Here is a 230,686-nt window from a genome sequence, read left to right as displayed (position 1 = left end):
CAGTCGAACTCCGACGTGCTGCAGCTGCTGCGCCCCGCCGAATAGTCGTTTCCGCGATTAGGACAGCGGGTACCGCCATCGTTGCGTCGCTCAGTACAGACCGTTGCGGGCTTGCTCGACTGCCTTTTACGAGGGCAGCCGCGCACTCCTGTAGCGGTCATTTCTGTGGTCAGACAGTTAGGGTGCGAGTCGCCTCGTTTCCCCGCTTTCACGAAATCAGTTCATCCAGATTTCTAACCCGCTATCGCAATCGGTCGATAGCTCATGGTGCTGGCCCACGGATGGGCCGGCGTACTTTGACCCAATCACGGAGGATTCATCATGGGCATGCAGGTAAACACCAACATTGCGGCGAACAACGCTTACCGCAACCTGGCAACAACACAGAACGACCTGTCGAAGTCGCTGGAGAAGCTCTCCAGTGGTCTTCGCATCAACCGTGCAGCGGATGACGCAGCCGGACTCACCGTTTCCGAAGGCCTGAAGTCGCAGGTCGGTGGCCTCACGGTCGCCAGCCGCAACGCTCAGGACGGCATCAGCGTTCTGCAGACCGCTGAAGGATCGCTGAACGAGGTCACTTCGATTTTGCAGCGTGTTCGCGACCTCGCCGTACAAGCGGGCAATGACTCGAACAATATCGCTTCCCGCGACGCTATCAAGACCGAGGTCAAGGCGCTCACGACTGAACTTACTCGAATCGGTGAGTCGACCAACTTCAACGGCACGCAGTTGTTGACCGGAAAGACTTTGACTTTTCAGGTCGGCGCGAACGGTGATGACAATAGCCAGATCGCCGTCAACCTGAGCCAAGCGAAGGTCTCGGACGTAGTTAGCGCCTTGAATTTCGGCGTTACAACGTCGCAGTCGGTGTCGGCCACTACCGTGAACTATGCAAAGGGGTTTCAGTTCACTCAGGGCGGAGCTGTCGTGACGGTTGCCGCTCCCACCACAGCACCGACCAGTAACGCGGGAGTCGCTACGAACTTGAACGCCAACACCAGCTTCGCGCAGAACTTCTCTGCATCAACGAATACTGCTGGCGATCTCGTGGTGACGTCCAAGGCCGCCGGTGCAACGGCCATTTCAATCAAGCAGGAAGGAGCCACGGCAGGAACTTATGACACCGCGGTGACGACCAGCAACATCTCAACCACCCTCGGTTTCGACTCCTCGGCTGCAGCGAAGGCTTCCCTCGTGGCAATTGATACGCAACTGGCCAAGGTCTCCGCCGCTCGCGCTGACCTAGGTGCCAACCAGAACCGGTTCGAGAGCGTCATCAAGAACCTGGCCGTCTCCAAGGAGAACCTCACCGCTGCCGGTTCGCGTATTCGCGACACCGACATGGCCGAGGAAATGGTCAAGTACACCCGGGCGAACATCCTGTCGCAGGCCGGTACCGCCATGCTCGCGCAGGCCAACCAGAGCAACTCGGGCGTTCTGCAGCTGCTCCAGTAACACCAGCTCAACAGCTTGACCAGATCGATCCTGATCTGAGCTTGGTGGCAGCCGAGGCGCATTCTGGACACGCGCCTCGGCTGTCGCCAGGCTTTTTCACACATGCACGAACATCCGCTTTATCAGGATGCACCAGAGTACAAACCAAGAGAAGGTCACGTCATGTCTCTCGCAGTCGATGGCCTGATCAGCGGCCTGGACACCACGTCGCTCATCAACTCGCTGATGACCCTCGAAGCCGGCCCACAGAATCAGCTGAAGGCCAGGGTTACCAGCTCGAACACCCTGGTAACGGCGCTCCAGGGGTTGAATACCTCGATCGCCTCACTCGCCACCCTCGTCGCGAAGGCGACCACTCCCGACGCGCTCGACCTCTACTCGGCGAAGAGCAGCTCCCCGGGCGTCACCGTTTCGGCCGGGGCAACCGCTACCGGCGGCGAGATCGACATCGTCGTCGACAAGCTCGCTCAGGGCCAGGTATCGGTCTCGAGCGCGGTAGCTGCCTGGCCCGGTTCCAACTTCTCGATCACCAACACCGCGTCGGGCAAGGCCACCGTCATTTCTGCCGGGTCGTCGAGCCTGGACGACGTCATCACGGCCGTGAATGCCTCCGATGCCGGCGTGAAAGCGGTGAAGGTGGCCGCCGGCACGGACGCCAGCGGCAACGCCCTCTATCGCCTGCAATTCACCGCGACGTCGACCGGCGTCTCCAGCGCATTCACCTTCACCTTCGACCCGTCCGATCCGGCGACCGATCCAACGATGACCGAAATCAAGGGCGCGCAGGATGCCTCGGTGCGGCTCTGGGCCAATACCGGCGCCCAGCAGACGATCACCTCGGCGACCAACACCTTTAGGGACCTGCTGCCGGGAGTCTCGGTGACGGCATCCGCTGTGTCAACCGAACCGGTGACCGTGAGCGTCACCCGCAACGATGCCGCGGTGAGCACCATCGCTTCTGACCTGGTGAGCGCGCTCAACGGGGTCTTTGCTCTCATCTCGACGAAATCCGCCGTGGTCAACAGCACGGATTCCACCGGGAAAGCCGTGCTGTCGGCGGGGGTCTTCACTGGAGACAGCACCGTGCGCGACGTGAAGCAGTCCATTTTGAACGCGGCCTCGGCCCCGGTCGGCGGCAACTCTCCGTCGCAAATTGGCATCAGCATCACGAAGTCCGGCACGCTCGAATTTGATTCAGTCAAGTTCGCCGCCGCGATGGCCAAGGACCCCGACTATGTCAAGGGCGTGCTGATCGAGATCGCCGCGCGCGTGGGGGCAGCGGCGGAGAACGCCTCCGACAAGCACGACGGCATGATCACGTCGAAGATCACCGGGCAGGAGTCTCTCGTGAAGAGCCTCGGCACTCAGATCGACAGCTGGGACCTTCGACTGGCATCGCGCCGGTCTACCCTGGAACGCACCTACGCCGCGATGGAAGTACAGCTCAGCAACATGAACGCCCAGTCCGCCTGGCTCACCGCCCAGGTGAGTGGCCTCAACAGCGCGAACGGAAAATGATGACTATGACAATGGGAACCAACGCCCAGCGCTCGCGCTACAACCGCGATGCCGTGCTCTCGGCCACCCCGGTTCGGCTTCTCACGATGCTCTACGACCGCCTCTTGCTCGACCTGAACCGCGCCGAAGCGGCCCAGCAACGCCAGGACTGGCAGATGGCGTCGGACAACCTGATTCACGCCCAGGCCATCGTGTCAGAGCTCAGCACCTCGCTCAACGTTGAAGCCTGGGACGGCGGCGAAGGACTCTTCTCGCTCTACACCTACGTCTCGACCGCCATGGTCAGCGCCAATTCTTTTCGCGACGCGACCCGCACCCGCGAGTGCATCGCCCTGCTCGAACCGTTGCGCCTCACCTGGCACGAAGCGGCCGAGCTGTTGCCGGCCGCGCCGGCGCCGGCCGCCCGCCGAAGCGGCGAGCTCGGCATTGGCTAAGACCGCCACAACGGATGCCGCCACCCGCGCCGCATGGGCGGGTGCGCTCGACGCGCTCGAACTGTCGCTCGACACCGCTGCCCGGTCGATGGGCCCGGCAGGTGCTGGGGGAGCCCCCGAGCCCCTGACCGCCTGGACACCGCCCGTTGCGCTTGGGCTCCTGCCGGTGGACTTCGCCGAGAGGGCACAGGATCTGCTCACCAACCAGCAGAAACTAATCGGCCAGCTGGAACAGGCCCGCAGCCTCACCCGCAAGCACCTCACGGCGGTGCGGTCGGTGCCTCCGGAGCGCGACGCCCGGGCATCTGTTTATTTGGATGTGAACGGTTGACCCCCGTCTGAGGGTAGTGAAACACTGGCAACGCACCGTAGCGCAACAATTTTGGGAAATGTTCCTGCAAACTCCTAACGCTTCTGTCGGGATGGTCGATAGCAAGGACTGAGCACGGATTGCTCATCACCGGGCCACGGATCGGCCGTCTTGTCTTTGTCGACGAAGCGGGTACTCATGCTGGATTCCGTGACCTCCCTGGCCCTCACGAGCGCCCTGGACGGCCTCGCACTGCGCCAGCGCACCATCGCGAGCAACATCGCCAACATTAACACCCCCGACTACCACGCCAAGGTCGTCTCGTTCGAGAATGCCCTGGCCAAATCGGTGGCTGACGGCAACGGTGTTTCGGCCGCCACGACCGAGCGCTCACTCGAACCGACGCTGCTCAACGGCAACAACGTGAACCTCGACACCGAGACCCTCGCCAACATCGACGCTTTGCTGCGCTACCAGTTCGCGGCCAAGGCGGTCGAGGGCCCGGTCTCGTCGATTCGCGCCGCAATGAAGACCGCCTGATGGTCGACGCTATCGGCATCGCCGGCAATGGAATGACCCTGCACCGCAAGTGGCTCGACGCCATCGCCGACAACCTCGCCAACGCCAACACCGCCACAGCGACCGACAACGCCGTCTTTCAAGAACGTTACATCGTGGCGCAGGAAGGTGCCGGCAACGTCGGTGCCAGCGCGAGTGCGGCGTTCGGCAGGGCCGAGGGAACCCTCGTGTACGAGCCGGAGCATCCGCTGGCCGATGCCGATGGTTATGTGCGCTACCCCGAAATTGATATGGCCAAGCAGATGGGCAACCTCATCATGGCCCAACGTGGCTACCAGGCCAACGCCGCCGTCGTCGACCGGGCCAAGACCGCCTACGAAGCCGCACTACAGATCGGACGTGGCTGATGCCACTCAGCGCTATCAACGCAACAGCCGCCACGACCTCGCTCTCGGGTGTCATGGGCAGCTCGGCCACGACCGCCACGCAGCGCACCGACGGCTCCGGCTTCGGCACCGCTCTCTCGGGCGCCATCGACAACCTGCAGCAGCTGCAGGGAACCTCGAACGCCCTGGCTATTCAAGCCGTCACCGGTGACCTCAACGACATTCACACCGCCACGATCGCGTCTACCCGCGCGCAGGTCACCATGGAGCTCGTCGCCGCCATACGTAACAAGGGCGTCGACGCGTTCAACGAGATCATGAGGATGCAAGCCTGATGCCCCGGCAAGTCACCAGCGCCTTCAAGCGTTTCGGAAACGCTATTCGCGAGTTCACCATCGCCCAGCGTACGGTCGCCATCATCGGCGTCGCCGTGCTCGTGCTCGGCATCGCCGCGCTCAGCATGTGGGTCACCAAGCCGGCGTACACGCCCCTCTTCTCGGGTCTCAGCGGCGAAGACGCGAACAGCATTGTCGAACAGCTGCGCACCGACGGCGTGGACTACCAACTGGCCGACGGCGGCGCCACCATTCTGGTGCCCGAAGGGAACGTCTACGACGAACGCATCAAGGCCGCCTCCATCGGCCTGCCCACGTCGAGCACCGGGGGGTACTCCCTGCTCGACACCATGGGTGTCACCTCGAGCGAGTTTCAGCAGTCGGTCACCTACAAGCGCGCGCTCGAGGGCGAACTTGCCAAGACCATCGGCGCGCTCGACGGCGTCAAGATGGCCTCGGTACAGCTCGCGATTCCCGAAGACAGCGTGTTCGTGTCGGAGAAGAACGACCCGACGGCATCTGTTTTCGTTGAAACCCAAAACGGCGTTTCGCTCACCAACGACCAGGTGCAGGCGATCGTGCACCTAACCAGCGCCTCGATCGACGGAATGACCGCGGCCGACGTGGCCGTCGTCGACTCAACCGGCGCCGTACTCTCGGCCGTCGGCGTCGGCGCTACCGGAGGAGCCGATCAGCAGGCCTCCGACTATGAAACTCGTGTTCGCACCGCCGTGCAGGCCATGCTCGACAAGGTCGTCGGTGCCGGCAACGCCACCGTGGTCGTTGCCGCCGATATGAGCTATGAATCAGCCGAACGGGTGGAAGAGTCGTTCACCGCCCCGAACGAGACTCCGGCCCTCAACGAATCCGTCGATACCGAGACCTATTCGGGAACCGGGGGCAGCGCCGCCGGCGTACTCGGATCCAACACGGCCACCGTGGCCGACGGCACCACAGACGGTACGTTCTCGAGCGAGTCGACCACCCGCAACAACGCCGTCAATAAGGTGACCGAGAGCCGCACGATTCCGGCCGGAGCCATCACCCGGCAAACTGTCTCCGTTGCCGTCGACGCGGATGCCGCAGCCAAGCTCAATGTGGTCGACATCACCTCGCTCGTCACCTCGGCCGCCGGAATCGACGCGGTGCGCGGCGACGCAGTCACCGTGGAGGTCATGGCGTTTGACACCACGGGCGCTGCTGCTGCTGCCGCCGCGCTGCAGGCGGCAGCGGATGCCACAGCCGCCGAACGGTTCGCCGAGATTCTGCGGGTGGCGGTGATCACCGCCGGCATCGTCATCACGCTCATCGTCAGCCTCATTCTGTACGCGCGCCGCTCGCGTCGCCAGAGCCGGGAATCGGTTGAGATCGGCGATCTCACCGAAATGCAGACCGCGCTCGGTGGAGCGACGGCACCGCTGTCGGTCACCGCCTCACCCGCCGCCCTGTTCCTCAATCAGGGGAGCGACACCCCCACGCGGGTCCTTCCGACCGTGGCTTTCGTACCCAGTGACACCGACATCCGTCGCGCCGAGATCGACTCGCTCGCGCAGAGCGACCCACGCAGCACGGCCGAGTTACTCCGTGGCCTCATGGATGATCGGCAGCGCGCATGACTGAGACGCACACGCCGCTGACCGGCACCCAGAAGGTGGCCGTCGTGCTCATGAACATGGATCGCCAGCGTGCGACCGAGGTCATGAAACAGTTCAGCGACATCGAGGCTGAGGTCATTGCCAGCGAAATCGTCCAGCTGCGCAACGTCGATCCGGCACTCGCCGAGTCCACACTCAACGAGTTCCACGAAATCACCCAGAAGGGCCACCGGCTCTCCCGCGGCGGGCACGAATTTGCCGTCGGTCTTCTCGAAGCCTCCTTCGGTGCCGAGCGTGCGGCCGGCGTCATGAACCGGGTCGCCACGTCCATGGCCGGCAAGGCGTTCGAGTTTCTCGACCCCTCCGAGCCCGGCGATGTCCGTAATCTGCTCGACGGCGAAATGCCTCAGACCATTGCGTTGGTCTTGGCACACCTACGGCGCGATCAGGCATCCGCTGTGCTGTCGGGAATGGAGCCCGGGCTGCGCACCGACGTCGCCCAGTGCATCGCCACCATGTCGAGCGCGACCCCCGAGGCCATTCGCGTGGTTACCGACACGCTGAAACTACGCACCGGAAAAATCGTCGCGCGGGAAAGTATCGAGGTCATTGGGGGCGTTCAGCCGCTCATCGACATCATCAACCGAGCAGACGCCGCCACCGAGCGCGCCCTGCTGGAGGGCCTCGCCCAGCGCGATCCAAGCCTCGCCGAAGAGATTCGATCCCGCATGCTGACCTTCGTCGACATCGTCAAGCTCGAGAGCCGTGACGTGCAGCAGGTGCTGCGGGGCATCGACACCAGCGTTCTGGCCATGGCAATGAAGGGCACCTCCGCCGCCGTCGCCGAAGTTATTCGGGCGAACCTCTCCGAGCGCAACCGCGACGTGCTCGACGACGAGACCAAGAGCCTCGGGCCAGTGCGCGTGAGCCAGGTCGAAGACGCCCGCGCCGAAATCGTGCGCGCCATTCGCGACATGGAAGCGCAGGGCAGTATCACGGTGAAGCGCGGTGCTGAGGACGAATATGTCAACTGACACCGGTTTCGGCCGCATGACTTTTCCGCGTCTACGCGATGAGGAACAGGATCGCGCCGCCGCGCAGTCGCGCGCCGCTGGGCACGTGGCCGGCTACACCGAGGGGCTGCGCCTGGCGACAGCGGATGTCGCCGGGCGCGCCGACGAGATCAACGCCGAGCACGCCGAGAATGAACGCTCCGGTCAAGCACAGATCGACCACGCGGTGAGCTTGCTCGCCGCCGCGGCTCGCGCCCTAGACGAACGCAGCATTCCGCTGATCCAGCAGGCGGAGTCGACCCTCGTGCAAACGTCTCTCGAGCTGGCGGAGGCCATTCTGGGTTCTGAACTCAGCCGCACCGAGCCGTCGGCCCGCCGCGCCCTGGAACGCGCCCTGCATCAGCCAGACCAGCTGGACCGCAACGAGATCCACACCATTCGTATGCACCCGGACGACCTCGTCGTCTTGGGCGCGCAGACGCGGGCGCTGGAGAGCATCCGCTTTGTCGCGGATGCCCGATTGCAGCGCGGCGACGCGATCGCCGAGTTCAGCGATGGTTTTCTGGATGCCCGCATCGGCACGGCGTTCGAGCGCGCGAAGGCCGCCCTCGACGAGGTCGACGCGTGATCACTGCCTGGCGCCCGCGTGCCACGCACCTCGTGCGGGCGATCGCGGCCGGCCGCCCCGAGCGGGTCGGAATCGTGTCGTCCATCGTCGGTCTCGGCGTGGAGGTGCGCGGTCTGCGCGCGGCGATCGGTGACATTGTCACGCTCGGCGTCGGATCGGGCGACGCGGGCATCGATGCGGAGGTCGTCGCCACGACCCAGAGCGGCATTCGGTGCATGCCGTTGGGCCGCATCACCGGTTTGCAGGCCGGCGCCCGCGTGCGGTCGGCCGGCTCGCCCCTGCTCGTGCCCACCGGCCGTGGTCTGTTCGGACGCGTCATCGACGGTCTCGGCCGCCCGATCGACGGCAAGGGCCCGCTCGACTCCGACGGTTTTGTCTCGCTGGAACACGACAGCCCTTCGGCCATGCACCGGGCGCGCATCACCACTCCGCTACACCTCGGCGTGCGTGTTCTCGACACGCTCACGACGGTCGGTCGCGGCCAGCGCATGGGACTGTTCGCCGGTTCCGGCGTGGGAAAGTCGTCATTGCTGTCGATGATTGCCCGCGGAACGGATGCCCAGGTGTCGGTCATCGCGCTGGTGGGGGAGCGCGGGCGTGAGGTTCGCGAGTTTCTCGAAGACGATCTGGGCCCGGAAGGACTGGCCCGCTCCATCGTCGTGGTTTCCACCTCGGACGAACCCGCCATGATGCGGCTGCGCGCCGCATTCACCGCGACCCGCATCGCCGAATCGTTTCGCGATCGGGGCGCCGACGTCATGCTCATGATGGACTCGCTCACCCGCGTGGCCATGGCCCAGCGCGAAATCGGCCTCTCGGTCGGCGAACCGCCGGCTACCCGCGGCTATCCGCCCTCGACGTTCTCGGTGCTCGCCCGACTGCTGGAACGCGCCGGAACCGGTGAGACCGGTTCGATCACCGGAATGTACACGGTGCTTGTCGACGGTGACGACCACAACGAGCCCATCGCCGACGCGGCCCGGTCCATTCTCGACGGGCACGTCGTGCTCGACCGCAAACTCGCCATCACCGGCCACTTTCCGTCGGTCGATGTGCTCGCCTCCATCTCGCGGGTGGCCTCCCGAGTGAACAGCGCGGAGCGTACGGCGATTGCGACAGCCCTGCGCAAGGTCATGGCGGCCCGTCAGGGCGCGCAGGATCTTCTCGACGTCGGGGCCTACCGTGCCGGCACGAACCCGCTGGTCGATGCCGCCGTCGAGAACAATTCGGCCATCACGGCATTTCTGCAGCAGCGGATGAACGACCAGACTCCCAGTGAGCAGGCCTGGGCCCAGCTCACCCGGCTGACCCGCACGTTCGGGACTGTCGCATGAGCCGCCTCTTTCCCCTTGCCGGGCTGCTGCGACTGCGCAAACTGCAGCAGGATCAGGCTGCCCTCGACCTCGCCGAAGCGAACACCCGGGTAGCGGCGTTGGAGGCCCGCCATGGGCGCGCCCGCACCGCCCTCGGCGCCCTCGGCCACTCCCCGCAGACCACCGCCGCCCTCAACGCCATGGCCGCGGCGCGGTCGTCGTCGCGCAGCATGCTCGCCGAGCTTGAAGCCGTCGGCAGCAACCACCGGGAGAGCCTGAAGTCGGCACAGTCCACCTACAACGCGGCGAGAGCCGAGTCGGTCGCGCTCGAAAAGCTGCACGAACGGCACACCGCTGCCCTGCTGGCTCAAGATCTGCACGCCCAGCAGACCGTGCTCGACGAAATCGCGGGGGCCCGCTGGCACCGCAGCCGCACCGCCACGAACGACACGGCCACGAACGACACCGCTACGAACAGCACCGCCACGATGAATGAGCGGGAGACGCTATGACGATGATCGCGGCCATGGGCCGAATCAGCCAGATCCAGTCGACGCTGCAGCAGCTCTCCAACGTGTCGACCGACCGGGTCGCCACGACGGCAGCCGCGACGCCCGCTGCGGCATCCGCTTCTGCTGGCAGCTTTGCGGCCACCCTCGCGGCGGCGCTCGGAACTGCTGGCACCGCCGGAGCGAGCGCCACCAGCACCAGAGCCACCGGCTCGACCAACGGCACGGCCGGCGCCGACGTTGTCGCCTCTGCACGAAAATACCTCGGCGTGCCCTACGTCTTCGGCGGTGAGGATTCCAGCGGAATGGACTGTTCCGGACTCGTGCAGACCGTGTATGCCGATATCGGAATAGAACTGCCGCGCCTCGTGTCGGGGCAGATGAAGATGGGCACCGAGGTGGCATCGCTGGCCGAAGCCCAGCCCGGTGACCTCATCGTCACCGGCGGCGGCGACCATATCCTTATCTACGCCGGCGACAACAAGGTCATCCACGCACCGTACCCCGGACGCACCGTCACCCTGCGGGATGCCTATATGACGGATGCCGACATCACCACCATCCGCCGCATCATTCCGACCGACACCGCTGCCACGGGTACCGGCTCCGCCAACATGCTCAGCGCCGCCTTCACCGCTTTCGCCCACCAGAACCCGCCAGTCACGGGAGGCGCACTATGACTCTCACCCTCGGTCAGTTTCGGCCAGCCACTGCCGCGGCTCCCGCCGTTGCGTCGGTCGCACGCGACACAAGTCCGGGCTCGGCTTCGCCGAGCGCCGACACATTTGGGTCGATCATGGAAGACACGCTCGTCGAGCAGGCTGCCGGGTCGTCGGTCACCGCTTCGTCGAAGGAGCGGAAGACCGACCGCGCGCGGGATTGCGCCCCGGAGTCGACCTCAACCGGTCTCCCGGAGGCTGCGGCTGATTCCGCCCCCGCCGATCCCGCGATACCAACACTGTCTCCCGCGTCGTTTTCGGCGGCTCTCACCTGGACCAACGCCGCCGGCGTTGCTGCAGAACCGGCGCAGGCCGCCAGCGCGGCGGTCGCGGTTGGCAGCACTGCGTCTGGCAGCACCGCGTCTGGCAGCACTGCGTCTGGCAGCACTGCGTCCGAAATTACTGCGTCTGGCAGCACTGCTGAAACCGTGCCCGTTGACGTTGAGATCCTCGACGGGAGCGCAGGGGACGCCACACCGGCCCCTGCTGCTGCTACTGCTGCGGAGGCGCCCGTCGGTGATGACAGCATCGGGGCGCAGACGGACACCGCGTTCCTCAACGTCGCCGCCCTAGCCACGGGCGTTGCCGGTCGAGCCACAGCAGCCCGAGGTCGCTCCGACGAGGCGGCGACCGGTGCGACGACGGCTCCAGGGGCCGCAGCGACACTGTCCACCAGAGCGGATGCCGCCGTGCTGCCAGCTCACGCATCATCGGCTGTCCCAGCGGCAATACCGCCGGCAAGCGCGAGTATGCTCGCTAGCGGGTCGACGGGCGCTGTGCTCGGATCCGTGCTCAGATCTGTGTCCGGCTCTGCGCCCGATTCTGCGCCTGACTCGCTGCGACTGGCCGGTACAAGCACCGCCGCCGCCACACCAGCGGCACCGGTCGCACCCGCCCTGCCACCCACGCTGCCACCCGCCGTGCCACCCACGCTGCCGACGGCCGCGACCGCCCCGGTAGCCGCACCGGCACCGGCCGCGACAGTACCGCTCACCACGCAGATTATGAAGCCGCTGTTCTCGCTTACCAGCGCTGCTCCCGGCGAGCACGTGCTGACCATCAGCGTGACGCCCGACAACCTCGGGCCGGTCACCGTGCGGGCGCACGTGAGCGGAGAGGGCATTCGGGTGGAGCTGTTCGCTCCCACCGACCTGGCCCGCGAGGCCCTGCGCGTGATTCTGCCCGACCTTCGCCGTGACCTCGCCGGATCGGGGCTGAGCGCACAGCTCGATCTGTCGTCGGACAGCCAGGCGCGCGATCCCGGTGCCGCCCGCCAGCCGCGGGCCGAGACTGACGGCCGTAATCCCGACGGTCGGAGTCCAAACGGTCGAGCAGCGGATACTCCGCAGGAGATCCGAACGCCCCGATTCGGGTCCACCCACACCATCGACGTACTGGCTTAGAAGGAGAATAACCGTGACAATCGACGCCCTGGCGGCCAATGCCGCCGCTCCGACCGGAATGTACTCGTCCACGACCACGACGCGCACCCCCAATCAGTCCATGGACTCGGAGGTGTTCATGTCGTTGCTCGTGACGCAGTTGCAGAACCAGGATCCCAGCTCGCCGATGGATACCAACGAGATGATCGCTCAGACCACCCAGCTCGCCATGATGGAGAAACTCGCGCAAATGGCTACCGCGAGCGAGGAGGGCTTCTCCCTGCAGATGCGCACCTCCGCGGCTGCACTGGTAGGGGAAACGGTCACCTTCACCAATGCTGATGGTGCCGAGATAACCGGGCTGGCTTCATCGGTCTCCTTTGCCGGTCCCGTGCCCATGGTCACCGTCAATGGGGAAGCCGTCGCCCTCGATGTCATCTCCGGCGTGACGAGAACCACGGTGGCGACCACCGCGGCCTGATCCGCGGTTGCGCCACCCCACCATTTTCACCGCACACTTCATTTTTTTTGAAAGGCAGAATCTTATGCTTCGTTCTCTCTACTCAGGCATCTCCGGCCTTCGTTCACACCAGACCATGCTCGACGTGACCGGCAACAACATCGCCAACGTCAACACGACGGCCTTCAAGGCCTCCGCCGCCCAATTCCAGGACACCCTCTCGCAGCTGACCCAGGCTGCCGGCGGCGCCACCCCCACCGCGGGCGGTACCAACCCGGCTCAGGTCGGCCTCGGCGTGCAGGTCGCCGGAATCTCCACGAACTTCGCGCAGGGCTCCTCCCAGGCGACCGGCAAGACCACCGACCTCATGATCAACGGCGACGGCTTCTTCGTCACATCCCTCGGCGGCGAGACCCTCTACACCCGTGCTGGCTCCTTCAACTTCGACTCGGCCGGCCGCCTGGTCTCGCCCGACGGCGCCATCGTGCAGGGCTGGGGCGCGAACAACGGCGTCGTCACCGACGGCGGAGCCACCGGCAACATCACCCTGCCGGTGGGCGCCATCGTGCCGGCCTCAGCCTCGACCGCCGCGACCTTCACCGGCAACCTGCCGTCGGACGCCGCGGCCGATACCACGCTCGTGCGCACCATCGACGTCTACGACGAGCTGGGCAACTCTCGCACGATTTCGCTCACGTTCACCCGCACCAACACCGGTTGGACGGCGGCAGACACTGCCGGCACCGCGAGCATTACCCTCACGGCGAATGGAACCACAGGAACCTTCACCCCTTCGGGCAAGCTTGTAGTCGATCGCATCGCCATGAACTTCGACGACCTCAGGGGCTTCTCCGGCCAGACCACCGTTGCCGGTGCTACCGACGACGGCAACGAGGCGGGCACGCTCAACAGCTACACGCTCGGCGCCGACGGCACCCTCGTCGGCCTGTTCAGCAACGGCCAACAGCAGGCCATCGGCCGTATCGCCCTCGCGACCTTCGTCAACCCCGGCGGGCTCGAGAAGGCCGGATCCTCCGCCTACCGAGCCACCTTCAACTCCGGCGGCGCCGAACTCGGCACCGCGGGCGCGGCCGGCCTCGGCTCGCTCACGAGCGGGGCGCTGGAGATGTCGAACGTCGACCTCTCGCAGGAATTCACCAACCTCATCGTCGCCCAGCGCGGCTTCCAGGCCAACGCCCGCATCATCACGACGTCCGACGAGGTCCTGCAGGAGCTCACCAACCTCAAGCGGTAGTCATTCGCACGACTTGATTGTCTTTTTTCACTTCACGCAAGTCGTCTGGCCCTGGCATATGCCGGGGCCAGAGTTGTTGCAGCAGGATCAGGACCAAGCCGAATGTGGACCTCCCGGCGTGTCCAACAGTATTCGTCCGTCAGCGATGCGCGGGACCAACTGTCGGCACCCCGTGGACGGCTTGCACGGTGCTAGTCGTCGTTACCGCCACTGCCACTGCTGTCGTCGTTGCCGGAGCTGCCGTTGCCGGAGTCATTCTTGCCGGAGTCGTCCTGACTGCCGCGGCCACTGTTCTCGCCGGTATCGGAGCCGGAATCAGTCCCGGGGTCGGAGTTGCCGTTATCGTCGACCGTGCCGTTTGCGCCGGAGCCGGAGTTGTCGTCCGCTCGTCGTCCGTCGCTGTCATCGGGAGCGTCGTTGACGTCGTCACCGCCGTTGCCTGATTCGACGTGGCCGTCGCCGGGCGTGGCATCGTGGTTATGGTCCGAATCCGATTCGGTGGCTGCGGGCGCGGGTGCTGGCTCGTTTGCCATGTCCACACCGACCCCGGCGGTGGTGCGGGGGGAAACGGTGACCGCGGCCACCTCGGTATGCGCGGCGCGTGCGATGCCGTACTGAACCGACTGTATGAGCTCGTCGCTGAGGAGCGGACCGGTGTAGGTCACGTCGAGTTCACCGGTGCGGAGGGTGGTGGCGTAGTTGCCGAGCGCGTCCGACAGGATGCCTTCCCGGCCGATGGACTCCTCCAGTACGTCAGGGCTGGTCGCCCGAACCGCGAACCGGAGATCGTGTACCAGGACCTCGGCGACATGATAGTGGTCCACCCCGGGAACGGCCGGGTCTTGGAAGTACGCACGATTGACCAGGTCTCCGGCTTCGGCAACGGTACCCCCCATCGGCATGGCTACGATCAGCTCCGGCACCAGGTGCTCGAGCGAGGCGGGGTCGAGCACGTCGGGAGAGATGTCGGACAGGGTTAGCTGGCTCTGGTTCGCCGCGTTATCGAGCACCGTGCGGAGCGCGGCGAGATCAGCGTCGGGAGTCGAGTGGATTGCGATCACCACCCTGCGTCGCACCATCAGCCCGTCGTAGGAAACAATAGGCCGGTCGTTGCCCGCATCCGTCCCCGTCTCAGCGGAGACGCTCAATTTTGCTGGAATGGGATCAAGAGCGGTTGTCGGAGGCGCCGACACGGCGGTGCATCCGCTCAGCGCGACCGTGATGAGTACCGCCGTGAGCATCCTTCTGATGGTGTTCATCTCAGGTTCCCGCCGCAAACCCGGGTCGATACACCGGCGGATACGAGCCCATCGGCGTGGTGTCCACGACCGGATAGTCGGAGCTGACCGGGTCGTTGTTTCGCCAGTCGCCGACCGAGAACTGCACCATCATGTCGTGATCTTCGTGCACCAGGTTGTGGCAGTGCACCATGTACCGCCCGCCGGTGTGGGCACCGGTGTTGAACTGCATCAGCATGGTGATGGACTCGTTCTCTCCCGCGTAGAAGACGTCTTTCGGCCCACCCTCCCAGGGGAACGGCTTGCCGCCGTTGGTGTTTCGGGCGATGATCTTGGCGTCTATCAGGTGAATGTGCACCGGGTGGAACCAACCGCCGGACTCGTTCGTGATGGTCCACTGCTCGACGGAGTACGGTTGCGGGCTGCCGAAGCACCGGGAAAACCCGGAGGCCGCCACATCCTCCCAGGTCTCCCCGTTGATGGTCCACTCGCCGCCCTCGCGCTGCACTCGAAGTATCCGCTTCGCCACCGCCATCTCCGGGGTCAGCTTCATCACGTCGAGGCCGCCGCGCTCGGGGTTTGCCGAGCCGCCGTCGTCCAGGGTCGTGGGGATGGCGGAGATCGACCCGGCCGTGGAGCCGGAGTCGGCCACCACCTCGAACCGCATGATCTTGTTCGTGTTGGCGTAGCTGACGTTGTTCTTGTTGCTCAGGTTGCGCATCTCGATCATCTGGCCGACCCTGTACTTGCGAAAGTCGATCAGGATCTCGTAACGCTCTGCCGTGCCCTGCCGCCAGGACTGCACCGCCTCCACCTTGGGCGTCATGCCGCCGTCGGTGCCGACGACGTAGAAGGGGTCACCGGTGGACAGGGTGGGTCGATAGGAGCGTGTGATCGAGGCCACGAGCACTCGAAAGCGGTAGATGCGCGGCTTGACCTTCATTGTCGGCCACGGCACCCCGTTGACCATGATCACGTCGCCCCACAGACCCGCGTGGCCGTTGTCGTTGAACCCCAGAGAGCCGTCGGCGTTGAACATTGCGTCCGAGATCATCAGCGGCACGTCGAACTCGCCCTGCGGCAGTTGCGCCTGCTCGTACCGGTCCGACATCGGGTAGAAACCCGCGAGTCCTGAATACACGTTCTGGCTCGTGACTAAGTGGTTGTGGTCGTGGTACCAGAGCGTGCGCGCGGACTGCCAGTTGGGGTACTGGTAATTCTTGACTTTGCCCGGAGCCGTGAAGTCATTGGCGTACCCGTCGTACTGGGGCAACGACGCCGAGCCGTGCATGTGGGTGACGGTGTTGAACGCCGCCGGGTGCAGAAGCCCCGCTGCCGGCAAAGCGTTGCGGATGCGCACCTCGGAACGGGTGCCCTGCCGCACCCGAATGGTGGGGCCGGGAAAGATACCGTTGTACCCCGCCAGGGTGGTGGAGAGCCCCGGAAGGATCTGGGCCTGCCCTATTTTCTCGGTGAGGGCGAATTTGGCGAATGGCCGCGCCGGGTCGCCATCGTCGAACCCCGTGGCGTACGGCACCAGTTCGGGCGGGCGGCGGAATACGCCCGCGTACGGGACCGGCATGTTCGCGGGCGCCAGCAGGCTGGGGGTGGGGACCGGGTCCGACATCCTGGCCATGCCGAGGGCGCTCATCGCGCCGACGGCGCCCACAGCGCCCAACTGCAGTATTTCCCTACGTGTTGTCATAATCACTCCAGAGCGGTGCGTTGAGATGAGTTCATGGCACAGCGTGGCCTGACGGCCTTATGGAAACCTTGTGCGCGGAGGTGCTGTTCCGTGCGGGCTCGGGGCGAACTGGCCCGGCGCCCTAGCTAACATGAGCGGCGCGGCGGCCGACAGTGCAGCGTGACGTCTCCCTCGAGCCGTTCGAGACAGGATGAGCAGATGATCGTACTTACGCGGCTGAACGACAGTCACTTTGCGATTAATCCTGATCTGATCGAACGCATCCACGCCAACCCCGACACCACCCTGGTCATGGTTGACGGCGCCAACTTCATCGTCACCGAGTCCATGGACGATGTCATCGAGAAGATCGCGAGCTATCGGGCCCACGTCATCGCGCTCGCCTATGATCCGAGCGCCGGTGCCCTGCCGCGAGGCCCCAGGAAGCTCTAGTGGATCCCGCAACCCTGATCGGCCTGGTGCTCGCCTTCGGCGCGCTCGTGGCCATGATCACCCTCGAGCATTCCTCCGTCATGTCTATCCTGCTGCCGGCGCCCATGATTTTGGTCTTCGGCGCGACCATCGCGGTCGGCCTCGCTGGCGGCACGATCAAGGACTTCACGTCTGCCTTCAAGGCACTACCCGGAGCGTTCCTCGGCAAGACTACGCCGCCGCAGTCCGTCATCGACCAGGTTGTCGGTCTGGCCGAAACTGCTCGCAGCGCCGGACTCCTCGCACTCGACCAGGAGTCCGACAAGGTGGCCGACCCGTTCCTGCGCGGCGCGCTGCAGAACATCGCCGACGGCACCGACGGAGATGAACTGAGGATGCTCCTCGAGGACGAGATCGCGACAAAGACTCGATCGAATCGCAATGCGGCCAAATTCTTCACCGGCCTCGGCGGGTACGCCCCGACGGTTGGCATCATCGGCACGGTCGTGTCATTGACCCACGTTCTCGAGAACCTGGATACGCCCGCGACACTGGGACCGATGATCGCGGCCGCCTTCGTCGCGACTCTCTGGGGCCTGCTCTCGGCCAACTTCATCTGGCTGCCGCTCGGCTCACGCCTGCGCCGCCTGGCCGACCTCGAGGCCGACCGGATGACCCTCGTCATGGAAGGCGCCCTCGCCGTGCAGGCTGGCAGCCAGCCGCGACTCCTCGGGGAACGCCTGCGCGCCATGGTCCCCGCTGAGCTGTTACCGAAAACGGGTGCCAAAGGCAATCAAAGCGCAGCGGATGCCGCCGGTTCCACCGGCAAGTCCAAGGCCAACGGCAAAGGTAAGGGTAAGGACAAAGACCTTCCCGCAGCAGCATGAGTGTGCGCGCCAGGCGCCGCAAGATGGTCGACGAGGAGGACGTTCACCCCGACGAACGGTGGATGGCCTCCTACATGGACATGGTCACCGTGCTGATGTGTATGTTCATCGTGCTGTTCGCCATGTCGACCGTCGATCAGGACAAGTACGATCAGCTCGCCAACTCTCTGGCCACCGGTTTCGGAGCGGTGGATGCGGGCAAGGTCGATACCGCCGAGGGTGTCGTTGTGCCGGCTGACCTCGTCGACACCAAGGGCGAATCGCCTACCGAGGTCACTCACTCGGCCGACACACTCGATCCGGCCGACACCGCGGCGCAGGCGATGGAGCACACACAAGCGGCTGCTCAGGAGGTCGCGAAGCTCGATCAGATCAAGACCGCCGTCGTCGCCAGCCTGACCGCAGCGGGAGTGGCCGACCTGGTGGAATTTCACATCACTGACCGTGGCCTGACTCTCGGGCTGGTCGGAAGCGAAACGTTCTTCGCACCGGACAGCGCCCAGCTGACGGCGGCCGCGACCGCGGTTCTCGAAGCCGCGGCGCCGGCGCTCGTAGCCACGGGGCTAAGAATCTCGGTCGAGGGGCACGCCGACAAACACGGCCAGTCGCAGGCCTTCCCCACCGACTGGGAACTGTCGGCGAGTCGGGCAACCCAGGTCTTGCGTCGCCTGGTCGAGCAGGGCGGTGTCGCCGGCGAAGTGATCTCCGCGGTCGCTTTCGGATCGGCCCAGCCGGCGAACAGCGGGTCCACGATCGACGACATGGCACAGAACCGCCGGGTCGACATCGTGCTGCTGTCGGATCAGCCGGACAGCGTGCGGGCGCTCATTCCCGGCGTGGTGGCGGAGAACTGACATAAGCGCATCCGTTGGCAAAGGCTTCTAACATTGCGGCCACCCCGGCCGATAGTGCCAACGTGACAGTCCAGGATCAGGTCGACAGCAGTGCGCCCGTTAAAGCGGCGAGGAACATTGAGCTGTACGATTTTCGGCGTCCCACCACCCTGGCTCGGGAACACGCGCGCGTTCTGGAATTGGCCTTTGAGACTTTTGCGCGGCAGTGGGGCACCCAGCTGACTGCACGCGTGCGCGTGCTCTGCATGGTGACCTGCGAGCAGGTACTCATGGCCACCTACGACGAGTACGCGGGTTCCCTGCCACCGAAAACCGCCATGGTGTTGTGCACGGTCGCCGGCCTGGAAGCCCGCGCGGTCATTCAGTTTCCGACCACATCGGCGCTCACCTGGGTGAACCATATGCTCGGTGGCAGCAGCAGCAGCCCGGTTCCCGCCGAACGCAACTTCACCCAAATCGAGCTGGCCCTGATTCGCAAGCTCATCGCTGAGAGCCTCGAAGACCTGCGCTATTCCTTCGGCCCGTTGATCGTCGACGAAATGGGTGTGGAGGCGATCCAGTACAACTCGCAGTTCGCGCAGGCGGCCGCGACCGGCGACCTGATGGTGGTCGCGACCTTCGCCATTCGGGTGGAGAAGGTCACCGCCACGGCGACGGTGGCGATTCCCGCCACGGCCCTCATGCCGCAACTCGGCGAAGCGAACCCCACGAGCACCACGTCGAACGCCGCCGAATTTCTGCAGGCCCAGATCGCCGCCGTGCCGGTGGACCTGTCGCTGCGACTCCAGACGGCGCGCGTGCTCCCCAGCCGCATTCTGTCGCTGGCCGTCGGCGACGTTCTGCACATTCCGCATCCCCAGCATCGTCCGCTCAGTCTGACCGTCGACGGCCAGTCGCTGGCCCGCGCGGCCGTCGGGACCAACGGTTCCCGGCTGGCCTGCATCGTCATTGATACCGAGGAGACAGCTCAATGATTTCTACCCGATCCATTCCCGAAGTCGCCGTCGACGCACTCATTCGCGTGTTGCCCACGACGGTGCCGCTGCAGGCGATGCCGCACCCCGGCAGCGCGGAGCTGACGTCGCGCCTCGGTTCGGTCGTGGTGGCCTCGTTTGTGGGCACGACATCCGCAGACCTGGCCGTGGTGCTCAGCGACTCCGCCTCGCTCGACGCCGCGGCCGGTGCCAACACCAGGCTCGTCTCCAGCCAGGACGTTCTGCGTCCGGCCCTGGAGAGCGCCTCCGGCGTGCTCGGAATCGGCGTGCTCGGCGACTCCCGGGTCGAAGACGCCTCGGCGCTGTTCGCTGCCGAAGACACCGAGGTTTTCGAACTGAGTGCGGGCGGGGTCGTGACCGGCTGGTTTGCCATTCGCGTGCGCCGAAACGGGCTCGTCGGCGGACCAGGCTCGACGCCAGACCGCACCGCCATGGGCAACCTTGGGCGCATCAGCAACGTCGAAATGTCCTTGACGGTCGAGATCGGGCGCACGCGCATGTCCGTGCGCGATGTCTTGTCGCTCAATCCGGGTGCCGTCATCGAACTGGATCGCTCCGCCGGAGCACCGGCCGATATCCTCCTCAACGGCCGTCTGATCGCGCACGGCGAAATCGTCGTCGTCGACCAGGACTACGCCGTGCGCATCACCCAGATTCTCGATGTCAAGGATGGCCTGTCGTAAGTGGACACCCTCATTGTTGCGGCGCGTGTCGTCCTGTCGCTGGGCGTGGTTCTCGCACTGCTCTGGTACCTGCAGCGACGCCTGTCGCGGGGGGCACGCGCGTTGGGTGTCGCCAACCCGGTGACCGTCGTGGGCCGTCAGCCCATCGGGCAGAAGGCATCCGTTGTCGTCATCGAGGTCGAGGGCACGCGCCTCGTTCTCGGCGTGACCGAACAGGCCGTGACCGTGCTGCACGAGAAACCCTTCACGCCCGCAACACCGACGACCCTCGACGCCGCCATTTCGGTGTTGGGCGGGCCGGAATCGGCGCGGGCGGCGCAGTTCGCACGTTCCCTTGCCGCCGCTGAAGCGGATGACCCGGCTCGCGTTGCGCAGCCCGCCCCCTCCGCTTCACTTGCCGGGTCGATCCTATCGCCGTCGACGTGGCGCCAGACCGCCGCACTACTTCGGCAGGGCCGGTGAACACCGCACCATACCGGATTGTCTCCCGGGCCTCGTCCGCCCGCATCGGCCTGCTGATCGTGCTCATCGTGGTGATCACGACGATTCTGCTCTGGCTGGGGGCGACGGCCGGTCATGCCATGCCGATCGACCCGACTAATCCGACTAATCCGACCGATCCGACCGATCCGACCGACTCCGGCGGCGGTGGACTGAGCATCGACATAAACGGCCCCGACGGGGCGCCCTCCTCGGCGATCGTCACCCTGCTCGGTATTACCCTGCTGTCGGTCGCGCCGGCGCTGCTGCTCATGATGACGAGCTTCACCAAGATCTTCGTGGTGCTCGCAATGACCCGCAACGCCCTGGCGCTGCCGTCCATCCCGCCGAACCAGGTACTCGCCGGCCTCGCTCTGTTTCTGTCGTTGTTCATCATGGCGCCCGTGCTGACCGATATCAACAGCGTGGCCCTGCAGCCCTACCTTGACGGTTCCCTGAACTTTACGGATGCGCTCAACCTGGGTTCGGAGCCGCTGCGGCAATTCATGCTCGCCAACACGCGCGGCGAAGACCTTGCCCTGATGACACGGGCCGCCGACCAGCCGAACCCTGACAACCCCGATGACGTCACCCTGCTGACGCTCATTCCCGCTTTCATGATCTCCGAACTGCGCGCCGCCTTCATCATCGGGTTCGTCATCTTCATCCCGTTCCTGGTCATCGACATCGTCGTCTCCGCGGCGCTGATGTCGATGGGCATGATGATGCTGCCGCCGGTCATGATCTCCCTGCCGTTCAAGATTCTGCTCTTCGTTCTCGTCGACGGCTGGGGACTCATCATCACGAGCCTCATCGGCAGTTATCAGATGGCCACATGAACACCAATGCGGTGCTGGATATCGGTCTGCAGGCGCTCATTCTCGCCGCCAAACTGTCGGCCCCTGTACTCATCACCGCTCTCGTGGTGGGCTTCGCCATCTCGCTGATGCAATCGATCACCCAGATTCAAGAAGTCACGCTGTCGTTTGTGCCCAAGGCCGTCGCCGTGTCCCTCGCATTGCTGATTTGCGGCCACTGGATGATCGCCGAGTCGGTCGCGTTCACCAACGAGTTGTTCGAAAAGATCCCCGCGCTGCTCGGCGGAGGCTGACGTGGAGTTCAACCTCAATTTCGCCTGGATCGAAGCGGTCATGCTCGCCGGTGTGCGTATGGTCGCTTTTCTGGTCATCGCGCCGCCGTTCTCCTATCGCGCATTCCCCGCACGGATCAAAGCCATGCTCGCCATCGGACTGGCCCTGGCTGTGTCGCCGCGGGTCACCGCCGACTACGTCTCCCAGGACACCGCCGGCTTCGTCGGCGCCCTGATTCTGGAGATTCTGGTCGGTGCCACCCTGGGCTTTTTGGTTTTTCTGGTCTTCGCCGCCGTGCAGTCGGCCGGTGGGCTCATCGACATGTTCAGCGGATTCCAGATGGCGCAGGGCTTCGACCCCCAGTCCATGATCAACGGCGCACAGTTCACCCGACTGTTCCACATGACCGCGCTCGCGTTGATGTTCGCCTCTGGCGCCTACCAACTGGTGCTCGGCGGCCTGTTTCGCAGCTACACCGCCATTCCACTGGGCTCGGGCCTGGACCTCGCCGCGCCAGCGCAGGCCATGATCGCCGCCACGACCCAGATGTTTCTCGCCGCCGTGCAGATCGCCGGCCCCCTGCTTGTGGTGCTCTTTTTAGCGGATGCCGGCCTTGGCCTGCTCACACGGGTCGCCCCCGCGCTCAACGCGTTCGCCCTCGGCTTTCCGCTCAAGATCCTTATCACGCTGATCCTCGCAGCGACGGTCTTCGTGGCCCTGCCGCGCATCGTGTCCTCTCTCACCGGGCAGGCCCTCGACGCCCTCATGGGGGTGAGGTAGTTGTCCGAAACCGACTCCGGCGAGAAGACCGAACCAGCCACCGAGAAACGCATGAAGCGGGTGCGCGAAAAGGGCGAGCTGTCCAAATCACAGGATGTCACGGCGTGGCTCGGCGTGGGCGCTGCCGGTCTCATGCTGCCGGCCACCATCGCGGCGGGCGGCGCTGCGGGAACCGACCAGATGTACCGCATCGGCACCCTCGCCAACAATCCGGATCCGAGCGTCGCTGTCGAAGCCCTCGGCAACGCCCTGTCCTCGCTGGCCGATATTCTGACGCCGTTCTTTGTCGTGGTGCTCATCGTCGTGCTGGGTGGAGCGGCGCTGCAGGGCGGCATCCACTTCAAGAAGTTCACCGGCAAGTACGAGCAGTTCAATCTCGTCACGGGCATGAAACGTGTGTTCGGCACACAGGCGCTGTGGGAGGGCGTGAAAGTGCTCGCCAAGACCGCCGCTGTGGGGGTGGTGCTGTACTGGGTGATTCAGGGACTGATGCCGGTGCTATTGACCGCCGGGGGACTGCCGGTATCTGAGCTGCTCAGCGCCGCTGGCAGCGGAACGGCCGCGCTTCTCCAAGCGGCCGTCGCGGCCGGCCTCGTTCTCGCCGCCGCCGACATCTTCGTCATCATGAAACGCAATCGCAAGAAGACCTTGATGACGAAGAAAGAGGTCAAAGACGAGAACAAAGCATCGGAGGGCGACCCTCTGATCAAATCGCAGCGTCGCTCCCGCCAGCTGATGATGAGCCGCAATCGCATGATCACCTCGGTCGCTGATGCCAACGTCGTGCTGGTCAACCCCACCCACGTGGCCGTGGCTCTCAAATACGAACCGGGCAAGTCGGCTCCGCGCGTGGTCGCCAAGGGGGTCGGCCATATCGCCGCCCGCATTCGCGTGCAGGCCGAGACCGATCGGGTGCCGATCGTGCAGGACGTGCCGCTCGCGCGGGCCCTGCATGCGGTCTGTGAGATCGGCGACGAGATTCCGACCGAACTGTACAACGCGGTCGCCCGGGTGCTCGCCTTCGTCATGGCCCTGCAGAAGCGAGGGAGTACGGCGGGAACCCACACCATGAGCGCCCTCACCGCCCCATCATCATCATCATCATCACCATCACCATCACCGCAGACTGCCGGAGGCCGTTCATGAATCGCAATCTCATCAAGCTTGCCGTTCCGGTGGGCGTGGTCGGCATCATCCTGCTGCTCGTCGTACCGATTCCGGCCGGCCTGCTCGACATCCTGATCATTTTGAACATCATGCTGGGGCTGGTCACCCTGCTCACGACGATGTTCGTGAAGAAACCGCTCGACTTCTCGGTTTTTCCATCATTGCTGCTCGTTGCGACCCTGTTCCGTCTCGGCCTCAACGTTGCTTCCACCCGCCTGGTACTCGGCGACGGCTATGCCGGCCAGGTGATCGAAGCCTTCGGGCACGTTGCCGTCGGCGGCTCCATCATTATCGGCGCGGTCATCTTTCTGATTCTCGTCGTCATTCAGTTTGTCGTCGTCACCAAGGGCGCCGAGCGAGTGGCCGAGGTCGGCGCCCGGTTCACCCTCGACGCTATGCCCGGCAAGCAGATGGCCATCGACGCCGACCTCAACGCCGGCCTGATCACCGACACCGAGGCCAAGGATCGTCGGGCAGAAGTGTCCGCCGAAGCGGACTTCTACGGTGCCATGGACGGCGCCTCCAAGTTCGTCAAGGGTGATGCTATCGCCGGGCTCGTCATCATCGTGATCAACCTCATCGGCGGCATCGCCATCGGCATGCTGCAGCGCGGCATGGAGGTTGGTGAGGCGATCAATACCTACGCCCTGCTGACCATCGGCGATGGCCTCGTCACCCAGATTCCGGCCCTGCTCATGGCCGTCTCCACCGGCATGATCGTCACCCGTTCGAATGCGGAGACCGATATCGGGTCGACGGCATCCACTCAGCTGACGCAGTCGAGGAACGCCCTGACCATTGCCGGAGCCGCCGCTGTGCTGATGGCACTCATTCCGGGCATGCCGGTGCTGCCGTTCCTCATCGTTGGTATGGCGCTCATGCTGATCGCCCAGCGCATCAAGGCCGGCGAGGTCACCAAACAGGCGAGCATCGAGGCTACCATGGCCTCGGAGAAGAGCGCCCCCAAGACCGATACGACCGAAGACCTGATCGAGCAGATGCGCGTGCATGCCCTGGAGATCATGCTCTCGCCCGACCTCGTCGACCTCGTCTCCGGCGCCTCCGATGACCTGCTCGCCCGGGTGCGCGGTCTGCGTCGTAAAGTCGCGATGGATCTGGGTGTGGTCGTGCCACCGGTGCGCACCCGCGACAGCGTCGACCTGCCGTCGTCGACCTACGTCATTCGTATCGCTGGCGTCGAATACGGGCGCGGCCTGGCACCGGCCGGCAAGGTGCTCGCCCTCGGTGACGCCCTCGATACCCTGCCCGGGCAGGTCACGATCGAGCCGGTGTTCGGCCTGGCCGGTAAATGGGTGCCGAGTGAGATGCGGCACAGCGCCGAGATGACCGGCGCGACCGTGATCGACCGGGTCTCGGTCGTGGTGACCCACCTCTCGTCGATCATCACCACGAACGCGGCGCGTCTGCTCACCCGGGAAGACGTGCGGGTGCTCACGGAGGGTGTCAAGCAGGTCAATCCCTCGGCCGTCGACGATCTGATTCCCGGCCTGCTCTCTCTCGCCGAGGTGCAACGCGTGCTGCAGGGGCTGCTGGTCGAGCAGATTCCGATCAACGATCTGCCGCGCATCTACGAGGCGCTCTCCCTGCGGGCCAAGGCATCGAATGACCCGGAGGGGCTAGTTGAAACCGCGCGCCAGGCCCTCGGCCCGGCGCTGACCGCGCAGTATCTCGACGGCACTGTGCTGCGAGTCATCATGATCGAACCCACCCTCGAGCAGTCCATGCTCGAAGGGTTGCGCCCCTCCGATCAGGGCACACAGATCTTAATGGATCCGGCCCGCATCGAAGTCGTGCTCGGCTCCGTGCGCACTTCCGTAGCCAAGGTCGAGGCCAGTGGCCAGACAGCGGTGCTGGTCTGTGCCCCGGCGCTTCGCCCGGCGATCCGGCGCCTCATCTCCACCCAGACCGGCGGCCTGCCGGTATTGTCGTACCAGGAAGTAACGTCGGCGAATGTGACCATTGAGACAGTAGGTGTGGTCCGTGGAGCCGAAACGATTTCTGCTTAAGGGTCCCACGCTGCGGGAACTGCAGGAACGCGTCGTTGCCGAGCACGGCGCAAACGCCACCATCATCGCGGCCGAGCGGGTCACCGTCGGCGGCATCCGCGGCTTCTTTGCGCGCGAGCACTTTGAGATCACGGTCGAGGTCGTCGAACTTGCGCAGCGCAAGAAGTCGGCGCACGCCGGCCTCGATATCTCGGCGCGGCTGGGCATCGCAGCGCTGCTCGACGACGCCGACGAGGCCGAATCCCGGCTCTACTCGACCCAGTCCTCCCCGCAGGTATCCACGGCCTCCGACGGGTTCGCCCAGCTCATGGACGAACTCACCTTCGCTACCGGCCAGCTTGTCGTTTCACAAGCGGCGCCCGGCCCGGACGTCGCCTCAACTGCGGTGCCGGCTGTGTTGCCGGTTGCGGCACCGGCTGCGATACCGGCTCCGCCGACGTTGGCCCGACCGCCCGTACCGGCTCCGCTGACGCGGCCGGGAGACCTGGTCTTGATCGTCGGGCTCGCGGACGACCCGCTCACGATCGCCCGCCTCATGCTGCGTGTGGCCGGTGCGGGGGAGCTCCGCATCTCCGGCACACTCCTGCACGACCGGATCGAGCGTGTCGACCACCGGCGAAGCGCCGTGTCGGCACGAGCTAACGGTGTGGAGATGGGACACAGCACGTTCATCGCCTGTGGGATCGAACCCGCCTCCGATGCTGTCGCTCGTGCGGCGACGCTCACCGCGATCGGTGCTGACCAGGTCTGGGTGGTCGTCGACGCCAGCCGGAAAACCGAGGACACCATCCGCTGGGTCAACATGGTCGTCAGCAGCGTTCAGGTGCACGCGGTCGCCGCGCTCGGCCGCCGGTTCACAACCTCACCGGCCACGGTCGACGACCTCGGGCTGCCGGTGCAATGGATGGACGGGCGGGTGGCCGCTGCACCGACCGGCCGCCGCGCGGCCCTGCCGTATTCCCGACCCGGCGACGGCGAACGGTAGGCTGGAAAGATGCTCGTTCTGACACGCAAACCGGGGGAAAAGATCCTCATCGGTGACGATATCGTCATCACCGTGCTCGACGCCCGCGGCGACAGTGTGCGCATCGGAATCGACGCACCACGCGGCGTCAAGATTCAGCGTGACGAAGTCGTGCGCGCTGTCAGCGAGGCGAACCTCGCCGCGAGCCAAATCGACACCGACGCCGAGGAGCGCATCAAACGGTCGCTCGGAGTGCTTGCCGCGTTGCAATCAGGCCAGGCCCAGCCTCAGACACCTCCGCTGCCGAACCCGCCCGCGGAGGGCTGAACCGCCTCAACGAGCGCAGTCGCAGCAGCCGTCACTCGTTGACGTGCCCGCGCAGCTCGTCGATCTCCCGGCGTTCACGTTTGGTCGGCCGCCCGGCGCCGCGGTCGCGCATGGGCACCAGGGCTACCTCTTCGCGCGGCGGCGGCGGCGGAGTGGTGTCGACGTAGCATTCGGCAGCGACGACCGCCCCGACCCGCTTGACCACGAGGCGCGACACGATCAGCACCCGGTCGAAGCCGTCCGAGCGCACGCGCACCTCATCACCAATGTGCAGGGCCTGCGCCGCCTTGGCCTTGTCCCCGTTCACTTTCACGTGGCCGGCGCGGCAGGCGGTCGTGGCCATCGACCGGGTCTTGAACAGGCGCACGCTCCAGCTCCAACTGTCGACGCGGGCAGACGTAAGCTCCATCTTGTTACTCTAACGGCCTCACTCTGCCGGGCTGCGACCAGAACGTTCAGGCGCCCTGCCGCACCCAGATGATCAGCAGCAGGGTCGCGATGAAACCAGTGAAGAAGTTGAGCCAGAGAAAACGTTTCCAGCCCCGGTTGGCACTCTCCGACTGCTCATCGCCGACCGACCAGAACGGCAGCACTGCCAGAACGTACGGAACGGCCAGCACGGCGGCCAGCGGCCCAGGCCACGGCGTCGCCAGCATGAGCAAGCCCGCCAGAACCCAGAAGGTGATCGCGAGCCGCACGGTCGGCCAGGCACCGAGAGCCGTCGCGATCGACGCAATTCCGGACTGGCGATCGGGTTCGACGTCTTGCACCGCCCCGAAGGCATGGCTGGCCATGCCCCACAGAAAGAACGCCGCGAGCAGGGCGAGCAGCCCAAAGTTGATGGTGGCGCCGGCCACCACGAGTCCATAGACGGCCGGGCTGACGAAGTGGGCGCTCGAGGTGATCGAGTCCAGAATGGGCCGCTCCTTGAACCGCAGCCCGCGCACCGAATAGGCCACCACCGCAAACAGGCTCAGGGAGAGAACGATCCACGAAAGCGGATGCCGCGACCCCGCCAAAAAGACCATCGCCCCGCCCACAATCGCCGAGGAAAGAACCCCGGCGGCAATTACCGTTCGGTGCAGCGCGGGGTGCAGCAGTGCCCCCTCAGCGCCGCCCTTCCGCGGGTTGCGCAAATCGGACTCGTAATCGTAGACATCGTTGATGCCGTACATCAACAGGTTGTAGGGAATGAGAAAGAACAGCGTGCCCACGATCAACAGCGCATCGATGCGCCCGGTGGTCACCACGTACACGGCGGCGAAGGGAAACGCCGTGTTGATCCAGCTGAGCGGCCGCGACGACAGCACGACCTGCCGGGTCTTCCATCCTGCCGTGCCGAGCTGCTCAGTCATCCGTTCGTCCTAACCTGGCACCGCCCGAAAGCACCCACAGAGCCGGAAGTAGAATCGCCGCGGCGAGCGGGTAGGCAAAATCTTCGATCGGGGCCAGACCGATGAACAGCCCGGAAATGTGCGCCGGGTCGTAGCTGAACAGTCCAGCCCCAATCATCAGGTTATCGAACACGGCCGTCAGTAGCAGCGTCAGGCAAAGGGCAACGGCCACAGCAGCGACGAAACGGGCCGAAACCAATCGTCGCACCAGGGCCACGGCGGCCACGAGCAAGGCGGCGGCGAGAAAAGCCGCATTCAGCAGGAGATAGGTCATGTCAAACCCGCGGCTTGAGCACGCGTCGGGCGACCTGTACCAGGATCATGGTCAGGTAACAGAGAAAGGTGAGAAAGAAGACCTCCTCGAGCGGCAGTTCCGGCGTCAGCTGCACGCCGGTCATCAGCGCTGTCTCACCGCGGTAGAAGATGCCCAGGTCGATGCCGAGCAGGTCCCAAGCGAGAAAGAACAGCACCCCGATGCCGAGCACGAGGGCCGCCCGCCCCGGGGAACGCCAGAAGAACAGACGAAAGCGCCAGTCCAGCACCGCCATGCCCCCGAGTGAGAGCAGTAACATCAGCAGGTACAGAACGCTCACGACCGGCGTGGCGCAGACTTCACCGGTTTTTCGGTAACCCCGGGCAGATCGGTTGGGCCGGGGTGCCGCTTAGGTCGGGCCGGCAGCGGTTCCGCCAGCGGTCCCGTCGTGGTGTCGTGACGCAGCCGCTTGAGCAAAATCTCGGCGCTGATCAGGCACATCGGTAGCCCGATGCCGGGAATGGTGGTGCCGCCGGCGTAGTACAGGCCCGCAATCTTCTTGGACATATTCGATCCCCGCATGAAGGCGCTCTGCCGCAGGGTGTGCGCGGGGCCGAGGGCGCCGCCCTTCCACGAGTTGAGGTCGTCTGCGAAATCGGCCGGGCCGACCGTGCGCCGCACCGACACGCGTTCGGCGAGGTCGGGAATGTTGGCCCACTGGGCGACCTGCGCGATAGCGGCATCCGCTACCAGCTCGACCGTGGTCGAACCGGCACCATTGATGCCGCCGCCACCCAGGGTCACATCGGCCGGCACGGGCACCAGCACAAACAGGTTGCTGTCACCGGTCGGTGCCACCGACGGGTCGGTGGCACTCGGCATGCACACGTACAGGGACGCCGGGGATGGCACGGAGGTCTTCGTGCCGAAGATCTGACCGAAGTTCCTACCCCAATCTGTCGTGAAGAACAGCGAGTGGTGCGCCAGCTGGGGAAGTTGCCCGGTCACGCCGAGCATCACCAGCACGGCCCCGGGCCCCGACACGCGCTTGTTCCACCAGCGTTCGGGATAGGTCTGCAGCTTCGCGGGAACCAGTTCGGTTTCGGTGTGGTGCAGGTCGGCTGCCGACACCACCACGTCGGAATCGAGCTGCGTCGACCTGCCGTCGGCGTCGTCATACCGCACACCGGCAACGCGGTTCCGATCGGTGACGCGAATGGCCGTGACCCTCGCATCGGTGATGATGCGCACGCCTTCGGCCCGGGCGATCCCGGCGATGCTGTCGATCAGCGTGGCGAAACCGCCCTGCGGGTAGAGCACACCGTCGGCAAGGTCAAGATGGCTCATCAGGTGATACATCGACGGGGTCAGGTTTGGCGCCGACCCCAGAAATACGGCCGGGTACCCGAGGATTTGGCGCAGCCGCGGGTCGCGGACATACCCGGCAACGAATTTGTCGAGCGGTTGCAGCAGCAGACGAGCCAAGCGACCGAGGCGCCGCAGCACGTCAGGAACGAGAAGCGACCGGAATGATTCGAAACTCGAGTACAAGAACCGTTTCACGGCCATGTCATAGGTTGTGGCCGCAGAGTCCAGGTAGCGGTCGAGCGCGCGCCCGGCTCCCGGTTGCACACTGTCGAACAGACGGATATTCGCGGCTCGGTCAGCCCGAATATCCAGCGGGTCCGGGTCACCCTCAAAGAGCACCCGGTAACCGGGATCCAGTTTCACAAGGTCGAGCTGTGCGGCAGCGCTCGTGCCGAACAACCGGTAGAAATGCTCGAAGACCTCCGGCATGAGATACCAGGACGGCCCGGTGTCGAACCGATACCCCTCGGCGCTCCACAGGCCGGCCCGCCCACCGAGTTCGGAGCGGGATTCCAGGAGCGTCACGTCGTGGCCATCCCGGGCGAGCAGGGCGGCGCTGGCCAGACCGGCTATACCGCCGCCGATCACGATGGTGCGCGTCATCGCTTCCACGCGCCGGGACCGAGCGCCGAAGTCAGGGCGATCATGATTTTCTCTCCATCCGGCACCCGAACGCGGGAGCGCAATAACTGGTTGGCCGGGGTTGACCGGAGCCGCTGGGACAATCGTGCGAATAGTCCCTGCGCCGCGGCTACGGCGCGGCGGCAGCCGGGCGACAACAGCGGCAGTACGGCGCTGGCGATGCTCAGATCGGCGTCGATGTCGTCGAGGATCACGTTCTTCTGCCCATCGGTGAGGTTCAGCGGGTCGATCCCCGGGAAGTAGTTGCGACCGAGAATTTCGCGATCGCAGGACAGGTCGCGCAGAAAATTGATCTTTTGAAAAGCGGCACCGAGGTGTCGGGCACCGTCTTCGAGCAGTTCGAGTTCAGAGGCGGTGCGCGGTGACCAGTGCACGAAGCAGCGCAGGCACATGAGTCCGATTACCTCCGCGGAGCCGTAAATGTACTCGGCGACGCTGTCAGCGGTGAACGGTGCCGGGTCGAGGTCGCGGCGCATCGAGGCGAAGAACGGCGCGATCAGGCTGGAGTCGATGCCATACTGACGGGCCGTCACTGCGAAGGCATGCACCACGAGATTGGTACTGTACCCACGCACAATCGCCCGCTCAGTCTCCAGCTCGAGCTCGTCGAGCAGTTGCCGCTGCTCCTCGACCCCGACACCGGCTTCGGCGGCGGCCCCGTCGACGATCTCGTCGGCGATACGCACGAGGGCATAGATCGTGCGTACGGGTATGCGCACCCGGGCATCGAGCAGCCGGGCGGCAAGCCCGAACGAGGTGGAGTAATGGCCGATGACAATCGTCGAACTGGCCAGTGCCGTCTCCGCGTACTTGTTCAGATTGGCGCCAGCGCCCGTTTGAGCCGATGCAGCTCGCAGCGGGCCCATGAGCGGGCCCATGAGCGGGCCCATCAGCGGGACCGATTCACGGCGGAGTGCGCGAGCTCGGTGAGGCTCGCTCGCAGTTCCGCGGGAATGATCGCCGAGTCGAGCGCTTCGACCGCCGAACGGGAGTAGTCAGAGGCGAGCCTCTCGGCGGTCGCCTTCGCGCCGCACGCGCGCAGATGCTCCCTGGCCTGTTCGGCCTCTTCGTCGCTGAGGTCGACCTTGCCGAGGTAGGGCGCAATCAGCGACCAGCTCTCGGTCGTGCCGGCGTGGGCGATCAGGGCGGTCTGCTTGCCCTCGCGCAGATCGGCCGACACACTCTTGCCGGTTTCAACCGCATCGCCGAACACGCCGAGCAGGTCGTCCGTGAGCTGGAACGCCACGCCGACCAGGCGACCGTAGCGCCCGAGCAGGCCGATCGCCTCGGCCGACGCCCCGGCCAGTACGGCTCCGGCCTGCAACGGCCCTTCAAAGGAATACACGGCGGTTTTGTTCTCGAGGGTCGTGATCACCTCGGCCACGGTGAGTGGATGCCGCGCCGAGCTGTTGGTGACGTCGGCCAGCTCCCCTGCGGCCGAGACGAACACCGCACGGTCGAGCAGATCGAGCAGCCGCAGCCGAGTGTCCACGTCGGCCGGAAGTTTGGCCAGCGCACGATGCGCTTCGCTGAGGGCGAGATCGCCGGCGAGTATAGCCGCGGCGGCGGCCCAGACTTGGGCCTGATCGGAGTCGGTGCCGTGCGCCAGCGCGCGGTCGTTGAACCGGCCGGCAATGTTCGCCTGTCCGCGCCGGGCCAGGTCACGGTCGATGACGTCGTCGTGAATGAGAAACGCCGTGTGCAGCAATTCGAAACTCACGGCGACCGGTACCACGAGGGTCTGGTCACGCCCACCGAAACCGGCATAGGCCGCCAATACCAAGGCCGGGCGCACCCGTTTACCGCCGCTGCTGGCCTGCTCCAGAAAATCCCACAGGGCCACGTAATGCTCGCCATAGTCGCTCGCTCGCAAGCGGGCTGCGGCGAAAAACCGGGTCAGTTCCGTCGCGACACCGGCGGCAACCGTGTCAAGCACGGAAACTGTCCATCTGTTGCACCTGCAGGGTCATCCACGGGCTGAAGGCCCAGGGGGCGTCGGTGACCGCGCGGTACAGCGCCGCCGGGTGGGTCCAGGCATATTCGGCGACTTCGTCGGGATTCGGCGTTGGCTCCTGATCGGTCCTGGCCACGTAGACCGGACAGATTTCGTTCTCCACCGTGCCGCCGCTGTCGGTGGCGCGATACCGAAACGTCGGGAGCACGAGGTCGATATTGTCGATCCGCAGCCCGAGCTCATGGTGGGCGCGGCGGTCGATGGCCTGCGTGAACGGTTCAGCCGGCAGCGGATGTCCACAAAAGGAGTTGGTCCACACGCCCGGCCAGGCTTTCTTGGTCAGTGCTCGTCGAGTGACGAGCACTTCGCCGGCCGGATTGAAGACGTAACAGGAGAAAGCGAGGTGCAGCGCGGTGTTCACACCGTGCATGCTGTACTTCGGCGCGGTGCCGATGTGGCGCCCTTCCTCGTCGAGAAGAATGACGTGCTCATCAAGAGCGTTGGCGGTCTGCACGCGTTTCCCCTTCTCGGTTCACACTGATCAAGATAGTAATAATAACTAACCAGGTTAGCGACTGCTCACGTTACCATGGGTGTATGTCCCACGATGAGAGTAGACCCCCAGCGGAGGGAACGTACTGGTATGACGCTAAGAAAGTAGGCGTTTCTCCAGCAATCGAGGTTCTACAGGCCGTGCGGCGATTCCGGGTGGCCGATGCAGCCATGCGTCATCGTGCTCAAACCGAGATGAACGTGAACGAAACCGACATGACGGCCATTCGTCACCTCATCGCCTGCGAGCGCCTGCACCGGGTGGCCAGTCCGAAGGATCTCAGCGAATTCCTGAACATCTCGTCGGCGGCAACGGCAAAACTCCTGTCGAGGCTCTCGGCCTCCGGTCACATCCGCCGTGAGGTCAATCCTCACGACGGTCGGGCGCAACGGCTGTTCGCGACGCAGTCGTCGCACGAGCAGGTCCGACAGGTGCTGTCGGGCACGCACGAGCAGCTGATGCAGGTCGCCCTCGATCTCACGGCCGACCAGCAAGCAGCCATCGTGCAGTTTCTCGACGCGATGAGCGCGATCGCTGTCGGGCCGCGACCGGAGGTGTCCGCCGAACGGGCATCCACTGCGGCCGCACCGCTGCGGTCGCCGCAAGTGAAAGGGTGAGCTGGCTGGCAGCTCACCAGAGCGGCTTTTCCTGACGGCGCAACGCCCAACGCCGGAGCCGCTTAAGATGAATCAGTGACTCAACTTTCCTCGCCTCCCGCTGCGCCGTCATCGGCCGCCACCCACGTCGACGCCTTGCTGGCGTCCTACCCCGATTTTCCGCAGCCGGACATTCTCTTCCGCGATCTCAATCCCGTCTTCGCAGACGCCGTCGCCTTTCGCGCGATTATCGACGACCTCGCCGATCAGCACCGCGGACAATTCGATGCTGTCGCCGGAATCGAGGCACGTGGCTTTCTGCTGGCTGCCGCCGTCGGGTACGCGGCCAACGTGGCCGTCCTGGCCGTGCGCAAGGGCGGAAAGCTTCCCGGCACCGTGCTCACCGAGGAGTACGACCTCGAGTACGGTTCGGCCCGGCTCGAACTTGAAATCGGCCAACTTTCGGTCGGTACCCGCGTTCTTATTCTCGACGATGTACTCGCCACGGGTGGCACCATCGCGGCCACGAGCCGCTTGATCGAACGGGCCGGCTACATTCTCACGGGCGTCGGCGTCGTGCTCGAGCTGACCGACCTGCACGGTCGTGAACGTCTGGGCACCACACCGGTGCACGCGATCAGGTCGATCTAGGTCGCATAAATTCGTTTTCACACCTCGGTCAGGCATGCTTAGAGCATGACTGACAGTTCCGGTGCTGACGTGTTCGGGGATGGTGCGCGGGGTGTCCCGCGCTCGGCCGGTGAACGCGACAGCGGCGATGCGTGGGTGCATGCTCCAGACGGCCGCAAGTACTGGGGCCGCTTCGGTGCGGCCGGACTGCTCGTGCACCACCGACGCCTTGGCGTGTTACTGCAGCACCGCGCACTGTGGAGCCATTTCGGTGACACCTGGGGCCTTCCCGGCGGTGCCCGGCACGAGAACGAAACCGCGATCGAGGCCGCCCTGCGCGAAGCACGGGAGGAGGCCGGCGTGCCCGCCGACCTGATGCAGCTCAAATTCACCTCCCTCGTCGACCTGGGATTCTGGTCGTACACCACCGTCGTCATGGAGGCGACACAAGAATTCGAACCCGTCATCAGCGACCAGGAGAGCATCGCCCTGCGCTGGGTGGCCGCTGATGCCGTTGACCGGCTCGCACTCCATCCCGGTTTTGCCGCGAGCTGGCCCGCGCTGCGCGGGCGGCTCGGCTGAGCCACTCGATAGACTCAAAGCTGTGACAGGGGCAGCGAACGGCATGGTCAGCGATCGCGTGCTGACCCTGCCCAACGTGCTCAGCTTTCTGCGCCTATTACTGGTGCCGGTTTTTCTCGTGCTGCTCGCCCAGGGAGAGGATGCCTGGGCGCTCGTCGTGCTCAGCATTTCCAGTATCACCGACTGGCTCGACGGATTTCTGGCCCGTCGGTGGAACCAGATCACCCGGCTCGGCCAGCTGCTGGATCCGGCCGCCGATCGCCTCTACATCTTTGCCGCGCTGATCGGGCTCGCCTGGCGGGACCTCGTGCCCTGGTGGATTGTGTTGGTCGTGGTGGGGCGCGACATTTTTCTGCTGGCACTGGGTATCATCCTCGCGAACTTCGGTTTCGGTCCGCTTCCGGTGCACCATTTGGGCAAGGTGGCCACTTTCTGCCTGTTCTACGCCCTGCCGATGATCATGCTCGGTCAGGCTTTTCCGCAACTGGAGTGGTGGTCGCAGCCGGTGGGGTGGGCCTTTGGAATTTGGGGCGCTTTCCTGTATTGGTGGGCTGGCATCATCTATGCCATTGAAACCATGCGAGTGATTCGACTTCCGAGGGTCTTCGAGGATGCATCTTCCGATACGCTGGGACGATAGGAGGTGCACGGTGGTCGGTCTAGTCGGAGATAACTCTTCCGAGAGCCGTAACGTGCCCGTGCCCGCAGATCAGCCCGAGAACCAGACGACAGGCGAAACAATGCCCAGCAAGGCCTCCACCCCCGTACCGTCCAGCTCCGATCCGTCCAACAGTGTGACGCCTGACGAAGCCACGAAGGTGCACGACATGCTCAGCACTGACACGACGATGAACTTCAGCCAGGAGTTCGCCGCCCAGATCGCCGCTATCGATTCCAACGTGACGGCAGAAGAGCAGGCGTCCATTGTGGCTTTGCCGTCTGGCTCGGCCCTCATGGTCGTTCGCCGAGGACCCAATGCCGGGGCCCGGTTTCTGCTCGACGCCGATCTCACGAGCGTCGGCCGCCACCCTAATGCCGACATCTTTCTCGATGACGTCACCGTGTCGCGCCGTCACGCCGAATTCCTGCGCCGTGGCACCTCCTTCACGGTCAAAGATCTCGGTTCGCTGAACGGCACATACTTCGATGGTGAGCGCACCGAAACCGCTGATCTGACGGACGGCGCCGAGGTACAGGTTGGCAAGTTCCGCCTCACGTTCTACGCCTCGCGCCTCGACCTCGCGCGCGCGCCGAGCGAGTAGTGGCGGCACACTCCGCCCAGGCTCGCTCCGCGTCTGTGTCCGCGTCGGCGGCGAAAAGGCAATCCTCGGGAGCAGCGCCGCTTTTGAGTATCGGCCAGGTCCTGGCACGCCTCACCCCGGAATTCACCGACTTGACGCCGTCGAAGCTGCGCTTTCTCGAAGAGCAGGGCCTGGTCTCCCCGGCCCGCACCGACTCCGGCTATCGCAAGTTCTGCACCAGCGACGTCGATCGTCTGCGACTGATTCTCTCGATGCAGCGCGATCACTACCTGCCGTTGAAAGTCATCCGTTCGTATCTCGACGATCTCGATGCCGGATTGTCCCCGGTTCTGCCGGGCGGAACCACCCCCGGGCCGTCGATGCTCGGCACGGTGCGCCGCCTCAGCCGCGACGACTTATTGCGCGAGGCCGGTGCCTCCGCCACGCTGCTGCACGACGCCGTCTCCGCATCGATCATCCTGCCAGCTGACTACTACGGCGACAGCGTGCTGCACGTGCTGCGTGCCCTGGTGGAGCTGCAACGCAGCGGCATCGAGCCGCGACACCTGCGGGGGTTCCGCGGAGCCGCCGAACGAGAACTCGGACTGATTGAAAGCGCCCTCGTGCCACTCGCTCGTCGAAAAGACGCGTCCAGCCGGGCGAAGGCGGCCGAAATGGCCGTCGAAATCGCTGGACAACTCGAGGTCATTCGCGGCAGCCTGATTCGGTCTGCACTGGGCCGACTGACCAAGTAGGTCGTAGACTGACTCAAGCGCAAAGCAACGCGGGTCGTGGGTCAGGCCGTCTGATTTTCAAGGGCGCTGGCAGCGGCGGTACCGACACGCCGAACCGGTCGTACGAATGTCAGGGCTGCACGCGTTCCACCTCGGTACCGTAGGGATAGCGATGCACCGCAGCACGTCTTCGCATCACCAAAATCAACCGCAGTAACTCACGTGCAGCAGTTCCGCACCACAGTGAATGACAGCCCGCCGCATCGCAGCTGTCAGCCACCGCACGACGTAACCCCCGAGAGGCAATTCATATGAGTGAGCTCAAGGCCGACGCTGACGCTTCGCGTTACTCGTTAGGACTGCTGTTCACCGATGGCATGCCCGAGCTCGATGAAAACTCCGGCTACCGCGGCGCTGTCGCCGCGCGTGCGGCTGGCATCAGCTACCGACAGCTGGACTACTGGGCCCGTACCGGCCTGGTGGAACCTACCGTGCGTGGCGCGGCGGGATCCGGCTCACAACGCCTCTACGGCTTTCGTGACATTCTTGTACTCAAACTCGTCAAACGCCTACTCGACACCGGAATCTCGCTGCAACAGATTCGCACGGCGGTCAACCAGCTGCGCGAATCGGGCATCAGCGACCTCGCCCAGACCACTCTCATGAGCGATGGTGCGAGCGTCTACCTATGCACCTCGAACGATGAAGTCATCGACCTGGTCAGCCGCGGCCAGGGCGTCTTCGGCATTGCCGTTGGCAAGGTGCTGCGCGAGGTTGAAACCAGCCTGGTCGAACTCGACCTGCAGGCGATCGACGCCACAGACGAACTCGCCGCGCGCCGCACCACCCGCAAAATCTCTTAGAACCCGCGAGCGCACGATCCTCCGGCAGGTCGTGTCGACGCGCATGCCGTCGAACGACTTACTGCGCGGGAACCTCGGCGTATTCGCCGATCCGCGCCGTGCGCAGCACACGGTCGAGGATCTGATCGAAGAATCCGGCCATTTCGAGAGCACTGTCGCCGGGCCAGATATGAAGCGGCTTGGCCGCTCCCTGTGCCTGCTGCAGCGAGGTGCGCTCGGGCAGCTGCGGGCTGAGCACGAGGGGACCGAACATGTCCCGCAATTCTTTGATGCGGAACTGGTGTTCGAGCGAAGCGGAGCGGGCACGGTTCACGATGATGCCGAGCGGCTGAAGACGGGGGCTCAGGCCACGACGAATTTCTTCGATTGCGCGCAGGGCGCGGTCGGCAGCAGCGACCGAGAACAGGCCGGGCTCGGTCACGACCGCGACCCGGTCGCTCGCGGCCCACGCCGTGCGCGTCAGGGCGTTGAGGGAGGGTGCACAATCGATGAGAACGAGTTCATAGTCCTTCTCGATCGTCGAGAGCGCTTCTTCGAGTTTCCAGATATCACGGATGCTGGGGTGCGGCCCATCAAAATTGATCGCCGACGGGCTGCCGATCATGACGTCGATGGTGCCGGGACGGTTGCGGGTCCATCCGCTCGGGGCGATCGCCGCGCGAACCGTCTTTTCTTTGGGCGAACCGAGGACATCGGCAACGTTGAGATGACCGGCGACCTGGATATCCATGCCGGTGGACACATCGGACTGCGGATCGAGATCCACGACGAGTGTTCGCACGCCACGGGCGAAGGCAGCGGAAGCGAGACCAAGGGTCACAGTGGTCTTGCCGACACCACCCTTGAGGGAACTTACGCTGAGTACGTGCATGAGTAGCAACGTTACCTTCACTAGTGTTAGAGAACCTAACCGTTAGCTGTGCGCGGCGTACGCCCTCGAAAGGCTTGCATGTTTGAAAAAATCCTTGTTGCCAACCGCGGCGAGATCGCAATCCGTGCCATGCGCGCGGCGTACGAGCTCGGAGCCAAGACCGTGGCGGTGTTTCCGTTCGAGGATCGCAATTCACTGCACCGCCTGAAGGCGGATGAGGCGTACCAGATCGGTGAGGTCGGGCATCCGGTTCGGGCCTATCTCGACGTGAGTGAAATCATCCGGGTTGCCAAGGAATGTGGCGCCGACGCCATCTACCCCGGCTACGGCTTTCTGTCGGAGAACCCGGAACTAGCCGATGCAGCCGCAGCAGCCGGCATCACGTTCATCGGCCCGGGCGCTGACGTGCTTGAAATGGCCGGTAACAAGGTCACCGCAAAGGAACACGCCATCGCGGCCGGTGTACCGGTTCTCAAGTCGACACAACCGTCGACCGATGTCGAGCTGTTGATCAGCCAGGCCGATGAGATCGGCTTTCCCATCTTCGCCAAGGCCGTCGCTGGCGGCGGCGGCCGCGGCATGCGCCGAGTGGCGAAGAAGAGCGAGCTGCGCGGGGCGCTCGAAGAGGCCATGCGTGAGGCCACCAGTGCCTTCGGTGACCCGACGATGTTCCTGGAGGCGGCGGTGCTGCGCCCCCGACACATCGAGGTGCAGATCCTGGCGGACGCTTCCGGCGAGACCGTGCACCTGTTCGAGCGCGACTGCTCGGTTCAGCGTCGGCACCAGAAGGTGATTGAAATCGCCCCGGCGCCGAACCTCAGTGATGAAATTCGGGTGCAGCTGTACGCTGACGCCATCAAGTTCGCCCGGTCGATCGGCTATGTCAACGCCGGCACCGTCGAGTTCCTGCTCGACACCGTCGGTGAACGCGCCGGGCAGCACGTGTTCATCGAGATGAACCCCCGCATCCAGGTGGAGCACACCGTAACCGAAGAGGTCACCGATGTCGACCTCGTGCAGGCGCAGATTCGCATCGCTGCGGGGGAGACCCTCGAAGAGATCGGCCTGACCCAGGGCAAGATCCGGCTGCGCGGCGCAGCCCTGCAGTGCCGCATCACGACCGAAGACCCCGCGGCCGGGTTTCGCCCCGACACCGGCAAGATCACCACCTATCGCTCACCTGGCGGCGCCGGCATCCGCTTGGATGGTGGAACCGTCAACACGGGCGCGCAGATCAGCCCACACTTCGACTCGATGCTCGCCAAACTCACCTGCCGAGGCCGCGACTATGCGGCCGCTGTCGTCCGGTCCAAGCGCGCGCTGGCCGAGTTCCGCATCCGCGGCGTCTCCACCAACATTTCGTTCCTGCAGGCCGTGCTCGACGATCCGGATTTCGCGGCCGGCGACCTCAGTACCTCGTTCATCGACGAGCGCCCGGAACTGCTGCGCGGGCGCGAGTCGAAGGACCGCGGCACCAAGATTCTCAACTGGCTCGCCGAGGTCACCGTCAACCAGCCCAACGGCGCGCCGCCGACCACGGTGCACCCGCGTGACAAGCTGCCACAGCTCGACATCACCCAGCCAGCCCCCGACGGTTCGCGACAGAAGCTGCAACTGCTCGGCCCTGCCAAGTTCGCCGCCTCCTTACGTGCCCAGACCGCGCTGGCCGTGACCGACACGACATTTAGGGACGCCCACCAGTCGCTGCTGGCAACCCGGGTGCGCACCAAGGACCTCGTCGCCGTGGCGCCCTATGTCGCCCGGCTGACGCCGCAGCTGCTCTCGGTGGAAGCCTGGGGCGGCGCCACCTACGACGTGGCGCTGCGTTTTCTCGGCGAAGACCCCTGGGATCGCCTGGCGGCGCTGCGCGAAGCCCTGCCGAACATCAACCTGCAGATGCTGCTGCGCGGCCGCAACACCGTCGGCTACACCCCGTACCCGACCGAGGTCACCGACGCCTTCGTGCGCGAGGCGACCAACACCGGCGTGGACATCTTTCGCATCTTCGACGCCCTCAATGACGTGTCGCAGATGCGTCCAGCCATCGACGCGGTGCTGAATACCGGCACTGCCCTGGCGGAGGTCGCCGTCTGTTACACCGGCGACTTGCTCGACCCGGCCGAGAATCTCTACACCCTCGACTACTACCTGCGCCTTGCCGACCAGATCGTTGAAAGCGGCGCGCACGTGATCGGCATCAAGGACATGGCCGGGCTGCTTCGGCCGAGTGCAGCCGAGAAGCTCGTGGCCGCGTTCCGCGAACGCTTCGACCTGCCCGTGCACGTGCACACCCACGACACCCCGGGCGGCCAACTCGCCACGCTGCTCGCCGCGGCGCGCGCCGGTGCTGACGCCGTCGATGTGGCTTCGGCTCCGATGGCCGGTACGACCAGCCAACCGTCGGCATCCTCCCTCGTCGCCGCACTGGCACACACCGAGCGGGACACCGGCATTTCGCTCAAGGCCACGACCGACCTCGAGCCGTACTGGGGGGCCGTGCGCACCCTGTACACCCCGTTCGAATCGGGGCTGTCCGCACCGACCGGCCGGGTGTACTCGCACGAGATTCCAGGTGGGCAGCTCTCGAACTTGCGCACCCAGGCCGTCGCGCTTGGGCTTGCCGACCACTTCGAACTGATCGAAGACATGTATACCGCCGCGAATTCCATCCTCGGCCGGGTTCCCAAGGTCACGCCCTCGTCGAAGGTGGTCGGCGACCTCGCCCTCTACCTCGCCGCGGTGAAGGCCGACCCCGCCGACTTCGAGCAGAACCCGGGCAACTATGACGTGCCAGACTCGGTCATCGGGTTCATGGCCGGCGAGCTCGGCGACCTGCCCGGCGGCTGGCCTGAGCCGTTTCGTACCAAGGTGCTCGCGGGACGCAACATACGCGTCGGCGTCACCGAGATCACCGCGGGGGAGCGCGCCGCGCTTGGCGCTACCAGCGTCGAACGTCGTGCCATGCTCAACCAGCTGCTGTTCCCGGCGCCGACCCGCCAGTTTGAACAGGTCAAGGAGACCTACGGCGATCTGTCGGTCATTGACACCGTCGACTACCTCTACGGCCTGCAGCACGGCCAGGAACATGCCGTCGAAATCGCCAAGGGCGTGCGGCTCTACGTGGGCCTCGAAGCCATCGGAGAAGCCGACGACAAGGGTATGCGTACCGTCATGACCATTCTCAATGGCCAGCTGCGCCCGGTATTCGTGCGCGACACGAGCATCACCGTGCAGACCAAAATCGCCGAGAAAGCGGATGCCAACCAGCCCGGCCAGATTGCGGCCCCGTTTTCCGGTGTGGTCACCCTGCAGGTCGAAGAGGGCGCCCAGGTCGAAGCAGGCCAGAGCGTCGCGTCGATTGAAGCCATGAAAATGGAAGCCGCCATCACTGCACCTATCGCGGGAACCATCGAACGGGTGGCGATCCCGCTCACCCAGCAGGTTGATGCCGGCGATCTGCTCGTGGTGGTGTGTCCACGCTAAGATGAGGGCCGTTATCGACCAGTTGAGGATGCACCGTGCCAGACAAACGTACTGACGAGCAGAGCGTGCCCGCGCGCCCCGTGTCTGCCGCCGCCCAGCGGGACCACGACGAGTACCACAGCGAGCTGCCGCCGCACACGATCGACAATCTTGCGGCGGCTCTGCCCGAGAGCCTGAGCGTGCCGATCGAGGTCACAGCAATGCCCCGCCGCGCGGTTGTTGCGCCCGGTCGTTCAACCAACGGCGCAGTCACCCCGATGACCAGGGGCGTGTCGAGCCCCGCGACCCACACCGTCGAAATCAGCACGCCCGCCCCGACCCGGGCGGCCGGCGCGAGTTCCGCCATCGAATCGCTGTCGAGAACGGATACCGCTTCCTCCGTTCGGCGCGACCGTACCCGCTCCGAAAACACCAACACCCCCGAGTCGGCGGCCATGCTGACCTCCGATCGCCTGCTCGCGGTCAACCGCAAGACCCGCAAAGCGCCGCAGGGCACCTGGCCCGAATTCGTCTACGCGCTCACCCTGCACCTGGTCAACCTAGGCGACTCTGCCAAGGTGCAGGCGCACAAAGAGATGGACGAGCGCATCCGCCGCCAGTTCGAGGGCGGCACCCGGTTCGTGCCGATCCTCACCCGCAAGGGCGGCGTCGGCAAGACCACCGTCACGACGTTGCTCGGCATGGCCCTGGCCGATGCCCGCGAGGACCGCATCATCGCCATCGATGCCAACCCTGACCGAGGCACCCTCTCCGAACGCGTCAGCAAGCAGACCCGCTCGACCGTTCGGGACGTCGTGACCAAAGCGGCGTCGATCGGCAACTTCACCGACTTCTCCACCCTGGTGTCGCGCGACGAAACCCGCCTGGACATTCTCGCGTCCGACACCGACCCGCTGCTCTCCGAAGCCTTCGACGAGAATGACTACAACGTCGTTGCCGACCTCGCCGCCCGGTACTACTCGATCGCGCTCACCGACTGCGGCACCGGCATCGTGCACTCGGTCATGCGGGCCACCCTGCAGCGCGCTGACTCCATCGTGATCGTCTCCGGCGGCAGTGTCGACGAGGCCCGGTTGGCGTCGGAAACGCTGACCTGGCTTGAAGCGAATGGCTACGGCGAGCTGGTGCGCAACGCGATCGTCGCGCTCAACACCGCAACCCAGGGCACGAACTTGGTGCGGCTCGAAGAGATCGAGTCGCACTTTCGTTCCCGGGTGCGCGAAATCGTGCGCATTCCCTACGACCCGCAGCTGGCCGCAGGGAGCGTCGTGTCGTACAAGGACCTCAAGCCGATCACTCGGCTGGCTGCGCGCACGCTCGCCGAGCTCGTAGTCGAGGGGCTGCCCGCCGACCGCAACCTGTAGCGGGCTGCTCGCCCTCCACTCGTTCGCCGCTCACCATTCGTCCTACCGAGGAGTCTCCCCGTGCCCGAACGTCAGATCCGTCTCTTCGGAGATCCGGTACTGAAGACTGCCTCCGACCCCATCACGGGGATCGACGACCGTGTGCGAGGTCTGGTGCAGGATCTCGTCGACAGCGTGCGCCTGCCCGGTCGGGCCGGTGTCGCTGCCTCGCAGATCGGCGTCAATCTGCGCGCGTTCAGTTACAACGTCGACGGAGACATCGGGTATATTCTCAACCCCACCATCGTTGAACTATCCGGCGAGCCCGACCTCGTCGACGAGGGCTGTCTGTCGGTTCCCGGCCTCTGGTACCCGACGAAGCGGTATCCCTTCGCGCGAGTCTCCGGCATCGACCTCGACGGGAACACGGTCGAGCTCTCCGGTACCGGCATCATGGCCCAGGCCTTGCAGCACGAAACCGATCACCTCGACGGTTTTCTCTACATCGACCGCCTCGACAAAGAAAACCGTCGCGCCGCAATGAAGGAAATCCGCGAGTCCACCTGGTTCTAATCGAGCCTGACGCGCTGCGTTCCCGGCCACCGTGCGGACAGCCGGGAACGCGGCAAGATCACTCGCGCAGCGAAATGCCCTCAGTGGCCGGCGCGTTGACGTACATCGCCTCGATCTCACCGGCGAAGTCCCGCAGGATGATGTTGCGCTTGATGCTCATCTTCGGTGTCAGGTGCCCGCTGTCCTCGGTGAGCTCAATCGGCAGCAGTGAGAACTTCCGAATCGACTCCGCTCGCGACACACCCTCATTGGCATGGTCGACAGCGCGCTGGATTTCCGCCAGCACGGCCTTATTGACGGATGCCTGCGCGAGCGTCATGCCGGCATCCTCCTGGTTGTTGTTCAGCCAGACCGGCAGCATGTCGGGGTCGAGGGTGATGAGCGCGCCGATGAACGGCTTCTGGTCGCCGACCACGACGACCTGGCCCACCAACGGGTTCGCGCGAATGGGGTCTTCCAACGCGGCCGGGGCCACGTTCTTGCCACCGGCCGTTACGATGATCTCTTTCTTGCGCCCGGTGATGGTGAGAAAGCCCTCGGCGTCAAAGTCACCGATGTCGCCGGTCTTCAACCAGCCGTCGTCAAACGCATCGGTAGTAGCCTGGGGGTTGTTCCAGTACTCCTTGAAGACGTTGACCCCCTTGACCTCGATCTCACCGTCGTCCATGACGCGCACCGAGACGCCGGGCAGCGGCGGTCCGACCGTGCCGATCTTGGCCCGCGTGGCCAAGCCCACATTGGCGGGAGCGGTCGTTTCGGTCAGACCGTAGCCCTCGAGAATGACAATGCCGAGACTGTTGAAGAAGTGTCCGAGGTGGGCGCCGAGCGGAGCGGAACCCGAGACCGCCCACACGACCTTGCCGCCCATGGCGGCCCGCAACTTGCTGTAGACGAGCTTGTCAAACAGTGCGAACTTGATCTTCATACCGAGGGGAATCGATGTTCCCGCCTGCACGAGCTTGGAATGTTCGACCGCCACATGCGCGGCGGTGTCAAAGATTTTGCCTTTGCCCCCGGCGATGGCCTTCTGCTGGGCCGAGTTGTAGACCTTTTCGAACACCCGCGGTACCGCGAGCAGGAAAGTCGGTTGGAAGCTGCCCAGCGCCGCCAGGAGGGTCTTGGTGTCGGCCTGGTGGCCGACGCGCACGCCCGCGTGCACGCAGAGCACCGAGATGAAACGAGCGAAGACATGGGCGGTGGTGATGAACAACAGCGTCGAAGCACCCTCGGGGTGAACCAGTACTTCCTTGAGCGCGACCGCGGCATTGCGGCTGGTCTCGAGGAAATTCGCGTGGGTGAGCACGCAGCCCTTGGGTTTGCCGGTCGAACCGGAGGTGTAGATCAGGGTGGCAATGTCGTTGCCGACGGCCAGGTTGCGGCGGCGATCGATTTCAGCATCCGTCACGTCAGCGCCCCCGGCGACGAGCTTGTCCAAATCGCCCAGATCGATCTGCCAGACCGACCGGATATTGCCAAGTTCCGGGTACACCTCGTCGAACCGTGCGAAATGGTCAGCGGTCTCGACGATGACTGCCATGGCGCCCGAGTCGCTGAGGTTCCACTGCACCTGGCTGGGCGAGCTGGTCTCGTAGACGGGCACCAGGATTGCTCCGGCGAACCAGACCGCGAAGTCGATCAGGGTCCACTCATAGCGGGTCTTGCAGATGAGCCCGATCTTGTCGCCGGGCTGGATGCCGGCGGCGACGAGGCCCTTGGCCAGCGCCACGACCTGCGCATGGAACTCCCGGGTGGTGACGGGCAGCCAGCGACCATCCCGGGGAAGTGAGAACAGCACGAGTTCTGGAGACGCGGCGAGACGGTTCATCAGCAGGTCGGTGATGTTGGCGCCAGGATCGGCGGGAACGACGGCGGGCATGTCAATCTGTTTCACGGCAACTCCTTCGGTACCGGCTGAACGTGCCAACTGCGCACTCGCCGGGAATCCAGCGGTGAGCGGGTGTTTCGTCCAGCGGCAAACTGGTTAACTACACTCTAGAGGGTGACCTGCCCAGCCGTTCGGCTGAGAGGCGCCGCTCCCCACATGCCCCGAAAGAAAGGTGCCCCGTGCACGCCATTGGTATCGATATTGGGGGCACCAAGATTGCCGGGGCGCTCGTCGACGAGGCGGGCACCATCATCCGCTCGGATCGACAGCCGACCACCCCCGGCAACCCGCGCGAAATCGAGGACACGGTCGTCGCGATGATTCAGGGCCTCAGTGCGGGCGAAGACGTCGTCGCGGCGGGAGTCGCCGCTGCCGGCTTCATCGATGCCGACCAGTCGACTGTCTATTACGCACCGAACATCAGTTGGCGCAATGAGCCGTTCCGCGACAAGCTCGAGGCTCGGCTGCACCTGCCGATCATCATCGAGAACGATGCCAACGCCGCCGGGTGGGCCGAATTTCGTTTCGGCGCCGGCCGTGCGTATTCCGACATGGTCACCCTCACCATCGGTACCGGTGTCGGCGGGGCCATCGTCACCAACAACGCTCTGTTCCGCGGCGGATTCGGCGCGGGCGCCGAATTGGGCCACCTGCGGGTCGTGCCCGATGGGCTTCCGTGCGGCTGCGGTGCTCACGGCTGCCTGGAGCAGTACGGTTCCGGTCGGGCACTGCTGCGCATCGCCAACGAATTTGCGGATGCCGGCGGCGTGGGGCTGGGCCTGGCCGCCACCCGCGAACGGCGCGGCAAACTCACCGGCAAAGACGTCGGTCGACTGATTCAAGACGGGGACGGCGGCGCCCTTGCGGCCCTGCGCCAGCTCGGCGGCGCTCTCGGCCAGGCCTGTGCGAGCCTCGGTGCCGTCCTCGACCCGCAGGTGTTCGTGTTCGGCGGGGGAGTGGCCGCCGCCGGTGACCTGCTGCTCGAGCCGATTCGCGCTGCGTACCTCGACCATCTGCCCGCCCGCGGCTACCACCCGGAGGCGGAGTTCGCCATCGCCCAGCTGGTCAACGACGCGGGTGTCGTCGGTGCGGCCGACCTCGCCCGGCTGCACGCGGTGCGCTGACCGGCAGAAGGCGGATGTGCGCGGCCTGCGCGCGGCATCCGCTCAACTCGTGTCAGCGGACTAAGCTTTCAGAGCCGGATAAAGGAGTGCGCATGTTCTATTGGATCATGAAGAACATCGTCATCGGCCCGCTGCTGCTCTCGCTCTTTCGCCCTTGGATCATCGGGCTGGAGAACATACCCAAGACCGGCCCGGTCATTCTTGCCAGCAATCACCTGTCATTCATCGACTCGGTTTTTCTGCCACTCGTCGTGCCGCGCCGCGTGGCTTTTCTCGCCAAGAGCGACTATTTCACCGGCAAGGGTCTCAAAGGCTGGGCGACGCGCCAGTTTCTCACCGCGGCCGGGCAGCTGCCCATCGACCGATCGGGCGGCAAAGCCTCGGAGGATTCGCTCAACACCGGATTGCGGGTTCTCGGCGAGGGGCGCATCCTCGGTATCTATCCGGAGGGCACCCGCAGCCCCGACGCCCGCCTGTATCGCGGCCGCACCGGTGTGGCCCGCATGGTGTTGGAATCGGGCGTGACGGTCATTCCGGTGGCGATGATCGACACCGAGAAAGCCATGCCGACCGGCACACGGATTCCGCGGGTGCGTCGCATCGGCATTGTCATCGGTAAACCACTGGACTTCACCCGGTTCGAGGGGATGGAGGGCGACCGATTCGTTCTACGCAGTGTCACCGATGAGCTCATGTATGAGTTACAGCGACTCAGCACGCAGGAGTACGTCGACGTCTACGCCTCCTCGGTCAAGGAGAAGCGGGCCAGCCTTTCGCGATAGGCTGCCTGAAGTGCTGTCTGCGCATTGCGCGTGACACATCTCATCCATTTCGGATCGGTGCGAGTTGCCGGTCCAGTACAGAAAACAGGAACCATCCCGTGGTAGACCCCACCGAGCCCATCGTTGCCGCAGAAGCCTCTGTCATCACGGGTCTCGACCACTGGCGCACCCTGCCGATCAAGCAGCAGCCGACTTGGCCCGATGCGGCCAAGGTGGCGGCCGCATCCGCTGAGCTGGCGACGCAGCCGCCGCTGGTCTTCGCCGGTGAGGTCGACATTCTGCGCGACCGGCTCGCTCAGGCCGCTGGCGGGCAGGGTTTTCTGCTGCAGGGGGGCGACTGCGCCGAGACGTTCAGCGGCGCCACGGCCGATCAGATTCGCAATCGAGTCAAGACCGTGCTGCAGATGGCCGTCGTGCTCACCTACGGTGCGTCGATGCCGGTGATCAAGATGGGGCGCATGGCCGGCCAGTTCGCCAAGCCCCGCTCGAGCGACTTCGAGACCCGCGGCGATGTCACGCTTCCGGCGTACCGCGGCGATATCGTCAACGGCTACCCGTTCACGCCCGAGTCGCGCGAGGCCGACCCGGACCGGCTCGTCAAGGCCTACCACACGTCGGCATCGACCCTCAATCTGATTCGTGCGTTCACGCAGGGTGGCTTCGCCGACCTGCGCCAGGTGCACAGCTGGAATCAGGGCTTCGCCGCCAACCCGGCCAACCAGCAGTACGAGAAGGTGGCCAAGGAGATTGATCGCGCGATCAAATTCATGATCGCCTGCGGCGCGGACTTCGAGGCGATGCGCCGAACGGAGTTCTACACCAGCCACGAGGGCCTGCTGATGGACTACGAGCGCCCGATGACCCGCATCGACTCCCGCACCGGAACGCCGTACAACACCTCGGCACACTTCATCTGGATCGGGGAACGCACTCGTGACCTCGATGGCGCTCACGTGGACTTCCTGTCGCGGGTGCGCAACCCGATCGGCGTCAAGCTCGGCCCGACAACGTCGGCCGATGACATGCTGCGCCTCGTCGACAAGCTCGACCCGAACCGCGAACCGGGCCGCCTGACCTTCATCACCCGCATGGGTGCCGGCAAGGTGCGGGATGCCCTGCCGCCGCTGCTCGAGGCCATCAAGGCCAGCGAAGCGACGCCGCTGTGGGTGACCGACCCGATGCACGGCAACGGCGTCACCACACCGACCGGCTACAAGACGCGTCGTTTCGATGACGTCGTCGACGAGGTCAAGGGCTTCTTCGAGGCGCACCGCGCGGTGGGGACGCACCCTGGCGGAATCCACGTTGAACTCACCGGCGATGACGTTACCGAATGCCTCGGCGGTTCCGAGCACATCGACGAGGCCGCCCTGGCGACCCGCTACGAGTCGCTGTGCGACCCGCGTCTGAACCACATGCAGTCCCTCGAGCTCGCCTTCCTGGTAGCCGAGGAGCTCGCGGCTCGTTAGCCCGCGGAGGCCGTCCGCTCGTTCCTGTGGCGGCCTCTAGGTTTCGACCGGCGGAATGTCTTGGCGGCCTCTGGCCGCGTCTTCCTCTCGCGCCACGGCTGATCGACCCGTCGAGATCGGCGGGTGAGCAGCGGGAGAGAGAACTGACTAGGCGAAGGGATTCGTCGGCTTGATCGTGATGGTGCTGCCCTTGGTGGCGGAGGTGCCAGCGACGGGATCCGTCGATGCGACGCTGAGGAGGGCGGCGATGGCGTCTGCGCCGGGGTTGTAGCTCAGTTTGAAGCCGAGCGCGGTCAAGGCCTTCTTGCCGTCACTCCAGGACATGCCGATGACATTGGGCACGGTGACCGGCTCGGGACCGCGGGAAATGACGAGGGTGAGCGTGGCGCCCTCGCGTACGGTGCCCTCAGGTACCCGAGCGGTGATGACGTCGCCCTCATCGACCGTGTCACTGAAGGTCTGCTCGCCGGAGACCACGAGAAGGTTCTTGCCGACCAGGATGTCGGTGGCTGCAGCCACGGTCTTGCCATCGACGTTGGGAATGACCCCGAGTGACACGACGAGGTTCACGGTCAGGCCCTCGAAGTATTCGCCGCCCGCCGAGACGTCGGCGCCGTCGGATTCCTTGCTTGCCGAGAGGACGGTGCCTTCCGGCACCTCGCCGTTAAAGACCGGGTCGATACTGCCGACCACGGCGTTCAGTTCGGTGATGGCAGCGGATGCGTCCGCCTGCGTCGCCCCGGCCAATTTAGGCAGCGTGATGGGCTGGAGGCCCTGGGAGACGATGACCCTGACGGTGCTGTCCTGGGGTACGCGGCTGCCCGCATTCGGATCGGTACCGATGACGAGACCCTCGGCGATGGTGGCACTGAAGGCGCCGCTCGGTTCGGGTGTGAGACCGAGTTCGGTCAGCTCAGACGAGGCGGCTTCGGGGGAGGCCGACACGAAGTCGGGCACCATGACGTCGGATCCCGGGCCGGATCCGAAGTACCAGCCGGTTCCGCCGAGGGCGACGGCAATGACGATGACAAGGGCGAACAGCCAAAAGCCGCGACGCTTGCGCTTGTCGGCTTTCTTGGTCAATAGATCGCCACTGTCGGGCGGGCCTATCGGGCCGGTGCCGACCGGGTGCATACCCAGCAGTGTCGCGGCGGGAGGTTTGGTGGGAGCGAGTCTGGCGCCGAGTACCTGCGTTTCGGCGTCTGCTAGTGCTTTGGCGTCGGTGCGCAGGTTGGCGGGCAATACCATCGTCTGCTGCAGAGCCAGTTCTTCGGTACCGCCGCGCACGAGTGCGCTCACGTCGTGCAGCTGGTCGAGCATGGCCCGGGCGTCACGAGGACGGTCCTCGGGGTCACGGGCGGTGGCCCAGAGTACGAGTTCGTCGAGTTCGCGGGGAACGGAGACGACCTTGCTGCTCGGCATCGGCACGGTGTCGTTGGCGTGCTGGTAGGCGATCTGCATCGGAGCTTCGCCTACATAGGGCTGCTCGCCGGTGAGCATTTCGAAAGCCATGATGCCGAGTGCATAGATGTCGCTGCGCGCATCGGCGATACCGCGGGTGACGAGTTCGGGGGAGAGATAGGCGATGGTGCCGAGCAGGGCTTGGCCGGTCGCCGTATTGTTGTTGACCGCGCGCGCCAGACCGAAGTCGCTGATCTTGATGCGGCCGTCGTCGGCAAGCAGCACGTTCTCTGGCTTGACGTCGCGGTGCACGATGCCCGCCTTGTGGGCGGCCGCGAGCCCGCTGAGCACGGCTTCGAGAATATCGAGGGTTTGCTCAGCTGTGAGTCGGCCGTAATCCTTGAGCAGGTCACGCAGGGTGATGCCGGGTAGATATTCCATGACGAGATAGGCCATGTCGGCGTCCTGGCCCTGGTCGAACACGTTCACAACGTTGGGGTGAGCCAGTCGGGCTGCCGATCTGGCCTCCTGGATAAACCGGATCTTGAACGCGCTGTCGTCGGCGAGATGGCCGTGCATGATCTTGATCGCAACCCGGCGTTCGAGGCGCAAGTCGGTGGCGAGGTAGACCGTGGCCATGCCGCCGCGCGCGATGCGCGAGCGCACTTGATACCGGCCGTCGATAAGACGGCCGATCATCGGGTCGGTCGAGGGAACGCTCACTCCTTGATTCTACGGAATTCGGTGGCGGCACCGGCACGCGGCGCGCACAGGGCGCCATCCTGATCGGTGACCCCGTGGCCCGGCCGCCCTGATCGGGCGGGCGACCGGCCTACCCGATTTGGCTGATCCAGGCGCGCGCCGACGTTTCCCATTTCGCGTAGTAGTCGGGGAACGCCGAAATCTGCACGGCCTGCGCAGCCTGAGTCACGGTCATCGACTCCCAGCCAGCGATATCGAGCAGCCCTCGGGTCACGTTTGGGTTCGGGTTGCTCGCGCCACCGAAGAAGGCGCGGCTGGCCCGCACCGGGTCCATAATCTGCTCGGGGGTGCCCCAGCCGGCGCTCGGCCGCTGTTGGAACAGTCCGAGGGAATCCCGGTCGCCGTAGTCCACGTTGCGCAGCCCTGATTCCTGGGCCGCCGCGGCCAGTGCCACGACGAGACCGGCATGGTTCACACCGGCGTCCCGACCGACCGACACGATCGTCTGGGCGTTCTGCCGCATCTCTTCAGACATCGGAGTCACCACACCGGCCGATGCGATCGCATCCGGCGCGCGGGCGGGTGCGACGACGGCCGGAACGGATGCCGGCGGCAACGGCAGAACCAGAACCTGTCCTGGGTAGATGATGCTCGACCAGCCGAGGCCGTTGGCGTCGAGCACGGCCTGCACGCTCACCCCGGCTGCGCTGGCCACGGTGGTGATGGTCTCGCCAGAGGCGATGGTGTGGGCGACTGCCGTGGCAACGTGCGCTACCGGCGCGATGTACGCCAACGATTCCAACACCGGGGTCTCGGTAAGAAGGACGATCTGACCCGGGTGAATGACGTCACTCGCGGTGAGGCCGTTGGCTCCTTGAACATCGGCGGTTTTCAGGCCGTGGGCGGCCGCGATGCCACTCAGGGTGTCGCCACTCTGCACCGTGTAGGCGTTCGGTGCGTTGGCAGCGGATGGCGCCGGCGCCGGCGCCGCCGTCTGAGCCAAGGCCAAAACCTGACCCGCAAAGATCAACGCCTGGGAATCGAGACCGTTCAGCGCCAGCACGGCCGACGTCGTCAAACCGAACCGCGCGGCGATTGCGCTCACGGAGTCGCCATCCACGACCGAATACTGGGCCGGCGCACTCTGCACGGCGGCTACCGCGGCCACCGCCAACGCGGGAGTGGTCTCGGCGAGCTTCGACTCGAGCGGTTTCTTCGTCAGGGCCTGGGCGTGAACCGGCGCCGCCAGGTTGAGGCTGATCGCGAGCGTACTCACGAGCACGATGGGTACCGTCAGCAATGCCGGACTGGAGCGTCGGTCGCTGGTCTTCTTCGCCAGCCGAGTGGAAGAACCGGCACCGGACAATGCGACAACGCTCCCTGCCTCGGGAACCGACGCGCCTAGCGCGGCGGCATCCGTCGTTTTTGTACTCACCTTGGACGACATGGTGCTCCATTCATTGTGCGCACACGGTCACTGTGTGCAGAGAATTCGTACAGCAACGTGCAGTGTGGGGCAATCCCCACTATGAGGTTTTCATAGTAATGCAGGGGAGTCAATCGAACGGTCAGCACGAAAAAGCTCTGATCAAGATAATTAAGCGGCTGGAGGTTTTGCCGTGGCCCCGATTCATGGGAAGCTGAGGGAGTGAGCGATGTGTCTTTAGAGCCCGAGTGGCTTACTATCCCTGCCCTGGTCAACCTGCTCGGAATGAGCCAGAGTCGCGTGCGGCATCTGATCGACGACAAGTACCTGCTGGCTATTCGGCGGGACAACGTTTCGATGGTCCCCTCACTCTTCCTACGTGATGGTGCTCCCGTTCCGGAACTCCGTGGCACGCTGTTCGTTCTGGCCGACGACGGCTTCACGGACATGCAGGCCATGACCTGGCTGCTCGAGATCGACGACAGCCTCGGCGTGCCGCCGATCGAAGCCCTCCGCGCCGGCCGCAAGGCCGAAGTGCGTCGGGTTGCCCAGGCCCTGGCTTAACCGGCTTTGGCTCAGCCGACTGTGGCCTGAACGGGCCTTGCTTCAAAAGAACGCGTGCCGATCAGAACGCCCGGTGCGTCACCCGATCGGTCAAATCCCGCAGCTTCTGCTTGGCCTCGGCAGTGATGGGTGCGGTCTGAAGTGCCGCTAAAGCCTGCGCAACCTGCGATTCGATAAGCGCCTCGACCCGGTCGACGGCGCCACTGTCGGTGATGAGCTGCTGCAACGTACGAATCTGTGCGGCGTCGAGCGTTGGGTCGCCGAGCTGTGCGTCGAGCGAGGCTCTGTCGGTGTCGTCCAGACGCTCCCGCGCCAGCGCGATCAACACCGTGCGCTTGCCCTCGGTCAGATCGTCGCCACTCGGCTTGCCGGTCACCGCAGCGTCGCCGAATACCCCGAGCAGGTCGTCGCGCAGCTGGTACGCCATGCCCAGTGGCAAGCCGAAAGTACGCAGCGCGTCCAGCTGGGCGGCCGTGGCGCCGGCCAGCGCTGCTCCGATCACAAGGGGAGCCTGAACGCTGTACTTAGCTGATTTGAACACGATCACCCGGAGAGCCCGATCGAGCAGCTCCGCTTCCGGCTGGGCCAGCCACGCGCGTTCTTCGAGAATGTCGAGGTACTGCCCGGCTGTGACCTCGGTGCGCATATGGTTGAACTCGAGTCGGGCGCGTCGGGCCGCGGCGAGATCGGCGAGTCCATGGAGGCCCTCGTCGAGCAGCTCATCGCTCCAGCCGAGCAGTAGATCGCCGAGCAGAATCGCTGACGCCCGACCGAACGAGAGCGGGTCGCCGGCCCAGCCCTCACGCGTGTGCAAACTTTCGAACAGCTTGTGGGCGCTCGGAGCACCCCGTCGCGTGTCGGAATTGTCAATAATGTCGTCGTGCACGAGGGCAGCCGCATGAAAAATCTCCAGTGCGCTGGCCGTCGATACAACGGCCGCCAACCCTACCGCGCCGGCTTCCAGGCCGGCGGATGCCATGGCTTCGTCGGCCGCACCGGCTGCAGAGTTCGTTCGTTCTCCCGCCGCTTTGCTGACCGACTCCGGGCTCGCTTCCTGCCCCGTTTCCGGAGCGAAATCGGACGCGAGAACGCTCTGTGCACCCCAGTAACAAAATTGAGCTCGAAAGCGCTTTCCACCGCTGAGAAACTGCCGTGAGTAGTCAATAAGGGGAGTTAGATCGGAGCTGATCAGGGTCACAATTGGAGCACGAGACATGAGGTAGTCGTCGATACGAGATTGAACCAAGTCGACCAGGCGTTTGCTTTCAGGCACCCGTATAGCCTAGCCACCACGGCGGGGTTAGAATTATGGAGTTCGAGCCGTCCTGCTCGGATTTATCACCCCACCCGCTCGATCCCGTAACTGGAGGGAATGAGATGCCGCTTTCGGAACAGGAGCAGCGACTCCTTGAAGAGATGGAGCGCAGCCTCTATCACAACGATGCCGACTTCGTCGCCAGCGTTGGAGCATCGCGAATGCGCCCGAACTATCGTTCGATCGCAATCGGCGTCTTGCTCGCCGTCGCCGGCATCGTCGCCCTCATTACGGGCGTCGCCATCGCACAGCTGTGGCTCGGCATTCTGGGGTTCATCGTCATGTTCGGTGGTGTGCTCATCGCGGTCACGCCCGGCAAAGCCATCCGCGCCGTTCCCGGCCCATCCGCAGCCGGCCGTCGCCCGGCGCAGGCCAAGTCCAACCAGGGCTTCATGGAACGACTGAACGACCGGTGGGACCGCCGCCAGGACGGTCAATAGCGCGAACGGTCGGTATCGCCGATGCTCATATCGCTAGTGCTCAATGTTGCTGATTTTCATTGTTGCTGACGTTCAGTGTTGCTGATGTTCAGTAGTGCGAATGCTCGGCTGCACCCCGGACCCGAAGGACAATCCAGACCCTCCACCGGGCGCCAATAACTCCATAATTTGCAGCCGCACAGGGCCGATCATTTGATCGGCCCTTTTTTGTGCTCGAAAACGGGCCGAAAGCAGTCGTTCTGACAGATCATGCTCCATTTCCCTCCACGTGATGTTGACCCGTAAATCCGGGGTTGACGAGACATTTTTTTGCAGAATAGCCTCGATTTTCTAGATTTCGTGGTTCAAGGTGGAGTAAAGTGGAGCCAGACCTGAATCTGGCCGGAAGAAAGGGGTGATGCTTGTTTCTTGGCACCTATGCCCCCCGGCTCGACGAAAAAGGGCGCATCATTCTTCCCGCCAAGTTTCGGGACGAACTCTCCACCGGTGTGGTGATGACTCGCGGGCAGGAACACTGCATCTACGTGTTCAGCACCCGGGAATTCGAAATCCTGCACGACAAGATCCGCCAGGCGCCGGTCACGAGCAAGCAAGCTCGTGATTACCTCCGGGTTTTTCTGTCGGGTGCGAGTTCGGAAACACCGGACAAACAAAACCGCGTCACCATCCCCGGCAACCTCCGCAGCTATGCGGGGCTTGACCGGGAACTGACCGTCATCGGTGCTGGCAGCCGAGTCGAGATTTGGGACAGCGAAGCGTGGGCCACGTACCTCGCCGAGCAGGAGACCTCGTTCGCCAACACGACGGAGGAGGTGATTCCGGGACTCTTCTAGCCCTTGGCGCCTGACTCCCAGCCGTTTTTGCCCTGACACACTTCCCCGGTGCCAGGACGAAATGGAGGGGAATCAGGCGTCACGGACTATCCCGGCATTATGGCTGGTAACGAAATTCACACCCCGGTATTGCTCGAACGCTGCGTCGAGCTACTCGCACCCGCGCTCGCCCGGCCCGGCGCCGTGCTCGTCGACGCGACACTCGGCATGGGCGGACACGCGGAAGCGATCCTGTCACGCTTCCCCGAACTGACCCTTGTCGGCCTCGACCGCGACACCGAGGCCCTCGCCATTGCCGAGGAACGACTCAAGGACTTCGGCGACCGGGTACACCTCGTACACACCGTCTACGACGGCATCGGCGAGGCCCTCGATGGCCTCGGTATCAGCGAAGTCGCCGGCGTACTTTTCGACCTCGGCGTCTCGTCGCTACAAATTGACCGGGTCGAACGCGGCTTCTCGTACTCGAAGGATGCTCCTCTCGATATGCGCATGGACGGTACAGCCGGCCTCACCGCCGAGAGCATCCTCGCCGATTACAGTGAGCATGATCTCCGGCGCATCTTCCAGGACTACGGCGAAGAGAAACTGTCCGCACGCTACGCCAAGGCCATCGTTGAAGCCCGCGAACTGACTCCGTTCGTGCGATCGGCGCAACTGGTCGACGTGATCACCAAGGCCACCCCGGTCGCCATCCAGCGTCTCGGCCACCCGGCCAAGCGGGTGTTCCAGGCGCTGCGCATCGAGGTCAACCAGGAGCTGGCCGTGCTCGAACGGGCCATTCCCGCCGCGCTCGACCGGGTAGCCGTCGGCGGCCGCATCGTCGTCATGGCCTACCAGTCGCTCGAGGACCGCATCGTCAAGCGGGCCTTCGCCGCCGCATCCGGTTCCACAGCTCCCGCCGGACTTCCGGTCGAGCTGCCCGAACACAAGCCACTGTTCACCCTTCTGCTGCGTGGCGCCGAACTTGCCTCCGACGAAGAAAAAGCTCTCAACCCCCGTGCCACGCCGGTCAGGCTGCGCGCCGCTGAACGACTGAGAAGGGCCACCGCATGAGCGACAACCTGGCACGCGCACCGTTTTCACTTGACAGCGACCAGTTCGATGCTCCGACTCCGGAACGCCGTGGGTTCCGCCTCGTCTCGCCCGCCCCGAGCAGTCGGGCCCGCCCGCGCATCTTCTACGCGCTCACCTCGGTAGCCGGCATAGCCGCCATCATCGTCGCCCAACTGCTGCTGAGTGTGGGCATCTCCCAGGGCGCCTATGAGATTTCGAGCCTGCAATCGAACCAGGCAGACCTCGGGCGCACCGCGGCCAGTTTGAATGAAGACCTCGTTCGGGTGTCCTCCCCGCAGAGCCTTGCCGCCAATGCCGAAGGATTGGGCATGGTCAGCAACTCCAATCCGGTCTACCTGCGGCTCTCCGACGGTGCTGTTTTGGGCGCTCCGTCCTCGGCGTCGGGTTCCCAGGCCGGAGCGGCCAGCCTGGTACCCAACGCCCTGTTGACCGGCAGCACCCCGCTGACGCAGCTTCCGGACGACGCGGCGGCCAAGGCTGGCGCCGTCGCAATCACCAGCGCTCCGGTCGTGCCCGCGGGACTCGCGGCGCCCACTACCCGATAGTTCCCCGGAGTCGACCAGAATGGGCAGATGAGCGTGCGCAACAGCAGTGCCGGAGACAACAATCCGACTAAATCCCGGTCCAGCCGCCGACGCACCTTTTTCACCATCGTCGTGCTGTTCGCCGTGATCGCCGTGTTCCTGGTGCGCCTGGTCGACATTCAGGTCGTGCAGGCCGATTCGCTCACCGCCGACTCCGTGGGAAACCGCTCGGTCGGCCAGGTGGTCTACGGTTCACGCGGCGAGATCGTGGACACCAACGGTGTCGTGCTGGCCGGAACGGTCATGCGCTTCAATATCACCATGTCCCCGGTGAATGCGACACCGTTCAAGCGCACCGTCAATGGCAAGAAAATCGAAATTTCGGTGGCCGAAGCCGCCGCCGAAATCGGCGCAGCGACCGGCCAAAGCGGTGACGCCATTCTGTCGACGATCTCGACCGCCCTGAAGGCGAATGCTAAAACGAACTTTGCCTACATCGCGAAGAAGGTCGACGTCGACGTGTTGCGCGCAGTGCAAGACCTGCACATTCCCTGGACCTACTCCGAGAAAAGTCCCAGCCGGGTCTACCCGAATGGGGCCGTCGCCGGCAACGTGCTCGGCTTTCTGTCGGGGGAGGGCGTGCCGCAGGCTGGCCTCGAATCCGGGCAGGAAACCTGCCTGGCCTCAACCAACGGTTCGGAGACTTACGAAAAGGGTGCCGACGGCGTGCGCATTCCGGGTAGCAGCGTCACGAGCAGCGAGGCCGTCGACGGCGGCGATGTCGTGACGACCATCGACTCCGACCTGCAATGGTTCGTGCAGCAGACCCTCGCCGCACGGGCGCAGGAGACCGGGGCAGCGTGGGCGACGGCGGTCGTGCAGGATGCCAAGAGCGGCAAGCTACTGGCTGTGGCCGACTATCCCTCGGTCGACCCGAACAATGTCGGCGGTACCAAGAACCCGGAGGATCGCGGCTCCCGCGCCTTCACCCAGTCCTTCGAACCCGGCTCGACCTTTAAAGCGCTCACCGCGGCATCCGTGCTCGACGCCGGGGTGGCCACGCTCGACACCGGCATCGTCGTGCCCTACCGGTATCTGCCGGCCAACGGCGCGAACATCAATGACAGCCATCAACACCCCGACCAGCGTATGACTCTCACCGGCGTGCTGATCGACTCGAGCAACACCGGCATGTCCAAGTTCGGTGAACTGCTCACCAAACAGCAGCGCTTCGACTACATGAAAGCATTCGGTGTGGGCACCGCGACCGAGACCGGTTTTCCGCGCGAGGACGGCGGAATACTGCACGCGGTCGACGACTGGGACAGCCAGACCAACTACGCGACCATGTTTGGTCAGGGCCTGACCACGAGCGCATTGCAGATTGCGAGCATCTACCAGACCATCGCCAACGACGGCGTGCGCATGCCGGTGCAGTTGGTGGAGGGGTGCCGGCAATCCGACGGCACCATGACCGAGGTGCCCGACGTGACCGGTACCCGGGTGCTGTCCGAGACGGCGGCGCACGAAACCAGTGACGTGCTCGAGATGGTGTACCAGAAGAGCTGGGTGGCCAGCAAGTGGAATATTCCTGGCTACCGCGTGGCTGCCAAGACCGGAACCGCCCAGATGCCGGACGGTAAGGGCGGATACTCCGACGGGTATTTGGTGTCGGTGTCCGGGTACGCTCCGGCGGACGATGCACAGTATGTCGTTTCGGTGAGCATCGCCGACCCTGTTAAACTGAACACGTCGGCCGCACCGGCTCCGGTCTTCCAGGAGATCATGAGTCAGGTGTTGAAAAAGTACCGGGCGGTTCCTTCAGGTGCGACCCCGCCTGACCTCCCTTCCACCTGGTAAGAAAGTGAGCCCTGCGTGTCTGAATTGGCGCCGTCGGCTCTTCGTCCCGAGCACCCCGTTCCGCGGTCGTTGTCGGGATTGGTTGCCGAATTTGATCTAGAACTGCGTGGAGACATCGACGGTCTCGAGGTCACCGGTGTGAGCCTGAGCTCGCGCACGGTGCAACCGGGTGACCTCTATGTCGGTGTTCCCGGCCAACACCTGCACGGTGCCAGCTTCGCCGCGGCGGCTGCCGAAGCCGGCGCAGTGGCCATCCTGACCGACGAGGCGGGCGCTGTGCTGTGTGCGGGCATCGGTCTGCCCGTGCTCGTGACACCGGATGCCCGGGCCGCGCTCGGCGCCGTTGCCGCCTGGATCTACCGCACGCACGACAACCCGGCGACCCTGTTCGCGGTCACCGGGACCAATGGCAAAACCAGCGTCGTCTACCTGCTCTTTGGCATCCTGAACCAACTGGGCGTTGTCTCCGGACTCACCTCCACCGCTGAACGCCGCATTGGCGACCTCGCCGTGACGAGTGCGCTCACCACACCGGAAGCCAGCGAACTGCACGCCCTGCTGGCGCGCATGAACGAGGCGGAAGTGCGCGCGGTCGGCATCGAGGTGTCAGCACAAGCCCTGAGCCGCTACCGGGTCGACGGACTCGTCTTCGACATCGCGGCGTTCACGAATCTCAGCCACGACCACCTCGACGACTACGCGGCCATGGACGACTACTTCCAGGCCAAGCTCGAGCTGTTCCAGCCCGACCGCTCGCACCGCGGCGTCGTCACCGTCGACACCGACTGGGGTCGCCGAATCGCCGACGAGTGCCGTATCCCGGTGACGACGATCACCAACCGGGCAGATGTGGACGCCGACTGGCGCATGACCGTGGTCGGCGAATCCGCCACGCACACCGACTTCGTGCTCGAGGGCCAGGGCGGTCGCCGCCTGCACACCCGAGTGCCGCTGCTGGGCTGGTATATGGCCGCCAACGCCGCGCTGGCCATCGTCATGCTCGTGGAGAGCGGATTCGACCTCGGCGCGATCCAACACACGCTGAACCGCGACGGTGGCATCGTGGCTTTCATTCCCGGGCGCGCGGAGCGCATCTCCGGTGATCGCGGCCCGCTCGTCTACATCGACTACGGCCACAGCCCCGATGCTTTCCTCAACACCCTCGCGGCCCTACGCAAATTCACGCCCGGCAAACTGATCATGTTGTTCGGTGCCGACGGCGACCGCGACACCACGAAACGCGCCGATATGGGCAGAATCGCCGCGCAAGGCAGCGATATCGTGGTCGTGACCGACTTTCACCCGCGGTTTGAAGACGCCGCGAGCATCCGTAGCGTTCTGCTGAACGCTGCCCGCGAAGCTGTGCCAGACGGCGAGTTCTACGAGGTGGCCAATCCGCGTGTGGCATTTCGCACGGCGTTGTCACTCGCACACGAAGGAGACACCATTCTTTACGCCGGCCCAGGCCACGAGGACTACCACGAGGTGCAAGGCGTGAAACTGCCGTATTCGGCCCGGGAAGACTCCCGGCAGGCGCTTCGCGACGCGGGGTGGCTGTAAATGATCGCCCTCTCCCTGTCCGATATCAGCCGGGCCGTCAACGGTGCCCTGCACCTCACCGACGCCTCCTCGGCCACTGACCTCGTTGACGGTTCGGTGCAGACCGACTCCCGGCTGAGCGAACCCGGCTCCATTTTCGTAGCCAAGTTCGGCGCGGTCACCGACGGACACCTGTTCGCGCCCGACGCGAGCGGACGCGGTGCCGTGCTGCTCATCGTGGAACATCTGCTCGATTTGCCGGTCACCCAGATTGTCGTCGCCGACTCCGTCGCAGCGCTCGGCGCCCTGGCCGCCGCGGTCGTCGCCAGGGTGCGCGCCGTCGGGAACCTGAAGGTCGTCGCCGTCACCGGTTCGAACGGCAAGACCACCACCAAGAACCTGTTGCGCAGCATGCTCGAACGGGTCGGCCCCACCGTCGCCCCGCGCGGCTCCTTCAACAATCAGGTCGGTGCGCCGATGACGATGCTCGAGGTGACGTTCGAGACGCGGTTTCTCGTGATCGAGATGGGGGCCAGCAGCGAGGGCGCGATCGCGAACCTCGTGCGTCTGGTCCGCCCCGACATCGGCATTGTGCTCATCGTCGGTCTGGCTCATGCCGGCGAATTCGGCGACCTCGACGCCACCGTGCGGGCTAAATCCGAGATGGTCACCGACCTGCTCGAAACGGATGTCGCGGTGCTCAACGCCGACGATCCACGGGTCGCGCAGATGGCCGCGATCACCCCCGCGCGCATCGTCCGCTTCGGTGAATATGGCCAGGCCGACGTGCGCGCGAGCGACCTGAACTCCGGCCGCACCGGAACGACCTTCACCCTGCACCTCGCAAGCGGGCAGAGCGCCACGGTCGAGTTTCGCGTGCTCGGTGAGCACCACGTCATGAACGCCCTGGCCGCGGCGGCCGCCGCCGAGGTGCTCGGAGTATCGCTTGGCGACATCGTCGCCGCACTGCAAGCCACCACCCGAGCCGAACGATGGCGCATGGAGGTACTCGGCGGTAAAGACGACATCACCGTCATTAACGACGCCTATAATGCGAGCCCCGACTCGATGAGCGCTGCGCTCAAGACACTCGCGCAGATCGGTACCCCCGGCCGACGCACCATCGCGGTGCTCGGGGAGATGGCCGAGCTCGGTGAACTGGCCGGTGACGAGCACGATCGGATCGGACTGCTCGCCGTGCGCCTGAATATCTCCCAGATGATCGTGGTGGGCCCCGCGGCCCGCCGCATGCACATCAGCACGATCAACGAGGGATCGTGGGACGGCGAGTCGGCCTATGTCGACACGCCGGACGAAGCCTTCGATCTGGTGCGCAGAAGCGTGAATCCGGGGGATACGGTGCTGGTGAAGTCATCGAACTCCGCGGGTCTGCGATTCCTCGGCGATCGACTGGGAGACTTGTTCTCGTGAGAGTCCTTTTACTGTCCGGTGCGTTTTCGCTCGCGTTCACCCTGTTCCTGACTCCGCTGTTCATTCGATTGTTCAAGAAGCTCGGCTGGGGCCAGTTCATTCGCGACGACGGCCCCAAGAGCCACCACGCCAAGCGCGGCACCGCCACCATGGGTGGCATCATCATCATTCTGGGTGTGCTGATCAGCTATTTCACTACCATGCTGATCGAACAACGGCCCTTCACCCCTTCGCCGTTGCTCGTGCTGTTCATGATGGTCGGCCTGGGACTCGTCGGTTTTCTCGACGACTTTCTCAAGACCCGCAATCAGCGCAGCCTCGGGCTCGGCGGCTGGTCGAAAGTACTCGGGCAGGTCATCGTCGCCGGTGCCTTCGGCGTCCTGTCGCTGCAATTCGCCGACCGCAACGGCCAGACGCCCGCGTCGACCAGCATCTCCTTCATTCGCGACCTGCCGCTCGACTTCATGAAGCTCGGTACCTTCATCGGGATCGGCGTGTTCCTGATCTGGATCTGCCTGATAGTCGCCGCGACCTCGAACGGCGTCAACGTGGCCGACGGCCTCGACGGCCTCGCCACGGGGGCGCTGATCTTCGCAATCGGGTCTTTCGTCGTGATCGGTTTCTGGCAGTCCAACCAGAGCTGCTTCGGGGGAGCGGATGCCGCTGATCAATACAAGTGTTATCTCGGGCCAGACTCCTTCGACCTCGCCATTGTCGCTGCGACCATCGTCGGCGGCTTGATCGGATTTCTCTGGTGGAACACCTCTCCGGCCAAGATATTTCTCGGTGACACCGGATCGCTCGCCCTCGGCGGCGCCCTCGCCGCCCTCGCGATTCTCAGCCGCACGGAACTGCTCCTCGTGCTCATCGGCGGGCTGTTCGTGATGGAAGCCGGTTCGGTGATCGTGCAACGCGCCTACTTCAAGATCACCCACGGTAAGCGCATCTTCCTGATGAGTCCGATCCATCACCATTTCGAACTCAAAGGGTGGGCCGAAGTAACGGTCGTCGTGCGATTCTGGATCATCGGCGGCCTGCTCGTCGCTGCCGGTGTCGGCTCCTTCTACCTCGAGTGGCTGTCGCGCTAATGGGTGCTGACACTAATGCTGATGGAGACGCCGGCACCGACGACCGCCTGAATGAGCTCACCAGCTGGCACGCCGATTGGAGGGGCCTGCGCGTGAGCGTGCTGGGCCTCGGCGTGACGGGCTTCGCCGCCGCCGACACCCTGGCCGAGCTCGGCGCCGACGTCCTCGTGCTGGCGTCGCCGGGCCCCGACGAACGATTCGATCTGCTCACCGTACTCGGGGTGCCGTTCGTGCAGGCTGACCTGCGCGAGGTTCCTGCCCAACTCGCGGCGCAGCATCCGGAATTGATGATCGTGTCACCCGGTTTTCACCCGGACCACCCGCTGCTGCTCTGGGCGGCCGCACACGAGGTTCCGGTCTGGGGCGATATAGAACTGGCCTGGCGGCTGCGTGACAAGGTCGGCCCTCCCGCCGAGTGGATGCTCGTCACCGGCACCAACGGCAAGACCACGACCGTGCAACTAACCGCCACGATGCTCGCCGCCCACGGTAGCCGCGTCGCCCCCTGCGGCAACATCGGCGTGCCAGTGCTCGACGCCATCCGCGACCCGCAAGGCTGGGACGTGCTGGTCGTCGAACTGTCGAGCTACCAGCTGCACCACCTGCCGCACAGCGGCCCCGGTGCCCTTAAACCCTGGGCGAGCGTCTGCCTCAACCTTGCCGACGATCACCTTGACTGGCACGGAACGGCTGCGGCCTATCGCGCCGCCAAGGCGACCGTCTACCTGAACACCGCCGTGGCGTGCGTCTACAACAAGGCGGATGACGCGACCCTCACCATGGTGCAAAACGCCGACGTGCAGGATGGCGCCCGGGCGATCGGTTTCGGACTCGGCGTGCCCGGACCGAGCGAGTTGGGCATCGTCGACGGCATCGTCTGCGATCGGGCTTTTCTGGAGGACCGGTTTGAACGCGCGCTCGAGCTGACCACGGTGCCGCACCTCGTCGCCGCCGGACTCGGCGCCCCGCACGTGATCGCGGACGTGCTCGCCGCGAGCGCCCTGGCCCGGTCGTTCGGCGTGCTCCCGGCGACCATCCATACGGCGCTGGAAACTTTCCACCTTGACGCCCACCGCATCGAGACCGTCGCCATCGGAGACGGCGTCGAGTGGATCGACGATTCCAAGGCCACCAACCCGCACGCCGCCGACGCCTCATTGGCCGCCTATGAGTCGGTCGTTTGGCTGGTCGGCGGGCTGCTCAAAGGGGTCGACGTCGACGCCCTCGTGCACAAGCACGTCGGCCGTCTGCGGGGGGCGATCATCATCGGCGTCGACCGAACGGTATTACGGCAGGCATTCGCGCGACACGCCCCCGACCTGACCGTGTTCGAGATCGACTCGGACGACACTGATCAGGTGATGACGGAAGCGGTGCGGCGTGCCGCCGAACTCGCCCTGGCTGGTGACACGGTGCTGCTGGCACCGGCAGCCGCGTCGATGGACCAGTTCGAGAGCTATGCCGCACGGGGCCGGCTTTTCAATCAGGCAGTACACGACTTCTTGGGCAGGTGACGCGGATGGTACAGGTGCCGCGTAACCCCGCTTCCCGCACCAGGCCGGCCGCTCAGGTCCAGCCCAGCGCACCGACTTCTCTCCCGACCTCACACCCGTCGACCGGTGCGCGCCAGGGGCCCGGTGCGCGCCTGGCGGCACTGCGGCCATTGCGGGGCGCGGCCGTGCCAGCCGCACCGGAAGCGGCGGGCGGGCCATCGGTTCGGATCAACCTCGGTCGCGTGTTCAAGGCTGAGGGCGGCAACTACTTTCTGCTGCTCGGTACGACCCTGTTCCTGGTCATTTTCGGCCTCGTCATGGTGCTGTCGTCGTCGTCGGTGGACTCCTTTCTGGCGGACATGGGGTTCTTCGGCGGACTGTTGCGTCAGGGCATGTTCGCCCTGATCGGTCTTCCGCTCATGCTCGTCGTGAGCCGGCTGCCGCTCGCCTTCTGGCGTCGCGTGGCGTGGCCGTCCTTGCTGATCACCAGCTTTCTGCAGTTTCTCGTCGTGGCGACCGGGCTCGGCGTCGGAACCGGCGGCAACACCAACTGGCTGAACATCGGCGGCATCCAATTTCAGCCGTCCGAGGGCATCAAGGTGGCCCTGGTCGTCTGGCTCGGCATGATTCTCTCGCAAAAGCAGAACCAGCTCGACGACTGGAAGCACGTGTTCATTCCCGTGTTCGGTGTCGGCGGCGGCGCGGTGCTGCTCGTCATGATCGGCGGTGATCTCGGAACCGCCATGATCATGGCCGGCATACTTTTCGGCGCGCTGTTCTTCGCAGGAGTCAAAATGCGGCTCCTCGCCGTGCCGGTGCTGATCGGCGTCGGCGCCGCCATCGTGCTGGCCATGGTGAGTCCCAACCGCATGACCCGCATCATGAGCTTTCTCAGCGAGAGCTGTACCCAGCTGAGCGGGGAGATTTCCAGCAGCTGCTGGCAGCCGCTGCACGGCACCTGGGCGCTGGCCAACGGCGGAATCCTCGGCGTAGGCCTGGGCAACTCGAAGGCCAAATGGTCCTGGCTGCCGGCGGCCGATAATGACTACATCTTCGCCATCATCGGCGAGGAGCTCGGCTTGATCGGCTGCATCGTCGTGCTCGGCATGTTCATTCTGTTGGCCTTCGCCTTCCTCCGCATCATGCGTTCGGCCACGACGGTTCAGGCCAAGGTGTCCACGGCTGCTGTCATGGTCTGGATCATCGGCCAGGCCTTCGTCAACATCGCCGTCGTGCTCGGAGTGTTCCCCGTGTTGGGCGTTCCACTGCCGTTGATCTCGGCGGGTGGTACCGCTTTGCTCACCACCCTCGTCGCGATCGGAATCGTGCTCTCCTTTGCGCGCGGCGACCGTTCGAGCGAACCCGCTCCTGACCCCATCGAGGCTGACCGGGCATGACCACGTACCTTCTGGCAGGCGGCGGAACCGCCGGTCACGTCAACCCCCTGCTCGCCGTCGCCGACCGCATTCGCAGCACCGAAGCGGATGCCACGGTGCTCGTGCTCGGAACGTCTGAGGGTCTCGAAGCGCGCCTGGTCCCCGCCCGCGGCTACGAGCTCATCGTCGTCCCCCGGGTGCCGTTTCCACGCCGACCGAATCGGGCGGCCCTGCGCTTTCTGCCGCGCTTTGGCGCGGCCGTGCGGGCGGTGACCGACGTCATCCGTTTGCGTCACGTTGACGTGGTCGTCGGCTTCGGCGGCTACGTCTCCACCCCGGCCTACCTCGCCGCCCGGCGTGCCGGGGTGCCGATCGTCATCCACGAGGCGAACGCCAAGCCGGGCCTGGCCAACAAGCTCGGCGCCCGCCTGACCCGGCACGTCGGCGTTGCGTTCGCCGGCACACCGATTCGACATGCCCGGTTCGTCGGGATGCCGCTTCGGCCCGAGATCGAAGAACTCCACCGCTCGGCGGCTCGTCCCGAAGCCCTGGCCTTCTTCTCGCTTGACCCCGACCGACCGGTGGTGCTCGTCACCGGTGGGTCGCTCGGAGCCCGCCGGCTCAACGCCTCGATGGTCGCAGCTGCGGACGACCTCGTGGCCGCGGGCTGGCAGGTGCTGCACATCACCGGGACCACGGCCGAGGTCGTCGACCCCGAGCTGCCGGATTACCACTTGGTCGCCTACTGCGACCGCATGGATCTCGCCCTGGCAGCGGCCGATTTCGCCGTGACTCGGGCGGGAGCGGCGACGGTGAGCGAACTGTGCGCGCTCGGCATTCCTGCCGTGTATGTGCCCTACCCGGTCGGCAACGGCGAGCAGCGCTTCAACGCCTCGCCCGTGCTGGCAGCCGGCGGGGGAGTGCTGATCGCCGACTCCGATTTCGTGCCGACCTGGGTTCAGGGTGAGTTGGTGGCACTGCTGGGTGACCGCGCGAGGCTGGCGTCGATGGCGCGTGGGGCGGCGTCCGTTGGCGCACTCGACGGAACGGCCCGAATGCTCGACCTGATCCACGGAGCCCTCCCGTCGTGATCGTCAGGCCGCACGCGTAACGTAGTGCCCGCACGATCTGTTTTATTTGCTACACCTCATCAGCTACAACCGAGAAGAGCGCACCGCCGTGATCAAACCAGACCTCACTCTGACCATTCCCGACGACCTCGGAGTGGTGCACTTCGTGGGGATCGGCGGATCCGGCATGAGCGGCATCGCACGCTTGTTCCTGAACCGCGGCTACACGGTGACCGGCTCCGATGCGAAGGAGTCGCCCAACGTGCAGGCGCTCCGCGACCTGGGTGCCAGCGTCTTCATCGGCCATGACGCGGCCAACGTCGGCAACGCCGACACGCTCGTGGTCACCGGCGCCCTCTGGCTGGACAACCCCGAGTACGTGCTCGCCAACGAACGCGGGCTCCCGGTGCTGCACCGGGCGCAGGCCCTGGCCTGGCTCATCCGTGAGCACCGCCTCGTCTCGGTCGCCGGCGCCCACGGCAAGACCACGTCCACCGGAATGATCGTCACCGGACTCCTCGGCCTCGGCCAGGACCCGAGCTTCGTCAACGGCGGCGTGATCGAATCCCTCGGCGTGAGCTCGGCTAGTGGTGGCGACGACCTGTTCGTGGTCGAAGCTGACGAATCCGACGGCTCCTTTCTGCTCTACCACACGGCGGTCGCGCTGATCACGAACGTCGACCCCGACCACCTCGACCACTACGGCTCGCTCGAAGCCTTCCAGGCTGCTTTCGTGGAGTTCAGCCGCAACGCGAGCGAGCTGGTCGTCATCTCGTCCGACGACGCGGGCGCCGTGCGGGTCACCGCCACGATTGCCGAAGCGGATATCGCCGCGCGGGTGATCACCTTCGGGGAGCATCCCGATTCCACCGTGCGCGTGCACTCCATCACCACGACCGGACCGGTGAGCTTCAGCGTCTCCTGGCGGGGCCAGGATTACAGCGCCACCCTACGCATCCCCGGCAAGCACAACGCCATCAACGCGGCCGGCGCCTTTGCCGTTCTGGTCGGCCTCGGATTCGACCCCGCAGCAAGCCTCGACGCGATCGCCGGCTTCGGCGGCACCCAGCGCCGGTTCGAGTTACACGGCACGGTCGGCGGCGTGAGCGTCTACGACGACTACGCCCACCACCCGACCGAGGTCGCCGCCGCTCTCGCTGCAGCCCGCACGGTCGTCGGCGCGGGCCGCATCATTGCGGTGCACCAGCCGCACTTGTACAGCCGAACACGCATGTTCGCGCAGGAATTCGCCGAGACTCTCGAGACCTTCGCCGACCAGACCATCGTGCTCGGCGTCTATGGTGCCCGCGAAGATCCAGAGCCTGGCGTGACCGGCGCACTCGTCTCCGAACGGTTCCGCGACCCGTCGCACGTTGCCTACGTGCCCGACTGGCAGGATGCTGCCGACTACCTGGCCAGCATCGCCCGCGACGGCGACTTCGTCGTGACCCTCGGTTGCGGCGACGTCAACCGTATCGTGCCCCAGCTGCTCGCCTCGTTGGAAAAGGCACGCGGATGAGGCGGCGGTGAGGCGGCCAGGCGGCTTCCAGCATCCGGCCCAGCCGGCTCCCGAGCAGGTCGGCAAGCCGAATCCGGGCACGAAAGCACACCGCAACAGGGTGACAACGGCTCGTTCAGACGAGCAGACTCCGCGTCCGACAGAGTCGACAAGCATCCGGGGCGCCGTTGGGCCCCTGAAGCGCTCGTCGAAGCCGTTCGACGCTTCCGATACGACGACAGAACCGATCATCCACGCCGGGGTCACGGCATCGGTGGCGGCGAACACGGTGATCCCCGTGCCGGGTGTGACTCCTCTGGCGTCGGCGAATACGACCGAAGGGTCGTCCGGCGGCACAGCGGGAGCCCGTGCGGCCCGGTCAGTGCTCCGAGCCGCTCAGCGTGCCCGTAAACGCTTCGAACGGGCCGAGGTACGCCGGTTCACCGGGCGCACTCGGCGCCGGCGTACCGCTTGGATTCTCGGTGCCGGTTCTGTTGTTGTCGCCTTCGGACTGATTATCGGTGCCGCCTACTCACCGTTGATGGCGCTCCGTACGATCGAGGTCGTGGGTACCAGCCGCATTCCGGCGACCGACGTGTCGGCGGCCCTGGCCGGCCAGATCGGAACGCCCCTTCCTTTGATCGAGACCGACCTGGTCAAGAGCGAACTGTCGCAGTTCACGCTCATCCAGAGCTACGTCACCGAGAGTCGCCCGCCCGGCACGCTCGTGGTGCGCATCATCGAGCGGGTGCCGGTGGGCGTGCTGGCCGGTCCGACCGGTTTCGACCTCGTCGATGCCGCGGGCGTCGTCATCGAGACGACGCCGGTACGCACGGCGGGCTACCCGCTCATCGACGCCCCGAACGGAATCGACAGTGCCGGGTTCACCGCCGCAGCCGCCGTACTCACCGTGCTCCCCGACAGCATCCGCATCCAGTTGGATGCGGTGACCGCCGCAACCACGGACGACGTCACCCTGAGTCTGCTCGGCGGTGAACGCGTCGTCTGGGGCAGTGCGGAGAAGTCGGAATACAAGGCCGTCGTGCTGGCCGCCCTACTCATCGGACACCCGGCCGGCACGGTCAACGAGTACGACGTCTCATCGCCCGACAGCGCCGTACTGCGCTAGTTCGCGCACCCACGGGGTCTTCACCACGGATTCGGCGAGTTCTTCGCGACACGCGGGCGCGCCTCCCCATCCACGCGTCACCCGCGCATACTTTCGTAAACAGGAATTGCATACTCAGCATAACTTTAAACTTCGACAAGAGGTTTAAGGTTCCACCCGGAGGCCGGACGTGTCAAACAATCAAAATTATCTAGCCGTCATCAAGGTTGTCGGCATCGGCGGTGGCGGCGTCAACGCCGTCAACCGCATGATCGAGCTGGGCCTCCGCGGTGTCGAGTTCATCGCCATCAATACGGATGCCCAGGCGCTGCTCATGAGCGACGCCGACGTCAAGCTCGACGTCGGTCGTGACCTCACCCGCGGTCTTGGTGCCGGCGCTGACCCCGAGGTGGGTCGCCGCGCCGCGGAAGACCACGCCGAAGAGATCGAGGAGGCCCTCGCCGGTGCCGACATGGTTTTCGTCACCGCCGGAGAGGGTGGCGGTACCGGAACCGGTGGCGCGCCTGTCGTCGCCCGCATCGCCAAGTCGATTGGCGCTCTCACTATCGGTGTGGTCACCAAGCCGTTCGGCTTTGAGGGCAAGCGTCGCCAGGCCCAGGCGGAGACCGGGGTCGCCTCACTCAAGAACGAGGTCGACACCCTCATCGTCGTGCCCAATGATCGCCTGCTCGAAATCAGCGACCGCGGCATCAGCATGCTCGAAGCCTTCGCCACCGCCGACCAGGTGCTCCTGGCCGGTGTGCAGGGCATCACCGACCTGATCACCACCCCGGGCCTGATCAACCTCGACTTCGCCGACGTCAAGTCGGTCATGCAGGGCGCCGGCTCCGCCCTCATGGGCATCGGTTCTGCTCGCGGTGCCGATCGCGCGATCAAGGCAGCTGAACTGGCCGTTGCCTCGCCCCTGCTCGAAGCGAGCATCGACGGCGCCCACGGCGTGCTCCTGTCGATTCAGGGCGGATCCAACCTCGGCATCTTTGAGATCAACGATGCGGCTCGCCTCGTCCAGGAGGCCGTGCACCCCGAAGCCAACATCATCTTCGGTGCCGTCATCGATGACACCCTGGGCGACGAGGTGCGGGTCACCGTCATCGCCGCCGGTTTCGACGGCGGTGAGCCCGGCGCCAAAGCGGTCGAGGTGCGGCGTGCCGACCTCGTCGCTGCTGGGATTGCAGCAGGCGCCGGAACGGCCACGGCCGGTGCGCTGGCATCCGCCGGCAGCGCCAACGGCGCACCGGCGACCGGCTCGGGAAGCTACAGCGATGGCGAGCTCGCGGCTGTCTGGGGGAGCTCCGACGCCGCCAGTGGCGTAACCGTGGCCGACCCGGCCTTTGAAGAAGAAGCCGATGACCTGGACATCCCCGACTTCCTCAAGTAGACCCGACCTCTTCAGCAGGTCGATGAGCAGCAGTCTCCGGGCCGACGCCAGTCGGGTCAGCCCGGGGGCAGCGCCTTCTTTGCACGTAACGAACAGAGCAGCCTGAGCATGGCACTTCCTGACGCGACACCCTCCGAGTTATCCTCGAGCGATTTGGCCACCCGGCTGGGCGCCGTACGTACCGGCGTCGCTGACGCAGCACGCGAGGCCGGTCGAGACCCGGCCGGAATCACGACAATCGTGGTCACCAAGTTCCACCCGGTGTCACTCATTGAGGAGCTCTACGCCCTCGGCGTGCGCCATGTGGGAGAGAATCGGCATCAGGAAGCGCAATCCAAGGCTGCGCTGCTGGCCGATCTCGACCTCAGCTGGCACTTCGTCGGGCAGGTGCAGGGCAAGAAGGCGCGCCAGGTGCGGGCCTACGCCGACGTCATCCACTCGGTCGATCGGGAGTCCCTGGTGACCGCTCTGGGCTCGGAGGATTCGAGTCTTGACTGCTTCATTCAGGTCAATCTCACCGATGACGCTATGCGCGGCGGCGTGGATCCGCTGAACCTGTCTGCCCTGGTCGACAGCCTCCTGGCCGCGCCCGGGCTGCGCCTGCTCGGCCTGATGGCTGTGGCTCCGCTCGGCGAGGAACCGCGCCGAGCCTTCGCCCGGATGCGCGAACTCAGTGTCGAGCTGCGTACGCAGGCGCCGACGGCGACCGCACTGTCCATGGGAATGAGCCAGGACTACGCGGCGGCCGTGCTCGAAGGGGCGACACACCTAAGAATTGGCACGGCAATCACCGGCATTCGTCCGGTGCTCAGTTAATCTCGAAGTAGCAAACCAACACGGAGGTCGACATGTCCAACCCGCTCAAGAAAACCATGGTCTACCTGGGTCTGGCAGACGAAGAGCTGGAGTACCAGGCACCCGCCGGCACCCAGGGCGCTGCCAACAATGGCTCCGCCAACCACGGCGCCACCAATCACATGAGTGCTGTCCCGTCACGCGCACACGAGAACGTGCCGCACGGCAGTGCCGCACACTCCAGCGCGGCCCAGAACTCTGCCGGTCGGGCACCGGTCACCCCCCTGCGTACGACTTCGACTCCCCAGAATGTGGCTGCGTCTGAAATGAATGAAATTCTCACGGTTCACCCGCGCGCCTACAAAGATGCCCAGGTCATTGCCGAATCCTTCCGCGATGGCATTCCGGTGATCATCAACCTGTCGCAGATGAGCGACGGCGATGCCCGCCGTCTCATCGACTTCGCAAGTGGCCTGTCGCAGGGCCTGTATGGCAAAATCGAGCGCGTCACCGCGAAGGTCTTCTTGCTGTCGCCGTCCCATGTCGTCGTCTCGGGCGACAGCACCACCGAAGAGGGCGCTGAGGACAGTTCCTTCTTCGCGCAAGGCTAGACTCAAGCGTGACTGGTATACCGATCCTGGGAAATCTTCTCTATTTCCTGTTCTTTATGTACTTCCTCGTGCTCTGGGGTCGCTTCATCGTCGACCTGGTGCGCGGCGTCAACCGGGGCTGGCGTCCGCAGGGCTTCCTGCTCGTGCTCGTCGAACTCGTCTACACGCTGACCGACCCACCGGTACGTTTTTTCCGTCGCCTGGTCCCGCCGCTTCGCATCGGGCCTATCGCGTTGGATTTCGGCTTCACCCTGACGATGCTTTGCACCATCGTCGGCATGTCCCTGTCGGGCTTAATCTAAACGTTCGACCGGGGCATGTATCCTTATCGGATGGCTGGTTCGCCGCGAGCCCGTACTCGCTCGTTGGCCGCCCGTAGTCAATCCAACACTTGGGCGATACTCGTCTCAAGTCAGTCAAATGTTCATAACACACACAAGTTTTGAGGGTGGAAAGCCATGGCGCTAACTCCGGAAGATGTAGTCAACAAAAGGTTTCAGTCGACCAAGTTCCGCGAGGGATACGACCAGGACGAGGTCGATGACTTTCTCGACGAGGTCGTCGTCGAACTGCGTCGCCTGACCAAGGAGAACGAGGAACTGCGCGGCCAGGTCGGCTCCGATGCTGCCCCGGCAGTCGAGTCCGCTCCGGTCGCCGCCGCGGTTGCCGAGCCGGTTGCAGTGGTCGAACCCGTCGTGGCCGCTCCGGTTGCTGCTGTCGCCGCCGCGCCGATCGACGAGACCGCCGGCACGACCAATCTGCTGCAGCTGGCTCGCCGCCTGCATGAAGAGCACGTCAAGGAAGGCGCCGAGAAGCGCGACGCGCTGATCGCCGAAGGCCATGCCACCGCGGCACGCGTCATCGCCGAAGCCGAGACCCAGCAGCGCGTCCAGCTGCAGAAGCTCGACCTGGAACGTTCCACCCTCGAAGGCAAGATCGACGAGCTGCGCACGTTCGAGCGGGAGTACCGCCTCAAGCTGAAGAGCTACATCGAGGGCCAGCTCCACGACCTCGACGCGAGCTCGGTTGACGCCGGGAACGCGCCGAAGCCCAGCTTCCAGGGCTTTGGAGCCTAGCGCAAGAACGAAGAAGCGTTCGCGAGCGCTCATCGTTCTAGCTCTCGTCGCGCTGGGCGTTTACGCGCTCGATCAATTCAGTAAGTACCTCGTCGTCGTCTCGATGACCGAGGGCTCCGTGGTTCGGGTTCTGAACGATGTGCTGCAATGGCATTTCGTTCGGAACCCGGGCGCGGCTTTTTCGCTCGCGAGCGGATCCACCTGGATCTTCTCGATCATCGCCGCCGCGGTCGTGGTGTTCATCGTCTGGTTCGCCCGGCGCATCCGTTCACTGGCCTGGGGCCTCGTCTTTGGGCTCCTGCTCGGTGGCGTGCTCGGAAACCTGACGGATCGGTTGCTGCGCGAACCCGGCTTCGGGGTGGGGCACGTCGTCGATTTCATCTCAACTCCGTGGCTGCTGCCGGCGATCTACAACGTCGCCGACATAGCCATCGTGACCAGCATGGTTATCTTTATGATTTTGACGATTCGCGGCATCGGCCTGGACGGCAATAAGGCGGAAGCTGTCAGCAAGACCGCCAGCCCGAGCGTGGAGTCACCCCGGCATCAAACGGATGCTGTGAACCCGGGCGTGTCGACCAGCGACCGGCCGACACCCGGGGCCGAGGCCCGGCCGTGACGGGTTCCCTCGACCTGACCAACCCCCCGGAGCGGCGATCGCTTCCCCTTCCGGACGGTTTGGAAGGTGTGCGCGTTGATGCCGGACTGGCCAAGTTGTTCGGATTCTCCCGCAGCTTCGCCGCCGAGGTCTCCGAGGCCGGAGGCGTCGTGCTCGACGGAACCGTCGTGGGCAAATCTGACCGTTTGCGAGCCGGCAGCTGGATCGAAGTCACCTGGCAGCCCAAGCAGCCGGTGCGCATCATTCCCATCGCCGTTCCCGACCTGACCATCGTGCACGACGACGAGAGCATCGTCGTCATCAACAAGCCGGCCGGGGTCGCGGCTCATCCGAGCGTCGGCTGGACTGGTCCAACCGTTCCCGGCGCCCTCGCGGCGGCGGGTTACCGGATCGCGACCTCGGGCGCAGCCGAACGCGCGGGGATCGTGCATCGCCTCGACGTGGGCACGAGCGGCCTCATGGTCGTCGCCAAGTCGGAGACGGCCTACGTCGCGCTGAAGAAAGCGTTCCACGACCGCGAGGTCGAGAAGATCTACCACGCCGTCGTGCAGGGCCATCCCGATCCGCTCACCGGCACCATCGACGCACCCATCGGACGCCACCCGCGGTCGGACTGGAAGTTCGCGGTCATGGCCGACGGCAAGCACTCGATCACCCACTACGAGACCCTGGAGGCTTTTCCGTCCGCCTCGCTGCTCGAGGTGCACCTGGAGACCGGGCGCACCCACCAGATTCGGGTGCACATGCACGCCCAACGGCATCCGTGTGTCGGAGACGCCATGTACGGCGCCGATCCGTCGATCACCGCCCGGCTCGGATTGAAACGCCAGTGGCTGCACGCCAAGCAGCTGGCGTTCACCCACCCGGACAGTCAGGAGTGGGTCAGCTACAACGCCGACTACCCGGCCGATCTCACCCACGCCCTTGCGGTGCTGCGCGGAGACTGACCGCTGCCGACTGTTCCATAACCGTTTCATCAACTCGTCGGAGTCATTGTGAGTAACCCGGAAACCGCCACGGATTCGTTCGTTCACCTGCACGTGCACAGCGAATATTCCATGCTGGACGGTGCTGCCCGGGTGAAACCCCTGATCAAAGCCGCCGTAGAGCAGGGGATGCCGGCGGTGGCGATCACCGACCACGGCAACGTGTTCGGTGCCTTCGACTTCTGGAAGAGCGCGACCGACGCCGGCATCAAGCCGATCATCGGCACCGAGGCCTACATCACCCCCGGCACCGATCGCCGCGACAAGACCCGGGTGCGCTGGGGCACGAGCGGACAAAACCGGGATGACGTCGGTGGCGCCGGGTCGTACACCCACATGACCCTGCTCTCCGAGAACACCGCCGGCATGCACAATCTGTTCCGGCTGTCGTCGAAGGCGAGCCTCGAGGGTTACTACTTCAAACCGCGCATGGACCGCGAGCTGCTCAGCCAGTATTCGACGGGTCTGATCGGCACGACCGGCTGCGTCGGTGGGGAAGTACAGACCCGCTTGCGCCTAGGCCAGTACGAGGAGGCCAAGAAGGCCGCCGGAGATTTTCAGGACATCTTCGGCAAGGAGAACTTCTTCTGCGAAATCATGGATCACGGTATCGACATCGAGCGCCGTACCATGACCGACCTCCTCAAGCTCGCCAAGGAGCTTGATCTGCCCCTGCTGGCCAGCAACGACCTGCACTACACGCACGCCCACGACGCCACCGCCCACGCCGCGCTGCTCTGCGTGCAGTCGGCGTCCACCCTCGACGACCCGAACCGGTTCAAGTTCGACTCCAACGAGTTCTATCTCAAAACCGCCGCGCAAATGCGTCACCTGTTTCGCGACCACCCCGAAGCCTGCGACAACACGTTGCTCATCGCCGAGCGCTGTGAGGTGGAATTCAACACCAATGCCAACTACATGCCCCGCTTTCCCTGCCCGGAAGGTGAGAACGAGGAAAGCTGGTTCATCAAGGAGAACGAGATCGGGCTGGCCAAGCGGTACCCGAAGGGCATCCCCGACGACGTCCGCAAGCGCGCCGACTATGAAGTCGGCATCATCGTGCAGATGGGCTTCCCCGGCTACTTTCTCGTCGTCGCCGACTTCATCATGTGGTCCAAGCAGCAGGGCATCCGCGTCGGCCCTGGCCGTGGCTCCGGCGCCGGCTCGATGGTCGCCTATGCGATGGGCATCACCGACCTCGATCCGCTCGTGCACGGACTCATCTTCGAACGCTTTCTCAACCCCGACCGCGTCTCCATGCCCGACTTCGATGTCGACTTCGACGAGCGTCGTCGCGGTGAGGTCATCAAATATGTCACCGAGAAGTACGGTGAGGAACGCGTTGCCCAGATCGTCACCTACGGCACGATCAAGGCAAAACAGGCCCTGAAAGACGCCTCGCGCGTACTCGGCTTTCCCTTCGGCATGGGGGACAAGCTCACCAAGGCCATGCCGCCGGCCATCATGGGCAAGGACGTGCCGCTGACCGGCATGTTCGACAAGGACCACCCGCGCTACCGGGAAGCTGCCGACTTTCGTGCGGTGATCGAGAGCGATCCCGAAGCGCGCACCGTCTTCGACACCGCCCTGGGCCTGGAGAACCTCAAACGCCAGTGGGGCGTGCACGCCGCCGGCGTCATCATGTCGAGTGACCCTCTGATCGACATTATTCCGATCATGAAGCGTGAAGCGGATGGTCAGGTCGTCACGCAATTCGACTACCCGGCTTCCGAAGCCCTCGGACTGATCAAGATGGACTTCCTGGGGCTGCGCAACCTCACCATCATCGATGACACCCTCGACAACATCGCGGTGAACCGTGGCCACCGCCCCGTGCTCGAAGACCTCGGGCTCGAAGACCCCGCCGCCTACGAACTGCTCGCGCGCGGTGACACCCTCGGTGTCTTCCAGCTCGACGGCGGTCCGATGCGGGCACTGCTGCGGCTCATGAAGCCCGACAACTTCGAAGACATCTCGGCCGTCATCGCCCTGTACCGCCCCGGGCCCATGGGCGCGAACTCGCACACCAACTACGCGCTGCGTAAAACCGGCGTGCAAGAGATCATCCCGATTCATAAAGAGCTTGAGGAGCCGCTTCGAGACGTCATCGGCACGACATACGGCCTGATCGTGTATCAGGAGCAGGTCATGTCGATCGCGCAAAAGCTCGCCGGCTTCTCGCTCGGTGAGGCCGACCTGTTGCGCCGCGCCATGGGTAAGAAGAAGAAGTCCGAACTGGACAAGCAGTTCGAGGGCTTCGCCCAGGGCATGCAGGACCGCGGCTATTCGATGGATGCCGTCACCACGGTCTGGAATATCCTGCTGCCGTTCTCCGACTATGCCTTCAACAAGGCGCACTCGGCCGCCTATGGCGTGCTCTCCTACTGGACCGCCTACCTCAAGGCCGTCTACCCGGCCGAGTACATGGCCGCCCTGCTCACGAGCGTCGGCGACTCCCGCGACAAGCTCGCGCTCTACCTCAATGAATGCCGCCGCATGGGCATTCAGGTGCTGGCCCCCGACGTGAACGAATCCATCGGGTTCTTCGCGGCCGTGGGTACCGACATCCGCTTCGGCCTGGGTGCTGTGCGCAACGTCGGCTTCAACGTGGTCGAGGCCATCCGCGGTGCCCGCGAGGAAAAAGGCCGCTTCGAGTCGTTCCACGATTTTCTGCGCAAGGTGCCGCTGCCGGTCGCCAACAAGCGCACGATCGAGTCGCTGGTCAAGGCTGGGGCGTTCGATTCGCTCGGCGCGACCCGGCGCGGCATGGTCGAAATACACGAATCGGCCGTCGAGTCGGCCGTCAAGATCAAGCGGGAGGAGAGCAACGGCAATATCGGTTTCGACTTCGACAGCCTGTTTGACGAACCGCAGGACACGGAGCAGGTGCCCGACCGGCCCGAATGGAGCAAGAAGGAGAAGCTCGCCTACGAACGCGACATGCTCGGGCTGTACGTGTCCGACCACCCGCTCGCCGGGCTGGAGATTCCGCTCGCCAAACACGCGAGTACCACGATTGCCGACCTGATCGCGTCGGAATCGACCGAAGACGGTGACACGGTGACCGTGGCGGGACTGATCACGAGCGTGCAGCACCGTATTGCTAAAAAATCGGGCAACCAGTACGGCATGATCCAGGTCGAAGACTTCGGCGGTGAGATCACCGCGATGTTCATGGGCAAGGCGTACCTCGAATTCGCGCCCGAGCTGATCAGCGACGCGGTGGTCGTGGTACGTGGTCGGGTCAGCTTGCGCGACGACGGCATGAACCTGCACGCGTTCAGTGTCTTCCAGCCCGAACTCGGGCAAGGGTCCGACCAGAGTATGGTCTCGATCACGGTGGGGGAGGCCCGCGCGACGACCGACACCGTGAGTACGCTCGGTGAGATTCTTCAGCGTCACGCCGGAGATGCCGAGGTCCGGCTGAAACTGGTCAAGGGTGACCTGGCACGAGTATTCGAGCTGCCACACCGGGTGAAGGTGAGCGCCGACCTGTTCGGTGAGCTCAAGAGCATCCTCGGGCCGAACTGCCTGACCTGATCCCGGGCGTCGGGCGGTCGTTGCATTGTCTGACCTGATTCCGGGCGTCGGGCGGTCGTTGCATTGTCTGACCTGATTCCGGGCGTCGGGCGGTCGTTGCATTGTCTGACCTGATTCCGGGCGTCGGGCGGTCGTTGCACTGTCAGGATGCCTTTCCCTTGTCGCCCCGGTAAGTTCCTCACGTGCCAGCCGGGTGCGCCTAGGCTGGCACCATGCACACGCGAGAGCCGATCTATTCGACCGCTATCGGCGCCGGTCGCGCCCTGTTCGGCCTGCTCCGGGTACGCCAGACCACATCCGGGCTGAATCAGCTGCCGGCCACCGGCGGCGCCGTGCTGGCGATCACCCATTTCGGCTACCTCGATTTCGCCCTGGTCGAGTGGGTCGCCTGGTTGCACAACCGCCGGCACATCCGTTTCATGGCCAAGAAGGGCGCCTTCGACCAGCCGCTGGTCGGGCGTCTGCTGCGCGGCATGAAACATATCTCGGTCGACATGGAGAGCGGCCGTGCGGCCTACGACCAGGCGGTGGCGGCCCTCGGCACCGGTGAGCTGCTCGGCGTGTTTCCCGAGGGCGGCGTCAACGCTTCATTCACCGTGCGTGAGCTGAAAACCGGCGCGGTGCGCATGGCGCTGGCCGCGAACGTGCCGATCATTCCGGTCGTCGTGTGGGGCGGGCATCGGCTGATGACCAAGAACCATCGGTCGACGCTGCGGGAGCGGCTCGGCGTGCCGGTCATCATCCGCTTTGGCGCGTCGTTTTCAATGGATGCCGTTGACCCGGCCGACGATGACGTCGCGGCGGCCACGCTGCAACTGCACGACACCCTGCAGGGACTCGTCGACGCGGTGCAGGCGGAGTATCCGGTTACCGGAGTCGGCCAGTGGTGGCAACCCGCCCATCTCGGCGGAACCGCGCCGACACCGGCCGAGGCCGCGGTCGTCGAGGCTGAACGCCGGCGCCGCAAAGCGGACCGGAAGAAGCTGAGAGCCTAACCCCAGGCCATGGCGTGATCAGTTGCCGCACCCGCACCCGCACCCTTAATCCAGATCGAAATCGTGGGGGGAGCTGGTCAGGAATCGAAAGGACGCGGACGGCGCCGGCGAAGCCGTCGACGAGGGGACCAGACCGCCGCTAGCAGCGGCGCTCGGCCACACGGAGGTGACGGATGAGGGGGGTCGTGAAATCTGCTTGATCGATGGTGAGTAATGTGTGCCCGGCGCCGGGAAGCACCACGAAAGCGGCATCGGGTATCAAACGTGCGACGGCCTCGCCGTGAGCCACCGGAAAAACTGAGTCCATTTCGCCGTGCATCACGAGGGACGGGGCAGACACGGTGCCGAGGTCGCCGCGTCTGGGGTGTAGGAACTCCATGGCAGGAGGATTGGAGATCGTGGCGGCGATATCGTCGGCTCGATCTACGTCGCTGGTGATGAACTGGCGGATCCGATCCTCGTCAAACCGGGGTGATAGGCCATCACAGGCGCGAGTGTCCTCGAGGAGGTAATCGATAGCGGCCACTCTCGAATCGAGATCCTCAGGGAGAACGGGGAAGATACCGGTTCCAGCAGGAAGGCCTGGCGCCCCGGTGGTTGCCCCTATCAATGTCACAGAGCGCAACCGCTCGGGGTGGTCGACAGCCAGAATAGTGGCGATGCCTGATCCCAGGGAGTGGCCGACCACGTGCGTGGAACGCAGACCGAGCGAGTCGCAGATATGCAAGGCATCGGCCGCTAGATCGTGGGTCGAGTAGCCGGGGCGCCCGCGTGGAAAACTCGTCGAACGACCGGTGTCCCGCTGGTCGTAACGGATCACGAAGAACCCAGAGGATGCGATCGCCTCGCAGACCTCGCCCGGCCACCACAACATAGAGGCTGACATCCCGGCGATCAGAAGCACGGGAGGGTCACGTCGCTCTCCGTACATCTCGACGCAGAGCTCGACTTCGTCGAAGGTCACAATGTACGTGCAGAGGGCCGTCATGGGACAACCATACGAACAGTTCGCTTTTTAGGACATCGATGATGGGCCTCCTTGGTGGGCATCCCGCTCAGCCACGATCTCCTCCGTTCACATCATCGTTGATGAAGTTCGGCCCTTCGAGGCGGGGCGTGCCACAGAGTTTGCGGGTCATCTCGACAGGGCACGGGAGCAGCTCCGACCAGGGGCCAGCGCGGAGCGTGGGTCTAGACGGCGGCGCCCGGTACCCGGTAGGTGCGCTCGTGGTAGAGCAGGGCGTCGTCGTCGGGGCCCATGCCGCCGCCCTCGATCTGCACCACCACAACGGCATTATTGTGTACAGAAACCCGTTCGACGATGCGACCGATCATCCAGCTGGTCACGCCGGTGAGCACCGGGAGTCCGTACGGCCCCGGCTGCCAGTGATCTCCCACGAAACGATCCGCGTGGGGACCGGCAAGTTTCTCAGCGACAGCACGATTGTGGGCGCCCAGCATGTGAATGACCACGCGGTCGGCGACAGCGAGCGCGGACCACGAGCTGGCCGATCGGGCCATGTTGAACGTGGCCAGTGGCGGAACCGCGGAGAGCGACGCCAACGAGGTGGCCGTGAAGCCGACCGGGGAGCCGTCGGGCGCGAGCGTCGTGATCGCGGCGACCCCCGCCGCATGACGACGGAACGCGTGTTTGAACGCGGCGAGGTCGTCGGGGGCATTGAGATCGGTGGCCAGCGGCGGGCTGGCAGGCACGGTCATGACGGGCAGAGTAGTCACTGGGGGTTCAACGTTGCTTTGCATACTCAACCAACAATCTGTTTCAGCACCACCCTATTCCCGCGCACTGATTGTTTAGTCGCGTTGACGGATAGGCTGGGTGACGATGATTCAGACTATTGACCTTCGCGGGAGCGAGCCGACACCGGCCGCGCTTCTGGCTTCCGTTCCGCGCGCTCTGACGAGCGTTGCCGTCGCCGCCGATGTCGCGGCCGAGCTGATCGCCGACGTACGCGCGCGCGGCGGGGCGGCCCTGCTCGACCAGGCTGAACGGCTCGACCGGGTGCGCCCGGGCCAGGTGCGGGTTCCGCCGAGCCACATTACCGACGCGGTCGCCGGGCTCGACCCGGCCGTGCGCACGGCCATCACCGAGACCATCCACCGCGTACGCCTGGCCAGCGCCGCTCAGGTGCCGCCGCACGTGACCACCACCATCGAAGCCGGGGCCACCGTCACTCAACGCTGGCAGCCGGTGAACCGGGTCGGTCTCTACGTTCCCGGCGGCAAGGCCGTCTACCCCTCGAGCGTCGTGATGAACGTCGTACCCGCGCAGGTCTCGGGCGTGCGGTCGATCGCCCTGGCCTCGCCGCCGCAGAGCCAGTTCGACGGGCGCGTGCACCCGACCATTCTCGCTGTCGCCGGACTGCTCGGGGTCGATGAGATCTACGCAATGGGCGGGGCAGGGGCCATCGGCGCCCTCGCCTACGGGGTCGAAGACATCGGCCTCGACCCGGTGCAGATCGTCACCGGCCCGGGCAACGTCTACGTCGCCGCGGCCAAGCGACTCATTCGCGGGCAGGCCGGCATCGACTCCGAGGCCGGCCCCACCGACATTCTCGTCATAGCGGATGCCGCCGCCGACCCGCTGCTCGTCGCCGCCGATCTGGTCAGCCAGGCCGAGCACGACGAACTCGCTGCGGCCGTGCTGGTGACCGATTCTCCCGAGCTCGCCGAGGCCGTGGCGGCGCACCTGGCCGTGCTGGCCGCATCCACTACCCACAGCGAGCGGGTGACTGCAGCGCTTCGGGGGCGCCAGTCAGCCATCGTGCTCGTCGACGACCTGCAGGTGGCGGCCGCGTTCAGCAACGCGTTCGGGCCGGAGCACCTCGAGATCCAGACGAGCGATCCAGACGCCGTGCTCGCACAGATCGAGAACGCCGGAGCCATTTTTCTCGGCCCATATTCGCCGGTGAGCCTCGGCGATTACGTTGCCGGATCCAACCACGTACTGCCGACCGGGGGACAGGCCCGGTTCTCGTCGGGCCTTGGCGCCTACACGTTTCTGCGGCCGCAGCAGGTCGTGCGCTACAGCAGGGACGCGCTCGAAGCTGTCGCCGATCACATTGCGGCGCTCTCCCATGCCGAGGCACTGCCGGCGCACGGAGACGCCGTGGCTGCTCGGTTCCAGGCCGCTCGCTTCAGTGCCGACAGCTAAGCTAGTTCCATAATGTTCTGCCCGTTCTGTCGCCACCCCGATTCCCGAGTCGTCGACTCGCGCACGAGCGACGACGGACTGTCGATTCGTCGCCGCCGGCAGTGCCCGGAATGCGGTCGCCGCTTCAGCACCACCGAGACGGCCAGCCTGAACATCATCAAGCGCAGCGGCGTGGTCGAACAGTTCAGCCGCGAGAAGATTGTCTCCGGCGTGCGCAAGGCCTGCCAGGGCCGACCCGTCACCGACTCCGACCTCGCCATGCTGGCCCAGAAGGTTGAGGAGACCATCCGCCAGACCGGTGCCTCCCAGGTCGACGCCAACGACGTCGGACTGGCCATCCTGCCCCCGCTGCGGGACCTCGATGAGGTGGCGTATCTGCGGTTCGCGAGCGTCTACCAGGGCTTCGACTCGCTCGACGATTTCGAGGTCGCCATCACGCAGCTGCGCCGCGAGCACTCGGCCCGGTCAAAAGTTCGCGGCGCCGCAGCGGATGCCGGCGACGCGCCGATCGGCACCGCCCCCGCCAGCTCCACCAAACCGTAGGGTTCGATGTATCCGCTCTTGTTCAAATACGTGCTCACCCGGATGGATCCCGAGCGCGCACACCACTTCGCCTTCACCGTCATTCGGCTACTGCCATCCTGGGGGATCGGGCGTCTGGTGCACCGATTCACTCGTCCGCGTACTGACCTGGGCGTGAACACCCTGGGGCTGCACTTTTCGTCCCCGTTCGGCGTCGCCGCCGGTTTCGACAAGGACGGCGAGGCCGTGCTCGGCCTCGGCCAGCTCGGGTTCGGACACGTCGAGGTCGGCACGCTCACCGCCGTCGCCCAACCGGGTAACCCCTCCCCACGCCTGTTTCGGCTCGTCGCCGACCGCGCGGTCATCAATCGTATGGGCTTCAATAACCATGGCGCTGCCGCGGCCGTCGCCAGACTGACCCGGGTGCGTGCCGCGGCCGGGCGCCCCGTACTCGGGATCAACATCGGCAAGAGCCGCGTGACAGCCGTCGAGGACGCGACGGCCGACTATCTGCGAAGCGCTGAGACCCTCGCCGCCCTCGCCGACTATCTCGTGGTCAACGTGAGCTCACCCAACACGCCGGGATTGCGCGGACTCCAGGAACTCGACCAGCTCGCCCCGCTGCTGACCGCGGTCAAGCGTGCCGCCGGCGCCACTCCACTGCTCGTCAAGATCGCCCCCGACCTCGACGATGCCGAAGTCGCGCGTATCGCCACTCTCGCCGTCGAGCTCGGCCTCGATGGCATCATCGCCACCAACACCACCATCTCCCGCACCGGTTTGCGAACGGATGCCGCCACCATCGCCGCCGCCGGAGCCGGCGGCCTGTCCGGCGCCCCGCTGCACGCCCGGTCCCTGGCGATCCTGCAGCTTATTCGCGCCGTTGTGCCGCCCGAATTTTGTGTCATCTCGGTCGGTGGGGTGGACACGGCCGCCCAGGTGGCCGAGCGCCTCACTGCCGGCGCCACCCTGGTACAGGGCTACACGGCGTTCCTCTATCGCGGTCCGCTCTGGGCCCGCCAGATCAACCGTGGGCTCGACCGCATCCTGGCACCGGCCAGTTAGCCCCGCTGTCCGAGCCCGTCAGCGGGGCTACAACAGCCCGTGCTCGGCGAGTTGGTTGGCGAGGCTCGATCCGTCGGGACCGTAGACCCAGGGGGCGGCGGTGCCGCCCTCGATTAAGACGGCGTCTCGCGAACGCCCACCGGCGAGCACTGCTTCGCTCGGAGAGAGCTGACGGATGGCCACGGCCGCGACGCTGTTCGGATAGTCGCGCTGAAAGTCGCTATAGATGGCCTCGTCGTGCTGGCCATCGTCGCCGATCAAGATCCAGCGCATGTGCGGAAACTGTTCGGCGAGCCGACGCAGGTTCTCTCGTTTGTGCGCACTGCCACTGCGGAACCAGCGGTCGTGGGTGGGCCCCCAGTCGGTCAGCAGCAGTGCCCCCGCCGGGTAGAGGTTGCGTGATAGAAAGCGCGACAGCGTGGGAGCCACGTTCCAGGCCCCGGTGGAGAGGTAGATGACCGGAGCGCCGGGGGTGAACGACGCCAATCGTTCCAGGAACACGGCCATTCCGGGGGTCGGGACCCTGGCGTGCTCGTCGAGCACGAACGTGTTCCAGGCTGCCAGCAGCGGACGGGGGAGAGTGGTGACCATCACGGTGTCGTCGACGTCGGAAACAACGCCGTAGCCGACCGTGGGTGCCACGATGAATAGCGGGGCTTCGACCACCACCGAGAATTCCGTGTGCAGCCGGGCCAGGTGCCAGCCGGCGGTCAGTGACACTGCGACCACGGTATCGACGACCCCTCCGCGATCCGCCTGCACGTGATGCGTCTGACCACCGATCTCAATCGTGACGGTGACATCATTGACGGGCACGCTCGTGAAACTGCGCCAGCCTCGAATGCCGGCGTCACGGCCATCCGCTCGGGGACGCTTTTGGCGTTTCGCGGGCTTGTCTGGTTTGGTCAGGAGAACTCGGCAGAGGATGCGCACCCACGCCGTCGAGCCATACCCGGTGTAGGGAATGACGGTCGGCTGGTAGCCGCGGCGGCGGGCCGAATATTCGCGGCGGTCGTGCAGCCAGTCTTCGATGCGGGCCGCCCGGTGCATGATTCGCACGGGACTGGGCGCGTTCGGCTTTGCGTCTGGGGACTGTGGCACTCCCTCATTCTGCCATGCTTGCTGTGCATCCCCCATCAAGTCTGAGGGAATAGGGTTTTACCCCGTAGGATGGTGGCGTATCTTCAAGGGGGATAAATGCCGCATGGTGGCTTACTAAGTAATGAGACCGGTGCAGCACTCCAGCAGGTGCGCACGGAGCCGATTCAGCAGCGCAGCGCTGCACGTCTGTCCGGTCTGCTCGATGCGGCTGCCGCCGTGGTGGACGAGGTCGGTTTCGACCGCATCACGACCGCGATGGTCGCGGAACGCGCCGGTGCCTCCATCGGAACGGTCTACCGCTACTACCCCGACCGAGTGGCCGTCTTGCATGCCCTGCACGAGCGTGCCGTGGTGCGCTTTCGGCAGCGTGTCGTCGACGAGCTCGGCGCCAGCACCCTCACCTCCTGGTGGGACGCGGTGGACTGTGTTGTCACCGCATTTGTGGGCCTGTACCGCACGGAGCCCGGCTTTCGCATTGTGAATTTCGACGACCGCCACGGCGCTCCGACCGCCGACGCCGTTGCGGATGCTGATTTCTTCGCCCGCCGACTCGCCGATGTGCTCGTGAACGAATTCAATCTGCCGGCCGGCGCGGAACTGATCTTTCGACTCGAAGTCGCCGTCGAGATGGCCGACGCGCTGCTCGCCCGCGCCTTCCACACCGACCCGGTCGGTGACGAGCGCTTTATCACCGAGTGCCGTTTGGTGCTGCGTGACTACCTCGACCGCTTCTACAGCCCGCAGGCACTCCACCTTCTCGCTGCGTTGTCCTAGCATCCACTGAGAGCCGAGCGACCCACCGGGCGCTCGGCTTTTTTGTTGTCTGCGGGCCTGGCCGGTTCGCTTCTGGATGAATCTCGGTGTGTAATCGGTTTTGCCAGTTGCGGCGAATAGTGATTGGGTTAACATCTGCTTTGTGTTGACCCGATGCGAGGAGCGAGCCACCAAGATGATTGAATTCCACTCGGTGACCAAACGATTCCCCGATGGCACCCTCGCCGTCGACGACTTCAGCCTCGCGCTGCCCTCGCACAAAACCACCGTGTTCGTCGGAACCTCGGGGTCGGGCAAGACGACCCTGCTCCGTATGATCAACCGGATGGTCGATCCGACCAGCGGGTCCATTGACATTGATGGAGCCGACATCGGTACCCTTGAGCCGGTCCAGCTGCGACGCGGAATTGGCTACGTCATGCAGAACTCGGGGCTGCTTCCCCATCGCAGGGTCGTCGACAACGTCGCCACCGTGCCGATGCTGCGGGGAACGCCGAAAAGGAAAGCCCGCGAAGAGGCACTCGTGCTCCTGGACACGGTGGGCCTGGACCGATCCCTCGCCAATCGGTATCCCAACCAACTCTCCGGCGGCCAGCAGCAACGCGTTGGCGTTGCACGCGGGCTCGCTGTCAATCCCAATATCCTGCTCATGGATGAGCCATTCGGCGCGGTGGATCCCATCGTGCGCGCCGAATTGCAGCAGGAGCTACTGCGGCTGCAACGCGAACTCGGCAAGACGGTTGTCTTCGTCACCCACGACATCGACGAAGCCTTCCTGCTCGGCGATCGGGTGGTCATCCTGCGCACCGGCGGCAAGGTCGCCCAGGTGGGTACCCCCGCCGAGATCCTGGCGAATCCGATCGACGAGTTCGTGGCGACGTTCGTCGGCGCGGATCGAGGCAAAAGGTCTTTGCACGTCGAAAATCGCGGCGATGGCGACATCGTGGTCGACGGAACAGGGCGCCTGGCCGGAGTGCTCGTCGGCTCCCGCTCGCCGACCGCATCCTCAACGGTCGGTACTGGAGAATCAAAGGCCGGTCCGCGTGGGCCGGGTGCTCCGGCGCAGGGTGGGGATTCGCGGTGACCTGGATCTGGTCAAATCTCGACCTCATCTGGGATCGCACAATCGATCACCTCGTACTCAGCGTGCCCTCGATCTTCCTCAGCTTCGTCATCGCCCTCCCGTTTGGCTGGCTGGCGCATCGTTACCGCACGAGCCGGGCGGTCATTCTCACGACGGTCGGAGTGCTCTATGCGATTCCGTCGCTGCCGTTGTTCATCGTGCTGCCCTTTATCGTGGGCACCAGCATCCGCTCGCCACTGAACCTGATCATTGCGCTCACTCTCTACGGAGTCGCCCTGATGGTGCGGGTGGTCGCGGATGGTCTCGGTTCCGTCGACCGAGACGTGCAACAGTCGGCGACGGCCGTCGGTTTTTCGGGATGGACGTCATTCTGGCAGGTTGAGCTGCCCCTGGCGGGCCCCGTTCTGCTGGCCGGCCTGCGCGTGGTGGCCGTCAGCACGGTGAGTCTCGCCACGGTCGGCGCGGTGATCGGCGCTCAGAACCTCGGCAGCTTGTTCACCGACGGGTTCCAACGGGGAATCCAGGCCGAGATCATCGCCGGCATCGTGGCCACCGTGCTGCTCGCCCTCGCCCTGGATGCGGTGCTCGTTCTGCTTGGACGGCTGTTGATGCCGTGGACCCGGCGCTCCGCGAGCGGCGCACGGACCCGACGCGATGCCGTCGTCGCGGGGGTAGCCACATGAGCTTTCTCATCGACACTCTGGCCTGGTTGAGCGACCCCGCGAATTGGGTCGGCGCCGGCGGAATTCCCACGCGTCTGGCCCAACACCTGCTGTTCACACTGGTGACCCTCGTCATCGCAGCGGCGATCGCCGTGCCGATCGGGTTCTTGATCGGGCATACCGGTCGTGGCCGGGGGTTCGCCGTGGCAACCTCGGGCGCCTTCCGGGCCATTCCCACTCTGGGCCTGCTCACCCTCGTCGCACTGTGGGTGGGTATCGGCTTGAACGCCCCCTATGTGGCGCTGACCGTGCTGGCCATTCCGCCCATTCTGGCCGGTGCCTACACCGGATTCGAGGCCGTCGATCGTAAAGTTATCGATGCGGCCAGGGCCGTGGGCATGTCGGAGGCACAGATCGTGCTCAAGGTCGAGTTGCCGCTCGGGCTGCCCCTGCTCATTGGGGGCCTTCGCTCCGCGACCCTGCAGGTGGTCGCAACGGCCACCCTCGCGGCGTATGTCGCCGATTTCGGGCTCGGCCGCTATCTGTTCGCCGGTCTGCGCACCCGCGACTACGGCGAAATGCTGGGCGGCTCGATTCTGGTGATCCTGCTCGCTATCGTGTTGGAGGGTGTGTTCGCCCTCGTACAAAAGTTGGTCGTTCCCCGCGGTGTGACAGCGGGGCTCCCCACAGATATCCCGGGCGGGTCATCCCGATCCCGACCGGTGATGGAATCCACCATCGAGGAAGGAAACAGCAATGTTCACAGCACATAGAGGCCGACTCACGCTCATTGGCGCCGTCGCGGTTGGGGCCGTCGTAGCCCTCGCAGGGTGTGCGTCGGGGGATCCCCTGGCGGAACCGTCGAGTGGTGCCGCCGGGTCGACCATCGTGGTCGGGTCGCAGGCGTATTACTCCAACGAGATCATCGCCGAAATTTACTCCCAGGCACTTGAAGCCGGTGGCTTCACCGTCGATCGACAGTTCCAGATCGGTCAGCGCGAGGTCTACCTGCCCGACATCGAAAGCGGCAAGATCGATGTCTTCCCGGAATACACCGGGAGCCTTCTGCAGGCCCTCGACAAGAACGCCGTCGGTGGCACCAGTGACGCGGCCTACGCAGAACTCCAGGCGGCCCTGCCCGACAACCTCCGGGTTCTCGACAAGGCGGACGCCTCCGATCAGAACTCCTGGACCGTCACCGGTGCTTTCGCGAGCAAGTATAACCTCACCGACGTAGCCTCCCTGACCAACGTCACCGAACCGATCACCGTCGGCGGTAATTCAGAGCTGGAGACCCGTCCGTACGGGCCGACTGCCTTGAAGGAGAAGTACGGAATTGACATCGCCGGGTTCGTGCCGGTCGAGGACAGCGGCGGACCGCTGACCGTGAAGGCGCTCGTCGACGGCGACATCCAGCTCGCTAACATCTACACGGCCAACCCGAACATCAAGACCGACAATCTGGTCGCCCTCTCCGACCCTGACGGACTGTTCTTTCCGGACAACGTCGTGCCCGTCGTCTCCAAGAAGGTCGATGACAGCGCGGCGGGGATTCTCAACAAGGTCAGTGCGGCACTGACGGCCGACTCTCTGGTCGAGTTGAATTCGCAGAGCGTCAACGACAAGCTCTCGGCCGACAAGATCGCGACGGCCTGGCTGACCCAGGAGAAGTTGCTCTAGCTGAAACGGTTCTAAGCCGCGAACAGAATGAGCGCCGGCCCGGCCAGGAGCATCGCCGACACGGTAAGAGCTCCGGCCGTGGCCGCGTGGCGCAGCGGCTGGACCGGGTTGACCAGCCGTGCCACGCGGGGCATCACCTGATACGCCGGATGCTCGGGTTTGGCAGACACTACCTCGTGGGTGAGGGAAGCGGATGCGGCGGCGGGAGCCAGCGCATCCGCTTCACTCGTGCGTTTCGGGGCAAAACCGGCCAGGGCGAAGCCCACCAGCGCGATCGCGCGGGCGAGGGTGTGATCGTCGACGACTCGGCGGGCGTAGTCGTCGGCGAGCATCTCCACCAGCAGAGCGACGGCGTTTTCGGCGCGATTGGCGATGGGAAACCACGGCAGCGCGCTGTGCCAGCTCTTGAAGGCGAGCAATACCAGGTGGTGCTGTTGCACGAGGTGGGCCTGTTCGTGCGCGATCACTGCGCGTAGTTGGTCGGCATCGAGCAGTCGGAGCAGCCCATTCGAAAGAACCGTTGCCGAATGCCCGGCTCCGGGAAGGCAATAGGCGACCGGCGCTGGATGGTCGATGACCCGCATTCCCGGCTGGCCGTTCAGGGGATCGCTGAGCAGAGTGATGAGGGTGTGGTGCCGGCGGCGTTGCCGTTCGGCGCGAACGAAGGTCGCGAGCAGATTCAGCAGCAGGTGAGTGCCGAGCAAAAGGGCAGCGCCCAGGGCGAGCACGTGGGTGAAACTCGTGCCGGACGGAAGAGTGCCGGTTCGAAGATCGCCGCCGAGGGCGACGATGCCCTGCCTCAGGGGGCTGCCGAAGGGAATGAGGCCATAGAGCAGCAATGAGCCGATCATCGAAATACCGCCGGACAGGGCGATGGCTTGCCACAGCACGAGTGCCACGCCGGGGGAGCGGGCCGGCCAGTGTGATCGGGCCAGCGCCAGCGGCACCGGCCAGGCGAGCAGCACGGCGATGGCCCCGAGCAGGGCGGAGGCGGTGATCACGGCGCAGCTGGAGCGGGGTTAGGAGTTGTCGGACGTTGCGACGCCGAGCAGCTGGCGAAGGGTCTCTGCCTCCTCGGGGCTGACGCCTCCGATGAAGCGCACCAGTGCCGCTTGACGGTCGGGTACTTGCTCGAGCACGTCGTGCATAAGGCCGGCCGTGTGAGCGGCCCGGGTCATGAGGGCGGTATAAGCGTGGGGCCGAACGCTGCGGTCGCGGGTGACGAAGCCCTTCGTTTCGAGCCTGGACAGCACCGTCAAGACGGTCGTCGTCGCAAGGGGCTTCGGTCGCGCGGACGCAATGTCGCGATTGAGCAGGGACTGCCTGAGTTCGTTGGCCGTCAACGATGTCGGGGAGTCCCACAGGACATCCATCATCAGCCTCTCGAGCACACCCAAAGATCCCATGCAATCCATAGTACGCCCCGAAACTGAGACTTCTACACAGCGTAGAAGCGTAATCTTCTACACAGCGTAGAAAAGTGTGCGCTGGTATTAACAATGCTGGAGGGCATATGAACGAGTGGTTGGATCCTTTACTCCTCTCACGGTGGCAGTTCGGTCTCACGACCATGTACCATTTTTTGTTCGTCCCACTGACGATCGGCTTGGCGCTCACTGTCGCGATCTTCCAGTCGGCCTGGGTGCGCACGGATAAGGCAAGATACCTGCAGCTGACGCACTTCTTCGGCAAGATCTTTCTCATCAACGTCGCCATGGGCGTTGTGACCGGAATCGTTCAGGAATTTCAGTTCGGCATGAACTGGTCGGACTACTCGCGTTTCGTCGGTGACGTCTTCGGCGCTCCGCTCGCCTTTGAGGGCATCGTCGCGTTCTTTCTCGAGGCGACGTTCATCGGACTGTGGATCTTCGGCTGGGACAAACTGCCCAAAAAGATTCACCTGGGCACGATCTGGTTGACCGTGATCGGCTCGATCACCTCGGCCTACTTCATTCTTGCCGCGAATGCGTTCATGCAAAATCCGGTCGCCTACACGATCAACGAGGAGAAGGGGCGTGCCGAACTCACGAGCATCTGGGACCTGCTCACGAACCCGATTGCTCTCGCCGCGTTCCCGCACACGATTTTCGCCTGCTTCATGGTGTCTGCCGGACTCATTATCTCGGTAGCCGCCTGGCACCTCTATCGCAACCAGCACCTCGACACGATGCGTCCCGCACTCAAGTTCGGCCTCTGGATGATGGTCATCGCCGGAGTGCTCACCACGCTCGCCGGTGACCAGCTCGGTCTGGCCATGGTCGACGCCCAACCGATGAAGATGGCCGCGGCCGAGGCGCTCTATCACACTGCAACCGGTGCCAACGCAAGCTTCTCAGTCTTCACTCTGGGCACGCCGGACGGCGTGCAAGAGCTGTTCTCCGTGCGTATTCCGTACCTGCTCTCCTTTCTATCGACCCACACCTTCGACGGCACAGTCGAGGGCATCAACAACCTGCAGGCGCAGTACGTCACTCTCTACGGCCCTGGCGACTACACCCCCACGATCTGGATCACCTACTGGGCGTTCCGCTGGATGATCGGCCTCGGACTCGCGCACATGCTCGTCGCCGTCGTCGGCCTGTGGCTGACCCGTGGGGGGCGCAGCCCGAAGCGCACCTGGGTGTGGAAGGTCGCGATCTGGAGCTTTCCGTTCTCCCTGCTCGCGATGAGCGTCGGTTGGGTCTTCACGGAGATGGGCCGTCAGCCCTGGCTCGTGTTCGGACTCATGCGCACCGCGGACGGCGTCTCGCCCGGGGTCAGCGGAGTGGAGATTTTGATCTCGTTGATCGTCTTCACCCTGCTGTACGGTGCTCTCGCGGTGGTCGAGGTCAAACTCATTTTGAAGGCCGTCCAGAAGGGCCCGGACGATGCGCCGGTTCAAGACGCCGAATCCGGGGCACACCAGCACGCTGTCACGGTCTATTAGGACGGGATTACGGAGAATACACAATGGATCTCACAATTCTTTGGTTCTGGATCATCGCTTTCATGTTCATCGGGTACTTCGTACTCGACGGCTTCGACTTCGGGGTCGGTATGTCCCTGCCTTTCCTCGGCAGAGACGACACCGATCGCCGCGTTCTCATCAACACCATCGGTCCGGTTTGGGACCTCAACGAAACCTGGGTCATCGTGGCAGGGGCGTCGCTGTTCGCGGCATTCCCCGAGTGGTACGCGACGATGTTCAGCGGGTTTTATCTGATACTGCTGCTCATTCTGGTGGCCCTGATCCTGCGTGGTGTGTCATTCGAATATCGGCACCAGCGCCCCGAATCAGTGTGGAAGAAATGGTTCGACGGCCTGATCATCGTCGGTTCGGCCGTTCCGGCGTTGCTCTGGGGTGTGGCCTTCGCCAACATCGTGCAAGGCGTGAAGCTCAACGCCAACCACGACTACGTCGGAACGATCTTCGACCTGCTCAACCCGTATGCCCTGCTCGGCGGCGTCGCGACGCTGCTGCTGTTCTTCGTGCACGGGGTGGTGTTCGTGTCGCTCAAGACCGAGGGGGACATCCGGATGCGGGCCCGCAAACTAGCGACGAAAGCTGGATTCGCGACGATCGTCGCCGCGGCCACATTCCTGGCCTGGACGACGCTCGCCTACGGCACCGTGGTATCCGCTCTGTTCGCCGCCCTGGCCGCTGCCCTGCTGATCGCATCGTTCCTGGCCAACCTGCGCGGCGCCGAACGTCTCGCATTCGCCCTGATGGCCGGCACGATCGGTCTCGTCGTACTGACCCTGTTCTCGTCATTGTTTCCCGACGTCATGCCGGCCAGCAACGACCCGGCCAACAGCCTGACGATCGCGAACGCTTCCTCGTCGACCTACACGCTCGGCGTGATGAGCTGGACGGCACTGATCGGTATGCCCGTCATTCTGCTCTATCAGGGCTGGACCTACTGGGTGTTCCGCAAGCGCATCGGCCGGGCCCACATTGACCTCGCCGTACACTAGGGCAGTGCGCCCTCTGGATCCTCGCCTTCTTCGATATGCTCAAGCAGCGCGCCGGTTTCTTCTGATCGGCGCACTGCTGGGTCTTGCGCAAACCCTCGTCGTTATCGCGTTCGCCTGGCTGCTGACCCGGGCCGTCACCCTGACGGTGGCGGGGGAGCCACTCGCTGAGATCATGCCGACCCTGGTCGCTCTGGCCGGGGTGATCGTGCTGCGCTCCACGCTCATCTGGCTGCTCGAGGTCTCGGCCAACCGCGGCGCCGCCCAGGTCAAGAGCCAGTTGCGGGCCCGAGTCCTGGCCAAGCTCGCCGAGCGTGGCCCCGACTGGGTCGCCTCCCGGCAGAGCGCGGGCCTGTCCACCGTGGTGACCACCGGTCTTGACGCTCTCGACAACTACTTCGCCCGGTACCTGCCGCAACTGTTACTGACCATGATCGCGACGCCCATTTTGATTGCGGTCATCCTCTCGCAGGACTTCGCCAGCGGCCTCACAGTCATCATCGTGATCCCACTCATTCCCGTGTTCATGATTCTCATCGGCCGGGCCACCCAATCGGTGCAGCGGGAGCAGTGGCAGGCGCTCCAACGCCTCTCCACCGGTTTTCTCGACCTGGTCGGTGGCCTGGGCACCCTCAAGATCTATGGCCGCGAGCGACGCCAGTTCGTGCTGATCCGCTCGATTACCGAGCAGTACCGCGCCCGCACCATGAAGGTGCTCCGGGTGTCGTTCTTGAGCGGCTTCGTGCTCGAGCTTGCAGCGAGCCTCTCGGTCGCGCTCATCGCTGTGTCGATCGGCCTGCGGCTCATCGACGGCGCGCTGCTGCTCGGTGTGGGCCTGTTCGTGTTGCTGCTCGCGCCGGAGGCATTTCTGCCGGTGCGCCAGGTCGGCGCCCAATTTCATGCCGCCGCCGACGGCCTGGCCGCCGCCGAAGAGTTGTTCGCTATTCTCGATGACGACACGGCACCGGCTTCAGGGACAGCGGATGCCGCCGAGTTCGCGCCAGGACGTGAAACGGAGCCCGCCGGGCAACCCGGCTCCGGTTCGGGCACGCTTCGCCTGGCCGGCGTTTCCGTTCGACGTGGCAACACCGTGGTGATTGACCAGCTGCACGCGGAATTTGCACCCGGGGAACTGAGCGTGGTGCGCGGAGTGAGCGGGGTTGGGAAGTCGACCCTCGTGGCCGCCCTGCTCGGTTTCGTCCCGATGACCGGTGAGCTGACGCTTGGTGGCGTGGCCGCCACGGCCGGGGCGACCAGGCCGTGGCTGGCCTGGGCCGGTCAGCGCCCTGGCCTTTTTCGAGGAACGGTGGCCGAGAATGTGTCGCTCGGGGCAGTCTTTGCCAACCAGGGCCTGCGTGACGACGGCCTCGTCGCGCAGGCGCTCGACTGGGCGGGCGCCTCCGAGGTGTCACCCGCCACGGTTCTCGGGGTGAACGGCGATGGGCTCTCCGGCGGTCAGGCGCAACGCGTCGCCGCCGCGCGGGCCATCTACCGTGTGCTCGCGACCGATTGCCACGTGGTGATTTTGGACGAACCGAGCTCAGCGCTGGACTCCGACGCTGAGGCCGGTCTTCTCGCGGGGCTGCGCAATCTGGCCGACCAGGGTCGCGTCGTGATCGTCGTCAGTCACCGGCCGGCCGTCGTGGCCGCAGCAGACCACGTGGTGGAACTGCAGGAGATGAGTCATGTCTGACGCAACGCTCGACAGCGCTGCCCGAGACGTGCTGCGCCTCGCCCAGCCGCGGCAGCGCTGGTTTGTTCCCGGGCTGCTGGCCGGCATCGGGAGCGCCGTCATGGCGGTGGGGCTGCTGGCCTGTTCGGCTTGGTTGATCACCTTCGCGGCCGATATGCCGTCGTTGGCGTTTCTGGGCATGGCGATCGTCGGGGTGCGCGCCTTCGCGATTGGGCGCTCCGCGCTCCGCTACCTGGAACGGCTGACCAGCCACGATGCCGCGTTCCGGCAGCTCGCCGAACTGCGGCTGGGAATCTTTCGTCGCATCGTTCCGGTGGCCCCGGCCGGGCTCGCGAGTACCGGGCGCGGCGACCTGCTCACCCGCCTCGTGCGCGATGTCGATGACCTGCAGGACCTGCCGTTGCGCGTCGTGCAACCACTCCTGGTGGCTGGCATCACCGCCCTGCTCAGCGTGGTCGGCATCTGGCTGATCGTCCCGGCCGCCGGGCTCACCCTCCTCGTCTGCTTGCTGCTGGCCGGAGTTCTCGGCACCGTCTTCTCCGGCACTCTGGCCGCACGGTCCGACCGCGAGCTCGCACCCTTGCGTGGCGCCCTCGCCGACGAGGTACTCGAAATCGTCGAGAACCTCGATGTGCTCACTGCCTTTGACGCCCTCAGCCCGCGTCTCGTGGCGCTCGCGCGCACCGATGCGCGCCTGCGCCGGGCCACCCTGCGCCGCTCGGTCGGGGTCGGCGTGCAATCGGCCGTCGTGTCCCTGTTCGCCGGTGCGGCAACGCTCGGCGCGCTCTACTTCGGTATCCCCGCGCTCACCAGTGGTGGCGGATTGCTCAGCCCGGTACTGCTCGGCCCGACTCTCGTCGTGGCCGTGCTCGTGCCGATGGCTGTGTTCGAGGTGTTCGGCATGATTCCCTTCGCCGCTTCTGCCTGGCGTCAAGTGCGGGTGAGCGCACGGCGCGTCGCCGGTGTCGTTCCGGCGTCGCCGCCCGCCGAGATTCCCGTCGACGTTGGGCACCCGCAAGCGCTCCTTAGTGCAGACCAAGACGCGTTGCCAGCCTCAGCCCCATTGCCAGTCGTGCTCGAACTGACCGATCTCGGCGCACGCTGGCCGGGGCAATCCGAACCCGGCGTGGCCGGCGTGACCCTGCGCCTGGCGCCGGGGGACCGGGTGCACCTCGCCGGCCCGAGTGGCGCCGGCAAGACCACTCTCGCCCAGACCCTCGTGCGCTTTCTCGACTACTCCGGCTCATACCGGCTCAATGGGGTCGAAGCGCGGCTGCTCACCCAGACCGAGGTGCGTCGGGTGGTTGGATTGTGCGAGCAGCGCCCCTGGTTGTTTGATGACAGCATCCGTCAGAATCTCTTGTTCGCCCGCGATACCGCCACCGATGCCGAACTCGACGTTGTGCTGGCCCGCGTCGGACTGGCCGACTGGGTCGCCCAGCGCGGCGGCCTCGACGCCCGTGTGGGCGAGCGCGGTGCGCTTATCTCCGGCGGTCAGGCCCAGCGCATCGCGCTGGCGCGTGCCCTGCTGGCCGATTTTCCGGTGCTCATCGTCGACGAACCCACCGCCAACGTCGATAGTGGCGGCGCGGATGCCCTCGTGCGCGATATCCTCACCGCGGCGGCCGACGCCCGCCGCGCGGTACTGCTCATCTCGCACACACCGGTGCCCGACGAGCTCGTGACCGCGCGGGTGACATTATCGGCGCGACCCAGCGGGTCAGTCCATGTGGCGCAGTTCGCGGCGGTGCAGCCACTTCTTGATCAGAAACACGGCGAGCACGAACAAGGCGATCGCCCCGACGAACAGATAACCGGCAAAATGCAGCTGGCCACTCAGCTCGCGGTAACCGCCGGCCGCCGCCGACCCGACGCTCACGTAGGCGAGGGACCAGAGGATGCTGGCGGGAACGGTCCAGGCCATGAAGGTGCGATAGCGCATGCGACTCGCACCCACAGTGACCGGAATGAGCGAGTGCAAGACCGGTAAGAACCGGGAGATGAATACGGCGACACCGCCGCGCCGGTCGAGATAGATCTCGGCGCGAATCCAGTTGTGTTCGCCGATGCGTCGGCCCAGTCGGCTGCCCCGAATAAACGGACCGAAATGGTGTCCGAGGGCAAAACCGATGCTCTCTCCGGCCAGTGCGCCCACGATCACGGCCAGAACGAGGGTCACGAACTCGACCGGGCTGGCTACCGCCGTGCTGGCCACGATGACGATCGTGTCGCCGGGAACGACTAAGCCCACCAGTACCGAGGTCTCCAGCAGCATGCCCACGAAGGCCAGAAGCGTTCGAATGACCGGGTCGACGGCGGAGACGGTGTCGAGGATCCAGGTGAGGATGTCATTCATCTCTCCCAGCCTACGTGGTGCGCGCGATTCAACAAGGTCGCGGCGAGCGGGCACGGCTCGAGCACACGGGTGCCCGCGGCGAAAAGCTAGGCTGTTCTGGTGACCGGTGCCGTGCAGAGCAAACTCCTGGCCGGCTGGTCGGACCCCGCGGCAGTCTTTGCCGCGCTCTACAGCGCCGACCGGTATACCTTCTGGCTCGATGCCGGCCCGGGCGCGCGCACCGGCGTCAGCTACCTCGGCGCGGCCTCGCCCACCTCCCGTTTCATTACCGCCTCGGTGGCGGAGGGCACGATCACCAGCAGATACGTTCGCGCGAAGCATCCTGCGCCGCCCCGGGTCACGCACGAGACCGTCTTCGAGTTCCTGCGTCGCGATCTAAACGCGCACGGTGCTGGCGGCGACAAGCCCGAGGGTGACGGGTTCGACCTCGGCTGGGTCGGCTGGCTCGGCTACGAACTGGGCGCGCAAACCGTCGGCGCACCCGGGTACGAGTCGCGGTATCCCGATGCGGCTCTGCTGGAGATAGACCGCATGATCCGGTTCGACCATGGTGACCGCACCGTGACACTGGTGGCACGCGCACCGGCAACCGAGTCCCGCTCGTTCGTGACCGACTGGTTCGAGCAGATGACCGAGGCACTGGCTGCGACGACGACGACGACGGCGGCACCCGAGCCGGCCGGCCCGTCCCGCCCCGGGGCATCCGCTGCCTCGCATTGGCGTCACCGTCCCACCGCGTATGCCGCACTGATTGAGACCTGTCTGGCTGCCATCCATGACGGCGACGCCTACCAACTGTGCCTGACCAATGAGATTCGGGTGCCGGGCCGGTGGCATCCGGTCGATACCTACGGCGTGCTGCGTGCCGGCAGCCCGAGCCACCACGGCGGTCTGCTGCGATTCGGGGACGTCGCGCTGCTCAGTGCGAGCCCGGAGCAGTTTCTGCACGTCGGCCGGGATCGACGCATCCGGACCAAACCGATCAAGGGCACCCGTCCGCGCTCGAGCGACCCGGTCGAGGACGACCGGCTGAAACTCGAGCTGCAGCACAGCGACAAGGAGCGCGCCGAAAACCTGATGATCGTCGACCTCATGCGCAACGATCTCGGGCGCATCGCAAAGCTGGGAACGGTCGCTGTCTCCACCCTGCTCGCGGTGGAGAGCTACCCGCATGTTCACCAGCTGGTCAGCACCATCGAGGCACAACTCGCACCGGGTGTCACGGTGATCGATGCCATTGAGGCGTGCTTTCCGGCCGGTTCCATGACGGGCACTCCGAAGCAGAGCGCGATGACAATCCTCGACTCGCTCGAGCAGGGGCCGCGGGGCATCTATTCCGGAGCATTCGGGTACATCGGGCACGGTGGCAGCGCCGACCTGGCCATCGTGATCCGCAGCATCGTGCTCGATTCAGCCGGGGCCAGCATCGGAACCGGCGGCGGAATCACCGCCCTGTCCGACGCTGCCGAAGAGATCGAGGAGACCCGAATCAAGGCGGCCGCACTGCTTACGAGCCTCGGTGTCACCGCGCCCTAGTAATCTAATGGGTGTAGACGTGTGCTTTGTCGCGCGTGCACCCGAGCGGATGCTCCCGCATCGATCATGTTCAATCCCTGCAATGAATGAGAGTCACGTGGCACACGAGCACGAAAGCGTCCGCATCGACGCGCGCGATGAGAGCGACGAAGAGGTGTATGACTTCGCGGCGATCCAGGCGAAGTGGCAACCCATCTGGGAAGAGCTGGCGCCGTTCAAGACGAGCGCGGGCGGCGACACCCGGCCGCGCAAGTACGTGCTCGACATGTTTCCTTACCCGTCCGGCGACCTGCATATGGGGCACGCCGAGGTGTACGCGCTCGGCGACGTGGTGGCCCGCTACTGGCGCCACCAGGGTTTCAACGTGCTGCACCCGATCGGCTGGGACTCCTTCGGGCTGCCCGCCGAGAATGCCGCCATCAAGCGAGGCATCGACCCGCGCGGCTGGACCTACGACAACATCGCCCAGCAGAAGAAGAGCATGAAGCTCTACGCGACCAGTTTCGACTGGGACCGCGAACTGCACACGAGCGACCCCGAATACTACAAGTGGACCCAGTGGCTGTTCCTGCAGCTCCACAAAAAGGGCCTCGCCTACCGCAAGGACAGCTGGGTCAACTGGGACCCGATCGACCAGACCGTACTCGCCAACGAACAGGTCCTGGCCGACGGCACGAGCGACCGCAGCGGCGCCGTCGTGGTCAAGAAGAAACTGACCCAGTGGTACTTCAAGATCACCGACTACGCCGACCGCCTGCTCGACGACCTCAACCAGCTCGAAGGCACCTGGCCGGCCAAGGTGCTCAACATGCAGCGCAACTGGATCGGACGCTCCATCGGAGCGGATGTCGACTTTGCGATCGAGGGACGCGCCGAACGCGTCACCGTGTTCACCACCAGGCCAGACACCCTGTTCGGAGCGACGTTCATGGTCGTGGCCCCGGACTGCGATCTCGCCGCTGAACTCGTCGCCGAGGCCACCCCGAGGGAACAGGAAGCCTTCCAGCACTATCTCCTGCAAGTACAACGCAGCACCGAGATCGAGCGTCAGGCGACCGATCGGCCCAAGACCGGCGTGTTCCTCGGCCGCTACGCGATCAATCCGGTCAACGGCGAACGCCTGCCCATCTGGGCGGCGGACTATGTGCTCGCCGACTACGGTACCGGTGCGATCATGGCCGTGCCTGCCCACGACCAGCGCGACCTCGACTTCGCCCGCGCCTTCGACCTGCCCGTGCGGGTCGTCGTCGACACCAACTCGCCGGCCACCGGCATGATCCCGGTGATCACGCAGGGCATGCTGGACGGAACCGAAAATCTGCCGGAGCTCGATCCGCTCAACACCGGCATAGCGCTGGCCGGCGAAGGCCGCCTGATCAATTCCGGCCCGCTCAATGGCCTGAGCAAGATCACCGCCATCAAGCGCATCATCGAACAGCTCGCCGCCGACGGGCTCGGCCGCGCCGCGAAGAACTATCGCCTGCGGGATTGGCTGGTCTCCCGGCAGCGTTACTGGGGTGCTCCGATCCCGATCATCCACGGTGCCGATGGCGCCGAGATTCCGGTGCCGGAAGACCAGCTGCCGGTCTTGCTTCCGCCCGCAGCGGGCCTCGATCTTAAGCCCAGGGGAACCTCCCCGCTGGGCGGTGCCGCAGACTGGGTCAACGTGCCGAACCCGATCGACGGCACTCCGGCCAGACGCGACGCAGACACCCTGGACACCTTCGTGGACAGTTCGTGGTACTTCCTGCGGTTCCTGAACCCGAAAGATGACACCAGGGCCTTCGATCCGAAGGAAGCCGAAAAGTGGGCTCCCGTCGACCAGTACGTCGGAGGCGTCGAGCACGCCATCCTGCATTTGCTGTACGCGCGTTTCATCACCAAGTTCCTGTTCGACGAGGGCTATGTGAGCTTCACCGAACCGTTCACCGCGCTGCTCAACCAGGGCATGGTCATTCTCGACGGCACCAAGATGAGCAAAAGCAAGGGCAACCTTGTCTACTTCACCGAGGAGGTGGAGACCCACGGCGTTGACGCTGTGCGCCTCACGATGGCGTTCGCCGGCCCGCCGGAAGATGACATCGACTGGGCTGACGTCTCCCCGGTCGGCTCGGCCAAGTTCCTGGCCCGCGCCTGGCGCGTTGCCCGCGACGTCACGAGCGCACCCGACGTGGAGTGGAAGAGCGGCGACGTGAGCCTGCGTCGCGTCACCCACCGGTTCCTCGCCGATGCGCCCGGCCTGGTCGAATCGTTCAAGTTCAACGTCGTCGTCGCGCGCCTGATGGAGCTGGTCAACGCCACCCGTAAGGTCATCGACACCGGTGCAGGCCCCGCGGATGCCGCCGTGCGCGAAGCGGCCGAGGTCACCGCCATGGCGCTGAACCTGTTCGCGCCCTATGCCGCCGAAGACATGTGGGAGCACCTCGGCTATGAGCCCTGCATCGCTCTCGTGCCGTGGCGCAAGGCCGAGCAGACCCTGCTCGTGCAGGAGTCCGTCACCGCGGTCGTGCAGGTGGACGGCAAAATGCGTACCCTGCTCGAGGTCTCACCGAAAATCTCCGGTGAAGACCTCGAGAAGATGGCGCGGGAGGCGGCTGCGGTCATCCGTTCCATCGGTGACCGCGAGATCATCAAGGTGATCGTGCGCGTGCCCAAGCTCGTCTCGTTTGTCACGCGAGCCTGACGACCCACGCAAGACGGGCCCCGGTCTCTTCCCTGAGGGAACGGTCGGGGCCTTCCTCCACAGGTCGTCTGCCGGCTCACGGCGCACAGATGTGTTCGCCAACGACAAACGGATGCTCCGCGCGGCCTAGCCTGCGAGCATGCAGCCCGACCGTTTTCCCCTCGACCTGGAGCGACTCGCTCCTGCCGCCCGGGCTCGCCCTCGCTTGCGGGTCGGTGTTGGTGCGGCGGTCGTGTTACTGCTGCTCGCCCTCGTCGTTGCCGTGGTCGTGTCGGCCATCGGGCAGCAGGCCGGGCAGCGCACGGTCGGGTCCGGATCGGTGTCGGTCCCCTCGGGCGGTGCGTTCGAGAGCGCCACTCTGGAGCCTTTTGATGCCGGTGCGAGTGCTGCGCCCGAGGGGAGGACCGGTGCAGACGCTGGCGCCATGATGTTCGTGCACGTTCTCGGTGCGGTTGCTCGGCCCGGGCTTTTTCAGCTGCGCGACGGTGCGCGGGTCATGGATGCGATTGCAGCCGCCGGCGGTCTGACGGCCGAGGCTGATCCCGCCGGGGTGAACCTGGCGCGCATCGTGACGGATGGCGAGCAGTTCTATGTTCCGCGCCAGGGCGAGATCCCGCCAGGAATCCCCGCGGCGGCCACCGGCTCCGGGGGAGTGAGCGCGCCAGCGGCCAAGGTGAACCTCAACACGGCCACGGTGGCCGATCTGGATTCCCTGCCGCGCATCGGCCCGACCATGGCCCAGCGCATCATCGACTATCGCACGTTGAATGGCCGGTTCAGCAGCGTTGATGGACTGCGTGATGTTGCCGGGATCGGCGACAAAACGTTTGCGGGCCTCGAAGACCTCATCACGGTATGAGCCTCGACCTGCGGCTGGCGCTTCCGGTGCTCGCCGTGTGGCTGACGGCAGGCCTGCTGATCGGCGCTCCCGCGGAAGCCGGGGTCGTTGCCATGACGCTCTGGCTGTTGGCCGGCGGGTGTGCCGCCCTGCTTGTCGCCAGCCGGATACCCCGGCGCGTGACGTCGCCCGCGCCGCCGCGATTTCGCAGCTGGCAGAAAATGGGCGGCAGCCTGATGCTCTGCTGCGCCGGCGCGGCGCTCGTGGCGACCGCCGTCGGAGTCTGGGCGCCGGTGCGCCTGCCGCCAGAAGTGCGTGCCGCAGCAGAATCACACGCCACGGTCACGGCCACCGTCATTGTCTGGTCGGTTCCCGTTGCGGCGAAGGCCTTCATCGGCAGTGGAGCCTCTGGACGGGTGCGCTATCGGGCCACCCTCACCCAGATCGCCAGCCGTGGCGAGACGGCGCACGTCTCGAGCCCGGTCGTGGTGTTCGCCGAAGCTGCCAGGGGCCGACACGAACCAGAGATCGGGTCGAGCGTGCAGCTGCGCGGCACGCTGCGCACGACCCAGCCCGGAGACGCCGCGGTCGCCCTGCTGTTCGCCACTGAAACAGCGCGCAGCCTCGCCGCGCCACCGTGGTGGCTGCAGTGGGCCAACGAACTGCGGGCACGCTTCAAGACAGCGGCGACGAGTCTCGCCGGCGACGGGGGCGACCTGCTACCCGGACTGGCCATCGGTGACACGAGCGCGGTCAGCCCCGCCCTCGACAGCGCGATGAAAACCAGTTCGCTCAGCCATCTGACGGCGGTGTCCGGGGCCAATTGCGCTATCGTCATCGCCTCGATCATGCTGCTCGGCGGCTATCTTCGACTGCGCCGGGCCTGGCGCATCCTGTTCTCGCTGATGACACTACTCGGCTTCACCGTTCTGGTCACGCCGGAGCCGAGCGTGCTGCGCTCGGCGGTCATGGCCACGCTCACCCTGGTATCGATCGGCGTCGGCCGACCCGGTCGGGGGATACCTACCCTGCTCGCTGTCGTGATCGGCCTGTTGGTGAGCGATCCCTGGTTGGCCCGCAACTATGGTTTCGCCCTCTCGGTGCTCGCGACGGCCGGGCTCCTCGTGCTCGCCGGCCCGCTGGCTCGCGTGCTGGCCCAATGGATGCCGACGGCCCTCGCGGCGATCATCGCCATTCCCCTGGCCGCCCAACTGGCCTGCCAGCCGGTGCTGATCCTGCTGAACCCGAGCCTGCCGCTGTACGGGGTTCCAGCCAACATACTCGCCGGCCCCGCCGCGCCGATGGCGACGGTGGTCGGGCTGATCGCCTGCCTGACCCTGCCGGTCCTGCCGGGCGTTGCTGCAGGACTGCTCGCCGTGGCCTGGCTGCCGTCTGCGTGGATTGCCGCCGTGGCCCAGGGAGTGTCGACGTTGCCCGGTACCCGGCTGCCCTGGCCGGGCGGTCCGCCGGGAGTGCTGCTGCTCGTGGCTGTCACGATGCTGGGGCTCGTGGTCGTGCTGCGCGGGCCGGCCGCCCGGCCGGCCCGCTGGCCAGCGGCGGCACTGGCTGTACTGCTCATCGGTCTGGGCGGGTACGCCGGGTCGCTCATCGGCACGGGAATCGGGCGCGTCGTGTCCTTTCCGCCCGACTGGCAGATCGCCACCTGCGATATCGGCCAGGGCGACGCCGTCGTCGTGCGGGACGGTGATCAGTATGGGCTCGTCGACGTCGGACCCGACCCGAAGCTACTCTCCACCTGCCTCGCCACGCTCGGCATCACCCACATCAACCTGCTCCTGCTCACCCACTACGACCTCGACCACATCGGCGGGGTCGATGCCGTCATCGGACGGGTCGACACCGCGCTGGTCGGGGTGCCAGAGAACGCCGAGGACGAACGCCTGCACGAGCGCCTCGCCGCGGGCGGGGCCACGGTTCGCCAAGCCGCGCGTGGTGATGCCGGTACGCTCGGCGGGCTGCGCTGGAAAATTCTCTGGCCCATTCGCGGCGCGACGACGATGCAGGTGGGCAACCCGGGAAGTGTCACGATCATGTTCGACGGGCGGGGCATCCGCTCGATTTTTCTCGGCGATCTCGGGCAAGAGGCGCAGGACACCCTGCGCCGGGTGTCACCGCCCGGCCGGGTCGACGTCGTGAAGGTTGCGCACCACGGTTCGGCCGACCAGAGCCCGGAACTGTACGCGGAGCTGCGGGCGCGGGTGGGGCTGATCTCGGTCGGGGCGACGAACACCTACGGTCACCCGACCGACAAGCTGCTCCGTATTCTCGCGTCTCTGGGCACGATGTCGGTGCGAACGGACCTCGAGGGTTTGGCCGTGGTCGCACCCGGAACCAACGGCACGCTCGTGCTCTGGACCGAGAAAGTCACCGACCGCGGTCCGCCAACCAGCCCAACCCCGCAGCAGACCGATGTACCGTACGCCGCCGGGCGAGTCAGCGGTGCGGGTTAGGCTTGATTTACCCCCGCACGAGACCCAAGGAGAGCGCTTTGGCCGCACGACCCGCCACGACCGGTTCCCGGGCCGTTAAGGCTTCCCCCGCCCGCACGGCCAAGGGCACCGTTATTCCCCAGCTTGGCTGGCATCAGGTGCGCCCGGCGCCGATCGTGCTCGTCTCCGGAACCGAAACGTTCCTCGCCGAACGCGCCATTCGTCAGCTGCGCGATTTTCTCAAGCTCGAAGATCCCAGCCTCGAAATCAGCGACGTGCAGGCCGACAGCTATGCGCCCGGTGAACTGCTCACCCTCGCGAGCCCCTCCCTGTTCGGCGAGCCCCGCCTGATTCGCGTCAGCAACGTCGAGAAGTGCAGCGACAACTTTCTGGCCGAGGCGCTGGATTACCTCGAAAACCCGGCCGAGGACACCTACGTCGTGTTGCGGCACGGCGGGGGGGTGCGCGGCAAGAAACTACTCGACACGATCCGCAGCGGACTCGGCGGCGCCATCGAAATCGTCTGCACCGAACTCAAAAAAGACACCGAGAAGTACGAATTCGCCGCCAACGAGTTCAAGGTGGCCGGCAAACGCGTCACGGCGAGTGCCCTGCGTCAGCTCGTCGCCGCGTTCTCCGACGACCTCGCCGAACTCTCCGCCGCCTGCCAACAACTCATCGCGGATGCAACGAGCGAGGTCACCGAGACCACGGTCGACCGCTACTACGGCGGCCGGGTCGAGACCAACGCGTTCAAGGTCGCCGATTGGGCCATCGCCGGCCGCAACGGCGAGGCGCTCATCACCCTCCGGCACGCGCTCACCTCCGGCGCCGACCCGGTGCCGATCGTCGCGGCCTTCGCGATGAAGATTCGCACCATGGCGAAGGTCTTCGGGGCCCGCGGTGGCTCCGCCCAGCTCGGCGCCCAATTCGGACTGGCCCCCTGGCAGGTTGAACGCGCGCAAAAAGACCTCCGCGGCTGGAGCGACGAGGGTCTCGCCCGCTGCATCCTGGTGCTCGCCGAAACGGATGCGGCGGTGAAGGGTGCCGGCCGCGACCCGGTGTTCGCGCTTGAACGCCTGATCGGCGTCATCGCCCGCCGCGGCGAGCAGTAGCGCGTTCCGGAAGGTCCAGTAGCGCGTTCCGGAAGGTCAGAGAGAGTCGGCCGCCGCGACCTGACGGTGGATCGGTTCAGGGCGAGCCATGCCCGGCTATGAACTCGGGTTACCGCGAAACAAGAAAACCCCCGCCGGGAGGGCGAGGGTTTTCTGTGCAACGGGGGAGCAGGATCCGCTCTCTCGAGCCGATGCGATCACACCCGTCGGGTGCAGCGAGTATTGATCAGACGAGGGCGGAAACGGCCTTCGCGATGGCCGACTTCTTGTTCGCAGCCTGGTTCTGGTGGATGACACCCTTGCTGACGGCCTTGTCGAGCTTCTTGGACGCAAAGGCGAGACCGACGACGGCCTTGTCCTTGTCGCCAGCGGCAATTGCGGTACGAGTCGCGCGGATTGCGGACTTGAACTCGCTCTTGACAGCCTTGTTGCGCTCCTGGGCCTTCTTGTTGGTGCCAATTCGCTTGATCTGCGACTTGATATTTGCCACGTTTTTTACGCTTTCGTTAGATTCTGGTACGGACAGCCGCTCAGCGGTAGAGGGCGCTTCTGCGGCGAAAATCGTGCGGGGTGGGACCCGACACGCAAGCCAACCACTAACGCTACCAGCAAGTGCCTCCATCCCGAAACCGGCCCCGCCCGGGTCGCGGATGTCCAGAGGCCGATAGTCGCAGGCCTCCGACCCGAAAATGGACACCGCATCAGACGCTGATGGTCAGGCAGCGGACACCTGGCCGGCGACCCGCAACAGAATGGTCGTGAAGCGCTCCGGCTGGGCCAGGCTTGACAGGTGCGTCGCACCCGGAACCACGACGACCTCCCCGTTGCGGCATGCGGCCAGAAAACGCCTCTCGTTCAGCCTAAAGTGATCGAGGGCGCCGTTGACCAACCAGATCGGCCCCGGGTACGCCGCGAGGCTGGCCAGGGGGGTCAGCGTGGAGGTCGCGCGCAATCCGGCATCCATCACGTCGAGCGCGGCGCCGCCCGCGAGTACGTCGCGCGCGCCGGCGGGCGGCAGTAATCGGCGGGCCATGGTTTCGTGCAGCCACAAGCCGCGATCGGGCAGTCGGTGAATCATCCGGGCAAGCACGCGGTACCCCTCGAGCAGCACACCCTTCGGTACTGCGCTACAGCCAGCGGCGACGAGTCCGGCCACCCGATCGGGGTGCTGGGCGGCATACGCCATGGCGTAGTAACCGCCGAGCGATAGTCCCACGAGCAGAACTCGACCACCGAGGTGCGCCGCCCCGTCATCGATGGCGGCGAGCGCCGTCGGTACCGTGAACGACTCGCCCATCCGCTTCCCGTGGCCCGGCAGATCGATTGCGAGCACCGGGTACCCGGCGGCACGCAGCGTCTGCTCTTGATGACGCCACATCGTCGCCGAAGCCCGAATCCCGTGCACGAGCAGAACCGGCACACGCGCCTCGGGAATCTTCATGCCCGTGAGCCTAGCCAGCCGCCGCGCGAGGTGGCTGGGCGCGCCCGTTGCGCCAGTCGCCGGGCATGGATGGCGCGGGTCTACGGCGGGCTCAGCCGTCCTGCGATACCACCGCGCACGCGTCCCCGAGCTTCCTGCGAGCCCGGCGCAGCTCTCGGAGACCGGTAACCGCACCGAGCATGGAATAATGGACGAACTATGTCACCGAGAGCCCTTCACGCGCTGGAACCGGCCGCCACGGCCCCCGAGTTCATCCGAAACTTTTGCATCATTGCCCACATCGACCACGGCAAGTCGACGCTCGCCGACCGGATGCTGCAGATCACCGGCGTCGTCGACGAACGTTCCATGCGCGCCCAGTACCTGGACCGCATGGACATCGAGCGTGAACGCGGCATCACCATCAAGAGCCAGGCCGTGCGCATGCCGTGGGAGATGGACGGCGTCACCTACGCGCTGAACATGATCGACACCCCCGGCCACGTCGACTTCACCTACGAGGTCTCCCGCAGCCTCGCCGCCTGCGAGGGCGCCATCCTGCTGGTCGACGCGGCCCAGGGCATCGAAGCCCAGACCCTCGCCAACCTCTACCTCGCCCTCGAAAACGATCTCACGATCATCCCGGTGCTCAACAAGATCGACCTGCCGGCCGCCGACCCCGACAAGTACGCCCGCGAACTCGCGAGCCTCATCGGCGGACGCCCCGAAGACGTGCTGCGCGTCTCCGGCAAGACCGGTGCCGGTGTGGAGGAACTGCTCAACCTCGCCACCACGATGATTCCCGCGCCGCAGGGCAACCCGGATGCCGCGGCCCGCGCCATGATCTTCGACTCGGTCTACGACAGCTACCGCGGCGTCGTCACCTACGTGCGCATGATCGATGGTCACCTCAAGGCCCACGAAAAAATCCAGATGATGTCGACCAGGGCAACCCATGAGATCCTCGAGATCGGCGTCATCTCGCCCGAACCGATCGAAAGCAAGGGGCTCAAGGTCGGCGAGGTCGGCTACCTGATCACCGGCGTGAAAGACGTGCGCCAGTCCAAGGTCGGCGATACCATCACGACCGCCCTGCGCCCGGCGACCGACGCGCTGCCCGGCTACAACGAACCGCAGCCCATGGTCTTCTCCGGGCTGTACCCCATCGACGGCAGCGACTACCCGGCGCTGCGCGAAGCGCTCGACAAACTCAAGCTGTCCGACGCCAGTCTCGGGTACGAGCCGGAGACCTCCGTCGCTCTCGGTTTCGGCTTTCGCTGCGGCTTCCTCGGCCTGCTCCACCTCGAGATCATCACCGAACGCCTCGAACGCGAGTTCAACATCGACCTCATCACGACCGCGCCGAGCGTGCCATACGAGGTCACCACCGACGACAAACGCACCATCACGGTCACCAACCCGAGCGAATACCCCACCGGCAAGATCGCCAAGGTTCTCGAACCCATGGTCAAGGCCGCCATCCTCGCGCCGAAAGACTACGTCGGCGTCATCATGGAGCTCTGCCAGAGCCGCCGCGGCACGCTGCTCGGCATGGAATACCTCGGCGAAGACCGCGTCGAGATTCGCTACACGATGCCGCTGGGCGAGATCGTGTTCGACTTCTTCGACATGCTCAAGGGCCGCACCGCCGGGTACGCCTCGCTCGACTACGAACCCTCCGGCGAGCAGGAGGCCGACCTGGTCAAGGTCGACATCTTGTTGCAGGGCGAACAGGTCGACGCGTTTTCTGCCATCGTGCATCGGGACAAGGCCTATGCCTACGGCGCTCTCATGACCGGGCGCCTGCGCAAACTGATTCCGCGCCAGCAGTTCGAGGTGCCCATTCAGGCCGCGATCGGCGCCCACATCATCGCGAGGGAGAGCATCTCGGCGATGCGTAAAGACGTGCTCGCCAAATGCTACGGCGGTGACATCTCGCGCAAGCGTAAGCTGCTTGAGAAGCAGAAAGAAGGTAAGAAGCGCATGAAGATGGTCGGCCGGGTCGAGGTGCCACAGGAGGCCTTCATCGCAGCGCTGTCGGGGGACATTGAGACGAAAGACAAGAAGTAAAGAGGATGCGCAGATCCACCTTCACCGATGCCGCCGTCAGCTATGCCGCCATCGGCGGCACGCTCGCTCCCGACCTGATGAGCTATCCGCCCAAGGGCTACCGGCCGATGGAACAGAGCGTGAAGCTCGGCAGTTCCCACGAACGGTTTGAAGCCGCGACCAAATTGCTGATGACGTGGGGAATCCAGCGCGGCAGCGGCATGGAGGTGACCGATCTTGAAAACGGTACCGGCGTGCAGTACACCCCGGTCACCTTTCAATCCGACGGCACCCCGGCAGTCAAGCAGCAGCATCCGGTCAACGAAGCCACCTTCGCTGACGACGGCACGCCGTATATCGCCAACGGCATGACAGCGACGCTGAAAATGAAGGTGTGGCTGCTGCGCGTGACCGCGCCGGTACGCGTCGTCTACGTGATCGACGAGGTCGCCCGCATCGGATTCGCCTACGGCACCATGGCCGGCCACCCGGAAAGCGGCGAAGAATCCTTCATCGTCGAACACCGCGAGGATGACTCGGTCTGGCTGACGATTCGCTCGTTCTCACGGGCCAGCACCTGGTATTACCGCTTGGCCTGGCCGGTACTGCGCTTTCAGCAGGCCAAGTTCACCAGGCTGTACCTACGGGCCCTGCACCCCGTTGGTGCCATCAACTAGCGGCGCGATCCGCCACTAGTCAACATTTTTTCAACGTACTGGAGCATTTCCCATGGCCGGACCCCACCCCGTCGGCGACCCAGCACCCGACGACGGCCTCCTGCCGGCCTCCGCGGCCGTTGACGCTGGCGAACGCGATTTCGGCGTCTACCTGCACGTCCCGTTCTGTCGGGTACGTTGCGGTTACTGCGACTTCAACACCTATACCGCTACCGAGCTGCGCGGCGTCAAACAGAGCGATTACGCCAGCCAGGCCGTGCTCGAGGTCGAGGCGGCCGCGCGCATGCTCACCGCGTCGGGCGTGCCCGATCGCCCTGTGTCGACGGTGTTCTTCGGGGGCGGCACTCCGACGCTGCTGCCAGTCACCGACCTGACCCGCATGCTCGGGGCCGTGCGAGAGCAGTGGGGCTTGCAAGACGGCGCCGAGGTGACCACCGAGGCGAATCCCGACTCGGTCGACGCCGCCTACCTCGGTGCCCTCGCGGCGGGAGGATTCACCCGGGTGTCGTTCGGCATGCAGTCCGCGGTGCCGCACGTGCTCGCGACGCTCGAACGCACCCACGATCCCGAGCGGGTACCGCTCGTCGTGGAGTGGGCCCGCGCCGCCGGGCTCGACGTGAGCCTCGACCTCATCTACGGGACGCCGGGGGAGTCCCTCGCAAACTGGCGCACGAGCCTCGAGCAGGCCCTCAGCCTGCACCCCGACCACCTGAGTGCGTATTCGCTCATCGTCGAAGACGGCACCAAGCTGGCCCGGCAGATTCGCCGCGGCGAGATCGCGCCGACCGACGACGATCAGCAGGCCGATTTCTACGAGCTGGCCGACGAACTCCTCGCCGCCGCCGGGTACCACTGGTACGAGGTCAGCAACTGGGCCGCGAGCGACGCGCACCGTTCGCGCCACAACCTCGCCTACTGGACCGGTCAGGATTGGTGGGGCGTCGGCCCCGGCGCACACAGCCATGTCGGCGGCGTGCGGTGGTGGAACGTCAAGCATCCGGCCGCGTACGCCGAACGGATGCTCGGCGGCCTGTCGCCGGCGGCCGGCCGCGAGACGCTCGACGCGCCGACCCGCGAGCTCGAGCGTATTCTGCTGCAGAGCCGCATCCGCACCGGCATACCGGTGGCGTCACTGTCGCCGGCGGGCCGCATCGAGGTTGCCGGGCTCATCGCCGACGAACTCATCAATGCGAAAGCCGCCCTCGCTGGATCCATCGAACTGACCCTGCGCGGACGGCTGCTGGCCGACGCCGTGGTGCGGCGCCTGAGTGACTAGTGCTCGGGCGACCGGTGCTCAGCTGACGAACTTGATCGTCAGCGGGTAGCTGTAGCCCTGGCCACGGTTGGCGGCTAGGGCCGCCAGAATCATGAATACGAGAGCGATGATGGCCAACGGTAGGTACAGAATGCCACCGAAGCCGATCGTGACGATAGTGATGGGAACCAGAACGGCCGCGTAGATGAAGAGCGAGATTTGAAAGTTCAGCGCGGTCGCGGTGTGCGCGCGAATGAACGGGCCACGGTCACGCAGCACGAGGTAGCCGACCAACGCCGGCAGAAAGCTGAAGATGATGCCGCCGACGTGGATCAGTGTCGCCCACAATTTCTCGTCGGCGGGGCTCATCGGGGTGGCGGACGTTGACTGGTACGGGTTCTGCTCAGACATGGGGGCCTCCTGGTGTACGGCCGGTCACTGGCACGGCAGTGCCAGTGACCTCCAGACTAATCGTCCCGGGTTGCAGTGACCTGCGCGCTGGCTACTTGATCAGACGAAGGGCGAACGGGTACCGATAGTTCTGCCCATCCTTGGCCTTCAGGAAGCCCATGATCGAAAAGATCACACCCGCCACCCAGAGCAGCCAGGACAGACTGACGAACATCCCGCCGATTCCGAAAGTAACGATCGCGAGAATAAGCGAGATCACATTGATCGCCACGTAACCGATCAGCAAGGTGATCTGAAAATTGAGCGCCCCTTTTGCTTCGGTGTTGGTGAAGCGCCCTCGATCCTTGAACACCAGCCAAATGATCAGGGACGGCAGAAAGCTCAAAATACCGCCGAGGTGCGCCAGGGAGGCCCACTGTCGGTCATCGGCCTCCGAGAGGGGGGCCGCGACCACCGGATTGGCGTACGGGCTGCCGGCGGGTTGCCCCGTCCCTGGCTGTTGGCCGTACGCCGGCTGGCCGACATTCGGCTCACGGTAGTTCGGCTCACCGGGTGGTTGCGCCTGTGGATCGGTCATAATCATGCCTTTCGCTCAAAATGGTGGAGCGTATAGCGACAATTAAACGCTTGCATCGCAATACTGGCAATGGGCGTTCCCAGTCGGCCGCGATAGGATTGGCAGTCAGCGGATGCGAGTGCCAACGACGCACCGGCAAACCTGTGCTCGAGCGTGCCCACCGGCGCGCCAGGGGAGCGGCATCCGCTCGACCATAGCTGTACCGGAGAATCAGGAAGGCGGCGCAATGGTTTCCGACCGTGGCCTCGATGTGTTGCGCGTCATCGTGCAGGACTACGTCGCCTCTCGCGAACCCGTCGGCTCCAAATCCATCGTCGACCGGCACTCTTTCGGCGTCTCCGCCGCCACTATTCGCAACGACATGGCCCTGCTCGAAGAGGAAGAGCTGATTGCGGCGCCGCACACCTCGTCTGGGCGCATTCCCACCGACAAGGGATACCGCGTTTTCGTCGACCACCTCGCCGACCTGCGCCCGCTCACTCCCGCCCAGCGTCAGGCGATCGAAACTTTTCTCGGCCATTCCGCCGATCTCGACGAGGTGCTCGTGCGCAGCGTGCGACTGCTTTCGCAGCTCACCCACCAGGTCGCGCTCGTGCAGTACCCGTCGCTGTCGCGCGCCAAGGTGCGCCACATCGAGTTCGTGCCGCTGACCGAGACACGCATTCTGTCAGTGCTGATCACCGACTCCGGCGGGGTGGAACAGCGGGTGATCGACCTGCCCCGTGCGCTCGATGAGCAGACGCTCGGCGAGGTGCGCGCCCGCCTCAATGTGGCGGTTGTAGGGCTCGGCATGGCCGAGGCATCCGTGGCCCTCGCCGCAATCGTCTGGCCGGGCTCGCCCGCGCTGCAGCCGATTGTCGACCTGGTCATGAGTACCCTCGCCGAACAGGTCGGCGCCAACCGCCAGGACAAACTCGTCATGGCCGGAGCGGCAAACCTGGTGCGCACGGAAGAGGATTTTTCGGGCAGCATCTACCCGGTGCTCGAAGCCATCGAAGAGCAGGTGGTACTGCTGCGCCTGTTCGGCGAGATGGAAACCGACCAGCACGGCGTCTCGGTGAGCATCGGCCGCGAGAACGCGGCGTTTGGACTGCCCGAGGCGAGCGTGCTGACCAGCGGATACACCGCGAACGGCAACCTGGCCCGGCTCGGCGTGCTCGGACCAACCCGCATGGACTATTCCAACAACATGGCGGCCGTGCGCGCCGTTGCCCGCTACCTCTCCCGCCTGCTGGGCGAGACCTAAAGCTGTTGCCGCCTTTCCCGCCTGCTGGGCGAGACCTAAACCTGTTGCCGCCTCCGCGGTAGAGACCACATCATCAGATCAATCATCAGAACCAGAATCATCAAAAACTCAAGGAGAGCCACCTTTGGCTGACCACTACGAAGCGCTCGGCGTTGGCCGCGACGCGACCACCGACGAAATCAAGAAGGCATACCGCCGCCTGGCTCGCGAACTGCACCCCGATGTGAACCCCGGCGCCGAAGCGTCGGAACGGTTCAAGAGCATCACCCACGCCTACGACGTGCTGAGCGACGCCAAACAGCGCCAGAAGTACGACCAGGGTGGCCAGAACGGCGGCTCCTCCGAGCAGAACTTCGGCAATTTCGGTGACATCTTCGAAACGTTCTTCGGTGGCGGTGGAGGTAGCACCCGCGGCCCGCGCTCACGCCGCGAACGCGGCCAGGACGCACTGCTCCGGGTGGAGCTCGACCTCGACGAGGTCATCTTCGGCACGCACCGCGACCTCGAGGTCGACACCGCGATCGTCTGCGACACCTGCAAGGGCTCCTGCTGCGCACCCGGCACCTCGCCGGTCACCTGTGATATCTGCCACGGCACCGGCAGCATCCAGCGCGCCGTGCGCTCGCTGCTTGGCAACGTCATGACGTCGAGCCCGTGCGGTTCCTGCCGCGGCTTCGGCACCATCATCGCGACGCCGTGCATGACCTGCTCCGGCCAGGGCCGCGTGCGCGCCCGCCGCACGGTTCCGGTCGACATTCCCGCCGGCGTCGACACCGGCCTGCGGCTGCAAATGCCCGGCAGCGGCGAGGCGGGCCCGGCCGCCGGCCCCAACGGCGACCTGTACCTCGAGATGAAGGTGCGCCACCACGACGTGTTCAGCCGCGACGGCGACGACCTGATGTGCTCCCTCGACGTGCCCATGACCAGCGCTATCCTCGGCACGAGCGTCACCGTGAAGGCCCTCGACGGCGACATCGAAGTGGAGATCCGCCCCGGCGCGCAAAGTTCCGAGGTCCTCACGATCAGGGACCGCGGCATCACCAAGCTGCGCGGCAGCGGTCGTGGCGACCTCAAGATCGGCATTCACGTGGTCACTCCGAGCAAACTCGACCATAAGGAACGCGACCTGATCGAACAGTTCGCCGCCCGCTATACGACCGCCGCGCCCACCCTGAGCCAGTACCAGCAGGGACTGTTCGCCAAACTGCGCGACCGGTTCCTCGGCTAACGTGGCCCACTTCTACCTGCAGGAAACGCTCCGGACGGGCGAGTGTCGTCCGGGGCAGGTCGTGGTCGTTGACGGTGCCGAGGCGCGCCACGCGGTCACGGTCAGCCGGGTTCGTCCCGGGGACCGGCTCCGCCTGGGCAATGGGGCCGGGCTGCTCCTGGAAGGTACGGTGCTGTCGGCAGAGGCCGCGACGTTGACCGTGCGCGTCGATGACGCGAGCGAGGCGGCGGCAGCAACGCCGCGCATCCGCCTGGTGCAGGCCCTCGCCAAGGGTGACCGTGACGAGCTGGCCATTCAGGCCGCCACCGAACTCGGCGTTGACGGCGTCATCCCCTGGACTGCCGCGCGCTCCATCACCCGGTGGGAGGGCCCCAAGATCGCCAAGGGTCACGAACGCTGGAGCAGCATCGTGCGTGAGGCCAGCAAGCAGTCGATTCGGGCCTGGCTGCCCGACGTCGCCCCTCTCGCCAGCACGAAGCAACTGGCCGTGCTGGCTACCACCACCCGGATGCTGCTGCTCGACCCGACCGCGACCGGTCGCCTCACCGAGGTGGCCGCGCCCACCGACGACCGCGACATTCTGCTCGTCGTCGGCCCAGAGGGTGGAATCTCCCCGGCCGAACTGCTGCTGCTCGAGCGCGCCGGCGCGAGATCAGTGCGCCTCGGCGACACCGTGCTGCGCACGTCGACCGCCGGACCGGCCGCCCTCGCAATTCTCAATGCGACCCTCGGCCGTTGGTAGTGCGTGCCGCTGGTAGCGCCGCTTAAGATAGAGGCATGTCTTCAACCAGCGGCCAGCCGACCATTTTCAGCCGCATCATCGCGCGGGAAATTCCGGCGACGATCGTGGCTGAGACCGAACACATCATCGCGTTTCTGGACATCGCCCCCAAAGCGCCGGTGCACGTGGTCGTGACCACCAAAGACCCGCAGTTTCAAAACGTCGCAGAGCTCGCTGCAGGCAACCCGGCCCTCCTGGCCGAACTCGTGGCGGTAGCCGAGCGCATCGCCGTCGAACGAACCAACGGGCAGTTCCGCCTCGTCTTCAACACCGGTGCAGCCGCCGGCCAGACCGTGTTCCACGTGCACGCCCACGTACTAGGCAGCCAGGAACCTTCCGACTCAATGGGGGAGGACTCGCTTGGCGCCCTCTAAAGCCGACGACGCTCAACCCGGCAACGCTCAACCCGACGACGCTCAACCCGGCAACGCTCAACCCGACGACGCTCAACCCGGCAACGCTCAACCCGGCAACGCTCAACCCGACGACGCTGGATCCAGCACCAACACCGAGCTGCGCTTCACCGTCGACGGCGTCGCCATGGTGCGCCTGCTCGGCCCCGATGACCGCTACCTCAGCACCATCGAGAGTGCCTACCCGAACGTCGACGTGCACGTGCGCGGCAACGATGTCAGCCTCGGCGGCAGCGCCGACGATGTGGAGGCCGTGCGCCGCTTGATCGAGGAGTTGCAGCTAGCCCTGCGCACCGGCCATGACCTCGGTCAGACCGAGGTCGCAACGGCGGCACGGATGCTCGCCGCTGACAGCTCCGTGAGTCCCTCCGCCCAGCTCGGCGCCCCCATCCTGACCGCCCGTGGCAAGAGCATCCGCGCGAAATCGATCGGCCAGAAAGACTACGTCGATGCGATCGACGTCAACACGATCGTGTTCGGGATCGGACCGGCCGGGACCGGCAAGACTTACCTGGCCATGGCAAAGGCGGTGCGCGCCCTGCAGAACAAAGAGGTCGAGCGCATCATCCTGACCCGCCCGGCCGTCGAGGCCGGCGAGCGGCTCGGTTTTCTGCCCGGAACGCTCACCGACAAGATCGACCCTTACCTACGACCGCTCTACGACGCGCTCGGTGAGATGCTCGACCCCGAACTGATCCCAAAGCTGCTCGCCGCTGGCACGATCGAGGTGGCCCCGCTCGCCTACATGCGCGGACGCACCCTCAACGCGAGCTTCGTCGTGCTCGACGAAGCGCAAAACACCACGCCGGAACAGATGAAGATGTTCCTGACCCGTCTCGGGTTCGGTTCGAAGATGGTCATCACCGGCGACGTCACCCAAGTCGACCTGCCAGCCGGTTCGAGCGGCCTCAAATTGGTCACCCGCGTGCTCGACGGGATCGACGACATTCACTTTGCCTATCTGACCAGTGCCGACGTGGTGCGGCACTCGCTCGTTGCCCGCATCGTCGACGCGTACACCGAGTACGACGCGCAGAAGCAGGCCCTTCGCCAGGAGAGTGCCGAAGCCCGTGAATTTGCCACCCGTGGCCCCCAACGCACCGGCAATGCGCCCGGCCGCAACCCGAAACGGAGTTCCAGTTGAGCATCGAAATCAACAACGAGTCGGCCACCCCGGTCGATGAGGCCGCCATTCTTCGCCTGGCCGCTTTCGCGCTCGACACCATGCACGTGCACGCCGACGCCGAACTCGCCATCGTTCTCGTCGACGAGGGCGCTATGGAGCAGCTGCACGTGCAGTGGATGGATGAGCCCGGCCCCACCGACGTGCTGAGCTTTCCGATGGATGAACTGCGCCCCGGCACCGAGGAGCAGGAGACCCCGCCCGGCCTGCTCGGCGATATCGTGCTGTGCCCACAGGTCGCCAAGGAGCAGGCTGAAACCGCCGGCCACAGCACCCTCGATGAGCTGCTGCTCCTGACCACCCACGGCGTGCTACACCTGCTCGGTTTCGACCACGCTGAGCCGGACGAAGAAAAAGAAATGTTCGGCATCCAGCGCGATATTCTCATCGGCTTCACCATGCAGGAACGACAACGCCACTGATGCTCAGCGTAGGGTTCATTTATGCGGCCGTGATTCTGGTCGTTTTCGCCGGGCTGATGGCCGCCGTCGACGCGGCGATCACCACTCAGTCCCGCGCAGACATCGCGAGTCTGGCCGGGAGTCATCGGGCTAAACGGTCCCTGCAGGCCATCGCCGACGATACCGGCGCACACCTGAACGCGATCAACTTCATCCGGATCACCGCCGAGACCACGGCCGCCGTGCTGGTGACCCTGGTCTTCGCAACCACGATCGACGCGCCCTGGCTGGCCCTTCTGCTCTCGGCACTCATCATGACCTCGGTCTCGTTTGTGCTGGTCGGCGCAAGCCCCCGCAGCGTCGGCCGTGCCCACCCGGTCAACTTGTTGACAGCGACCGCCCTGCTCGTGCACTTCGTGCGCGTATTGCTCGGCCCGATCGCGAACGCCCTCGTTGCCCTCGGCAACCGGGTCACTCCCGGCCGCACCAAACTTGCCACCTTCACCTCCGAAGACCAGCTACTGAGCATGGTGGATGAGGCTACAGAGCTTGACGTGATCGAAGAAGACGACCGCGAACTCATCCACTCCATCTTCGAGTTCAGCGAAACGGTGGTGCGCGAGGTGATGATTCCCCGCACCGACATGATCACCATCGACGCCGACGCGAGCATCGACGCGGCCATGGGATTGTTCCTGCGCAGTGGCACCTCCCGCGTTCCGGTGCTGGACGGTGAGGTCGACGACGTCGCCGGCATTCTGTACCTGCGCGACGTGGCCCGGCTGGTCTTCGAACGGCCGATCAACGCCCTCCAACTCACCGTGGCCGATCTGGCCCGACCGGCCGTTTTCGTGCCCGAGTCGAAAAAAGCCGACGCCATGCTGCGGCAAATGCAACTCGAGTCCAACCACCTCGCCATGGTCGTCGACGAGTACGGCGGCATCGCCGGACTAGTCACCCTCGAAGACCTGATCGAGGAGCTCGTCGGCGACATCTCCGACGAATACGACCGCGACGTGGTCGAATTCGAAGACCTCGGTGACGGGCATTTTCGGGTGAGTGCCCGACTGCCGGTCGACGAACTGGGCGAGTTGTTCAACCTGGAACTCGACGACGACGATGTCGACTCGGTGGGCGGCCTATTGGCTAAAGCCCTCGGTCGACTGCCCGTCGCTGGGTCGGTCGCCTCGGTGAGTGGATTGAACCTCACCGCCGAGCGCACCGAAGGCCGCCGCAAGCGCATCAGCACCGTGCTGGTGGAACGCGATGCGGCTTTGATCGATGCGCAGATCGCATTCCTCGCTGTACCGAGCACTAACACAAGCACAGCGTCAGATGATGAAGGAGAACGGTCATGACCGCAGCACCAGAGGCGCACCCCGCCGAGTACCGAGCGGGCTTCGTCTCGTTCGTCGGGCGCCCCAACGTGGGCAAGTCCACCCTCACGAACGCCCTGGTCGGCGAGAAAGTTGCGATCACCTCGTCGAAACCGCAGACCACCCGCCGCGCCATTCGCGGCATCGTGCACCAGACAAACGGCCAGCTCATTTTGGTCGATACTCCCGGCATCCACCGCCCGCGCACCCTCCTCGGTGAGCGTCTCAACAGCCTGGTCACCGCGACCCTCGCCGGCGTCGACGTGATCGGCCTGTGCATTCCAGCCAACGAACCGATCGGCCCGGGCGACAAGTTCATCAACGAGCAACTCGATGCGTTTCCCCGCGCCAAAAAGGTCGCCATCGTCACCAAGATTGACGCGTCCTCCAAAACCAACGTCGCCAACCAGCTCCTCGCCGTTTCGCAGTTGCGGGATTGGGAGGCGATCGTGCCGATCTCCTCGACCAGTCGCATCCAGCTGGATACCCTCGCGACCGAACTACTGCGCCTGCTGCCGCACGCGGACGCACCGCTCTACCCGGCCGACGCGGTCACCGATGAAACCCTCGAGTCGCGCATCTCGGAATTCATTCGAGAGGCCGCCCTCGAGGGAGTCACCGACGAACTACCGCACTCGATCGCGGTGACCATCGACGACATCATCGAACGCGACGATCAGGAACTGGTCGAGATCTACGCCAACCTGTTCGTAGAACGGGACAGCCAAAAGGGCATCATCATCGGCAAATCGGGCAGCCGCCTCAAGGATGTCGGCACCCGCGCCCGCAAGCAGATCGAACCGCTCGTCGGCAAGCGGGTGTTCCTATCGCTGCGGGTCAAGATCGCCAAGGAATGGCAGCGCGATCCGAAGCAGCTCGGCCGCCTCGGCTTCTAGCCCGGCGCTGAGAAGCCCGGCGCTGAGAAGTCCGGAGGCCGGCCGGGGTAGAACGGAGGCGCAGCTGGGTGAGATCCGTACGCCGGCTGTCAGTAGGCTGCGATGAAGCAGTGACTTGACCCCGTCGCTGCCGGGCTGACGACGGCGTAGGGCACAGTATTACCGGAGGTCCCGGATGAAATCCCTGCTGCCCGACGTCAGCCCCCTCAGCTTCAGCCCGCTCGATGTCAGCCTCACGGCCGCACCGCTACTCGCTGCGCTGTACGGCATCACCGTTCTTGCGCTGCTTTTCGTGCTACTCAACCCGACCGGTGTGCGTCGCGCCGTCGTCACCGTCAGTGGGGCCCTGGTGGGCGCAGCCACCGGTTGGGTGTTGGCCTGGTTCATCAGTGATGTCTGGGATCCGTGGGGCGTGTCACTGTCGACCGGGACCCGGCTCTGGGCCGTCGCCCTGTTGGCCGGCGTCGCGATGGTGCTGCTGAATCTGCGCGGCCAGCCTCGATGGAGGCGAGCGATCGCCATCTGTGCCCTGCCGCTCTGCCTGCTGAGCGCCACGGCCGGGATCAACGCCGATATCGGAGAGTTTCCCACCGTGCGCGTTGCTCTCGGTCTGGACGCCTTCCAGCCACTCTCCCAGACGCTCGCCACTGCGCGGGGGGACGCGCAAGCAGCGAGCACCGCTGGTACCACTGTCGCCTCAACCGGCACTGTCGGCACCGTCACCATCCCGGGGACGGTCTCGGGATTCGCCGCCCGTTCCGCCATGGTGTACCTGCCGCCAGCGGCAACGGGGACCAACCCGGCTGCGCTGCCGGTGGTCGTGATGCTCTCGGGCCAACCCGGTAGCCCGAGCGACGTGTTTACGGCCGGCGGTCTGGCGAATATTCTTGACCGGTACGCCAAGGCGCACTCCGGCCTGGCTCCCATCGTCGTGGTTCCCGACCAGCTCGGTTCTCCTAGTAGTAATCCAATGTGCGTGAATTCCGCGCTCGGCCGGGTAGACACCTACCTCACCATCGATGTCCCGGCCTGGATCCGCGCGCACCTGCACGTGAAAGATCAGCCCAGTGCCTGGACCATCGCCGGTTTCTCCCAGGGCGGCACCTGTTCCATTCAACTTGGAGCCGCGCATCCGGAACTGTTCGGTTCTATTCTGGACATCGCGGGAGAGGTTGTTCCTAAAAACGGAAGCGAGGCGCATACGGTGGCAGCCGGTTTCGACGGTGACGCCGCCGCCTACGCCGCGGCAGCACCCGTCGCTATCCTGGCCGCGCACGCGCCGTACACCGCGCTCGGCGCGATCTTCGTCGCCGGCGACGGTGACCCGCGCTTTCTGCCCGGGGTGCGCACGCTCGCGGACGCCGCCGCGGGCGCCGGCGTTGATACCCACCTGTTCGTTTCCCCCGGCACGGCCCACGACTGGCACACCGTTGACTACGCCTGGACCAGAGCCCTGCCCATCATTGCAGCCCGCACCGGTTTGCTTGCGCCCGACAGCGTAGGGATGACAGGATGACCGGAACCAAAATCGAGAACGACTCCGGAAAGCGTGACCCCACCAGATCACGCCCGATGCGGCGCGACGTGTTCGGTTCCCTTGGACGGTTTGCCGGCCAGCGGCCGTTCGCCGTCGCCTATGCCGTATCACTGCTCGGCGTGGCACTCGTCAGTGGGGTGATCACCGGGCCGTCGCGAGACATCCGTCTACTCCTCGGTACCGGCTACGAGTCGGTCATCGAAAGCGGTCACTGGTGGTCGCCGTTGACCTCGGTGTTCTTCGTTGACAACGGCGCCGAACTGGTGCTGGCGCTGGCTGGCGCGGTGATTATATTCGGATTCGCCGAACGGATGATGGGCACCCGCCGCACCGTGATCGCTTTTCTGTCGACATCGATTCTGGGTGCGACGATCGGTCTCGGGGTGCAGTATCTCGGCGTGGCGGGCGGGGAGATGTGGTCACGGGGTGTGAGCGAGCTGTGGGCGGTTGACCCTTTTACCCCCATCTTGGGCAGCGCTATGGTGGCCAGTTATTTCGCCGGTCCACTCTGGCGTCGGCGCATGCGCGTGCTCGGGTTGTCGACCGTGCTCGTGCTCGTTCTGTATTCCGGGCAGCCCTCCGACCTGTACCGACTGCTGGCCGTGGCGGTTGGGCTCGGTATCGGCTGGCTGTTTCGCCCGGCAGTTCGTGTCGCGTCGTGGCGGCGCAGTTCCGACCACGAGACCCGCACCCTGCTGGCCGCCATCGTGGGCATGGTCGCGGTCGGCCCGGTCATCACCATCTACTCCGGAGCCCGGTTCGGTCTGCTCGCGCCGCTCGGCCTGCTGCTCACCCAGGACAGACCGACGGCGGGAGAGATCGTCGACCGGTGCCTGCTCGGTGACGTCACCCGTCAGTGCGTGCAGGAACTCAGCCTGGAACGCATCGGCGGAGCCGGTCCCGTGCTGGTCAGCCTGCTGCCGCTTCTCACCCTCGTCGTTGCCGCCTTCGGCCTCGCTCGCGGGCGGCGGTTTGCCGCGTGGCTGGCCATCAGCATCAATACCGGGCTGGCGCTCCTCGCCGCCTGGTACTACGGGTTGTTGCCCATCTCCGGGCAGCCCTATGTGTGGCAGTGGCAATCCGGCCGGTACTGGGAGGTCACGCTCATTCTCGTGGTTTCCGTGCTCGTCCCCCTTGCCGTGGCATTTGTCATCCTCGGTAACCTGCGGCGCTTTTCGATCGCCTCCCGATCCGGCCAGCGGCGGCGGTTCCTGCTGGTCACCGTCGGCAGCTTCGCCGCCCTCACCATTTTCTATATCGGTGTCGGCTGGCTGCTCCGCGACCATTTCCGACCCGCGGTGAACCTCCTCGACCTGCTGGTGGATGTCCCCGAACGGTTCGTCCCTGTCGGCTTCCTGCGTCTGGAGCGGGTGTCCTTTCTTCCGATCGACCCCCTCGCCACGGCCCTGTACCACGGTGTCGGCGCTGCGTTCTGGATCGTCGTCTTCGTCGGAGCTATCATCTGCCTGCGGAGCGCGTCCGTCGGACCGACCGGCGACGCCCCGGGGCGGCTGCGCACCCTCCTCTCCGCCCACGGCGGCGGATCGCTCGGGTTCATGACCACCTGGAATGGAAACTCCCTGTGGTTCACAGCGAGCGGACGCACCGCGATCGCCTACCGCGTCGTGAACGGCATCGCCATCACCACGTCGGAACCGGTCGGACCACCCTCAGAGGCGTCCGACGCCGTCACTTCCTTCGCTCGCATGTGCGATGACCGTGGCTGGGTGGCGGTGTTCTACAGCCTGCACGAGAGCTGGCACCCCGTATTCGACAGTATGGGGTGGCAAACCATGCAGGTGGGGGAGGAAACGCTACTGCGCCCAAGCAGCTGGAGTACCACGGGGAAGAAGTGGCAGGACATCCGCTCATCGATCAATCGGGCCGACCGCGCCGGTGTGCGGGCGGTGTGGACGAGCTACCGGGAGTTGTCGCCAGCGGCGACGACCCAAATCGCGGAGATCTCGGAGCAGTGGGTCCAAGAGAAGGAACTCCCCGAACTGGGGTTCACCCTCGGCGGCCTCGACGAACTGCGGGACCCCGCCGTGCGCCTCATGCTCGCCGTTGACAGCGCAGACCGCGTGCACGCCGTGACCAGCTGGTTGCCCTCCTACCGGGACGGCACCATAGTCGGCTGGACCCTGGACTTCATGCGGCGTCGGCCCGACAGCATCAACGGTGTGATGGAGTTTCTGATCGCGCGAACGGCTGAGCTGATGCAGGAGAGCGCGCACATTGAGTTTCTCAGCTTGTCCGTCGCGCCGCTCGCCCAGTCCGCCGGGTCACGGCAGGGTGGAATTGCCGACCGCCTGCTGGACTATCTCGGCCGCAGCCTCGAACCGGTCTATGGATTTCGGTCGTTGCTGCTGTTCAAACGCAAATTCCAGCCCGAGTTTGCCCCGGTCTTCATGGCCTTCTCCGACCCGGTCGCTCTTCCGGAGATCGGACTAGCGCTGGCTCGGGCCTACCTGCCAAGCCTCTCGGTGCGCGACGTCGTGACCCTGATGCGCGGACATGGCCAGTGACATCCGCTGGCAAATGGGCGGCTGCATCCGGTTATATCAGCGGTGCCAAACGGTGCTAGCCTGAAATCGTGTTGAAGGCTGCGCTCCTCCTTAGCTGCCGCGACGAGTCCTAATCTGAAGGCCTCCCTCGTCGCGGAGTTCGTCGTTGGCTGTACGACACCCACGAGGAAACAGGACCATGAAGAATAATCAGACCGCATCCGCCCTTCCGATTCACCGCTACCGCCCGTACCACGAGCAGTTTTTTGTTGACCTGCCCGACCGCACCTGGCCGAGCAAACACATCACGGTTGCCCCGCGCTGGTGCGCGGTCGACCTGCGTGACGGTAACCAATCGCTGATCGACCCGATGAGCCCCGAGCGCAAGCGCATCATGTTCGATCTTCTGGTGCGCATGGGTTACAAGGAGATTGAGGTGGGGTTCCCCTCGGCGAGCCAGACCGACTTCGACTTTGTGCGCAGTCTCATCGACGAGAACGCCATCCCCGACGACGTCACCATCCAGGTGCTCACGCAGGCCCGCGAACACCTGATCAAGCGTACCTACGAGTCCATCACGGGCGCCAAGCAGGCCATCGTGCACTTTTACAATTCCACGAGCATTTTGCAGCGGAATGTTGTGTTTCGTGAGCAGAAGCAGGGCATCATCGACCTGGCCCTGTTCGGAGCTCGCCTGTGCAAGCAGATGGAATCCACGATTCCCGGCACGACCATCTACTACGAGTACTCTCCAGAGAGCTTTACCGGCACGGAGCTTGACTTTGCCGTCGACATCACCAATCAGGTCGTCGAGATCCTCGAGCCCACCCCGGAACGCAAGGTCATCGTCAATCTGCCAGCCACCGTTGAGATGGCCACCCCCAACGTGTACGCCGATTCCATTGAGTGGATGAGCCGTCATTTGACCCAGCGCGAGAATATTCTCATCTCGTTGCACCCGCACAACGATCGCGGAACGGCCATCGCCGCCGCCGAGCTGGGTTACCTGGCGGGTGCTGACCGCATCGAAGGCTGCCTGTTCGGTAACGGTGAGCGTACAGGCAACGTCGACCTCGTCGCTCTCGGCGTCAACCTGTTCACGCAGGGAATCGACCCGCAAATCGACTTCAGCAACATCGACGAGATCAAGCGCACCGCCGAGTACTGCAATCAGTTGCCGGTGCCCGAACGCAATCCGTGGGCCGGCGACCTGGTCTTCACCGCGTTCAGCGGATCACACCAGGATGCCATCAAAAAGGGCTTCGAGGCCATGGCTGCCGACGCCGCCACGCAGGGCTGCACCGTCAACGACCTGGTCTGGGCCGTTCCCTACCTGCCGATCGATCCGAAGGACCTCGGTCGCAGCTACGAGGCCGTGATTCGGGTCAACTCGCAGTCCGGCAAGGGCGGCGTCGCCTACCTGCTCAAGACCGACCACTCCCTCGACCTGCCGCGCAAACTGCAGATTGAATTCTCCGGCGTTGTGCAGGCTAAAACAGATGCCGAAGGCGGTGAGGTGACGAGCGAGCAGATCTGGGACATCTTCAATGACGAGTACCTGCCGGCCACGATCAAGAACCCGGACGCCAAGTGGGGCAGGTTTGAACTGCACTCCACCCGCACGTCGAGCGACCTGTCCGGAACGGTTGACCTCTCGGTTGAACTGCGCGACGGCGACGCCGTGGCGCAGGCCACGGGTTCCGGCAACGGCCCGATCAACGCGTTCCTCGGGGTGATGGCCGAGCGTGGCATCACGATCACCCTGTTCGACTACGTGGAGCACGCGCTCTCAGCTGGAGGCGATGCGCAGGCGGCCGCCTATGTCGAGCTCGACGTGAACGGCAAGCGCTACTGGGGTGTCGGCATCGACGCCGACATCTCCACCGCATCGCTCAAGTCGGTAGTATCCGCGGTCAACCGTGGCATCCGTGCCGAGGTCGGCGACCTGGAGCTGGCCACCGTCTGAGGCCGCAGCATCCGTTCGCACACAGCGGCACACGAAAGCCCAGGCTCGTCCCTCCGAGTCTGGGCTTTCGTTGCACCATCCGGGTGCGGTCGGGGATGTAATGTATCGAATGCGCGGTGATCAGGCCTGCACGGGGATCAGGCCAGCGCGGGGAGCTGCACCGTTCGATCGGTCGTGCGCGCCCCCAACAGGGCGCGGCAGTCATCGATCGTGTGTTCGAGCAGCGTGTAGAGCCGGGCGTCCGGGTCGGCGATGCAGGCCTCTCCGACACCCTGTACCGCGACGCGAATGATCGTGTCGGCGGTGCGCGGTGTGAACTTGGTGTGCGACCAGGAATGCACGCTGCCGATAAAGTCGCGGGCCCAGCGTTCGGCATCGGGCGCCTCATCGAGCGCGGCCCGAATGAGTGGGCGCACGCGCTCAGCCAATGCCGGGTCCAGAACGGATGTGTTTCGTTCGCAGGTGAGAACCCCCACGGCGAGTGCGCGCTGGCGTTCCAGGCTCGCCACCGGGAGCGCTTCGCACCCGGCACGTAACGCAACGACGACCTCAACTCGCCGATCAGAGCCCGTCACGCCGATCACCGAGGGAATCAGCAGGGCGAGCCGCGACCTGGCGTCGTTGGAAGTGCAATCGTTGACCATGCGTGCGAGCGAGGCGAGCACCGGATGGGTGCAGGCGGGGTGGTCGCTCCAGGACTCGCCAGCGAGATAGGAGGCGAATTCCATGAAGCAACCGCCGCTCTTTGGACTGCGATGTTTGCCACGTGACAGCACGGGCATAATGTCGGGCAAACTGCCCTGGACTGGTTTCATGAAAAACCTCCATACCACGGGGACTAAGTGCCCTTAAGTCTCCCCCCGTACGGTCCGAAAAACCAGAGCCAGGAGCGACTAGTGACAAATTTTCAGTGTCCAGATGCCATTGGGTTTCGGGGAACGCCAGTCGTGACCGTTCTCACCCCGGCGAGGTGGGATAATTATCTGTGCCTGTCTACCGAGATGAAGCTGTCGTGCTGCGCACCCACAAGCTGGGTGAAGCCGACCGCATTGTCACCATGCTTACCAGGCAGCACGGCAAAGTGCGCGCTGTCGCCAAGGGGGTGCGGCGCACCGGCTCTAAATTCGGTGCCCGCCTCGAGCCGTTCATGGTCGCCGACGTGCAGCTCTACGAAGGCCGCAGCCTCGACATCATCACGCAGGCCGAGTCCCTCGGCTCCTACGGCGCTCTGATCACCGCCGATTACGGCAGTTACACCGCCGCGAGCGTCATGGTGGAAACCGCCGACAAGCTCACCGAATCCGAAGGGTCGCTGCAGCAATACCTGCTGCTGGTCGGCGCGCTGCGATCGCTGTCCCGCCAGGAACACGGCTCCCACTTGACCCTCAACTCCTATTTGCTGCGCGCTGTGTCGATGGCCGGATGGGCGCCGAGCTTTCAGGATTGCGCGCGCTGCGGCGCCCTCGGGCAGCACAGTGCCATGGTCGTGCAGCTTGGCGGCATCGTCTGCGATGCCTGCGCGCCCCCCGGCTCACCCCGGCTCGACCCGGCGACGATCGGCCTGCTCAGCGCGCTGCTCACCGGCGACTGGGAGCACGCCGCCGCGAGCCCGGACCGCACGCAAGGCCAGGCGGCGGGCGTCGTCGCTGCCTACACGCAGTGGCACCTGGGCCGCGGACTTCGCTCGCTGGAACACGTCGCCCGATGATGGCCAGTCTGTTCGGCCACAAAGGATCCACGCACAAAGACGCCGTTCCCTTCAAACCGCTCGACTGGACTGGTCTGTACCCGCCCGCACTGCCCCGCAAGGTGATACCCGAGCACGTCGCCGTCGTCATGGACGGCAATGGCCGCTGGGCCAACGGCCAGGGCTTCACCCGGATCGAGGGACATAAGGCCGGCGAGGCAGCCCTGCTCGACGTCGTCGCCGGTGCCATTCAGATCGGCGTCAAGCACCTCAGCGTCTACGCTTTCTCCACCGAGAACTGGAAGCGTTCGCCCGACGAGGTGCGTTTCCTCATGGGCTTCAACCGCGACGTTCTGCATCGCCGTCGCGATCAACTCAACGAGTGGGGCGTTCGGGTCAAGTGGGCGGGGCGCAAGCCGAAGCTGTGGGCATCCGTCATCAACGAACTGCAGTTTGCCGAGCGGCTCACCGCCGGCAACAACGTGCTCACCCTCACGATGTGCGTGAACTACGGCGGTCGCATCGAGATAACGGATGCCGTGCGCGCGCTGGCCGAGGACGTCGCCGCGGGCAGGTTGAAGCCATCGGGCATCACCGAGAAGGCCATCGCGAAGCAGCTCTACGTGCCGGATCTGCCCGACGTCGACCTGTTCGTGCGCAGCTCGGGGGAGCAGCGCACGAGCAACTTTCTGCTGTGGCAGAGCGCGTACGCGGAGATGGTCTTTCTCGACCAGCTCTGGCCGGACTTTACCCGGGTGGACCTCTGGCACGCCGTTGAGTTGTACGCCGCCCGCAACCGGCGGTATGGCGGCGCGGTTGACACTCCCACGGCCTGAACGCACCCTCCACGTATTTCCGGGTGGGAATACGACGGTGTGGAGTCCCGTTCAACTGAGTGTGACTGATACAAGTACAACGGAATCCACCAATGCAGCAGCGCCCGCATCCACGGGCACCGATCCGATCAAGGTCGACATCTGGTCTGATGTGCAGTGCCCCTGGTGCTACATCGGGAAACGTAAATTTGAAGCCGGAGTCGCGCAATTCGACGGTGCGGTCGAGGTCGAATATCACAGCTTCGAGCTAGCCCCCGATACCCCGGTCGATTACGACGGCACACCGTCGGAGTATCTGAGCCAGGCAAAAGGCATGTCGCTCGCACAAGTCGCCGAGATGCTCGAACGTGTCACCGGCATCGCCGAGAGCGTCGGCCTGCACTATGACTACGATTCGGTGCACCAGACCAATACGGTCATCTCCCATGAGTTGCTGCACTACGCCAAGGCACACGGTCGCCAACTCGACATGAAGGAGCGCCTGCTGAAGGCCTACTTCATCGATGGGCGTCACATCGGCCGTATCGAGGACCTGGCCGATCTGGCCGCGGAAATCGGTCTCGATCGTGCCGACGTCGTGCAGGCGTTGACCGCGCACGACTTTTTGGCCGATGTCAAGGCAGATGTTGCGCAGGCTCATGAATACGGTATCCAAGGCGTTCCATTCTTCGTCATCGATGGCAAGTACGGCATCTCCGGCGCGCAGGATCCTGCTACTTTTACGCAGGCTCTCAACCAGATACTCACCGAAAAATCAGAGGAGAAAACCGCATGAGCGACACCAACACCACTTCTACCGTCCCGCCGGTGTACACCGACGCAGCGGAACGACCCACGATCCAACTCCTCGGACAAACCGAGGCGACAACGGATGATGCCGCCGGCTCGTGCTGCGGTGGCGGCTGCTGCAGCTAACCCCAGCCCCATTTCACGAAAGCGTAGCTGTCGCATGGCCCGCCCGACGGGGCCCGGCAGTTGCGCTTTTGTGTGCCGCCGCAGCTGCCGTCCCGGCCGATTCGCGGTTCCCTCGCTTTCTGGGAGAATTGGAGCAACATGACTTCACGCATCCCCACCGTCGACCCGTCGGCGTTGATCACACCGCTACGGATCGGTCCGCTCACGCTCGATGTGCCCGTCGTGCTCGCGCCGATGGCCGGCATCACCAACACGGCCTTCCGTCGACTGTGCCGCGAATACGGCGCTGGACTGTTCGTCAGCGAAATGATCACTTCGCGCGCGCTCGTGGAACGCAATACCGAGACGATGCGGCTGATCACCCACCACGAAAGCGAAACCACCCGTTCCATCCAGCTCTACGGTGTTGACCCGAAAACGGTCTCCGAAGCCGTGACCATGCTCGTCGCCGAGAATCGCGCCGATCATATCGACCTCAACTTCGGCTGCCCGGTGCCCAAGGTCACCCGCAAGGGCGGAGGAGCGGCCCTGCCGTGGAAGACCGGCCTGTTCCGTCAGATTGTCGAAGCGGCCGTCATCGCGGCCGGCCCGATTCCCCTGACCGTGAAAATGCGCAAAGGCATCGACGCCGACCACCTCACCTACATCGAAGCCGGCAAGGCCGCCGCAGGAGCCGGCGTCGCATCCATTGCCCTGCACGGTCGAACGGCCGCCGAGTTCTACTCCGGCCACGCTGACTGGTCCGCCATCGAAAAGCTCAAGAACGCCATCAACGACGTTCCGGTGCTCGGCAACGGTGATATCTGGTCAGCAGATGATGCCCTGCGCATGGTCCGTGAGACCGGATGTGATGGCGTCGTTGTCGGGCGTGGCTGCCTGGGCCGTCCGTGGCTGTTCGGCGATCTCACTGCAGCGTTCCGCGGCGAGAAAATCAAAGCCGAGCCGGGCCTGGGGCAGGTCATCGACGCTTTTCGCCGCCACGCCGAACTGCTCACCGAATTCTTCGACAGCGAGGACCGCGCCTGCCGCGACATACGCAAGCATGTTGCCTGGTATTTCAAGGGCTACCCGGTGGGCGGCGACCTGCGTGCGAGCCTCGCCATGGTGCAGTCCCTTGCGCAGCTCGACGATCTGCTCGGCACCCTCGACGCCTCATTGCCCTACCCGGGCGCCGACGTCGAAGGTCCGCGGGGTCGGGCGGGGACACCGAAAAAACCGTCGCTGCCCGAGCACTGGCTCGACTCGCAGGATCTCGTCGGTGCGCAACGACTGAATTTGACCGAGGGCGAAGGGGACACCAGCGGTGGCTAATAAGACCGGATACAGCGAGATCGACGAGGCCCGTTGGCTTCCCGAGGAGCACGACTCGCGGCGCAGCGATTTCGCGCGCGACCGCGCGCGCCTGCTGCACTCGAGCGCCCTGCGGCGGCTCGCGGCCAAGACGCAAGTGCTCAGCCCCACGGCCGGACTCGACTTTGCCCGCAACCGGCTGACTCACTCGCTCGAGGTTGCTCAGGTCGGACGGGAGATCGCAGCGCGCCTCAACGTCGACCCCGACATCGTCGATACCGCCTGCCTCGCGCACGACATCGGGCATCCGCCATTCGGTCATAACGGGGAGAAAGCACTCAATCTCTGGTCCGAAGATATCGGCGGTTTTGAGGGCAACGCCCAGACTCTGCGCCTGCTCACCCGGCTGGAGCCCAAGGTGTTCGGGCCCGACGGGCACAGCTATGGCCTGAACCTCACCCGGGCAAGCCTCGACGCGAGTTGTAAGTATCCCTGGCCCGAGGGGTCCTCGGTCTACGACCCCAGCGGGCGCGCCAAATTTGGGTTCTATCAGGAGGACATTGCCGCGTTCGAGTGGTTGCGTGAGGGAGCGCCCGACCGCCAGCTCTGCATCGAGGCCCAGGTGATGGACCTTTCCGACGATATTGCCTACAGCGTGCACGACTTCGAAGACGCCATCGTCAATGGATATGTAGACGTGGCGGCCTTGAGCAGCCGCACCAACCATGACGAGCTCCTCGCCACGATGTCGGAATGGATCGGCGACGCAACCAGTGCCGATGACCTCGCGATGGCGTTCAATCGGCTCGATTCCCTCGACGTCTGGATGGACTCCTGGACCGCCGGACGTCGCGACCAAGGTCACCTCAAGAACCTCACGAGCCAGCTCATCGGCCGCTTCAGTGGGGCCGCGGTGCACGCCACCAAGCATGCGCACCCCGGTGCCAGCATGCTGCGGTTCGGGGCGAACGTGATCGTACCCCGCGAGATCCAAGCCGAGATCTCCGTACTCAAGGGCATCGTCGCCGCCTTCGTCATGACCCGCAACACCCGCAAACCCATCTACGTGCAGCAACGCCAGGTGCTCACCCTGCTCGCTGAGACGCTGCACCAGTCGGGCGACGAACACCTCGATCCCGGTTTTCGGGAAGACTGGCATGCTGCCACCGACGATGCGGCCCGCAAGCGCGTTATCGTCGACCAAGTCGCCAGCCTGACCGACCAGTCCGCCTTGGCCTGGTATGAGCGCCTCGTGCAGGGCTAGCGGCACGGCCTCAAGCTCCGGCCGCCTCGTGACCGGAGGCCGTCGCACCGAGACGATATAATTGAGGCATGGCCGGACTGATTCGACAAACCGATATCGAAGAGGTCAAGGCCCGCACCAATATCGCCGACATCATCGGCGATTACGTCACCCTGAAGTCGGCCGGCGTCGGATCGATGAAGGGCCTCTGCCCCTTTCACGACGAACGCAGCCCGAGCTTCCACGTGCGGCCGCAGGTTGGTTTCTACCACTGCTTCGGTTGCGGCGAAAGCGGCGACGTCTACTCGTTCCTGCAAAAAATGGACCACGTCAGCTTCAGCGAGGCCGTCGAGCGTCTAGCGGGCCGGGTCGGCCTCGACCTGCACTATGAGGACGGCTCCGGCGCTGCCCCCGACCACGGCAACCGTGCGCGGCTCCTCGCCGCCAACCAGGCGGCCTCTGACTTCTTCGTCGATCAGCTCGGCAGCGCCGGTGCCGAGGTCGGCCGGGCCTTCCTGGGTCAGCGCGGCTTCGACGCCGCGGCGGCGACCCGGTTCGGGGTCGGCTTCGCGCCGAAAAGCTGGGACGAGCTGACGAACCACCTGCGCGGTCGCGGGTTCACCACCGAAGAACTCACCCTCTCGGGCCTGGTCTCGAGTGGCGACCGTGGCATCTACGACCGCTTTCGGGGTCGCCTGGTCTGGCCGATTCGCGACATCACCGGGCAGACGATCGGTTTCGGCGCCCGCAAGCTGCTCGACGACGACAAAGGCCCCAAATACCTCAACACGCCCGAGTCGCCGGTCTACCATAAAGCCCAGGTGCTGTACGGCCTCGACCTCGCCAAACGGGACATCTCCCGCAGCCACCAGGTCGTTGTGGTCGAGGGCTACACCGACGTCATGGCTTGCCACCTGGCCGGCATCACCACGGCCGTCGCCACCTGCGGCACGTCGTTCGGCGTCGACCATATCAAGGTCCTGCGCCGGGTCCTCGGCGACGACTCGGGCGTCGGCGAAGTCGTGTTCACTTTCGACCCGGATGCTGCCGGTCAGAAAGCCGCCATGCGCGCCTTCAGCGAGGAACAGCGTTTCTCCGCCCAGACCTACGTGGCCGTTGGACCGGAAGGACTCGACCCCTGCGACCTGCGCCTGCAGCGCGGCGACGATGCCGTGCGCCGACTGGTCGACTCGAAGAAGCCGATGTTCGAGTTCATGATTCGGCAGATCCTCTCCCAATACAACCTCGACACCGTCGAGGGTCGTACGGCGGCCCTCCGCGCTGCCGCCCCCATCGTCGGCGACATTCGCGACCCCGTTCTGCGCCCCGGTTACACGCGCGAGCTCGCGCGCATGCTCGGGGTCGACATGGGCGAAGTCGCCAAGGCCGTGTCGAACGCCCAGTCCGGGGCACGCTCGTCGGCCAGCGGTGGCGCGAACGCGCCTCGTCATGCCGGCGCGGTCGAAGCGCCAGCAGAACGCCCATTCTCCCTGGTCGAACTCCCCGGCGACCCGGTCACCCGGCTGGAACGTGATGGCCTGATGGCCATGCTTCAGCGGCCGACACTGATCGGCCGAGACATCCTCGACAGCGCGGTGCAGACATCCTTCACCAACACGTCGCTCGCCGTCGTGCGGGACGCCATGGCCGCCAGTCTCGCGCATTTCGAAGCGCCCGACTGGCTCGATCGGGTGGTCTCCGAGGTGCCGGACACCTTCAAAAACCTCGTGCAGGAACTTGCCATGGCGAACCTTCCGGAGCGCACCGAGAAAGACGTCGCCCGTTACGTGCGCGAGATCACGATTGTTCTGATTGACAAGGACCTTCTCCGGCTGAAGGCAGAATTGCTCGGTCGCCTTCGGCGGGCGGATGCCAGCGACACCGAGATCTACCGCACCCTGCAGCGTGAACTCGTGCGGGTCGAGGCCGAGCGCCGCGCCCTCCGTGAGGAATGACCCGGCCACCTCACACTGCAACACATGAGCCCGAGTTTGTTGCAGATATGTAAAGAAGCTGCGCCGGATCGTTGCCGTCTGCGAATTCTGTGCTAATTCTTACCTAACAGCAATGTCCAGCTGTGCCTCTCTTTGGCGCTCCTGGTCATGGGACTCCGACAGGAAGAGGACGACGGATATGACATCCGCATTTACCAACGGCAAGCGCGCGCTCGTTGCCACAACCGGCCTCGCGGTCGCAGCACTGGTTCTATCCGGCTGCGCGGCTGGGGGAAGCACCACCACCCCCGACTCCGCGGGCGGCCCGATCACCATCGGCACCACCGACAAGGTCACCACGCTTGACCCCGCTGGCTCCTACGACGCGGGGTCCTTCGCCGTGCAGACCCAGGTGTTCCCGTTCCTGATGAACAGCGCCTTCGGCACCGCGGATGTCGAACCCGACATCGCGGTCAGTGCGGAGTTCACGTCGCCGACAGAATACACCGTCGTCCTCAAGCCAAACCTCGAATGGGCCAACGGCAATGCGCTCACCGCGTCCGACGTCAAGTTCAGCTTCGACCGCCAGCTGACGATCGCTGCTGACAACGGTCCGTCGTCCCTGCTCTACAACCTGGACAGCACCAACGCCGTCGATGACACGACGGTCGTCTTCACGCTCAAGGCTGGGAACGACCAGATCTTTCCGCAGATCCTGTCCAGCCCTGCCGGAGTGCTCGTAGACGAAGACTCCTTCTCTGCCAGCGCGCTGACGCCCGACAATGACATCGTGGCCGCTGAAGCCTTCGCCGGCCAGTACGTTCTAACCAGCTACAACTTCAACAATCTCCTCTCCTACAAGGCGTATAAGGGATACCAGGGATTGCTCGGCCCCGCTAAGTCGGATGTCATCAACGTCAAGTACTACACCGACGCCTCAAACCTGAAGCTCGACGTTCAGGAAGGTAACATCGACGTCGCCTGGCGCAGCCTGTCGGCGACCGACATCGACGACCTGCGCGGCAACGACGCGGTCAAGGTGGTCGATGGCCCCGGTGGAGAGATCCGTTACATCACCTTCAACTTCAACACCCAGCCGTTCGGCGCGACGACAGCTGAAGCCGACCCGGCCAAGGCTCTCGCCGTTCGCGCGGCCGTTGCTGATGTTGTTGACCGCAATGAGCTCGCCGATCAGGTGTACAAGGGCACCTACACCCCGCTGTATTCCTACGTTCCCGCTGGCATGACCGGTGCCACGGAGTCCCTCAAGGTCCTCTACGGCGACGGCAACGGCGGACCGGACATCGAGAAGGCGACCGCCGATTTGGCTGCAGCCGGCGTCACTACTCCGATCGCACTGAACCTGCAGTACAACGCCGACCACTACGGTCCGGGTTCGAGCGACGAGTATGCGCTGATCAAAGACCAGCTGGACGCATCCGGTCTGTTTGCCGTGAGTCTGCAGTCCACCGAATGGGTTCAGTACGCCAAGGACCGCACGGCCGACGTCTACCCCGCCTACCAGCTGGGTTGGTTCCCGGACTACTCCGATGCTGACAACTACTTGTCGCCGTTTTTCGCTGAGGGCAACTTCCTCAAGAATCACTACGACGATGCCGATGTCACTGCCCTGATCAAGAAGCAGGCCATAACCACAGACCCCGCGGAGCGGACCGCACTGATCGAGGAAATTCAGGACAAGGTGGCCGCCCAGCTGTCGACCGTCCCCCTGCTTCAGGGCGCTCAGGTCGCCATTACCGGTCCCGACATCTCCGGCACCAAAGACACGCTCGACGCGTCGTTCAAGTTCCGCTACGGTGCGCTGTCCAAGGGCTAGACCGACCTTCGAGTAGTGTTTTCATAGTTTGATCACCGGGGGTGTCCAGCGATGCAGTCGCTGGATGCCCCCGATTCTTTGTGCAATTGTGAGGTACTGATGACCACTGTGGCCATGAAAGCGCCCGTACCGGCGGCCGGGCGTAGTTCCAAGAAGAAAACCAGCCCGGGCGGTGGAATAGGCCGCTATCTCCTCCTTCGCTTCCTGCTCATCTTCCCCACCATTTTCATCCTGGTGTCGATGGTGTTCTGGCTCATGCGCACGACGGGTGACCCGATCACCGCGGCGCTCGGCGGAAAACTCGGCCCGGATCAGCTCGCCAAACTCATCAGCGCGGCTGGCTACGACCGGCCCATTCTGATCCAGTACTTCGAGTACCTTGGCCAGATTTTCACGGGCAATTTCGGTACAACCATCAGCACCAATCGTCCGGTGTCCGAAGTGCTCCTCACCTACGGCTCTGCAACCGCTGAGCTCGTGTTCTACGCGCTCATTGTGGCCTTCATCGTCGGCATCCCGCTCGGCCTGGTCGCCGCCTACTGGCGGGACAAGGCACCCGACGCCTTCCTGCGCGTCTTCGCTATCCTCTGCTACGCCACCCCGGTGTTCTTCGCCGGGCTTCTGCTCAAGCTCGTCTTCGCGGTCTGGCTCAATGTGCTGCCGGTGGCCGGCCGCGCCACGGTCGGTTCCGAACTGCAGATGCAATTTCTCCCCGACAAGTCCGGCATCTACTTCATCGACGCGTTGAAGACCGGTAATCCTGCTGTCTTCGCTGATGTCCTGCTGCATGCCGTGCTTCCCGCGCTCGCACTGGGCCTCCTCACGGCTGGCGTATTCCTTCGCCTCGTGCGCACCAACGTCATCGGCACGCTTGGCACCGACTATGTTGATGCTGCCCGGTCCCGTGGGGTCAATGAATTCCGACTGGTCAGCAAGCACGCCTACCGGCCGGCCCTCATCCCGATCATCACCGTCATCGGATTGCAGGTGGCATTGCTGCTCGGCGGGGCCGTGCTCACCGAGACCACCTTCGAATGGAAGGGCCTCGGGTTCATGCTCATTGAATTCATCAAGGCCCGCGACTTCGTGGCGGTGCAGGGCATTGTCGCGTTGCTCGCCGTCATCGTTGCCCTGTCCAACTTCATTGTGGACATCATTGCCGCACTGATCGACCCGAGAGTGCGGTACTAGCCATGACTGCTGCAACTATGCTCGCCCCCAAGGCTCCGCTCTGGACTCGGCTGCCCGTCGTGCACCAGTTCCGCCAGAGCATCGGCCTGCAACGGGGCATGCTCGTGGTGGGCCTCGTCATCACCGGCGTCTTCATCCTCACCGCGATCTTCGCTCCGCTCCTGGCGCCGTACGGTTACAGCCAGTTGCGCGATGACAACGGCACCTTCGGAGCTCAGCAGGCGCCCGGCGGGGCACATCTGCTCGGCACCACAGTCGGTGGCTACGACGTGCTCTCCCGGGTCATCTGGGGTTCGCAGACCGCGATCGCCGTCATGGTTATTGCCGTCGTGCTGTCTATCTTCGCCGGTGTGGCCCTTGGCCTCGTCTCCGGCTACTTCGGCGGCTGGCTGGACCGGGTACTCGTCGTCGTCTGCGACGCCGTATACGCCTTTCCGGCACTGCTGCTCGCGATCGTCATGGGTATCGTCATCTCTGGCGGCCGCTCCGACCTGTGGGGCGGAATCTTCGCCGCGGCAATCTCGATCACCGTCGTGTTCATCCCGCAGTACTTTCGCGTGATTCGGGCCGAAACGGTGCGGATCAAGGCCGAGGCCTACGTGGAGTCCGCCCGGGTGCTCGGTGCCAGCAACGGGCGCATCATGTTCCGTCACGTATTGCGCAACGCCACCCGTACCCTTCCGCTCATCTTCACTCTCAATGCCTCCGAGGCACTGCTGACCCTGGCCGGACTGGGGTTCATCGGCTTCGGCATCGAACCATCGTCGGCCGCCGAGTGGGGCTATGACCTGAACAAGTCACTCTCCGACGTCTCGAGTGGCATCTGGTGGACCAGCCTGTTCCCGGGACTCGCCATCGTGCTCGTGGTTCTCGGCATCACCCTCGTGGGAGAAAGCCTCAACGACCTCGCGGATCCGCGTCTGCGGAGCCGCCGAGCCCCGGGGAACACCGGCGTCGTCGCCGCCACCAGCGTCGTCCCCGGCGGAACCCTGGATGCCGGCCCCGGCGGTATCGACGGGCTCGAGACCGGCCCGCTGGCTCCCGACCCACATCCGAACGACGACCCATTCGAGGCCAAATAATGAGCTCCCTGCCCGACGTCGTTCGCATCGACAATCTCAACGTGACCTTCGCTACCGACGGCGGAGCGGTCAAAGCCGTCGACGGCGTCACTCTGCGCGTCGCCCCCGGCGAGGTTCTCGCCATTGTGGGGGAGAGCGGCAGCGGCAAGACCGTCACCGCGAAGACCATCCTCGGTCTGCTACCGGAGACCGCGACCGCCCACGGCGCCGTCATCCTCAGCAGTAAAGACGGCGCCGACTCCAACGACGTTCTCGCCGTCAGTAAGCAGAAGCTGCGCCAACTGCGTGGAACGGACGTTTCCATGGTGTTCCAGGAGCCGTCCACGGCACTGAACCCCGTGTTCACCGTCGGCTGGCAGATCGCCGAGGGCATTCGCGCCCACGGTGAATTCACCAAGAAGCAGGCACGCGCCAAGGCGATCGAAATTCTCGGCCGGGTCGGCATCCCCGACCCCGAGAGCCGCGTCGACTACTACCCGCACCAGTTCTCCGGCGGGCAGAAGCAGCGCGTCGTCATCGCCATGGCCCTCGTACTCGACCCGGGGCTGATCGTGGCTGACGAGCCGACCACCGCACTGGACGTGACAGTGCAGGCCGAGATCCTCGATCTGCTCCGCCGTTGCCGCGACGAATTCGGCACGGCCATCGTGCTGATCACGCACAATATGGGTGTCGTCGCCGACCTCGCCGACCGCGTCGCCGTCATGTACGAGGGCACGGTCGTCGAGGAAGCCTCTGCCCAGGCGTTGTTCTCCAATCCGCAGCACGACTACACCAAGCGACTGCTTGGCTCGGTGCCGCACGTCGGCCAGGGCACCATTCGGGCCACCGCACGAGCACTCGCCCGCGAACCGGGTTGGGCCGCCGAGACACCGGTCGTCGTCGCCGACAACCTGAAAATTCAGTACCCGGGTCGGCTCGGCAAACCCGGATTCACCGCCGTCGACGGGGTGAGCTTCATCATCCGGCCCGGCGAAGTGCTCGGTCTGGTCGGTGAGAGCGGGTCGGGCAAGACCACCATCGGCCGCGCCATGGCCGGCCTCACGCGGGTGACTGACGGCTCCCTCACCGTGCTCGGCCACGAGATGAAAGGATTCAAGGAGCGCGCCTTCAAGAAGGTGCGCAGCGATATCGGCTTCGTCTTTCAAGACCCGGCTTCGAGCTTCAACCCGCTGCTGACGATCGCGGAGTGCGTGGCCGAACCCCTCGTCGTGCACGGTCGCGCCGCCAACCCCGCTGCAGCACGTACCCGCGTCAACGAACTGCTCGAGGCAGTGCAGCTACCGCGCACCTATGGCGATCGCTACCCACACGAGCTCAGCGGTGGCCAGCGCCAACGAGCGAGCCTGGCCCGCGGTCTGGCGCTGGAGCCGAGCCTGCTGATCGCGGACGAACCGACGAGCGCGCTCGACGTGTCAGTGCAGGCGAAGGTTCTCGAACTCTTCGCCGAGTTGCAGAAGGAGTTCGGCTTCGCGGCGTTGTTTATCAGCCACGACCTTGCCGTCGTCGATATTCTCGCCGACCGCATTGCCGTGCTCTACAAGGGAAAACTGGTCGAGGAAGGCACCGGCGCCGAAGTGCTCGGTGCACCGAAGGATCCCTACACCCAGCGTCTGCTTGCCTCGCTTCCGGTTCCCGATCCGGCCGCACAAGCGCTGCGCCGGAATGAACTCCGCGTCCTGCGTGCGGCGGGATAGACCGCATGAAGCACGGCGCGGCATCCGTTCCCCCGATCCAAACGAGTGATCTGACCATCGAATACCCGCCGCACGGCGCCAGTCCGGCGTTCGTCGCGGTGCACGGGTTCACTTTGCGCATCGCCCCGGGGGAGGTAGTGGGTCTGCTCGGTGAGAGCGGCTCAGGCAAAAGCACCCTCGCCCGGGTGCTCTCCGGTGACGCATTCGCGAGCGACGCCACCGGCATCCGCCCGCAGATCACCGGGGGAGAGGCGACCGTACTCGGGTATGGGCTCCGCCGCATCAGTAAGCGCAAGCTGACCCGGCTCACCTTCGGAGTTGGGCTGCTGGCCCAGGATGCCGCCGATACCCTGCCGTCGACCATGACGGTGGCCGAGATTGTCGCCGAGCCGGTACTCGAACGGGATCGACGCTACAACCGTCGTGCGCTCGGCGCCCAGGTTGCCACCATGATCGATGCGGTGCGCCTGCCGCTGGCCCTTCTCGGTCGGTATCCCTACGAGCTCTCCAGTGGTCAACGGCAGCGGGTGGCGCTGGCCCGTGCTCTCGTATTCGGACCGGAACTCTTGATCGCTGACGAGCCCACGGCGGGCGTTGATGTCATGGTGCGCGACGCCGTGGTTGACTTGATCAGCGAGCTGCAGCAGGAGCGCTCCTTTTCTGCGCTCGTGATCAGCTCCGACCTGGCCGTGTTGCAGCGGGTCGTCAATCGGATCGGCGTCATGCATCAGGGTGTGCTGGTGGGCCTCGGCACCATCGACGACGTTTTTCGGGACCCGTGGCACCCCTACGTGCGTGAACTCGCCGCCGCCCTGCAGCCCACAGTCGCTGAGCCCGACGTCGAGTCGCTCGTCGCCGGCGAGCCACCCAGTACCGGCAATCAAACGGATGCCGCCGTCGGCAGCTAGGAATACCGCGACCGCTGGCGCCCAGTTTCGAGCAGGAACGGTCGCAGCCGGGCCGACACGCCCGACCGTGTTTTCGCGCACGAGACTGCTCAACTGTTGCTGCTGCCCCACTTTCCGCGGGCTGCGCGGGTTTTCAGCCGTCAAAACTGCGTCATCGGAGCCGATCGGAACCCGACTTGGTTTTGGCACAACAAGAAACCTTGGTAAAGTAACAACGCTGTTCAAGCATTCCTCGATAGCTCAATTGGCAGAGCAGCGCACTGTTAATGCGCAGGTTCTTGGTTCGAGTCCAAGTCGGGGAGCGAAAGGTCACTCAGGGCTCCACCCCGGGTGGCCTTTTTTGTGGGTACTTTTCGTGCAGGCAAGAAAGTTCTTCCTAATTTTCACAGTGCGCCATGGCGTCGGCACAAGAAGTGGTGGTCCGCGTGGATTTCTCGCAATTTCTGATATCGACGCTCGGGGTACTGTCCGGAACGCTCCTCGTGCTCTGGACCATCACCCTGCTGCGCTCGCGCCGGGTCATCTTCGATCGCAACGCCGCCGAGCGCGTGCGCATCGAACTGGAACTCTCCCTCGCTGAGCAACAGGGGCGATTGGCCATCATTCGTGAGCTTCAGGATGGCGCGGTGCTCACCATCGCCCGACTCATTACCCGGGCCGAAGGCGTTCGCTACACCGCCGAAAGCGACCCCTCCACGGCAGTGCGTGCGGCCATCGCGCTCGTTGATGACGGCCGCGCGGCCCTTGCCGACATGCGCCGCGTCGTGACGATCGTGCGCGAGGGTGAGACCGTCGGTGCACTGCAGCCCGGCCCACAGTCGACCCGCGACCTGTTTCGCGTCATGCGCGACGCCGGACTCGTGGTGAGTTTCATCGAATCGGGCGAGCGCTTTGCCCTCAAAGCGGGCGCTGAGCTCGCCATCTTCCGCATTCTGCAGAGCGCCCTCTCGAATGCGCTCAAGCACGGCGGCGTCGGCACCGAAGCGCGGGTGTCGTTCACCTGGACCCGGGACGGCTTGCAGCTCCTCGTCGACGATGACGGCATCCGTGCCGCAGCCCGCCGTGACGGCCAAGAGGCCGGCGAACAGGCCGCACGTACCCCGTACACGATCGAGGACGACCTCAAGGCCCTCAGCGAAAGCATTGCAGGCCCCGGAATCACGCAGATGCGTGAGCGCGCCCAGCTATTTGGCGGTGTGTTCAATGCCGGAACGGTTCCCGGGCTGGGTTTCTCGGTGTCAGCCGTGTTTCCGTCGCTGCGCTTTCACAACGGCGTGCACGGCGTGGATCTATCTCGATGACCGGGTAGCCACTACCCGATGGGCATCCATTGACGGCCTATCAGCCCTGGCCCTACTGGCCGCGCCGATCACCGCAGACTTGCGCGCACTAACCTGGCCGCCTCACTCGCGGCCTGCTGTCAGCCTTCGAGGTTGTCGACGCCCGGCGTCCAGCTCAACCCCGGCACACCCCAGCTCTTCTTGCGTTCAACCTTGGCTGCCATCTTCGTGTAGACGTGCTCGAGACGATCGACATACAGCGTGCCGTCGAGGTGGTCATACTCGTGCTGAAAGATGCGGGCAAGCCAGCCGTCCGCTCGAATCTCAAAGGGCCGCTGCTCAGCGTCGACAGCCCGCAGGATGGCGGACTCGGCTCGCTTGAGTGGAAACCGCTCGCCCGGAAATGACAGGCAGCCTTCGTCTTCGTCGAGATCTTCGTCATCCACGGGCCTGGCAGACACCGGTGTGATCCATAACTCAGGGTTGATCGCCACGCCCCGCCATGACACGTCATCGTCGTCCTGGTAGCTGTAGGTGAAGATGCGCAGCCCGACACCCACCTGCGTGGCGGCGAGACCTACCCCCGGTGCGGCGTCCATCGTCTCGAACATGTCTTCCACCAGCTCGCGCAAACTATCGTCAAAATCGACGACTGGAGCGGCGGGGGAGTGGAGAACGGGTTCACCAGAAATTACTATCGCGCGTACGGCCATTTCTCCAGAATATCGTCAAGCTTGTCGATAGGGTCATCAAGTGATCACTGACCTAACCGATCTGGCGACAGAAATCGCCATTGATCCGCGGCAGGCCATCGGAATTCCGCTGGCCCTGGTTGGTGCCGTCTTCCTGTCCCTCGGCGCTCAATTTCAGCATCGCGGCGTGAACAAGGTCGAGTCGTTCACTGGCGAGGTCACCGGCGGGCTCAACGTGCGCCAGCTCACCCTGCTGCTGGCCCGGCCGTCCTGGGTGTTCGGTTCCCTCATGCTCGGGCTCGCAATCGTGTTTCAACTCACGAGTCTCGCGTTCGCCCCTATCATCGTTGTGCAGCCGCTCGGGGCGGTTGCCCTCGTCATCACCGCCGTTCTGAACGCCCGCGTCAGCAAGGTCAAGCTCAATCGTGCGAGCATCATCGCCATCTCCATGTGCGTGGGTGGGGTTGGCCTGTTCGTCACCGTGGCGGCGTTCACCGCCGTCGACAGGCCGGTCACCGACCAAAACCTGGTGACCATCCTCATCGTTCTCGCGGCCGTTCTGCTGGCATTTGCACTTGCTTTCGGGTTTCTGCGCCGCCGGTCGCAGGCGATTTTCTACATTCTCGGTGCCGGTGTGCTTTACGGTTTCGTGGCGACACTGGCCAAGGTCGTCATCAATCGCACCCAGCACGGAAACTTCGAGTGGCTCACCCTGACCTGTGTGCTCGGTCTATTGCTTGCAGCCGTATTAGGGGCGTATTTTGTGCAGAATGCCTACGCATCGGGCCCACCGGATCTCGTGATTGCGGGGCTCACCGTTGTCGACCCGCTCGTCGCTGTCGGTATCGGAATCGTCGTGCTCGGCGAGGCTAGTCAGGCACCCCCTGCAGCTGCGGTCGCCTTCGTCCTTGCCGGTGCTGTCGCAATTTGGGGTGTGTTCCTATTGGCGCGGTACCACCCTCAATTCGATCGCTGACCCGCGAAATTTTTGGGCCACCACGGTGCGGGCCCCCGCGCGGTGGGCACGGTTTAGAATAGGGTTCGAGTGCGCCGCGTCATTTTGACGAGCGCACCCGAGATCTCCTGCCGGATGATGACCCCGGCCCAACAACGTAGGGACCACTCCACTTGTCAGATTCGACCGACTTGCTGAGCAGCCCAACCCTGGGCAATGCGCCCGAGCGCGCCGCGCGTGCGCCGTCCGATAAGCCTCGGATTCGTGTCCTCATCGCCGCCGACACCTTTGCACCCGATGTGAACGGTGCTGCCCGCTTTGCCGAGCGCCTGGCCGCCGGGCTGGTAGCCCGCGGCCACGAGGTTCAGATCATGGCCCCGGCCCCGTCGCGGAAGCACGGCAGCTGGACCGAAATGCACGAGGGTCAGCCCATGGTGGTGCACCGCCTGCATAGCTGGCGCTGGTACCCGCACGACTGGTTGCGCTTCGCCCTGCCGTGGCTGATTCGCGGTGAAAGCCGGCGCATTCTCGATTCATTCCACCCCGACGTCGTGCACTTTCAATCCCACATCAATGTGGGGCGCGGCGTGTCCATCGAAGCGGCCAAGCGCAACATTCGCTTAGTCGGCACGAACCACTTCATGCCCGAGAACATGGTGAAGTTTTCCCTCGTGCCAGTCGGCTTGCAAGATCGGGTGATCAAGGCGGCCTGGCGCGCTGCGCGGCGCACATTTGGGCGCGCTGCAGCCGTGACCACCCCAACCCGGCGGGCCGCTCAGTTTTTGGAGAAGTACACCGGTCTCACCGGTGTGCGTGCCATCTCCTGCGGAATCAACGCTGACAACTACGCACCCAACTTCGAGCCTCGCACGGAAAACCGCATCCTCTTCGTCGGTCGCGTCACCGGCGAAAAGCAGATCGACGTGCTGCTGCAGGCGGCGGCGCTACTGTCGCCCGAGCTCGACGCCCAGATCGAGATCGTCGGTGGGGGCGATCAGAAACGCAACCTGGAGCACCTGGCCGACACGCTCGGCATCCGCTCACGCGTCACGTTCACCGGTTACGTGACGGATGACGAGCTGCGCGGGGCCTACTCACGGGCTACCGTGTTTGCCATGCCGTCCATTGCCGAGCTACAGAGCATCGCCACGATGGAGGCCATGGCCTCCGGACTGCCGATCGTCGCTGCCGATGCCATGGCGCTACCCCACCTCGTGCACGACGAGAACAACGGCTACCTGTTCAAGCCGGGCGACGCGCAGGATCTGGCGGACAAACTGACCGTGGTACTCACCGCCTCCCCGGAACGTTTGACGGCACTCAAGCGGGAGTCGCTCAAACTCATCGCCGCACACGACATCAAGCGCACTCTGAACACATTCGAATGCCTGTATCGTGGGGAGCCGGTGAGCGATCTGGTCACCAACGGGGCTTCGTCACAGTCGCCCGAGTAGTCACACATCTGTGGGTGCGACCGTGCGGTCGTGCCTCTTGGGGCGGTAGCTCAGCTGGTTAGAGCAGCGGACTCATAATCCGTCGGTCCCGGGTTCAAGTCCCGGCCGCCCTACTCGAAACATCGCTTGATCAGGTTTTCTTGTTCTCACCATAGGAGCAAGACTTGATGAAGTATCCGTTTATTATCCGTTTATTCAAAAATTCTGACCCCTCACAGCCACCTCTGATGGAGGTGCACGCCCGAGTTCGAGTGCTCTGGATCGGCCTCGCCCACCTGTGGGTTATGGACACTCAAACCCTCTCTAGGCTCGGTCTTGAGCCTGTACTCACGACGAGCGAGCTCGCCGAGTATCTCGGTGTGCACGTGCAAGCAATCTACGATCTCCGTAACGATGGCCGCGGACCGACGGGCTTTCGCGTCGGACGGGAGATTCGATACCACGTATCTGATGTTCTCAGCTGGCTCGAGAGTCTTCGTGAGCCGGATCGGTCTCGCCGCGCTGTCGGATCCGATCTCTGATGGCGGGGCGTCCCCGCACACCCATCAGCACCGGTGGCACGATCAGAACGCGCAAGGTCAAGTCGGGAATGTTTCGAGCCGTAACCGTCTTTCGTGATTGGGATGGCCAGACCCGCAAGGTCACCGCGACCAGCTCGAGTCGAAACGCTGCGGAAGCCGCGCTCAAGGTCGACCTGGCCGCACGAATGCGTGCCGGTGGACTCGACGACGCTCTGAACGCAGGGTCGCCGTTCCCGTTGCTCGCCGCCGCCTGGCTCGACGACGTCGAGCACGACGTTGACCGTTCTCAAGGCACCAAAGAGACGTATCAGCGTCAACTGGGAACACTGGTGCTGCCCTTTTTCGAGCACTTCACCATTCGAGAGGTGAGTGTCGGCCGGGTTGAGCGCTATCTCAAGCAGCAGCGCGAGAAGTCGTACACCCAGGCGAAGCACTCACGCACGATCCTGGGCATGATCATGGCCTTCGCCGTTCGACGAGAGATCATTGCGCGCAATCCCGTCACAGAGGCTTCGCGCATGAAGAAGCCTCCGCATACCCCGAAGGCGCTGACGACAGAGCAGATCGCCGCTATCCGACTCGCGGCGCGCGAGTGGCGTTCGCAAGAGGGCAGGATGGGACCGCGGTCCGACGGCCAGGTGCGCGACATTATCGAGGTGATGCTCGGCACGGCGACGCGCATCGGAGAGGCGCTCGCGCTTCGTCAGTGTGACGTCGACCTGGATGCTGATCCGCCCCAGGTGAGCGTGAGCGGAACGATCGTCGTGCACAAAGGGGCCGCCGTGCACCGCCAGGAGCACCCCAAGACGCACGAGTCGAGCCGAATCATCCCCGTGCCGGAGTTCGCGGCCGACGTGATTCGCCAGCGCCTGGCGTTGCTCGATCCGGAGAATGCGGAGCATCTGCTGTTCTACTCCCGAAACAACACCCCGCTCACGCCGTACAACGTGAGGCGCACCTTCCGGGGCATCCTCGAAGCCGCGGGCCTCGCGGGCCTGGCGATCTCGCCACATGCCTTTCGCCGCACGGGAGCGACGCTGCTCGCCCATGAACTTGGCATACAGGCGGCAGCCGACGTTTTAGGGCACACCTCAACCTCGACGACGAAGGCGCACTACGCTGAGCCCGACCGCACCGTTAGGCCGGAGCCTGCGGCGGTTCTGCAGCGGTTGGCTCCGCCGAAATAGCGGTCCGTCACCATCTCCAGTTCACCACTCTGAGTGCTTTCAGTCGGCACCGCACTCCGACAACGATGGAGCCGCATCCGTCGGCATTGATAGCTGGCGCATCTATCGTTGAATATAGCGATGAGTTGCAATAGCTCATTCTCAGGTCGATGCAAGGAATGAAATTCGATGCTCACGCAAGTCACTTCTCCACAGCAAGTCTTCTTCTCGCCGCAGAGGTTGATCGTTCCCCTGTTCCAACGGCCCTACGTCTGGTCACGGGAAGTTCAGTGGGAGCCACTGTGGAATGACGTGACTCGCCTGATCGACGTGATTGCGGAGGGTGATGGGCAGGCGACCCACTTTCTGGGCGCGGTCGTTTTGCAGGCGCAAGCGACAGCCCTGGGTGACCTGCCGCAGTACACCGTCATCGATGGGCAGCAGCGCCTGACGACGCTCCAGATCCTGTTGGATGCCCTACACGCCCAGCTGGAGTCGCGCGGACTGGCTCACCTTGCTGCCCAAGTGCTCACCCTGGTTGAGAACCCCGAGTCATTTCGCCAGCACCCGGACGATCGGTTCAAGGTGTGGCCGACCAACCGCGATCGGCCAGCCTTCTCCGCAGCGATGTCGGCCGAGGCTCCCATCGATCACTCGTCTTTGCCGGCCGGTCGGCTGGTGGACGCGCACCGTTACTTCTTTGAGGCGATCGGCGAATGGTTAGACGCAGAACCGTCCACAGTTGAGCGACGCGCAGGCTTGCTCGTGCCTGCGATTACGACGCGGCTTCAGATCGTGACGATACAACTGCTCTCGCATGAAGATGCCCAGGAAATCTTTGAAACCTTGAACGCTCGTGGTACTCCGTTGACCGCCGCCGATCTGATCAAGAACTACCTCTTCCAGCGTCTGGAAAAGGATGCAGCAGCCACTGAAAGCGCCTACCAAGACTACTGGGCCGATTTTGAAACACCATTTTGGGAAGCCGAGGTCACAACTGGTCGCATCAAGTACGCCCGAAGCTCACTATTCCTGACGCAGTGGCTTACGGCCAAGACCCTAAAGGAAATCCCCGCGCGCGAGGTCTTCATGCAGTTCAAACGGTACGTCGGGGCATCCGGAACGGACATTCTGACTCTTCTCCGCGCCCTGCGGTCAGCCGCCGATCGGTACCGCGCTTTCACAGAGGGTGCCGCTGTCCGTGACGGAGCACTCAGTCGGCTGAACCTATTCGTGTATCGAATGAGTACGCTCGACTCAGAGATCACAAAACCGCTCCTCATTTGGCTGGGCGAGCCGGAGCAGGCAGCGCTTGACGAACTCGAACGTGCGCGCCTGTTGGGCACCCTGGAAAGTTGGTTCGTGCGGCGTGCACTCGTTCGAGCGCAGTCGCAGGGCACCAACCGATTCATGTTGGACCTGCTCACCCAACTGGCTAAGCGCCCTGCGACAACGGCCGTTGATGAGGCCGCGCGCACATACCTCGCGGTCCAAACTTCGAGCTTTGGCTATTGGCCGGATGATGCCGAACTTCGACGTGAGTTGGTGGACTTGCAGGCCTATAGGAAGTTTCGCAAGGGACGACTGCGAATGGTCCTCGAAGCAGTCGAAGACCAGCGTCGAGGCTTTCCCGGTGGGCGCTCCTTCTCCGTGTCGCCGGTATCGCGCGGGGTTTGTACGATCGAGCACATCATGCCCCAAGAATGGCGCTCAAATTGGAACGACCTAACCGACGTTGAAGCCGAGAATCGGAGGGACAGCATTGTGCAGACTCTCGGTAATCTCACTCTGGTGACGCAGAGCCTGAACGCACGGTTGTCGAACGCCGCTTGGATTGCCTCAAACGGTAAACGTGCCGCATTGGTCCGGCATGACACACTCCTCCTCACGCGAGATGTCGTCCACGCTGAATCCTGGTCGGAGGCCGAGATACTTTCGCGCACCGATGATCTCGTTGAGGCCATAAGTGAAATTTGGTCCGTTCCCGCAGGGCACCGGGGGATAAGTGATGAGGCCGTCGGACGTGCCCAATATCGCACGGAAGTGGTCGATCTCGTTCGCGCGGGTCTTTTGAGTCCTGGGTCGATTCTGTACGCCAAGCCAGCAGCTCACCGTGGTGAACTCGCGACTGTAAATGCGGATGGAAGCCTGCTCTTGAATGGAGTGATGTACGCGACCGTCAGTGGGGCGGCACGTCACCTCCAGGGCGGAGGGGCAGTGGCCGGCTGGCAATTCTGGTGTATCGATCCCGGCTTTCAACGAACTATGGCCGATCTGCGAGCGGAACATGCGGGGGGCGTGGATACATCGCAAACCTCCCCGAGGAAGTAACCCGCCCTTGTGGCGTGTGAAGTGGTGATGATGTGAAATTCAATTCAGACGCGGGGGTCGCTTTCGTTGCGGTTCCAGATTCTCCGGACGCTCGGCTGTTTGTGGAGCTTTCGAGCTATGGTGCCGACCTAACTGAAGCTCGCCACGCCTTGGAGCTTGCGCTGGCGGTCGTCGCAGGCGGTCATGATCACGATGGCGGGCCCTATCTCAGCGGCTTCGCGGCCGTCGCGTACTGCCGTACGTATTTCCCATCCAAGGTTCGAAGGCCCCTGACTGATCACATCGTGATACCTGACGATCTCAGCGATGTACATGCGCTGATCGGCGCGTTCAGAAACACGACGCTTGCCCACTCCCAGTCCCAGTTGGCGACGACATTTCCTATAGCGATACTCGACGCGTCATCCCTTCAGCTGAAAGATGTTGTGGCCTTGACAGTGGTGCAGCCGCTTCCCACGCACCACGTGGTGCGGTTTCTTGAACTCGTGGAAATCGTAGACGCCCTTCTTTTCGAAGTTATCGAGCCGGTGCGCCTCCGACTAATGGCCGAGATGCGACGGGCTGATTTGGCCGGAATGATGGCCGGTGGGAAGCGCCCTGAAATCGTGGACGCGACCGATGCGGAATTCAGCGCCAGGAGCAAGCGGAAGCCCTATCCCGCCGAGAATACGATGTACTGGTCGACGACGGAGTGAACGAGGACGTCTGCGCGATCGCCCATGACCGGCCGTCGAACGAGTCGATCAATGGCGCCGTGCGGGTCTCATGGCTGGCAGGTCCGCGCGTCTTGCCGCCTTGGGTCGCTTCCTGTGCGCCCGCTGTCGCACAGGTATTTGCCGCAGACCTCGTGCATTCTTGCTGGCGTGGCTGCCCCTTCACCGGTCGGCCATGGCAGACCGACGTGAGCATGGCCAGAAAAGTGTTGAACTAGAGTTTCATCATGAACCAGCCCTCCCCGATCGACACTGACTTCGACGTGCGATCGGATGCTGGCGGACGTGACCCCGACCAACACAGCCCAACATTGCGGCGCTATCACCAGCTTTTGTGGAGCAAACCGCTGCCGAGCGGCGCGTTGTTTACTTTGGATATGTCCACTGCGGGCTCCTACCTGCACCATAGTTCCGGTGTTGGAGAGTTCTTTCTAGCGAGCGACACGATCATCCACACGTTCGCATCCTGGATGCGCATGGCGGACATTATCGCTCAGGTGGACGAAGAGGACAGGGCGGCATTTCATACCATCGGGCGCACGATCGGTGGCACGATACTCTTCCCGGGCAACCGTGTAGAGGGAAAGCGGACGATCAACGGCGCGCGGGGTATGCATCCCCTGATTCGCGACCGATTTGATTTGACTTTGGAATGTATCCGCCTCCACTACCAAGGCGAGCACAACCCGCTTGATGAAACGCTCTCACGATACGGGGACTTCTTTGGTCTCTTCCGCGATTTTCGAGGATATGCGGAATTCTTCCTGCTTCAAGACCTCGTGCGTCCGGACAACTCTGCCGTCGAATTTTTCACGCCGTTTGACAGCTTCACCACACCGGCTCTCCCAGGGAATCTCAAGGCTTACGAGCAATATCGCTCGAAGAGCATGGCCTTCGTCCGAGCCCGAAACACTCGAATCTCTGAGACACTCCTGTAAAGAGGCCTGCCTGCGGTCTTCTATGCACATGCCCAAGGAAGTTCTCACCGTTCGTCAGGTAGTCCGGGCGCGAGAGTAGAACGAGGTCTCGTCCTCTCGCCGTCTGGCGATATCGTCAACGACGAACTGCACGAAGTCCTCGTCACGATCACCAATGACCACGTCATCGACAGCGTCGGCTGGCGGTTCTCCTGGCCACACCGTCTGACGCGTAGGCCGGTCACGCTGCAGCCGCGTGCCCGAGATCGCGACCCAGTCGCGAAGCCGCTGGCGGGCATCCGCAAAATCTCGATGCCAGCCGAGCGGAGCGGAGCCGTGTTGGTCGGGGTCGTAGGCCCCGAGCCAGTGCAGGTGCAGCGCGGAGAGTTCCCAGACGAGTTCGGGGTGCCGATGCCAGAACGGCGGCACAACGGATGCCGGCAGACCGTACGTGCGACGCAGCCAGTTCACCCAGCGGTTAAGTTCGATCCATTCGGCCTCGGCGTCGTCAGCGCTAAGCAGATTCCAGTTGATCGGATGCGGCGGCTCAGCCATGAGCGGCCCCTCGAGGTCGTCCAGCGAGCCAGCCCCGAAAGCGTCGTCGTGATTACCGGACGCCCACTCGACGAGTGACTCTGTCATCGCCCATTCACCGCCCTGAGCCGGTGTGTGCCGCTTCCACCTCGCGCTCTACCCCAGTGTCCAAACCTGTGCGGTGGGTGCGATCGACGGAATAGTTGGTGCGCGCGAGGTCGTGGCCGATCTTCTTGGCGACGAACTCTTCGCGTTGAATGACTTCACCGTCGCGCTCGACCTGGAAGGTGCGCACATACCCTTCAGCGACAAAGCTGTCGCCCTTGGCGAATCGGGCAATAGCCCGTTCGGCGGTGGCACGGTAGGCGACGAGATCGTGAAAGGTGGGCTCGAGCGCGGTGAAGCTGCCGTTGTACTCCTGACGGAAGTGCGGCTGGCCGACGCGCACGTAGAAACGGGTGTCGCCGTTTTCAGTAACCGTTTGCTGCGGGTCTGAGGCGATGAAGCCGGATAAGGATTGCTGGGTGTGAAGTGCCATGGGACTTTGCCTCCTGTGATTGGGGCAGACCATCGTGGTCCGCGCTCACTAGGAGGTGCACCAGGGGCACCGTCGCGATCGCGCCGGTACTCGGGGGAATCCGGTCGGCGAGGCAGTACTGGCACTGGAAGATTTACGCGGACAGTATCTGGTCGCACGTGTGGCAGGCGAATAGGCTTGGGCGCCATGGCCCTTCGACTGGTTCAGGTGAATTTCAAGGCGCGGAATGATTCGGCACTCGGCCTGTTTTGGGCGGATGCGCTCGGCTGGGGCGTGTCCAGCGAGGGTCCCGGCGTGACCAACGTTGAACCGCCCGGCATGGTCCTGCCGGATCCGGCCGCCGTCTGCGTCGATGTCGTCACCGTTCCTGAGCCCGAGACAGTCCAGTACCGGGCACACCTCGACCTCGCCACTTCGTCTGTGGCTCATCAAACGGAACTGGTCGCGCGATTGAAGGCGCTGGGCGCGACATCCATTGATATTGGGCAGGGCGACGTGCATTGGACGGTTCTGGCCGACCCGGAGGGAAACGTCTTCTGCGTGCTCGAGCCTCGGGCGATCTACGCCGACACGGGGCCGATCGCCGCGGTGGTGGTCAGTTGTACTGATCCACGGGCGATGGCCCGGTTCTGGAACGGGGCGATTGATTGGACCCTGCACGAGGTGGCCGACGATTTCGCGCGGCTGCGGTCGGCCGCGGGGGTGGGTCCGTATCTGGAGTTCGTTCGCGTCCCCGACGTCACGGTGGGGACCCGCGTCCACCTTGACCTGCGTCCGTACCTTCGTGATGATCAGACGGCTGAGGTCGCCCGGTTGCGAACCCTGGGCGCGCTCGATGCTGACAATGGGCAGGGCGATGTGCCGTGGGTAGTGCTCACCGACCCCGAGGGCAATGAGTTCTGCGTGCTGACGCCAGGCTGACGCCAGGCTGACGCCCGTTTGGGACCCATCAATCGTGGAAGCGTCCAGCGGATGGTCGCGGGCCAGTCGGCCGAGCGCGTGACTTTGCGCAACTTCACTTACTGTTGCTTAACGAATTCAATGACTCATAAGGTCAGTAAATCGGAGCCGCTAGAAGTTCCGCCAGTGCCAAAGGGGGCCCGACTGTGACGCATGAACTGCCAGTCCAGCAGCACGTTGTGCCGCGGCCGAGCACCTCGTCAGCGGCGTCGGTCGCCCGCGTGGCTGGTGTTTCTGCCGCCACCGTTTCGTATGTGATGAATGGCAAGGCCGGGGTGTCGACAGAGACACGAGAGCACGTGCTGATGGTGGCGTCCGGGCTCGGCTTTGTTCCTCGGAATCCTGAGAGCATCAAGGACCCGCGGCGTACCAGGGTGATCGGCCTGGTCTTCCCGAACATCATCAATCCGATGTACCCGAGATGGGCCCAGGGAGTAACGACTGCAGCGGCTGCGGCGGGGTACGAAGTCTTTCTCACCAACACTCGTGACGACTCCACCGTTCTGAGCCAGGTGATGACGTCGCTCGCCAGTCGCAACGTGGACGGTGTCATCCTGGCGGCTGCCCTCGAACAGGACGCGACCTCACTGCGCATCCTGCGTGCAGCGAAAATTCCCTTCGTCTACCTCTCCCGGTGCTCGCCGTTCGTGGCGGGGGACTTCGTCGGAATCAATGATCACGCAGCGGGGGAGGAGATCATGGAGCACGTGCTCTCCCACGGTTACACCCAAATCGCCACCGTGATCGGACCCCGCCACTCTACGTCGTCCCTAGCGCGAGAGCGCGGGTTCGTGAGGACCGCGGCCAAGGGAGGCGTCAGCATAACCGGCACGCGCAAGATCAGCACCACGCTCGACAGCCGTGGTGGGCGTCTCGCCGCCGAGGCGCTCCTCACGAGCGACAGCCCGCCCGAGGTGATCGTCTGTGGTAGTGACGAAATCGCGATCGGGGTGTTGGAGTACGCCGCAGACCACGGCATTCAGGTGCCCAAAAAACTCGCGGTGACGGGGTATGACGGGCTTCCACACAGCCTGTCCGGACTCATCAACTTGACCACCATCATTCAACCGCAGCTCGAAATGGCCACCGAGGCGTTCGCGATGCTGCAGAAGCGCATGGCGACTCCCTCGTCGACCTACCAATCGCTGTTGTGTGCGCATCAGTTGCACATAGGCAAAACCTGCGGATGCCCCGTCGCCCCCGGCGACGCGCCGCCACATTCCTGACACTCCCTGATTCGCACGGTCCGGCTTTGCCCGGTCCGGTGATCGTCCATGTCTAATTTTCGTCCGCACGTTCTCGAAGGAGAGATCATGTCCACTCATACCGCCCCGGTGTCGATGCGTTCCCCGAAAGTCATCAGCAGCCTCATTCTGCGCAAGCTGATGCCGCTGCTGATCATCGCCTACATCATGGCCTTCCTTGACCGCACGAACATCGGCATGGCCAAGGAACGACTCGAGATCGACCTCGGCATCTCAGCCACCGCCTACGGCATCGGCGCGGGACTGTTCTTCCTGACCTATGCACTCTCCGAAATCCCGTCCAACCTCATAATGCACAAGGTTGGTGCCCGGTTCTGGATCACCCGCATCATGGTGAGTTGGGGCATCATCTCCGCGTGCATGATGTTTGTGCAGGGGGAGTGGTCCTTCTACGCAATGCGCATGCTGCTCGGTATTGCTGAGGCTGGTCTGTTTCCTGGAATCATGTACTTTCTCACCCAGTGGTTCGTTCGCAAGGATCGCGCCAAAGCGAACGGCATGTTCCTGCTCGGCGTCTCCTTCGCGAGCATTCTCGGAGCACCCCTCGGCGGCCTGCTGCTCACCATGGAGGGCATCGGCGGCCTGCACGGCTGGCAGTGGATGTTCCTCCTTGAAGGTGTTCCCGCAGTTTTCCTCGCCATCATCGTCTGGAGAATGCTGCCCGACCGCCCCACCCAGGCCACCTTCCTCACGCACGCCGAGGCCATGGATCTCGAAGCGCGCGTCGCCGCCGAAGAGATCGCCGGGTCGGCAGCCTCGGGTACCCATCGGCTCACCGGAATCTGGAAAGACCGCCAGATCCTTCTCGTGGTAGGAATCTATCTGTCCCACCAGATTGCCGTCTACGCCCTCTCGTTCTTCCTGCCCTCATTGATCGGCACCTACGGCGTACTCTCCTCAACCGAAATCGGGCTGCTCACCGCCGTGCCCTGGATCTTCGCGGCCCTCGGCGCCTTCCTCATTCCTCGGCACGCCACCACCGGCACCCGAGGCCGCAAGATCATCACGATGGCCATGATCGGTATCTGCGCCGGATTCACCCTCGGTGCCGTATCCGGCCCCATCGTCGGCCTCATCGGCTTTTGCATGGGCGCATTCTGCTTCTTCATCGTGCAGCCCATTCTCTTCACCTTCCCGGCCAGCCGCCTCAGCGGCTCCACACTCGCCGGCGGCATCGCCTTCGTCAACACCATCGGTCTCCTGGGCGGTTTCCTCGGCCCGTACGTCATGGGATACATGGAAGACGCCACCGGCAGCAAGTTCTCCGGCCTCTGGTTCGTCGTCGTTGTATGCGCCATCGGCGCCGTCCTCTCGTTTTTCCTCAAGTACGGCGAAACACAAGCGGATGCCGGCGTCGCGGAGTCGGCATCCGCTCACCAACCCAGCCTCAGAAACTAACCGCACCCTCACGATCTGCAAACCTGCGAACTAGGAGTACTCATGAATTTCACCGGACGACGTGTTCTTGTCACCGCCGGCGCCAACGGCATCGGCCTGGCCATCGCCACCCGGTTCAAGGAATTCGGTGCCCAGGTCTTCGTCACCGACATCGATCCGAAGGCAGTGGCCGCCGCCACGGCGTTGGGCTTCAGCGCGAGCGTGTCGGACGCCTCCCGCGAGACCGACGTGCAGGCGCTCATGCACGACGTTCAGAGCGAGCTCGGAGGCCTCGACATTCTCGTAAACAACGCGGGCATCGCCGGACCCACTGGACCTGTCGAATCGATCGACACCGACGCCTGGATGAAGACGTTTCAGGTGAATATCCACGGACAGTTCCTGTGCGTCAAGCACGCCATCGGGCTGCTACGGCAGGGCACCGATCCGGCTATCGTCAACCTTTCCTCGGCTGCCGGCCGCCTGGGTATGGCCGGGCGCAGCGCCTACTCGGCATCGAAATGGGCCGTGATCGGCTTCACCAAGACCCTCGCGATCGAACTCGGCGCCGAGGGCATCCGCGCCAACGCCATCTGCCCCGGCGCCGTCGACGGGCCGCGCATTCAAGCGGTCATTGCCGCCAAGGCTGAGATGCTCGGCCAGACAGCCGACGAGGTCGAAGCCACCTACAACGACCAGTCATCGCTGGGCCGCATGGTCACCGCTGAAGACGTAGCCAACATGGTCGTCTTCGCTGCGAGTGACATGGCCCGCAACGTGAACGGCCAGGTCCTCGCCGTCGACGGCAACACCGAAAAGCTCTACTGAACCTCGAAAGGCTCCTTCCATGGCTGAAAAGCGCAAGGTCATCATCACCAGTGCCGTCACTGGTGCCATCCACACCCCCTCCATGTCGCCCTATCTTCCGGTGTCGCCGGAAGAGATCGCCGACGCCGCCCTCGGCGCGGCGGAGGCGGGCGCCGCTATCGTGCATATGCACGCCCGCGACCCGAAAGACGGCCGACCGTCGCAGCGGCCGGAGCACTTCGTGCCCATCCTCGACAAACTCAAGGCGAATACCGACGCGGTGATCAACATCACCACGGGCGGCTCGCCCCACATGACCGTGGAGGAGCGGATGCTACCGGCCACCGTCTTCAAGCCGGAGCTGGCCTCGCTCAACATGGGTTCCATGAACTTCGGCCTCTACCCGATGCTCGACCGCTTCACCGAATTCGAGCATGATTGGGAGCGGGAAGGGCTCGAGAAGAGCCGCGACCTCGTGTTCAAGAACACGTTCCAGGACATCGAGGCGATCCTCACCATGGGCAACGCGAACGGAACGCATTTCGAGTTCGAGTGCTATGACATCTCGCACTTGAACAACCTGGCGCACTTCCATTCCCGAGGACTCGCAAAAGGCCCACTGTTCGTGCAGTCGGTGTTCGGTCTGCTCGGCGGCATCGGCGCACATCCTGAAGACCTGATGCACATGCGCCGCACGGCCGACCGTCTGCTCGGAGACGAGTACCAGTGGTCTATTCTCGGCGCCGGCAAGAATCAGATACCGCTCGCCACCATCGGCGCGGCTATGGGCTCGCACGTGCGGGTCGGGCTCGAAGACTCGCTCTGGATCGGCCCCGGCGAGCTCGCGAAGAGCAACGCGGAACAGGTCACCCGCATTCGCACCATCCTTGAGGCACTCAATTTCGACATCGCCACACCCGACGAGGCGCGCGAAATGTTGCAGCTAAAGGGCCGGGAAAATGTGGGCTTCTAGTACCAGATCCATCGATCTGGCGCGGCTGCGGGCGAAGTGTGGGATTGATCCGTCTCTGGACCTCGTGGGTGTCTCGGACCTCACCGTGCGGACCCGCGCCCACCTCAGCTGGGTCGGTACTTCCGTGGCGATCACGTGGCTCAGGTCGGCTGCGGTGACGTCTGAGTGCGGACAACGCTGACAAAGCGCGGGGAGACGTAGTGCTCGATCTCACTCCGGCCCGTTGACCGGCTCCGACGCAGGCAGTTTACGTGCTGGTGCCCGCATCAACCCTTCGATCTCCTCCCGGCTCGCGCGCAGCTCCTTGGCATCTGACCGGGCAGTCCACATCTGCAGGCTCGCAATGATGGGTGGCGCCGCGCGGAGCATGATCAGGCCCGTGCCGAATGGCAGGGTGCGGATGGTATCGGGCGGCATGATCGGTACGCGGCGGATGGACCGCTGTGACGATCGTGACCCGCGATCACCGATTGTGGTCGAGTCCGTCGTTTCGTCTCGGTCACCGATCAGGGTCGAGAGATCATGCAGGTCTCGCGAGTTGGAGCCTCCGCCGAGGACGATTTTAACGATCGACGAGTCCCAGATGGTGCTGGCCGCGTTGTCGCTCCACTTCGTGCGCGCCTGCGCGAGGGACTGCAACACCGGCATGGTGGTGATGCCGGTGCCACCGCCTTCGGCCATGAGAGTGGGGAGTGAGGGGAGTGGTGCGAGGTTGCCGATCTCGTCGAGCGCGAGCAGCAGCGGCGGATCCAGCCGTGCACCCGCGCTTCGGGCGGCGATGCGGCGGGCGGTTTCGACGAGGTCTTCAACGAACGCCGACACGAGAGCGGCCGAGTTGTTCGATCCCGCACCGGTCGCGAGCAGATAGAGCGTGCCGTTGCTGCGAAAGAAATCCTCGGGGTCGAACCCTTCACCCTCCGGCGGTGAGACAGCATTCATCACGCGCGGGTCAGCCAGGGCTCCTAAAGAGAGCGAGACTCCCTGCCAGATCGAGTCACGTGTGCGCGGGTCGGCCTCGAGCGTGGCCCGCAACGAATCGCCCCAGCCGGTGGCCGCGCCGGGCGTGCTCAGCAAAATGGACACCGCGTCGTGGGCGGCGGCCGGGTCGAGCGTCCAGCGAAAGAGGTCGGCCGGCGAGCAGCGGTCGAGCGCTGCCGCGTGCAGCATCGACTGCAGGGCAGTGCGGGTCTTGGCTTCCCAGAATCCGCCGCCGTCGACGCCGCCCGCGGCCAGCCCGGTCCCGGCAGCGAGTCCGGCCGCTCGAATCATCGCCGTGAGCGGATCCTCACACCCGCGAATGGGCGACCACCGCAGGCCCACCGGCACGCCCGCTGCAAGCTGCTGCGGATCAAAGACCGCTACCGGCCCGATCCGTTGCCGTGCGCGCAGCGTGGTGGTGAGGTTGTCGGGGCGGGTCGAAGTGGTCACGACCGGCCCCGGCGCGTCGAGGATGGCGTTGATCACGATGTGCGCGCCCTTGCCGGAGCGCGGCGGGCCGATCACCAGGATCGAGTCCTCGACGCTTGCCCACACCGCGGTACCGCGCGATCGCCCGATCCGATACCCGACATCGTTCGGGCCGGCTTTCGCGAGTGACGGTCGAAGGTGCGTCGCGCGCTTCATTATGGCCGAATGCGACGCGGCACGAGCAAGTTCGGTACGTGTCGCGATCCCGGCAATGCGGTACGGGTCGACCTTCGTCGTGACGCCCCTAAATATGCGCCACAACCCAAACGCCAAAGCGGATGCCAGCCCCACCAGAACGATCGTCGTCACCCAATATGCGACCGGGTTCAGATCTGGTGCCCGCAGCGCTGCTGCCGGGTTGCCTGGGTCCAGAAGCACGGCGAGCCCGGTCTCCGGTCCGCCGGTGGGCTGCGCGGTCCCAATTGCCCAGGCCGCGACAGCAGCGGAGCCGCGAAGCAGCAGCGCCAACGTTCCCGCACCGATCAGGAGTCCAATACCGAGGTTGGTCAGCTCGTCCCCGAGGTCGGTCTGCGGTCGCTGGGTGGTCATCCGCTTATCAAGTCAGACGGCCGAAGCGCCGCGGCGGGGGAGCGACTGGAGTTTGGCCCGCAGGAGGAGCGGGCGCATACGGCGCGGGGCTCGGGGAGTCCGGCAGGCGTCACTTGCGCTTCTCGTTCCATGGACAGACCTCCTCAATCGAATACAAGGTGCGCAGTTATTGCCCAGACGTCATCCGCGCCGTCGTATCGAAGGCCGCGAGCTCGTCAGGATGCAGCTGATGTTGCACGACAAAGCTGCGATCCTTCACCCTCCACAGCCCCTGACCGGTGCCAAGTGCCGGCAAAAGCTTTTGCTCGGTCCGACTCAAGCCAAGCGCGCTCGCCGTGGATCCGAGCTGGTCCGGTTCCTGCCGGTAGACGATGCGGGTTTCCGCGTTCGCCAGCAGCGACGACGCCAAGGCGCGCATGGCGGATCCGGAGTCGCCGACGTTGTCGAGATCGCTGAGCTTGTGAAAGATCAGCATGTTGGCGATGCCGAAGTGGCGGGCGAGCCGCCACTGGGCATCCATTCGGCGCAGCAGCGCTGGATACGCCATGAGCCGCCAGGCCTCGTCGTAGATAACCCAGCGCTGGCCGCCGGCCGGGTCGGCGAGGGCGGATTCCATCCACGCCGACGAGCACGTCATCAGCACGGAGATGAGCGTTGAGTTCTCGGCCACCCGCGATAGATCGAGCGAGACCATCGGCAGCGTCGGGTCGAAGCGCACGGTGGAGGGCCCGTCGAAGAGTCCGGCGAGGTCGCCGGCCACCAGCCGGCGCAGTGCGTGCCCGACGAGGCGTCCGTCGGCGGCGAGGCGACCCTCGTCGTCCTCGGGGTTGGGGGAGAGGATGCGATCGACCACCATCGGCAGGATCGGCACGTCCGCGCTGCGCACGGCATCGGTCAGCGCGAGGTCGATGGCGGTGTGCTCGAGCGGGCTGAGTGGTCGATCGAGCACGGTCTCCGCAAGGGCACCGATCAAGTCGCGACGCCGGGCCGCCAGCTGCGCTGACCACTCGGCGTCCGAAACGGATGCTGCCCGGTGGCCTTCGTCGAGCGGGTTCAGCCGGTTGCGCAGTCCGTGGCCGAGGATGATGGCCTTGCCGCCGACGGCCTCGGCGACGGCAGTGTGCTCGCCCTTGGGATCGCCCGGGACGTAGACGCGGCGGCCGAACGGCAGCGAGCGGGTGTAGAGCGACTTCGCCAGCGAGGACTTGCCGGAGCCGACGATGCCGGCCAGCACGATGTTCGGAGCGGTGATCAGGCCACGTTGGTAGAGCACCCACGGGTCGTAGACGAAGGACCCGCCCGAGTAGAGGTCCTGCCCGACGAAAACGCCGGCCGAGCCGAGTCCGGCTTCGGCGAGAAACGGGTAGTGGCCCGACAGCGTCGCCGTGGTGTCCTGGTGCTTGGGCAGTTTCAGCCGTCCGGGCGTTCGCAGCTGTGCCGGACCGGCCTCGCCGGCTTTGGGCAGGTAGGCGCCTGATCGGGCTTCGTCGCGCTCGGCGTGCCAGCGTGTGCGCGCCGCGAGGGTCGTGGCCTTCTGGGCATCCGCTTCGATCTTGGCGGCCTCTCGGCGACGGGCGCGACGGTCGCGGCGCAGCTCGCCGCGCGGTTCGACCAGCGCGGCGGTGTGCATCCGCTCGGTCACATCGGTGTCTTTCACAGCGTGACCGTGCGCTCGGCCACGCGTGTTGACCGTGGGGCGGCCCAGATGTCGTCTCGGCGGGGAGCGTTCCGGGCCGGCTCTACTTCAGGTTCAAGCGGATGCCACCGCAACAGCGAAACGTACCGGTACGTCCTGCTGTAGGTCAGCGCGTATGGAGAGCCGTCGTGCTCGATGATGTGGTCGGTCCGGCCGGCCGGGATGCGGTCGTATACGTACCCATTCTCGAGGGCGGCATCGGTCGTCGCGTCGCCGAGGTCTCTTGGCTGCAGGTAGTCGAAGGCAGCGGATGCTCCGCTTTGGTCGATCAGGCCGAGCACCGCGTCGGCCTCCGTTCCTTGCAGGAAGGCGACACTGATCCATCGAGATGTGCGGTTCTTCGATTCGTACCTAGCCATGCCCTTCTCCAATCATCTTCTTCCTTTGACTGGAGGTGCGCGGGTCATGCCGGTCGAGGGCGCCATTTCCGTGGCTCAGTTTTCACCGTCGGAGTGGCTCAATCTTCACCGCCGCTGACAGCGACGAGAGGTGTTGTCCACTGGGTCACACGCTCCGACACAACGGCAGCGCGGCGGCCGTAAACGCCTGCGCCTGCTGGCCCACGAGCCGGCGCGTCTCACAGGAGGCCTGAATCGCGGCCTGCTCGATCGACGCCACTGCGGCGTCAAGCTCATCCACCGTGGGCGCGGTCACGCAGACGAGTCCGGTTGTGCGCAGGACGCCGTGACCTGCTGTGAGATCGGCCTCCTGATGCAGGAGGTCGTCGTATTCGGCGGTGGCGTAGGCATCCTCTATCTGGCCGATGCGGGTGCGTTGGTGGGCGTCGCTGATCAGCTCGGTCTTCTTCTTGCGCAGGTCGCGCGCGGCTTGGTCGGCGCGAACGGGCAGATAGTGCAGCGACACCGTGCGCAGGATGCCGTTGGTGAAGACCAGCGGTGACAGAAACCCAGGGAACACCTGCGACCGGGGCCATTCGCTTATCCACAACACCGCATGAAACGCGCTGTCTGTGCGGAGGTGATCCCAGCTCTCAGCAACCGCGACCGGCCCGGCTGTGGCCAGCGACCGTCCAACCAGTGGATGCCGCTCCAGGTCGACACCGACGGCCGGGTCATACGCGGTTCGCAGTATGACCGCGAGCTCGTCGGCGGTGAGCCAGCCGCCGACGGTCAGGTCCGCCGCGCGCAGCGCCCCGGTCAGGGCGGTCATTTCTTGGTGCAGCACCGTCGCCGCGCCGCGCATGCCGCCGCCCTGCGTGCGAGCCTGGCGGGACGCCGCACTGAGATCCAAGGAGAGTGCGATCGTCGTGGCATGGCGCTCACCGGCAGGCCCGGCCCGTTCGATGAGGTCGCGATAGGTGGTTGCGGCCCAGCTTCCATCGTTGGTGCCGTGCCGCTCCCACCACTCGGACAGGCCGGTGCCGGAATCGGGCAGCGTGCGTTCCGACACCTGCAGCCGCGCGATCCGCCCCGACCGGCAGGCGCCGGCCAGCACGCGCCCCCACCCCACCACGCGCCGATGCTGCTCGTCCGGGTCGAGCAGCGCGAACGCCGGATGCGACACCGCCACAACCGCAGTGAGAGTCTGCGTATGCGGGTCGTGGATCATAACCGCCCCCGACTCGGGATCGTTCCACTCGCGCAGCGCGGCCGCATCGCCCGGCAACGACAGGGTTCCCACCGGGCGCGGGCGGATAATGCGGCGCCGGTAAGTCAGCTGCTCATGACCCGATCGCCACGCCCACCGGGTGACGACCGGCATCCACTCTACGATTTTGCGGCCGCCAATCGTAATGCCGGCGATCACCGCAGCGGTACCCCAGATCGGACTGGTCCACGCGACGCCGGAAGCACCGGTTGTGTACAGCGCGGTGACGATGGTGAGCGTGCCGATCGACAGGGCGATCAGTTGCGGCAGTGACAGGCCGAGCATGATGCCGCGCTTGGTCAGTCGTGAGAACCGCATCGGGGGGAGTCGGTATTCTGCGCGGTTCCTGTCAGTTTCCATGGCTACGCGTCCTTGATTTTTCGTCCGGCTGGCAGTTCCTGCGGTGAAGCGGATGCCGGTGGTCGCCTTGGCTTGGAAGCTGTGGAAATCGGGGCGCTGGCGTCGCCGGCGGACTGGGTGTGGGCATCCGCTCTCTGCGCGACCGCGTTGCCGATCTTCGGGCCGGCCCTGGCTGTGGCGCTAACGACGGCAGCTCCGGTCGCGACTCCCGCGGTGGCCACGCCTGCGCCAGCCCCAGGCGCGGCGCCGCCCGCTCCGGCGCTCGAGCCGGCACCAGCGTTCGCAGATGCGCCAGCACTCGAGGCACCGGCCGACGACGACGTGGGACCCGGTCCGCCGCTGCTGGACGGTGCCGTTAATGCAGGGCTAGTCTGTGTCGCTCGACCGCTGCCGCCCGGACTCAAAACCTTCTGCGCGCTACTCATCATGGGTGCGCTCGGCACCGGCACGGGCCGGTTCAGCGCTGACTTCGCCTCCTGCTCGCTCGACATCGCGTGGTACATGTCGAGGCCGACGAAGTTGAGGAACTTGTAGGTGATGTAGGGCGCGAAGGCGGCGATGAACATCAGCACGATGCCGGCGATGGGGTCACTCACGGAGGCCAGATCCGCATCGATCGGGGCCGCGACCTGCGCGACGGCGACCAGAAAGATCACGACGAGCACGAGCTTGGAGAGGATGAGCGCGACTACGAACGCGACCCATTTGGAGAACCAGCCTTTGGCGGCGTCCCAGGTGGCGCCGGCGAGAGCGATCGGCCCGAAGACTATGGCCACCAGAAGCAAAGCTTTGCGGATAAGGAGGGAGAACCAGACGATGGCTGCGCCGCTGATGGCGAGGCCGGCCAGGAAAATCGTGAGGATTGCACCGACGCCGGGTGCGCCGGGGCTGATCGCGGTGAGCCCCACGGCGAGGAGCGCGATGCGGTCGCCCATGCCCTCCATCGTGTTGCCGCTCGCCTGCACGATGCCGATGGACAGCTGGTCGGTGATTTCGAGGAGCAGGCCGGTGATGGTGATGATGACGAAGGATCCGAGCACCGATTTGGCGACGCCGATCGCGGCGCGGGAGAGCGCTGTGGGGTCGCGGCGCACGAGGCCGGTAATGAGTTGCAGACAGAAGAAGATCAGGGTGACGAAGACGGCGACGCCGAAGAGCACGTTGTAAACGTCTATGTAGGTCGGGTCGGTGAGGTCGACGAGGGTGGTCGTGTCGAAGGCGGCCCAGACCGATTCGAAGAGCCAGGCGGCGGTGGATCCCATCGCGCCGGCGAGCCAATCGAAGGGTGCCGCGACGACAGAGGATGCGACGTCGCCGACGCCGGTGCAGACATCCGCTACGACCGGCACATCGCACACGCTCATCGGTAGCCTCGCGTCGGAATGGCCGGTCAGACGGACTGGCCGACGTTCCAGAAGAAATTGACGAGGGTGACGGCGGCGCCGCAGATGATCGCGGCGCCGCAGGCCACCATGACACCGGTCTTACCGCGGGAGGCGAGGTGCGGGTTGGACGAGTTGGCGCCGAATCCCCAGACGATCGCCGCGACGATGAGGGCGAGCACGCTCAGCACGAGGCCGATTGTCATGACCGCGCCGACAATGACGCGCAGCTGCTCGATGCCGGGAAGTCCCGTGCCGTTCGGGTTGATGTCGATCATCGGTGGCTCCCTGTGTCGATTGATGCGTACGACAGGGAGGAGTGCTGAACGCCCCGTGCTCGCGCACGTGGATGCCCCGCGGTCCTCTGAGCGACTGGAGCGATCTGTTCAGGAGTCAGAACCACGACGAAGCGTTAGGTCTAAGGGACGCAAACGTTCCGAGTCGATTGAGCAGATCGATCTACGTCACAAGGCTCGCAGTCATTGCCCACTCTTTCGCTTCCGCCGCGAGGTCGGCACGCGCCACTCGAAGTTGCCGCAACCGGCCCGGATTATCCTTGATGTTCAGCGGTGGTGTCCACGCCCGAATGACGTTCACTTCTACAGCGCTCAGCTCTGCAAGTGAGAAACCCTCCGGCATCGGCCACACTGCCAAGGTGAGATGGTCATGCATCCACCGAGTCAATACGCGATCGCCCTCCGGCTCTAGGCCAAAGTTGGCAAACCGCTCGGGATTTTCCTTGTTTCGCGGGACTGCGCGAAGTTTGAGTGGCACTCGCAACAGCGCAGCAAATGAACGCCGAACAGTGGATCCTCCGGTGCGGGCCTGCACGGATGGGTCAATGGCGAAGTGCTGTCCCAACTCCCGTTCAACAAGGCTGGATTCCGACTTGCCTACGTAGAGCGGGATGTCTTCTCTATGCGCGAGACCCAGATCGCCCCAGACTTGCACGGACGCGTGGATTGCATATAAACCGGGGACAGTGCCAACGTGCTCCGGGGCATTGAGAACGGACCAGCCGACGCCAGACAGAACGCCGCGAGCTTCATTTCCGCGAGTCTCCATAGTCATCACTTCGTCATGATCGCATGAATTCAGACTGGGGCGATGTGGAATGACCACGCAACCAACGCCCCAGCCACCAGTAGCCGATTCTGTTTGAACCATGAAAAGCGCGCGAATGGAGACGAGTTCTCAGTGCGTGGTTGAGCTGGCTGACCACGAAGGACTTCCACCTCGTTCTGTGGCCGGGCTTGGCATGGACGTGTGGCGGCGGCCTCCCAGGCATATTTGGAGTGACACATGTTCCGTGTAAACTTCAGCCAATCACGGTTACGTGAACCAAAAGAATGTCTTTATTAATTGACATTCAAGTGTGGATTTGAGCCACGCGAGCAGTCTCTTATCAGGAGGAAGCCGCGATGGCGAAATGTATCAAAGTCAAGTATCCGAATTCCCGGAAAGCGATCTGCGCGCTCCGCGCAATTCGTTCAAAGAATGCGCATCGCTCAGGGAAGCAGCCAGTGGCCATCCACCTGTGCGGATTCTGTCATGTCTGGCATCTCACGTCGCATAAACCGGCTGGGAAGGTGGCAAGGCAGTGGAATGCCCTGATCTAGAAATCCAGGATGGGTGCAGCAACGTGGATAGAGCAAAGGGTGTATTACATCAGCATGGGCAGATGGCGCGGGCTCGCTTTGCCTCCCGTCCCTTGAGATGGGGCCTGCGGACTGTTCGTCGCGTCTAATACGTTCGAAGCATGAGTAATTTCGAACCGGACTTTGCGGCGGGTGCTGGCATAGCCGTCGTTCTCGTTGTCGTATACCTATTGGTGCTCGCAGTGGGGTTCGTTGTCAGCGCGTGGGTGACGAGTCTGTTTATCAGGCTCGTCATTCGATTCATGCGCAAACCACTGGACCGGGAGTATCGCTACATGCGGGGCGACTATAGCTCGTCTGCGCGACCATCCGCCCAGCGCCAGGCGTTCCGCCCAAACGGGTTCTGACCGCTACGAAAGCGTCCCGGATCCGTGCGCGGGAAGACGCTAAAGCGGATGCGAGTCGGCCCACGCAAGAATGGGCGCCTGACCCACTGCCCGATGTTCTGGGTCGGCCACCGTGCGTGATTAGGTCCGGGTTATCCGCCGGTGAACATTTGTAGAGCCGTTTCGACTCCTGCGTCAGCACATGCACGGGACAACTGATCGAGGCCGTCGTTCCACTCCGCGGAGCCAATTCCGCTCGATGACATTTCGCCCAAACTAATGATCGGCGCTGCGTCCTTTAGCGCGTTCGCTGCGTCGTTAACGTCGCCGGCTCCACTGGTTGGCACACGATCCAGTACCCGCGTGGCAAGCCGATACCAGCCTTGTTGTTCCTGCGAGGCCATCCGACCGTCGCGTAGACCAGCATCGGCATTCGCGGTGATCGTCAGTACGTCACTGAAGGCGGTGCAGGTCACCGCATCTGTGACGGACGCCCCGGCCGGTGGGGTAGCGCTGGGAGCAAGTTCGGAATCTGTGGTGCACCCGACCAGCGCCAGCGCACCGGCCATCGCGAACGAAGTAACTACAACATGCCGATATCTCAAGGGGGCCTCCCCGGGGCTCAGAGTTGAATTTCACGGTATCAGAGCCGTGCAACACCCCCTGTCAGCAGCCTCGCACCGCCGCCTTCCGTCAGGCCGATGTCTCAGCCCCACCCGAGCGCGAAGGCGAGAATTTGCCAGGCCGGTTGGGCGCCGCGTTAGTCGACGTCCGTTCGTCGCAGGCGGCGTTCAGTTGAATTTGACTCCAACTGGATGTCACGGATTATCAAGAAAAGCCGTCGTGCCGAGCGCGGTGAGTCACAGAATCACAAGCGCGCAGATCAAGGCTCGTCAGGGGCGGCGTCAGGAGTTGATTGGTCGGAGGACGCCTTCTTCTCTGTCCGGCGCCTCAATATGGACCCGATTCCGCCGGTAACCCCGGAAGCCGCACCCTTGACGGCTGCACTTGCATTCTCTGCAGCAGCGATTGCCCGCGGCTTATCAGGGATACCGTCGCCGTCGATGTCAATCGCGCGGAAAGATTCGGTGGCCCGGTAGAAGGTTTCGGCCCCAATACGCCCGGCGACACTGACCCCTCCCGATGCAGATGCAAATGCTTTGTCACGCGCGTCAGCGACGGCCTGACCCCATCGTCTCGCGCTCTCGGACTCGTTGCCCGACGCGATCCCGAGCCGCCCACGGAATTCAAGGACGCCGACCGCGACTTGGTTGCTCGATTTCACCGCCGCCGGGGAGTCGAACGGGTTGAGAATGACTTTAGCGTTCGCGCGCTGCACAGTCGCATGCATCTGGGCCAGAATGCGTGCCGTCGTGCGCGCGATGAGGTCGACACGATTCTGACGTGCTTGAGCCAGTCCGAATCGGTGAGTCTCCAAATCAGAAGGCGCAGCGTCGAGCACTCGGTCGAGTTCGAGTATTGAGACCCCGTCCTGAAGTTGAACCGTCCGCGCCAGAACCTTGAGCCATTCGAACACCTTTGGCTCGGCTTCTTTGGTCGCGCGGGCGATTTCTCCGAGATCTGCTTTCTTCTCGAGCTTCTCGGCGATGTTGTCGAGTTGGCGAAGCGAGTAGCCCTGCGTGCGCGCGAGCGTCATCCCACAGGCTTGCACCTTCGACCAGGTGACTTCGGAGACTCGCCCGACGTGGTTACGCACAGTCAGGGCGTCCTCGATGATCAGGTCAACGCCGATCATGTCTGCTAAGACTGCGTCTTTTTGGCTCCGCAGGATGTCGTCGACCTTTTCGTCGAGCTCCCGGAGGTATTCGACAATCTCGTCCATCTGCTGCTGCATCGCCCGTTGCTGCATCATCGTGGACAGTGCAGTCAGTGCGAAAGGTCCACTGAGTAATACGGTCGGGTTTGCGATCTGAAGCCACTGCTTGATTTCGCCGGGATTGCCGATCATCGCGTGGCTGACCCCGGGGGTTTTCGTGGCCATCAATCCGAATTCCTTTATGGCCTCGGCTGACTCGACGGTTAGCTTCACCCAACGACCGGAATTCGCCGCGAGGTCTGCGCCTACTTGCGCGGCCGCCGCGCCCGTGCCTGATAACGACCAAAGCCGATGAAGATCAACGTTCCGCGACGGCGCCCGGTCTAGTCCCGTCGAAAGTAGAAACCGCTCGATATCGGCAGAAGCGCCAAAGGCCACGAGACCGTCCCCGTCGCTCACCAGTTCGATCTCGCTGCTCATCGCTACTCCTGTCGCTTGCATTGTTCTCTCTCACCCTACGGCCCATGCACAGCACTCTCGCGCCGGCGAAGTTACTCATCTGATCGCACCGTCGACAGGCCGGACAGCGCCAACCACAGCTCCAAGTCGATGACCGTTTCAATGGGCTGTCGCCACTCCGGCAGGCGGGCGTTTTGCACCAGCACAGAGTCAGCAGATCCCGCATGAATCTCCTCCGCGCACTCGACATCAAGCGTGCCTACCGCGACCGCCTCTCGGCTACGGCGATGACACCTCAGAAATGACGGCGAGCCGCATGTAAGCGGGGCGCCCGCTCAGACGGTGCCAGGAGCAGAAGTCTGCTGGTCGTCTCCTGTCGGCCGACGAAGGACTACTTCTCTAAGGAATCCGACGGTCGTGAGTCGTGGTGGGTCCTCCACGGGCTCCGACGACCGAGGATGCGACGTCGCCGACGCAAGTGCAGACATCCACCACGACTGGCACGTCGCACGCTCTCATTGGTTGCCCCGCTCGGATTCGCAGGTCAGACGGACTGGCCGACGTTCCAGAGAGTTGACGAGGTGGACGGCGGCACCGCAGATGATCGCGGCGCCGCAGGCCACTATCGCCGGTCGTGCCGCGGGAGGCGAGGTGCGGGTTGGACGAGATGGCGCCGAACCATCAGACCATCGCTGCGACGATGAGGGCGAGCACGCTGAGCACGAGGCCGATGGTCACGACCGCGCCGACGATGACGCGCAGCTGCTCGATGCCGGGAAAGCCCGTGCCGTTCGGGTTGATGTCGATCATCGGTGGCTCCCTAGCTCAACGGATGAGTACGAGGAACAGGGAAGAGGCGCACCAACAACGGAGCCGTCGAAAGCAGGAAACTTTCAACGGACCGGTTCGTAACCAGGCCAAAGCCATTACAGGCTGGAGGTGATGTTGCCGAATACCGCCGCGTCGGGGGCTATACGGGATCAAAAGTGTCTCAGAGGGTGGGTTGCGACACGCCGCACCTGATTCCACAGGTTCAATTTTACGGGCGAGACCCACCTGTGGATAACTCGAACATACATCTAAGAATCCGCTAAATCTTGCGGATGCAATTCGAAGCTAGCTGTGCATAACTCTGTGGAGTCTCGGTGGATAACTACAGCAATGTAATTACTGCATGTAGTGGCTCTCGGTTTGTACTGCCACTAGATGTAGTATTGGACTCCTGAGCACGACAACCCCGAGGTTCCTCGGGTGAGCCAAGGTCTCGGGGTTGTAGGCGCCAAACTTTGAAGGGGTTGGTGCTTTCGATTCTAGACCGACTAGGTGGGGCGGGGTCAACAGGACCCCTCCCCATCGGCTCTGGGTGGTCACGATCGAAAGGAGGGGTCTCATGGCCCGCTCTTACACTGTCCCTTGCCCGAAGTGTCGTCGGACTCTTGGTCCTTTCGGCGCATACCGTCCAGGTCTCATGCGCTGCGCGCACTGCGGGACGACGTTTAACCTCCGCTAGATGGTTGACGGCGGCGCGTTCTTAATTGGAGCGCGCCGCTCCCGTCGCGTACGGATGGTTGCGCACCAACCGAACTTCGTACGGCCTCAGCCATGACGGCGCCAACGTTAGTCAGGAAGTTCCCTACGGCGGCGGGGGTGCTGAACGGCAGGAGACCCATGGCCTCAGGCAGGCCCAGGCAACGGTTCTACGACCTTGGGCCATTCTGCTGAGGAGAACGTCCAGCCTCTATGTGGATCTTCGCTCGAAGTCTCGTTCCTATGGAGTGTGTTGTCACGTGGACACACACCATCGAGGTTTCACTTATACGGCCAGCGGGCACCTCAGATGTGCCTATATCGGCATTTAGCTGGCCGGTTCGAAGTAGCTGCTAGCTGGAATAGCCTTACTGATATGGCCTTCACCGCTACCGTCCTGCGCGTCATGATTGCGTCCCCCTCCGATATTCCCGAAGCTCGCGATGCGGTGGAACGTGCGATCCACGGGTGGAACGACGCCAACTCCAAAACAAAGCACGTCGTCTTGCTACCTTGGCGATGGGAGACCTCGGCCGTTCCTCTGCTGGGCGGACACCCGCAGAAGCTCATCAACGGACAAGGGGTCGATGATTCGGATATCGTCTTTGCACTCTTTGGTGGCCGTCTTGGATCGCCGACGCTGGATGCTGTGTCCGGAACAGCCGAAGAGATTGACCGCGCACTAGATCTGGGCAAGCCGGTGCATTTGTACTTCTCGACCGCTCCACTGCCGCACGACGTTGACACCGCACAACTCGCTGCGCTGCGGGCGTTCAAGGACGACATGCAGCTACGTGGGTTGCTTGGTGAGTTCTCCAATCCTGAGCAACTCAACCATGAAGTCTGGAAGGCAATCGAACATGATCTCGTAAGGCTCGAGCCGCATCAGGAAACTGCCATTGACAGCATTTCAGGTATACGGTTCCTAGTTCAGCCGGGAGCTGCACGCGAGGTCAGCGGGTTCGATAGTAAGGGGAAACCGCGTTACCGCACCCGTCGCTGGGTGGATATCTCAAATCAAGGGGACGTAGACGCAACCGAGGTTGCTATCGAGCCTGTTGGCGAAGAGTCTGGCCTATTCCTTGTGGGACCAGACACACCAACTGTGATTCATGCCGGACAGTCACGACGCTTCCCAATGGAATTGGCATGGGGCGGATCCAACGATCCCAGGCTTCGGCTCCGATGGGTCGAACACGGCGAATTCCAGGAGCGGGAATATCACGTGGGCTGAGTGGATTGCTCGCCTTCGCTCTAAGGAACCGAGTCGCCTGTGCCATCTCGTGAGTACGTTCGAAGAATTAGTCCCCAAAATCTCACGAGCGGCGATTCTCATACTTGCGTCTCGTACCCCCAGCTTGAATGACGCTTTGCACCGATAGTTTGAGGAGACTCAGGCGCCGACTATTGAATGCCCTAGGATTCGCCGGAGGCAAATATGAACCATTTCTGTCAGAGAGTCAAACCGACGTCGAGCAGGAAGTTGACCCAAGCGACTCCGGCACCCGCGAGCACGGCTGCTCCGCATGCGACCCAGAGCCCGAGCCGGGCACGAGTCGCGGTGTGAAAGTTGCCGTTCGCCGAGGCGAGCGCCCATGTCACCCCGCTAATGATCATCATGAGCACCGCGATGATGAGCACGAACGTCAGCAGCGCACCGACGATGTTTTTCAACTCTGTAGCGCCGCCGACAGCTCCGAAGTCGGGAAAGATGTCCATCACGCCACTGCGCATCCGCTGGTCGCGGCGGTCAGGTCGGCTGCGCCATGGGCAGTGAGCCAGTCCAGAGCATTGATCGCCGGTTGGCCCGACCCACCAGGGTGCATCTCGAGGTGCAGGTGCGGCCCGGTCGACTTGCCCGCGGAACCGACGTCACCAATTTGCTGCCCGGCGACCACATTGTCGCCCGCAGCCACGTGCATGCCTTGTTCGTACATGTGGGCGTAGTACGAGGTGACGCGCTGGCCGTCGACCGTGTGCTCGATGGTGATTAGCCCGCCGTAGGTGCCGCGTTGCCCGGCGAAGCTGACGACACCGTCGGCGACCGCGAGAATCGGCGTGCCCAATGGCGCCGCGAGGTCGCTGCCAGCATGGAACCTCTGGGCGCCGGTATACGGATCGGTGCGCCACCCGAAGCTGTCGGTGTTCGTGTACGCGCCGGCAGGCAGCGGAAACGCCACCCGCGATGACTCGACAACGCTAGAACCGCGAGTCAGCGCGACTAGAATCGCTTCCGCGACAGGCTCATAGTTCTGGTACCGATCCGGATAGGCACTGACCTCAACCGCCTGTGCCGCCGCGCCCGGGTCGAGCACCTGCCACCCAGCAACTTCGAGCAGCCCGCGTGGTGACCCGCCGTTCGGCCCAGACGCACCGCCGAAGAACGCCCGCGCCTGGTACACCGGGTCCATGAGTTCAGCGACCGTTCCCCAGCCCGACGACGGGCGCATCTGAAACAACCCCAGCGAGTCGTGATCGGAGCCGACACCGTCGTGAGGGTAAGCGGCAGATTCCGGATACGCACGGGTGTTAGCCAACAGACGGAGAGTCGACTCCGTGAGCGCAGCCATCAACGCCACGACCACTCCCGCACGACCGACGTCGGCCGTCTGCCCGCCCACAGTGATGATCGTTCCCGCATGGGTCAGCTGTCGCCGAACCAAGATTATCGATCGGCCATCTACAGTCTGAGCGGTGAGCGAGTCAGGAATCGTGGCGACGACCAGCGATCCGCACGAGCTCGCGACCGTGGTCACCAGCGCAGCCACACCCACCAGAGCGCCCAGCGGGCAGGCGAGCATGACCACCACGACGAGTCCGACGAGCTTCTTCATCGCGAGGCCCTACTCCAGCGGATGGTCGAGCTTCGACAGCCGCAGCACCGTGCACGACTCCTGGCCCGGGCAAACAACGAAGACCGTGAACGAAACTTGCCGCTCCGTGCGCATGACCTCGGTGTCCCACGTTCCCGCTCGATGACGGGTTCCCACCACGGTGAGTGCCGCAGCACCCTGCGGAATCTGCCCTGCCGCCGCCTGCTCCAGCGCGGTCGCCCACGCCGCCGGAACGGTCACCGAATCCACGTCGAGCCACTGCCGCGTGCCGTAGGTAGCGAGTCGCTGCCACATCTCGGCGCCAGGCAGGTAGTCCCGCACATCGGCGGCCACGGCGGCGGTTTCCTCCGCATCGGCCACGTCCACCAGCACCTGCGCCCAGTCGGCGAGGCCAGCATCCTGGCGCGTGTCCCAATCAAACAGCGCGTGCGCGACACTGCGAGCAAACAGCTCCGGACTTGACGTTTCGAGCACCGGCTGCGGCTGGTCCGTGGGCACTACCGGCAAAGCGGATGCCGTTGGCGCCGGCTGCTCCGGCTGACTCGTTTTCGCAGGCCCACGCAGCAGCCCGACGAGCCCAACGGCCGCCAGCACGATCAGGACGAGGCCAGCTCCAACGATGGCGATGACAAGGCGACGGCGGCGAAACACATGCATGGTGGGCTCCTAACGAATGCGAGAAATGGTGGCCGACACCTGCGCGACGTCGGGGGAGTCGCGGAGGGTGCGCATCCGCTCGAAGAAGGCGATGGTGCCGGCAAGCGTCGCATCGAACTGATGCCATTGGTCGTCGGAGAGTTCGGCGGAGACCTCGGCGTCGTCGTAGCGCAGCCACCAGTCGCGCAGATCGTTCCAAAGGAAGACGAAGGAACGCGTGGGCAGTTTCGAGTCGGCCGCAGCCAAAGGTCGGGTCTTCTTGACACGCGTCGCTGTCTTCGCGCGGGCGAGCGCTTCTCGAGCCAGCTGCTCGAGGTCGGTCACCGAACGCCCGGCGGTTGGCACAGCTGGAACCAGCGAGCGAATGGGCACCGGGGTCGCAAAGCGGTCAACGTCGGCGGCAACGCGACCATGTGCAGCCGCCACCGACCCGCCGTTCTGAATCACCGCCAGTTCCTCCCTCGCGCGATTGCGAAGCGTCTCGTCGAGACTCTCGTCGCCCGCCATCCTCTGCAGGTGGCCGATGCGCTCCAACGTTGTATAGGAGCGCCGCCCGGTGACGAGAAGGGCCGCCTGCGCGCGGACGCGATCAATCGGCTGCGGTTGTGCCACCGTGGCACCACCGTCTGATCTGGGCTTTTCCGAACCGAACCGCGTTGCCGCTTGGCGCCGCTGGGCATCCTCAGCGAGAAGCATCTTCACCTCGCGATACAGAGCGGCCGCTTCGGTGGGGGCGAAGGCTTTGTGCAGGGCGTTGTCGTCCTGCTCGGCGAGCAGCTGGGCGAGGTGGTCCGAAATGCCGGAGCGCACCCACACGTTGAGCTTGCGCACGCCGAGCTGCCGAAGCGCCGCCAACCGGCGGGCACCGCAGATCAGGGTGCCATCCGGCGTCACCGTGATCGGCTGCAGCAGCCCCTGCCGCTCGATCGAGGCAGCGAGCGCGTCGATGTCGCCCAGATCGGTGCGATGCCGCGAACCGATGCGGATGGAGTCAATCGACCGCTCCAGCTCGATGTGACCCGGCGTGATGGTCATGCGAACACCCGTGGCGAGTTCAGAACGATGTCGGAGACCAGGTCGTCGTCGCCGAGCAGCGCGTGCAGCGGCTCGCCGACGAGCAACCGAAGCAGGATGCCACGCCCAGCGGCGGTGTGCGCGTGCAACGGGTTGCCGGATCCCAAGAGTGTTCGCAGCATAGACATCCATGCCTGCTGAGGAACGTCGAATTGCGCACGGGCCGCGTAGTCCCGCCGCAGGGACTCGAAGGCAGACGGGCGCGACGGCGCATCCGCTAGCCGGCTACAGACATACTCGACGCCATCGCGGGCGCGGTCCGTCGGCCAGCCGAGCAGGGTGAACAACGAGATCGCATTCTCAACCGCCAGAGACACCTCAACCAGCGGCTCCTCCTCGGCCAATTTGTCGGCCGGATTGACGCTGAACGCGGGGTGATATTCCGGTAGGGCGTGCTCGCGGTCGCTGAAACGTTCGGCGTCGTGGAACACCGAGACCTGGGGCCGGCGCGCCTGGTGCACCGAGCACAGCAGGCCGCGGGCGCGTTCCTCGGCGATGCAGGTCACCTGCACGGCACGTGTGACGATGGCCCACGGGTCGTCGGCGCGCAGTGTCGAGGGCGCCCGCATCGCGTCGTAGGCGGCCGCGGCGGCCTCCCACGGGTCGAGATTGTGCTTGCGCGCCAGCCCGGCGTAGCGCTGCGCAGTGAACCGCATGAGCTCGGAGGCCTCGGGGTCGCTGCGCCAGCGGGCGCCGCCATCCGCTTGCAGTCGCGCGAGCAGTCGGCGCAGGCCTTCGGATTCGCGAAAAGTCCTCATGGCGGCACCTCCCGTCGAGTTGGTGTGTGTTGCCATGTTCAACAGGATGCTCATGGTCATTCCCGCCCGAAACCGTCGCGGCCGATCTGTGGAGGCTCCCGCACCGCTCCGAACTCGGAGAGGGGAGCCAAGCGGGCGCCCCGCGCGCGAATCGCCCGCGCGGCCGTGACGGGTGCCCGTCGAACCTGCCGCACGGCGTTGGCTTGCAGGTCGATGCCGCGATCGGCGATGCGACCGGCGCCCAAGTTGAGCAGGTCGGCCGCACGAATCCAGGCGATGGCGGGCCGCGAGCTGGCTCTGGCCGCTGGCGTGATGCCCGAGGTGCCGCTTCGCGTGCGCGCTGAGAGGCGCGATTTCTCCTCCAATACGGCGTGCAGCGGATGCCGCTCGCCACCGGCATCGACACTGGTCGCGCCGTGTGACTTATCGAAGTCGTCTACATCCATCACTTCATCTCCTTTGGGTTGGTGATTTGCACGGCAAGAATGTCAGCGAGCCATTCATGACAGGCAGGGTGCTTCGCCGCGTCTAGTTGCCGGGGCAGGTTGATCGAACGCTTGCGCGCCCGCCGTGGCCCGGCGGCTCGCCGAGCTGATCGTAATGAGAATCTCGCGTTCATCGAGGCCAGCCGTTTGCGCGGACGGCCCCAGCGCAGCCTCGACGTCTGCAGGCGCGAAGCCTGCCTCGACCAGTCGGCAGGCCGCCCAGAACAGCCCACTGTTGCGCTCGCCTTCCTGGAGGTTGCTAACCCATTGCGCGAGACGACTCGCCTCCGGCGCCCTGGCTACTGTTGCCCGTGTGCCCACTCTCGGCGGCCTCGGGTCGATGAAGCCGCGCAGGGCGACGGCGTCGACCGGCTTCGAGCCGGCCGACGACAGCGAATACAGTCGATAGCTGGCTCGACCGGTGTCCGTCGCTAGTATCGAGGGTGGCACGATGACATAGCCGCCGTCCCCGCGAAAGTCGATGTGCGCGCTCGCCGCCTGCCAGCAGCGCTGCGGCCGATCTGCGATCGCGACAAAGTACACGTGCATGCCGCCCGACGGAGTGCGCACCCGGGCGAGTTCCCCGTCGACTAGCCCTGCGGCGGTGGCCCGCTCGAACGCGGCGAAGCCGGCATCCGCTTTGGTCACGTCGATGTCCACGACGTCGATTCCCGACGCGCTGCCCGTCGGCATCCCGATGTTCGCACTCGGCCACCGCGTCCACCACGCCCGCACCTGCTCGAGGTCGGAGCTCGCGTCATGAAACCCCACAGGCGTGAGCGGATGCTTACCCTCCGTCACACAAGGAAACACCGGAATCCCTGCGCGCGCGAAGGCAAGTGCAGCATCCTGCACCGACAGCCGGTTCGAGGCCAGTAACACCTCAGCGACGCTCATGAGAAATTCCGAAGGCGGAGCCATACGTGCCAATTCACATCAATCACCTTCCCGGAGGACTGCCACGCACGCGTGGCTCGATGACACGGAGGTGCGCCTCGCTTCGCTGATGCGTTCGGCGAGGCCGCTCCGTGTTGAGCATGCTCAATCTCAATTCACGATTAGTTTTAGCACCACATTTGAGCATGCGCAACCCTTGCGTTGATCATGCTCAAAGAGTAGATTGAGCATTCTCAATGACCTGAGCATCCATCAGCACCGGGAAGTGAAGGGGCGCATGACCGACGAGGAGAGCACGACAGCCGCGGAGGATCTCGCGAAGCGCCTCCGCCTGCTGCTCGATGTCGCCGAGGCCGAGACGGGTAGCGAACCGACCTTCACCCAAATCGCCGCGTTCCTCGAAGCGCGTGGCACAAATCTCTCGAGATCGCGATGGACGTACATCGTGAACGGTCACCGGTACGTGCAAGATGCAACACTTTTCGAAGGCCTCGCCGCGTTCTTCGACGTTGACCCTGAGTTTCTCGCTGGCTCGGAAGGTACCGAGGTACCGGCCAAGGTCAGCGCCCAGCTGGATCTCGTGCGGTCGATGAGGGCGGCGCGCGTGAAATCTTATGCGGCGCGTACCCTCGGCGATATTTCCCCCAACGCGCTCCAGGCGATCAGCAGGTTTCTCGACGCCGAGGTCTCGCCGGAAGTGCACGCAACCAAGTCCGGAGGGGAGTGACGACCCAGTGAACAGCGAAGTGAGCGTGTCGACGGCCCTCGATCAACTGGCCCTGGGCGAGACCTTCACCTTTGACGAACTCGTCGGCGCCGTGCAGCGAAGCCGGGGGCGGCGACTGCGCATAGTCGAACTCGTGGGCGTCACTGGCCGCGACGGCTTGTGCGCCGTGTGGTTTGAAGCGGGCGGCGACGATGTCATTCTTCACGCCCAGAGCGATTCGGTGCTGCACGAGCAACAATTCGTGCTGCACGAACTGGCCCACATGATCCTTGGCCACGAGGTCGACGAGGACTCCGACGTTCCTGACATCCTGCTGCCGGACATTCCACCCGAGACTCGTCGCCGATTGCTCCGCCGCCAAGACCTCAACACGGTCAAGGAAGTTCAGGCCGAGACTCTGGCCGACCACCTCGCTGCAGCAATCAGGGGATCCACGATGCACCGGTCTCGGTACCTAGAGGTCTTCGGATGATCGTCGTGCTCGTCGCCGCCTTCATGTGGCTGCTCGTCGCGGCGCTGCTGGTCCTAAGGCGGGGTCGTGCCGAGCGAAACATCACCTACGCCGCGCTGACGATCGCAATCGCGATGACGATGAACATCGATCAGGCTTATCGGATACTCGATAGATACGCCGGCGGCACCAACCTGGTGACCGTCGTGGCGGATGCAACGCTCATGATTGGCGTCTTCCTCCTCGGTCGCGCAGTGATGAGAGCTTCCGAGCACCAACCGCGAGCCGCGCAGCTTGCCCTCGGACGGTTCACTCTGGCGGCCGCGCTCACCGGCGCGGTCGGTACGTTCCTGCTCATAAGCCGTGGCATCACAACGACCAGCTTCATGCTCGAGCTCGGCGAGCAACCATACGCCGCCGCCTATTCGATGATCCAGTTCAGCTACTACGTAATCGTGCTCTCGGCCATGGCTGCCCTCGCTGCGAGACAGCTTCGAACCAGCGTGGGCGCTCAGCAGATACCGCCGGTCTCTTTGCTCCTCGGCAGCATCTGCGGGGTCGCGCTAAGCGTCGTCGTCATCACAATGGATCTCGCTCATGTGGTGCGCAACCTCAACCTGATGACCGTCGTCGCCGTGGCGTACGAGCCCCTGCACCTGCTCACCTTCCTGTTCCTTTGCCTCGGATTCGCCAGCCAACCCGCCGCCCGCTCCTTGCAGGCGCGATCACGCGACCGAACTACCCGCATGCTCGTCCATGATCTCGAGCCGATCTGGGCCGCCGCGACGAAGGCACGTCCGGGAATCAGCCACACCGAGCCAGCGGCGCTTGATACTTCCGACCCCGAGACGCTGCTCCATCGGCAAGTCGTCGAAATCCGCGACGCAATGATCGATACAAGGGTGGAGTTTGACGTGAGTGCCGGCGACCGGGAACTTATCGAGCGGGCCGAACGGTACCTGCTGGGAACAAGATCGAGCGACGCGGCACCTGTTGCCCCGCCTGCTCGACAAGGCCCGCACCGACGATGAAAGCCGTCTGGGCGTTCGCGGGTGTGGTCGTCGGCAGTGGTGTGGCACTTGCGGGCGTTGGCCTGACGATCGCGCGGCGCCTGACCGCCCCGGTAAGTGGTCGCCGGTACGATCTCACCATTCGAGGCGTCGACAATACGGGGGAGCGACCAGTTGTCATCCTTGATCGCGCGCCAGCCACCGCCGCGCCCGGCGACTACTGCCTCATCCTCGAGAACGGCGGATGGATCAAGTTGGCGAACGACGTCGAGAACCGCGGGCCGAATCTCGTCGGCCGCGAGGTCGTAGGGGAGTCGGGGCCAGGCCTGGTTGCCGGCCAGAGAGCATCCTGGAGCGGCATCTATTTCCAGACTCCTGCGGATGCCGGACTCCAAACAACAGATGTTGAAATCCAAACGGATGTCGGCCCCGCGCCCGCCTGGCTAATCCCGCCTCAAGGCTCCCCGTCGACCACGTGGGCCATCCACATACACGGACTCGGAAGCACGCGCGCGGGAACGCTGCGTGGCGTGCAGGTCGCCTCGGAAATCGGGCTGACCTCCCTCGTCGTGACGTATCGGAACGACGGCGAAGGTCCCCGGGTCGGGACCGGGAGATCTGAACTCGGCGCCGCCGAAGTCGATGACGTACGCGCGGCAGCGAACTACGCGCGCGAGAACGGCGCACGTAGCGTCATCCTGTTTGGCTGGTCGATGGGGGGTGCCATTGCGCTGCAGCTCGCCAATGATCCTAAGCTTCGCGACATCGTCACGGGGCTGGTGCTCGATTCGCCAATCCTCGACTGGGTCGCCACGCTCAAGGCGAACTGCGCGCGGGCAGGTCTGCCAGCATGGGCTGGCGTGCTAGCCGTGCCCTGGCTCAACTCCCAGCCACTGGTTCGACTAGTCGGTCTCGCGAACCGCGTCGATCTGCGCAGCTTCAACTGGATCGCGCGGTCCCACGAACTGATCGTGCCGACGCTCATTCTTCACGGCGCCCTCGACACGTCGTCGCCATTCGAACTCTCGGATCGCCTCAGTCGGCTGCGTCCCGAAAATGTCGAACTCCAAGCGTTCGAAGCAGATCACACGATGAGCTGGAACTCAAATCGTGAGCGCTGGCGGGCTATTACCGAACGCTGGCTGAAAAGTTGATCACGGCACATTGGACTAATTTCGAGCACGTTGTTGACGTGTGGTCGTCGACGACGTGGACTCTTCTCCGCAGTTTGCGGTCCGACTTTGGTCGAGCTGGCTTCCGAAAGTTTAGTGCGTCGCGATCTCCGCCTCGATGACAGTGTCGAAGAGACCCCAGTGACGCAGACCCGCATGCGAATCCACACCCGCGTAGGACAGCGACGCATCCTCGAAGCGACGGAACGTTTTCACTGCGTCGTTCATGTGGGCCGAATTGAAGAGCCCCAGCCCTCGTAGGAGGTCGAAATCAGGGATCGTGAGGCCGGTAACCGTGCGGAAGAGGTCGGGCTCCAGCGCCTTTATGACGTCGATGAGCGCGTTCTCGCGGAAGTCAGTGAGGTACATGAACGCCGGGATGCGGGTAGCGAACTTGATAAGCTTTTCCTGAACCTGCTTCCGCAACGACTTCTGCTGTTTTTCCTCCGCGGTCAGTTCCTGCTTCTCCCTAAGTGTGAGATCGCGGTCCTTAGCTGTTTTTTTCAATTCCTTGATTTTTTCAGACTTGTTGATGATCGTCTCGAAGATGTTGTCGCCCAGCGAGCGGAAGCCCTCGATGTTCTGGATAGCCTTCAAAGCGTCCGGGTTGGCGAGCATTCGTTTCAGCGTGTCGTTGTCGACGTTAACCAAGAGCGCCGATTCCCATTTGCGCGCAAGTAGCGTTGCAGACGTACCCGATTGGGCGATGTCCAAGACGCTGCCCGCGTCAATTGGCACCATGTTCGAGCCGTCGTAAGCGAGCACTGGGAGGAACGCCAGCAGATCGGCCACGGCCTTGTCATCGTTCGTTTCGTCTGGGCTCAGCCCCCGGGCGTAGTCCGCTAGCTGACGCAGCGCCCGCGTCGGCGCGAAGTCGAAGACGAAGCAAACAGGTTTGACAATCTCTACGGCTTTTGGATCGTCGCCATTCGGATTTGAAATGGCCCACGGTGACTGAACACGGAATGCGGCCTGGAAGTAGGTCTCGGGCCGCTCTAGGTTCCGCAACATGAGGATGGCCGACCACTGGGGGACCGTGACCCCAGTGGTAAGTTTTCCGCAAGAAAGCGTGATTGTTTTTGTTCGGAATCCGTCTTTGATCTTTGCCCGTACAGGCGGCAGAGCCGCGAGTCCGATGCCTGCGCTGGGTCCGGCAGCATTGATGACGTTGTAGTCTCCCCAGAAGCCACCGGCATTCTGCGCCTCGTGCAGCAGGTTCTCGATGGCGTGCGCGCTGGCGACCGTGGGCAGAAACCAGAACGAATGGTTGAGGTACGGCAAGACGTGTGTGTCGGAATATGGGAACGGCGGCCTGGTCCCAGCGCGGAGCGCATCGATGCTTGTGGGCTGGTGCTGGCCTCGGATGAGGTTGAGCCATTTCTGTACGTCGCTCTTATGCTTCAACTCCGCTTGGGCTCCGACACCTTCAGCAGCAAAGAACTCGTTGAGGTCAAATTCATCAAACTCGCCCTGCATTGCCACCGTGAGGATGTCTTCTGGCATCCGGTACGTCATCAGCGCCATCTGCGGCAGCGCGGCGTAGGGATCTGGCGCCCCCGGGTGCGTGGACGACCACGCGGCCTTCGCCTTTTGCTCGTCAGTGTAGGTCCAATTAAAGAGGTTGTCGTCGACGAACTCGCCCTCGGCTAGCGCGCGGAACGGGGTACCCGAGAGATAAAGGAATGCCTTCGTCGTGATCGGCAAGAAGTCGTTTTCGTCGTTGCCTTGTTCGTCTAGCTCTTGATCCATCGCTTCCAAATCAGCGCTGAATTCTTGCGCAACCTCGGCCTTCTGCTCTTGAAGGTCTTCGCCCTCAAAGAGTTCTTTCGCATTTTCGCGCCAGGCGCCGAAGTGGTACTCATCGAAGATCACGAGGTCCCAATGAATGAGATGGATCCACTCGTTCTTCGGTTTGATGAGGCCGGTACCCTTCTCTCGTCCGAGGAGGTCTTGGAAAGATCCGAAGTAGATGAGCGGGGTGTTGGCGTCTACACTCCGTGGGTTGCTCGGCCCGATGTTCTTTGACGCGTAAACCCAGCCGTTGAAATCGGCGTGCGAGTTGAGGTCGGTCTCCCAAGCGTCCGCGACAGCGGGTTTGAATGTGAGGACTAGGACGCGCTTCGCGCCAATTCTTTTTGCGAGTTGGTAAGAAGCAAAGGTCTTTCCAAAGCGCATTTTCGCGTTCCACAGGAAGCGCGGGACAGAGTTCGAGTCTTGCCCCCACTCTCGATGGAAAAAGGCAAGTGTCTTTTCCACGGCGGCGCGCTGCTCATCGCGCATCACAAACGTCTCGTGGTGCGTACCCGCCAGCTCACGGTGCTCACGGAGTTCTGTGATGACTGTGAGCACATCCTCCTTTGTGCAACGAACCCACTCCCTGCTCGACTCGAAGACGACATTCTCGAAGCCCTTGGCCACGAGTCGTTCTCGGACTGCGGTGTCGGTGATCCGCACTCCTTCTGCATCGAATGCAGATTCGTCTACCTGAAGCACGTAGCTCACCCGCGCTTGGCCTTGGGACTCTTTGATCCGCTCGTTGACGCCTCGAGTCGTCTGCCCAACCTTCAGGCAGCCCCGCCACCGCTCGGCGACCTCCTCGCTCGACCAGGCGTAGAGCCGTGGCTCAGCTGCTGGCTTCTCGGGAAACAGATCGGCCAGGGACTTCGCGGTAGCCACAGACTATGCCTCACCCTTTGCACCGACATTTATCGGCTTGATAACTGATTCGATGTAGTCAATCTCATCGCTGGTCAGTTTGTATTTCGCGTAGAGATCAGCATCAGTCCAAGTACGATCCCACGACTGCAGCGGGACCCAGCTGTAGGTATCGCGCGAAGCGTGTTGGGTAATCTTTCGAAGTGAAACGAGGAACCGAAACAGGCGGGTCGAAATGTAGGTCTCGACGCTGACGGCCTGAGCTTCGGACCCGACGTGGAAAAATAAGTAGGTCTGCGTGCAGACCGACGGTGACGAGGCAATTAGGGGTGTAGATAACACCCGCATGCTTCTTCCGTCGCCGCCGCCGTGCTCGAAGCCCGCCTCCGGGATTAATATTTTCCAAGTATCGATCCAGTGCGCATTCTTGCGTATAGAGCCCCTACTGACGTAACCAATCAGTCGTGAACCCTTCCGGTTGTAGTGCAGGGCGATGTCACCGGGCTTCTCGAGAGTGTGGAATCCGTCAAAGTTCGTAGCAATCCCGAAGGGCGTATCTCCGGCCATGATTGAGGTTATTGACGCCTCACCACCCGCGCGGACCTTGTGTAATATCTCGACGGCGACCGCGTCCCTGACGAATACGTCAAATTCATCGAGAACTCTCATGGAGGTCACACTTGAACCTCCACGCACTGTTGTGACCTCCGCCGGGCCGTCGTGCGCCTGATCCCAGAGGAAATAGGAGATGCCTCCTGCGACGTCGACGCCAGGAAAAGCTTCTACTGACGATGGGTAGTCGACTAGATTGCGAAGCCGGCGGTCACCAAGCATTTCTGCGCGAAAGGCGGCGAGTCCCCGGCCGCCCGCCATCCAACGCGAGGGGGTAACCATACTTAGAAAGCGCGGATGAAGTGCTTTCGCGCGGTCAATGAATTTCTGGTAGATGGGGGCATCGTTCGTCCCGCCGCCAGCGCCGGTCATCTGGTAGGGCGGGTTTCCGATGATTACGTCGAACTGCATTTCGGCTCCAAATATGTCTTGGACGAACTCTTGTGAATCGTCAGCGTGGATAAAGGCATAGGCGTGGGTTTCCCCAGCCGGATCATCGAACCGGCGGATGATTCCATCTACGGATACTTTCCGCCCTGCACCGCACGCCGTGCAGCTCGGGTAGGTGAGTAACTCATCTCCGGAGATCGGGTCGACGGTTCGGATAGGGGTGCCCTTGCTCCAGGTATGCTCAGTTCGCTCAAACCATACGTTGCCGTTCCTAGACAGTGAGGATGGTGCCACCGAGTGCCTGCTCGTCGCGTCCTTCGAGCAATAGATCGAACGCCTGGCTAGCAGCGAAGTCAGCGTCGTCATCCCGAGCCCGAAAACCTGCTTTGTGAGTACGCGATCCACGAGGGCCTTACGTTCGTCCGAACCTTCTGGGGGGTTGCCCTGTCCCTCAACGAGGCGCCTCGTGATCTCACGAAGGAAGATACCGGACTTTGTGGCCGGGTCGAGGAACGTCACATTCGGGTTCGCCCAGATAGACGCACCCGCGAAATTCGCGGCCCACGCTTCGGTGAGCGTCTCGAGCATCTTATTCGCGAACTCCGGGGGCGTGAAAATCTCATCGCTCGACAGGCTTGCAATCGTGTTGAGCACGTCGGGCGCGCGGTTCTGTCGATCCCGTCGGAGCATATCCCCGAAGGAAGAGGACATGGAAATAGTCTCGGTCATGGTCATGCGATAGTCTCCTCGCACGCGAGTTGTGCCACTGTCATTGTCGGGTACGCACGGACTGGCTGAAAAACTTCATGATGGGCTTCTCCCTCGCTAACAGTGCCTCTTCCGGTCATTCTGTCAAAGCGAAAGTCTCGGCGCTGGTATTTGCCTCTGCCGAGGTAACCCCACTCCGCGAACACGATGGGCTGTCCGTGCGTCCCTGGCGCGGTCCCGACCGTTACCATCGCCAGAGCGTCGCCGACCACAATGTTCACGCCAAGGACGAAGGCGGCTGCTCGCACCCACTCGTCTTCGGCTTTCGCGCCCACGTAGGCGGTAAACAGCGATAGGAGGTTTGATCGGCATTCCTCCGCATTGTCGCGCTGAATCTCGATGCCATAAATCGACATGAGTGCCAGAAGCGCGTTATGGCGATTCTCGAACTTGCTCCTGCCGTACCGGACCTTCACCGTAGTCAGCTTGCGAGCGAGAACTCGAACGAGGAAATTCCCAGTGCCGCACGCCGGTTCAAGAAAGCGCGAGTCGATCCGCCCGGATTCATCCTTGACCAGATCGAGCATGTCGTCCACTAACCAGGCTGAGGTTAGTACCTCCGCGTGGTCCTGGACTCGCTGCCGGGACTTGACGAGTGGCTTCGCGGCGAGGCGATCGAGCACCTTTGATGTAGCAGCCACCTCGTCACCTCCGTCAGTAATAGTCCTCGAACACCCCGCCATCACGGGCGGTCATCGCGCTGGAGGGCGACCGGCAGAGCCTGGTTGGCTTGTCGGTCCTAATTCTACAGCAGCCTCAAGATCGGGATATTGCCATGGGGTCATCGCTCAGTCCAGTCCCGCGTGGTGCTTTCGCCATCGGGGTCGGACCTGGACCTCAAGCCGCCGGTTAGCCACCCCACGCCGAGGGAACTCATTCCCCGATCGCCTGCGCGCGATCGTGTCGACGGCAGTAACTCGTGCGATCTTGTCAGAATAGATTCGAGTAAATGTCTCCCACAATGCCGCGATTCGCCAGGAGGTCAGAATTTTGACGGCAGTACCAGGTGGTGGATACTCATACCCATCAAGCGATCAGGTTTTGGTAGATCAAGCTGACCGCAATGTAAATGGATTGAATAGATTATTTGTGTCCGAGATGGGAATTGAACCCACACGCCCTTAACGGGCACTGGCACCTCAAGCCAGCGCGTCTACCAATTCCGCCACCCGGACTGGGTGTATAACTCGTGATCGCAATATCTAACGCTTCAATAACTTAGCACGGAGGGCGAGGCCAGGTCGTCCGCTCGTTCTTTGCAGGGTGCGCCGATAAGCCCGTGGCACTGGTTCAAGTCCGACATGTTTCCATGCAAATTCCCACTTCTCGCCGATGAACCTCCTCCAGTCCGAGGGAATGGAACGGCAACCGCCTCTTTATTGAGTTCTGCGGTCTGAACGACGCTACCCTTGTCCGCAACGGAGCATGATTGCCGGGCCGCTCCTGCAGCTGACTCGCGTTCGTGGCGCTGATGGCGCACCTTGGCAGTTTTGAAGGTCCGGTCCTGACTCTCGCACATGGCGCAAAACTCCATGCCACGCCTCTTGCAGATCGAGGCGGCACACCTCCTAAGGGATGGGGGAGGTGCGCCGGTGACGGTGTCGATGCGGTGATGAGCGCCGGCGATGGCTAGAAGTACTCGCTGCGCGCTGCGCGCTGTCGTTTCTGGCGACGGGCAGCGGTCACTGTATACACCCTTGACCCGTTACTACAGTGCGAAGAGCCCGCCGCCGGGTCGATGGATGGGAAGTGGTCTGCCGGGCCTCGGCTCGGGTCGCATCCTTGAGGGCGCCGAGGTCACAGAAGCTCAGCTGCAGAGCCTGATCGGACTGGGGCGAGATCCTGTCGATGAGGCACCGCTCGGTCGCGCCTTTCCCGACTACCAGAGGCCAGCTGATCCTGCACCGACCTGCGGCGCTCAGGAGACCGTCGCCCGGCGGCGTGCGGTTGCCGGGTACGACTTCGCCTTCTCGATCCCGAAGTCAGCCCTCTGGGGCGTGGCAGACGCAGCGACAGAGTCGCGGATTGTGCAGGCGCATCATGCGGCGGTTTCCGAGATCGTGGCGTTCATGGAGCGCGAGGTCGCGGCGACGCGGACAGGAACTATCCCGTACGACGGGGCCGTTGCGCAAGTCGATGTAACGGGCCTGATCGCCACGGCGTTCGACCTGCATTCGGAGTTCTGACGGCGCAACTTCGGCGGGCCGAAGCCCATCATCTCGACGCCGAGAGCCTGCTTACTCGCGGAGTGGAAGCGCGAGCGTTCGAGGAGGCGCTGGAAATAGGGGGCCTTCTGTGCTCCCGGATAGCCAAGGCGATCACGCGTGATTCCGGCACGGGTCGATCACGCAATGTGCCCCGCCTAATTGTCGGCCTCATTCCTGAAGCAACGGGGCCCATGACCGTTGAGATGCGCCAGGCCCTCCACGAGCGCACAGACCTGATCGAAGCGCGAGCTAGGGCCGTCCCCGACGAAGCACTGCGCGCGGGAGACGCGTGGATCCGAGAACTGGGCGCGATCCCACACCAATCAATTCGTTGGAGACAGCGCGCGAGGGTGGTCGCGGCATACCGCGATCGATACGCAATCTCCGGTGCGAGCGCGTTAAGCCCGAACCCGCACGCTGAGGCCCAGAGACGCGATTCCGCTCGTGCTCGCGCCGCGCTAGCGGCTGCGCAGCGGATCGCGGAGGCTAACGACGCTTTCGCCTCGAAGCACTCGGGTCTGTCGACCGGGCCGCGCTCTGTTCACATCCAGATCTAGTCTCCATACTGGTACCTCCGGAGCCATGAAACTGTCGCAGCCAGAAAACCGCTTCCTGGTCGGATCATGGATCTTTTGACGGAGAGGGCGGACTCTTAAGCCTTGGCCACACTCGGGTAGCCGTTCATCTCTAGCACCTCGGTCCAAGCCAACATTTCAGGTATTGTCCACTCCGGATCGATGCCATATGCAAATGCGAGGCGTCCGTCGACGTGGTTGATCATGGACAAGACCGAATGAAAGTTTCGCTTCGAAGAGTGCTGCTGGATGCCGAATTTCCCTGCAGCGCGGATATGATTCTGGGTCTGACGACGAAATTCCGGTAGCAGTTTGACTCCGGTATCGCTGACAAGTAATCCGAGAACGATTTTGCGGGCTCCGGGCGGGACAAGTCGTGTCTTGCGCCGATGTGGTTCGAATCCGGCAAGACTAGCTGCCCTGCTCACAGCACTGATGAGACGCATTCCCTCAGGCCTGCTAAAGGGCGCAGGCGAGGAGAACGTTAGGTCGTCGGAATACCTGGAATAGATAAACCCTGACCCGTCCGCAAGGTTCTGGAGCTCGTTGTCAAGATCTGTGGCGACCCGATTGGCGAGAGCCCCGCTTGTGGGTGCGCCCTGTGGCAGCCTTCCCAGCCGACCATCGTCGTAGGATCCCACTCCTCGTTCGACCGCTTCGGTGAATGGATCTATCCTGTCCAAACGTGTGCAAAGTCTGGCCATTTCAAACGATAGGAGTGCCGGGTAGTTGAGCTGACGAAACACCCGGTAAACACGATTCTCGCGAATCTCACCGAAAAAGTTGTGAAGATCCATCTTCACCAGCCACCGCGAACCCACATGCAGTTCGGCACACTGCCGGATTCCGATTCCGCGATGATACGCGAACGAGCCCGGGTGTCTAGGTAACGTGTTGAGGATGTGCTCAAGGATCCAACGCTGAACGTCCATCAACATAGGATTCGGCGCTGATATCAACCGGAAGGTGCCATCACGCTTGATACGCCGGATGGATTGATATTCGTCTGCGTACCTCTTTACGATCCTTCGCAGGTACCCATACGAGGCGCCGGTCTCGTGGGCCAAATGTCTGAGGGTCAACACAGGGAATGCGCCCGACGCTTGGATGTCTCGCGATACAGAACCTGCCCTACGAGCGACTGAGGCACTTACGCCAGCGGCAATGGCTGCTTTTTGGTAGAGGTGAGGGGACGGTGTGGACATCTACTCTGACTCGAAATCCCGCCAGGGATTCACGGGCAAGAGGAGCCCGGAGACAACGCAGGGCGTCTTGTCCGTGCACACACGCGTTGCGTGAGCTTGTCCGAGAATCTCCGTTTGCGAAGATCCCGCAATTCTAAGAAGAATCGCTTGAGCACGAATGCTCAACGAGTCGGAACGACGTCCCGACTTCATCACTAGGTGTCCGGGCACCGGTCTCCTCACCTCAGGCTTGAAGGATAGTACGGAGCGTCGGGCTCAGGGTAATTCTTCCTCCCGACTCGCCGGATTGCTCTCTTTCCTGCCCTGAGTTCAGCTCGGCCCGCCTCTGTCACAAAACCATCGTCGGTGACCCAGCCCATCCGATGCAAGAAAGCGATCACAGCTTCGGCAGCAGTTTGAGATAGCGATAGAGCGCTGGCGATCTTACCCGGTGCCGTCGGGTCGCGCAGGAGCAGAGCAAGAGCTGTCAATAGAACTTGATTGTCAGCACGGAATTGTCTTTCGATGTTCGCCGAAAGCCGTCGCTGGTACACCGCGGTCAACGTCAGTGCGTGGTTGGTCTCTGGCTTGGACACATTGCGAAGCTCTTGTTGAAGATCGTCCGGGGTCCGCCGCCCTTCAAATAGAGGAGACCAGTCCTTCCCTGTTTGCCGGAACACAGCAGGCGAGGTGTTGGGAGGCCTCTCCTGGAAGGCGAATAGTCCGCCGTGGCCCTTGTAGCCCATTGCACCCACTTTTCTCCGAGCGTGCTCCATACACAAGAGTTGGGCCTGGGTGATTGAAGATCTCGGCCAGGGGAGAGACTCGATCGCAGGTGCGCTGGCAACGAAGAACAGCTTGTCAATAAATGGTGAGGATTCTAATTTTTCTTGAGCAGCTTGAGACACCGCGTAGGCCACGACCCATGTCTGGATCCAACGACCAGACTTCCAGCTGCGCAGGGTTGTGTTCCTCAAAAGCGAGGCTGCAAAATCCTCGACCTGCGAACCGCTCTCAACAAGATCTGTAACAAGAATCACGGTCCGAACCTTTTTCGACCTCAGCTCTTCAATGTCGGTTTTCGGCCCGATGGCACCTCGCAATACGCTATCGCGCACCAAATTCCCGACCGCGCCCTCGCTGCCCGGAGTCGACGAGATCCCGGAAGCTGGTAGAAAATTCTCAAAAGCTACGGGATCGATACCGCGATCGAGATCGGCCATTGCTCTCGTATCCTCGTCGGCCATCACCGGAAGGACCCAGGCGGGCCCCTTTCGCTGGCTAACCGCCGAGTTGTATACAAACTCGAGGCGTCTTCTCAATTCGATCCTTGCGTCGCTCCAGCTGACGAGCATGAAGGCGTCAAGGAGCTGAGTGGCTATCGCTCGAGACTCGTCTGGGAAGTTTTCGAGCCAAGAAAGCCCTCTACCCGTCGAGGAAAGTTTTACTGACACAGTCTCTATTTAGGGGCCTCGGGGCACAGCATGCAACTGCCGACCCATCAAGGAACCGGGACGCTCCACGCTCACCCCGTTCCTTGAACATCATTAGCTGTGTTCAGTCGCCCTCGTTCTTGTTCCGCGCCGAGTGGGCAAGAGACTCCTTGACCGTACGAGATAAGTTGGGATCGGCGCGTTTCAGCTAGTCCTGACGTCGACCAAAGATGTACATGTTCGATCACGCGAACGTATCCGGGGTGCGCCGCTTTTCGTGATGCAGCTTGGCGCGGCGCTCGTATCGGCCGCAGACCACTACGTTTTGCGTATCGGAGTCATGATCACGTTCTTCCCTGCCTGCCGCTCGCCGTCGATATTGGATTTTGTATATGGGTCGTCCCTCTCGTGCGGCGGCCATGGTTCTGAAATGGCGAACCGAAAGCCTGGACCAAATGCGATCTAATGGAAACTTCTTATCGATAGCCCGAAACTGGCCACACTGGGTAACGACCTTCCCGCACGAACTTGCCAGCCGCATGCAGGATCGTTTGGGCCAGTTCATCTGATTCCCTCGTCGCGTGGGATGGGTTCGCTTGAGCCGGTGCCGGCTTCTGCGTTGGCGTGGCATCAGAACCGGGGAGCTTGCGCTGCGTGATCGTGGTGTCCGTTTGTGGCATAGCGACCATTGGCGATGGTGTCTGGCTATCGTCGGTAGTGTTCAATCATGGAAACTGTGCCGTTATGGCTGCAAATTGTTGTGGCTATCGCGACGATCGCCGCCGCGCTAACAGCCCTTGTCGCCGCGGTAAATAGTGGGGCGTCCAGCCGGGCGGCGGTGGCGGCTCAGGCCGATGCCAACGCCGCATGGAAAAAGAGTGCAGAGGCCCTCGACGAAGCCAATGGGCTGACTCGAATGAACCACCGGGAGATGGCTGCCGAGCGAGGTCGACTTCGGCGCGCTCCTCTCGCCGCTGCTCTGACTAGCTTCGCCGACAGCGTCTTGTGGGCGAGGTTCCGCGGTGAGTCCGACACCAAAGTGGCTCAAATCAGGCGCGACGCATCCTCCGCTATCGGAGCTCTCCAAACCAATGCGGACGAACCTACATCGCAGAAGTTCACACGATGGGTGATGGTCTACGCAATGAAGGTACCGCTGGAAGGCGATGACGCCGAAGGGCTGCTTCGATTGTCTAACCTGCTGTCGGCCAGAGAGCGCGAATGGGTCGCGGATCCGGCCGTGGCCTTGGCCGCTATTCGGGCTGAGCCAGGTGTTGTGCTTGACAGTGATATTAGCCCCGACGATCCGTACGACTTTCGCGTCAGTTGACGGGCAGACCCCTCAAGTAGATGGCTATCAATCAGCAGGTATTGACCCCAATTACGCGGCGATAGTAGGGGGGGGTCGGAGAGAGTTTCGCGCAAGCTTGGCTGGATCAACGCGGACCCTGTCGCCCTTCAGCTTGAACTGGCGTCAACGTCTCGGTACCACGTCCCCGGAATGGTGCTACTAACTGTCCGGACTTGCGCTATCTATCGACAAGCGTTACCCGCCAGTCGCAGGATTCGTGATTTCAAAGTAGGCAAGCTGGCATACTTTAATCACGACTGATGGGGGATTGTCAATGTGTGCGTGCGTTTCCAACATGCCAGCCGGCAGAACTGCGTTGCGTTGCGCTGGGTCGGGAAGATGAGACTCGCCACGTTGAACCTCACCAATTTTCGTTCGGGCGTCTCAACCCGTGTCCCGCTCGCTGAGGATCTCACTGTGCTTGTGGGAGAGAATGCGTCCGGAAAGTCCACCATTATCGATGCGATTCGAGCGACAACGACGTCGGCACTCGAACAGAAGACTTTTTCCTTCTCTGCTGTGCACGACCCTACACATTCCGCCGAAGACGATATCCCGGTAGAGATTTCGGCGACGTATACAGACCTGACGGAGGGACAAAAGGCGCTCTTTCTGACCCAACTCGTCGATGAGGATGATGACCTCCGGTACACCACATTCTTCGCCGGCAACGAGGATCTTCCGTACTGGAAACGCACCAGCGTAAGAGTCGGAAAGCTAAGGGTCGATGATGCGGAGCCGGCAAACCGTAAACGGATCGCGCACATCTACCTTCCGCCGCTGCGTGATGCCATCCGCGAACTAGACTCCGGTGGAGGAGAGCGCCTCGCGGAGGTGCTGAAGGTTCTTACTGGTGGTTCTGAGCGCGTCCATCGCGAAATTTTCATTGAACAGGCCAATGAACTCGTCGAACAGATCTCGGCGCTGCCCTTGTCTGAGAATGCTCGAGACCAAATTGAGGCGCACCTTCTTAAGATCTCTCCGCCTAGTAGGTCCCACCAGGTTCGCTTCGGTGGACGGAAGCAGGAACTGAGGCGACTCGCTGGACTTATGAGAATCCAACTTGCCGATGCGCGGATTGATCCTTTGCGGCTGGCCTCGTCGGGTTTGGGATATGCGAATTTGGTCTTCATCGCAACCATCGTTCTGCAGTTGGCGAACGCGAAAGACTACGATCTGACGCTGCTGCTAGTTGAGGAGCCTGAAGCGCATTTGCATCCTCAACTGCAATCGGTACTTCTCGATTATCTTGCGGCCCAGGCGCGGGAGAGCCAGTCGAGCAAAGAACTAACGAGTATTGATCCGGAAGGTCGAGTCCAGGTCGTAGTCACGACGCATTCACCCAATCTCGCCAGTGCAGTGTCCATTGAAAAAGTCGTTGTCGTCTCGCGAGTCATTGAGGCAATGCCGGCATCGCCTTTGGACGATCAGATTCCCGCTGATGGTCCGATTCTGTCCCTCGCCTCGAGATCCAACGAATGTCCGACCGATGTTGAAGAATCGAATTCAGCTCCATTGCCTGAAGCATCCTGGAGCACTAAGGCAACATCTCTCGCCGAGCTTAGGCTCAAGCCCGAGCAGGTTCGCAAGATCGACAGGTACCTTAGCGTCACTCGCTCATCGCTCCTATTCGCGCGTCATATCGTGCTGGTAGAAGGGATAGCTGAAGCGATCCTCATTCCGGAAATAGCTCGAGAGTTGCTCTACAAGAACGACAAGGAAGCGCTTCGCCACCTTGCCTCTTCAACTTTCATAGCGATTGACGGCGTAGATTTCGAGCCGTATCTATCGCTGCTTCTAGCTGGCGATCATCACCGGGTCGACCATGTCGCCGTGATCACCGATGGGGATCCCAACAAGGCAGGGGTTCTTCAAGGGGCGAAGCGCAAGGAACGATATGAAACACTGTTCGCGGATCATGTCGAGGATCGCCGGTTGGCGGTTCACCATGGCCAGACGACTCTTGAAGCGGACTTATTCGCACTGCCCGCCAATGAGGCGCTACTGCGTTCCACCTTCGTTCGCATCCACAAGAACTCTGGGAAGAAATGGGACCGATTATTCGCCGATGCGGGCGACGTGACGGCGGACCGCGCCAAGGCCTTCGCGAAAGAAATTCGAGGGAAGAAGGGCGGGCTTGATCTCGGAAAAGGAGAATTTGCCCAGCTCATTAGCGAGTCGCTGCGAGGGGGCGCAAAAGTAGAAGTTCCCGATTACATCAAGAGTGCAATCCATGGTCTTGTTTCGACGCTCGACCGAACCTCGAGAAGTTCGTCCGCGCCTCAGAATCGTGAAGCGGACAACATCCGTTGATCGACCGCGAGCTGAGCGTCATGCAGCAAAGGATCCTCGAACCCTCTGTGCGTCTGGTGGAGGCATGCCCTGGAGCCGGTAAGACTCGAGCCATCGTTGCGCGCTATCGGCGCCAGTGCGGTGCCGGAGGATCAGGGGTCGCGCTGCTCTCCTTCACTAACGCCGCAGTAGACCAGGCTCACCAGCGAGCATCGGACGATCCGTCGCTGCTCGCCAGCCCCAACTTTCTGGGCACGTTTGACAGCTTCTTACACCGATTTATAGTCACACCTTGGCTCAGACGTACGAAAGCGGTGACTCCTAAATATCTCGACTCTTGGGATGAACTTCCCTGGACTGAAATCCGTCACGGAACGATTGGCGGTGCAGGACTCTCTCTAAGTAGCTTTAGCCCTAATGTCGACGGAGACCTTGAGTACGCAGCTGAGGCACCCGAGTCGGACCGCACTTATGTCGGCACACTTTCGAAAGCAGGGCTGTCACCAAGCCAGTTGATTCCGATCGCAAAGTCCAAGGTTCAAGGATTCGTTAGCGCTGGGATATTTGACTGCGATCACGCCCGGGTTCAGGCACTGTCGATTCTAAGGAATTTGGACGCCGAGTGGCTAACCAATCGTCTCGGTATTCGGTTTAAGGAAATTATCGTCGATGAGTTTCAAGACTGCTCCCTCATCGAACACGAGATAGTACGAGCATTGGAAAACTTGGGGATCCATGTTCTCGTAGTCGCTGATCCCGATCAATCAATTTATGAGTTTCGGCGTGCGTCCCCTGCCGCTTTCGTCGAGTACAAGGGAAAACTACCACCGGACACAATCGTTAGATTGAACGAAAACTATCGTTCGTCGGCAGCGATCTGCGGAATCGTCACCACAATGCGTTCCATCGGTCGGGATGAAATCATACCGAAAGGCAACTTTCTCGGTCGGCCCGTCGCACCGCGAGTGGTCGTAGCGATTGGCTCGGCCGGGCATCAAAGACGAGTCTTTGGGCAATACATGGATGCCCTGGGCATCGACTGGTCCTCGTCGATGGTGCTGTCGTCCAGCCGCATCGGAGCATCAGATCTTTCCGGACAGCCTCGGACAAACGAGCGGGGCAGCGGCAACACCGGTCAGTTGATTCGAGCCCTAGCTGTGCTGCGTGATTCGCGCACAACTTCCTTGCGAAAGGAGGCGATGGCTCGGCTTTCGGCATTGATCATGGTCGCCTTCGACTGGGGCGACAAACACAAGGGTGCGGGATTCCGCGAGCGGTTGGAAGTTCTCGGGCTGGAACCGGCCCATCTCAACCTCTTGATTCGGGAGATGATCAGAGTTTCGTCGTCCTGGACCGATAGATCTCATCCGAAGATCAGCATCATCCAACTGCTGACGGCCCGATTCCCGAATCCGTTGGTGCCGTTTGTGGCACTGGGTAGACGATACGTAGTGGCGACTCCGGAAGATTGGGACTTCTGGATTACTCCACCGGCGACGGACCTGGCACTTAACGGCCTCCACATTCATGCCGTGAAGGGAGCAGAATTCGAGGCGGTGATGCTCGATATCCCCCTCCGAAAACGCCCGAAAAAGGCGCACGTGCTCGACGATTGGGAATCTTCTACGGTAAGCGAAGCTCTTCGCGTTCTATATGTCGGCGCAAGTCGAGCGCGTAGGCTTCTCGTTCTTGCAGTGCCGCCATCTCGTTCCGATCAGACCCTGAGGATACTTGCAGCGAATGGGATTGAGCTAGAGATCCATCGCGACCCTAGTTGCTAGGGCATTCGAGTTCGAAATATCTGTCCAGGCAGGTGGAGGCGCGGCAGGCCGCCACGAAGGCCGCGCCAGCGTCAATTAATGTGACGGGGCAATTGGCGCTGTGCAGAGTCCCGCCACGACGAAGTCCCGAACAATTTTCGTGTGGCTCGAGGCGCACCTTCGTCACGAAGCAGGAGGTGGCCGCGGTGACGGTGTCGATGCGGGTGTGATGAGTGCCGGCGACGGCTACAAGTACCTCCTGCACACCGTAGCCGCCAGTGACGGCGACCACTCGATGTCGACTCCGCTCACCCGGTACTACACCGCGGAGGGCACGCCGCCCGGCCGGTGGATGGGCGACGGCCTCCCCGGACTCGGCGGCGGCCTCATCGTCGAGGGCGACCAGGTCACCGAGGCCCAGCTGCAGTTGCTCGTCGGCCTCGGCCGCGACCCGGTCACCGGCGAACCCCTCGGCCGCGCCTACCCGGTCTATCGCACCATCGCAGAACGCGCCACGGCCGAGACAAGTGCCGAGGGTATCGAGAACGGGCCGACGGAAAGAGCAGCCAGTGCGGCGGCATCCGCTGCCGATGAACCGGGACTGAAACGGCGTCGCGCCGTCGCCGGCTATGACTTTACGTTTTCGATTCCGAAGTCGGCGAGCATCCTCTGGGGTGTGGGTGACGCGGCCACGCAGGAGCGCATCGTGGCGGCGCATCGTGCGGCGGTGGCCGAGGTGCTGGCGTACATGGAGCGCGAGGTGGCGGCGACGCGCACGGGCACGACGGCGCAGGGCGGCGCCGTGGCGCAGGTCGATGTGACCGGACTGATCGCGACGGCGTTCGATCACTTCGACAGTCGGGCCGGCGACCCGCACCTGCACACGCACGTCGTGATCAGCAACAGGGTGCAGACCGTGCTCGATGGCAAGTGGCGCTCGCTCGACGGGCGGCCGATGCACGAGGCCGTGGTAGCGCGGTCCGAAGTGCACGAGACCTTGTTTCGACATGATTTTCCAGGCCCTGGATCTAGTGCAAAAGTTGGAGACACCCTTCCGTGTGCGGTCCTTTCGGAAAAGTCTGACAGTGCCTGGGATGAGACCATAAGTCATGGCTCTTTTCTCGGAACGCGACCGCCGCCCTATTGACGAACTGTGCGCTCGTTGGCGCGAGGGGTCGATGATTGGGGACGCCTCTTTACTGCATCCCGATGAGTATCCGGACGCCTGGTCAAAGCCCAACCTTGACGAGCTGAATACGAGGTTCTGGGGCAACGTTCTAGATGGTGAGGAGGGTGGAGGAAGTTTCGAGAGCAAGTGGGAACTGCAACTGGAGGATGCCACCGACACTGTCAGGTTGTTGGCCGCGGAGTGCCTGTTGGTTTACTACCTGGTCACTGTTTCGGTCGGTCCTGACCGAAAGCTCGAGATGATCAACAAGACCATCGGACCTGATCATCCAGAGCTGCACGTGAGTGGCGACAGTTTGGCGTACCAGGCACTGCAGAGCTGGATTGCCAATCCTGGCCAGTACTACACCTCCCGTCAGGACATCCATGTTGGGTATCTGATGGATCTTGCGTTGCGGCTGAAGCAAAAGTCACCCGAGGAACGAGCCGCACTGCTGCACGACAACCCCTGGGAGTTCGCACAGTTCACCGAAGCCGGAGAGCGACAAAGCGACGCAATGCGGCACATCGTGTGCCACCTGCTTTATCCCGATCAATTCGAGCGGATCGCCTCGAACCAGCACAGGGAACTCGTGCTGCAGGCGTTCGGCGAACTCGACACCAGTGGGCCAGACGCTGGCCAAGACGAGAAGCTGTATTCGATCCGACAAACGTTGAAGCAACTACTGCCTGATTGGGATGAAAACCGCCGCGACTACTACAGCTCCGATCTCTCACCAATCTGGCGTCCTGTGTCCAGGTCCGGGGATAATGAGTCGTTAGACCCGGCGTTTGCTTTGGAATTCAAGAAGCAGATCGTCTTTTACGGGCCGCCCGGCACCGGCAAGACCTATCGCGCGGGAAAGCTGGCGGAGAGCCTGATCCGGACCGCGGCCTTGAAAGAATGGGGCGTGGGTGAATACTTCAACCACCCCAAGGCCGTTGCCCAGGCCGTCGCCGCCAATGTGACGCGCCTTCAGATGCACCCGTCCTACGGCTATGCAGAGTTCATGGTCGGGCTTCGGCTGGACGCCCACGGTGGGACAACCCACCAGCTCGGCGCACTGCCGCGGTTGGTGGAGCGGATGCGTACCGAGCGAGAGCAGCTTGGCGAACGTGCTCTGCCGCACGTACTGATCCTCGACGAGATCAATCGCACTGACCTCAGCACGATGTTCGGTGAGGCTTTCAGTGCCATGGAGCGCGACAAGCGCGACATCGAGCTCGAGCTGTTCGCCGAGAATGACAACGGTGACCCGATCCGCTTCATGATCCCTGAGAACCTTTACATCATTGGCACGATGAACGAGATCGACCAGTCGGTCGAGGCTCTGGACTTCGCGCTGCGTCGCCGCTTTTTCTGGTTCGCCACGCCGTACGACGAGGAGGACCTGTTCTCGATCTGGGAGGCGCAGTGGATCGAACAGTCCGTGGCGGTTGACCGGGACAAGGCTGAGCCCCAGCTCAAGGAACTGGCCCGGTGCATCACGCGGTTGAACGCACGGATCGGCAAACTGCCCGAGCTAGGGTCTGAGTACGAACTCGGAGCGGCCGTGTTCGGTGACTTGCCGTACTTCCTTGGGCGCGAATGGCGCAACAAGCGCCACGGCCGTAACGGCGGCAAGTACCTGTGGGATGCTAAAGACAAGCCGCTCGCGCCGCTGCGCTCGTTGTGGGCCTTGTCGATCCAGCCTGTGCTGGCACAGTATCTGGCCGGATCAGACCGGCGAACTGAACAGCTGGCTGAGCTCGAACAGCTCCTGATGGCCCGTCCGATAAACTGACCATGGCCGACAAGAAGGGCACCCAGGCAGGAGAGGCCCCTACGGATCGGTTGGTGATCAACGACTTGACTGCGGAGGCCTACTGGGATCGCCGACCCTCTGATCAGGAACAGCTCTGGCTGGCCGAGATCGCCGGGCTCTCACCGGAGCCGTTCGTCCTGAACGCACAGCTGGAGGCAGACCACGAGCCGACGATCGAGCCGATCCTGAGCCGGGACATCGACGGGTGGCGGGCCAACCGCTACATCGGCGAGATCCGCCACAAGGGCAGGACCTTGGAGATCAGGCCTCGGCTGGGCATCGAGACGATTACCGGTTGGATCAGCACGATCCTCAACGTTCAAGTGCTCCCACGCACGGCCACACACTCCAATGACGCGAGCAGTGCGGTCACGCAACTCTTAGCTGCCCTGTGGCGGGCTTCTGTGCTGACGGCGGGCCAGCACGCCCTCCCAAAGTCACGGGTAAAAGTTAGCTCGTACGGCCTGTCCGTTCATGGACGTCTCGACGTGGCGGCCACCGCGCGTCGGCGGGCATCCGGACACCGTGATTTGGTCTCGACCCGGGTGGTTCGCAGTTACGACAACGCGCCGGCCAGCGCAGTGGTCCTGGCAGATCGATACTTCGACCAGCGACTGGCCGGAGATCGCTGGCGTGGAGCGCGGCTCCACGAACAGATGGCCGTGCTGCGCGCCGCCACCGGACCTCGGCCGACAACGCCGACCCTGCACGAGATCCGGACTGCCCGCTACAGCCCGATCACTGTCAAATGGCGCCGGGCAGCTGAGCTGTCGTGGCGCATCGTAAACGAGGATCCGCTGGGCGTCGCTGCCGACGACGAGTCAACCCACGGCGTGCTGATCGACGTCGCCGAGCTGTGGGAACTGTTCGTGTTGCACTGTGCTGGTTTAGCCGCCGAACAGCCCGTGAGGCACGGAACAAACGAGCAGGTTTCGGGGCATCTCGCACGCTCCACGGTCGATCCCCGTCGTACATTGGGCAGGCTGTATCCGGATGTCTTGGTGGGGGAGAACCCGATCACGGCGCTACTCGATGCAAAGTACAAGAGGCTCTGCGGCGTGCGAGGCATCGACCGTGAGGACCTCTACCAGCTACATGCCTACTCCTCGACTTTCGAAGCACCGATCGCAGCTCTGGCCTACCCTGCAACCAGCGTCGACCTGCCGATGGATGAACGAAACAGCCCCTGGCAGACCGGCAACAGGACGCTTTCGTTCCTAACCCTGCCGACCGACAAAGATCGCTGCGTCGCAAAGCTGGCGCAATGGTTCGGGCGCTCTGAAGTCTCGCGCTGAACTGCCCGGTCATTGCGGCCGACTGTGGCGACCTGCAACAAACAACTTCTGTGTTCGCGCGCTCGTGTGTCCGATTGCTGTCGCCTCCGCCAGCGGTTGGGCGCGGCGGACCATTGGTCACAATGGCCTGAATCGTCTGGGCAGGGATAATTTCGACCCCGTTCCGTGCGGATTCCTGCGACGAAGAAGCGTCCATCGAATCCTCTGAGGGTCGCGGCGCACCTTCGTCACGAAGGCGGAGGTGGCCGCGGTGACGGTATCGATGCGGGTAATGAGTGCCGGCGACGGGTACAAGTACCTGCTGCGCACGGTCGCCGCTGGTGACGGCAAACGGCTGCTCTCGACTCCACTAACGCGGTACTACACCGAGGAAGGCACCCCGCCAGGTCGGTGGATGGGCGATGGTCTCCGTGGTCTCGGCGGGGGGCTCGTGGTTGATGGCGATGTCGTCACGGAGGCGCAGCTGCAATTGCTTATCGGGTTGGGCCGCGATCCGGTAACCGGCGAACCCCTCGGTCGTGCGTACCCGATATATGGCACGGCCGCCGACCGCGCATTGAACGGTTCCGGCGCCGACGGTGGCGGTCCTACCGAGCGGGCCGCGGCATCCGCTGCGGAACAGCCAGAGGATAAACGCCGTCGTGCCGTGGCCGGCTATGACTTCACATTTTCGATTCCGAAGTCGGCGAGCGTCCTTTGGGGTGTGGGCGACGCGGCCACGCAGGAGCGCATCGTGCAGGCGCACCGTGCGGCGGTCGCCGAGGTGCTGGCGTACATGGAGCGCGAGGTGGCGGCGACGCGCACGGGCACGACGGCGCAGGGCGGCGCCGTGGCGCAGGTCGATGTGACCGGGCTGATCGCGACGGCGTTCGATCACTTCGACAGCCGGGCCGGTGACCCGCACCTGCACACGCACGTCGTGATCAGCAACAAGGTGCAGACGGTGCTCGACGGCAAGTGGCGCTCCCTCGACGGTCGGCCGATGCACGAGGCCGTGGTGGCGCTCTCCGAATTGCACGAATCCTTGTTTGCCGACGAGCTGACGCGATCGCTCGGCGTGCGGTGGCAGCGGCGGGAGCGGGGGCGGGATCGTCACGCCGCGTGGGCTTTGACGGACGTGCCGGAGGCGCTCGTTGCGGAATTCTCAACCCGGTCCCGGCACATCGATGTTGAGACCGACCGGTTGATCGAGGAGTATGTGACCAGTCACGGGCGTCGTCCGAGGCCGGTGACGATCATGAAGCTGCGCGCACAGGCCACGCTCGCCACCCGGCCAGCGAAGCAGGTGCACTCACTGGCGGACCTCACGGCGGCGTGGCGAGTACGCGCTGCACGCTTGCTCGGGCAAGACGCGTTGACGGTCGCCGAGTCGTCTCCGGTGTTGCTGCGCGCCGAGGACCTGGCGCGCGAGACCGTGGATGCGCTCGGGCTGAGCGTGATGACGGCCGTCAGCGAGAAGCGCGCCACCTGGCGGCACTGGAATCTCACGGCCGAGGCCGCGCGCCAAACGATGCCGTACCGGTTTGCGTCGGCCTTCGATCGGGAAGCCGTCGTCGGCCTCATAGCGGATGCTGCCGAGCGCGCGTCCCTGCGCCTCACGCCGCCGGAGCTCGCCGTCAGCCCTGTGGAGTTTCAACGGGAGGACGGGACGTCGGTGTTTCGGCCGAAGCATTCCGTCGTGTTCACGTCGACTGAGCTACTCGAAGCCGAGGAACGGCTGCTCGAGCGGGCCGCGCTTGTGACTGCACCACGCGTGGCGCTCGGTTCGGCCGCGCTTTCGCGGTTACCGGGTGGTGGGCGGCTCGTCGAGGACCAGCTCGCGGCTCTTGCTTCCGTAGCCGGCTCGGGCCGCGTGATCGATGTGCTCGTGGGGCCGGCTGGCGCTGGCAAGACGACGGCGATGAATGCGCTCCGGCGGGCTTGGGAAGCAGTGCGCGGAGATGGCTCGGTCGTTGGGCTTGCTCCCTCGGCCGCTGCCGCGACGGTGCTGGCGACGGATCTCGGCATTGCGACGGAGAACCTGGCGAAGTGGTGGCAGACCCATGTCGACCAGGGTTCGTCGTTTCGGGAGGGGCAGCTCGTTATCATCGACGAAGCCTCGTTGGCCGGTACGATGCCGCTGGATCGGGTCACCGCTCTGGCCTTGGATGCGGGCGCGAAGGTGCTGTTGGTCGGCGACTACGCCCAGCTGCAGTCGGTCGATGCGGGCGGTGCGTTCGCGCTGCTCGTGCACGACCGAGCGGATGCGCCCGAACTCCTCGACGTGCACCGCTTCGTGCACGAGTGGGAGAAGGCCGCGTCCCTCGGACTGCGCCAGGGCAACACCGACGTGATCGACCGTTATGCTGCGCATGACCGGCTACGCGAGGGCAGTACCGAGACGATGGCGGATGCTGCCTACGAGGCGTGGCGTGCAGACATCCGCTCGGGCAAGTCGACCGTGCTGATCAGCGACTCGAACGAGGCGGTTGCGGCGCTGAACGTGCGCGCTCGCACGGAACTGATTCTGGAGGGTCGTGTCGACGCCCTGCGCGAAGTCGCCCTGCACGATGGAACCCGCGCCGCCGTCGGTGACACGGTCATCACCCGGCGGAACGATCGGCGGCTTTATGCGTCCCGCAGTTGGGTGCGCAACGGCGACCGGTGGAACGTGATCGGCGTGCACCGGAACGGTTCGGTCGACGTGCGACGGCAGGGTCGGCGGTGGGGGAGCACGGTGCTGCTGCCCGCTTCGTACGTCGCTGAGCACGTTGAGCTAGGTTATGCGGTCACGTCGCACCGGGCGCAGGGAATCACGACCGACACCGCGCACGTCGTGGTCGCGCCGAGCATGCCGCGCGAGAACCTGTACGTCGCGATGACCCGGGGCCGCGAGGAGAACACCGCATACGTCGCCGTCGACCGGCCAGATGCTGCCCACGTCGGGCCTCGACCGGGTGACGCTGCGGACGTGACGGCGCGCAGCATCCTCTTCGGCATTCTGCAGCACGTCGGCGCCGAGCTGTCGGCGCACGAGACTCTGGCGGCCGAGCAGGACGCGTGGGGATCGGTGGCGCAACTCGCGGCGGAGTACGAGACCCTTGCGGCGGCCGCGCAGCATGATCGGTGGGTGGCGGTGGTGCGCGCGAGCGGGCTGACGCCTTCGCAGGCTTTAGATGTGATCAATTCGGATGCCTTCGGGCCGTTGGCTGCGGAGCTGCGGCGAGCGGAGGCGCACCACTTCGACGTTTCCGGCGTGCTTTCTCACGTCGTGGCTGCACGAGGGTTCGAGGATGCGCAGGACATCGCGGCGGTGCTTCATGCCAGGGTCGCGGCGGTCGTGTCGCGGGATACCGGGGCAGGTCGCACCCGCCGTTCGCCGCGCCTCGTCGCCGGGTTGATCCCTCGTGCGATCGGGTCGATGGATGCAGCCATGCACGAGGCGTTGGCCGAGCGCGCCGACCTGATCGAGTCGCGAGCAGCCGCCGTGCTCGACCAGGCGTTGCTCGCGGGGGAGCCGTGGACTCGAGCCCTCGGGACCGCGCCTCGTGGGTCTGCCGCCACCGCGTGGCGCCAAAGCGGATGCACTGTCGCGGCCTACCGCGACCGTTACGACATCGTCGGCTCTCGTCCACTCGGTGCGGCACCAGAGTCGACGGCACAGAACCTCGATGCTGCGCGCGCGCATGCCGCCCTGCAAGCCGCGGAACGGCTTGCGGGGAACCACGTCGACGCTGTACCTCGACGGCGTGTCACGTCCGGGATTCAGCACGCAAGTCTCCGCGTGTAGCAGATAACGGTACATTCTGCCGTCGTTGACGCCGCCATACTTCTGGCAGGCTTACGGTCATGGACCTGTCACTACTCATTGCCGCCGTTGCGCTACGCGTTTCGCTCGCTCTCGCCCTTCGGGAGTTTACTGCGCGGTCCATCCCCTTCGGTTAAGTCGACACCGCGAAGCGGTGGAATGCGATCGAGTGGGTGCCGCTCGCGTACCGAATTCACGTTACTAACTTGGGGTGCCGCCCATTTGTGCTGGAAGGTGCAGGAGTCCTGAATCCGTCGGGCGACGGTGTGAGCGGTTCCCAAGGGGCGGTGTGGACAGGTCCACAAGGCGACTTTACGTTCCGCCAAAATCCGGAATGCCCGAGAACCGTCCACCCGGGGGAACTGGTCACTTTCGTCGTAGCGCCGGAGCATCGAGGGGCTGAGAGCGACACCTTCGGCATCCTTATTGTTCGACGTAATCTTTGGCGATGGCTTCCTAAGCAACGGAAAGCGCAACGTCTTCAGGTTCCCCTCTCCCGAGTCTCATACCCGGATTAATCTCAGATCGCGGAAGTTACCACCAATGTCACCGGCATCAACTGCAGTGGAGCTATCGATTCGACAATTCTTGAGCTGTTGTTATCCTCGGTTCAGTCACTAAATGCCTCCGCCAGCCGCGCGCATTGATCGGTACGTGCGCGGGCAAGCGATAAGCCGGTCCGGAAGTCGGCTGAATTCGCTCAACGTTTCCAGAGCCGATGACGTGACCGGGCTTCACTAAGGCCGCTCGGCGAAGTTCGTCATCCGACCCAGTAGGTGTCCAGTCCTAGCCTTGTGGCGTCAATGCAAACAGGTGCCTGCGATGACTGGAAGCAGATGCCACTGAGGTCATACTCAGGGTCAATGTCCGCGGGATCCAACTGGCCCATGGCTTCAGGATGAGCTTTCACGGCCATGACCCACTCGTCAACAGTTTTGCACTCGTACGCCGAGCGAAGGAGCGGATCGTTGGCGGCTTGGTCTGGAGGTATGGAGGCCGCCTCCACAAGCGTCTCGAGGCATCCGGCGCCTACGGTCTCGATATCGGTAGCTATCCCTGCGACAGCGTCCGTGCCAGTGGTTTCTGCGTCATCCGGCCAAAAACTGGCGATAATGACGAGCACGACCAACGGAACGACAAAGCTTCCTATAATTACCGTCCATTGAACCGGAGTATGCCTGATAGCCATAAGCCAATAGTTACATATGGTTAAGCACCATATACAACTAACCGCCAATTCCAAGGTAATGAGTGCTTGAACGTTGATGCCATAGCCAACGCGTGGCGCATCAACGCCACAAATACGCGTTACGAACTTGGGTGCTTAACGGCGAACGATGTTGTTCTCTACGCGCACCATAGTGGCTCGTTTGAAGACGACATCAGGGGAGTCAGTAGGGGTGCACGGGGAAGTTCCTTGCTTCTTGCGGCGCTGAGGATGTCGAGCTGGGCTAGGCAGTGACATGGCACCGGGCGCGAGGAATCACGACCGACACCGCGCAGGTCGTCGTCGTGCCGAACACGCCGTGCGAGTTTCTACGTGGCGATAACGCGGAGTCGCGAGCCGACCACCGCCTATGTCGCGGTCGACCCGCCCGATGACGCCCACGCGGGGCCGCGGCCTGGTGACCCTGCGGACCTGACAGCGGTCGCATCCTTCTATGGCGCTGTGCATCGCTTCGGCGCGGAGCACTCGGCGAAAGAGACTGGGACATGTGCCGCGCGAGTCAACCCCAATTGCCTGGAGACAGCACGCCTGCACCGGATCGGCTTACCGAATGGGCTTTGGTGTGTGGAACACCTCGACAGAACCGAGAGTGGTACCGAAGACAGCTTGAAGATGGACAAAAGAACACAAATCCTATGGGGTATCGCTCACCACAAGGATTCAGGGATACCTGCAACTTCGAGGGAACAGTACGCGATGGCCTCAGTCAATTCAACAGCGCGTGTGGCGATGGAACCCGGAATGCACTCCAATACGTCCATGGAGTCCGGCTCGGGGTAGCCCTTGTCGATGAGTCCTTTCTTCACGCCAAGAATAGAATCCCAGACAGCTGTGCGACTCGATTCCGTTAGGCCTTCTCCGCCGTTCATGAGCGCGACATCGGTGGCAGTTTTCAACTCCTCATAGGTGTATTCGTCCCCGAGAACGACGACGGCCTGCTGAATTACATCTGGGGCTGCGTCGTTGCCGCCCGGTTCCTCGGAACTTGCGCTGCATCCTGTTACTAGGAGACCAACTACAAATACCAATCCAATTCCAAGCGACCCTGAGCGCATTTCCCCACCTCTATCTTGAGCAAATAGTCTGACATGAACCAACGCCGTTGAATTTCGATCAGGTTTGCCAGGTTTCAGCCATCGGCGGAGGCGGACGAAATTGTTGGCTGACCACCGGTGGTCGGTCGTCGGTTTCCTGGAATCGAGACAATTCCTGCAGCGCTTTTGGCCGAACCTAGGGTAGCTAAACTGTCCTAAGACCCCGAGCGGCGACTCGGCGAAACAGTAGGCATGTATTCCAAGTCGGAAGCAATGGGGGATCGAATGAACGTTGGAAGGTGCCTAGGCGGAATCTTGTGCTCGGTTGCTATGGTCTTAGCCCTAACTGCGTGTTCCGCCGAAACCGTGAGCGTCAAGCGCGACGCAGTACCATTCTCTGGTTCTCCGTCACCGGCAGTTTCAACCGCGCAAATAGTTGGCATCGTTGACGCAGCGGCAGACAGCTTGGACTCGTCCGCCCAGGCATCTATCGACTGCAAGTCAACTGCAGCCGCAGATACGGCTGGAGTCGCAGGCGCTGATCCCGTCCTGCGGGCTCAGATCGATCCGTGCTGGGCTCAAATCGATTCTTTCCTTGCCGAAGCGGTTCTGTTAGGCGCCAATCTCCGCATGGTACTCGATGAGTCCTCCACACCGGATGTGATTACCGATATCACTGAGGAGACGGCGAACTTATTTCAAGGAGCGCAATACATTCGTCTCAGTCCCGAGTGCAGAATCGGCAGTGAACCTGATTTCGATACGTGCGCGACACTGTTTCGTTCCATTTTCGCCGTCATACAGACTTGGTCAGATCGTCTAAGCCCCGCTTGGCGCGTCTATACCTAGTGGCTTTTTCGCCGCTGTGAGGGGCGAGAGCCGGCGTGAGTAAGCGCGGACAAGCATCCGCTCTGAAATGTGTGCGGCACTTTCATCCGCCGCCATCAGGTTCTAAAGTGTTGGTAGGCAACCTCTATAACGCGCCATCGCTCGTTGCGATCGTATGACTCTCAGTCCTTTCAGGTTCTTGTTGCCGAACATCTGAAAGGTCGCGCCATGTTCGAATTCTTTCTGGCCGCCACCGCCCGCAGTTACTTTTTCTTGCGCCGGTTCATGCCGACCGCCATCGTGATCGACGCGATCAATACGCGGCGCGGGCTGAAGTGGGGCGTGCCGGCGATGCTTCTCGCCGTTCCGTATGCGGTTGCAGCAATCTATTGCCGCGCGCAGGTCGAAGCTGGCGGGCCGGGCTGGTTGAACCTGCTCGTGATTTTGTTTCTCTGGAACACCCTTAAGTTTGTTTTCATCGGGCCCATCAGCCTGCTGAAGTTGATTGTGGTGCGCGTTCGTGAAGCCGTTACCCGTCGGCGCATGATCAGGGCGCTGCTCGGTGTCGGCTTGGAGCGTTTGGACGAGTCGAGGCTTGGGTCGACGCGCAACTGACCGGAGGTCTTAACTGGCATGCCTTCTGTTCGCGGATCGATTGGCTCAGGCGCGTCCGTAATACCGGCGAGCAGCGGGGGCGAACTGCGACCCGATCCGTGAAGAGCGATGCGGTGAAAGCAAACATTGCAGTGCAGGTAAGTCATCCTCGTGCCACACTAAGGGACAGTACAAGCGGGGGGACGCATGGCCGAACAGATTTCTGATCAACCAGTGGCAGGATGGTACGTGGCACCGGACGACGACACGGTCCTGCGGTATTGGAATGGGCACAAATGGACTTCTGAGGAACGCTCCGTCGACCAACGATCCAAACGGGCTATTCGACAAGATGACAAGGCGACGGCGAAATCGTTGGCGGCGGAAGCGGCTGCGCGAGCACGTGACGTTGCGGCGGCTGCCGCTGCTGTGGAAGCGCAGATGGCGATTACTGCGGAAGCCGTTCGTGCCGCCGAAGCTGCGGCAGAAGCGCAGGCTCAAGCCGCAAAGGATGCGAAGGCTGCCGCTCTCGCGCGCAGTATTGCGGACCAAGAAAGTGAGACTCAGCGCACACAGGCCGCCAGAGCGTCGGTCGAAACCGCCAACGTCGTCGTTCTACCCGCACTGTCGGCTGTTGTTGTCACCCCCGAAGTCCTAGTTCCAGCTTCGGCAACTTTGAACGAACCGGCTCGCGTGTTGGATGCTGGTTGGCATCCGGACCCCATGGGTACCCTGCAATTGCGTTGGTGGGACGGTGCCGGTTGGACCAACGAGACGCGGGCTTTACCCGTACCAGGTACGGCCCTTACCGTTGCCGCGCCGATGACACGACGGAGCGCGTTAGGCCGTGAAAACGCTTCCGTTGACCCCGCGCAGGCTCGTAGCTTGCACGTTTCACAATTTGATTTGAGCCCCGAAGCTGTGGCTAAACGCGGCGGGCACAGCCTAGGGAGAAAACTCTACTGGTCCAACTTGATGCGCCTTAGATATTGGCATTTCACCTTCTGGGGTTCACTTGTTCTGTCAGTGCTTCTCGGGTTTATTGCGGCACCGCTGGTGTACTCCTTCTTCGTCTTTGTACCCCTTCTAGGGTGGTTTTGGTTGCACCCGCAGATGGCATGCCGTGCATGTGGAAAGATCTTGGCGGTCACCCGGTTGAACGGGGAAATGGACGTCTGCACGAAATGTCATCATCCGACTGACAAGGCACTTCGTGAAGGCACCGCATGATGGCCACCAAGCAGTTTTGGTTCCCGCTGATCCACCGACACATAGTCTCCGACTGGATATCCTCATGACAAGCCAGGATTCAATCATCACCGTTGCACCGCCGACAACGCAGGCATTCATCGGCAAGTTTCCAAGTCGTGCCGGAAAATGGGCCTTGGGGTTTGGTATCGCCGGATTCGTCCTCTCACTCATCCCCCTTGGTGTGCTGATCACCATCCCGGCGATCGTCTTGGGCACGCGCACTCTCCGAAGGAAAGGCCTCCGGAAAGCTCATGCGATCGTCGCACTGTCATTTAGCGCGGCCGGATGGATTCTCGCAACCGCTTTGTTTATGTCCTTTTACCCCAGGTAGGGCGCTTGTACGGAATTCCTGTGGGCGTGTCGAAAGTGATCAGGTCCTTCCTGTACGACATCCGTTTTGCCTCCAACGTCCAAGCGCGGCGCACGCGATCTACTATCTGGTGCACCGCCAGGCCGTTTGCTGCACCGAGGAATGTAGGAGACATTGCTCCCCACCGGCATCGAGGACTCCGACGCGCGCGTACCCGTTTCGAGGCTCAGCTGACGGCACGGCACAGCCTGCGCACCTCCTGATTGCGGCACTATGGGGCTCACATGCCACCATCGACAGGAGGTTCCACTATGACGATCCCGCAGGAGCAATTCGACGACCTGCTCAGCCGCACCGCGCTCGCTGCGCTGTTCTACTATCCGGAGGTCGCCGTCAACGATGACGGCCCCAACCTGGGGAACGACATCGCGTACTGCCTGGAGCCCGTCGCCGGGATCGGAGACGAGGATACCGAACGGCTCCGCGTCGTAGTCGGCCGTGTGATCGCGAATCCGACGGCGCATCGCTCTGAACTCCTTGCCTTGGTCATCGAGCTGGCTCCGCCGCCTGCCGAGTAACCACGATCATGAACGACCCATCTGAGGAAGGCGCCGCGCCCCGGAAGGAGCTGGCGGAGCATCCGTCTGGTGATAATGAGGCGGAGAAGCGGCGTCAGTATGTGGCGGCGAACCGCGACCGGATCCGCGAGCTGAATCGTCTCTGGCGGTCAGAACACCTTGACCGGGCCCGGGAACTCAATCGTGACTCGATGCGTCGTGCCGCGGCCCGCCGGCACCGCGAGGCCGAGGTGCGTGCCCGGGGGAGAGAGCGGGCGAAACGCTGGCGGGTGGAGCATCCGGAGCGCCGGCGCGAGTATCAGCAGCGGTGGGCGGCGGAGAATCGCGAGAAGGTGCGCGAGTACTACAACCGCTACTACGAGGCCCACCGCGACGAGGTGAACGCCCGGGCCGCGGCCAAGCGGGATGCTGACCCCGAGCGTACGAAGCAGATCACGCGGCAGTGGGCCGAGCGCAACAAGGAGCGTCGGGCCGAGTTGCAACGCAATCGTCGCAGCGATACGGAGATCTACCAGTCCGAGCTGGAAGCCAACGCTGCCGCGAGACGCCTCAAGCGCAGCCTGAGTCGGGCTGGCCTCCCGCCGAAGCTTCTGCACGCGACGACTGCGGCTGAGCGCCGGGCGAATGAGCGTGAAGCCGACAGCTATTTCACTGATCCATCGCGGCCCGAGCATCTGCGGCAGTTCACCGTGTTCGCCGAATCACTAACTGAGCACATGCTCAAGAACGGCGCCCGCATGCACGAGTTCGCCGAGGCGTACGTATCGTCACGGGCGCGTACTGGTCTGCCGTCGGTTCCGGTGGAGGACGTCGTCTACGCCCGAGCTGTCGAGATAGTCGCTGAGCGGATGCACCGGGTCGATCTACTGACCGGCCGCGACGTCGCTGCGGCTGTGCGGAGCACGAAGGCCGAGGTCGCGCGTGTCGCGCGGCAGATGCACTTCGACAATCTCGTGAAAACTGTCGTGGCACATGCGCAGCGGAACGGCGTGAGGCTTGGTGTCGATGCGGAGATGGAGAACAGAGCGAGGGCTCGCCGGGGAAATCCGAGCCTTCCTATTGAAGCGCTCATTACCCAGTTCGCTATGCACGAGGTGATTGAACGTTCAGTCAAGAACAGCGTGCCGGTCGAGGACGCTCGAACAGCTGCTCGCATCGTTAGGCTGCACATTGCGGTGTCGCTCGGACCTCGTCGCATTGTGGTTGACGACCAGGATCGTCGACTGTCACTTGGATGAATTGCGATCGTGATAGTCAACGCCGTTCTGACGTTCAGCGGTCATGCGACGAGAGATGTCATCGTTTCATCGATTGAGCCATTCGTCATGCTCGCGAGCGGTGGCCGGCCGCCCGATTCCGAGATAAGTCAGCTTTCCTTGCCACGACTACGAGGTGGTTGGGCGTTGAGCGCCACTCGATCCAAGGGCGGGTCCAGACTACGTGGCAAGGTACGCCTCGCGCGCGGCGATGAGCTGCAGCCGCGAAAGGTGCTTGCTCGGGATGATGAAGCCGACGGCGAGCAGCGATTCCTCGAACCGGGCTTTTCGCTCGTTCGTGAGCTTCCGCCATTGGTCGGCCCAGGCCTCTTCATCGTCTGCTAGGAGCACTGGCTCGTCGGGCATGACGCGACTGAGACTGAGGACAAGTATCAGCGCGCGGGATTCATCGTCGGCGGGTTTCATAGCCTCGGATGTTTTGACCCGGTGACAAGGACCACAGAGCAGCTGAAGGTTCGAAGGATCGTCTGAGCTGCCGTCGACGTGATCCAAGTCGGAGCCGAGCTTTCCGCACGATTGACAGCGACCTTCGTCGCGTTCGATGACCTTTCTGCGCGTCTCGGACGATGGGCGGCGGCCAAGGGCGCGGTACCCACCAATGAGCAGGAACGCCATGTCCATCTGGATCTGAAAGCGAATATCTGGGAACTCAATTCGCCCGTCGCGTTGCGCCCCCCGCCAGTACCGAATCTTGGTGTTGATGTCGTTGCACCATGTCGAGCACCACAGAGTCTTGACATCTTCGGGGAGCGGCATCAAGCAGTTCGCGCAGTAATCCGCTACAAGGTAGCGAGGCGCTGGCGTCTGAACCAAGAATGGGTGAGTCATCACACCGCCAGAGTAGCGGCAAGTAGACCAGCGGCGGTTCGCGAGCCGAAGGCTAGTCATCGGCCGACAGGGCGTGGTCGAAGAGCGGTCGCACGGCGCCGCTTTGATTGGCGAGAACCGGGATGGATTCCGGCAGCCAGCTCGGACGCATGACGGGACGGAGGGCTTGCTTCATGCTGCTCCCGGCTTCGCAGGGGCGGAAGTGACGGGGCACGCCGCCCGACATGTCGTGGCTGGGCGCCACAGGGTGTCCGCATGCCCTCCAAACGGAGTCTGGGGCCCGCCAGCGGGTCGTTGACTGCCGGACTCTCCGTCGAACTACCGCGCGCCTGGGATTCCGTCTAACTGGGCATCAAACAGGCGTGCCCACGTGTGCGCTGCTGCCATGTCGATTCCAAAGATGGGTGCACCCACGAACGCGTCGGGCAACCGGTAGATTGCCACGCCCTTCTTCGTGCCTAGGTAGTCGACACCCGCTCCCAGGCGAGTTTTGAGGGCGACGAGGATCGCGTGGGCATTGCGCTTCGTGCTCCGGGTGGCGAAGGGGACGTGCGTCAGCCCGGTGTCCGCGCTCGCCGCAGCACTCTGAAGGTCTGCGAGCAGTCGCACCATTTCCGCAGGCACGACTTCCATGTCCCCGAGCCACACCTCTTCGGTCACCTCGGTGCCGGTCATTCCGTCTCGCAGATGCACGGACGCTTCGTACCCGTCGATACTCCACGCCTCGACCGTGACGCCGACGGGCATGGAGATCTGCAGCATGCCGGTCAGGTGCTGGGCGATGTCGTCAGGACACATCTCCGCGTCAAAGAGGTCAGCGATTACGCTGAGATCGAGGTGGGCCAGCGGGCTAGCTATTTTCTTCATGCTGCTCCAGGGGGGGTGAACGGATCGAGCAGGCTGAGGTGAGTCTTCGTGATGAAGCTCGCCCCGGTCGATCGAAACGTGGGGTGGAGGACCGGCTGGTCGCTCCACCGAGTACATGCACGGGATGAGGTCGCCGGCGCGCGGAAATGTCGTTCGCGCGCGGCCGGCCCGACCGCAAACGCATCGTGGAGCCGATGTGGGGCGGTATTTCGAGACTTTTCGACGGCGGTAGCCGGTCACGCGCCCGCCCGCACGACCAGGGAGCGGTGATTCCCGCCGGCGGTGTGGCGGGGGAGTGCGGGGGTCTTGTCATATGAGGGGATATCGGTCATCGCTCGTCCGGCTGGGTACAGAAGATCGGACTACAGGCGGCCATCAGCAGAGCAGCCGAGAGGGACGGGAACGTGCAGGGAAGATCCAATGAGGCCGTCGCCCACCCGGAAGTTGCTCACGCGGGCAATTCGCCAGCGTCGCGCTCGTTGCTTTCATCCCAACCGCTGAAAGCATTCTCTGCTGCATCGATCGCTGCGAGGTGCTGACTGTGCCCGTCGCCGCTCATGCGCGCAGATGGACATCCACGGCGCATGACAGCTCTGGCCCCGTCCCTTGTGACAGCAGCTTCTTTACATGTTCTTCGCGATCATCGATCGAACGAAGCGTTGGGTGTCGACCCAGTCTGCGACGTCTCCAACGAGCGAATTCGGGAGGCTCCAATTGTCGGGCATCGCTACAAAGGCGCGCGCCGCGAACACCGTTCTCTGGTTGACCCGCTGGGCGGAAATGTACTTGCGAGTTTGGCCAGGATGGAGGTGCAGGGCGACGTCCGGGGTGAGCGGAATGGTGAACGCGGCTGCCTCATGTTGGGGGACAAGTAGACCGTGCTTGGCCCAATTCCTCTCCGTTCGGTTGTACTTGTCCACGTGCTCGGGTCGTACGCCATACTGGGCCGCGAAGCCATCGGACACGATCAGCCGGGCGTTTTGGTACCGAAGAACGTCCCACCGTAGGCTCTCGAGAATGACGACCATTGAGTCCCACCGATCCTTGGGTCGGGAGTTTATGTCCTTCGACGCCTCCCACGCTCCAAGAAGGTGTTGCACGCCGACGTCGAGAATCGCGGTTTGAATATCCAGGTCAGGACCGGTCATCCCTGCGTTCGCAAGTTCGCTCTTTAAATAACCCATGACTGCGCGGTTGCGGTAGAACTGGAGACTCGCGAGCCAAGAGAGGGATGGGTAGTCCTCCGGGGCAACGGTCAGGGCCTTCGATTCAACCAGCGCCCGGATGTCACCGGCAGCCGCACCCTCCAGGCTCGACATCCAATGCTCGAGAGCGGCGCGATCAATGGTGCCGTCCCGACGAATTCGTGCGTGTCCACCCTTTACCTGGCCGAGGGATAACGGCTTCGATGTGTACGTCGCAGCTCGGTCAATCGCGAACACCTTGAGCGAACCGTCGGGTCCTGCGAAATTACGCAGAAGCATTTGTGGAACGTAATGATGTCTTTTCGGGTCCGCCATATCTGAATTATCTCGCGGGCGCTCGCTGACTCGGTGACCCGAGGAAACTTGTCGCGGATGTAGTCGATGCGGTTATGCGTGTGTACGCAAGCCTTCCCGAGGAAATCCGATCTCGACTACCTCTCAAGCGTGTTTGGATGCTCGCTGAATAGATGCGTTGCCGGTTCATCTAGAAGTAAAAATCAGAGGAGTCAGGAGCGATCTCGTGTTTTCGGGCCTCGCCCGCCCGTTTCTGATCGCGAGTTTTGAGTCCCCCACTCGATGAATCCGCCACGAGGCCTCAACGTGGAGACGCGTGCCGTCCCAAACACGATCACCTTCTTGGCGGCCATGTGCCTGTCGCTCTGATGAGCTTTTAGTGGTTGAGGGCGGCCATGATTGCACCCGGCAAAACGGCGATGAGCACGATGGCCAGAGCGATCGGTAGAAGCGTTGCCATGGCGATCCATGTCTGATTTCGTTGACGAGCAAGTGCAATCTCGTGTTGAAGACGCTGGAATCGCTGGACGTGTCGAAGCGTGTCATCGAAGACAACAGGCTGCGCATGCCAAGTTCCGCGCTGCTCAGCGAGCTTCGCATAACGCTCTATGGACTGTTCGGAGAGAATGCGGGGGCGCCGTTTGAGCCACCGGGACAGCCAGTTGGACGGGAGCACGGTGACCTTCGGCTTCGTTCTCCCTTTCTTGATCGGCTCGGTGGACACGAGCACTATCAACGGTGTCACCCGGACCGGCGTGCCCGCTGCGCTTGAGAGCAATCGCGAGGCGCGTTCGGCCTCATGCAGGGAATTGCGGATGTGATCTGTTTTGTGCCCGTTCACCGACAAGGTGCCACCGGCGACAAAGATTTTGCCGGTGTGGTTTTTCGTGTTGATCGTGAAGACCCCCGCTGGCCCGATCACGACGTGGTCGATGTCTGAGGAGCCAGAGCCGACAGGTACTGCGTGAAGCACGGTCCATTCGGAGCCGAGCTTCGAGAGCACCTCGGCAACTTCGATTTCGCCAATGGCTCCGCGATACCAGCTCCGCGCTTCAGGGTGTAACGGATTCTGGCCGAAGAGTTTTGCGGCCCGCGCTTGGGGCGGGGCGGTGGCCTGGATCCGCAGGCACTCTTGCATCACGGAGTAGGCGGGAGCGCGCGAGCGCAGCGTCGGTTGCGCGGCCACGTCAGCATGATTGTCGATCATCAAACCCCCCGTCCTCGAAGCTACGCGACACGTTCAAGCGTGGGCAGCCCCAGAAGAGGGTGGCGGTGGGGGAGTGGCGGATTTCGGACCTGCTGACATATCGTCTCTTATCAGCCTAGGTCGGGCGCGGTCTTCCTCGCGGCCAGTGACGCCCTCATGCCAGGACTGGAAATGCAACTTCATCGTTCACCTGAAGAAGAAGGGTAATTCAGTCTCGGTGGGGTGCGCTCGACCGACTCAAAATCCACCAACACCGGTGATGCGGCATGATGACAGCACGGAAGTAGACGTTACGCAGTGGGGTTCTGCACCCACGTCGCCGGGAGTGTCGGTGGTCGCCGTTAGCATTTGAGCGTGCCGTACGTCGACGGTGTTGAAGGGGGAGGGGCGGATGATGAATGAGTCTGAGAGCGCTGACGTGTCCCGGCTTAGCTTGTACGCGCACCTGCACACTGAACAGACGGACCAGCACCGACGTATTATGCGTCTTCTTTCCGGGGATGTCCTCACTCGTGAGATGAGCGCTGCCGAGATCGCATCCGAGTTGGAGGCCGGCGGATTCCCGATCACAGAATCTGAGGTCGAATCTCGGTGCACTCAGTTGAAGGGGTGGGGGAATGTCATCCCCTCCGTCCGCAACTACCGAGTCACCACCATCGCGGAACTGCAACGCACGAAATCTCGGTACCAGGCTTCCAAGCTCGGCGCGCGGGTCGCCACCCAGTCTGATGACATCGTCAACGCTACTGACGGCGCTAAGGAGGTCGCCCGAGAACTCATGGGGGTGATCGCCGAGCAACTCACCCGAGTCGTCGAGGGGATCGCCGGAGGTAAGGACCCAGACGTGATCGCCGCTGCAGTGACGACTACTTTCAACTCCCACCGGGAATTCCGGGACAGCCTGCGGGATTTCACCGCTTACCTCAGCGGGATCTTGTCCCGGTACGACATTGTCGGCGACGAGTATCTGGCGTTGAAGACCACCCTGATGCGCTACATCGACATCCTCGGCAGCGACGTCCGGCAGCACGCCCCGCGCATCTCCGCGCTCCTCGTCCAGCTGCAGCCGCAGATCCCTGAGGTTCTCGAGACCCTCGCCCTCTGGCAGACGCTAACCGCGAAGGACACCGAACTCAGCCAAGGCCGTACCGAGTCCGACTGGGTGTGGCTCGGCGAATGGTACGCCGCCGACGGGGAGACATCCGGGCCGGTCGCGTTCCGGGCAGCCACCGAACAGGCCCTCGGGCAGCTGCTGGTGAATGCCAAACGCATCGTCACCGATGCCGGGTCCGGGCATTCCCGGCGTGATGACCTGCTCCAGCTCGCCAAACTGTTTCACGTCGCCGAGGACGAGGACGCGCACCGGCTGTTCGCGAACTCGTTCGGCGTCTACTCATGGCGGCATCTCCTGCTCGGCGACGATGAGAACGTCCCTCCGTCTGCGAACACCTCCTGGTGGAACGCCCCGAACGTGGATGTGCCCGTTACGCTCCGGGAACGCGGTGATCGGTCCGCGCGGGGCCGCACCGCTACGATTCGGGATGCGGTCCTGGAAACACAGCTGGCGTACCAGGACGCCATCGTGGAGATGCGGCGCCGGAAACTAGCGGCCGCCGAGCTGATCGCTGCCGGGACTCTCGACGGTGTGCATCTCTCCTCCGGAGCGCAAGAGCTGCTTCACACCCAGCTGACGTTGATCGACCAGGCCACCAACACATCAGAGAACCGAGAAGCGGGGTTTCGACTCAGCCGGGAACCCATTGCCGGGGTGAGCACCATCTTGTTCGAGGAAGGGGTGCTCACCGTTCACGGGCACCGACTGACCGTCACCTCGACGGAAAGCCAAGTCAGGGAGGAAGCGGCCGGATGAGCGACTCGACCAGTTACGAAATCCGGGATGCCGCCCGGCTTTTGGAGCGGCACACGTTCCTCACCGAAGCCCGCCATCCGGATGTCTTCCTGCTCGTGCGCCGCCATTCCACGGAGCTGAAACGACGGTTCGGGGAGACGCTCGGGTACCGGCTAATCGTGGAATCCACGTTCGCCCGTCTTCTGAAACCGCCGCTTCCCGGCACCTCCCCTGTCCGTGCGCTGCATGGACCGAACGGCCCGGTCAGCCCGCGCGTGTACCAGTACGTCTGCCTGATCGCGGCAGCGCTGCAAGCTCCGGGCGCTGCTGACCAATGGCTGATCTCCGCGCTGGTCGCGCAGGTGCGCTCCGACGCTGCCACAGCCGAAATTGTGACCGGGGACTCGTTCACGGAACGCCGCGACCTGGTGACCGCCGTGACCCTTCTCGCCCGGTTCGGAGTGGTGGAGGAGACCGACGGTTCAGCGGCCGAGTGGGGCGCCGGCCGGGACTTGGAAGTGCTGCTGAGCGTGAACCAAACAGCGTTGTCGTACCTGCTCGCCAACTCACTCATCGTGGAGGCCCGGACTGACCGGCCCGATCGTACCCTCGCCCGTCGACTGGTGGAAGATCCGATCCTGGACCGCGCCCTCCTCACCGATGAGGAAGAGCGGATATGGTCGCGGGACCGCGGGACCTTGGAGGATCAGCTGGTAGACCTGTTCGGGCTGCGTTTGGAGGTCCGCCGGGAAGGCGCCCTCGCGTGGGATTTCGCGGAGGACGCCACCGATGAACCATTCCCCGGGGTGGGAGTGCCCCGCCAACTCGCGTTGATGTTCGTCACCGAAGTGGTCACCACCCACCAGCCCGGCAACGGCGGCGCAGTCACTGTCACCGATGAAACGGTCGATGAGATCATCACGGCGATCCTCGACACGTACCGCGGGCATCTGCGGTCCGACTTTGAATCATCCGACCCGTCCGCCGCCGCCCGGGCGACCGCTGCGGTGATCAGCATCCTCAGCGCTGTCGGTCTGCTCACCGTTGGCCCGGGTACCGTCACTGTGCACCCGGCAGCTGCCCGGTACGGCGCGACGGTCACCCGCCGGGCTGCACCGAAAACGGCGCCCGCGCCGCAGACCGCTGCAGATTTCAGTCTGTTTGACACCCTGGGAGAAGAATCATGAATAACGCCATTGTCACCGACCTCTCTGCGACCGCCCGGGCACCAGAATTAAAGGTTCGCTTCCGGCTGGTGCGCGCCGGAATCGTGAACGTGCACAAGTTCGCGAACGTCGAGTTCCCGTGCGCTGGCGGCCGTGTCGTCTTCCGTGGTCCGAACGGGTCAGGGAAATCCCGGGGCATGGACATGCTCTTTCCGTTCCTACTCACCGGGGACCGCCGCCGGATGGGGTCCGGATCTTCCGGAGCAGTCACCGTCGACTCGCTGATGCGGGTAATGCTCGGCAAGGACAGCAACCGGGTTGGGTACGTGTGGGCGGAATACAAGAACGGCGACGGCGACTACCGCACTGTCGGCGCGTACCTCAAGTACTCCCGGAACACCAGCACCTCCGATGTGCACTTCTTCATCACCGAACTGCGGGTCGGACATGGGTTGCAGCTGATGGATGACACCCGCCATCCGCTATCCCGCGCGCAGCTTGGGGAGCTTGTCGGCCCGCACAACATCACCCAGCAGAGCACCGAACACGGTAACCGGGTCGCCCAAGAGCTGTTCGGGGTCACCGATGACGCCGGACGGGCCCGGCTGGCGGCCGCGTTCGGCGTCATGTACAACCTCCGATCCCCGGATTTTGGGGCGAAGTACCGAGCGAAGGACGTAACCCGTCTGCTGACAGAATCGCTCCCGTTGATGCCGGACGCCACCATCCGATCCGCTGGCCTGTCACTGGACAACCTGCAAGATACCCGGGAGCAGCAGCAGCACATCGAGGAAGCATCACGGCACGCCTCCGAGACGTTACAGGTGTACCGCGGGTACATCACCACGGTCCTCGCCAAAGAGACCCTGGGCTTGACGCACGCTATGACGTCGGCGGAAGATGCGGCTGCGGCGGAGCAGTCCGCCCGGAACCAGGAAACCGACGCACGGGCCCTGTTGCAGCAGAAGGACAAGGAAGCTTTCGAGCTCAAAGAACAAATCATTAAACTCAACGCTGACAAGGCGGCGTTGGAGAAATCTCCGGCATACCAGGATGCGCTCGCGTTCGTGGACCGCCGAAACATGGTCGCGGCGCTCAAAGGCTCGGCGGTCTCCGAACTCAGCTCCTGGTGGCGCATGTCCAATGGTGTGGACGCGGCCGTGAAGCGAGCGATGGCCGACGCTGAGACGGTGGCGGAGACCGGAGACAACCTGTCCCAAGCTGTTCGAGAAACCGGCACGTGCGCGGTTGACGCGGGACTTGATCACACCTTCCCTGTCTTTTCGGTCTCCGTGGCACCCGGAGCTTCCCGGCCGGTCAATGTTCGGCGAACCGTTGAGGCCGAGCCCGTCGTAGAGGTACACGACGGGGTGCCGTCGGTCACCGTCAATCCAGTGGATTCCGTGACGGTCACTGACAAGCTCGCCGCGCTTCGCATCGCCGCGGACAGCAAGCAGGGTGTCGCCGAAGCGCGGCTGGAAACCGCTCTACGCCTGATCAACGACGAACGCTCCGTGCGCTTGGTAGAACAGGGAAGCCAGAAAGCTGAACGTGACGCCCATGCTGGCCGGGCTGCCGCTGTGTCTGCGGCAGAGCAGGCTGACGCCGCCCGGCTCGCTCTGGGCGTCGCATGGGCCGGGTGGGCGCAGGGTCCGGCCACAAGCACCCTGTTCGGTGAGGTGGACTGGGCGACGACGGCACTGTCCAGCCTCCTCACTGACGGAATTTTGCCGCCCGTGCACGAGCTGGATGGGTTCGGGGAGAGCGTCGCCGCTGACGCCGTCGAACACGTTGCTGTCACCGCACAGCAGGTCCGTAACCGGCGCACAGCGTTCATCGACGAACGGGACCTACTCACCGCGCAGCAGGACAAACTAGTCGGCAACGAAACACCCGCACCGGAGCGGAGCTCATGGGTGAGCGTCGCCGACGGGCCTGCGTTCTGGGAGACGGTGGATTTCCGTCCTGGCGTACCGGAGCACATCCAAGATGCGGTGGAGAGCGCGCTGCGCGCTTCAGGGATTCTCGCGGCTACCGTTACGGAGGACGGTGTACGACCGGTGACCGGTGAGCTGATCGTGTCCTCGCGCGGTACCGTAGCGGTCCGTTCGCTGACCGAGATTCTTTCCGCTGACGCGGCCGGCTCGGGGGTCGCCGAGATTCTCGGGAGGATCGGGTTCAACGACCCGACCTGCCCGGTGAACATCCAGGAGGACGGGTCCTGGCACGCGGGACCCCTCACCGGCCGCTCCCCGATAACTCCGGCTCAGCACATCGGTGCCGCCGCACGGGAGCGCACCCGACGTGCGCGACTCGAAGAGATCGACATCCAGCTCAGCGAAATCACTACCCTTCTCATCGTTTGCGATGAGGATGCAGCGGCTGCCACGGCGTTGCGGACGGCGATTCGCGTTCAGGTCGCCGCGGCCCCCAACCTCTACCGCGGTTATCCAAGCGGACACTGCCAGCAGCATCGCCGCAACGACGGCGGATGTCTTGTGGCTGGCGGCTGTCGCAGCAGGTGATGAAGCGCTTCGGGCGCGCACAGAATGGGACGCCGGGGAAGCCGTCCATCGTCGCGCCTGCCACCATGCGGAGCTCCCCGAAACGGAACCGAAGTTGCGGGAACGCTTTCAGCAGCTCCGCATCACAGTCAGCACCTGCGATAAGGCAACCGCTTTCGCTGAGACGTTCGCTCGGCAACGGAGAACATTTCAGACGGCCTCCGACGACGTGAGTGACGCGGTCACCGCCGCCGACACCCAAATGCTTCTCGCCGACGAGTCGGGGGAGCGATGGCGCAGCGAAGCGGCTGTCATTCGCAAGCTGGAAGCAACCATCGGGGTGAGCGCCGAACAGGTGATGGATGAACTCGCCAACGTCGAGTCAGCGCTGCGGACAGCTGGGACGCTGAGAGACAAGACTGACCGCCAAGCGCGAGATGCAGCCAGCAGGCATGGTACCGCGGTCACCACGGTCGACAACGCAACCGACCGAGCTGTCGCTATGGCCACCAAGGCCACAGACGTGGCCGAACGTGTGCACGCAATTCTGCGACTCCCCGGAGTTACGGACACGGTCGAAGCGACTGAGCGCCCTGAGGGAGCGACCCCGGCGGAGCTGGTGGGGTGGCTCCGGTCGAACGTCACCAACGCCAAGCAGCGTCCCGTATCTCTGGACGCCGTGCATATAGCTCTGGACACCCTTCGTGATCATGTGAACCTGATGTTTGACGTGCACCGGAAAACGACCTCCCACGAGGTACTGCTGGTGGAGCTGATCGGCGGGGAAGGCACCCATCCCCTCCCGACAGCTGCCGCTGATTTGGCCAGCCGCGCGGAGACCGGCCGGCAGGCGATCATGCAGTCAGAAGCAGAGGTTTTCTCCCGGTTCATCGTCGATGGTGTCGCCACTGACATGCGGAAGATCATCCGTCTGGCCAAAGAAACCATACGGGATACTTCCGCCCGAGTGTCGGCGCACCGCACCAGCAACGGGATCGGGGTGCGCTTGAAGTTCGCCGACAAAGATGATGTCACCGAGGCGGTGAACCGCATCCGCCAGTTGGTCGCGATCGCAGACCAGGTTCGCTCCGCAGCGGAGAATGAGGAGCTCTCCACTCTGCTCCGCCAGACCGTCCAAGACGCGTACAACCTCAACCGTGCCGAGGGGTACGGAAAGGCGTTGGCGGACAGCCTCGACTACCGCAACTGGTACATCGTTGAACCGGTCGTGCTCGGCCCGAACGACGGGCAGGAGCGCACATTGAAAGGCGCGAAACTCTCCGAAGGGGAGCTGCGGTACGTCACATACCTGGCGTTAATCTCAGCCTTAGACTCCCACCTCAGCGCTCTACCCCCGATCGCACCGCGCCTGATCCTCCTAGATGACGCGTACGCGATGGTCGACGACCACGGCCGGCGTATCCTCACATCCATCCTCGTGGAACGAGATATCGACTTCATGATGACCGGGTTTGACCTGTGGCTGCACTACGCGAACATCCACTCGTTGGACGAGTACGAGATCCGGTCCACCGGTGAGGAGACCCCGACCACTGCGGTGCGCTACCACTGGGACGGGCAACGCCACCATCTCCGGGAGGTGTGATGGACGACATCCCGGAGCGCCTGCTCGACTATCTATCCGCGTCGTCCCTCACCGTTTTCTGGGTCTCGATCCGGAAACGACTCGAATGCAACGGCTTGTCAGCTTCCGGGTCGGTGACCGTGGAGGTCGACGCGGACGGCGCCGACAGGTTGGAGGGGCTTCTAGCTAAGCGAGTAACCCCGTGTCGAAACCGAGTGAAATTGGATGACCTCGACGTTGCGTTGCAGGGGGCCGCCGAACGGGCGAACCTCGCCGCTGTGACTGCTGCAGTGACTGGGTCCCCGCTCACCGACCGCCGTCAAGCCCGGGAGGACCGGGCGGCTTCAACCGCAGAGCTTCTCTCCGCCCTCGAACAGGCAGTCGTCATGGGCCCGCCAGCGCAGGCGCAGGCGTTTGTGGAAAGCATCCGCCTGTCAGGCGTCCTTACGAAAGCCGGAAGAGTCGTCGCGACGGAAGCGATCTCCTGGTTCGCGCTCGGTTGGGCTGAACTCACCAGCGCCCTCGTGTTCGATGACCCGGACATCGAATCAAATCCGGTTTTCGGTTTAGGGGAACTGGCGACCATCGCCACTGGAACAGCACACGGGTTCGATGAGGGGAGGCTAGCTGCTCGCCTCATGGTGCGGGCGCTGGCGATTACGTTCGACGAACCGGTGCCAGCGGCCGGTCAGGATACCCGGCGCTTGTGGGAGCGCGCGGGTGTGGCCACCGACGACGTGTCGGGGACAGCGATGACGTGGGGGTTCCGCCCGCCCGGGGTCAACCGGTGGGCGACGATGATGCGGGAGCGCGCCGACCTCGGGCTGGTCACCCACCTGACGGTGCAAGAGCTCCGTAAGGCTGATGACGTGACGTTCGCCGAACCTGGTTCCGTCGTGTTCGCGTGCGAGAACCCGCAGATCCTCTCCGCTGCTGCCCGAGCGGCTGTGAATGTCCCGCTGGTGTGCCTGTCTGGGCAAGGTTCCGCCGTCGCCTGGCAGGTGCTGCGTACGCTGATCCGCGGTGGAGTGACAGTGCGCTACCACGGTGACTTTGATTGGCCGGGGGTCCTGATAGTCAATCGGGTGCTTTTCTCGGGTGGGGTGCCATGGCGGATGGGTGCTGACGATTACACGGCCGCTTCGATCACCGGCCCGTTCGAGCCGTTGGACGGTGCGCGACGACCGACCCCGTGGGACGAGCACCTGTCCCGGATGATGGAGCGGACGAACGCCGCCGTCCACGAGGAAGCTGTCGTCAACATCCTGCTCGGCGATCTGCTGGCCTGAATCGAGTGATTCCATCGCGGGAAGGAACGCCTATCAAACAGATTGACGAATCCTATGTGGGGCAAAGTCATATGGTCGTGGCAACGCTCTAGTGAATGGAGCGTTTCATGGTCCAGTTGTTTCCGCCGAATACCCGGACTGAGTTCATTGATCTCGTGTGTGCGGGGATGTCGGTCGATCGTGCTGCCCGGCTGCGCCGATCGCGAGCGTACTTCAAGGTGCCGTGCTGGCAGACACATGCGGAGCGCAACCCACCAAGCGCCAGTCTTCGTGGTGCCCTTACGGCATGATGGCAACATGTCAGAAATCCTCCCGTCGGCGGTGCCCGGCATACTGTCTGAAATGTTCGCTGTCGTCCTTTACGGTGACCACGGGGCCGGGGTGAGCTTGCGATGGAACTCGGCCGACCGCACTTGGCTACGGTCCAGCCCGTATGGCACCGGTTTCGTTGCACAGGACCCACCGCACAAAACCGGTTCGGGCGAGTGGGCAATCTTGACGTCTGTCGACGCGCCATCGGTCGAGGACCTCGCCGTTTCGGTTGAACTGGCCGAAACTCTGAAGAGGACTGGATATTGCCAATTCTGTAGGCAGGGAGCGCTGTCGCTCCACGCGATTCTCCCCGATATTTATGGTGACCCGATGATCGCCTGCGTCCTTCGCCCGAACCCCGCCATCGTCGATTCGTCCGGAGGTACTGGGCGGACGAAGCATTGGGGCGCATCGTCTGCCTGCAATGCAGTCCGCGCTACCCCGATTTTCAGGCCGAACAGCTACGTCGAGGTCGGCGTCTACCTCTACGGCGAGCCGCTGACAATCCTCGATGCCATCGACCGGCCGTGGTGCACCAAATGTTCTGGAGCGGCGCACATCGTGCGCGTAAATCTGTCCGAAGCCCTAGGAAGAGAGGTCGACGCGATTGGACTAAGCGACGCCCTGCAAGACAATGAAGATCGGCGCGCCCAGGGCGACAAAATTCGGTACCTTCTCGACGAAGTAGGAGACCGAAACCGGCAGGAATTGTTGATGGAGATGCGTGCCGGAATGCGCGGGCTTACGGCCGAAATTTACGCGGCAAAGGACGAAAACTAGACTGCGGGGTGCACGTCTGAAGCTGCCCAGAGACTGTTCGAATGGCACCGCGGCCAACAATTATGCCAATTAGTGTCTGCGCATTTGAAGCAGGGCAGGAACCATGTTCGTCGCTGTTTCCGGGCCAAAAAAGCGACGTAGAGGAAAAAGTGCCCACAGGCGGAGGAATACGCATTTCGTAGATGCCTGAGTTCCGTGCCCTGGAGGGTTTTGCAAAGAGCCCTCGACTTCGAAGGTGCGTTTCAAGGCGGGTGCGAGAACCGGCTGGGCCTCGACTTGATGCGCGCTATTTTATTGTCCGTTTATTCCATCGAGGTAGCACGAACTCGGTCTAGGATAGATTCAACCTTTCAGCGCATCTGCAACGATGAAAACCTGGTCCGACCGAAGTTCGTCGAGATCAATCGATGTTTCATTATCACCGAGCGAGCGACTCAGGAGCGCTTGGTGTAATCCGTCGGTCCCGGGTTCAAGTCCCGGCCGCCCTACTGTAATTTGGATCTGATCAAGGTTTCTTGTCTGCACCGAAAGGGCAAGACTTGATGCACTATCCGTTTATTGGTCTTTTATTCAAAACTATGCGCCATCTCTGGCCGCTCGTAAAGAAGGTGCACGACCCGGTTCGAGTCATCTGGAATGAGCTCGCTTACCTACGAGTTATGGACAGCGAACGACAATTCGGGCTCGGCCTCGAGCCGGTTTTAACGACAAGCGAGCTCGCCGAGTACCTCGGCGTGCAGACGCAGGCGATCTACGACCTGCGTACAGACGGACGTGGTCCCTCGGGCATTCGAGTCGGCCGGGAGATCCGCTTCCGCGTTTCCGACGTGGTGCGATGGCTCGACGGGCTTCACGAGCCAGAGACACCCGTCGTCGACCACGAGGCCAAACGCTGATGGCCGGGCGACCCCGACTGCCAGTCAGCACGTTCGGTGCCATCACGACTCAACAGGTCGGTCCGGGGATCTTCCGCGCGATTACTCGCTTCCACGACTGGGATGGTCAAACGCGGAGGGTGACGGCGACCGGCCCGAGTCGCAACGCGGCGCAGGCATCGCTCAAGGCAGAACGAGCGGCCCGCCTGCGAGCCGGCGGCAGTGGCGACTCGCTCACCGCGAGCTCACCGTTTCTGCTGCTCGCGGAGGCATGGCTGGAGGATGTGATGCTCGATGTCGACCGCGCTCAAGGAACGAAAGATACGTACCAGCGCCAGGTGCGCGTGCTGGTCTTGCCCTACTTCGAGAACTTCACGATTCGCGGGGTTACCGTCGGTCGTATCGAGCTCTTCCTCAGGCAGCAGCGCGCGCAGTCGTTTACGCGAGCGAAGCACTCTCGAACAATCCTCGGCATGATTCTGGCGTTCGCAACGCGGCGGGAGATCATTCCGCGAAATCCTATGGAGGAAACGTCGCGCGTGAAGAGGCCCCCGCACACGCCGAAGGCGCTCACGAGCGATCAGATCGCAGCCATCCGGCTCGCCGCCCGAGAGTGGCGCACTGAAGTGGGCAGGATGGGGCCGCAGTCAGACGGCCAGGTGCGAGACGTCATCGAGGTGATGCTCGGCACGGCGACGCGCATTGGCGAGGTGCTGGCACTCCGGCAGTGCGACATCGATTTGAATGCCAACCCGCCACGGGTGAACATCGGCGGGACCCTCGTCGTGCACAACAAAGCCGGGGTTCACCGTCAGGAGCACCCCAAGACCCATGAATCGAACCGGGTCATTGGCATTCCGCCGTTCGCGGCCGACGTGATTCGTCAGCGCTTGGCGCTGCTCGACCCGAAGGATGCGGAGCATCTGCTGTTCTACTCCAGGGTCGGCAGTCCGCTCACGCCGTACAACGTTCGGCGCACGTTCCGTAGGATACTCCGAAATGCTGGCCTCGAGGGATGGACATCACTCCGCACTCGTTTCGACGCACCGGGGCGACTCTGCTCGCCAACGAGCTCGGAATGCAGGCTGCGGCCGACATGCACGGGCACACGTCAACGTCGACGACGAAGGCGCACTATGCGGAGCCTGACCGTACCGTACCGTGAAGTCGGAGCCGGCGGAGGTGATGCAGCGGCTGGCGCCACCCACCTAACCGCTAAGAACAACCATCGAGGTGCGGTTCTGCCCGGGCCAAACCGCTGAATGGATGCCCCACAATCATCGGTAGGCTCTGACCAGACCTTGAGTCTGTATTGGCTCTCAAAAGCCTCACGTCAGGAACATGCGATGTCTTTCGGCCAAACTATTTCATCGGTGTTCAGGAAATACGCGAAGTTTGGTGGGGTTGCTAGCCGTTCCGAGTACTGGTGGTGGACTTTGTTCAACGTCCTCATCTCGGTCGTCCTCGGTGGCATCGATATCGCGATCAGTGGTCGACAAGATATCGGGGTACTGCAGACACTTTGGGGATTGGCCGTATTGCTCCCGTCCCTCGCCGTCGGAGTCCGCCGGCTGCGTGATGCAGGGTACTCGTGGCGTTTTCTCTTTCTTGCTCTCATCCCTTTTGTCGGAGCAATCATTCTGATTGTCTTGCTTTGTCAGCCGCGTTCCGTGAACACGCCGACGCAGAGTCCCGCAGGAGTCTCCGGCACCTAGCAGACCACTGGGGCACGTCCGTTAGCCGCCCAAACCAGAAGGTGTTAGGTCGACCGCCAGTGGTGTAACCCTAGTGTTACGGTCGGGTCAGAAGTAGAGTTCGGGACGTCGATCCGTCATAACGTTATTGCGCGGTCCAATCTGCGTACGCATGGCGCCAATCGTGAGGCTCGCTTCCAGAACGCCATTCTCGCTTTTAGACCCGAGACGCCAACCATCGGGTCCGACGATCGCCGTTCCCTGAGTCCACTCGTTACCGCGCTCCACGCCGCTGCGGTCGCAGCAGACTATGGCTACGCTCGAGGATCGCGCGGCGGCCATTGCTTGTAGAACTTCGGGTGGATGTTCTCCGCTAGGGCGCGGCACTAAGGGCCAGTTGGTGGGTACCGCAATGATCTCTGCGCCCCGTAGGGCGAGGTTTCGCGGCATTTCGGGAAACTCAAGATCGTAACAAATGAGTATGCCCAGTTTTCCCAGCGGGGTATCCACGACCGGGGCAGGATCAGTTCCAGCAACGAATAGATCGACCTCCGAATCCCAGAGATGGGTCTTTCGATAGACGGCCAGGGGGCCGGCCTCCGTAAGAACGGCGACACTGTTATAGAGGGCCGTGCCGTCCTTTTCTACGAATCCGACAACTATGACCGCGTCGCGCGACAGCATCCTGGCCCAGCAATTGAACAGGGCCGCGTCTGCTGAAATGGCACACGCTCTAGCTTCATCCGCTGTGAGGTAATAGCCACTGGTGGCTAGCTCAGGCAAGACCAGTAATTGCACTCCCGAGTGCTGCGCATCGAGGATGGCAGCCTCAATGATTGCCACGTTCGCAAGAAAGTCCCCAGCTATTGGCGCGAGTTCATGGCACCGCACCCGAGTGGTGCGGTCGGTTGCGACCTGCGTATTAGGAGCGTCCATGACGGGCTCCCTAGACCGATTGAACGGCTTCGTCTGCCGCACGAATTCCGTGCTGCGCGGCTTCGAAGCGCTCTAGGCGCATAGTCGCCGTAGCGCTGTGCGCGGCCATACCTTCGGAGTCGGAAATGATTTGAACAGCCTCCGCGAGTAGCGGTGTGCATTCGCGTTCGACGCGCTGATATGTGAGAGGTTTGACGAATCGTGCGGCAGACAGGCCGGCGCTGTGCTTGGCTCCTCCCGCGGTTGGAAGAACATGGTTCGTGCCCGCCATCCCTTTGTCCGAGTAGGCAACCGTGCTCCACTCGCCGATGAATAGCGATCCATAGTTTCGCAAGTGATCGTGGTGGTAGGCGTCATCGGTCGTGATGATTTCGAGATGCTCTGGGGCTAGGTCGTCCATGAGCGCGATGGCTACGTCACGATCATTGGCCACCGTAACGGATCCATAATTGTGCCACGCTGGCCCTGCGATAGACGCGGTCGCAAGCGTTTCGAGCTGGCGGTCGATTGCCTGCATGACCGCCAAACCGAGTTCCTCCGAAGTCGTGATCAGCGCAGCGGGCGACGTGGGGCCATGCTCAGCTTGCCCGAGCAAATCGGCGGCAACGATTTCGGGATCTGCGGATTCGTCTGCGAGCACCGCGACTTCAGACGGTCCAGCGAGCAGATCGATCGCGACGGTACCGAAAAGCTGACGCTTCGCCTCGGCAACGTACGCGTTACCCGCGCCGACGAGCATGTCGACGGGTAGTTCGCCGAGTAATCCGAACGCCATCGCCGCTAGGGCTTGCACGCCTCCGAGAACGAACATCTGGTCGACGCCTGAAAGATAGGCCGCGTAGGCAACGGCGTCGTTGGCGGTTCCGTCCTGTTGCGGTGGCGTGCATGCAATCACGGTCGGAACTCCCGCCTCTTTTGCTACTCCGATAGTCATGAATGCACTCGCGGTGAGCGGGAAGCGGCCCGCTGGCAGGTAAGCCCCGACCCGGGATACCGGCACGTAGCGCACTCCGGTTACCAGTCCGGGGATGGGTCGGGTTTCGAAATCGACCAGGCGAGACCGTTGTTCCCGTGCAAATGAGCGCGTTCGCAAACTTCCGAGTTCGATAGCGGTGCGCAGTTGTGGGGTCAGGCGATTTCCTGCCGCTTCGATCGACGCCCGATCCAGTTCGATCTCGCGGCCGTCCCAGCGGTCGAGTTTCGTGGCGTAGTCGCGGACAGCGTCCATACCCCGGAGCTCGATGTCACTCAGCATCGCGGATACTGTCGCGATAACGGACGGATCACGTTGTGCGGCGGGCGCATCAACCAGCGGAACTTTCAGTCGATGAAACGCTCCATTAAATTTCTCCAACGCGCCTTTAGAAAAGATCATGCTCAGATTCTAAAAGAATCTCGAAGTACAGGACAAGAACCCACCTTCCTTGTCTTCCCATAGGCTTTGGCTATGACGACTATCACGCAGCTACGGGCATTTCTTGTGGCGGGCACTGTTGGTTCATTCACTGCAACGGCAAAAGAGCTTGGGTTGACGCAACCCACAGTTTCCGAACTCGTTCGGAAACTCGAGGATGAGCACGAACTTGCACTATTCGTACGCACTGGTCGGAAGCTGGTGTTGACAGCCGCGGGAGAGGAATTGTTTCCGTGGGCCAGACGCGTTGTGGAGAGCGCGGATGGTGCCGATGAAGCCTTGCGAGCACTTCGCGGAATCGAAGGCGGCGTAGCATCCTTCGGGGTTTTAAGAAATGCGCCATTTTATTTTCTCTCAGACCTCGCCGAACGCTTT

General features: G+C 63.8%; 205 protein-coding genes, 3 tRNA genes and 4 pseudogenes (2 of these 212 only partly in view). 153 read left to right on the top strand and 59 right to left on the bottom strand.

Annotation, left to right across the window (positions count from 1 at the left end):
• The 17 genes from E3T50_RS14460 to E3T50_RS14380 form a co-directional block, all read left to right on the top strand.
• Positions 1–45 carry the 3' end of a flagellin gene (locus tag E3T50_RS14460; protein WP_166784315.1) on the top strand. 312 nt of this gene lie to the left of the window's left edge, so only the last 45 of its 357 coding nucleotides appear in the window; its start codon lies beyond the left edge, outside the window; it ends in the stop codon at positions 43–45.
• A gap of 276 nt (positions 46–321) precedes the next feature.
• Positions 322–1,455: a flagellin N-terminal helical domain-containing protein gene (locus E3T50_RS14455; protein ID WP_134552838.1), complete on the top strand. Its 1,134-nt coding sequence runs from the start codon at positions 322–324 to the stop codon at positions 1,453–1,455.
• A gap of 162 nt (positions 1,456–1,617) precedes the next feature.
• The gene (gene fliD, locus E3T50_RS14450; RefSeq protein WP_134552836.1) at positions 1,618–2,973 is read left to right on the top strand and encodes a flagellar filament capping protein FliD; all 1,356 of its coding nucleotides are present in this window, start codon (positions 1,618–1,620) and stop codon (positions 2,971–2,973) included.
• A 5-nt stretch (positions 2,974–2,978) separates the two neighbouring features.
• Positions 2,979–3,407, top strand: a complete 429-nt coding sequence (gene fliS, locus E3T50_RS14445; protein WP_166783927.1) for a flagellar export chaperone FliS — start codon at positions 2,979–2,981, stop codon at positions 3,405–3,407.
• On the top strand, positions 3,400–3,738 hold the full coding sequence (locus E3T50_RS14440) for a hypothetical protein (RefSeq protein ID WP_134552834.1): 339 nt from the start codon (positions 3,400–3,402) through the stop codon (positions 3,736–3,738). Before fliS ends, E3T50_RS14440 begins: the two co-directional genes overlap by 8 nt.
• Before the next feature lie 177 nt (positions 3,739–3,915).
• Positions 3,916–4,257: a flagellar basal body rod protein FlgB gene (locus E3T50_RS14435; protein ID WP_134463184.1), complete on the top strand. Its 342-nt coding sequence runs from the start codon at positions 3,916–3,918 to the stop codon at positions 4,255–4,257.
• The gene (locus E3T50_RS14430; protein ID WP_134552832.1) at positions 4,254–4,643 is read left to right on the top strand and encodes a flagellar basal body rod protein FlgC; all 390 of its coding nucleotides are present in this window, start codon (positions 4,254–4,256) and stop codon (positions 4,641–4,643) included. Before E3T50_RS14435 ends, E3T50_RS14430 begins: the two co-directional genes overlap by 4 nt.
• 53 nt (positions 4,644–4,696) lie before the next feature.
• Entirely contained in the window at positions 4,697–4,957 is a 261-nt protein-coding gene (gene fliE / locus E3T50_RS14425; RefSeq protein WP_478213426.1) for a flagellar hook-basal body complex protein FliE, read from the top strand.
• The gene (fliF, locus tag E3T50_RS14420; protein ID WP_134463070.1) at positions 4,957–6,573 is read left to right on the top strand and encodes a flagellar basal-body MS-ring/collar protein FliF; all 1,617 of its coding nucleotides are present in this window, start codon (positions 4,957–4,959) and stop codon (positions 6,571–6,573) included. The genes fliE and fliF overlap by 1 nt, the downstream gene beginning before the upstream one ends.
• Positions 6,570–7,586 carry a flagellar motor switch protein FliG gene (fliG, locus tag E3T50_RS14415; protein ID WP_134552828.1) on the top strand — a complete coding sequence of 339 codons (1,017 nt, stop codon included), beginning with the start codon at positions 6,570–6,572 and terminating at the stop codon, positions 7,584–7,586. The genes fliF and fliG overlap by 4 nt, the downstream gene beginning before the upstream one ends.
• Complete coding sequence (locus tag E3T50_RS14410; protein ID WP_134463066.1) at positions 7,576–8,193, top strand: FliH/SctL family protein; 618 nt, start codon at positions 7,576–7,578, stop codon at positions 8,191–8,193. Before fliG ends, E3T50_RS14410 begins: the two co-directional genes overlap by 11 nt.
• Positions 8,190–9,527 carry a FliI/YscN family ATPase gene (locus E3T50_RS14405; RefSeq protein ID WP_420898733.1) on the top strand — a complete coding sequence of 446 codons (1,338 nt, stop codon included), beginning with the start codon at positions 8,190–8,192 and terminating at the stop codon, positions 9,525–9,527. Before E3T50_RS14410 ends, E3T50_RS14405 begins: the two co-directional genes overlap by 4 nt.
• The gene (locus E3T50_RS14400; protein ID WP_134552826.1) at positions 9,524–10,018 is read left to right on the top strand and encodes a flagellar FliJ family protein; all 495 of its coding nucleotides are present in this window, start codon (positions 9,524–9,526) and stop codon (positions 10,016–10,018) included. Before E3T50_RS14405 ends, E3T50_RS14400 begins: the two co-directional genes overlap by 4 nt.
• On the top strand, positions 10,015–10,695 hold the full coding sequence (locus E3T50_RS14395) for a C40 family peptidase (RefSeq protein ID WP_134552824.1): 681 nt from the start codon (positions 10,015–10,017) through the stop codon (positions 10,693–10,695). Before E3T50_RS14400 ends, E3T50_RS14395 begins: the two co-directional genes overlap by 4 nt.
• Positions 10,692–12,137 (top strand): flagellar hook-length control protein FliK, encoded by a 1,446-nt coding sequence (locus E3T50_RS14390; protein WP_134552822.1) that lies wholly within the window; start codon positions 10,692–10,694, stop codon positions 12,135–12,137. The genes E3T50_RS14395 and E3T50_RS14390 overlap by 4 nt, the downstream gene beginning before the upstream one ends.
• A 13-nt stretch (positions 12,138–12,150) precedes the next feature.
• Positions 12,151–12,597, top strand: a complete 447-nt coding sequence (locus E3T50_RS14385) for a flagellar hook capping FlgD N-terminal domain-containing protein (protein WP_134463058.1) — start codon at positions 12,151–12,153, stop codon at positions 12,595–12,597.
• Positions 12,598–12,661: 64 nt separating this feature from the next.
• Positions 12,662–13,831, top strand: coding sequence for a flagellar hook protein FlgE (locus E3T50_RS14380; protein ID WP_134552820.1), 1,170 nt, complete (start codon positions 12,662–12,664; stop codon positions 13,829–13,831).
• A 191-nt stretch (positions 13,832–14,022) separates the two neighbouring features.
• Here E3T50_RS14380 and E3T50_RS14375 read toward each other — a convergent pair whose 3' ends face one another.
• Together E3T50_RS14375 and E3T50_RS14370 are read right to left on the bottom strand one after the other, a co-directional pair.
• On the bottom strand, positions 14,023–15,090 hold the full coding sequence (locus E3T50_RS14375; protein WP_134552818.1) for a hypothetical protein: 1,068 nt from the start codon (positions 15,088–15,090) through the stop codon (positions 14,023–14,025).
• Between the two features lies 1 nt (position 15,091).
• Positions 15,092–16,774: a multicopper oxidase family protein gene (locus E3T50_RS14370; RefSeq protein WP_134552816.1), complete on the bottom strand. Its 1,683-nt coding sequence runs from the start codon at positions 16,772–16,774 to the stop codon at positions 15,092–15,094.
• Between the two features lie 198 nt (positions 16,775–16,972).
• Here E3T50_RS14370 and E3T50_RS14365 point away from each other — a divergent pair, with 198 nt between their 5' ends.
• From E3T50_RS14365 to csrA, 13 genes are all read left to right on the top strand, one after another.
• Positions 16,973–17,206 (top strand): flagellar FlbD family protein, encoded by a 234-nt coding sequence (locus E3T50_RS14365; protein WP_134552814.1) that lies wholly within the window; start codon positions 16,973–16,975, stop codon positions 17,204–17,206.
• Positions 17,206–18,072: a motility protein A gene (locus E3T50_RS14360; protein ID WP_134552812.1), complete on the top strand. Its 867-nt coding sequence runs from the start codon at positions 17,206–17,208 to the stop codon at positions 18,070–18,072. Before E3T50_RS14365 ends, E3T50_RS14360 begins: the two co-directional genes overlap by 1 nt.
• Positions 18,069–18,926 (top strand): OmpA/MotB family protein, encoded by an 858-nt coding sequence (locus E3T50_RS14355; protein ID WP_174844762.1) that lies wholly within the window; start codon positions 18,069–18,071, stop codon positions 18,924–18,926. Before E3T50_RS14360 ends, E3T50_RS14355 begins: the two co-directional genes overlap by 4 nt.
• 62 nt (positions 18,927–18,988) lie before the next feature.
• Entirely contained in the window at positions 18,989–19,900 is a 912-nt protein-coding gene (locus E3T50_RS14350) for a flagellar motor switch protein FliM (protein ID WP_174844761.1), read from the top strand.
• Positions 19,897–20,604: a flagellar motor switch protein FliN gene (gene fliN, locus E3T50_RS14345; protein WP_134552810.1), complete on the top strand. Its 708-nt coding sequence runs from the start codon at positions 19,897–19,899 to the stop codon at positions 20,602–20,604. The genes E3T50_RS14350 and fliN overlap by 4 nt, the downstream gene beginning before the upstream one ends.
• Positions 20,605–21,066, top strand: coding sequence for a flagellar biosynthetic protein FliO (gene fliO, locus E3T50_RS14340; RefSeq protein WP_134552808.1), 462 nt, complete (start codon positions 20,605–20,607; stop codon positions 21,064–21,066).
• Positions 21,063–21,923, top strand: coding sequence for a flagellar type III secretion system pore protein FliP (gene fliP, locus E3T50_RS14335; protein ID WP_241990940.1), 861 nt, complete (start codon positions 21,063–21,065; stop codon positions 21,921–21,923). The genes fliO and fliP overlap by 4 nt, the downstream gene beginning before the upstream one ends.
• Positions 21,920–22,195 (top strand): flagellar biosynthesis protein FliQ, encoded by a 276-nt coding sequence (gene fliQ / locus E3T50_RS14330; RefSeq protein ID WP_134463042.1) that lies wholly within the window; start codon positions 21,920–21,922, stop codon positions 22,193–22,195. The genes fliP and fliQ overlap by 4 nt, the downstream gene beginning before the upstream one ends.
• Position 22,196: 1 nt before the next feature.
• A complete protein-coding gene (locus E3T50_RS14325; RefSeq protein WP_134552806.1) occupies positions 22,197–22,955 on the top strand; it encodes a flagellar biosynthetic protein FliR in 759 nt (252 codons plus the stop codon).
• On the top strand, positions 22,956–24,101 hold the full coding sequence (locus E3T50_RS14320) for an EscU/YscU/HrcU family type III secretion system export apparatus switch protein (protein WP_134552804.1): 1,146 nt from the start codon (positions 22,956–22,958) through the stop codon (positions 24,099–24,101).
• Positions 24,098–26,149, top strand: a complete 2,052-nt coding sequence (locus E3T50_RS14315) for a flagellar biosynthesis protein FlhA (RefSeq protein WP_134552802.1) — start codon at positions 24,098–24,100, stop codon at positions 26,147–26,149. The genes E3T50_RS14320 and E3T50_RS14315 overlap by 4 nt, the downstream gene beginning before the upstream one ends.
• The gene (locus E3T50_RS14310; protein WP_134552801.1) at positions 26,124–27,134 is read left to right on the top strand and encodes a hypothetical protein; all 1,011 of its coding nucleotides are present in this window, start codon (positions 26,124–26,126) and stop codon (positions 27,132–27,134) included. Before E3T50_RS14315 ends, E3T50_RS14310 begins: the two co-directional genes overlap by 26 nt.
• Before the next feature lie 9 nt (positions 27,135–27,143).
• On the top strand, positions 27,144–27,440 hold the full coding sequence (gene csrA / locus E3T50_RS14305) for a carbon storage regulator CsrA (protein WP_134552799.1): 297 nt from the start codon (positions 27,144–27,146) through the stop codon (positions 27,438–27,440).
• 31 nt (positions 27,441–27,471) lie between these two features.
• Here the strand turns inward: csrA and E3T50_RS14300 are convergent, their stop codons facing one another.
• Genes E3T50_RS14300 through idi form a run of 8 tightly spaced genes read right to left on the bottom strand, consistent with a single transcriptional unit; the run spans position 27,472 to position 33,565 of the window.
• Complete coding sequence (locus tag E3T50_RS14300) at positions 27,472–27,849, bottom strand: RNA-binding S4 domain-containing protein (protein WP_134552797.1); 378 nt, start codon at positions 27,847–27,849, stop codon at positions 27,472–27,474.
• A 46-nt stretch (positions 27,850–27,895) separates the two neighbouring features.
• Positions 27,896–28,795: a prenyltransferase gene (locus E3T50_RS14295; protein ID WP_134552795.1), complete on the bottom strand. Its 900-nt coding sequence runs from the start codon at positions 28,793–28,795 to the stop codon at positions 27,896–27,898.
• Positions 28,788–29,108: a lycopene cyclase domain-containing protein gene (locus E3T50_RS14290; protein WP_134552793.1), complete on the bottom strand. Its 321-nt coding sequence runs from the start codon at positions 29,106–29,108 to the stop codon at positions 28,788–28,790. Before E3T50_RS14290 ends, E3T50_RS14295 begins: the two co-directional genes overlap by 8 nt.
• A 1-nt stretch (position 29,109) precedes the next feature.
• Positions 29,110–29,427, bottom strand: coding sequence for a lycopene cyclase domain-containing protein (locus E3T50_RS14285; RefSeq protein WP_134552791.1), 318 nt, complete (start codon positions 29,425–29,427; stop codon positions 29,110–29,112).
• On the bottom strand, positions 29,424–31,058 hold the full coding sequence (gene crtI / locus E3T50_RS14280) for a phytoene desaturase family protein (protein ID WP_134552789.1): 1,635 nt from the start codon (positions 31,056–31,058) through the stop codon (positions 29,424–29,426). The genes E3T50_RS14285 and crtI overlap by 4 nt, the downstream gene beginning before the upstream one ends.
• Positions 31,055–31,987: a phytoene/squalene synthase family protein gene (locus E3T50_RS14275; protein WP_241990939.1), complete on the bottom strand. Its 933-nt coding sequence runs from the start codon at positions 31,985–31,987 to the stop codon at positions 31,055–31,057. Before E3T50_RS14275 ends, crtI begins: the two co-directional genes overlap by 4 nt.
• Entirely contained in the window at positions 31,987–33,033 is a 1,047-nt protein-coding gene (locus tag E3T50_RS14270) for a polyprenyl synthetase family protein (protein WP_134552788.1), read from the bottom strand. Before E3T50_RS14270 ends, E3T50_RS14275 begins: the two co-directional genes overlap by 1 nt.
• Complete coding sequence (gene idi / locus E3T50_RS14265) at positions 33,026–33,565, bottom strand: isopentenyl-diphosphate Delta-isomerase (RefSeq protein WP_134552786.1); 540 nt, start codon at positions 33,563–33,565, stop codon at positions 33,026–33,028. Before idi ends, E3T50_RS14270 begins: the two co-directional genes overlap by 8 nt.
• Positions 33,566–33,798: 233 nt before the next feature.
• Here idi and E3T50_RS14260 point away from each other — a divergent pair, with 233 nt between their 5' ends.
• The 7 genes from E3T50_RS14260 to E3T50_RS14230 all read left to right on the top strand — a co-directional run bounded on the left by E3T50_RS14260 (position 33,799) and on the right by E3T50_RS14230 (position 38,250).
• Positions 33,799–34,221, top strand: a complete 423-nt coding sequence (locus E3T50_RS14260) for a MarR family winged helix-turn-helix transcriptional regulator (protein WP_166784314.1) — start codon at positions 33,799–33,801, stop codon at positions 34,219–34,221.
• A gap of 75 nt (positions 34,222–34,296) precedes the next feature.
• Positions 34,297–34,851, top strand: a complete 555-nt coding sequence (locus tag E3T50_RS14255) for an adenine phosphoribosyltransferase (protein WP_134463012.1) — start codon at positions 34,297–34,299, stop codon at positions 34,849–34,851.
• A gap of 45 nt (positions 34,852–34,896) precedes the next feature.
• On the top strand, positions 34,897–35,412 hold the full coding sequence (locus E3T50_RS14250; protein WP_134463010.1) for an NUDIX domain-containing protein: 516 nt from the start codon (positions 34,897–34,899) through the stop codon (positions 35,410–35,412).
• 43 nt (positions 35,413–35,455) lie between these two features.
• Positions 35,456–36,052: a CDP-alcohol phosphatidyltransferase family protein gene (locus tag E3T50_RS14245; protein WP_134553065.1), complete on the top strand. Its 597-nt coding sequence runs from the start codon at positions 35,456–35,458 to the stop codon at positions 36,050–36,052.
• A 187-nt stretch (positions 36,053–36,239) separates the two neighbouring features.
• Positions 36,240–36,674 carry an FHA domain-containing protein gene (locus E3T50_RS14240; protein ID WP_134553063.1) on the top strand — a complete coding sequence of 145 codons (435 nt, stop codon included), beginning with the start codon at positions 36,240–36,242 and terminating at the stop codon, positions 36,672–36,674.
• Between the two features lie 35 nt (positions 36,675–36,709).
• Positions 36,710–37,408, top strand: a complete 699-nt coding sequence (gene ftsR / locus E3T50_RS14235) for a transcriptional regulator FtsR (protein WP_134463006.1) — start codon at positions 36,710–36,712, stop codon at positions 37,406–37,408.
• A gap of 290 nt (positions 37,409–37,698) precedes the next feature.
• Positions 37,699–38,250 (top strand): MerR family transcriptional regulator, encoded by a 552-nt coding sequence (locus E3T50_RS14230; RefSeq protein WP_134463005.1) that lies wholly within the window; start codon positions 37,699–37,701, stop codon positions 38,248–38,250.
• 58 nt (positions 38,251–38,308) lie between these two features.
• On the opposite strand, the gene E3T50_RS14225 is transcribed toward E3T50_RS14230, so the two are convergent.
• The gene (locus tag E3T50_RS14225) at positions 38,309–39,121 is read right to left on the bottom strand and encodes a ParA family protein (RefSeq protein ID WP_134463003.1); all 813 of its coding nucleotides are present in this window, start codon (positions 39,119–39,121) and stop codon (positions 38,309–38,311) included.
• Positions 39,122–39,199: 78 nt separating this feature from the next.
• Between E3T50_RS14225 and E3T50_RS14220 the strand changes: the two genes are divergently transcribed.
• The 3 genes from E3T50_RS14220 to def (E3T50_RS14210) are packed head-to-tail and all read left to right on the top strand — an operon-like array spanning position 39,200 to position 44,520.
• Positions 39,200–42,604, top strand: a complete 3,405-nt coding sequence (locus E3T50_RS14220; RefSeq protein WP_134552782.1) for a pyruvate carboxylase — start codon at positions 39,200–39,202, stop codon at positions 42,602–42,604.
• 35 nt (positions 42,605–42,639) lie between these two features.
• A complete protein-coding gene (locus E3T50_RS14215; protein ID WP_241990937.1) occupies positions 42,640–43,968 on the top strand; it encodes a MinD/ParA family ATP-binding protein in 1,329 nt (442 codons plus the stop codon).
• A gap of 60 nt (positions 43,969–44,028) precedes the next feature.
• Positions 44,029–44,520, top strand: coding sequence for a peptide deformylase (def, locus tag E3T50_RS14210; RefSeq protein WP_134552780.1), 492 nt, complete (start codon positions 44,029–44,031; stop codon positions 44,518–44,520).
• 58 nt (positions 44,521–44,578) lie between these two features.
• Here the strand turns inward: def (E3T50_RS14210) and E3T50_RS14205 are convergent, their stop codons facing one another.
• Positions 44,579–46,411: an AMP-dependent synthetase/ligase gene (locus E3T50_RS14205; protein WP_134552778.1), complete on the bottom strand. Its 1,833-nt coding sequence runs from the start codon at positions 46,409–46,411 to the stop codon at positions 44,579–44,581.
• Positions 46,412–46,584: 173 nt separating this feature from the next.
• Between E3T50_RS14205 and E3T50_RS14200 the strand changes: the two genes are divergently transcribed.
• From E3T50_RS14200 to E3T50_RS14190, 3 genes are all read left to right on the top strand, one after another.
• On the top strand, positions 46,585–47,529 hold the full coding sequence (locus tag E3T50_RS14200) for an ROK family glucokinase (protein ID WP_134552777.1): 945 nt from the start codon (positions 46,585–46,587) through the stop codon (positions 47,527–47,529).
• Between the two features lie 92 nt (positions 47,530–47,621).
• Positions 47,622–48,311: a lysophospholipid acyltransferase family protein gene (locus E3T50_RS14195; protein WP_134552775.1), complete on the top strand. Its 690-nt coding sequence runs from the start codon at positions 47,622–47,624 to the stop codon at positions 48,309–48,311.
• 98 nt (positions 48,312–48,409) lie between these two features.
• Entirely contained in the window at positions 48,410–49,780 is a 1,371-nt protein-coding gene (locus tag E3T50_RS14190) for a class II 3-deoxy-7-phosphoheptulonate synthase (protein WP_134552773.1), read from the top strand.
• 147 nt (positions 49,781–49,927) lie between these two features.
• On the opposite strand, the gene pknB is transcribed toward E3T50_RS14190, so the two are convergent.
• Both pknB and E3T50_RS14180 read right to left on the bottom strand, forming a co-directional pair.
• On the bottom strand, positions 49,928–51,880 hold the full coding sequence (gene pknB / locus E3T50_RS14185; RefSeq protein ID WP_420898738.1) for a Stk1 family PASTA domain-containing Ser/Thr kinase: 1,953 nt from the start codon (positions 51,878–51,880) through the stop codon (positions 49,928–49,930).
• A gap of 133 nt (positions 51,881–52,013) precedes the next feature.
• Positions 52,014–53,330 carry a lytic transglycosylase gene (locus tag E3T50_RS14180; protein WP_134552769.1) on the bottom strand — a complete coding sequence of 439 codons (1,317 nt, stop codon included), beginning with the start codon at positions 53,328–53,330 and terminating at the stop codon, positions 52,014–52,016.
• Positions 53,331–53,540: 210 nt separating this feature from the next.
• Between E3T50_RS14180 and E3T50_RS14175 the strand changes: the two genes are divergently transcribed.
• On the top strand, positions 53,541–53,873 hold the full coding sequence (locus E3T50_RS14175) for an Rv2175c family DNA-binding protein (protein WP_420898732.1): 333 nt from the start codon (positions 53,541–53,543) through the stop codon (positions 53,871–53,873).
• A gap of 61 nt (positions 53,874–53,934) precedes the next feature.
• On the opposite strand, the gene E3T50_RS14170 is transcribed toward E3T50_RS14175, so the two are convergent.
• Positions 53,935–55,146, bottom strand: a complete 1,212-nt coding sequence (locus tag E3T50_RS14170) for a polyprenyl synthetase family protein (RefSeq protein WP_134552765.1) — start codon at positions 55,144–55,146, stop codon at positions 53,935–53,937.
• Positions 55,147–55,250: 104 nt separating this feature from the next.
• On the opposite strand from E3T50_RS14170, the gene E3T50_RS14165 reads away from it, so the two are divergent.
• The 22 genes from E3T50_RS14165 to E3T50_RS14060 all read left to right on the top strand — a co-directional run bounded on the left by E3T50_RS14165 (position 55,251) and on the right by E3T50_RS14060 (position 80,546).
• A complete protein-coding gene (locus tag E3T50_RS14165) occupies positions 55,251–55,628 on the top strand; it encodes a DUF3040 domain-containing protein (RefSeq protein ID WP_134552763.1) in 378 nt (125 codons plus the stop codon).
• A 401-nt stretch (positions 55,629–56,029) separates the two neighbouring features.
• Positions 56,030–56,461 carry a division/cell wall cluster transcriptional repressor MraZ gene (mraZ, locus tag E3T50_RS14160; protein WP_134552761.1) on the top strand — a complete coding sequence of 144 codons (432 nt, stop codon included), beginning with the start codon at positions 56,030–56,032 and terminating at the stop codon, positions 56,459–56,461.
• A gap of 99 nt (positions 56,462–56,560) precedes the next feature.
• Positions 56,561–57,517 carry a 16S rRNA (cytosine(1402)-N(4))-methyltransferase RsmH gene (gene rsmH / locus E3T50_RS14155; RefSeq protein WP_134462977.1) on the top strand — a complete coding sequence of 319 codons (957 nt, stop codon included), beginning with the start codon at positions 56,561–56,563 and terminating at the stop codon, positions 57,515–57,517.
• The gene (gene ftsL / locus E3T50_RS14150) at positions 57,514–58,083 is read left to right on the top strand and encodes a cell division protein FtsL (protein ID WP_134552759.1); all 570 of its coding nucleotides are present in this window, start codon (positions 57,514–57,516) and stop codon (positions 58,081–58,083) included. Before rsmH ends, ftsL begins: the two co-directional genes overlap by 4 nt.
• Before the next feature lie 27 nt (positions 58,084–58,110).
• Complete coding sequence (locus E3T50_RS14145; RefSeq protein WP_134552757.1) at positions 58,111–59,922, top strand: peptidoglycan D,D-transpeptidase FtsI family protein; 1,812 nt, start codon at positions 58,111–58,113, stop codon at positions 59,920–59,922.
• Positions 59,923–59,937: 15 nt separating this feature from the next.
• Positions 59,938–61,482: a Mur ligase family protein gene (locus E3T50_RS14140; protein WP_134552755.1), complete on the top strand. Its 1,545-nt coding sequence runs from the start codon at positions 59,938–59,940 to the stop codon at positions 61,480–61,482.
• Positions 61,483–62,892: a UDP-N-acetylmuramoyl-tripeptide--D-alanyl-D-alanine ligase gene (locus tag E3T50_RS14135; RefSeq protein WP_134552753.1), complete on the top strand. Its 1,410-nt coding sequence runs from the start codon at positions 61,483–61,485 to the stop codon at positions 62,890–62,892.
• Entirely contained in the window at positions 62,889–63,980 is a 1,092-nt protein-coding gene (mraY, locus tag E3T50_RS14130; RefSeq protein ID WP_134462967.1) for a phospho-N-acetylmuramoyl-pentapeptide-transferase, read from the top strand. Before E3T50_RS14135 ends, mraY begins: the two co-directional genes overlap by 4 nt.
• The gene (murD, locus tag E3T50_RS14125) at positions 63,980–65,494 is read left to right on the top strand and encodes a UDP-N-acetylmuramoyl-L-alanine--D-glutamate ligase (RefSeq protein ID WP_134552751.1); all 1,515 of its coding nucleotides are present in this window, start codon (positions 63,980–63,982) and stop codon (positions 65,492–65,494) included. The genes mraY and murD overlap by 1 nt, the downstream gene beginning before the upstream one ends.
• A gap of 164 nt (positions 65,495–65,658) precedes the next feature.
• Positions 65,659–66,870 carry a putative lipid II flippase FtsW gene (ftsW, locus tag E3T50_RS14120; RefSeq protein WP_241990936.1) on the top strand — a complete coding sequence of 404 codons (1,212 nt, stop codon included), beginning with the start codon at positions 65,659–65,661 and terminating at the stop codon, positions 66,868–66,870.
• Positions 66,867–67,940, top strand: a complete 1,074-nt coding sequence (locus tag E3T50_RS14115; RefSeq protein ID WP_134552747.1) for a UDP-N-acetylglucosamine--N-acetylmuramyl-(pentapeptide) pyrophosphoryl-undecaprenol N-acetylglucosamine transferase — start codon at positions 66,867–66,869, stop codon at positions 67,938–67,940. The genes ftsW and E3T50_RS14115 overlap by 4 nt, the downstream gene beginning before the upstream one ends.
• An 88-nt stretch (positions 67,941–68,028) precedes the next feature.
• On the top strand, positions 68,029–69,438 hold the full coding sequence (murC, locus tag E3T50_RS14110) for a UDP-N-acetylmuramate--L-alanine ligase (protein ID WP_134553059.1): 1,410 nt from the start codon (positions 68,029–68,031) through the stop codon (positions 69,436–69,438).
• A 7-nt stretch (positions 69,439–69,445) separates the two neighbouring features.
• Positions 69,446–70,546: a cell division protein FtsQ/DivIB gene (locus tag E3T50_RS14105; RefSeq protein WP_134552745.1), complete on the top strand. Its 1,101-nt coding sequence runs from the start codon at positions 69,446–69,448 to the stop codon at positions 70,544–70,546.
• 169 nt (positions 70,547–70,715) lie between these two features.
• A complete protein-coding gene (ftsZ, locus tag E3T50_RS14100; protein ID WP_134552743.1) occupies positions 70,716–71,924 on the top strand; it encodes a cell division protein FtsZ in 1,209 nt (402 codons plus the stop codon).
• Between the two features lie 108 nt (positions 71,925–72,032).
• Positions 72,033–72,740, top strand: a complete 708-nt coding sequence (locus E3T50_RS14095) for a YggS family pyridoxal phosphate-dependent enzyme (RefSeq protein WP_134552741.1) — start codon at positions 72,033–72,035, stop codon at positions 72,738–72,740.
• A gap of 32 nt (positions 72,741–72,772) precedes the next feature.
• Entirely contained in the window at positions 72,773–73,330 is a 558-nt protein-coding gene (locus tag E3T50_RS14090; protein ID WP_134462953.1) for a cell division protein SepF, read from the top strand.
• Positions 73,331–73,338: 8 nt separating this feature from the next.
• On the top strand, positions 73,339–73,632 hold the full coding sequence (locus E3T50_RS14085; RefSeq protein WP_241978433.1) for a YggT family protein: 294 nt from the start codon (positions 73,339–73,341) through the stop codon (positions 73,630–73,632).
• A gap of 156 nt (positions 73,633–73,788) precedes the next feature.
• On the top strand, positions 73,789–74,406 hold the full coding sequence (locus tag E3T50_RS14080) for a DivIVA domain-containing protein (protein ID WP_166784313.1): 618 nt from the start codon (positions 73,789–73,791) through the stop codon (positions 74,404–74,406).
• Positions 74,396–75,025 carry a signal peptidase II gene (gene lspA, locus E3T50_RS14075; protein ID WP_241990935.1) on the top strand — a complete coding sequence of 210 codons (630 nt, stop codon included), beginning with the start codon at positions 74,396–74,398 and terminating at the stop codon, positions 75,023–75,025. Before E3T50_RS14080 ends, lspA begins: the two co-directional genes overlap by 11 nt.
• On the top strand, positions 75,022–75,972 hold the full coding sequence (locus E3T50_RS14070) for an RluA family pseudouridine synthase (RefSeq protein WP_241990934.1): 951 nt from the start codon (positions 75,022–75,024) through the stop codon (positions 75,970–75,972). Before lspA ends, E3T50_RS14070 begins: the two co-directional genes overlap by 4 nt.
• Before the next feature lie 111 nt (positions 75,973–76,083).
• On the top strand, positions 76,084–79,551 hold the full coding sequence (gene dnaE, locus E3T50_RS14065) for a DNA polymerase III subunit alpha (protein WP_241990960.1): 3,468 nt from the start codon (positions 76,084–76,086) through the stop codon (positions 79,549–79,551).
• A gap of 212 nt (positions 79,552–79,763) precedes the next feature.
• Positions 79,764–80,546: a lysophospholipid acyltransferase family protein gene (locus E3T50_RS14060; protein WP_134552737.1), complete on the top strand. Its 783-nt coding sequence runs from the start codon at positions 79,764–79,766 to the stop codon at positions 80,544–80,546.
• 139 nt (positions 80,547–80,685) lie between these two features.
• On the opposite strand, the gene E3T50_RS14055 is transcribed toward E3T50_RS14060, so the two are convergent.
• The gene (locus E3T50_RS14055) at positions 80,686–81,534 is read right to left on the bottom strand and encodes an alpha/beta fold hydrolase (RefSeq protein ID WP_134552735.1); all 849 of its coding nucleotides are present in this window, start codon (positions 81,532–81,534) and stop codon (positions 80,686–80,688) included.
• A gap of 203 nt (positions 81,535–81,737) precedes the next feature.
• Positions 81,738–82,259 (bottom strand): flavin reductase family protein, encoded by a 522-nt coding sequence (locus E3T50_RS14050; RefSeq protein ID WP_370289238.1) that lies wholly within the window; start codon positions 82,257–82,259, stop codon positions 81,738–81,740.
• A gap of 130 nt (positions 82,260–82,389) precedes the next feature.
• Between E3T50_RS14050 and hisD (E3T50_RS14045) the strand changes: the two genes are divergently transcribed.
• From hisD (E3T50_RS14045) to E3T50_RS14035, 3 genes are read left to right on the top strand one after another with little or no spacing between them, the layout of a single operon-like run.
• Positions 82,390–83,718, top strand: coding sequence for a histidinol dehydrogenase (hisD, locus tag E3T50_RS14045; protein WP_134552733.1), 1,329 nt, complete (start codon positions 82,390–82,392; stop codon positions 83,716–83,718).
• A gap of 12 nt (positions 83,719–83,730) precedes the next feature.
• Positions 83,731–84,261 (top strand): transcriptional regulator NrdR, encoded by a 531-nt coding sequence (gene nrdR, locus E3T50_RS14040; protein WP_134462937.1) that lies wholly within the window; start codon positions 83,731–83,733, stop codon positions 84,259–84,261.
• Between the two features lie 6 nt (positions 84,262–84,267).
• Entirely contained in the window at positions 84,268–85,305 is a 1,038-nt protein-coding gene (locus E3T50_RS14035; RefSeq protein WP_134552731.1) for a quinone-dependent dihydroorotate dehydrogenase, read from the top strand.
• A gap of 27 nt (positions 85,306–85,332) precedes the next feature.
• On the opposite strand, the gene E3T50_RS14030 is transcribed toward E3T50_RS14035, so the two are convergent.
• Entirely contained in the window at positions 85,333–86,355 is a 1,023-nt protein-coding gene (locus E3T50_RS14030; RefSeq protein WP_134553053.1) for an App1 family protein, read from the bottom strand.
• Between the two features lie 147 nt (positions 86,356–86,502).
• Here E3T50_RS14030 and E3T50_RS14025 point away from each other — a divergent pair, with 147 nt between their 5' ends.
• From E3T50_RS14025 to E3T50_RS14005, 5 genes are all read left to right on the top strand, one after another.
• Positions 86,503–87,180, top strand: a complete 678-nt coding sequence (locus tag E3T50_RS14025; protein ID WP_134462933.1) for a TetR/AcrR family transcriptional regulator — start codon at positions 86,503–86,505, stop codon at positions 87,178–87,180.
• A gap of 175 nt (positions 87,181–87,355) precedes the next feature.
• Complete coding sequence (locus E3T50_RS14020) at positions 87,356–88,264, top strand: ABC transporter ATP-binding protein (RefSeq protein ID WP_134552729.1); 909 nt, start codon at positions 87,356–87,358, stop codon at positions 88,262–88,264.
• Positions 88,261–88,947: an ABC transporter permease gene (locus E3T50_RS14015; RefSeq protein WP_134552727.1), complete on the top strand. Its 687-nt coding sequence runs from the start codon at positions 88,261–88,263 to the stop codon at positions 88,945–88,947. Before E3T50_RS14020 ends, E3T50_RS14015 begins: the two co-directional genes overlap by 4 nt.
• Positions 88,944–89,699: an ABC transporter permease gene (locus E3T50_RS14010; RefSeq protein WP_134552725.1), complete on the top strand. Its 756-nt coding sequence runs from the start codon at positions 88,944–88,946 to the stop codon at positions 89,697–89,699. The genes E3T50_RS14015 and E3T50_RS14010 overlap by 4 nt, the downstream gene beginning before the upstream one ends.
• Positions 89,683–90,606 carry an ABC transporter substrate-binding protein gene (locus E3T50_RS14005; protein ID WP_134552723.1) on the top strand — a complete coding sequence of 308 codons (924 nt, stop codon included), beginning with the start codon at positions 89,683–89,685 and terminating at the stop codon, positions 90,604–90,606. Before E3T50_RS14010 ends, E3T50_RS14005 begins: the two co-directional genes overlap by 17 nt.
• A gap of 11 nt (positions 90,607–90,617) precedes the next feature.
• Here the strand turns inward: E3T50_RS14005 and E3T50_RS14000 are convergent, their stop codons facing one another.
• Together E3T50_RS14000 and E3T50_RS13995 are read right to left on the bottom strand one after the other, a co-directional pair.
• Positions 90,618–91,607 (bottom strand): M56 family metallopeptidase, encoded by a 990-nt coding sequence (locus tag E3T50_RS14000; RefSeq protein WP_134552721.1) that lies wholly within the window; start codon positions 91,605–91,607, stop codon positions 90,618–90,620.
• A gap of 18 nt (positions 91,608–91,625) precedes the next feature.
• Positions 91,626–92,012: a BlaI/MecI/CopY family transcriptional regulator gene (locus E3T50_RS13995; protein WP_134552719.1), complete on the bottom strand. Its 387-nt coding sequence runs from the start codon at positions 92,010–92,012 to the stop codon at positions 91,626–91,628.
• Positions 92,013–92,119: 107 nt separating this feature from the next.
• Between E3T50_RS13995 and E3T50_RS13990 the strand changes: the two genes are divergently transcribed.
• The 4 genes and pseudogenes from E3T50_RS13990 to cydC form a co-directional block, all read left to right on the top strand.
• Positions 92,120–93,532, top strand: a complete 1,413-nt coding sequence (locus E3T50_RS13990) for a cytochrome ubiquinol oxidase subunit I (protein ID WP_134552717.1) — start codon at positions 92,120–92,122, stop codon at positions 93,530–93,532.
• Between the two features lie 23 nt (positions 93,533–93,555).
• Positions 93,556–94,560 carry a cytochrome d ubiquinol oxidase subunit II gene (gene cydB, locus E3T50_RS13985; RefSeq protein WP_134552715.1) on the top strand — a complete coding sequence of 335 codons (1,005 nt, stop codon included), beginning with the start codon at positions 93,556–93,558 and terminating at the stop codon, positions 94,558–94,560.
• A gap of 4 nt (positions 94,561–94,564) precedes the next feature.
• Positions 94,565–96,250: a thiol reductant ABC exporter subunit CydD gene (gene cydD / locus E3T50_RS13980; RefSeq protein ID WP_134552713.1), complete on the top strand. Its 1,686-nt coding sequence runs from the start codon at positions 94,565–94,567 to the stop codon at positions 96,248–96,250.
• Positions 96,243–97,901 (top strand): annotated as a pseudogene (cydC, locus tag E3T50_RS13975) (thiol reductant ABC exporter subunit CydC); the annotation flags it as partial. The gene cydD and the pseudogene cydC, both read left to right, overlap by 8 nt.
• A gap of 69 nt (positions 97,902–97,970) precedes the next feature.
• Here the strand turns inward: cydC and E3T50_RS13970 are convergent.
• Positions 97,971–98,606, bottom strand: a complete 636-nt coding sequence (locus E3T50_RS13970; RefSeq protein WP_134552711.1) for a DedA family protein — start codon at positions 98,604–98,606, stop codon at positions 97,971–97,973.
• Between the two features lie 99 nt (positions 98,607–98,705).
• Between E3T50_RS13970 and E3T50_RS13965 the strand changes: the two genes are divergently transcribed.
• From E3T50_RS13965 to holA, 5 genes are all read left to right on the top strand, one after another.
• Positions 98,706–100,142 (top strand): anthranilate synthase component I family protein, encoded by a 1,437-nt coding sequence (locus tag E3T50_RS13965; RefSeq protein ID WP_134552709.1) that lies wholly within the window; start codon positions 98,706–98,708, stop codon positions 100,140–100,142.
• Positions 100,143–100,224: 82 nt separating this feature from the next.
• Positions 100,225–102,825, top strand: coding sequence for a leucine--tRNA ligase (gene leuS, locus E3T50_RS13960; protein WP_134552707.1), 2,601 nt, complete (start codon positions 100,225–100,227; stop codon positions 102,823–102,825).
• Between the two features lie 139 nt (positions 102,826–102,964).
• The gene (locus tag E3T50_RS13955; protein ID WP_134552705.1) at positions 102,965–103,684 is read left to right on the top strand and encodes a helix-hairpin-helix domain-containing protein; all 720 of its coding nucleotides are present in this window, start codon (positions 102,965–102,967) and stop codon (positions 103,682–103,684) included.
• Positions 103,681–106,134, top strand: coding sequence for a ComEC/Rec2 family competence protein (locus E3T50_RS13950; RefSeq protein WP_134552703.1), 2,454 nt, complete (start codon positions 103,681–103,683; stop codon positions 106,132–106,134). Before E3T50_RS13955 ends, E3T50_RS13950 begins: the two co-directional genes overlap by 4 nt.
• A gap of 38 nt (positions 106,135–106,172) precedes the next feature.
• Positions 106,173–107,228, top strand: a complete 1,056-nt coding sequence (holA, locus tag E3T50_RS13945; RefSeq protein WP_134552701.1) for a DNA polymerase III subunit delta — start codon at positions 106,173–106,175, stop codon at positions 107,226–107,228.
• 226 nt (positions 107,229–107,454) lie between these two features.
• On the opposite strand, the gene rpsT is transcribed toward holA, so the two are convergent.
• Positions 107,455–107,718, bottom strand: a complete 264-nt coding sequence (gene rpsT / locus E3T50_RS13940) for a 30S ribosomal protein S20 (protein WP_092339797.1) — start codon at positions 107,716–107,718, stop codon at positions 107,455–107,457.
• A 225-nt stretch (positions 107,719–107,943) separates the two neighbouring features.
• Entirely contained in the window at positions 107,944–108,669 is a 726-nt protein-coding gene (locus E3T50_RS13935; RefSeq protein WP_134552699.1) for an alpha/beta fold hydrolase, read from the bottom strand.
• A gap of 198 nt (positions 108,670–108,867) precedes the next feature.
• On the opposite strand from E3T50_RS13935, the gene lepA reads away from it, so the two are divergent.
• From lepA to hemW, 3 genes are read left to right on the top strand one after another with little or no spacing between them, the layout of a single operon-like run.
• Positions 108,868–110,718 carry a translation elongation factor 4 gene (gene lepA / locus E3T50_RS13930; protein WP_134462908.1) on the top strand — a complete coding sequence of 617 codons (1,851 nt, stop codon included), beginning with the start codon at positions 108,868–108,870 and terminating at the stop codon, positions 110,716–110,718.
• Positions 110,719–110,723: 5 nt separating this feature from the next.
• Positions 110,724–111,374 (top strand): DUF1990 family protein, encoded by a 651-nt coding sequence (locus E3T50_RS13925; protein ID WP_134462906.1) that lies wholly within the window; start codon positions 110,724–110,726, stop codon positions 111,372–111,374.
• Positions 111,375–111,426: 52 nt separating this feature from the next.
• The gene (gene hemW, locus E3T50_RS13920; RefSeq protein ID WP_134552698.1) at positions 111,427–112,650 is read left to right on the top strand and encodes a radical SAM family heme chaperone HemW; all 1,224 of its coding nucleotides are present in this window, start codon (positions 111,427–111,429) and stop codon (positions 112,648–112,650) included.
• An 18-nt stretch (positions 112,651–112,668) separates the two neighbouring features.
• On the opposite strand, the gene E3T50_RS13915 is transcribed toward hemW, so the two are convergent.
• Both E3T50_RS13915 and E3T50_RS13910 read right to left on the bottom strand, forming a co-directional pair.
• A complete protein-coding gene (locus E3T50_RS13915) occupies positions 112,669–113,040 on the bottom strand; it encodes a DUF4870 domain-containing protein (protein ID WP_241990933.1) in 372 nt (123 codons plus the stop codon).
• A 91-nt stretch (positions 113,041–113,131) separates the two neighbouring features.
• Complete coding sequence (locus E3T50_RS13910) at positions 113,132–113,623, bottom strand: DUF4870 domain-containing protein (RefSeq protein WP_241990932.1); 492 nt, start codon at positions 113,621–113,623, stop codon at positions 113,132–113,134.
• 220 nt (positions 113,624–113,843) lie between these two features.
• On the opposite strand from E3T50_RS13910, the gene hrcA reads away from it, so the two are divergent.
• The 11 genes from hrcA to leuA all read left to right on the top strand — a co-directional run bounded on the left by hrcA (position 113,844) and on the right by leuA (position 127,148).
• A complete protein-coding gene (gene hrcA / locus E3T50_RS13905; RefSeq protein WP_134462900.1) occupies positions 113,844–114,863 on the top strand; it encodes a heat-inducible transcriptional repressor HrcA in 1,020 nt (339 codons plus the stop codon).
• A gap of 124 nt (positions 114,864–114,987) precedes the next feature.
• Entirely contained in the window at positions 114,988–116,091 is a 1,104-nt protein-coding gene (dnaJ, locus tag E3T50_RS13900; protein WP_134552695.1) for a molecular chaperone DnaJ, read from the top strand.
• A 1-nt stretch (position 116,092) separates the two neighbouring features.
• Positions 116,093–116,833: a 16S rRNA (uracil(1498)-N(3))-methyltransferase gene (locus E3T50_RS13895; protein ID WP_134552693.1), complete on the top strand. Its 741-nt coding sequence runs from the start codon at positions 116,093–116,095 to the stop codon at positions 116,831–116,833.
• A 35-nt stretch (positions 116,834–116,868) separates the two neighbouring features.
• Positions 116,869–117,246 (top strand): HIT domain-containing protein, encoded by a 378-nt coding sequence (locus E3T50_RS13890; protein ID WP_134552690.1) that lies wholly within the window; start codon positions 116,869–116,871, stop codon positions 117,244–117,246.
• A gap of 166 nt (positions 117,247–117,412) precedes the next feature.
• On the top strand, positions 117,413–118,429 hold the full coding sequence (locus tag E3T50_RS13885; RefSeq protein WP_134552688.1) for a PhoH family protein: 1,017 nt from the start codon (positions 117,413–117,415) through the stop codon (positions 118,427–118,429).
• On the top strand, positions 118,426–118,890 hold the full coding sequence (gene ybeY / locus E3T50_RS13880) for an rRNA maturation RNase YbeY (protein ID WP_134552686.1): 465 nt from the start codon (positions 118,426–118,428) through the stop codon (positions 118,888–118,890). The genes E3T50_RS13885 and ybeY overlap by 4 nt, the downstream gene beginning before the upstream one ends.
• Positions 118,890–120,227: a hemolysin family protein gene (locus E3T50_RS13875; RefSeq protein WP_134462890.1), complete on the top strand. Its 1,338-nt coding sequence runs from the start codon at positions 118,890–118,892 to the stop codon at positions 120,225–120,227. Before ybeY ends, E3T50_RS13875 begins: the two co-directional genes overlap by 1 nt.
• On the top strand, positions 120,224–121,141 hold the full coding sequence (era, locus tag E3T50_RS13870; RefSeq protein ID WP_134462888.1) for a GTPase Era: 918 nt from the start codon (positions 120,224–120,226) through the stop codon (positions 121,139–121,141). The genes E3T50_RS13875 and era overlap by 4 nt, the downstream gene beginning before the upstream one ends.
• Before the next feature lie 175 nt (positions 121,142–121,316).
• On the top strand, positions 121,317–122,657 hold the full coding sequence (locus tag E3T50_RS13865; protein ID WP_134552684.1) for an alpha/beta hydrolase: 1,341 nt from the start codon (positions 121,317–121,319) through the stop codon (positions 122,655–122,657).
• Positions 122,654–125,203, top strand: a complete 2,550-nt coding sequence (locus tag E3T50_RS13860) for a bifunctional lysylphosphatidylglycerol flippase/synthetase MprF (RefSeq protein ID WP_241990930.1) — start codon at positions 122,654–122,656, stop codon at positions 125,201–125,203. The genes E3T50_RS13865 and E3T50_RS13860 overlap by 4 nt, the downstream gene beginning before the upstream one ends.
• A gap of 178 nt (positions 125,204–125,381) precedes the next feature.
• Positions 125,382–127,148 carry a 2-isopropylmalate synthase gene (gene leuA, locus E3T50_RS13855; protein ID WP_134552682.1) on the top strand — a complete coding sequence of 589 codons (1,767 nt, stop codon included), beginning with the start codon at positions 125,382–125,384 and terminating at the stop codon, positions 127,146–127,148.
• A 137-nt stretch (positions 127,149–127,285) separates the two neighbouring features.
• Here the strand turns inward: leuA and E3T50_RS13850 are convergent, their stop codons facing one another.
• Positions 127,286–127,963, bottom strand: coding sequence for a hypothetical protein (locus E3T50_RS13850; protein WP_198417995.1), 678 nt, complete (start codon positions 127,961–127,963; stop codon positions 127,286–127,288).
• Between the two features lie 170 nt (positions 127,964–128,133).
• On the opposite strand from E3T50_RS13850, the gene recO reads away from it, so the two are divergent.
• The 14 genes from recO (at position 128,134) to E3T50_RS13785 (ending at position 143,069) form a co-directional block, all read left to right on the top strand.
• On the top strand, positions 128,134–128,856 hold the full coding sequence (recO, locus tag E3T50_RS13845) for a DNA repair protein RecO (RefSeq protein WP_134462882.1): 723 nt from the start codon (positions 128,134–128,136) through the stop codon (positions 128,854–128,856).
• Positions 128,853–129,671, top strand: coding sequence for an isoprenyl transferase (locus tag E3T50_RS13840; RefSeq protein WP_241978428.1), 819 nt, complete (start codon positions 128,853–128,855; stop codon positions 129,669–129,671). The genes recO and E3T50_RS13840 overlap by 4 nt, the downstream gene beginning before the upstream one ends.
• A 61-nt stretch (positions 129,672–129,732) precedes the next feature.
• Complete coding sequence (locus tag E3T50_RS13835; RefSeq protein ID WP_420898737.1) at positions 129,733–130,446, top strand: DsbA family oxidoreductase; 714 nt, start codon at positions 129,733–129,735, stop codon at positions 130,444–130,446.
• A complete protein-coding gene (locus E3T50_RS16290; RefSeq protein ID WP_166784312.1) occupies positions 130,443–130,586 on the top strand; it encodes a hypothetical protein in 144 nt (47 codons plus the stop codon). Before E3T50_RS13835 ends, E3T50_RS16290 begins: the two co-directional genes overlap by 4 nt.
• A gap of 138 nt (positions 130,587–130,724) precedes the next feature.
• Positions 130,725–131,897 carry a tRNA dihydrouridine synthase DusB gene (gene dusB, locus E3T50_RS13830; RefSeq protein WP_134552678.1) on the top strand — a complete coding sequence of 391 codons (1,173 nt, stop codon included), beginning with the start codon at positions 130,725–130,727 and terminating at the stop codon, positions 131,895–131,897.
• Entirely contained in the window at positions 131,890–133,140 is a 1,251-nt protein-coding gene (locus E3T50_RS13825) for a deoxyguanosinetriphosphate triphosphohydrolase (RefSeq protein WP_134462876.1), read from the top strand. The genes dusB and E3T50_RS13825 overlap by 8 nt, the downstream gene beginning before the upstream one ends.
• A 68-nt stretch (positions 133,141–133,208) precedes the next feature.
• Positions 133,209–135,074, top strand: coding sequence for a DNA primase (gene dnaG / locus E3T50_RS13820; RefSeq protein ID WP_134552676.1), 1,866 nt, complete (start codon positions 133,209–133,211; stop codon positions 135,072–135,074).
• 178 nt (positions 135,075–135,252) lie between these two features.
• Positions 135,253–136,890, top strand: a complete 1,638-nt coding sequence (locus E3T50_RS13815) for an ABC transporter substrate-binding protein (protein ID WP_134552674.1) — start codon at positions 135,253–135,255, stop codon at positions 136,888–136,890.
• Between the two features lie 99 nt (positions 136,891–136,989).
• A complete protein-coding gene (locus E3T50_RS13810; protein ID WP_174844760.1) occupies positions 136,990–138,081 on the top strand; it encodes an ABC transporter permease in 1,092 nt (363 codons plus the stop codon).
• Between the two features lie 2 nt (positions 138,082–138,083).
• A complete protein-coding gene (locus E3T50_RS13805) occupies positions 138,084–139,163 on the top strand; it encodes an ABC transporter permease (RefSeq protein WP_134552672.1) in 1,080 nt (359 codons plus the stop codon).
• Positions 139,163–140,860, top strand: coding sequence for a dipeptide ABC transporter ATP-binding protein (locus E3T50_RS13800; RefSeq protein ID WP_241990929.1), 1,698 nt, complete (start codon positions 139,163–139,165; stop codon positions 140,858–140,860). The genes E3T50_RS13805 and E3T50_RS13800 overlap by 1 nt, the downstream gene beginning before the upstream one ends.
• Positions 140,861–140,865: 5 nt before the next feature.
• On the top strand, positions 140,866–141,768 hold the full coding sequence (locus E3T50_RS13795; protein WP_134552670.1) for an ATP-binding cassette domain-containing protein: 903 nt from the start codon (positions 140,866–140,868) through the stop codon (positions 141,766–141,768).
• Positions 141,769–141,997: 229 nt separating this feature from the next.
• Positions 141,998–142,070: transfer RNA gene (locus tag E3T50_RS13790), tRNA-Asn, on the top strand.
• A gap of 123 nt (positions 142,071–142,193) precedes the next feature.
• Positions 142,194–143,069 (top strand): sensor histidine kinase, encoded by an 876-nt coding sequence (locus E3T50_RS13785; RefSeq protein ID WP_134552668.1) that lies wholly within the window; start codon positions 142,194–142,196, stop codon positions 143,067–143,069.
• Positions 143,070–143,188: 119 nt separating this feature from the next.
• Here E3T50_RS13785 and def (E3T50_RS13780) read toward each other — a convergent pair whose 3' ends face one another.
• Complete coding sequence (gene def / locus E3T50_RS13780) at positions 143,189–143,761, bottom strand: peptide deformylase (protein ID WP_134552666.1); 573 nt, start codon at positions 143,759–143,761, stop codon at positions 143,189–143,191.
• 40 nt (positions 143,762–143,801) lie between these two features.
• On the opposite strand from def (E3T50_RS13780), the gene E3T50_RS13775 reads away from it, so the two are divergent.
• The 8 genes from E3T50_RS13775 to E3T50_RS13740 all read left to right on the top strand — a co-directional run bounded on the left by E3T50_RS13775 (position 143,802) and on the right by E3T50_RS13740 (position 151,818).
• Positions 143,802–144,716 carry a DMT family transporter gene (locus tag E3T50_RS13775; RefSeq protein WP_134552664.1) on the top strand — a complete coding sequence of 305 codons (915 nt, stop codon included), beginning with the start codon at positions 143,802–143,804 and terminating at the stop codon, positions 144,714–144,716.
• A 152-nt stretch (positions 144,717–144,868) separates the two neighbouring features.
• The gene (locus E3T50_RS13770) at positions 144,869–146,149 is read left to right on the top strand and encodes a glycosyltransferase (protein WP_134552662.1); all 1,281 of its coding nucleotides are present in this window, start codon (positions 144,869–144,871) and stop codon (positions 146,147–146,149) included.
• Between the two features lie 39 nt (positions 146,150–146,188).
• A tRNA-Ile gene (locus E3T50_RS13765) sits at positions 146,189–146,262 on the top strand.
• Positions 146,263–146,316: 54 nt separating this feature from the next.
• Entirely contained in the window at positions 146,317–146,670 is a 354-nt protein-coding gene (locus E3T50_RS13760; protein ID WP_338145369.1) for a helix-turn-helix domain-containing protein, read from the top strand.
• A complete protein-coding gene (locus E3T50_RS13755; RefSeq protein WP_134552661.1) occupies positions 146,670–147,857 on the top strand; it encodes a tyrosine-type recombinase/integrase in 1,188 nt (395 codons plus the stop codon). The genes E3T50_RS13760 and E3T50_RS13755 overlap by 1 nt, the downstream gene beginning before the upstream one ends.
• 168 nt (positions 147,858–148,025) lie before the next feature.
• Positions 148,026–150,167 carry a GmrSD restriction endonuclease domain-containing protein gene (locus E3T50_RS13750; RefSeq protein ID WP_134552659.1) on the top strand — a complete coding sequence of 714 codons (2,142 nt, stop codon included), beginning with the start codon at positions 148,026–148,028 and terminating at the stop codon, positions 150,165–150,167.
• 32 nt (positions 150,168–150,199) lie between these two features.
• Complete coding sequence (locus E3T50_RS13745; RefSeq protein ID WP_134552657.1) at positions 150,200–150,862, top strand: hypothetical protein; 663 nt, start codon at positions 150,200–150,202, stop codon at positions 150,860–150,862.
• A gap of 245 nt (positions 150,863–151,107) precedes the next feature.
• Positions 151,108–151,818: a DUF6994 family protein gene (locus E3T50_RS13740; protein ID WP_134462850.1), complete on the top strand. Its 711-nt coding sequence runs from the start codon at positions 151,108–151,110 to the stop codon at positions 151,816–151,818.
• Positions 151,819–151,872: 54 nt separating this feature from the next.
• Here E3T50_RS13740 and E3T50_RS13735 read toward each other — a convergent pair whose 3' ends face one another.
• A complete protein-coding gene (locus E3T50_RS13735) occupies positions 151,873–152,439 on the bottom strand; it encodes a DUF4913 domain-containing protein (RefSeq protein WP_241990928.1) in 567 nt (188 codons plus the stop codon).
• 7 nt (positions 152,440–152,446) lie between these two features.
• Positions 152,447–152,869, bottom strand: coding sequence for a single-stranded DNA-binding protein (locus tag E3T50_RS13730; protein WP_134462848.1), 423 nt, complete (start codon positions 152,867–152,869; stop codon positions 152,447–152,449).
• Positions 152,870–153,055: 186 nt separating this feature from the next.
• Between E3T50_RS13730 and E3T50_RS13725 the strand changes: the two genes are divergently transcribed.
• The 5 genes from E3T50_RS13725 to kce all read left to right on the top strand — a co-directional run bounded on the left by E3T50_RS13725 (position 153,056) and on the right by kce (position 158,251).
• Positions 153,056–153,790 (top strand): VOC family protein, encoded by a 735-nt coding sequence (locus tag E3T50_RS13725; RefSeq protein ID WP_134553040.1) that lies wholly within the window; start codon positions 153,056–153,058, stop codon positions 153,788–153,790.
• 185 nt (positions 153,791–153,975) lie between these two features.
• Entirely contained in the window at positions 153,976–155,055 is a 1,080-nt protein-coding gene (locus tag E3T50_RS13720) for a LacI family DNA-binding transcriptional regulator (protein ID WP_241990927.1), read from the top strand.
• Positions 155,056–155,142: 87 nt separating this feature from the next.
• Complete coding sequence (locus tag E3T50_RS13715; RefSeq protein WP_241978422.1) at positions 155,143–156,492, top strand: MFS transporter; 1,350 nt, start codon at positions 155,143–155,145, stop codon at positions 156,490–156,492.
• A gap of 42 nt (positions 156,493–156,534) precedes the next feature.
• On the top strand, positions 156,535–157,299 hold the full coding sequence (locus E3T50_RS13710) for an SDR family oxidoreductase (protein ID WP_134462846.1): 765 nt from the start codon (positions 156,535–156,537) through the stop codon (positions 157,297–157,299).
• Positions 157,300–157,318: 19 nt separating this feature from the next.
• Positions 157,319–158,251, top strand: a complete 933-nt coding sequence (gene kce / locus E3T50_RS13705; RefSeq protein ID WP_134462844.1) for a 3,5-dioxohexanoate:acetyl-CoA acetone transferase — start codon at positions 157,319–157,321, stop codon at positions 158,249–158,251.
• 210 nt (positions 158,252–158,461) lie between these two features.
• On the opposite strand, the gene E3T50_RS13700 is transcribed toward kce, so the two are convergent.
• The 7 genes from E3T50_RS13700 to E3T50_RS13670 form a co-directional block, all read right to left on the bottom strand.
• The gene (locus tag E3T50_RS13700; RefSeq protein WP_134552655.1) at positions 158,462–160,267 is read right to left on the bottom strand and encodes a TraM recognition domain-containing protein; all 1,806 of its coding nucleotides are present in this window, start codon (positions 160,265–160,267) and stop codon (positions 158,462–158,464) included.
• A gap of 166 nt (positions 160,268–160,433) precedes the next feature.
• Positions 160,434–161,897: an ATP-binding protein gene (locus tag E3T50_RS13695; RefSeq protein WP_134553036.1), complete on the bottom strand. Its 1,464-nt coding sequence runs from the start codon at positions 161,895–161,897 to the stop codon at positions 160,434–160,436.
• 23 nt (positions 161,898–161,920) lie between these two features.
• Complete coding sequence (locus E3T50_RS13690; RefSeq protein ID WP_134552653.1) at positions 161,921–162,322, bottom strand: hypothetical protein; 402 nt, start codon at positions 162,320–162,322, stop codon at positions 161,921–161,923.
• 145 nt (positions 162,323–162,467) lie between these two features.
• Positions 162,468–163,931, bottom strand: a complete 1,464-nt coding sequence (locus E3T50_RS13685) for an SCO6880 family protein (protein WP_134552651.1) — start codon at positions 163,929–163,931, stop codon at positions 162,468–162,470.
• A 2-nt stretch (positions 163,932–163,933) separates the two neighbouring features.
• Positions 163,934–165,295 (bottom strand): TrbL/VirB6 family protein, encoded by a 1,362-nt coding sequence (locus E3T50_RS13680; protein WP_134552649.1) that lies wholly within the window; start codon positions 165,293–165,295, stop codon positions 163,934–163,936.
• Positions 165,296–165,321: 26 nt separating this feature from the next.
• The gene (locus E3T50_RS13675; protein WP_104090819.1) at positions 165,322–165,591 is read right to left on the bottom strand and encodes a DUF6112 family protein; all 270 of its coding nucleotides are present in this window, start codon (positions 165,589–165,591) and stop codon (positions 165,322–165,324) included.
• 181 nt (positions 165,592–165,772) lie between these two features.
• Positions 165,773–166,480 carry a GIY-YIG nuclease family protein gene (locus tag E3T50_RS13670; RefSeq protein ID WP_134552648.1) on the bottom strand — a complete coding sequence of 236 codons (708 nt, stop codon included), beginning with the start codon at positions 166,478–166,480 and terminating at the stop codon, positions 165,773–165,775.
• Between the two features lie 592 nt (positions 166,481–167,072).
• Here E3T50_RS13670 and E3T50_RS13665 point away from each other — a divergent pair.
• Complete coding sequence (locus E3T50_RS13665) at positions 167,073–167,318, top strand: hypothetical protein (RefSeq protein WP_134552646.1); 246 nt, start codon at positions 167,073–167,075, stop codon at positions 167,316–167,318.
• Between the two features lie 862 nt (positions 167,319–168,180).
• Here the strand turns inward: E3T50_RS13665 and E3T50_RS13660 are convergent.
• Both E3T50_RS13660 and E3T50_RS13655 read right to left on the bottom strand, forming a co-directional pair.
• Positions 168,181–169,554: a hypothetical protein gene (locus E3T50_RS13660; protein ID WP_134552644.1), complete on the bottom strand. Its 1,374-nt coding sequence runs from the start codon at positions 169,552–169,554 to the stop codon at positions 168,181–168,183.
• A gap of 523 nt (positions 169,555–170,077) precedes the next feature.
• A pseudogene (locus E3T50_RS13655) lies at positions 170,078–170,343 on the bottom strand (DUF6112 family protein).
• A 1,093-nt stretch (positions 170,344–171,436) separates the two neighbouring features.
• On the opposite strand from E3T50_RS13655, the gene E3T50_RS13650 reads away from it, so the two are divergent.
• On the top strand, positions 171,437–172,294 hold the full coding sequence (locus E3T50_RS13650; RefSeq protein WP_134552642.1) for a DUF4062 domain-containing protein: 858 nt from the start codon (positions 171,437–171,439) through the stop codon (positions 172,292–172,294).
• 218 nt (positions 172,295–172,512) lie between these two features.
• On the opposite strand, the gene E3T50_RS13645 is transcribed toward E3T50_RS13650, so the two are convergent.
• The 7 genes from E3T50_RS13645 to E3T50_RS13615 are packed head-to-tail and all read right to left on the bottom strand — an operon-like array spanning position 172,513 to position 177,765.
• Complete coding sequence (locus E3T50_RS13645; RefSeq protein ID WP_134553034.1) at positions 172,513–172,779, bottom strand: DUF6112 family protein; 267 nt, start codon at positions 172,777–172,779, stop codon at positions 172,513–172,515.
• Positions 172,779–173,894 carry a M23 family metallopeptidase gene (locus E3T50_RS13640; protein WP_134552640.1) on the bottom strand — a complete coding sequence of 372 codons (1,116 nt, stop codon included), beginning with the start codon at positions 173,892–173,894 and terminating at the stop codon, positions 172,779–172,781. The genes E3T50_RS13645 and E3T50_RS13640 overlap by 1 nt, the downstream gene beginning before the upstream one ends.
• A gap of 9 nt (positions 173,895–173,903) precedes the next feature.
• Complete coding sequence (locus E3T50_RS13635; RefSeq protein ID WP_134552638.1) at positions 173,904–174,551, bottom strand: hypothetical protein; 648 nt, start codon at positions 174,549–174,551, stop codon at positions 173,904–173,906.
• Positions 174,552–174,560: 9 nt separating this feature from the next.
• A complete protein-coding gene (locus E3T50_RS13630) occupies positions 174,561–175,586 on the bottom strand; it encodes a ParB/RepB/Spo0J family partition protein (RefSeq protein ID WP_134552636.1) in 1,026 nt (341 codons plus the stop codon).
• Positions 175,583–176,437, bottom strand: a complete 855-nt coding sequence (locus tag E3T50_RS13625; RefSeq protein ID WP_241990925.1) for a hypothetical protein — start codon at positions 176,435–176,437, stop codon at positions 175,583–175,585. The genes E3T50_RS13630 and E3T50_RS13625 overlap by 4 nt, the downstream gene beginning before the upstream one ends.
• A 2-nt stretch (positions 176,438–176,439) precedes the next feature.
• Complete coding sequence (locus E3T50_RS13620) at positions 176,440–176,832, bottom strand: hypothetical protein (RefSeq protein ID WP_134552634.1); 393 nt, start codon at positions 176,830–176,832, stop codon at positions 176,440–176,442.
• Positions 176,833–176,883: 51 nt separating this feature from the next.
• Positions 176,884–177,765, bottom strand: coding sequence for a bifunctional DNA primase/polymerase (locus tag E3T50_RS13615; RefSeq protein ID WP_166784311.1), 882 nt, complete (start codon positions 177,763–177,765; stop codon positions 176,884–176,886).
• A gap of 223 nt (positions 177,766–177,988) precedes the next feature.
• Between E3T50_RS13615 and E3T50_RS13610 the strand changes: the two genes are divergently transcribed.
• Genes E3T50_RS13610 through E3T50_RS13595 form a run of 4 tightly spaced genes read left to right on the top strand, consistent with a single transcriptional unit; the run spans position 177,989 to position 181,107 of the window.
• On the top strand, positions 177,989–178,492 hold the full coding sequence (locus tag E3T50_RS13610) for a hypothetical protein (protein WP_241990924.1): 504 nt from the start codon (positions 177,989–177,991) through the stop codon (positions 178,490–178,492).
• 7 nt (positions 178,493–178,499) lie between these two features.
• Positions 178,500–178,964 carry a hypothetical protein gene (locus tag E3T50_RS13605; protein ID WP_134552630.1) on the top strand — a complete coding sequence of 155 codons (465 nt, stop codon included), beginning with the start codon at positions 178,500–178,502 and terminating at the stop codon, positions 178,962–178,964.
• Positions 178,961–179,974, top strand: a complete 1,014-nt coding sequence (locus E3T50_RS13600; protein ID WP_134552628.1) for an MAB_1171c family putative transporter — start codon at positions 178,961–178,963, stop codon at positions 179,972–179,974. The genes E3T50_RS13605 and E3T50_RS13600 overlap by 4 nt, the downstream gene beginning before the upstream one ends.
• A complete protein-coding gene (locus E3T50_RS13595; protein WP_134552626.1) occupies positions 179,971–181,107 on the top strand; it encodes an alpha/beta hydrolase in 1,137 nt (378 codons plus the stop codon). Before E3T50_RS13600 ends, E3T50_RS13595 begins: the two co-directional genes overlap by 4 nt.
• Positions 181,108–181,218: 111 nt before the next feature.
• On the opposite strand, the gene E3T50_RS13590 is transcribed toward E3T50_RS13595, so the two are convergent.
• The 4 genes from E3T50_RS13590 to E3T50_RS13575 form a co-directional block, all read right to left on the bottom strand.
• A complete protein-coding gene (locus E3T50_RS13590) occupies positions 181,219–183,801 on the bottom strand; it encodes a DEAD/DEAH box helicase family protein (protein WP_134552624.1) in 2,583 nt (860 codons plus the stop codon).
• A 3-nt stretch (positions 183,802–183,804) separates the two neighbouring features.
• Positions 183,805–185,517 (bottom strand): Eco57I restriction-modification methylase domain-containing protein, encoded by a 1,713-nt coding sequence (locus tag E3T50_RS13585; protein ID WP_241990923.1) that lies wholly within the window; start codon positions 185,515–185,517, stop codon positions 183,805–183,807.
• Positions 185,514–186,077: a DNA methyltransferase family protein gene (locus E3T50_RS13580; RefSeq protein WP_241990957.1), complete on the bottom strand. Its 564-nt coding sequence runs from the start codon at positions 186,075–186,077 to the stop codon at positions 185,514–185,516. Before E3T50_RS13580 ends, E3T50_RS13585 begins: the two co-directional genes overlap by 4 nt.
• 563 nt (positions 186,078–186,640) lie before the next feature.
• Positions 186,641–186,725: transfer RNA gene (locus E3T50_RS13575), tRNA-Leu, on the bottom strand.
• Between the two features lie 450 nt (positions 186,726–187,175).
• On the opposite strand from E3T50_RS13575, the pseudogene E3T50_RS13570 reads away from it, so the two are divergent.
• Positions 187,176–187,718 (top strand): annotated as a pseudogene (locus tag E3T50_RS13570) (relaxase domain-containing protein); the annotation flags it as partial.
• A gap of 691 nt (positions 187,719–188,409) precedes the next feature.
• On the opposite strand, the gene E3T50_RS13565 reads toward E3T50_RS13570, so the two are convergent.
• Both E3T50_RS13565 and E3T50_RS13560 read right to left on the bottom strand, forming a co-directional pair.
• On the bottom strand, positions 188,410–189,537 hold the full coding sequence (locus E3T50_RS13565) for a reverse transcriptase family protein (protein WP_134552622.1): 1,128 nt from the start codon (positions 189,535–189,537) through the stop codon (positions 188,410–188,412).
• 218 nt (positions 189,538–189,755) lie between these two features.
• A complete protein-coding gene (locus tag E3T50_RS13560; protein ID WP_420898731.1) occupies positions 189,756–190,970 on the bottom strand; it encodes a phosphoribosyltransferase-like protein in 1,215 nt (404 codons plus the stop codon).
• A gap of 706 nt (positions 190,971–191,676) precedes the next feature.
• Here E3T50_RS13560 and E3T50_RS13555 point away from each other — a divergent pair.
• The 7 genes and pseudogenes from E3T50_RS13555 to mobF (E3T50_RS13525) all read left to right on the top strand — a co-directional run bounded on the left by E3T50_RS13555 (position 191,677) and on the right by mobF (E3T50_RS13525) (position 204,388).
• Positions 191,677–192,279 carry a hypothetical protein gene (locus tag E3T50_RS13555; protein WP_134552620.1) on the top strand — a complete coding sequence of 201 codons (603 nt, stop codon included), beginning with the start codon at positions 191,677–191,679 and terminating at the stop codon, positions 192,277–192,279.
• A 360-nt stretch (positions 192,280–192,639) separates the two neighbouring features.
• Entirely contained in the window at positions 192,640–194,613 is a 1,974-nt protein-coding gene (locus E3T50_RS13550) for an ATP-dependent nuclease (RefSeq protein WP_255454296.1), read from the top strand.
• Positions 194,610–196,373 (top strand): UvrD-helicase domain-containing protein, encoded by a 1,764-nt coding sequence (locus tag E3T50_RS13545; RefSeq protein WP_134552616.1) that lies wholly within the window; start codon positions 194,610–194,612, stop codon positions 196,371–196,373. The genes E3T50_RS13550 and E3T50_RS13545 overlap by 4 nt, the downstream gene beginning before the upstream one ends.
• Before the next feature lie 185 nt (positions 196,374–196,558).
• Positions 196,559–197,355 (top strand): annotated as a pseudogene (gene mobF, locus E3T50_RS13540) (MobF family relaxase); the annotation flags it as partial.
• A 106-nt stretch (positions 197,356–197,461) separates the two neighbouring features.
• Entirely contained in the window at positions 197,462–199,303 is a 1,842-nt protein-coding gene (locus E3T50_RS13535; protein ID WP_134552612.1) for an AAA family ATPase, read from the top strand.
• Positions 199,304–199,305: 2 nt separating this feature from the next.
• Complete coding sequence (locus E3T50_RS13530; protein ID WP_134552610.1) at positions 199,306–200,619, top strand: 5-methylcytosine restriction system specificity protein McrC; 1,314 nt, start codon at positions 199,306–199,308, stop codon at positions 200,617–200,619.
• A gap of 250 nt (positions 200,620–200,869) precedes the next feature.
• A complete protein-coding gene (mobF, locus tag E3T50_RS13525) occupies positions 200,870–204,388 on the top strand; it encodes a MobF family relaxase (RefSeq protein WP_478213425.1) in 3,519 nt (1,172 codons plus the stop codon).
• Between the two features lie 1,893 nt (positions 204,389–206,281).
• Here mobF (E3T50_RS13525) and E3T50_RS13520 read toward each other — a convergent pair.
• The gene (locus E3T50_RS13520) at positions 206,282–206,689 is read right to left on the bottom strand and encodes a hypothetical protein (RefSeq protein WP_134552608.1); all 408 of its coding nucleotides are present in this window, start codon (positions 206,687–206,689) and stop codon (positions 206,282–206,284) included.
• Positions 206,690–207,724: 1,035 nt separating this feature from the next.
• Between E3T50_RS13520 and E3T50_RS13515 the strand changes: the two genes are divergently transcribed.
• The 5 genes from E3T50_RS13515 to E3T50_RS13495 all read left to right on the top strand — a co-directional run bounded on the left by E3T50_RS13515 (position 207,725) and on the right by E3T50_RS13495 (position 211,467).
• Positions 207,725–208,111: a sulfate permease gene (locus tag E3T50_RS13515; RefSeq protein ID WP_134552606.1), complete on the top strand. Its 387-nt coding sequence runs from the start codon at positions 207,725–207,727 to the stop codon at positions 208,109–208,111.
• A 186-nt stretch (positions 208,112–208,297) separates the two neighbouring features.
• Positions 208,298–209,320, top strand: a complete 1,023-nt coding sequence (locus E3T50_RS13510; protein ID WP_134552604.1) for a DUF2510 domain-containing protein — start codon at positions 208,298–208,300, stop codon at positions 209,318–209,320.
• Between the two features lie 64 nt (positions 209,321–209,384).
• On the top strand, positions 209,385–209,672 hold the full coding sequence (locus tag E3T50_RS13505; RefSeq protein WP_134552602.1) for a hypothetical protein: 288 nt from the start codon (positions 209,385–209,387) through the stop codon (positions 209,670–209,672).
• Positions 209,673–209,962: 290 nt separating this feature from the next.
• Positions 209,963–210,229 carry a hypothetical protein gene (locus E3T50_RS13500; RefSeq protein ID WP_134552600.1) on the top strand — a complete coding sequence of 89 codons (267 nt, stop codon included), beginning with the start codon at positions 209,963–209,965 and terminating at the stop codon, positions 210,227–210,229.
• An 8-nt stretch (positions 210,230–210,237) separates the two neighbouring features.
• Positions 210,238–211,467, top strand: coding sequence for a hypothetical protein (locus E3T50_RS13495; RefSeq protein WP_134552598.1), 1,230 nt, complete (start codon positions 210,238–210,240; stop codon positions 211,465–211,467).
• A gap of 198 nt (positions 211,468–211,665) precedes the next feature.
• On the opposite strand, the gene E3T50_RS13490 is transcribed toward E3T50_RS13495, so the two are convergent.
• The 5 genes from E3T50_RS13490 to E3T50_RS13470 form a co-directional block, all read right to left on the bottom strand.
• Positions 211,666–212,262: an HNH endonuclease gene (locus E3T50_RS13490; protein ID WP_198417993.1), complete on the bottom strand. Its 597-nt coding sequence runs from the start codon at positions 212,260–212,262 to the stop codon at positions 211,666–211,668.
• 124 nt (positions 212,263–212,386) lie between these two features.
• Positions 212,387–212,509 carry a hypothetical protein gene (locus E3T50_RS16755; RefSeq protein ID WP_255454290.1) on the bottom strand — a complete coding sequence of 41 codons (123 nt, stop codon included), beginning with the start codon at positions 212,507–212,509 and terminating at the stop codon, positions 212,387–212,389.
• Positions 212,510–212,652: 143 nt separating this feature from the next.
• Positions 212,653–213,201: a hypothetical protein gene (locus E3T50_RS13485; protein ID WP_134552596.1), complete on the bottom strand. Its 549-nt coding sequence runs from the start codon at positions 213,199–213,201 to the stop codon at positions 212,653–212,655.
• Between the two features lie 623 nt (positions 213,202–213,824).
• Positions 213,825–214,721: a DUF4238 domain-containing protein gene (locus E3T50_RS13480; RefSeq protein WP_134552594.1), complete on the bottom strand. Its 897-nt coding sequence runs from the start codon at positions 214,719–214,721 to the stop codon at positions 213,825–213,827.
• A gap of 355 nt (positions 214,722–215,076) precedes the next feature.
• Positions 215,077–215,907, bottom strand: a complete 831-nt coding sequence (locus tag E3T50_RS13470; protein ID WP_134552592.1) for a nuclease-related domain-containing protein — start codon at positions 215,905–215,907, stop codon at positions 215,077–215,079.
• Between the two features lie 391 nt (positions 215,908–216,298).
• Here E3T50_RS13470 and E3T50_RS13465 point away from each other — a divergent pair, with 391 nt between their 5' ends.
• The 9 genes from E3T50_RS13465 (at position 216,299) to E3T50_RS13425 (ending at position 227,982) form a co-directional block, all read left to right on the top strand.
• Positions 216,299–217,777 carry a DUF2397 domain-containing protein gene (locus E3T50_RS13465; RefSeq protein WP_134552590.1) on the top strand — a complete coding sequence of 493 codons (1,479 nt, stop codon included), beginning with the start codon at positions 216,299–216,301 and terminating at the stop codon, positions 217,775–217,777.
• A complete protein-coding gene (locus E3T50_RS13460; RefSeq protein ID WP_134552588.1) occupies positions 217,774–218,943 on the top strand; it encodes a DUF2398 family protein in 1,170 nt (389 codons plus the stop codon). The genes E3T50_RS13465 and E3T50_RS13460 overlap by 4 nt, the downstream gene beginning before the upstream one ends.
• Complete coding sequence (locus tag E3T50_RS16285) at positions 218,940–221,447, top strand: hypothetical protein (RefSeq protein WP_166784307.1); 2,508 nt, start codon at positions 218,940–218,942, stop codon at positions 221,445–221,447. The genes E3T50_RS13460 and E3T50_RS16285 overlap by 4 nt, the downstream gene beginning before the upstream one ends.
• Positions 221,448–221,541: 94 nt before the next feature.
• Positions 221,542–223,032, top strand: coding sequence for an SbcC/MukB-like Walker B domain-containing protein (locus E3T50_RS13455; RefSeq protein ID WP_166784306.1), 1,491 nt, complete (start codon positions 221,542–221,544; stop codon positions 223,030–223,032).
• Positions 223,032–224,300, top strand: a complete 1,269-nt coding sequence (locus E3T50_RS13450; protein ID WP_134552585.1) for a DUF2399 domain-containing protein — start codon at positions 223,032–223,034, stop codon at positions 224,298–224,300. Before E3T50_RS13455 ends, E3T50_RS13450 begins: the two co-directional genes overlap by 1 nt.
• A 297-nt stretch (positions 224,301–224,597) precedes the next feature.
• Complete coding sequence (locus E3T50_RS13445) at positions 224,598–225,392, top strand: hypothetical protein (RefSeq protein ID WP_134552583.1); 795 nt, start codon at positions 224,598–224,600, stop codon at positions 225,390–225,392.
• A gap of 578 nt (positions 225,393–225,970) precedes the next feature.
• The gene (locus E3T50_RS13440) at positions 225,971–226,288 is read left to right on the top strand and encodes a helix-turn-helix transcriptional regulator (RefSeq protein WP_198417992.1); all 318 of its coding nucleotides are present in this window, start codon (positions 225,971–225,973) and stop codon (positions 226,286–226,288) included.
• Positions 226,288–227,529 carry a tyrosine-type recombinase/integrase gene (locus E3T50_RS13435; RefSeq protein ID WP_166784305.1) on the top strand — a complete coding sequence of 414 codons (1,242 nt, stop codon included), beginning with the start codon at positions 226,288–226,290 and terminating at the stop codon, positions 227,527–227,529. Before E3T50_RS13440 ends, E3T50_RS13435 begins: the two co-directional genes overlap by 1 nt.
• An 84-nt stretch (positions 227,530–227,613) precedes the next feature.
• Positions 227,614–227,982 carry a DUF805 domain-containing protein gene (locus E3T50_RS13425; RefSeq protein ID WP_134552579.1) on the top strand — a complete coding sequence of 123 codons (369 nt, stop codon included), beginning with the start codon at positions 227,614–227,616 and terminating at the stop codon, positions 227,980–227,982.
• Positions 227,983–228,069: 87 nt separating this feature from the next.
• Here E3T50_RS13425 and E3T50_RS13420 read toward each other — a convergent pair whose 3' ends face one another.
• Positions 228,070–228,897, bottom strand: a complete 828-nt coding sequence (locus E3T50_RS13420) for a nitrilase-related carbon-nitrogen hydrolase (protein ID WP_134552577.1) — start codon at positions 228,895–228,897, stop codon at positions 228,070–228,072.
• A gap of 10 nt (positions 228,898–228,907) precedes the next feature.
• Positions 228,908–230,272, bottom strand: a complete 1,365-nt coding sequence (hisD, locus tag E3T50_RS13415; RefSeq protein ID WP_134552575.1) for a histidinol dehydrogenase — start codon at positions 230,270–230,272, stop codon at positions 228,908–228,910.
• 72 nt (positions 230,273–230,344) lie between these two features.
• Here hisD (E3T50_RS13415) and E3T50_RS13410 point away from each other — a divergent pair, with 72 nt between their 5' ends.
• Positions 230,345–230,686, top strand: partial view of a LysR family transcriptional regulator gene (locus tag E3T50_RS13410; protein ID WP_134552573.1) — the 5' portion only. It continues 561 nt past the right edge of the window; 342 of the gene's 903 nt are visible here — the first part of the coding sequence; the start codon lies at positions 230,345–230,347; its stop codon lies off the right edge, out of view.

The organism is Cryobacterium gelidum (assembly GCF_004403985.1).
GTDB classification, from domain to species: domain Bacteria; phylum Actinomycetota; class Actinomycetes; order Actinomycetales; family Microbacteriaceae; genus Cryobacterium; species Cryobacterium gelidum.
The sequence above is the reverse complement of the archived record's forward strand: the minus strand, read 5'-3'. Positions and strand labels throughout refer to the sequence as shown.

Bases quoted from the DNA above. Each gene is read 5' to 3' on its own strand.
- E3T50_RS14115 (WP_134552747.1), top strand. From the start codon at position 66,867: ATGACCACGTACCTTCTGGCAGGCGGCGGAACCGCCGGTCACGTCAAC.
- E3T50_RS13865 (WP_134552684.1), top strand. From the start codon at position 121,317: ATGAAATCCCTGCTGCCCGACGTCAGCCCCCTCAGCTTCAGCCCGCTC.
- E3T50_RS14410 (WP_134463066.1), top strand. From the start codon at position 7,576: ATGTCAACTGACACCGGTTTCGGCCGCATGACTTTTCCGCGTCTACGC.
- cydB (WP_134552715.1), top strand. From the start codon at position 93,556: ATGGATCTCACAATTCTTTGGTTCTGGATCATCGCTTTCATGTTCATC.
- E3T50_RS13710 (WP_134462846.1), top strand. From the start codon at position 156,535: ATGAATTTCACCGGACGACGTGTTCTTGTCACCGCCGGCGCCAACGGC.
- E3T50_RS14300 (WP_134552797.1), bottom strand. From the start codon at position 27,849: ATGGAGCTTACGTCTGCCCGCGTCGACAGTTGGAGCTGGAGCGTGCGC.
- E3T50_RS14090 (WP_134462953.1), top strand. From the start codon at position 72,773: ATGTCCAACCCGCTCAAGAAAACCATGGTCTACCTGGGTCTGGCAGAC.
- E3T50_RS13690 (WP_134552653.1), bottom strand. From the start codon at position 162,322: ATGGCTAGGTACGAATCGAAGAACCGCACATCTCGATGGATCAGTGTC.
- E3T50_RS13730 (WP_134462848.1), bottom strand. From the start codon at position 152,869: ATGGCACTTCACACCCAGCAATCCTTATCCGGCTTCATCGCCTCAGAC.
- fliS (WP_166783927.1), top strand. From the start codon at position 2,979: ATGACAATGGGAACCAACGCCCAGCGCTCGCGCTACAACCGCGATGCC.
- E3T50_RS13580 (WP_241990957.1), bottom strand. From the start codon at position 186,077: ATGCTCGATCTGGTCAAGGATGAATCCGGGCGGATCGACTCGCGCTTT.
- leuS (WP_134552707.1), top strand. From the start codon at position 100,225: ATGAATGAGAGTCACGTGGCACACGAGCACGAAAGCGTCCGCATCGAC.
- E3T50_RS14260 (WP_166784314.1), top strand. From the start codon at position 33,799: ATGAACGTGAACGAAACCGACATGACGGCCATTCGTCACCTCATCGCC.
- E3T50_RS14250 (WP_134463010.1), top strand. From the start codon at position 34,897: ATGACTGACAGTTCCGGTGCTGACGTGTTCGGGGATGGTGCGCGGGGT.
- E3T50_RS14315 (WP_134552802.1), top strand. From the start codon at position 24,098: ATGAATCGCAATCTCATCAAGCTTGCCGTTCCGGTGGGCGTGGTCGGC.
- E3T50_RS13915 (WP_241990933.1), bottom strand. From the start codon at position 113,040: ATGTCTGAGCAGAACCCGTACCAGTCAACGTCCGCCACCCCGATGAGC.
- E3T50_RS14455 (WP_134552838.1), top strand. From the start codon at position 322: ATGGGCATGCAGGTAAACACCAACATTGCGGCGAACAACGCTTACCGC.
- fliD (WP_134552836.1), top strand. From the start codon at position 1,618: ATGTCTCTCGCAGTCGATGGCCTGATCAGCGGCCTGGACACCACGTCG.
- E3T50_RS14135 (WP_134552753.1), top strand. From the start codon at position 61,483: ATGATCGCCCTCTCCCTGTCCGATATCAGCCGGGCCGTCAACGGTGCC.
- E3T50_RS16755 (WP_255454290.1), bottom strand. From the start codon at position 212,509: ATGAAGCAAGCCCTCCGTCCCGTCATGCGTCCGAGCTGGCTGCCGGAA.
- E3T50_RS14195 (WP_134552775.1), top strand. From the start codon at position 47,622: ATGTTCTATTGGATCATGAAGAACATCGTCATCGGCCCGCTGCTGCTC.
- E3T50_RS13885 (WP_134552688.1), top strand. From the start codon at position 117,413: ATGGTGCGCCTGCTCGGCCCCGATGACCGCTACCTCAGCACCATCGAG.
- E3T50_RS14060 (WP_134552737.1), top strand. From the start codon at position 79,764: ATGCACACGCGAGAGCCGATCTATTCGACCGCTATCGGCGCCGGTCGC.
- E3T50_RS13640 (WP_134552640.1), bottom strand. From the start codon at position 173,894: ATGAAGAAGCTCGTCGGACTCGTCGTGGTGGTCATGCTCGCCTGCCCG.
- E3T50_RS13650 (WP_134552642.1), top strand. From the start codon at position 171,437: ATGGCCTTCACCGCTACCGTCCTGCGCGTCATGATTGCGTCCCCCTCC.
- E3T50_RS16285 (WP_166784307.1), top strand. From the start codon at position 218,940: ATGAATAACGCCATTGTCACCGACCTCTCTGCGACCGCCCGGGCACCA.
- E3T50_RS14005 (WP_134552723.1), top strand. From the start codon at position 89,683: ATGTTCACAGCACATAGAGGCCGACTCACGCTCATTGGCGCCGTCGCG.
- E3T50_RS14240 (WP_134553063.1), top strand. From the start codon at position 36,240: ATGCTCAGCACTGACACGACGATGAACTTCAGCCAGGAGTTCGCCGCC.
- E3T50_RS14020 (WP_134552729.1), top strand. From the start codon at position 87,356: ATGATTGAATTCCACTCGGTGACCAAACGATTCCCCGATGGCACCCTC.
- kce (WP_134462844.1), top strand. From the start codon at position 157,319: ATGGCTGAAAAGCGCAAGGTCATCATCACCAGTGCCGTCACTGGTGCC.
- hrcA (WP_134462900.1), top strand. From the start codon at position 113,844: ATGGTTTCCGACCGTGGCCTCGATGTGTTGCGCGTCATCGTGCAGGAC.
- E3T50_RS13445 (WP_134552583.1), top strand. From the start codon at position 224,598: ATGTCAGAAATCCTCCCGTCGGCGGTGCCCGGCATACTGTCTGAAATG.
- E3T50_RS13675 (WP_104090819.1), bottom strand. From the start codon at position 165,591: ATGATCGACATCAACCCGAACGGCACGGGACTTCCCGGCATCGAGCAG.
- E3T50_RS13685 (WP_134552651.1), bottom strand. From the start codon at position 163,931: ATGGAAACTGACAGGAACCGCGCAGAATACCGACTCCCCCCGATGCGG.
- E3T50_RS13695 (WP_134553036.1), bottom strand. From the start codon at position 161,897: ATGCACACCGCCGCGCTGGTCGAACCGCGCGGCGAGCTGCGCCGCGAC.
- dusB (WP_134552678.1), top strand. From the start codon at position 130,725: ATGACTTCACGCATCCCCACCGTCGACCCGTCGGCGTTGATCACACCG.
- E3T50_RS13935 (WP_134552699.1), bottom strand. From the start codon at position 108,669: ATGAAGATTCCCGAGGCGCGTGTGCCGGTTCTGCTCGTGCACGGGATT.
- E3T50_RS13995 (WP_134552719.1), bottom strand. From the start codon at position 92,012: ATGGGATCTTTGGGTGTGCTCGAGAGGCTGATGATGGATGTCCTGTGG.
- E3T50_RS13510 (WP_134552604.1), top strand. From the start codon at position 208,298: ATGGCCGAACAGATTTCTGATCAACCAGTGGCAGGATGGTACGTGGCA.
- E3T50_RS13700 (WP_134552655.1), bottom strand. From the start codon at position 160,267: ATGACCACCCAGCGACCGCAGACCGACCTCGGGGACGAGCTGACCAAC.
- fliQ (WP_134463042.1), top strand. From the start codon at position 21,920: ATGAACACCAATGCGGTGCTGGATATCGGTCTGCAGGCGCTCATTCTC.
- lepA (WP_134462908.1), top strand. From the start codon at position 108,868: ATGTCACCGAGAGCCCTTCACGCGCTGGAACCGGCCGCCACGGCCCCC.
- E3T50_RS13910 (WP_241990932.1), bottom strand. From the start codon at position 113,623: ATGATTATGACCGATCCACAGGCGCAACCACCCGGTGAGCCGAACTAC.
- fliN (WP_134552810.1), top strand. From the start codon at position 19,897: ATGATTTCTACCCGATCCATTCCCGAAGTCGCCGTCGACGCACTCATT.
- E3T50_RS14375 (WP_134552818.1), bottom strand. From the start codon at position 15,090: ATGAACACCATCAGAAGGATGCTCACGGCGGTACTCATCACGGTCGCG.
- ftsL (WP_134552759.1), top strand. From the start codon at position 57,514: ATGAGCGACAACCTGGCACGCGCACCGTTTTCACTTGACAGCGACCAG.
- E3T50_RS14355 (WP_174844762.1), top strand. From the start codon at position 18,069: ATGAGTGTGCGCGCCAGGCGCCGCAAGATGGTCGACGAGGAGGACGTT.
- era (WP_134462888.1), top strand. From the start codon at position 120,224: ATGACCGCAGCACCAGAGGCGCACCCCGCCGAGTACCGAGCGGGCTTC.
- E3T50_RS13615 (WP_166784311.1), bottom strand. From the start codon at position 177,765: ATGAGCGTCGCTGAGGTGTTACTGGCCTCGAACCGGCTGTCGGTGCAG.
- E3T50_RS14180 (WP_134552769.1), bottom strand. From the start codon at position 53,330: ATGTCGTCCAAGGTGAGTACAAAAACGACGGATGCCGCCGCGCTAGGC.
- E3T50_RS13890 (WP_134552690.1), top strand. From the start codon at position 116,869: ATGTCTTCAACCAGCGGCCAGCCGACCATTTTCAGCCGCATCATCGCG.
- E3T50_RS14165 (WP_134552763.1), top strand. From the start codon at position 55,251: ATGCCGCTTTCGGAACAGGAGCAGCGACTCCTTGAAGAGATGGAGCGC.
- pknB (WP_420898738.1), bottom strand. From the start codon at position 51,880: ATGATCGGCCGTCTTATCGACGGCCGGTATCAAGTGCGCTCGCGCATC.
- E3T50_RS14390 (WP_134552822.1), top strand. From the start codon at position 10,692: ATGACTCTCACCCTCGGTCAGTTTCGGCCAGCCACTGCCGCGGCTCCC.
- E3T50_RS13450 (WP_134552585.1), top strand. From the start codon at position 223,032: ATGGACGACATCCCGGAGCGCCTGCTCGACTATCTATCCGCGTCGTCC.
- E3T50_RS14055 (WP_134552735.1), bottom strand. From the start codon at position 81,534: ATGACGGCCCTCTGCACGTACATTGTGACCTTCGACGAAGTCGAGCTC.
- E3T50_RS13535 (WP_134552612.1), top strand. From the start codon at position 197,462: ATGGCTCTTTTCTCGGAACGCGACCGCCGCCCTATTGACGAACTGTGC.
- fliG (WP_134552828.1), top strand. From the start codon at position 6,570: ATGACTGAGACGCACACGCCGCTGACCGGCACCCAGAAGGTGGCCGTC.
- E3T50_RS13515 (WP_134552606.1), top strand. From the start codon at position 207,725: ATGTTCGAATTCTTTCTGGCCGCCACCGCCCGCAGTTACTTTTTCTTG.
- hisD (WP_134552575.1), bottom strand. From the start codon at position 230,272: ATGATCTTTTCTAAAGGCGCGTTGGAGAAATTTAATGGAGCGTTTCAT.
- E3T50_RS14395 (WP_134552824.1), top strand. From the start codon at position 10,015: ATGACGATGATCGCGGCCATGGGCCGAATCAGCCAGATCCAGTCGACG.
- E3T50_RS13630 (WP_134552636.1), bottom strand. From the start codon at position 175,586: ATGACCATCACGCCGGGTCACATCGAGCTGGAGCGGTCGATTGACTCC.
- E3T50_RS13680 (WP_134552649.1), bottom strand. From the start codon at position 165,295: ATGAGCGTGTGCGATGTGCCGGTCGTAGCGGATGTCTGCACCGGCGTC.
- E3T50_RS14025 (WP_134462933.1), top strand. From the start codon at position 86,503: ATGCCGCATGGTGGCTTACTAAGTAATGAGACCGGTGCAGCACTCCAG.
- E3T50_RS14435 (WP_134463184.1), top strand. From the start codon at position 3,916: ATGCTGGATTCCGTGACCTCCCTGGCCCTCACGAGCGCCCTGGACGGC.
- E3T50_RS13440 (WP_198417992.1), top strand. From the start codon at position 225,971: ATGCGCCATCTCTGGCCGCTCGTAAAGAAGGTGCACGACCCGGTTCGA.
- E3T50_RS13850 (WP_198417995.1), bottom strand. From the start codon at position 127,963: ATGAAACCAGTCCAGGGCAGTTTGCCCGACATTATGCCCGTGCTGTCA.
- E3T50_RS14370 (WP_134552816.1), bottom strand. From the start codon at position 16,774: ATGACAACACGTAGGGAAATACTGCAGTTGGGCGCTGTGGGCGCCGTC.
- E3T50_RS13565 (WP_134552622.1), bottom strand. From the start codon at position 189,537: ATGTCCACACCGTCCCCTCACCTCTACCAAAAAGCAGCCATTGCCGCT.
- E3T50_RS13660 (WP_134552644.1), bottom strand. From the start codon at position 169,554: ATGAGCAGCGAGATCGAACTGGTGAGCGACGGGGACGGTCTCGTGGCC.
- E3T50_RS13425 (WP_134552579.1), top strand. From the start codon at position 227,614: ATGTCTTTCGGCCAAACTATTTCATCGGTGTTCAGGAAATACGCGAAG.
- E3T50_RS13955 (WP_134552705.1), top strand. From the start codon at position 102,965: ATGCAGCCCGACCGTTTTCCCCTCGACCTGGAGCGACTCGCTCCTGCC.
- E3T50_RS13795 (WP_134552670.1), top strand. From the start codon at position 140,866: ATGAAGCACGGCGCGGCATCCGTTCCCCCGATCCAAACGAGTGATCTG.
- E3T50_RS13600 (WP_134552628.1), top strand. From the start codon at position 178,961: ATGATCGTCGTGCTCGTCGCCGCCTTCATGTGGCTGCTCGTCGCGGCG.
- E3T50_RS13550 (WP_255454296.1), top strand. From the start codon at position 192,640: ATGAGACTCGCCACGTTGAACCTCACCAATTTTCGTTCGGGCGTCTCA.
- E3T50_RS14275 (WP_241990939.1), bottom strand. From the start codon at position 31,987: ATGGGCCCGCTCATGGGCCCGCTCATGGGCCCGCTGCGAGCTGCATCG.
- E3T50_RS13645 (WP_134553034.1), bottom strand. From the start codon at position 172,779: ATGGACATCTTTCCCGACTTCGGAGCTGTCGGCGGCGCTACAGAGTTG.
- E3T50_RS13750 (WP_134552659.1), top strand. From the start codon at position 148,026: ATGCTCACGCAAGTCACTTCTCCACAGCAAGTCTTCTTCTCGCCGCAG.
- hisD (WP_134552733.1), top strand. From the start codon at position 82,390: ATGATTCAGACTATTGACCTTCGCGGGAGCGAGCCGACACCGGCCGCG.
- E3T50_RS14245 (WP_134553065.1), top strand. From the start codon at position 35,456: ATGGTCAGCGATCGCGTGCTGACCCTGCCCAACGTGCTCAGCTTTCTG.
- hemW (WP_134552698.1), top strand. From the start codon at position 111,427: ATGGCCGGACCCCACCCCGTCGGCGACCCAGCACCCGACGACGGCCTC.
- fliE (WP_478213426.1), top strand. From the start codon at position 4,697: ATGGGCAGCTCGGCCACGACCGCCACGCAGCGCACCGACGGCTCCGGC.
- E3T50_RS13735 (WP_241990928.1), bottom strand. From the start codon at position 152,439: ATGACAGAGTCACTCGTCGAGTGGGCGTCCGGTAATCACGACGACGCT.
- E3T50_RS13635 (WP_134552638.1), bottom strand. From the start codon at position 174,551: ATGCATGTGTTTCGCCGCCGTCGCCTTGTCATCGCCATCGTTGGAGCT.
- E3T50_RS14080 (WP_166784313.1), top strand. From the start codon at position 73,789: ATGGCGCTAACTCCGGAAGATGTAGTCAACAAAAGGTTTCAGTCGACC.
- E3T50_RS14290 (WP_134552793.1), bottom strand. From the start codon at position 29,108: ATGACCTATCTCCTGCTGAATGCGGCTTTTCTCGCCGCCGCCTTGCTC.
- E3T50_RS14295 (WP_134552795.1), bottom strand. From the start codon at position 28,795: ATGACTGAGCAGCTCGGCACGGCAGGATGGAAGACCCGGCAGGTCGTG.
- E3T50_RS13480 (WP_134552594.1), bottom strand. From the start codon at position 214,721: ATGGCGGACCCGAAAAGACATCATTACGTTCCACAAATGCTTCTGCGT.
- E3T50_RS13715 (WP_241978422.1), top strand. From the start codon at position 155,143: ATGTCCACTCATACCGCCCCGGTGTCGATGCGTTCCCCGAAAGTCATC.
- E3T50_RS13585 (WP_241990923.1), bottom strand. From the start codon at position 185,517: ATGACCATGACCGAGACTATTTCCATGTCCTCTTCCTTCGGGGATATG.
- murD (WP_134552751.1), top strand. From the start codon at position 63,980: ATGGGTGCTGACACTAATGCTGATGGAGACGCCGGCACCGACGACCGC.
- E3T50_RS13840 (WP_241978428.1), top strand. From the start codon at position 128,853: ATGATGGCCAGTCTGTTCGGCCACAAAGGATCCACGCACAAAGACGCC.
- E3T50_RS13490 (WP_198417993.1), bottom strand. From the start codon at position 212,262: ATGCCGCTCCCCGAAGATGTCAAGACTCTGTGGTGCTCGACATGGTGC.
- E3T50_RS14035 (WP_134552731.1), top strand. From the start codon at position 84,268: ATGTATCCGCTCTTGTTCAAATACGTGCTCACCCGGATGGATCCCGAG.
- E3T50_RS13670 (WP_134552648.1), bottom strand. From the start codon at position 166,480: ATGGTTCAAACAGAATCGGCTACTGGTGGCTGGGGCGTTGGTTGCGTG.
- E3T50_RS13925 (WP_134462906.1), top strand. From the start codon at position 110,724: ATGCGCAGATCCACCTTCACCGATGCCGCCGTCAGCTATGCCGCCATC.
- E3T50_RS13465 (WP_134552590.1), top strand. From the start codon at position 216,299: ATGATGAATGAGTCTGAGAGCGCTGACGTGTCCCGGCTTAGCTTGTAC.
- E3T50_RS13595 (WP_134552626.1), top strand. From the start codon at position 179,971: ATGAAAGCCGTCTGGGCGTTCGCGGGTGTGGTCGTCGGCAGTGGTGTG.
- E3T50_RS13665 (WP_134552646.1), top strand. From the start codon at position 167,073: ATGAGTAATTTCGAACCGGACTTTGCGGCGGGTGCTGGCATAGCCGTC.
- E3T50_RS13555 (WP_134552620.1), top strand. From the start codon at position 191,677: ATGGAAACTGTGCCGTTATGGCTGCAAATTGTTGTGGCTATCGCGACG.
- E3T50_RS13485 (WP_134552596.1), bottom strand. From the start codon at position 213,201: ATGAAGAAAATAGCTAGCCCGCTGGCCCACCTCGATCTCAGCGTAATC.
- E3T50_RS13970 (WP_134552711.1), bottom strand. From the start codon at position 98,606: ATGAATGACATCCTCACCTGGATCCTCGACACCGTCTCCGCCGTCGAC.
- leuA (WP_134552682.1), top strand. From the start codon at position 125,382: ATGAAGAATAATCAGACCGCATCCGCCCTTCCGATTCACCGCTACCGC.
- E3T50_RS13800 (WP_241990929.1), top strand. From the start codon at position 139,163: ATGAGCTCCCTGCCCGACGTCGTTCGCATCGACAATCTCAACGTGACC.
- def (WP_134552666.1), bottom strand. From the start codon at position 143,761: ATGGCCGTACGCGCGATAGTAATTTCTGGTGAACCCGTTCTCCACTCC.
- E3T50_RS13725 (WP_134553040.1), top strand. From the start codon at position 153,056: ATGGCCCTTCGACTGGTTCAGGTGAATTTCAAGGCGCGGAATGATTCG.
- E3T50_RS13530 (WP_134552610.1), top strand. From the start codon at position 199,306: ATGGCCGACAAGAAGGGCACCCAGGCAGGAGAGGCCCCTACGGATCGG.
- E3T50_RS14010 (WP_134552725.1), top strand. From the start codon at position 88,944: ATGAGCTTTCTCATCGACACTCTGGCCTGGTTGAGCGACCCCGCGAAT.
- E3T50_RS14400 (WP_134552826.1), top strand. From the start codon at position 9,524: ATGAGCCGCCTCTTTCCCCTTGCCGGGCTGCTGCGACTGCGCAAACTG.
- E3T50_RS13950 (WP_134552703.1), top strand. From the start codon at position 103,681: ATGAGCCTCGACCTGCGGCTGGCGCTTCCGGTGCTCGCCGTGTGGCTG.
- E3T50_RS14380 (WP_134552820.1), top strand. From the start codon at position 12,662: ATGCTTCGTTCTCTCTACTCAGGCATCTCCGGCCTTCGTTCACACCAG.
- E3T50_RS13495 (WP_134552598.1), top strand. From the start codon at position 210,238: ATGAACGACCCATCTGAGGAAGGCGCCGCGCCCCGGAAGGAGCTGGCG.
- E3T50_RS13990 (WP_134552717.1), top strand. From the start codon at position 92,120: ATGAACGAGTGGTTGGATCCTTTACTCCTCTCACGGTGGCAGTTCGGT.
- E3T50_RS13815 (WP_134552674.1), top strand. From the start codon at position 135,253: ATGACATCCGCATTTACCAACGGCAAGCGCGCGCTCGTTGCCACAACC.
- E3T50_RS13740 (WP_134462850.1), top strand. From the start codon at position 151,108: ATGAACCAGCCCTCCCCGATCGACACTGACTTCGACGTGCGATCGGAT.
- E3T50_RS13760 (WP_338145369.1), top strand. From the start codon at position 146,317: ATGAAGTATCCGTTTATTATCCGTTTATTCAAAAATTCTGACCCCTCA.
- E3T50_RS13755 (WP_134552661.1), top strand. From the start codon at position 146,670: ATGGCGGGGCGTCCCCGCACACCCATCAGCACCGGTGGCACGATCAGA.
- E3T50_RS14030 (WP_134553053.1), bottom strand. From the start codon at position 86,355: ATGCACCGGGCGGCCCGCATCGAAGACTGGCTGCACGACCGCCGCGAA.
- nrdR (WP_134462937.1), top strand. From the start codon at position 83,731: ATGTTCTGCCCGTTCTGTCGCCACCCCGATTCCCGAGTCGTCGACTCG.
- E3T50_RS13435 (WP_166784305.1), top strand. From the start codon at position 226,288: ATGGCCGGGCGACCCCGACTGCCAGTCAGCACGTTCGGTGCCATCACG.
- dnaE (WP_241990960.1), top strand. From the start codon at position 76,084: ATGCTGGACGGTGCTGCCCGGGTGAAACCCCTGATCAAAGCCGCCGTA.
- crtI (WP_134552789.1), bottom strand. From the start codon at position 31,058: ATGACGCGCACCATCGTGATCGGCGGCGGTATAGCCGGTCTGGCCAGC.
- E3T50_RS14145 (WP_134552757.1), top strand. From the start codon at position 58,111: ATGAGCGTGCGCAACAGCAGTGCCGGAGACAACAATCCGACTAAATCC.
- E3T50_RS13860 (WP_241990930.1), top strand. From the start codon at position 122,654: ATGACCGGAACCAAAATCGAGAACGACTCCGGAAAGCGTGACCCCACC.
- E3T50_RS13520 (WP_134552608.1), bottom strand. From the start codon at position 206,689: ATGCGCTCAGGGTCGCTTGGAATTGGATTGGTATTTGTAGTTGGTCTC.
- fliF (WP_134463070.1), top strand. From the start codon at position 4,957: ATGCCCCGGCAAGTCACCAGCGCCTTCAAGCGTTTCGGAAACGCTATT.
- E3T50_RS14230 (WP_134463005.1), top strand. From the start codon at position 37,699: ATGAGTGAGCTCAAGGCCGACGCTGACGCTTCGCGTTACTCGTTAGGA.
- E3T50_RS14220 (WP_134552782.1), top strand. From the start codon at position 39,200: ATGTTTGAAAAAATCCTTGTTGCCAACCGCGGCGAGATCGCAATCCGT.
- E3T50_RS13500 (WP_134552600.1), top strand. From the start codon at position 209,963: ATGACGATCCCGCAGGAGCAATTCGACGACCTGCTCAGCCGCACCGCG.
- E3T50_RS13875 (WP_134462890.1), top strand. From the start codon at position 118,890: ATGCTCAGCGTAGGGTTCATTTATGCGGCCGTGATTCTGGTCGTTTTC.
- E3T50_RS14095 (WP_134552741.1), top strand. From the start codon at position 72,033: ATGGCACTTCCTGACGCGACACCCTCCGAGTTATCCTCGAGCGATTTG.
- E3T50_RS14225 (WP_134463003.1), bottom strand. From the start codon at position 39,121: ATGCACGTACTCAGCGTAAGTTCCCTCAAGGGTGGTGTCGGCAAGACC.
- E3T50_RS13420 (WP_134552577.1), bottom strand. From the start codon at position 228,897: ATGGACGCTCCTAATACGCAGGTCGCAACCGACCGCACCACTCGGGTG.
- E3T50_RS16290 (WP_166784312.1), top strand. From the start codon at position 130,443: ATGAGCGACACCAACACCACTTCTACCGTCCCGCCGGTGTACACCGAC.
- E3T50_RS14365 (WP_134552814.1), top strand. From the start codon at position 16,973: ATGATCGTACTTACGCGGCTGAACGACAGTCACTTTGCGATTAATCCT.
- E3T50_RS13810 (WP_174844760.1), top strand. From the start codon at position 136,990: ATGACCACTGTGGCCATGAAAGCGCCCGTACCGGCGGCCGGGCGTAGT.
- E3T50_RS13505 (WP_134552602.1), top strand. From the start codon at position 209,385: ATGACAAGCCAGGATTCAATCATCACCGTTGCACCGCCGACAACGCAG.
- dnaG (WP_134552676.1), top strand. From the start codon at position 133,209: ATGGCCGGACTGATTCGACAAACCGATATCGAAGAGGTCAAGGCCCGC.
- csrA (WP_134552799.1), top strand. From the start codon at position 27,144: ATGCTCGTTCTGACACGCAAACCGGGGGAAAAGATCCTCATCGGTGAC.
- E3T50_RS13625 (WP_241990925.1), bottom strand. From the start codon at position 176,437: ATGAGCATCCTGTTGAACATGGCAACACACACCAACTCGACGGGAGGT.
- E3T50_RS13460 (WP_134552588.1), top strand. From the start codon at position 217,774: ATGAGCGACTCGACCAGTTACGAAATCCGGGATGCCGCCCGGCTTTTG.
- E3T50_RS13470 (WP_134552592.1), bottom strand. From the start codon at position 215,907: ATGATCGACAATCATGCTGACGTGGCCGCGCAACCGACGCTGCGCTCG.
- E3T50_RS13805 (WP_134552672.1), top strand. From the start codon at position 138,084: ATGACTGCTGCAACTATGCTCGCCCCCAAGGCTCCGCTCTGGACTCGG.
- rsmH (WP_134462977.1), top strand. From the start codon at position 56,561: ATGGCTGGTAACGAAATTCACACCCCGGTATTGCTCGAACGCTGCGTC.